We start from the raw sequence: 177,449 nt of genomic DNA, 5'->3' as shown, positions 1-177,449 counted from the left end.
GGTCCAGACCCAAAATCAGCCTCAGCCAATCCAGGAAACTCTAGAGCGAAGGTCGTCGTCGCCAGCAGCGCCGCCGCCCTCGTCAGTGATCGGGCTTATAGACCCCCGCCCTCACAGACGTCAACAGGGATTTTCATCGACCCGACACAATTCTAACAACACATTGAAAATAAACAGTATTTCTATCCACAAGCAGCAACGGCCACTTTCCGCCCGCTTAAACGGGCGGAAAACGGCCGGCAAAGGTGGGTCAACCGGCCGCCGTGTCCAGCCAGATCGTCACAGGACCGTCATTGACAAGCTCCACCCGCATATCCGCACCGAAAACGCCATTCGCAACGGCAACACCAAGGGTCAAGACTTGCGCCGAGAAATGCTCATAGAGGCGCTTGCCCTCCTCCGGCGGCGCGGCCGTCGAGAAACCCGGCCGGTTGCCTTTCGTCTCTGCGGCCAAGGTAAACTGGCTGACGACGAGCGCTGATCCGCCCACATCGACCAGCGAACGGTTCATGCGATCCTGATCGTCCCTGAAGATGCGCAGGTTGACGATCTTGCGCGCCAGCCATTCGCTTTCCTTCTCGGTATCGCCCTTCATCGCACACACGAGGACCAACAGGCCGTTGGCGATTTCTCCCGCGACCGCTCCGTCTACAGTGACACGCGCAGATGAAACGCGCTGGACAAGTGCTCTCATGCAAAAATTCTCCCTATTGCTTGCCCGCGTTTATCCACTCCGAGGCGGTCGCAATCAAGCGCTAGGCGAACCGGACAGCAACCGTCAGGACGGCGTCGTCAGATCTGGTCGAACGATGGGTAGACCGCCGTCGCGAGGCTTGTCGATCGTGCGCAATGTTGAGGCAATCCGGGCGGTGTGATCTCAGCAGGCAATGGAGAGATCGGCGAAGGCGGGCGTCCGACATGAAGGCGCGCGCTTCAAACCGGAAACGACGCTGCAATGTTCCCGCAACGCGTGGTCGCAAGACTCCGGAACGAATCGGTTCGATATTTGAAGGAGTAGGTCCCATGCGTGCGTCGGTCTTCGGTAAGGTTCTCGCGCTGGCTGCAGCTTTGGGCGCGACCCTGCCTGCAGCCCCAACCGTCCTTGCTGACGATTACGATGGAGGTTGGCGCCATTGTGGGGACCTTCACGGAAGGAAGCGGTGGCGCTGTGAGGAAGCGCGGCGCGATCGGTGGCGTGAGCGCCAGGAAAAACAGGACAAGAAGGATCTGAAGGCTGGTTTGGCTGCCGGCGCGATCGGCTTGGCGCTCGGCGCCATCATTATCGGAGCGGCGCAGGAGGCGGAGCGCAAGCGCGAGGCGGAAGCTTATCGGCGCAACGATCGTGACGCGCGGTGCCTTGCGCGCTACCGCTCCTATGACCTGCGCAGCGGAACATTCATTGGGCGTGACGGCCGGCGCTACGAATGCCGGTGAAAGCTGGGCGTCCGGCCGAAAGTCGCCCGCACAGGCATGGCAACCCGTCGCGCAAGAAGCCTTTACGGACGCCTGCTCCAGCCATAGATGCGCAATGTTGGGCGCGCGCGTGCGCGCCGATCGCACAGGACTGGAGGGCGTTTTGACGGATTTTACCTGGTTGAACGAGCCGCGAAACTGGACCGTCGAAAATGGCGTGCTCACGCTCGAAACGGAGGCGAATACCGACTTTTGGCAGAAGACCTTCTATGGCTTCAGGCGCCATTCCGGACATGCGAGGCTGCAGCCGGTGAGCGGAGACTTTACCGCATCGGTGGTCGTGCGCGGCGACTATCGCGAACTCTACGATCAAGCCGGACTGATGCTCATTATCGACGAAACTCACTGGCTGAAGACCGGCATAGAGTTCACCGACGGCTTGATGCATTTCTCGGTTGTCGTCACGAACGGAACGTCGGACTGGTCGGTAATCCCGCTTGCGCAAGCGCAGCCGAACGCAGAAGTGCATATCCGGCTGACGCGGCACGATGCTGCGCTCAGGGTCCAGTTTCATCTTGGCGATGGTCTATGGCAGATGGCGAGATTATGTCCATTCTCCGCTGATGACGCACGGATAGGTGTCATGGCCTGCTCTCCCGAGCGCGAAGGCTTTACCGCGCAGTTCGAAGGATTTTGCCTGGGCGCTCCGATATCGCGCGACTTGCATGCCTCATAGGAACACTCGCTGTTAACAACAGCGATCCGCTCGCCTGGACCAGGCATTCGAGGTCCGTTGGACCCGTCATCCGTATTCCTTCGCACGCGCCTCGCCGCAGTGGAACTTCAAGAGCACATCGGGCGTTCCGCAACCTCCTGCGGCTCGACGAGCGCGTCTAACCACGGCCGCCGTCACAACATCGTCACGAAACGCACGAACAACTCGCTTCGTGTAAATGGCGGAGGCACCGATGGATTACTTCAGACGCTTCACCTTTTTGTTCGCGACACCCGCCTTCGACAACGAGGATCTCGAAGGGGCCCGGTATAAGCAGATCGTCGAGGAGATCGAGCGCTCCGGTTTCGAGGTGGTCCGCGCGCGCAGTCTTGAGGACGCGGAAATCGCCGTCCAGACGGATGCAGCCATCGGCTGCATGATGGTCGACTGGGGCAAGAAGGGCATGGAAGGCAAGACCGCCTCCCTCATCAACCTGATGCGCCGGCGCGGCCTCGAATTTCCGATCATCCTGCTGATCAGGCGCAAGCGCTTCGAAGACGTGCCGGTCGAAGTGCTCGACTTCATCGATGGCTATGTCTTTTTGTCCGAGGAGACCCCTGCCTTCATCGCGAAAAACCTGATCAGCCGCCTCAAGCAATATGCCGAGACGATGAAGACGCCTTTCTTTGGCGCGCTGGTGGATTACGCCGAGGAGGGCAACCAGCTCTGGACCTGCCCCGGGCATAATGGCGGCGTGTTCTATAGCCGCAGCCCGGTCGGCCGCGTGTTCATGGAGCATCTGGGCGAAGCGGTTTTTCGCGACGATCTCGACAATTCCGTGCTCGATCTCGGCGATCTGCTGACCCATGAGGGCCCCGCACTTGCCGCCCAGAAGGAAGCCGCCAAGATTTTCGGCGCGGAGAAAACCTACTTCGTCCTCAACGGCACATCGACCTCGAACAAGGTCGCTCTCTCCGCCCTGGTCACCGATGGCGATCTGGTTCTGTTCGACCGCAACAATCACAAGGCCGCCCATCACGGTGCCTTGATGATCTCCGGCGGCATCCCGGTGTACGTGCCGACCGCCAGAAACGCCCATGGCCTGATCGGTCCGATGGATTTCGGCAGCTTGAACGAAGAGACGCTTCGCGAGCGCATTCGCACCCATCCGCTGGTCAAGGACCCGGATGCCTGGCGGAAGCCGCGCCCGTTTCGAGTGGCGGTGGTGGAACAGTGCACCTATGACGGCACGATCCACAATGCCGAGATGATCCTGAAAGCCATCGGGCATCTGTGCGACTATATCCTGTTTGACGAGGCCTGGGCGGGCTTCATGAAATTTCATCCGCTCTATGCCGGTCGGTTTGCCATGGGCCTTGCCGAACTCGGCCCCGAGGCCCCGGGCATCATCGCCACGCAATCAACGCACAAGCAGCTTGCAAGCTTTTCCCAGGCCTCGCAGATCCACATGAAGGATCGGCACATCACCGGCCAAAAACGCCGGGTCGAACACCGTCGCTTCAATGAAAGTTTTATGCAGCACGCGTCGACGTCCCCCTTCTATCCCCTCTTCGCGTCCCTTGATGTCGGCGCGCAGATGATGAAGGGCCGTTCCGGCGAAGTGCTGTGGGATGATACGATCCGGCTCGGCATCGAGCTTCGCAAGAAGATCCGGGCGGTGCGGCGGGAGTTCGAGGAAAAGGAACGCCGGCCCGAGCGCCGCTGGTTCTTCGAGCCCTTTGTGCCGGACCGCGTGGCCATGCCGGATGTGGCAAGCCCCGGAGCGGTCCACGACGTGCCATGGGAGAGTGTCGCCACCGATCAGCTCGCCACCAATCCGGCCTTCTGGCACCTCACCCCGGGGGCCGCATGGCACGGCTTTTCCGATATGGCGCCGGGCTTCGCGATGACCGATCCCAACAAACTGACGCTGCTCACGCCGGGTTTCGACAGGGCAACTGGTGCCTATGCCGAGCACGGCATTCCGGCACCGATCGTTGCGCAATACCTGCGCGAGAACCGGATCGTCGCTGAGAAGAACGACCTCAACTCCCTGCTGTTTCTGCTCACGCCCGGCGTCGAGGCAAGCAAGGCGGGCACGCTGATCAGCGGCCTCGTCGCATTCAAGCGGCTTCACGACGACAACGCGCCGCTGGAAGAGGTCATCCCGGAGTTCTATCGACGCCGCCCCGGCCGCTACGCCGGCGTGCGGTTGCGCGACCTTTGCGGCGACATGCACCGCTTCTTCCGCGACGCCAATGTCAGCGCCCTGCAGGCCAGGCAGTTTTCCGAAGAGCACCTGCCTGACATCGCCCTTTCGCCCCACGACGCGGCGCGCTGCCTCGTGCGCAACGACGTGGACTTCCTGCCGATCGACGCCATTGCCGGGCGGATCGCGACGACGCCTTTCGTCGTCTATCCGCCCGGGATCGCTACCATCGTGCCGGGCGAAAGGCTAACCGCGCGCGCGCAGCCGATGATCGACTATCTCAAGATGTTCGAAACCTGCTTCAACACGTTCCCCGGCTTCGAAGTGGAGATCCAGGGCCTTTATCGCCAAACCGACGCGTCCGGCCGCATTCGACTTCATACCTACGTCGTCGCGGAATAAACTTAGGAGTATCGAGACCCCTCATGCCGCAGGATGAAACGATTATTATTCGCCCGTCCCGGGAGAGCGACGTCGACGCCATGCTGGCCATCTATCGCCGGCATATCCACCGCGGCATAGAAGAAGGCGTGGACGAGGGGGATACGCCGCAGCCCGACGACCTGCGCGAGCGGCGGAAGAACCTGAAAAGTCGCCGCTTGCCCCATCTCGTCGCGATCAAGGAGGGCGCCGTTGTCGGCTATGCCTATGTCGTTCTGTTTCGCAAGCGCCCTGCCTACCGCTATACCGTCAAGCACTCGATCTATGTTCAACACGAACATCTCGGCCAAGGCGTCGGGCGCCTGCTCATGCGGGGCCTGATCGACGCCTGCGCCGCAGCCGGCTTTCGCCAGATGATCGGCTATATCGACGCCGACAATGTCGCCTCGCTCACTTTGCACGAACGCTTCAACTTCGTTCGCGTCGGCCTGCTGCCAGGTGTCGCCTACCGCTACGGACGCTGGGCCGATAGCGTCATGGTCCAACGCTCACTCGGCACCGGCTCCACGACCCCGCCACCTCCCCCACCCCTCTCCACCCGTTGAGGATTGAAGACCGGCGGACCGTCCCTTCACCGCCGTTCAAGGAAGCGACCGAGCGAGCAATACTCCACCAAATTGTCGAGGGCCGCATTGGTCCCGATCTCCGTGCCTGAGATCATTCGGCCACCGAAGAGGGACGTCACCTGGACGGTCATCTTGACCGTCGTTGCATCGCCGTCGGCCGCCAGTTCCGTTGTAATCAGGCTCGACATCAGTTTTCTCCCGCCGGCTTCAACGATCTCGGCGCTGACCACGAGTTCGTCCGGGACAATCGAGATGTAGGTCGTGCGCCCGGTGTATTGCGGGTTCTCCAGTGAACCGCAGCGGAAATGGTCTTCGCCGCCCACGCGAAAGTCGGCCGCAGTATAGACGAACGCCGCGTCGTCAGACGGCGCACTCCAGCCGGCGCGGATGACCGGATCGGCAAATGCCTTGAAAACCGACGTCACCGGCGCTTCACAACGCCGTTCGAACACGAATGTCTTATGCCCGATTTCATAGTCCATAATTCGCTCCACCGCCCGTCCCCCAGAGTTTCTCGCGCGCATACTGCTTGCAATACACAATCGGTATCTATCAGGACCGATTGTGTTTCGCAATCAGATCGGCAATTTAGCAGTGACCTATCTGCTTCCTGCCAGATCCTCGGCGAACTCCAGGAAATTGAGCGAGGTCGCGGCGCTGACCAGAATCTGGGCGCTGCGCCGCTGGAGCTTCAGGCCTTCGCAGAGCTGCTCCAAGGTCGGGTTCCTGTCGGCAACGAACCGAAAGAGACCCTTCGCGAGCCCGCGCCCCTGCTTGCTTGTGCACTGCGGGAGCGGTTTGAAGCCGAACGGAGACTACGCCGCAAAGGCGCGCACGCCCGCGTGGATTGTCTCCGGGTCGCGGTTTTCGACGCCATACAGGATGTCGAGAAGCGGAAACGTCATTCGATAGAAGCTCATACGCTCCCTCGCCGCCGTGTCGGCCGGAAGGTACTCAAGCACCAGATCGACGAAGCCGTCACCCAGCCCTGCCGCGAGACTGGCAAAATCATAGGCTGGGTCACCGGGGCCGCAGCCGGAAAAATCGATAACGCCGGAGAGGCGGTCGCGATCGACGATGATGTTTCCAGTCCCAAAGTCCCCGTGGATCAGACACTGCGGAAGCGCGTCGCAGGTCGCCAGAAAATCGGAAAAACGCTCCCGCAGACCGGTGACGACATCAGGCGAAAGCAGCGGAAAGGCCACATCTTCGCATTGCGCCAGAAGCCGATGCCATTCGGACGAAGGCGCCTCGGCGGGCCCGGCCTCCAGGCAGTCGATGGGGACCGAATGCAGGGCCTGTAGAAAGGCGGCAAGGTCCGCAGCCAAAGTCTTCCGTGCGCCGATTGTCAGGCCGGCCAGGTCCGAAAGCGGTTCGCCCGGGATTTTGGCGTGCAGCGAGATGAGTTGGCCGCCGATGCGGTGCACCTCAAGATCAGGCACCGGCACGGGAAGAAGAGGCCGAACCGCACGGAGCGTTGAGGCTTCTCGCACGAGGTCGCGTTCGGCGCCGGCATGGCGCGGCAATCGAAGGATCCGATCGCCAAGCTGATAGGCGACGGAGTTCTGTCCCGAGCCGATCAGGACGGCCGGAGGCTCCGACGGCATGCCAAGTTCGGCAACGATCCTTGCCAGGAACATCGCATCGGCATCGCCATGAGCGGCGTCGACTTCCCCCTGAATGGAGCCGGGCGCGATTGGCGTTTCGGATTGATGCTTCACCGTGTTCGTCCTTTGCAGTTCAACCGTCAGCCCTTGTCCGCGCGTTTGAAGTCTATAGCCCCGCTCCTTCGCGGTGACGGCCCGGATCAGACCGATACCCCGCAACGGCGCCCATGGCGGACGGTCTGGCCGAAACACAGCGCCCCCCAAGAGCAGATGTTTGCGCCCTTGCTCTGACATCTCAGCAATCTCAGCTCACATAGCATCGATACCCATTCTTCGCCCGCATTCGACGAGATCGGCCGGTATCGGCAAAGGATGTGCATGAAGCAGGCCCCAAAGGAGCTCCCACGCGACACCGTATGCACCGTGATCGAGGTGGTCCCTTACGCGGTGAAAGGCTCTCCTTGACCTCATCTAGCGAGGAACGAAGCAGCGTCGACAGCGTCTGATAATAGTCGTCAAATTGCTCCCCGCTCATCCAGCCAACCTTTGAACCATTCGATCGGAAAGTCGATGGTCGCACTGCTCAACCGTGAAGACGGCCACTGCTCCGGCCCGCTTCGATTGGCGCCATGCGCGACCACAGGCGAAACGCGCAACGGATGAGACGCCGTTCGTCCTCTCGCCTCCAACCATATCCAAATGGTTGCATAGTTAGCAATACATCACAACCAATGCAAGCAATCTTGCAGGCGCATGGCGGCGATATCCAATACAAAAAGCGGGAACGAAAAAGCTGCGGCGCTGGTTCAAGGCCCTTCGGCAACCGTCCTTGACTTGAAGCTGATCGTCACGATCGCGACAAGCGCGGCCACGGCGTTGGCGCCTCCACTGATTGCAATAGCCGGGAAGTAGCTGTTGCTGGCGTCGTAGATAAAGCCGGCAAGGCTCGGGCCGATCAGCGTGCCGATTGCAACGCTCGTGTAAAGAAGGCCGATGATACCGCCGACATTGCGACGGCCGAAATGATCGGCAACCACGGCCGGAAGCACGGCGACCCAGCCGCCATAGAACAATCCGAACAGCAGGGCGAAGGCAGCGAGGGCCAAAAGCCCGGTCGCAAAGGCCCATACCGCAAGCGACACGGCGATGCCTGCGTACATGACCGCCAGGAAGGTGTCCCGACCCAAGCGGTCCGCAAGCCCCCCAAGGCAGAAGCGCCCCGCTGTGCTGCCGACGCCGATCGCACTCAGGAGGAGGACGGCGACGGTTGGAGCGATCTGGTGATCGACTGCAAACGGGACGAGATGGACGAAGGGAACGAACACGCCGATTGCACTCAACAGGCATGCCACATACAGGCCGACAAATTGCGGCGTCCGGATTGCATCCTTGACCGAAACGCCCTCCGTTGCCACCGACTTCCCGACGCCGGGCTCAGCCAAGGCTCCGTCCGGACGAAGACCCCGTCGCCCCGGATCGCTTTCGAGCAGCAGCGACGCGCCGATGCCGACGGCGGCGGCCGCGCCCCCGAGCACCAGATAGGCCTCTCTCCAGCCTAGCGTCGCGATCAACCATGTCGCCAGCGGCGGCAGGACAAGCGTGCCGAGCCCGATACCGCTGACCGCAAGCCCCGAGGCCAGGCCACGTCGCGCGACGAACCAGCGCTGCACGGCCCCAAGGGCAGGCACATAGGCACATCCGACGCCCAGGCCGATGCCGAGCCCGTAGGCTGCATAAACCTCGGCAATGGTGCGCGCCTGGCCCGCCAAGACGAGGCCGAGACCGACAAGCGCCATGCCGACAACGCAGAGCGATCTGGCCCCGAACCGGTCCGCAAGCGGGCCGGAAACCACGCCCAGGCAGAAGTACAAAAAGCCTGCCAAAGAAAAAACGAGCGAAACGGAGCCACGCGATGCCCCGAGATCCTGCTGCAACACCTCGATGAAGGCGCTGAAGGTATAGGCGCTACCAAAGCCTACGAATGTCAGCGTAAACGTCGCGGCGACGACGACCCATCCGTAGAAGATGCCTAGGCGCTGGTGGTGAGTGTTCATCATCGTTCTCCCCCTCAGCCTTTTCCTGGGTGCCGCTTGTGCCAAGCCGTGTGCCCCTGGAATGCCGCTCCGGCGCGCACAAGGGTCAATTCCTGGAACTGACCGGCCAAGAGTTGAAGGCCGATCGGCATGCCATCCCTTGCGATGCCTGCAGGGAACGTCAGTGCCGGATGGCCGCTCATATCGAGAGGGCAGGTGTAGCGTTGCAGCCTGGCGATCAGATCCGGCTGCTCACCAAGTGTCGCGATGGTAGCGAGCGTCAGGGGAGCGAACGGCTGAACGGGGGTCAGGATCATGTCGACGGACGCAAACTGGGCTTCGACGTCGCGACGGAAAATCGTCCGTCGCAAAAGGATCTGCTGATACTCAGCCTCCGAAACGGCCTTGCCCATTTCGATGACGCCGGCAAGGATGGGCCCGTACAAGTCCCTGTTCGCGGCGAAGTCTCGCTCGTGAACGGCTGCCGCCTCCACGGCGCAGTTCGGCACCCAGTCGGCAACGGCCTGGCTCACATCCGGGAACCTGATCTCGACCATGTGCGCGCCAAGAGCAGTAAAAACGTCCGAGGCAGCGGCGAGAGCGGCCTGTGTCTGGGGTTCCACGTCCTCACTGTTCCACCGCGGATCAAAGCCTATCCGCAGACCGCCGATCGAGCTTGGCGACGCCGAAGCGAAATCCGGCACCGCTTGCGCGGCCGCCGTCGGGTCCTTCGGATCACTTCCCGCTATGGCCGCAAGAAGGATGCCCGCATCCATGGCGCTTCGCGCAATCGTGCCGATGTGGTCGAGGGAGGGAGCGAGATCGAAGACGCCGTGCCGGCTGACCCGCCCCCATGTCGGTTTGAGGCCCGTGACACCATTTGCGGCCGCCGGCCAGCGGATCGAGCCGCCCGTGTCCGACGCGATCGCACCGAAACAAAGGCCCGCTGCCGTGGCGACAGCTGAACCACTCGAGGAAATCCCGGCCCAATAGTCCGCGTGCCACGGATTGACAGACGGGGTGATTGCCGGATGGTAGTCCGAATAGGCGCCCTCGGTCATCTGCGTCTTGCCGACAATGATGGCACCTGCTTGCCTCAGGCGTCTGACGACAGTGGCGTCTTCGCCCGGAACAAAATTGCCATGGACGAGCGTCCCGGCCCTGGTTGGCACGCCTTCGATCCAGCACAGGTCTTTGACGGCGATGGGAACGCCGTGCAGCGGGCCGCGATGGCCTCCGGCGGCAATTTCCTTATCCGCCGCCTTCGCCTGTTCCAGCGCGCTTGTTTCCATCACCTGCGCATAGGCGTAGAGATCCGGATCCAGTCGCGCGATGCGCCGAAGTTGGGCCTCGGTGACCGTAAGCGAGGAAACGCTCCCACTTTTGATTTTGTCTGCGATCTCCGTGAGGGTCAGCAAACTGAATTCGTCCGAACCTATCGTCATGCAATTTTTCCCGACTGCGGCAAGCCCATATACATTAGAAAATCTGTCTTTCTCAATCGCGCCTCCTGCTCCTCGTGAACCGTGAGACAAGCGGTGTATAATGTGATAATGCACGTCGTACTCGGCCGACAAACCAGATTTAATCAGCCATATAACTTAGAAAAACTAAATCATGAGCCGCCACCTTCCTCCGCTCAACGCCCTGAAGGCTTTCGAGGCTGCCGCCCGCCATCTCTCGGTCAAGATGGCGGCCGACGAGCTTTGCGTCACGCCGGGTGCCGTCAGCCAGATGCTGAAGTCGCTGGAGGCACATCTTGGGGTGAAGCTGTTCGAACGGGTGACACGCGGCATTTATTTGACCGATGCGGGCCGGGACTATCTGCCGGCGGTCCGCAACGCCTTTCGCCAGATTGCCGAAGCCTCGCGACGCGTCATGGCCTCCAACGACAACGGCATGCTGACGGTCAGCGTCACGCCGTTTTTCGCATCGTCCTGGCTCGTGCCGCGCATGCGATCCTTTCAGGAAAGCAACCCCGAAATCGATCTCCAGATCGTCGCAAGCAGCGCTCTCGCCGATTTCTCCCGCGGCAGCATCGATGTCGCGGTGCGCCATGGTGCCGGCCGCTATCCCGGCCTGCGCAGCGACCACGTCTTAGCCGTCGAGATGGTCGCCGTGACAGCCCCTGATCTCGTCGATCGCCTCGGCGCTCCCCGATGTGCGGCCGATCTCATCCGCTGGCCGCATATCCATGATGCCGACCGAAGGGGATGGAGCCTTTGGTTCCAGGCAAATGGCGTGGAAGAGTTCCGCCCTCCCCGTGGCGCGTCCTTTGACGATAGCAGCCTTATTCTGAAGGCGATCCTCTCGGGCCATGGCGCAGGCCTGCTGCCCGCTGCAATGATTGCAGCGGAACTCGCCAGCGGCGAGCTGGTGCAACTCCTGGACGCAACCTTGATAGACGAGTTTGCCTATTATCTGGTGTGCCCCGAGCACGCCCAGGACAATCCAAAGATCGCGATCTTCCGGGATTGGATACTCAACGTGGAGAAGACACAGCTGACCGATGCCTCCGGCGAAGTTCGGAACGCGCGGCGCCTTGGCTGACACCCTGCGGATGCCGACCGCGGCGGGTCAGCATCCCGATCGATGGCGTCACCGCCCGCGTCCTTAGGGCAGAGGTTCAGTTCGCGGGGCGTCCGTGGACCGCAAGCCGCGCCAGCAGGATCGCAACGATTACAGCCGCCGCGACGTTGTAGCCCATGCCGGAGACGAAGGCCAAGGCGTAGCGCGCAGCCTGCTCCTCCGAACCCGTCCCAAGCGCCGCACCGAAGAGGATGCCGACCGCGGCCACGCCGAGCGCTGCACCGACCTGCTGAAGTGTCGAAATGATCCCGGAGGCGATACCCGCCTGCCGCTCGTCCACGAAGCCAAGCACGAGGTTGAGCAGCGGCGTCATGATCATGGCCTGCGCCCCACCGATTGCGACCAACGCGGGAATGAGGTGAGCAACCACGAGACCCGCCCCGGCAATCCACACCTGCCCGATCAGCACGCCGAACGAGACTGTGTAGATCAGCGCCCCCATGGCGATGGCAGGCGTTCCGAAACGGGCGACGAGGCGCGGAGCACTTAGGGAAACGATCACAAAAGCGATGGAACATGGCACGAAGACACGACCGGCCTGAAACGGGCTGAGGCCGAAGCCCATCTGCACCAGGAGCGCAAAGCAGAGGAAAAAGGAAGAGGCAGTCGAATAAATCAGGAGGACCAGCAATCCACCCTGCGCAAACCGCGGCTGCTGCAGCAGTTTCATGTCGACGAGGGGTTGGCGTCCGGCTTTGCGGCGATGTTCCTGCTGGCGATAGAAGGCGGCAAGCAGAAAGGCGGCGGCGACAAGCGACAGGAAGCTCCAGGCCTGCCAGCCGCGGGTCGGCGCCTCGACCAGCGGCACCAGCAGGAGCGTCAATCCGAGACTGACCAGTGCCACGCCGAGCCAGTCCAGCGCAGAGCGTTCGGGTGCCCGTGTTTCGGGAATGAAGCGCGCCATCACGATTGCAAAAAGACCGATGGGTACGTTGATCAGGAAGATCGTGCGCCAGCCGAGATCGTAGAGATCGGCTTCGACCAGAAAGCCCCCGAGGATCTGGCCGGCGATGGCGGCAAGACCGAGTGTCATGCCGAGCAGACCGAAGGCGCGGCGACCGTCGTCGCCGGAGAAGTTCAGACGGATCGAGGCATAGACCTGCGGGAACAGCAGCGCAGCCGCCAGTCCCTGCAACACCCGCGCGCCGATCAGGATTTCAATTGACGGAGCCATGCCGCAAAGAAGCGAGGCCGCCGTAAAACCGGCCATGCCGAGGACAAACAACCGGCGTCTCCCGTAGAGGTCGCCGAGCCGCCCGCCGGTAACAAGCAGGACACCGAAGGCAAGCTCGTAACCCGCAACGATGAAGCCGATCTGCGAGAGGCTGGCGCCCAGTTCCGCCTGCATCGAGGGGATCGCGACGTTGACAACGAAGAGGTCGAAGATCGTTACGAACCCGGCCAGCAACAGGATGCAGAGGCCAAGCCAGGGCGGACTGTGGGTCGTTCCGGAGGATGCCGGGGAAAGTCTGTCGGTTGTGCAGGTGTGCGAGCTCATGGGCGTCCTCTTCTTGTTGACGCACCACCGATTTCACAGCCATTATCCTTTTACAATTTAACCACTTATGCTGTTACTTTTTGCAACTGGCTGAACGATGCGCGCCCTTGACCGAACCCGTCCCGAGCTTGCCGAATTCCTGCGCAGCCGTCGCGAGCGGCTCTTGCCCGAAGATGTCGGCCTGCCGAGCGCGAAGCGCCGGCGCACACCGGGGTTGCGGCGGGAAGAGGTCGCGGCTCTCGCAGGCGTCGGGTTGACCTGGTACACATGGCTCGAACAGGGCCGGGAGATCGGAGTGTCCGCCGGCTTCCTCGACAATCTCGCCCGCGTGCTCAAGCTGGATGCCGCCGAACGCCGGCATCTGTTCGTTCTTGCCCACGAGCGCCCGCCGGCGGAGCCCGGCAAGACGTTCTGCATCGCGCCGTCGCTGGTCACACGGCTGGTTGAAGACCTCGCGCCCCACGCCGCCTACATCATCAACCTGCGCTGGGACGTGCTGGCCTTCAACGCGCCGGCCGACCGCCTGTTTGGGTTTGAAAGCCACGAGCCTCACCGCCGAAACCTGCTTTGGGCCTTGTTTACCGATGGCGCGTTGCGGAAGGCCTTCGTGAAGTGGGAGGAACAGGCGCCGGCCATGCTCGCCAGTTTCCGCCGCGACTTTGCCGGCGCGCGAGACGATGCCGATGCCCGCACTCTGGTCGAAGAACTGGAACGGGTCTCGCCCGAATTCAAGGACTGGTGGCGGCGCCAGGACGTGCACGCCCCCTGCACCGGCACCCGGACGATCATGGTGGACGAAACAGCCGTCGAGTTCGAGCACACCTCGCTCACAATCGACGGCGGGCAGCATCTGCGGCTTGTCGTTTATGCGCGCAAGCAGACGCCGGGCGCTGCGCAGGCCTGAGGAAGGCTTCGGGGTGCGCGCTCAAGGCGGCCATCTCGCGGCGCCTTCCTACGGAAAACGCTCCTCGTCTTCACGTTCGATCCGACGTCGCCTCACCGCCAACTGCCAGCGCGATCCAGCAAGGACTCTCCCACCGGGCCAACCCGGCGAGAGAGTCCGCATCGAACGTGCAAAGGTTCAGTCGATCTTCGCCCAGCGGATCAGTCCGTCGTTGATGTAGGCGCGGAATTCCGTAGCGCTGATCTGTTGCGGCTCAGCACCCTCGCGCGCGAACGCCGCTTTGGTGGGGAAACGCGTCACCACCCGGCGTCGGCGACACCGTCGGCAAGCCACTTTCGTTTTTCCAGGCCGCAGCGTTTCAATGGGTCAATCCGAAAGTATGGGCAACAGGCCTGTCTGCGACCAGCCTGTTCGCACCGGAACGGGTCCTGGTTTCCGTCTTTGTCGTGGCGTCAGCCTTCGCGATTATCGGGTTTGCCGCCAACATCGTTTGGGCCTGGATGGGAACCGTCCTGCAGCATTGGCTGATGGCCGGCCGGAGGCTTCGTCTATTCAACATCGCCATGGCGGTGCTGTTGATTGGCTCGCTCTATCCTGCCTTGCGGCACGGCGGATAGATTGGGGAGCGCAAGCCGAGCGCGCGGTGGCCGAACGCACCCGGCGGGCTGCCTGTCTATCAGCTGTTATCAGGGTTCGATTTCATCGACACCGATAACAGCAATGCCGCTGCTGCAAGCGCCGCCGCAATGAAGCCGAGATTGCCGGCCCCTGCCCACTCTAGTCCAAGGCCTCCGATCGAGCCGGACAGCGCAATGGCAAGGTAGAGAATGGCCTGATTGAGCGATACCAGGACGCCGGCGGCCTCCGGTTTCAGCGAGATCAGCCGGTGTTGCTGCGGCGTCGTGATCGCAAAGGCGGCGATCCCGTAGAATGCGATGATTGCGAAAGCCGATGCCAGCGCGTCGGTGGTCAGCGGCAGGATCAGCATGCTGATGATGAGCCAAAGCAGGGCGATTGCCACAACCTTCTGGCCGCCAACCCTGTCGGCAAGCATACCTGCACCCAGGTTGCCGATCGTGCCGATCACGCCAAGCGTCGTCATCAGGCCGGCCAGATAGACGCTGTTTCCTTGCGTGGCGGCCGCAAAGATGATGCCCATATAGGTGTAGGTTAGATAGACGGCGGTGAAGGCGAGAAGCGTTACGCCGAGCACCGCCAGAATTTGCAGGTTACGTAGCAGCCGCAACTGCTGCAGCAAGCCCGTCGTCGCCGCGATCCTGATCGACTTCGGAATGAAGACGGCGATACCGGCGACGCCGAGGGCTGCCAGCCCGGTTGCAAGCCACATGGTGGATCGCCAGCCGAACACGCCGCCGAAAGCCGTGCCGAGCGGCGCGCCAAGCGCCGTGGCCGCCGTAAAGCCGCTGACGACCAGGGCGATCGCCCTGCCCCGTTGCGCCGGCAGGACCATGGCGGCGGCGGTGACAGTGGCGGTCGGCACGAACAGCCCGACGCCAAGCGCCGCCACGACCTGACCGGTCAGAACCTGCGCATAGCTCGGCGCAAGTGCGGTCCAGACACTACCGAGGAGATAAACAAGAGCTGCGACGAGGAGGACGGTTCGGCGTTCCCAGCCGCCAGTCGCAGCCACGAGAACAGGGCCCGCGATCGCGCACGTCAAAGCGAAAATCGTGATGACCTGCCCTGCAACGGATGGGGCGATGTCGAGCGAACTGCTGAGAAGCGGCAACAGGCCCGCCAGAACGAACTCACCCGTCCCGACGACGAAGACGCCGAAGGCGAGCATCGACACCGAAAGCCATGGATTGGTCGCCTGCGGCCGATCGGCCTCATGCGGGGTTTCGAGTGTGGCATTGACCATGACAGGACCTTTCCGGCACGGCCATGGAACGGCCGATGCCAAGATGTGGGTGACAAAAACGGGATCGGATCGAACTACGGGCGCAACAGTGCGGACCGGCTCATCAGGAGGTCGGGCTTGAAGCGAACCAGCCCGCTCATCGGCAGGCCCTCGTGCGAGCGCCTCAGGCGCCCGTCGAAGCCGTCGAGCACGGCCTGTCCGGTCATGACCAGCATCTCGCCCGTGCCAAGATCCGGAAACAGCAGACAACAGGCAGGATCGACGAGCAGGTTGCCGAGGGTGTTGAAGTAGTAGTTTCCGCGATACTCCGGCCAGATCAGACTGTCGCCGTCCCACTGCACGAAACCGGCCGGACCGCCGCGATGGGAGACATCCATATCGCCGCCGGCATCGGAGGCGGCGCGGGTCGCAACGAAAAACGTATCGGCACCAGCGACGACACGGCGAGCCAAGCTCGTATCGGCCGAGATCAGAACCGGCTCTCCGCTCGCGCCGGCCGCCTCTTCGACGTCCCTCGGGCGAATGTATTGCGGACAGTTTCCAAAGGCCTGCCGCACATCGACGGCAAAATCGCTTTGCCCCACCCGCCCTATGCGGCCATTGACGCGGATGCGCCGCCGGGTCGACAGATCGATCGCAAGGAGAGCGATCGGAGCCCCCTCGACAATGCCGCGCGCCACCGGATCTCCGGCGTCAGGGCGCGCTGCGACACGCACATGCATGGCGTCTGGCGCACTCAGAAAGCCGGGGCGACCGAAGACCATGGTGGCCCAAATGCGCCCCTCCCGGTCAGCCACGGCCAGGACGACGTAGTGCAGTTCCGCAAGGAAGCCTGCAAAGCTAGGTGGCAGGCTCGTCTGTATCGCGCGCGATCCGGCCAGTTGCTCGCGGACGGCAAAGAGGCGCTGGAGATGCTGCTCTCCGGTGTGAAAGGGATCGCCGTCCATCACAGGCCCCGCGCCGCGGCAAGCCGCTCCCGGGACGCACGGCGCGCGAGTTCGAACTGATTAGGTTCCCCCATCAGCGCTGCCACATTGGCCGATGCCTGGTAGGACGTCAGTTCAAAGGCCAGCAGGCCGACATCGATGCCGCCTTGAAGCTCGCCTGCGGTGACCGCCTCATTTGCCAGATCGACGATACGCTGCCTCGCCTCGGCCCGATGGTGTTCGACACGGTCGCGGATCTCGCCCGGCCGGGTGCGATATTCGCTGCTGAGCGCATGCACCAGGCAACCACCAGGCAGCGTTCTATGCTCAACGAATGTGAACCATCCCTCGATCAGAGCGATCAGGCGTTCGGCCGCTGTCGGCAGCGCCATCGCGGGGCCAACCACCGTTTCGGCATAAAGCGCCACGCCGTTTTCGATCGTCGCCAGTTGCAGGGCTTCCCGGTCGCCAAACAGGACCTGAACGTTGCCTCGCGCCACGCCGGCGTCGGCCGCGACCCGCCCGAACGTCAGCCCCTCCAGCCCCTCCACCGACGCGATCTGCGTCGCGTGATGAAGAATGTTCGCGCGGGCGCGATCGCCGCGCTCCTTCCGCTTGTCGTTCGCCTTCATGCTGGGCCTCCTGGTCGCTCATCCGCTAGCCCGGCAACAAATATACATACGTATGTATATTGTCAATCGGAGTCGGGGGAAGAGAACAACCCGGCGCGAAACGGCGGCAACGACGCGGTCACCCAGTCCTTGCGGCGCCAGATGCCGGTCGCCACGCCGCGTTCTGCAAAACCGTTCGGTAGCCGTCAGGGTCCTCAAAGGTTTTGCCACTGCGGTCCCAAAAGGGATTGAACGACGGGACGGGCAAAAAGCCTGCTTCGCGCATTCGCTCGACGGCAGCCATCCATTCACCGGTGTCGGGGATGTAGAAGATGGTCAGGTTGTCCTGGCTTGGAGCCCGACCGACCGCATGCCCGTGTTTCTTCGTAAACTCGAAATGATACGGGTCTCCGTGACGACCGAGCATGATGCCGTCAAATCCGTCGTGATCCTTGAAGTGCGACAGAAGCTCCAATCCGAGCCCGTCGCGATAGAACCGCAAGAGCGCATCCAGATCGTCGCTTGGCCTTGCGATGCGAACGGTTTGTATATTCACGCACTGCCTTTCCTGGTGGAGCCTTCACCGCGCTGCTCTTACCAGGGTTTCGCAACAGGCCCAATCTCCAACACCATGGGCACTGGCCGGCCGGACCTCAAAAAGCGCCGATCCGACCGTGCAGGAGACGCTTGAGCCCGCGCGTTGAACCGTAAGTCCAAAGCGCGGGCCGTCTTGCCTCAGTTGGTGACGCCCATGACCTTGCCGAGATAGGCGACATACTCGCCGAACTTCGGCAGGGCGCGGGTCGCGGCCGCGTCGCGCGGGCGCGGCAGGTCGATCGTCACTTCTTCGACGATCTTGCCGGGGCGGTCCGCCATGACAAGAACGCGGTCCGACAGGAAGACGGCCTCGGCGATGCTGTGGGTGATCAGCATGACCGTCTTGCGGTGCTCCTGCCAGATCCTCAAGAGCTCGACGTTGAGCTTGTCGCGCGTTAGCGCGTCGAGCGCGCCGAAGGGTTCGTCCATCAGCAGGATCGGCGGATCGAGCACCAGGGCCTGGCCTATCGAGGCGCGCTGGCGCATGCCGCCCGACAACTGGTGCGGGTGCGCATCGGCAAATTTTGTCAGCGACAGCACGTCGAGGATCTTGTCGACCGCCGCATTGCGTGCGTCTGCCGGCATGTTGCGGATGCGCGCGCCGAGCTCGACATTGCCGCGCACGGTCAGCCAGGGCAGCATGTTGTTGGTCTGGAACACCACGCCGATATCCGGTCGTGGCGAGCGGACCTTCTCGCCCTTGATCGTCGCCGTGCCGGTTTCATAGGGAATGAGGCCGGCGACGATGCGCAACAGCGTGCTCTTGCCGCAGCCGCTTGGGCCGAGAACCGAAACGAACTCCTGAGGCCTGATGCCGAAGTTGATGTCTTCGAGCGCCTTGAACTGGCCGAAGGTCTTGTTCAGCCCATGCGCCTCGATGTGGTTGGCGGCCGTATCCGCCGCAGGGCCGGTGCCCTCTTGCTTTTGGGGCACCCCGGCGGTGGCTACCGACGCCATTTTTTCCTCCCGAACTGAAATATTCATACCTGGATACCCCGCCACCAGACCGCCTTGGCCGCGAATTCGATCAGGGCGTAAAGGGCGAGCGAAATCAGGGTGATGACGATGATGCAGCCGAAGACGAGATCGGTGCGCGACGATGCGGTCGCCATCATGATGAGATTGCCGAGACCGCGCTCGGAGCCGACGAGTTCGCCGATGATCGCGCCGATCATGGCGAGCGGCATGGCAACGCGGCAGCCGTCGATGAAGCTCGGCAAGGCGCTCGGCAGGCGGAGCGTGGTGAAAGTGCGCCAGGGGCCGGCGTTGAGCGCGCGGAAATGTTCCTCGAGGTTCTTGGCCGTCCCGGCAAAGCCGCCGAGCGTCGCAACGACGATCGGAAAAAAGGCGAACAGGAACGCCATTGCGACCTTGGAGATGAAGCCGTAGCCGAACCAGACGATCATCAGCGGCGCGAGCGCGCTTTTCGGCGTGGTCTGCAGCGCCGTGACGAGCGGGTAGATGGTGCGCTGGGCAAAGGGCGAGACATAGACGGCCATGCCGAGCATGACGCCAATGACAACCGCCGCTCCGAAACCAATCAAGACCTCGGCAAGCGTATACATCGAGTGCTCGAACACTTCGCCGCGTGCTTCCCACACGGCAACGACGATCGAGGACAAAGGCGGCAGGATGTAGCTTTTGACTTCGAAATATCGGACGCCGTACTCCCAGAAAAGCAGGAACGCACCGAAAAAGAGAACGACTTGGCTATAGGCGACAAGCCGCGAATTAGAGCCTGGCATGGAGGCCTCCGACGACAGAATTGGCAGGCATTTGGTGAGAGGCGCCGGGCTGACCCGGCGCCTTGGAGGTCACTGTCCTTGCTTGTCCTTGACCACCTGATGCGGCGGCGGCACGACGAAGCGCTTGAAACGCCATTGGTCGAAAGCATCGATGTTGCGCTCCCACACCCTTGCGGTGTGCGGGCTGTCTTCCGTGACCTGGATCATGTCGCAGTAGATTTCGCAGTTGTTGCCGTCGGGGTCCTTGAACACGAGGAAGCAGTTGGCGCCCGGACCGTGCTTGCCGATACCGCGGACGATTTCGACGCCCCGCTCCTGGAGCATTTCGGCCGCGGCTTCCATGTCCTCCAGGCTATCGACCAGGTAGGAAAAATGCTCCAGGCCGGGCCGCGTGTAGCGTGGCAGGTCGTTGAAATCGGGTGAGTCCGCCGGGATCTGCGACAGGGCAAGATCGTGGTGGTCGGCGCCCGCGCGCAGGAAGACCATCTTGTCCTCGATCCAGTCGGACACTTCGAGGCCCACGATATTGGTATAGAACTCGACGGACTTGTGGATGTCGCGGACCATCAGGACCATATGGCCCAGCTTCCTCACATTTATCTTCTTCTTCATGTTCCTCTTCCCTGAACCGAACGGACTTTCTGGAGCGCCACACGTCCATAGGAACGCACCAAGGACGCTCTAGCACTCTGATTCTAGAGCATCTTTCCGCCCGCGAGCGATGTCACTTGCGGGCAGAATGCTCTAGCGACTGATGTTGCGATAAAGGTCGGTCGTCTTGATGCTGTCGTCGACGACGAAGGCTTCACGCACGAAGTTCATCGTCTTTTCCATGCGGTCGGCCCGCACGAAGCCGAGGCCCTTGTTTTCCGCCTGCGGATCGCGAACGAGCGCATTGATCTGGCGGATCTGCTCCAGCACCACGCTCTTTTTCAAGGTCGGATACTGCTTGACGATCAGGTCGGCAGCCTCTTCCGGATGCGCGGCCATGTAGTCGTAACCGCGATAGGAAGCGTCGAGAAACTTGTCGACCACCTCGGGCTTTTCCGAAAGCAGCGCCTCGGTCGTGACGAAGCCGCTGCCATACATGTCGAGGCCGAAATCGCGGTACTTGATCATGCCGATCTTCTTGCCGGTCTCGCCCGCATTCTCATTGAGGATGGCAAGGCTCGCGCCTTCCCAGCACTCGGCGAGATCGACTTGGCCTTCAAGGAAGGACGAGGTGATGACGGCCGGGTTCATGCGCAAGAGCTTCAGATGGTCCTTCGGCAGGCCGTTCTGCTCCAGCCAGGCCGGAACGATGTTTTGCACCGGAGACGTGGCACCGCCACCGACCGACTTGCCGCTGAAGTCGGCAAGCGTCATTTCCTTGCCGCCATCCTTTTGCAGGTAGCAGAGAGCGCCCGGCCAGACCGTGTTGATCGAGCCGACGAAAACGGCCTTGCCGCCGTTGACGCGGTTCAGGATAACGCTGACCGGATCACCGTAGCCGATGTCGAACAGGCCCTGGTCGATTTCGTTGACGGTGCGCTGACCGCCATACCCCTGATAGACCGAAACATCGAGCCCGGCCTCGTCGTAGAAGCCCTTGGACTTGGCCACCAGCACGCCGCCGACGCTGCCCTGCGGTAGCCACGACATGTTGAACGAAATTTTGTCGGCTGCCGAAGCGGCCGTCACCATTGATGCGAATGCTCCAGCCAAAGCAGCCAGACGCAGTGAATTCCCAAACTTACGAGCCATACTGTCCTCCTCAGTTCAGCCATTGTTGGCCTTGGTTATTCGATCCGAGCTCCTCTGATCGGATTGGTGATCGTGCCGACCTTCTCCACGGCGGCCGTCACGATATCGCCGGCGTTCAGGAACTCCCCGGTCCCCATGCCTACCCCGTCGGGCGTTCCTGTCGCGACCAGATCGCCCGGCCGCAGCGTCAGAATAGACGACAGGTAGGAGATCTGCTCCGCGACGGAGAAAATCATCGATCCGGTGCTGTCGTCCTGCTTGCGCGTGCCGTTGACATCGAGCGTCAGGCGAAGATCCTGCGGGTCGCCGACGCAATCGGACGGCACCAGCCAGGGCCCGAGCGGCGCGAACGTGTCGAAGCTCTTGCCGCGAAACCAATCGTGCTTGAACGGGAAGTCGGTGCGCCGGGTCAGGTCGCGCGAGGTGATGTCGTTGATGACCGTGTAAGCGGCAACGTGGTCGAGAGCGCGCTCGACCGGAATGTCACGGCCGCCGATGCCGATCACGGCAGCAAGCTCGACCTCCCAGTCGACCTTTTCGGCGCGCGCCGGCAGGATGATCGCTTCGTCCGGGCCAATGACGCTTGAATCCGCTTTCATAAAGACGAAGGGCTGACTCTCGGACTTGGCGGCCAGCACCGTACCCATCTCCTGCGCATGCTCGACATAGTTCGAAGCGGTAGCAAAGATCCTGACCGGACGATAGGGCGCGCAAAGCTTTGTGCCCGTGCCCAGCGGTTCGAATTTGCGGCCACTGTCGACAACACGTTCGGCCAGACCGGCCAGCGCCGGCTCGACGTCGGTCCAGGCGCTGAGCATGCCTTCGATCCCACCTGCGAGCCACTTGCTCCAGGCTTCGCCCGGCTGCTGCAGAACCCGAGAAACCAGGTCGAGATCATAGACGCCCTGCTCGGTCACGATGACCGGCCGAACTTCCTCCCTGATGAGCCTTTGCCCCAGCGCATGCCAAACCACCAGACATCTCCTTCCCTCGTTGTCGGTATCCATGTTGCATACAATTTCGTGTTTATGTATTCTTGTCAAGCAACAAGTGCACACGAAATGAGGACGAAATGCGGAAGCGACGGCTCGAACTGTTTCACGAATGGGGATCGATCCAGTCTTTCAAAGTGCGCCTATGCCTCGCGGAACTCGGCCTTTCCTGGGTCTCGCGACGGATCGACCTCTCGCGTTTCGAGAATCTTGATGCCGGCTATCTCGCGATCCATCCGCAAGGCCTCGTTCCGGCGCTGCGGATCGACGGCGAAATCGTCACGGAGTCGTCGCAGATCAATGAACGCCTCGATGCGTTCGCCGCAGGCGCACTTCTGCCGGACGATGCCGCGGTCCGCCGGCGCGTGCGCGACTGGACAAATTTCGAGGACACGGTCGTTCACCCGGCAGTGAGGCCGCCGACATTCAATCTCATCCTGAAGCCACGGCTTCGACAGTTATCACCAGGCGAGGTCACGGCTGCGATGGACAGGCACCCGGTTGCTGCCCGCGCCGACGCCTACCGGCAAGCCGTCGCGGCACCGATCGATGGCGCAACCGTCTTCGCTTCGATCGCCGTCTTCCGGTCTGTGCTCGCGCGCATGGAAAATCATCTGTTGCACGCGCCTTGGCTTGCCGGCGATCACTTCACACTTGCCGATGTGGCGATGGCCGCCTTTGTCGACAGGCTCGACCGGCTCGCCATGGAGGCGCTCATCGCTCCGTTTCCGCGCGTTGCCGACTGGGCGGACAGGGTTCGGCAGCGGCCGAGTTTCACCGCAGCCAAGGGTCCACAGGCCGAACGCCCAGACCCGCTCGTCAACCGCGATCTCGTCGACAGCCTCATGGCCGCCGCCGACGCCCATCCACAAAACCACCCCTGACCTTCAAGGAGATCCCATGGACCACCAAAGCATGCAGCACGCCCAGACTGACGCAACCTTGCTCGCAAGACTGTTCACCGAAGCGCGCAGCCAGAACGGCTGGCTCGACCAGCCGGTACCACCCGAACTGCTGCAGCACGTTCACGAGCTTGCCCGCATGGGCCCGACCAGCATGAATTGCTCGCCATTGCGGATCCTCTATCTCACCAGCCAGGAGGCAAAGGAGCGGCTGCGGCCGGCGCTTGCCGCCGGCAATGTCGACAAGATGATGACCTGCCCGGTCGTTGCGATCTTTGCGACCGACTTCGAATTCGCCGAGCACCTGCCCTTCCTGTTCCCGCACACGGACGGCAAGGGTTTCTTCGAGCGCAACCCGCATCTCGTCGCCGACACGGCCTTTCGCAACGCCACGCTTCAGGCCGCCTACTACATGCTGGCGGCCCGTGCCGTCGGGCTCGACTGCGGCCCGATATCGGGCTTCAACGCCGCCGCGGTCGATGGCATCTTCTTTGCGGGGACGCAGAAGAAATCAAACTTCATCTGCGGCATCGGGCATGGCGATCCGTCAAAGCTCTTTCCCCGGCATCCCCGCTTCGCCTTCGACGAAGTCTGCACGGTCCTTTAAAAGGAAAACCCCCGGCGCCGTCGCGCCGGGGGTCAGGAATTTCAACTGTTATCGCTTACCCGGCCGCGGACGCGACGACCTTCAACTCCACCACCATGTCGGGATGCGGAAGCGCGCGGACGCCAACGGTCGTTCGCGCCGGACCGCCGGCGGCAAACCACCGGTTATACTCTTCGTTCATGGCGCCGTAGTCGGCCATATCGGTCAGGAATATCGTGACGTCCACCAGGTGATCGAGGCGAGCGCCGTTTCGTTCCAGCGTGTCCGAGGCCTTCTGCAGGATGGTCCGCAACTGCACCGCGACATCATGGACGCGGTTGCCGTCGGCGGCCACCCGCGTGCCGGAAATCGTGCCATCCGCCTGCCGGGCGCTGATCCCCGACAGGAAAAGAAGACCGCCTGCCCGCCGCAATTCGGCATAGTTGGCAAGCGGCTTGACCGCAGCCGTACCCGGCACGCTCACGCGTCTTCCCTGACGACGGTCCAGGGCCTAAAGCCGATCTCCGTACAGGCGGCGATGAACTTCTGCTCGGTCTGCTGGTCGAGTTCCATCAAGGGCGGCCGCACCGTGCGCCAGCTGGCGTCGCCCGTGTGGCGCGCCATCATGATCTTCATCGCCTGGATCATCGGAAACTGCTGGAACAGCGCGCGCACCGGCCCGACAGGGGCAAAGGCGACGGTCGCGCCATGTTTCCCGCTGGCCGCAGCCGCATCGACCATCGCCTTGGCATTGACGTTCGCGGTGGCGGAAATGCAGCCGGCCGCGCCCCGTTCGATGGTTTCCCCAAGCAGGATTTCGGAAGCGGGGAAAACCTTGAAGCCGTTGCCGACCTCGAGATAACGGTTGAGGGTGTCGCGATCGCCCGAACTGTCCTTCACGCCCGAGATATTGGCGGGATAGCGCCCGCGCAGCGTCTCGATCAGCTCGATGGTGATCGGCACGCCGGTGAACTGCGGAATATGATAGAGCACGATGGACAGGCGATCCGAGCCGATGGCCTCGATCAGATGCCCGTAGTGGCGGGCAAGCCCCTCGGTCGAAACCGGCTTGTAGAAGAACGGCGGCAGCACGAGCACCGACGGTGCGCCGGCGTCGACGGCTGCGCGCGCCAACTCGACCGTTTCCTCCAGACTGCAGGCGCCCACACCCGGCATCAGGGTTCGCGCCGGGATCCCCGCCTGCAAGACATCGTCGAGCAACTGCCGCTTCTTGCGCAGCGACAGCGACGCTGCCTCGCTGTTGGTGCCGAAGATGGCAAGGCCCGCACCCTGGTCGACGATCCAGCGGCAGTGTTCGATGAACCGCAGTGTGTTGCAGCTCAGATCCGGCTTGAACGGTGTCAGCACCGGCGCATAGACGGAAGGCAGTTCTGGCTTCATGATGTTCACTTTCCCTTTTGACAGGACAATCCGCAGGGGAAGAAGCCGCACTCTTCCCGGGCGAAATGGATGATCTCGCGTCCAAGCTCGTCCTCGCCGGTATCGAAATGGGCGACGATGGAGGTGTGGTTGTGCTGGCTCAGCTGTACGAAGCGCGGCGCCTTGCCCCGGCGCATCGCGTGACGCTGGGCGTATTCCGCGCCATAGGCATCGATGTAACGGTTCTCATGTTCGGCAACGGCAATGAACACGGGCAGATCGCGTGACCCGGCAAAGGCCACCGGCGACCTCTCGTCGTAGGTGCCGACATCCTCGCCGAAGTACTGACGCACATTGGCGGCGTTCGGATTGTCCGCCAGGCAATCGGCCCTCAGCCGAGCGCTGATCAGTACCGCCCCCTTGATCGCCGGATGCGGCAGCCGTCCGACGGCCGGATCCAGCAGATAGCTTGCGACATGAGAGCCGCCGGCAGAGTGGCCGATGAGAAGAATGGATTGCGGGTCGCCGCCATAGGCGCCGATCGAGCCGACGATCCAATCCATCGCTGCGGCGACATCGCGCGCGCCCTCTGGATACTGCGCACCGGGTGCGAGCCGATATTCGATGTTGACGCCGACGAACCCCTGGCGAGCAAACCAGCGCAGGACATTGTCGTAGATCAGCCCGTCGCCACTTTTAGAGCCGCGGGTGAAAGCGCCGCCATGGACGAAGGCGACGACAGGGCGCACACGGCCACCGGCGCAGACATGGGCGCTTTCGAAGACGTCGAGCCGATGGGCGCTGTCTTGCCCATAGGCAATGTCGCGATGCTCCACCAGCGGCTGGCGCGCGACGCTCGCTTCGGCATGCGGCCGGTAAACATCGAGAACGACCTTACGGCTTGCCGCCAGGTCGTCGTTCCAAACCGTCCCAACCTGCCGCAACCGGTCCTTCTCCGCCGGTGACAACCCTTCAAATCGCATCGACTTCCTCCAAGCCTCGCTGACGGCGCGGCATCCGCGCGTCGTCATCAGCGTGCATTTCGATAACACCCAAAATCACACTTGACAACCATTTTGCATACACAGATTACTAATTGCATACACGGATCGATTTCAGCCGTGTTGCCCGGCGCATGTCGCGCCGCGCTCATCTGCAGAGAAAGGAAAGTTCACATGGCAAAGTTGCGCCATCTCGCCATCGCCGTCTCCGACCCGGAAGCGGCTGCGCAGTTCTTCGAAAAGGCATTCGGCATGACCCGCGCGGGCCAGGCGATGCGCGGCGTCTACATGACCGACGGCATCATGAACGTCGCCCTCCTGAACTTCGGCGAAGAGCCGGTTCCGGGCTTTGAAACGGAGAAGGACTACAACGGCCTCATCCACTTCGGCATGTGGGTCGATTCCGTCGAGGAAACCGACGAGCTCGTTCGCGCCGCCGGCGGCTCCTACATGGCCGGCCGCAAGGAATCGAGCCCGAACGTCTTTTACGAGGTCAAGTACAAGACGCCCGAAGGCATCGTCTTCGACGTCACGGAAAATGGCTGGAAGGGTGCCGTCAAGAACGTCAACGCCGCCTGAAAGACTTGAGTGACATCGCGTCAGCCCAAAATGGCGCGGTGAAACAAACCATGCCCTTCGCCAGGCGAAGGGGGCAAAACGACTGGAGAAAGTGACATGACCAGAAAGACGATCGTGGTTTCCATACCGGTTTCGGAAGCCTGCCTGTCACGACTATCCAGCCACTACGACGTGATCGCGCTGCCCAACGGACTGGGCAGCGGATCACCGTCGCTCGATGGCGACGCCGTCTGGGCTGTCGTGACCAATGGCAGCACCGGCCTTAGCGATATACAGATGGCGAGCCTGCCGAAGCTCGAACTGGTCTGCTCCTATGGCGCCGGCTACGAGAACATCGACCTTCAGGCGGCCCGACAAAGAGGCGTGCGCGTCACGCACGCCCCGAACACCAACATGGAAACGGTCGCCGATCACGCGCTCGCCCTGATGCTTGCGGTCTCCCGCGACATCTGCAACCGCGATCGTGCCTTGCGCGACGGCGGCTGGGCAACAATCCGCTCCCCGCGGCCGACGCTCTCGGGCGCAAGACTGGGGGTGATCGGCTTCGGCAATATCGGCCAGGCGATCGCCCGACGCGCCGAGGCTTTCGGCATGCGGGTTTCCTATACGACGCCGGAGCCCATGCCGGGCGTCACCCAGCCGCATCTGCCGGATGCCGTATCCCTGGCAAAGGTCAGCGACTTTCTGGTCGTCGCCTGCCCGGGCGGGCCTTCGACGCGCCACCTGGTCAACCGCGCCGTGCTCGATGCACTCGGCCCGACGGGCTTTCTCGTCAACATTTCCCGCGGGATGGTGGTCAACACCGAGGACCTCGTCCAGGCGCTCGGTGACAGGACGATTGCCGGAGCCGCGCTTGATGTCTTCGAAGGCGAACCGACCCTGCCGCTTGCGCTTCGCGACCTTGCCAACCTCGTCGTGACGCCGCATATGGCCGGCCGCTCACCCGCCTCGGATGCGGCCCAGATCGATGCCCTCATCAACAACCTCGCGGCGGCAAGCGCCGGTGGCGCCCTGACGGCGCAACTTGCATAAATTGGATGCGGTCATTAAACCGATTCCTGACCGTAGCCGGCCTTGACTGCGTCGTGAAGACAGGAAAGCTGCACGCATGACAACGATTGCCTCCCAGATCTACCAGCAACTTGCCGACGAGATCGCCAAGGGCGTGATGGTGCCTGGGCAAAAGCTCGAAGAAAAGACGATCGCCGAGAAGTTTGGCGTGTCGCGGACGCCCGTTCGCGAAGCGATGCGTGAGCTTGGCGCGCGCGGATTGATCGAAATGAACCCGCGTCGCGGCGGCATCGTCGCCCGCATCGACGTCGAGCAGATGGCCGACATGCTGGAGGCCGAATGCGAGATCGAGGCATCCTGCGGGCGGCTTGCCGCGCAACGCATGACGGCCATGGAACGCGAGCAGCTCTATGAATTGCACCGCCTCTATGCCGACTGCGTGGCAAACCAGGACATCGAAGGCGCACGCGACATCAACCGCAAGTTCCACGATGCGATCTGCCGCGGCGCCCACAACCAGACGATCGCTGCCATGGCGGTCGATCTTCGCGCGCGGCTCGCGCCGTTCCGCCAGCACCAAGCCGGCCCGGCCGATATCCGCCTGCAGCAGTCGCTCGACGAACACCAGAAGATCGTCGACGCGATCAGGGCCAACGACGCCGGCGGCGCCTATGCGGCGCTTTCGGAACACAACGCCCGCCTGAGCGCCGGCGTCATGCGCCGCTTCACCGAAGCCGCGAAGTAACGCCGACGTCTTCGACGCGGCCTGCCGTCGAACCAATTTCGCCGCGTAGATTATAGGCGCGCCCGACACGAAAGTTCGGTCGGGCGTCGCTTCCGCGCGCCCGCGTTCCCGGTCCGAAATCTCACAGCACAGCATTCCCGGCGAGCCCCATGGGCGCCACATTCCGATCCCTTGGCTGCGGCATCGGACCCAAGTGATCCCGCCGTTCCCTTCCGCTCTTTTCGAATTATCGCGCAGAGACACGTGTAGTCTGGTGCGCAAACTTATAAGTTTGCATTCCATATTGAATCTGTGCATACATAATTACCGTAATGAATACCACATTTTTGGTATTGCCGTCTGACCGACCGAGTTCACGACCCTAGTTCTGGAGGAGAAAACATGGGCAAGACTGCACGGTACATGACATTGGCGCTGGCGCTGGCTGCTTCGAGCGCGCTTGCGGCCCCGGCGTTCGCGGAGGCGCAAAAGACCATCGGCGTCACCGTCCCCTATTTCGGCTCGCCGTTCTGGAAGGCAGGCCTCTACGGCGTCGAAACTGCGGGCAAGGAAAAGGGCTACGCCATCATCAAGGGCGACGCCAAGGACACCGCCGACGTCCAGATCAAGCAGATCCGCGACTTCATCGACAAAAAGGTCGCTGCCATCATCATCGGCGCCGCCGATGCCGCGGCCGTCGGACCGGCCGTGGAAGAAGCGATCGACAAGGGCATTCCGGTCATCGCCCTCTCCGTCCCGCCGAAATCGGACCGGCTGACATCCTTTGTCGGCGCCGACAACATCGGCATGGGCCGCCTGCAGGGCATCTGCCTTGGCCGCGCCATCGGCGGCAAGGGTGAAGTCGGCCTCTTTGCCGGACCGGACGAGATCTGGGCAAAGCTCCGCGTCACCGGCTTCAAGAACACGATGGAAGCCGATTTCCCCGACATCAAGATCGTCGCCGAGAAGGCTGGCGGTACCAAGGATGCGGGCATCGCGGCGGCCGACTGGACCAAGAGCCACCCGGATATCCACGGCATCTTCACCGCAGCCGACACCATGGCTGTGGAGTCGATCAAGTCGCTGACACAGGCCGGGGCGACCGACAAGATCAAGGTCTCGACCTCGAACCTCAACGACGAGGCGCGCGCCGCCCTTGAAAACGGCACGCTCACTTGCGCGTCCCTGCAGCCGGCAGTGTCGATGGGACGCGATGCCATGCGCGAGGCGACGGCCGCGATCGAAGGCGGCAAGGTGCTAGGCCGCATCGAAGCCCCCGCTTTGCTGGTGACCCGCGAGAAGGTCGCCACCTACGATTTCAGCAAGATCATCGCCCCGGCCGATTATCAGCCCTGATATCGCTACGGACCAACGGGGAGCCGCGCTCTGCCCGGCTCCCTCGCCCCTTCGCGGTCGTTAAAAGCGTGCGCACCCCAGCGCTTGGAGCGCTAGCCGCCGCGAAAGCGCAATGCCTCGACCAGCAGCGCAAATGCGGGCGATGGCAGCCGCCGGCTCGGATAGTAGAGATGGAATCCGGGAAAAGGCGGGCACCAATCCTCGAGCACGGGCACCAGCCGCCCCGCTTCGACGAGCGGCCCCAGGTGATCGTCGGGAAGACAGGCAAGGCCCAGGCCGCTCAGAGCCGCGTCGATGATCATCGGCACGTCGTTGCAGACGAATTGCCCTTCGACGCGGACATTCAGCGGGCGACCGTCGCGTTCAAACTCCCACGCATACAGTCCGCCAAGCGTGGGCAGGCGCAAATTGATACAGTTGTGCCCCGTCAGGTCGTGAGGCGTCTGCGGCCTGGGGTAGCGTTCAAAATAGTCCGGCGCGCCCGCCACCACCATTCTGAGATCCGGACCGATGCGGACAGCGATCATGTCCTTTTCGATGCTCTCGCCCAGCCGCACGCCGGCATCATAGCGTTCCGTCACCAAATCGACGAAGCGCTGGTCGATCGAGATCTCGACACTGATCTCGCGATACTCGGCCATCAGCCTTTTCACGGCGGGCATGAGGATCGTCTCGGCCGCGTGGCGGCTTGAGGTTAAACGGATGGTCCCGCCCGGCTGCTGGCGCATCGCGCTCAGCGCGTCGAGCCGGCTGCGAATGTCGTTGAAGGCCGGGCGCAGCGTCTCCATCAGCTGTTCCCCTGCATCCGTCGGCACGACATTGCGCGTCGTCCGGGTCAAGAGCCGTACGCCCATGCGCTCTTCGAGCCGCCGCACCGTATGGCTGAGCGAAGACTGGGACGTGCCGAGACGGGCGGCCGCGCGGGTGAAGCTTCGTTCCTCGCCGACCGTCAGGAACGCGACAAGATCGCCCAGTTCATCTCGCTTCATTCATGAATCCACAACATAGGTTCATACTCGATTTAGCATCTAATCGAATTTCTCCGCGAGATCTAGATTCAGGCCAGGACGCGTTGAACCGCCGTGCCCTCTTGAAAAGAGCGCCGGCCGGTCTCGTGCGCGCTCGCCGCCATCAAGAACGGAGAAAAGACATGAAGAAGCGAATTCTCGGAAAAGCCGGCCTGGAAGTCTCGGCCCTCGGCTTTGGCTGCATGGGCCTGGATTTCGGCTATGCCAACAAAGTCAGCAGGCAGGAGGGCGTTACGCTGATCCGCGAGGCGGTTGATCGCGGCGTGACCTTCTTCGATACGGCGGAGGTCTACGGCCCCTTCACCAACGAGGAGATGGTCGGCGAGGCCCTCAAGCCCGTGCGCGACCGCGTGGTCATCGCCACCAAGTTCGGCTTCAACATCGTCGATGGCAAGCAGTCGGGTTTGAGCAGCCGGCCGGAGCACATCCGCTCGGTCTGCGACGCATCGCTGAAACGCCTCGGCGTCGACGTCATCGACCTCTTCTATCAGCATCGCGTCGATCCGAACGTGCCGATCGAGGATGTCGCAGGCGCCGTGAAGGACCTCATCGCTGCAGGCAAGGTCAGGCACTTCGGCCTGTCGGAGCCCGGGGCTCAAACGGTGCGGCGGGCACATGCGGTCCAGCCGGTCACCACGCTCCAGAACGAATATTCGCTCTGGACCCGCGGACCGGAGACGAACGGCATCCTTGAAACCTGCGAAGAGCTCGGCATTGGCCTCGTGCCCTACAGCCCGCTCGGAAAGGGCTTTCTCACCGGTGCGATGAGCAAGGATACCAAGCTCGGCGAAGGCGACTTCCGCAAGATCCTGCCCCGCTTCACGCCCGAAGCGATGGAAAAGAACCAGGCGCTCGTCGACCTCCTGAAGAGGATCGCCGACGACAGGGGCGCCACGCCTGCGCAAATCGCGCTCGCCTGGCTTCTGGCACAAAAGCCATGGATCGTCCCGATCCCGGGAACGACCAAGCTTCACCGCCTGGAAGAAAACCTCGCCTCGGTCGATGTGGCGCTGACGGCAGCCGATCTCGCGGAAATCGAAACGGCGGCGGCAGCAATCCCGATCGAGGGGGAGCGCTACCCGGAACAGTTGCTGAAGACGACGGGCCTCTGAAGGCGCCTGACGCCAGAGCAAGACTGACACCCGAGCAAGATCAGACGGGCGGGAGCGGGAATGCTCTCGCCCCGACATCTCTTCCGGGAATTAAACCAAATGTTTGTCCTATTCGGCAAGGATGCGACCGAAGCTTGCAGAAGGCTCCATTCCGGAATTGAAGCTGCGGACACGGGACATTGTACAATCTGATATCGGTCGTTCTGAAGAAGCGCCTCGATCTTTCATTCAAGACATCGCCAGACTTCCGCGCACGGATCGTGGAGGCTCCCGGGCTATGGATGAACGAGCGCGAGGTCGCCAGGCTGCGGCAGGAACTGCGAAAAGTCGCGCAACGATCGGTTCCCGACGGGGAGCTCGACTACGGCATCTTCTCCGAGCGTGACGATGCGCTCGCCCGAACGATCGTCACGCTCGTCTATCGGGTTTCCGACGGCGAGCCGGTTGCCTTCAATGCACTGCCCGTCCTCCAGGTCTCTCTCTCCGGCAAACCGGTCGAAGTCCTCCACCTGGGGCTTGTGATGATCGATCCGGCGGTTCGCAGCCAGGGACTTTCCTGGATCCTCTACGGCCTCACCTGTTTCCTTCTCTTTCTGCGCAACCAGCTTCGCCCGCTCTGGATTTCAAACGTCACCCAGGTGCCGGCCGTTGCCGGCATGGTGGCCGAAACCTTCAGCGGCGTCTTTCCCGCACCCACCCGCGGTGCACGCAGATCGCTGCGCCAGCAGCTGATCGCCACCGCCATCATGGAATCGCATCGCCACGTGTTCGGAGTCGGCCCTGACGCCGGTTTTGATGCCGATCGCTTCGTCATCACCAATGCCTATACCGGCGGTTCCGACAACCTGAAGAAGACGTTCGAGGCGGCACCGAAACACCGCAAGGCGGAGTACAACGACTTCTGCGCCGCCGAACTCGACTACGAGCGCGGTGACGACCTGCTGCAGATCGGACAGTTGGACCTCAATGCGGCGCAGCGCTACCTCATGGAAAGCGTGCCGCGCAACGCGCTCGGCCGCCTTGCCGTTGCAAGTACCGTTATCCTCGTACAAAGGCTCGTGCTGCCGGCGTTGCATTGGGCCGACAGCCGCCGGCAGTGGGGCGTCTTGAGGCCCAGCCGATGAACAGCCAATTTTCCTACGCGACCTTCACCACACGCAACATCGGCTTCGTCACCGAAGCGGAACAACGGCGCCTGAGCCAGGCGACCGTTTTCGTCTGTGGAACCGGCGGCATGGGCGGCGCCTGTATCCAGTCGCTAGCACGTGCCGGGATTGGTCGGCTGGTTCTTGCCGATATCGATGACTTCGAGCTTTCGAACCTCAACCGGCAGGTCTTCTGTTTTGCCGACACGATCGGCATGCCGAAGGCGGAGGCGACCCGCGACCTTTGCCTCAAGATCAATCCCGGCCTTGATGTCACCGTCTACGGACCGGACTGGACCGACCATGTCGATGCGATCATTGCGCAAGCGGATGTCGTCATCAACGGAACCGATGATCTCGGCGCCAGCCTGCTGCTTTATCGCACGTCACGAGACCACGGCCGGACGGTAATCGACGCCTACGCCTCGCCGCTGCCCTCCGTCTATGTGACGCGGCCGCAGGATCCGATGCCCGAGGAGCGGCTCGGCTATCCGACTGTCGGCACCGCCTGGAACGCGCTAACGCAGGACCAGCGGGCCGAGGCGTTCCTGCGCGAGGCGGAGCATGTGATGGTACATTCGTCGTCCCGTCACCATGTCGACCTGTCGCTTGCCGGTGAAGTGATCGCCGGCACCCGCAGCCGCATGTCTTTCGCGCCGATGGTGATCTCCACGGGCACATTGATGGCCTATGAGGCGATCCATGCGGTCCTTGGCCGCCCACAGTCTGCCGATTGTCGCGGCTGGTTCTTCAACCCGCATGCCGGGCGCGTCGAGCGACCGCGAAATGCGCTCGTCGCGGCCCTGCTGCGCCCGCTTGTCAGGCGCTACCTGACCCGACTTGCGGCTCCGGCAACGTCATGAACACCTCGCTGATTGCCGATAGCTTCGTTTCGCTGGCAGCGCTGGGCGGTCTGCTCGTGCTGATCGGCGTGATCCGGAGCTTCGACGCCAAGAGCCCGCTGAACCGTCGGTTCCTCTTCGGTCTGCAGGTGCTGGCGGCCTTGATGGCGAGCCGGGTGCTCGCCTGGTGGACAGACCTTTTCATCTTTAAGGCCGCGACGATCATAACCGCAGGGCTCGTCCCGCTCTCGACCGTCCTGCTTGCCGAAGGGCTGTTGCGGCGGCACGCGCCGAGAACAACGAAGTGGATCGCGGCCGGCGGCGCGGCCACCTTCTTCATCCTCGCCTTCCTGCCGGCATCATTCGCCGAACCCTGGCGGGTCACACTGCTGTTCCTCTACCAGTTGGTCACATTCGCCCTTGCCGGACACATGACCGTGACACGCGATCGGACGAGCCTGTCGAAAGCGGAAAACCAGGCCGTCGACCGCATTGCTCTCTCGCTGCTTCTGATCCTGCCGCTGCTCGTGACGGACTTCCGCTCCGTCTACATCGACCAGCCGGTGCGGCTCGGCGGGGTCGCCATCCTGTTTTTGTGCTGGCTGCTGATCAGCCTTGGCCAGCGCGCCGTCGGGCACCGTGACACGGTGGTCTCCTTCGTCATCCTTCTCTCGGTTGCGCTCCTTGCGGCCCTCGTCATCGGCGTCGAAAACAGCCTCGAACCAGCCGCGCTGGTACGAGCGGCAAGCGTCATCCTCAGTGCCGCCCTGCTCGGCGTGATCTGGAAGGACAGCATCAGCCTGCGCATGGAGCAAAGGCGGCAAAGCCTGATCCGCCATCTGGCGGAGGACCGCATCGACGACACGCTGGGCTTTCTCAAGGAACTGCAGAACCATCCCTTGGTCGACGGCGCCCTTCTGCTTGGCGAAGATGAGCTCTGCGACCTCGACCTGCCCGCGGTCAAAGCGCTGTTTTCGGCCCGCCCGCTGCTGCGCATTGCTGAAACGGGGAGCCTTTCTCAAGCGGATGCGGAGCAGATGTCCTGGCTGCTCGAAAAATACGAGGCAACCCACCTGATGCTGGTGTCCAACCGGCCGTTCCGGCTGATCGCGCTCAACATGCCCTCCGTCTCCGCCACGCCGGGTGCAGAAACCGAATTGAAGGTCGTCCAGCGCATGGCGATGCTGATCTCCGAAAGAAATCCGCTTCATGATTGAGATCCGCACCGGCGATTTCGACGCCTTCTTCGCCGCGCCCTTTCAGATCTATGGCGCGCGGACACCCTATGTCTCGCCGATGTTGAGCGACCTCAAGCGCTTCCTTTCCGCCAAGGCGAATCCACTCTTCGACTCGGCCGCGGACTTCGCCTTTTTCACGGCTCATGAAGGTGGTGCCGTGCGCGGGCGCATAACGGCGCATGTGCATCGCGCATCGAACGCAAAGTTCGCGCTTGATCGCGGCTATTTCGGTTACTTCGACTGTGCCGACGACGAACGGGTCGCGGCCGCCCTTCTGGAGCGGGCAGAGGATTGGGCGCGCGTGAAGGGATTTCGGGAGATCCTTGGAAACTTCAACTTGACGGCCATGCAGCAGGTGGGCGTCATGACCGGAGGTTTCCAGAACGCGCCCTATACCGACCAGGTCTGGGGGCCGCCCTATCTGCCTCGCCTGCTGGAAAGCCGGGGCTATGCGCCCTGTTTCCCGATGACCACTTTCGAAATCGACATTCGCACCGTGGCGATCGACGGATTGCTTGCCAGCGCGCAAATGCGCGCTCTTTTCGACGACGGGTTCCGCTTTTCGCCGATCCGGCGCGCAACGCTCGAACGAAGGCTCGAGGACTCCCGGTTGATCCTCAACGAGAGCTTCGCCGACAATCCGATGTTCGTGCCCGTCAGCCGGGCGGAGTTCGAGTTTCAGGCCAAGGAGATGAAGTGGATCATGGATCCACGCATTTCGGCGGTCGCGGAAAAGGACGGCGCGCCCGCCGGGGCGGTGATCGCCATTCCTGACGTCAATCCGATGCTGAAGGCGATGGGCTCGCGACTGGGGCTGACTGCGCCCTGGCACGTGCTCAAGCACCGCCTGAAGCGTCGCCGCGCCGTGATCATCTTCCAGGGTGTGAAACCGGAACATCAGGGACGCGGCCTGAACCCGCTGCTGCTTGCCCATGTGCTGGGCGAGATGCGCCGTGCCGGCTACGAAACCGCCGGCGGCACCTGGATCGCGGACGTCAACGCGGCAAGCCTGCGACAGGCGGAAAAGGCAGGCGCAACTCCGCTTCATCGTCTGCATCTCTTCGGAAAGACCCTATGAAGCGCGTTGATGCTGCCATGCTCACCGCTCTCGCGGCCGAAGCCAACCTAGCCCCTTCCGTCCACAACACCCAGCCCGCCCGTTGGGCGCTCGACGAGGCGGGACGCATCCTGCTCGCCGCCGACCTCTCCCGGCAGCTGAGCGTCGGCGATCCGAGCAGCCGCGACATGGGGCTTTCCTGTGGGGCGGCACTTGAGGGCATGGTGATGGCGCTCGCCGCCCGCGGGATCGGTGTGGTGATCGATGATCTCTGGACGGACAATTTACGGGATTGGAAACCTGGCTACCGGTTGGCCGCACGGCTGGAGCTTACCGGCGACGACGCAGCGCCGCAGGCGCTTTCCCAGTGGATCACCCGGCGCTTCACATGGCGAGCGCGTTTCTCGCCAACCTCACCCGAACAGATCGAGAGGCTTGAGCACTGGGCCGCTGAGGCGGCCGATGTGAGGCTTGCTTGCGGCCACGAGGACCTTGCCTTCATTGCGTCGCTCAATGATCGCGCAAGCCTCACAATCATGCGTGAACGCGCGTTCCGCGATGAACTCGTAAAGTGGATGCGGCTGTCACCCCGGCATCCGGCCTATTCCACCGACGGGCTCAACCTCGCTGCGCTGCAGATGGGACAACTGGAAAGGGCGTTGGCGGGACATGTCCTGGCCTCGCCGCTTTTCGACATTGCCGACCGCCTGGGGCTTGGCCAAGCGCTCGTCGCGGAATCGGAAAAGACGATGACGGCAGCCGCCTGCCTCCTGTTTCACCGGCCGGAGAATGAGAGCCCGATCGTCTCTGGACAGGCCTTCTATCGTTTCTGGCTGAGCTTCACCCGCTTTGGTTTCGCCGGTTGGCCGATGGCGGTGCTTGCCGACCTGCCATCCGCTGCGCAGGCGTTGCGCGAGCGCTTCCCGCTGCCACCCGGACACCGGGTCATCAACGTGCTGCGCGTGGGGCCGGCGCCGTCAACGGTTCCGAAGTATCGCCTTCCGGCAGGCGATCTCGTGCTGGACGGGAAGCCGGCCTGAGGCCGGCTCCCTTTTCGACATTATCAGGCGGCGTTCTCGGTCGTTGCCGTCTCGGCAAGAAGCCTTTGCGCACTGACGAAGTCCACCTTGCCGGTCCCGAGCACCGGTACGGCACCCACCCTCACGTCGGAGGGAACCATCATGTCCATCGCCCCCTTGTCTTTGGCGAAGCGGAGGAAAGCGGCACGTGTCGCACCAGGAGCATCGGTGAGCATGACCAGACGCTCACCCTTCTTGGGATCAGGCAACGACACGACGACCGTCAACTGGCCGGGCCACATCTCGCCCGCCAGCGCTTCAACAGCGCCAAGCGAAACCATCTCGCCGCCGATCTTGGCGAAACGCTTGGCCCGCCCGCGGATGACGATGAAGCCGTCTTCATCGACCGTGACGATATCGCCGGTATCATGCCAGCCGTCGGGCGCCGGCTCCAGCACGCCGGGCGCCTCGACGCGAAGATACCCGGCCATGACGTTGGCGCCGCGGATGAAGAGACGACCGCCTTCGGTGACACCCGGCACGGCATCGAGCCTGTATTCCATGCCCGGCATGATCTTGCCGACGCTACCGGCCTTGTTGAACATCGGCGTGTTCAGCGCGATCACTGGCGCAGCCTCGGTCACGCCATAGCCTTCGAGGATGCGGACGCCGAACTTCTCCATGTAGAGCGCGCGCGTTGCGGCACGAACCGGTTCGGCACCGGCGAAGCAGTAGCGGATCGAGCGGAAGTCATAGGGATGTGCCGTCCGGGCATAACCGTTCAGGAACGTGTCGGTCCCGAAGATGATGGTCGCGTTGGACGCATAGATCAGCTCCGGGATGATCCGGTAGTGCAGTGGCGACGGGTAGAAATAGACCGGCACCCCGGAGATGAGCGGCAGGACCGTTCCGGCCGTGAGACCGAAGGAATGGAACACCGGCAGGATGTTGAACACCTTGTCGCCCGAGTGGAAATCGATGCGCGACGCGGCCTGGGCTGCGTTGGAGAGGATGTTGCGGTGCGTCAGCACCACGCCCTTCGGCGTCCCCTCGGATCCCGACGTATAGAGAATGACCGCCGGCTCGTCGGCCGTGCGCCGGACGAGCGGCCGCCCCTTTCGCAGCAGACCACGCAGCTTGTCGGCAAGTCCGATCGTCTGGCGCAGATCATCGAGCCAGACGATCTCCACCGTCTTCGACAATTCCTCGACGACGGGCCCGAGTTTCGCCTGGGCGACGAAGGCACGCGACGTCAACACATGACGGACCTCGGCTGCCTTGCAGGCCGAGATGATGTTGGCTGCACCGGCGGTGAAATTGAGCATGGCCGGGACCTTGCCGGCCGACATCACGCCGAGGATGGTGGCAACCGCGCCGTTGGCGTTGGGCAGGAGAACGCCAAGTGCCTTTTCATTCGGGAAAAGCGACTGGAACTTGGCGCCGAGCACGGCCGCGCCGGTCAACAGCTTGCCATAGGTGAGCGAACCGGTAACCGGGTCCTGCACGGCGAGCTTGTTGAACCCACGCTCCTTGGCGGTCTTGATCACCTTTTCGAGCACGGTGGTGTCCGTGTCGGTGGTGCGGAACATCAGCATCGACATGACCTGGTAGAGCGCGGCACCCGCGGCCATGCGCCGCTTGCGGCCCTTCAGCTCTTGCGGCACAGACAGGCGAACCGGCTCCAGAATGGTCACCTTCACCTTCGGGAACAGGCGGCGGCGCACGTGCATGGAACTGAGGCGCGAAAAGTAGCTCTTCTCCAGCCCGTCGATGCGCACCGGCACGACCATGGAGCCGGTCTTGTCGGCCACCATCGCCGCGCCGTCATAGACCTTCATCAAGGCGCCGGTCACCGTGATGCGGCCCTCAGGGAAGATCACCAGCGGCTCACCGTTGTTGACCGTCTTGATAAGCGTACGCGTTGCCATCGGCTTTGACGGATCCAGCGGCAGGAAGTTGCACATCTTCAGGAACGGCTTTACCCACCAGGCCTTGGCGATCGTGTAATCGACCGCGAAGGTCGGCTCCTCTTCGGTCAGCGCCAGCGCCAGCGCGCCGTCGAGGAAGGACACATGGTTGAGCGCAATGATCGGTGCGCGACCGGCCTTCTTCAGATTGTCGAGGCCTTCGACTTCCAGACGCAGGAAGGCGCGGAAGAGGATAGAGACGAAATCACGGAAAGCGTTGGTCGGCAGCGTGCGCAGCATGACCCAGGCCGCAACGGCATTGGCAAAGGCGAGACCGGCAAAGAGCACCGGTGTCGACATGCCGGACGCCTGCAGGATAGCGACAAGGCCGCCGCCGGTGGTGATGAAGGCTGCAGACAGCACGTTCGACGCACCGATGACGCGCGACCGCTGGTCCTCTTGCGCCCAGGCCTGAAGCGCTGCGAGCGTGGGAACGGCGAGGAAGGCACCGGCGATCGCCATGCCGGCAAGATCGATGGCGATCCGCATCGTATAGGGATTGGCGAAGAAGGCAGAGAGCGTCTCAGCCGGAGCGACTGTGCCGGCTTGTCCCACGCACCAGGCGAGATCGAGACCGAACAGCGCCATGATCAGGGTGCCGACGGGGGCTGGCAGGAGCACGATGCGTCCGGCCGACATCCAGGCGGCAATCGCCGAGCCAATGCCGATTGCGACGGCAAAAACGGCGAGATAGGCGGTGATCGCCGTCTCGTCGCCGCCGAGATGGTTCTTCACCATGGGCGGCAGCAGCGACAGCACGATGGCGCCCGCCAGCCAGAACCAGGCGGCCATCAGCGCGGTGCGCCAAAGGCGCTGGTCGCCGCGCAAAGAGGCAACGAGCCGACCGGTCGAGCGCAGGACGTTGCGATCAACGACGAGATACGGAGCCTTTGCGCCGAGGCGCGGGATGTAACGGCTGGAAAGCCAGCAGGCGAGTGCCAAGCCGAGCATCATGGGACCGAACACCCAGGGATCGACGCCATCGGCCGCGGCAAGCCCTGCAACGACCGTGCCGCTGAGGATGGCGATGAAGGTTGCCCCTTCGATCCAGGCGTTGGCGCGTGGCAGTTCCTTGCGCTCCAGGTGGTCCGGCAGGATGCCGTATTTGACCGGCCCGAAGAGCGCGGAGATCGCGCCGAACAGGAAGAGTGCAACCAGCAGCACCGCGATGGAGGAGAAGGCGATCCCGACAACCGCGACACCGGCGGCCGCAAGCTCCCAGCGCTTCAGTCTCTCGGCGACTTCAGCCTTGTCGAACTTGTCGGCGAGTTCGCCGCCAAGCGCCGAGAAGAGCAGGAACGGCGCCATGAAGACGGCGCCGGCCAGCGTGACGAGCGATCCCGCGTCATCGGCCGCCACGGTTGCGAGGATGAGGAAGACGAGCGTATTCTTAAGAAAATTGTCGTTGAACGCCGATAGAAACTGCGTCCAGAAGAGTGGCGCAAAGCGCCGGGAAGTCATCAGATTGTTTTTCACGGAACGTCTCCCTTTTTTGAGCGTTCTAGATGAAAATAGTTACGCACTCGTCCACAGGTTGCTAGCCATCACGACAAGGCTAACGGGAACTAAACTTCGTCCGCCTTGATGCCGAGCAGCAATTTCTCGGTCTTGGCATCATCGATCCTGCGGATGAGCTTTTCTGCCTCCAGATTGTCGCGCAGCGTCTTGGTCACGTTCACGGCCGTCTGCAGCAGCATCAGGATGCCCATGGCCAGGTAGCCTTTGCCCCAGAGGTCGATCGGCATCATGTATAGGCCGATCACCACCATGAAGGCGGCCACGCCGAAGCTAACATAGGAAAAAGAGGTCCAGGCCGGTGAGTGTTTCATCAGGCTGTCGTTCATCGTCGTTGTCCTTTGAGAAACAGAGGTTTCAAAGCGTGAGGTTCATCTTGGCGCGCAGGCGCTCGAGCACGTCGTCGGCGCTTGTCACGAGAGGACGCCCACAACCGGCCGCGGCCAGTTTCTGCGCAAGTGCTGCTGGATCCGGCGTCTCTTCCAGCTCGATTAGCGCTTCGGCGGTCAATTCAGCCTCGCGCTGGCGCGTTTCGAGCCGCGCGAGCGTTGCCTCGGCGTCGCCGAGCGTCGCGAGATCGTTGCCGGGCACCTCGCGGGAAAGCCGCTGCGTCCGGTCACGCGCGGCGGCCAGGCGTTCGCCGCGGCGCAGCGCCGCCAGGCGCGTTTCGCTCTGCCGCACCGCTTGCCTCAGTCGATCTATTCCGTCTGCAAATTCCGCCTGAACCTGACGTGCGTTCTGCAATTCGGTTTCCAGTCGCGCGATCGAGGCTGCGGCTTCCGCGGCCAGATCCCCTCGCCCCTTTTCAAGCGCCGCAATGGCGCGGATTTCGAGCTCCTCGATGTGAGCCGAAAGCCGCTCGGCATTTTCCCTTTCCAGGCGATTTTGCGCTATGACCAAGGCGACGGCCCGGCGCGCGCTTTCGACACCGCGGGCAGCATCACGTATCTGCTGCGCCAGAATGGGGAGCGCATGCCGATCGGCGAAGGCTTCTTCCGCCATATGGGCACGACCGCGGATGAGCGTTACGATTTGTTTGAACATCTCCTCACCTCCATGTATGAACAATGTTCAATAATGTTTTCTCATAAAAATGAACGCTGTTCAATATAAAAATGAACACCGTTCAAAAAGAGGTGAAGACCATTGGCCGGAAAGCGTGAAGCGAAGAAGGAAGATCTGAGATCGAGGCTTGTTGCCGCCGGCACGGAGCTGATCCGGGAGCAAGGATTGAAGAACCTGCGTGCCCGCGACATAGCCGAGCGTGCAGGTGCGGCACTCGGTGGGCTCTACACCGTCTTCGATGATCTCGACGGGCTGATCCTGCATGTCAATTCGGGGACGTTAAAGCGCCTGGAAGCCGCCCTCAAATCGGCGGCCCTGCCGGCGGCGGATGTTCAGGAAACCTTCCTGAGCCTGTCGCTCGCCTATCTCCGGTTTGCGCTCGCAGAGCGAAATCTATGGGCGGCGCTTTTCGAACACAGAATGCCCGAGGGCGCCCCGGTCCCCGAGTGGCATCTTGCCGAACATGGCTTCCTGATTGGTCTCATCGCAGCACCGCTCGCGCAGCAATTGCCGCATGCCAGCCGGGAAGACGTGGCAATTCGTGCCCGCACGTTCTTCGCCGCCGTTCATGGCGTGATCTCTCTCAGCCTCGAAGGACGGTTCATCGGAATAACGCCCGAAGTGCTCGAGCGGGAGATTACGGCACTCGCCGGAATTCTTGCCAGGCGCCCGAACTGACGCGCTTATTGCCGGCTTCAGCGACATAGGTCGCGAACCAGGCGATCTTGAAGCGGCTGGACCTAGGCGAGGCCGATCGGCGAATCCATTTCATAGCGAGTAGCCCACACCTGGTGCGGGCTACCCATTTGTCTCGGTCGAACCGGTTGCGTTCAAGCCCGGTTATTGCTGTGCGGGAGCCGTGTCTTGGAGTTTTGCCTGAACTTTCTTGGCGACTGCCGGATCGCTCTGCGCAGCTGTCAGGATTGCCGAATACTCTTCGATCGAAATGGTCGGTGAGGCTTGCACGGTCTCGACCATTTTCTTGCTGGCTTCGGTCTCCAGATCCTTCTTCGCCGCTGCATCCGACGTAGCTTCTATCTTGGCAGAATATTCCTGCCTGACCTTATCGACCTGAAGATAGGCAACCGCGAAGGCCTCGATTTTCTGGTCGCTGATCGCAGCGTCCGGGGCCTTGTTGCCAGCCTGGCCCTGCGTCGGCTGGGTCGTTTCAGCCTGAGCGATCTCAAGGGCGGATGCGGGACTGACGACCATGAAGCTGAAGACGGCGGCTGCGAGCGACGCGACGGGTTTGTAACCGGTGATCATATTCATTCCTCTCTGATGCGTATGACGTGATCGGGAGCGACACTGACTTTCAATCGCCCCCAAGGTCGGCCGGATACCGAATGCGCCGTGACGATGGAACGCTGGAATGGGCTCGATGCGGCCGTATCGGGGCCATTTGCTGACCATTCAACGGCAGCTTTACGGCTCAGCCGATGCTTCCCGTCGCATCAAGAGCGATGCTCTCTCCCGTGCGGGGCCGACAATTCCGTTGCTCCCGTCCACGTCTTGCGCGTCCATCACGCCGACGCACGATCGAATGTGACGTCGAGGAGTATGTTCGCGCCGGCGGTGACATCGCCGGGTGACGCGTATTCGCGCGGGATGTGACTGACCCCGTCGCGGCAGGGTACGAAGATCATCGTGGTCGGGACCCGGCGCGCCAGATTGAACGCGTGATGGCCGGCGCCGGAAACAATGTCGCGATGGGAGAGCTGGCGCTCGCTCGCGCTTGCTCGAACGGCCGCGATCAAATCGCGGTCGAAGGCGATCACCGGCGAATGCCAGGTCAGGCGCCCCTGGCTGGGCACGGTTGATGAGCGGGCCAACCGCCACCCTGCCCGAGGCCGGATCACCGACCGACAGCTTGCCGGCATGGTCTGCGAGCCTGCGGGTGTCCTCTCCGGCGATGCCCGAGTGCACCAGCACGCGCCCCGCCGACAGGCAGATCTGCCCCTGATGCAGATAGACGCTCCAGACGGCATTCTTGACGGCCAGGTCAAGGTCGGCATCGTCGAGCACGATGAAGGAATTCTTGACGCCGACTTCCAGCGACACCTCCTTCAGTTTGCGCCCAGGGAGCGACCCGGCCTGACGATCACTCGTCCGACAGCAGCGTCCGAACCAGAGGATGCCTGGCGTCGGCAAGGCCGTCGATGACGTTGAAGTGGTGCCTGTCCGGTTCGGCGACAGCAGCAGTCCTTGCGCCCAACCCGGTCCAGATATTGGCAAGAAGCGCATTCTGGCGCAGGAACTCCGCACGCTCGCCGCCGCCGACCCAGCAGGTGATGCGGGCGTCTTGCATTGGCCGCAGCAGCGCCGGGCTCTGCGAAAGTGCCTCGGCCTCGTCGATCGCGAGCTTCTCGTTCATGGCCGTCGACATGATCGGGCGCAGATCATGGACGCCCGAGATCGACACGACGTTGCGGATCCGGGCCTGGACATCCTGCGAAAGCGGCGCTGTCGTCGTGATCATCCGGCTGACCAGATGGCCGCCGGCCGAGTGGCCGGTCAGCATCAAGGGACCCTCGACGCGTTTCGCTGCCTCGCTGATGGCGGCGGCGACCTCCTCGACGATCCCGGCAATGCGGATCTCCGGGCAGAGCGTGTAGGACGGCATCGCGACGGCATAGCCGTGCTCCACGGCCCCGGCCGCCAGGTGCGACCAGAAGCTCTTGTCGAGCTGCAGCCAGTACCCGCCGTGGACGAAGACCACCAGGCCCTTCGGCGAACCATCGGGCAGAAACAGGTCCATGCGGTTCCTCGGCCCGTCGCCATAGGCAAGGTCGAGCTTGGCGCGCCCAGCGCTCAAGAGGGCGTTGCGGAACGCCTCGGCCGGCTTGACCCAAGCCTCCGGCCAGCGATCACCGCGCGCGATGTTCGAGCCGTTCGCATAGGCGTCGTCCCAGTCGGAAATGCGGTGTTCCAGCATCGATTTCATGCTCCCCTTGATGTCTCCTTACAGATAGCAATCGCCTGCCCCACCGGGAAAGGCAATGCTGGAATTCGAAAAAACTTTAGGCTTGAAATAATTTTGGACTGGTGCGATGCTGCCCCATGTTCAGCCGAGAAGTGGAGGTCTCGCTGTGCCTATCGCCATAACTGGGATCGCGTCAGCGACCGCCCGTGTCACCTTGAACCGTGACGCGACGCTCGTCGCGTGCCTGCAGACCAGGGCTTTGAACCACCGCAAGACTTTCAGCCGGCTTTGAACAATGCCTGGGCAACAGGCACGAACGAAAATAGGGAACAGCCGCCACATGCTTGGACCGACTTCGCACGTCGATACGTTCACCCGCGACCATCTTCCGCCACCGGAAGAATGGCCGGAGTTCCTTCTCGAAGGTTTTGACTATCCGGATCACCTCAACGCCGCCGTTGAACTGACGGACGCCATGGTCGCCAAGGGTTTCGGCGATCATACCGCGCTGATCGGCAACGGGCGCCGCCGGACCTACAAGGAACTGTCCGACTGGACCAACCGGCTCGCCCATGCGCTGGTCGAAAATTACGGCGTCAAACCCGGCCATCGCGTGCTCATCCGCTCCGCCAACAATCCGGCCATGGTCGCTTGCTGGCTGGCGGCAACCAAGGCCGGCGCCGTCGTCGTCAACACCATGCCGATGCTGAGAGCCGGGGAACTCGCCAAGATCGTCGACAAGGCCGAAATCAGCCTGGCGCTCTGCGACACGCGGCTGATGGAAGAGATGATCGCCTGCGCCAAGGACAGCCGCTTCCTGAAGCAGGTCGTGAGCTTCGACGGCACGGCGAACCACGACGCGGAACTCGACCGCATCGCACTCGACAAATCCGTCGTGTTCGAGGCCGTGCATACCGGTCGCGACGACGTGGCGCTGCTCGGCTTCACCTCGGGCACGACCGGGATCCCCAAGGCGACCATGCACTTCCATCGCGATCTGCTTGCGATCGCCGACGGCTACGCCCGTGAAGTGCTCGCCGTCACGCCCGACGATATCTTCGTCGGCTCGCCGCCGCTCGCCTTCACCTTCGGCCTTGGCGGCCTTGCGATCTTCCCCTTGCGCTTTGGAGCCGCAGCGACACTGCTCGAGCACGCGACGCCCGCCAACATGGTGGAGATCATCGAGAAATACAGAGCGACGATCTCGTTTACCGCCCCCACCGCCTATCGGGCGATGATGAAGGCGATGGACAACGGCGCCGATCTTTCATCACTGCGCGTCGCGATTTCCGCGGGCGAGACCCTGCCCGGTCCGGTCTTTGAGGAGTGGACGGCCAAGACCGGCAAGCCGATCCTCGACGGCATCGGCGCGACCGAGATGCTGCACATCTTCATTTCCAACCGGTTCGAGGATCGCAAGGCCGCCTCGACCGGCAAGCCCGTGGGCGGCTACCAGGCACGGATCGTCAATGACGACATGCAGGAAGTGCCCCGCGGCACGATCGGCAGGCTTGCGGTGCGCGGCCCGACCGGCTGCCGCTACATGTCGGATGCCCGCCAGCGCGACTATGTCCGCGACGGCTGGAACCTCACCGGCGACGCCTTCTACCAGGACGAAGATGGGTTCTTCCATTTCGCCGCCCGCTCCGACGACATGATCATCACCGCCGGCTACAACATCGCTGGGCCAGAGGTCGAGGCGGCCCTGATTTCCCACCCGGAAGTCGCCGAATGCGCCGTTGTCGGTGCGCCCGATGCGGAGCGCGGCCAGATTGTCGAAGCCTATGTCGTTCTGATATCTGGCGTGTCGGCGGACGACGCAACGATCAAGCGCCTGCAGGATCATGTGAAGGCGACGATCGCACCCTACAAATATCCGCGATCGGTAAAGTTCCTGGACAACCTGCCAAAGACAGCCACGGGCAAGATCCAGCGGTTCCGATTGCGGTCGGAGAACTGAAAATATGAGCAAGTCATACGATCCTTCGAAAGAAGGCGCCCAAATGTCGTTCAAGGGACGCATGTCCTACAGCGACTACCTGATGCTGGAAAAGGTGCTGGACGCACAGGAGCCGCTTTCCAAAGCCCATGACGAGATGCTGTTCATCATCCAGCATCAGACGTCCGAGCTCTGGATGAAGCTCGCGCTGCACGAGATCAACGCGGCGGTCCGCTCGATCCGCGACGACCGGCTGGAGCCGGCCTTCAAGATGCTGACGCGCGTCGCCCGCATCTTCGAGCAGCTGAACAGCGCCTGGGACGTGCTGCGCACGATGACCCCCAGCGAATATACCACGTTCCGCGAATCGCTCGGCCAATCCTCCGGTTTCCAGTCCTGGCAGTACCGGGCGATCGAGTTCCTTGCCGGCAACCGCAATGTCGCGATGCTCGGCCCCCATGCGCACCGCCCCGACATCATGGAAAAGCTGGAAGCGATCCTTTCAGCGCCGTCGCTCTACGACGAGGCGATCCGGCTGCTTTCGCGCAACGGCTTCGACGTCGGCGCGGAAGCGGACAAGACCGATTGGCGCGAGACGCGTACCGAAAGCGACAAGGTCTTTGCCGCCTGGCAGACCGTCTACCGCGATCCGGAACGCTACTGGATGCTCTACGAGCTTGCCGAGAAGCTGGTCGATTTCGAGGACTATTTCCGCCGCTGGCGCTTCAACCACGTCACGACGGTCGAGCGTATCATCGGCATGAAACGCGGAACCGGGGGCACATCCGGCGCGTCCTATCTGAAAAAGATGCTCGAAGTGGAACTTTTCCCCGAGCTCTGGCACGTGCGCACGGGTCTCTGATAGAACACAACCCAAAAGGGAACCAACAAAGAGGAGAACAGCATGAACCGCATTCTGGCCGCGGGCCTTCTTGGCCTTTCGCTTGCGACATCGAGCCTTGCCCATGCCGAGCCGGTGAAGATCGGAGTCATCACCACGCTTTCAGGCGGCGGCGCCGGCCTCGGCATCGACATGCGCGACGCCTTCACCCTGGCTATCAAGCAGTCGGGCAACAAGGACGTCGAACTGGTGATCGAGGACGATGCCCAGAAGCCGGAACTTGCGGTGCAGATCGCCGAGAAGATGATCCAGGGCGACAAGGTCGACCTGATGACGGGCATCATCTGGTCGAACCTCGCAATGGCCGTCGTGCCGAACACGGTGGCGCAGGACGTGATCTATCTCTCGCCGAACGCCGGCCCTTCGGCGCTTGCCGGTGCGAACTGCAATCCGAACTATTTCAACGTCGCCTACCAGAACGACAACTTCCACGAGGCGATGGGGCAATACGCCAACAAGGACTACAAGAACGCCTTCATCCTGGCGCCCAACTATCCGGCCGGCAAGGACGCGCTGACCGGGTTCAAACGCTACTATAAGGGTGCACTTGCCGGCGAGATCTACACGCAGGTCGGCCAGACCGACTATGCCGCCGAGATCGCCCAGATCCGCGCCTCGGGCGCCGACAGCGTCTACTTCTTCCTGCCCGGCGGCATGGGCATCGCCTTCATGAAGCAATATGCCCAGTCGGGCGTGAATATCCCGGTCATGGGCCCCGGCTTCTCCTTCAGCCAGGACGTCCTGCCGGCGATCGGCGATGCTGCCCTTGGCGTCAAGAACTCGGCAACCTGGTCGAAGGACCTCGACAACGAGGCCAACAAGAAGTTCGTCGAAGCCTTCAAGGCCGAATACAAGCGCCTGCCCTCGATTTACGCGGCACAGAGCTGGGACACGGCAAACCTGATCCTCGCCGCCCTTTCCAAGGCTGATGTCAAGGACAAGGACGCCTTCCGCGCAGCACTTAAGGCAGCCGACTTCCAGTCGGTGCGCGGCAAGTTCGTCTTCAACAACAACAACCACCCGATCCAGAACATCTACGTTCGCGAGGTGGTGAAGGAAGCCGACGGCGTGCTCACCAACAAGATCATCGCCACCGCCTTCGAAGACCACAAGGACGCCTACGCGGACAAGTGCAGCATGTAACGCTTGTCGCCCGTCACCCGGATGCCCGGCTTCGATGCCGGCATCCGGTCGATGATCCGTGTCGTCCCGAATGAAGCTTGGACCGGTCTCTTGTTCACCGCACTTCTCATCGAACAACTGCTCAACGGGCTCCAGCTCGGTGTGATGCTGTTTCTGATGGCCGCCGGCCTGACGCTGATCTTTGGCGTCATGGGTCTGATCAACCTGGCACACGGCTCGCTCTACATGATCGGCGCCTTTGCCTGCGCGACGGTCGCAGCCGCGACAGGCTCCTTCTGGATCGGGCTGATCGCGAGCCTTGCGGCCGCCGCCGGCGTCGGCGCGATCATCGAGGTCGCCGTCATTCGCAGGCTCTATGACCGCGATCATCTCGATCAGGTGCTCGCCACCTTCGCGCTGATCCTGGTCCTGTCGGAAGGCGCCCGCTGGCTCTTCGGCTCGTTCCCGCTCTATCTCGACATCCCGCCCGTGCTCCAGGGCGCGGTGCCGCTTCCGGGCGGCGGCCAGTACCAGCTCTACCGGTTGGCGATCATCGGCGTCGGTATCGCCGTCGCGATCGGCCTCTATCTGCTGATCTCCCGTACCCGGCTCGGCATGCGCATCCGGGCGGGCGAGTCCGATCGCGAGATGATCGGAGCGCTCGGTGTCGACATAGGTACGCTTTATACGGTGGTCTTCGCGCTTGGAGCGGCGCTTGCCGGGCTTGCCGGTGCACTGGTCGGCGCGCTGCAATCGGTGCAGGTCGGGATGGGTGAGCCGGTGCTGATCCTCGCCTTCGTCGTCATCGTCATCGGCGGCATCGGCTCGATCAAGGGCGCGCTGGTCGGTGCCATCATCGTCGGTGTCGTCGACACGATGGGCCGCTTTCTGCTTCCCTCGCTTTTGGCACTCACCATGCCCGCATCGCAGGCGACCACGATCGGGGCAGCGCTCGCCTCGATGCTGATCTATGTCGTCATGGCTCTCATCCTCGCCTTCAGGCCAAGCGGCCTGTTTGCGGCGCAGTCGTGAGGGTATCGATGACCCGCGAAACCACAATCAACCTGCTGCTCGCCCTCCTGCTTCTCGGCGCGCCGATCCTGGCCGCAAGTCTGGGCGAACCCTTCTATGTGACGCTCGCAACCCGCATCGCGGTGCTGGCCCTTGCCGCCGTCGGCCTCAATATGGCGCTGGGGCTCGGCGGGCTGCTTTCCTTCGGGCATGCGGCGTTCTTCGGCCTCGGCGGCTACGTCGCCGGTATCCTTGCGACCCACGCCTTCAATGCCGAGCCGCTTTTCGCTGGCATTCCGGCGACGACGTCGATGCCGATTATCTGGGTTACGGCGATCGCGGTCGCCGGCCTCATCGCGTTGCCGATCGGCGCGATCAGCCTGCGTACGTCGGGCGTCTATTTCATCATGATCACGCTCGCCTTCGCGCAGATGATCTACTATTTCGCCATCTCCTGGCCGGCCTATGGCGGCGAGGACGGCCTGTCCTTGTCGATGCGCAACGCCTTTCCCGGCGTCAACACCGCCAAGCCCCTGCCCTACTTCCTGATCTGCTACGCGGCTCTGATGGCAGCGCTGCTCCTGTTTCGCGTCGTCGAAGGCTCGCGCTTCGGCAGCGCCCTGCAAGCGGCAAGGCAGAACGGGATCCGCCTTGCGGCAGTGGGCATTGCGCCCTTCAACATCCGGCTCGTCGCCTTTGCCGTCTCGGCGATGATCACCGGGCTCGCCGGCGCGCTCTATGCCGATCTCAACCGCTTCGTCGGGCCCTCGATGCTCTCTTGGCACATGTCGGGCGAACTGATCGTGCTGATCATCCTCGGCGGCAAGGGCCGGCTGTTCGGCCCCGTCGCCGGCGCGATGATCTTCGTCTTCGTCGAATATGTGCTCGGCGGTATTACCGAGCGCTGGCAGTTCTTCCTCGGCCTCATCCTGCTCGGCATCGTGCTCTTTGCTCGCGGTGGTCTGCTGGGTCTCCTCTCCGGAAAGCCGCGCCATGTCTGAGCCCGTTCTCGAAATCCGCGATCTCAGAAAATCCTTCGGCGCGCTGAAAGCGACCGATGGTGTCAGTCTTGAGCTCCGCCCCGGCCAGATCCACGCACTGATCGGCCCGAACGGCGCCGGCAAGAGCACCCTGATCCACCAGATCGCCGGCTCGCTCAAGGCCGACAGCGGCACCATCCGCTTTCTCGGCCAGGATATCGGCGGCCTCGACATGGCCGCCCGCGCACGGCTCGGCCTTGCGCGCAGCTTCCAGATCTCCTCGCTGGCGCAGGAGTTCTCGGCGCTTCGCAACGTCATGCTGGCAGTACAGGCGCGGCAGGGCAGCAGCTTCCACTTCTTCCGCCAGGTGACCCGCGACAAGGACCTGATCGAACCAGCGATGGCCATGCTGGAGCGCGTCGATCTTGCCGCGCGTGCCCATGTGCCGGCAGCCGAACTCTCGCACGGCGAGCGCAGGCAGCTCGAAATCGCCATCGCGCTGGCGTTGTCGCCAAAGGCGTTTCTGTTCGACGAGCCGATGGCCGGCATGGGGCCGGAGGGCTCGAAGCGGCTGACCTCCTTCCTCGACGGTTTGCGCCACGAAGCGCCGATGCTCCTGGTCGAGCACGACATGGATGCGGTCTTTGCGCTGGCGGACCGCATTTCCGTGCTGGTCTATGGCCGCATCATCGCGTCGGGCACGGTCGATGAAATCCGCAGCGATCCCGAAGTACGCCGGGCCTATCTGGGAGAAGCCGCGTGAGCCTGCTCGAACTGAAAGGCCTTGAAACCTTCTACGGCGCTTCCCAGGCGCTCTTCGGCGTCAACCTCGATGTACGCGAGGGGGAGGTCGTCGCGCTCATGGGCCGCAACGGCATGGGCAAGACGACGACGATCAATTCGATCCTCGGCCTCGTGCGGCCGCGCTCGGGCGCAATCAGCTTTGCCGGCAAGACGATCTCCGGCCTGCGTCCGCACCGGATTGCGAGACTCGGCCTCGGCCTCGTGCCCGAAGGACGGCGCTGCTTTCCCAATCTCACCGTCATGGAGAACCTTGTGGCCACCGCCCGCGGCAACGGATGGACCTTCGAGAAGGTGACCGCGCTCTTCCCGCGCCTCGGCGAACGGCGCGACCAATATGCCAACACACTCTCTGGCGGCGAGCAGCAGATGCTGGCGATCGGCCGGGCGCTGATGACCAATCCGAGCCTGCTCATTCTCGACGAGGCAACCGAAGGGCTTGCCCCGGTCATCCGCCAGGACATCTGGTCGGCGATCCGCACACTGAAGACGGCAGGACAATCGATCCTCGTCGTCGACAAGACGCTTTCGGAGCTGCTGCCTGTTGCCGACCGTTGCTTCGTGCTCGAAAAGGGTACAACCGTCTTTGAGGGCGCTCCAGCCACGCTGACGCCAGAACTTCAGGACCGCTATCTCGGCGTTTGAGCCAGTCGCTCAGGCCGAGGGAATGCCACCGCCGAGCACGGTGGAATAGGCGGTAGCATCGATGTTGCCACCGGAGATCACGCAGACGATGTTGCCCTTGAGATCCGGCCGGGCGATTGCGGCGGCAAGCGAGGCAGCCCCCGCGCCCTCGGCGACGATCTTTGCCTTCTTGAAGAGGAGCCGCATCGCGTCACACACCTGCGCCTGGCTGACGGCGATCGCACCGTCGATCAGGTTCCGCGCCACTGGCCAAATATGCGGCACCAGCGATGGCGCGCCGATACTCTTGATAAAGGACGGGCGGGTTTCGATCGTCACGATCTGCCCGGCCTCAAGAGCTGCCGAAACCGGTGCGGCGCTGTCATCCTCGACGGCAAAGACACGGCAGCGGCCGGAAGCGGCCTTGATGGCGCTGGCCACCCCGGTGGTCATGCTGCCGCCGCCAAAGGGCGTCAGCACGACATCGACCTCGGGCAGGTCCTCGACGATTTCCATGCCGATGGAGCCGTTGCCGGCCAGCACCGCCTGGTCGGTCACCGGATTGATCAGCAGCTCCGGCGCGTCCGGGCGATCGGCGCCAGTGATGTAGTCCCACCAGGTCTCGGCACTGACGAAACGCACCTCACCACCAAGCATACGCACGCCGTCTATCTTGGTCTGCGGCGCGCCGCGATACATGTAGGCAACCATCGGCACGCCGATAAGGCGTGCCGCCCAGGCCATGCCATAGGCCATGTTACCGGAACTGGTGACTGCGACGCCGTTTTTGAGATCGGCCGGATCGCGCGACAAGACAGCGTTCAGGGCCGGACGGAGCTTGAAGGCGCCGATCGGAGACAGCGTCTCCAGTTTCAGGAAAATCTGGCAGTCCGGAAGCCCAAGGTCGAGCCTGACCAGCGGCGTGCGCGCGAAATGCGGCGCGATGCGTTTGCGAGCATCGGCGATTTCGTCCGGGGTCGGGCGGCGTGGCGCAGTCATGGCTTAAGTCCCCCGTTCGCCGTCCTCTCGCCCCAGGGCACAGTAGCTCTGAACGAACGCTGCGGGCGGCTACCTCAGCACGCGTCTGAGCAAGAATGCAGCGGGCGACAATGCCGCCCGCTACGCTGCAATCGATCAGGTCACGGCCGCACGGACCGCGAAGCGCGCATCCTTCCAGGCACCGGTCTTGAGGATGTCTTCCAGGATTTCGACCGCCTGCCAGACGTCGGCATAGCTCACATAGAGCGGCGTGAATCCGAAGCGCATCGTCGTTGGTGCCCGGAAATCGCCGATGACGCCGCGGGCAATGAGCGCTTGCATGATCTCGTAGGCGTTCGGGTGTTTGAACGAAACCTGGCTTCCGCGCTTGGTACCATCGCGCGGGCTTTCGAGCTCGAGGCCATAGGCACCGCATTTCGCCTCGACCAGCGCAATGAAGAGGTCCGTGAGGCCGATGCTTTTTTCGCGCAGCGCCTTCATGTCGACCGCGTCCCAGACGTCGAGCGCCCCCTTCAGTGCCCGCAGCGACAGGATCGGCTGCGTTCCGCAGAGGAAACGTCGAATGCCCTCGCCGGCTGCATAGTGCTTTTCGAAGGCGAAGGGACGGGCGTGGCCCCACCAGCCGCTAAGCGGCTGGCGGATATCGCCGTGGTGACGGGTGGCGGCATAGATGAAGGCGGGGGCGCCGGGGCCACCGTTCAGGTACTTGTAGGTGCAGCCGACGGCGAAATCGACATTGGCGCCATCGAGATCAACCGGCAGGGCGCCAGCCGTATGGCAGAGGTCCCAGATGACCAGCGCGCCGTGTTCGTGCGCCTTGCGGGTCAGCGCCGCCATGTCGCGCAGCTCGCCGGACTTGTAATTGACATGGTTGACCAGAACCACGGCGACGCTGCCGTCGATCAGGTCCTCGATCTCGGGTGCATCGACCCCTTCGAGCCGGAGCGAAGCACCGGCGCGCGTCGAGACCACGCCTTCGGCCATGTAGAGGTCGGTCGGGAAACTGCCGCCTTCGCTGACAATCACCGACCGATCGGGCCGCAAGGCCATCGCCGCATGCAGCGCCTTGTAGATGTTGATCGAGGTGGTGTCGCAGACGACGGTCTGGCCGGAGGCAGCCCCGATCAGCCGCCCGACCCGGTCGCCGAGCGTCAGCGGCATCTCGAACCAGCCGGCGGTGTTCCAGCTGCGGATGAGGTCCTGACCCCATTCCACGGTCGCGGCCTTCTGAAGTTCGTCGAAGGCGGCGGTCGAGGCGACGCCGAGCGAGTTGCCGTCGAGGTAGATGAGCCCCGGAGGCAGGATGAAGCGCTCGCGCATCGGGGCGAGCACATCGGCCGCATCCATGGCCTTGATCGCGGCAAGATCAGGAACTGCATTCATGAAGGTGGTCCTCATTTATTCGCGAACGGTTTCGCGGGCGGGTGCCGGCCCACGGCTTCGCTTGAGGCTCGGAAGAGCCAGCATGGCAAGAACGAAGAGCCCGGTCGCCAGTTTCAGGTCCGGCGGCGGCATGCCGGCCGCCAGGCAGAAGGAGACGAGCTGGTAGTAGACGATGGCGCCGACGAAGGGTGCCGCGAGCTGGCGCGCCACGCTCTGCTTGCCGACGATTGCTTCGCCGATCATCAGCGCTGCAAGCCCGTTGATCAGGATGCCGAGGCCCATGTTGACGTCGGCAAAGCCCTGCGACTGCACCATCAGTGCGCCGCCTGCCGCCGAAAACGCGCCCGCCAGTCCGACGCCGCCGATCGTCGCCATCCAGACATTGATCCCTTGCGCTTCGGCCATGTCAGGGTTGGCCCCGACGGCGCGCACGGCCGTGCCCTTCTCCGTGCGGAAGAAGTGATAGAGCAGGAAGAAGACGATGAGTGCGATCAGCCCCGCAACCACGATCTTGCTTGCCGGGAAGCCCGGCTGCAGTCCCGGCGCCCAGTCGAACACCGTCGGCGCACCGAAAACGGAAAGGTTCGAACGGCCCATGATCCGGAGATTGATCGAATAGAGCATCGTCATCATCAGAATGCCGGCAAGCAGCGTGTGGATCCGGAACCGCAGATGGATGAAGGCCGTACAGCAGCCGGCGAGGAAGCCGGCGAGAAGCGCGATGGCGATTGCCGCAAGCGGCGACATGCCGGCCGCCATCAAGACGCCGCAGACGCAGCCGCCGAGCGGAAATGCGCCTTCGCTGGTCAGATCAGGAAAGCTCAGCATGCGGAACGGGATCATGATCCCGAGCACGACGAAGGCAAGGATCAGGCTCTGCGCGAGCGTGACGGGAACGAGCGAGATGAAGCTCGCGACGGTGTTTTGAATGATATCCATGATCGTCAGCTCGCCAGGAACATGCGGTCGGTTTTGACGGAGAAGTGGCCGATCAGATCTGGCACGGTCGTCTGCGCCTTTTCCTTGCCATCGATCTCGAGGCGCACGCGCCCGGCATCGAGCATGATGACCTTGTGACCAAAGTCGACGGCATGCTGCATGTTGTGCGTCACCATCAGCGTCGTCAGCTTCAAGGCTTCGACCGCACGGATCGTCGCCTGCATGACGATATCTGCCGTGCGCGGATCAAGCGCTGCGGTGTGTTCGTCGAGCAGCAGCAGTTCCGGCTCGCCGCCGACCGCCATGATCAAGGACAGCGATTGCCGCTGGCCGCCGGACAGAAGCTCCACCCGTGTGTCGAGGCGGTTCTCGAGGCCGAGACCCAGAAGCGACAGGCGTTCCCTGTAGGTGGCAAGCCGCGTTGCATTCAATCCGCGCCGCAGCGTGCGCTTGTTGCTGCGCAGTTCGGCAAGCAGCATGTTTTCGGCCACCGTCATCGAGGCGGCGGTGCCGCGCATCGGGTCCTGGAAGACGCGGGCAAGCCGCATCGCGCGCTTGTGCACGGGCGTCGCCGTCACGTCGTCGCCGTTGATGACGATCTGGCCGGTATCGAGCACCAATGAACCCGAAATGGCGTTGAGCATGCTGCTCTTGCCGGCGCCGTTGGAACCGATGACGACGCCGAATTCGCCCGTGGCAAGGCTGAGATTGAGGCCGTCGAGCGCGACCTTTTCGTCCGGCTGCCCCTTGTAGAAGACTTTGCGGGCCGATCTGATTTCCAGCATTGGCTCCCCCTTAACTTATGAAATGACGGCGCTCGGGGCGCCGTCACTGAAGAGACAAGACGGAGATCAATCGACCACGCAGTTGCATTCGGTCGCAAGCGCTGCCGGCACTTCGATACCGAAGGCGGCGGCCGCCTTCTTCGAGATCAGCGGCGCGTGATCTTCATAGGCCGGACGCGACGGTGCGATGGTCTTCGGGTCTGCACCCTTGAGGATCTGGGCAGCGATCTTGCCGGCATTGACGCCGACCTGCTCGTAGTTGACCGCAAAGCTTGCCGGTACGACGCCGTCACGCACGGCACCGTCGTCGGAGTTGACGATCGGGATCTGTGCTTGGCGCGCGGCTGCCGAAACGGCGCCGATCGCCGGCTGCAGCAGGTTGGATGCGGGCGTGTAGATCACATCGGCCTTGCCGGCGAAGGAGGCGATGCGCTGCTGGATGTCGTTGACGTTGTCGACGCCGACCTCCACAACCTCAAAACCTGCAGCAGGGGCCGCTTCCTTGATCTTGTCGAGCAGGGCCTGGTCGTTCGCTTCACCCGGATTATAGGGCACGCCGAAACGCTTGGCGTTCGGAAGCAGCTTGTGCGTAAAGGCCATGACGGCGGCCACGTCCTGAAGGTCGGTCGCACCGGTCATGCCGTCGTCACCAGCTTCCCAGGACGGAACGAGCTTGGCGGCCACCGGATCGGTGACGGCCGAGAAGACCACCGGAATGCCGGAGCCGGCGAGCGCCTTCTTGGCGATCTGCGAGACCGGCGTGGTGATCGTATAGACCAGCTTCGGCTGTTCGGCCTGCAGCTTGGCGATCATCTGCGGAACCAGCGAGGCGTCGAAATTGGTGTGGCTCTCGGTGTAGACGACATCCTTGCCTTCGACGAAGCCGTTTTCGGCCAGTGCCTTCTTGAAGCCGGCGATCGACGCGTTCAATTGCGGATGCTCGCCGAAATTGGCAATGCCGATGCGGATCGGATCGGCAGCAGCCGCGCCCAGTCCCCATGCCATTGCGCCGGCGACAACCAATCCCGAAAGCCACGTGCTCTTAAGCCTGCTCATACATCCCTCCCAGAATTTGACGAGCGTTACCGCCCTCCTCGGCGGCTTGGGCGGATCATGGGACCGCACCGGCCTCTTGTCAAACTAATATATATATTTTCATTCGAGGCGCTGAACTATATATATTTGCCTCAACCCGAGTGTGGGGGCTAAGGGAACTTGGATGCAAGACCAAGAACAGTCGACCAAGACGGAATCGGCCTACCGGCTGCTGCGCCGCGACATCCTTGCGACGCGGCTGAAGCCGGGCGCGCCGATGAAGCTGAGCACGCTGCGCGAAAGCTACGGCATCGGCTGGACGCCGCTTCGCGAGGCCCTCTCACGGCTGGAGGCGGAAGGGCTGGTGACGGCCATCAGCAATCGCGGCTTTGCCGTTGCTCCGGTGTCACGCGAAGAACTCGACGACCTCACCCGCGCCCGCCTTGCCGTCGAACTGCCGCTGCTCATCGAATCGATCGAGAACGGCGACAGCGCCTGGGAATCCGCCGTGGTCACGGCACACTACCGGCTGTCGCGCTGCAAGGTTTCCGTCGAGCGCTTCTCCGAGAGCGAAGTCGACGAGTGGGACGAAAAACATGCCGGCTTTCATACGGCTCTAATCAGCGCTGCAAGATCGCGCTGGCTCACGCGGTTTCAGGCAACGATCTCCGACCAGCTTCGCCGTCACCACCGCTTCTTAAGCCTGGCGCCGACGATGCGGGCTGCTGCCGGTATGAGTGCAGGCTACGAGGAGGCCGTTGCGGCGCTTGAGGACGCCATGGCGATCGAGCACCATACCGAGCTGATGGAGGCAGCACTCGATCGCGATATCGAGCGTGCCCGCATCCTGATGGCCGAGCACATCGGCTTTACCGTCAACGTCTATGTCCAGTCCGAAGATGGCGGTCGCGCGTCGCCATCGCTCGCCCAGGCAGTGCCCGGCCTTGCGTCCAAATGACGGCCCGTGACAACCTGTCCAAGACCTGCTTACCTCTCTAAAAGCAGAAAAACGAAAGAGCCGCTGATTTGCGGCGCAGGGTTGGAAGCGGACGTTGGGAATGATGGGTGAAGACAAGTTCGACACCTCGCCGGAATGGGTGGATGGCGAGACCAAGGCGCTCGAGGCTCCGGGCGATCACCGCGCAGAGCTCAGGCTATGGCTGCGTCTTCTGACCTGTTCGACGCTGGTCGAAAGCGAAATCCGTCGGCGGCTGCGGGAAGAATTCGATTCGACCTTGCCGCGTTTCGACCTGATGGCCCAGCTCGAGCGCGCGCCTGACGGCATGGTGCTTGGCGAGGTCTCCAAGCGCATGATGGTCTCGCCCGGCAACATTACGGTACTGGTGGAGCGGCTGACCGAGAGCGGCCACATCAACCGTACGACGCTTCCGACCGATCGACGTGTTCAGATCATCGCCCTTACCCCCTTCGGCCGCGCCGAATTCGAGAAGATGGCGGCAAGGCATGCCGATTGGATCTCGGACCTGTTCGCCGGCCTTCCGGCCAAGGACGGCGGCGTGCTGATGGACGAGCTCGCCACGCTCAAGCGGTCGATCATCGCCTCGCTTGGCCGAAACTCCTGAGGCCCGCGCGCCTCGGCCCTTCCTATCCTCCCTTGCCTTCTGCCGCACCGGCCCTGAAGCGATGCGACAGCGCTCGCCCGCGCGGCGAAAGCCGGCGTCGGCATCCAGTCTGCTCAAAACAATTTTAAGCTTGAAATTTCTCCGGAACGAGTCCACCCTGCTTGCAACAGTCCGGCATGGCCGCTTGCGCCAGCTCGACGGTGACGCGCGCAGCCGGAACTCGGGAGGAGAACGACATGCGGATCGTCTGTATCGGTGGCGGACCTGCCGGCCTCTATTTTGCGCTGCTGATGAAGCGGCAGCACCCGGAGCACTACGTCACGGTGGTCGAGCGGAACCGCGCCTTCGACACCTTCGGCTGGGGGGTGGTTTTCTCGGACGCCACCATGCAGTCGATGCGGCAATGGGACCCGGAAACGGCCGAGGCGATCGAGGTTTCCTTCAACCATTGGGACGATATCGAGCTGGTCTTCAAGGGCCGCAAGATCCGCACGACCGGCCACGGCTTTGTCGGCATCGGCCGCAAGAAGATGCTTAACATCCTCCAGGAACGCTGCCTCGAACTCGGCGTGGAGCTTCTGTTCGAGCAGGACGTGGAAAGCGACGAGCAGTTCGCCGATGCGGACCTGATCATTGCCGCAGATGGCGTCAACTCGCGGATCCGCAACAAATACGCCGACGTCTTCAAGCCCGACATGGTGATCCGGCCGAACCGCTATGTCTGGCTCGGCACGGACAAGAAGTTCGACGCCTTCACCTTCGATTTCCAGCGCACCGAACATGGCTGGTTCCAGGCGCATATCTACCGCTTCGACGAGAACACCTCGACCTTCATCGTCGAGACCACCGACGACGTCTTCAAGGCCCATGGTCTCGATCAGATGGACCAGGACCAGTCGATCGCGTTCTGCGAGAAGCTCTTTGCCGGCACGCTCGACGGCCACAAGCTGATGACCAATGCGCGGCACTTGCGCGGCTCGGCCTGGCTGAACTTCGGCCGGCTGATCTGCGAGAAATGGAGCCATTTCAATGGCCAGAGCCACGTCGTCCTGATGGGCGACAGCGCCCATACGGCCCATTTCGCCATTGGCTCGGGCACCAAGCTTGCGATCGATGACGCGATCGAGCTGACCCGCCAGTTCGACATTCTCGGCCACGACAAGGCGAACATCCCGGCCGTGCTCTCGGCTTACGAAGAAGTGCGCCGCGTCGATGTCGCCCGCATCCAGAATGCCGCCCGCAATGCCATGGAATGGTTCGAAGTGGTCGGCACGCGCTATGCCGACACACTTGAGCCCGAGCAGTTCATGTATTCGATGCTGACCCGCTCGCAGCGCATCAGCCACGAAAACCTTCGCCTGCGCGACAAGGACTGGCTCGAGGGCTTCGAGCGCTGGTTTGCCGAACGCGCCGGTGTCGAGCCGGCAGCGAACGGTACGGTGCCGCCGCCGATGTTCACGCCGTTCAGGCTTCGTGGCCTGACACTGAAAAACCGCATCGTGGTTTCGCCGATGGCGATGTATTCGGCGACCGACGGCGTGCCGAACGATTTTCATCTCGTGCATCTCGGCGCGCGCGCCATGGGCGGTGCCGCCCTCGTCTTCCCGGAAATGACCTGCGTATCGGCCGACGCCCGCATCACGCCCGGATGCCTGGGGCTCTGGAACGACGAGCAGGCCCAGGCCTTCAGGCGCATCGTCGACTTCGTGCACCAGCAGACGCCCGCCAAGATCGGCATCCAGCTCGGCCATGCCGGCCGCAAGGGTGCGACGAAGGTCGCCTGGGAGGGGATCGACCAGCCGTTGGACGAAGGCGGATGGCCGCTCATTTCCGCGTCCGCCCTGCCCTACCTCAAGCATTCGGATACGCCGCGGGAAATGACGCGGGCGGATATGGACCGGGTGGTCGCCGACTTCGTGCGGGCCACCGAACGGGCCCGAGATCTCGGTTTCGATATCCTCGAACTGCATGTGGCGCACGGCTACCTGCTGTCGAGTTTCCTGTCGCCGCTCACCAATCTGCGCACCGACGACTATGGCGGCGACCATGCGGCTCGCGCCCGCTTCCCGCTCGAAGTCTTCCACGCAGTCCGTAAGGTCTGGCCCGAGGACCGGCCGATGTCGGTCCGCCTCTCGACCCATGACTGGCACGAGGGCGGCAATACGCCCGAGGATGCGGCGATCTTTGCCCGGCTGTTCAAGGAGGCGGGCGCCGACATGATCGACTGCTCCTCCGGCCAGGTGGTGAAGGAGGAAAAGCCGGTTTATGGCCGGCTGTTCCAGACGCCTTTTTCCGACAAGATCCGCAACGAGATCCAGGTCCCGACCATCGCCGTCGGGGCGATTTCCGAGGCCGACCACGCCAATTCGATCATTGCCGCCGGTCGCGCCGATCTCTGCGCGATTGCCCGTCCGCATCTGGCCGACCCGTCCTTCGTCATGCACGAGGCGGCGAAGATCGGCTACGAGGAGCAGCCCTGGCCGAAACAGTACCATTCGGCTCGAGCGCAGTATGTGAACAACCTGGCGCGCGCCGCAACGACGGCGGGCAAGTGATGAGCAAGAGGCACGCCCTCGTCACGGGTGCCGGCAGCGGCATTGGCAAGGCGATCGCGCTGGCACTGGCCGCCGACGGCCATGTCGTCAGCCTCGCCGGCCGGCGCGCAGCACCACTTGAAGCCGTGCGGGACGAAATCCTTGCGGCCGGCGGACAGGCCCTTGTCCGTGCCGGCTTCGATGTGACCAACCCGGAGGCGGTCGAGCAAGGCATTGCGGCCGCAATTGCCGAAGCCGGAGACATCGCTGTTCTCGTCAACTGCGCCGGCGAAGCGCCCTCGGCACCGTTCGAAAAGACCGACTTCGCGCTTTGGCAGCGGGTGCTTTCCATCAACCTCACCGGGGTCTATCTGGTGACGCAGGCAGCGCTTGCCTCCGTGCGGCGGGCCGGCAACGGCCGGATCGTCAACGTCGCGAGCACCGCGGGCCTCACCGGCTATGCCTATGTGTCGGCCTATTGCGCGTCGAAGCACGGCGTCGTCGGCCTGACGCGTGCGCTGGCGCTCGAGCTTGCCCGCACCGACGTCACCGTGAACGCCGTCTGCCCCGGCTTTACCGACACACCGCTGATCGACGGCGCGCTCGATACGATCAGCGAAAAGACCGGCCGCTCGCGCGAGGAAGCACGCGCCAGCCTTGCCCGCTCCAATCCGCAGGGCCGTCTGGTGACGCCGGAAGAAGTCGCCCACACCGTCTCCTGGCTGGCGTCGGAGCGAGCGACCGCAATCACCGGCCAGGCGATCGCTGTCGCCGGCGGCGAAGTTCTCGGAGGATAGAGATGACAAATCCGATGCAGGCCAAGAAGCGCGCCTTCAAAGACCACAAGGCCAAGCACTTCCTGTTCGAGACGGATGCCGACGGGCGCGTCGCCACGATCACCCTCAACCGTCCGGAAAAGAAAAACCCGCTGACCTTCGAAAGCTACGAAGAGCTCTGCGATCTTTTCCGCTCGCTTGCCCGCGCCAGCGACGTGCGCGCCGTGGTGCTGACCGGCGCCGGCGACAACTTTTCCTCCGGCGGCGACGTCTTCGAGATCATCGAGCCCCTGACGCGCATGCCTATGCCCGATCTTCTGGATTTCACCCGCATGACCGGCGAACTGGTGCGCCAGATCCGCGCCTGCCCGCAACCGGTCATAGCAGCGGTCGACGGCATCTGCGCTGGCGCTGGCGCCATTCTGGCCATGGCGTCGGACTTCCGCGTGGCAACGCCGGAGGCGAAGACGGCCTTTCTCTTTACCCGCGTCGGGCTGGCGGGTGCTGACATGGGCGCCTGCGGCATTCTTCCCCGCATCATCGGCCAGGGCCGCGCCGCCGAACTGCTCTTCACCGGCCGCGTCATGACCGCGACGGAGGGTAATGCCTGGGGCTTCTACAATGCCCTGCACGAGCGTCCGTCGCTGCTTGCCGAAGCGCAGAAATTCGCACGCAATATCGCCGACGGTCCCTGGTTTGCCCATGCGATGACCAAGAAGATGCTCGACCAGGAATGGGCGATGGGCATCGACCAATTGATCGAGGCGGAAGCGCAGGCGCAGGCGATCTGCATGGCGACCGGCGACTTCCGCCGGGCCTTCGAGGCCTTTGCCGCCAAGGCGAAGCCGGAATTCAAGGGGAACTGAGCATGGGTTCCCCTAATACCGCCATAGGCGCACCGACCCGCGATCATCTCGATTGGCCGTTTTACGATGACAGCCACCGTGCGCTCGCGGTGAAGCTGGACGGTTTCATAGCAAGCGGTGGCCTGGGCAACGTCAATCACGCCGATGTCGATGCCGCCTGCAAGCGGCTGGTCGCAGCGCTCGGCGCCGCAGGCGTGCTTCGTCATTGCGTCCCGAAGGCATTCGGGGGTGCGAGCGAAGAGATCGACAGCCGGTCGCTGTGCCTGATCCGCGAAACGCTCGCCTACACAGACGGGCTTGCCGATTTTGCCTTCGCTATGCAGGGCCTCGGCACCGGTGCAATCAGCCTGTCCGGCTCCGAGGCATTGAAGCAGGCCGTCCTGCCCAAGGTCGCGCGCGGCGAATGGATCTCCGCCTTTGCGCTTTCCGAACCCGAGGCCGGCTCTGATGTCGCGGCGATGGAGTGCGCTGCGCGCCGCGACGGCGATCACTTCGTGCTCGACGGCGAAAAGACCTGGATATCGAACGGCGGTATAGCCGACGTCTATACCGTCTTTGCCCGCACCGGCGAGGCGCCCGGCACGCGCGGCATTTCGGCCTTCGTGGTCTTTGCCGATACGCCGGGCTTCACGATCGCCGAGCGCATCGAGACGATCGCGCCGCATCCGCTTGCCCGGCTTCGCTTCGACGATTGCCGCATCCCAGCCTCACAGCTTTTGGGCACGCCTGGCGAAGGCTTCAAGATCGCCATGCGCACACTCGACATCTTCCGCCCCTCCGTGGCTGCCGCCGCAATCGGCTTTGCCCGCCGCGCGCTCGACGAGGCGGTGGCGCACGCGAAAAACCGCAAGATGTTTGGCGCGACGCTTGCCGACCTGCCGACGGCGCAAAGCACGCTCGGCGAGATGGCGACCGCGATTGACGCGGCAGCCCTGCTGACCGGCCGCACCGCCTGGCAGCGCGACGTGCAGAAGCGGCCGACGACACGCGAAGCGGCAATGGCGAAGATGACGGCGACAGAGAACGCGCAATGGGTGATCGACCAAGCGCTGCAGCTCTTCGGTGGCCGCGGCGTGAGCGTCGGCGAGATCACCGAGCGGCTCTATCGCGAGATCCGCGCGCTCAGGATCTACGAGGGCGCGACCGAAGTTCAAAAACTCATCATCGGCCGCGAGCTGATGAAGGGCACGGGACGATAACGAGGGGATGTCGAACATGCATGGTTCGAAGGCGTCATTCGACTGGCAGGATCCGTTCAACCTGGATGGGCAGTTGAGCGAAGAGGAACGCATGGTGCGGCACACCGCGCAAAGCTATGCCGAAGACCGGTTAGCCCCGCGCGTCCAGGAGGCGTTCCGCCACGAAAAGACCGATCCGTCGATCTTCGCCGAGATGGGCGAGCTTGGCCTGCTGGGTCCGATGGTGTCGGAGGAATACGGCGGCGCCGGCCTCAACTATGTTTCTTACGGCCTGATCGCCCGCGAGGTCGAGCGCATCGACAGCGGCTACCGCTCGATGATGAGCGTGCAGTCTTCGCTCGTCATCGTGCCGATCTACACCTTCGGCAGCGAAGCGCAGAAGCGCAAATATCTGCCGGGACTGATTGCCGGCACCAAAGTCGGCTGCTTCGGCCTCACCGAACCGGACCATGGTTCCGATCCCGGATCGATGATCACGAAGGCTAGCAAGGTCGATGGCGGCTATCTGCTGTCGGGTTCCAAGACCTGGATCTCCAATGCGCCGATCGCCGATGTCTTCGTCGTCTGGGCAAAGACATCGGATGGTCTGATCCGCGGCTTCATTCTCGAAAGGGGCTGGAAGGGTCTGAGCGCCCCGGCGATCCATGGCAAGGTGGGCCTGCGAGCCTCGATCACCGGTCAGATCGTCATGGACGAGGTCTTCGTGCCGGACGAAAACATGCTTCCTGATGTGACCGGCCTGAAGGGCCCCTTCACCTGCCTCAACTCCGCGCGCTTCGGCATCGCCTGGGGCGCACTCGGTGCAGCCGAGTCCTGCTACGAGACGGCGCGGCAATACGTGATCGACCGCAAGCAGTTCGGCCGGCCGCTCGCCGCCAACCAACTGATCCAGAAGAAACTCGCGGACATGGCAACCGAGATCGCCCTTGGCCTGCAGGGCTGCCTGCGCCTCGGGCGCATGAAGGATGAAGGCAATCCGCCGGTCGAGCTGACCTCGATCCTCAAGCGCAACTCCTGCGGCAAGGCGCTGGAGATCGCCCGAGCGGCGCGCGACATGCTCGGCGGCAACGGTATTTCGGACGAGTTTCCTGTCGCTCGCCATCTCGTCAATCTCGAAGTGGTCAACACCTATGAGGGCACCCACGACATCCATGCGCTGATCCTCGGCCGTGCCATCACCGGCATTGCCGCCTTTGCGAACTGAGGTCCGGCACAAATGTTCAGGACCAGGAGACCGCTGCGCTTCGGAGACTGCGACCCCTCGGGGATCGCCTATTTCCCGTCCTACCTCAACATTCTCGTCGGGGTGACGGAGGACTTCTTTGCGTCTCTCGGCTTTCCCTGGAAAGCCATGAACGACGAGCGGCGGATCGGCGTGCCGACGGTGCGCCTCGATCTCACTTTCTCTCGCCCGGGCTTCCAGGGCGACGAACTGGATTTCGCGCTCAAGGTCGCGGGCATCGGCCGCTCATCGCTCGACATGGAGCACACGGTCTCGGCGAAAGGCACCGTGCTCTGGACAGCAAAACAGCGGGTCGTTGCCACCTCGCTCGACACGCACGCTTCTTTCGCCTGGCCGGACGATATCCGCGCCGCGCTGACACAACATCTGGAGACGACCGATGCACACCATCCTGCAACCTGAAGGCTGGGCTAAGCCCATCGGCTATTCCAACGGCGTTTCGGCTAAGGGCCGCACTGTCTTCGTCGGCGGCCAGATCGGCTGGAATGCGCAGTCCGAGTTCGAGACCGACGATTTCGTCGAGCAAGTGCGCCAGACTCTCAAGAACGTCGTTGCCGTGCTTGCGGCCGGCGGCGCCGAGCCGCAGCACATCACCACCATGACCTGGTACTTCACCGACAAGCAGGAATATGTCGGCAATCTGCGCGGCATCGGCCAGGCCTATCGCGAGACCATCGGCCGGCATTTCCCGGCGATGGCGGCGATGCAGGTGGTGTCGCTCGTCGAGGACCGCGCCAAGATCGAGATCCAGGCCACCGCCGTCGTCCCCGATTGAGGTTTGGCAGCATGTCCGAGATCCGATTTTCCGAGAGCGTGTCTGCCCGCCTCGAAGGCAATGTTCTCGTCGTTACCATTGACAACCCGCCCGTCAACGCGATCTCCGCGCATGTCCGGTCCGGCCTGACGGCGGCGCTCGATCATGTTGCCGAGCAGCCGGCGATTGCCGCTCTCGTCATCAGCGGCGCCGGCAACACCTTCATCGGCGGCGCGGATATCCGGGAGTTCGGCAAGCCGCCGATCGAACCGGTGCTGCCTGAGGTGATCGAGCGTATCGAGACCTTCGACAAACCTGTCATCGCCGCCGTCAACGGCGCTGCCCTTGGCGGTGGCTGCGAGGTAGCGCTTGCCTGCCACGGCCGCATCGCCGGCGAGAAGGCATCGTTCGGCCTGCCCGAAGTCAAGCTCGGCCTTGTCCCGGGCGCCGGCGGGACGCAGCGTCTGCCGCGCCTGATCGGCATGATCGCGGCGATCGAACTCATCGGAACCGGGCGTGCCGTCAAGGGCGCCGAAGCCGTGGCGCTTGGCCTTGCCGACAGCCTTGCCGCCGATCCCGTCGCTGCTGCGCTGGCTTTCGCAAAGGAACAGGCCGGCAAGCCGCTTCGTCGGACCGGCATGATCGCGGTTCTGCCTGCGGACGGCGAAGCCGTCGGCGCGGTGGAAGCGAAGGTTCTGGCGCGAGCTCGTGGCCAGGCCGCGCCCACTGAAGCCGTTCGCCTCATCAAGGCAGCCGGCGAACTCGATCTGAAACAGGGACTGGCTGAGGAACGCGCGACCTTCTTAAGGCTTCGCGATTCCGCCGAGTCAGCAGCCCTCAGGCATGTGTTCTTTGCCGAGCGCGCCGCCGGCAAGGTCGAGGGACTTGACAAGGTTTCGCCTCGGCCGATCGTGACTGTCGGCGTGGTCGGCACTGGGCTGATGGGGTCCGGCATCGCCGTCTCGGCCCTGACGTCCGGCTACCGTGTGATCGCGATGGAGCAGACGGAGGAAGCGGCCGCCGGCGGGCGGGCGCGCATCGCCGAGACGCTGGAGAAGACCGTACGTAGCGGACGACTGACTGCTGATGGACGCGACGAATGCCTGGCGCGACTGCAGACGACGGCGAAAGCGGCGGAACTCGCGGAGGCCGAACTCGTCATCGAAGCGGTGTTCGACGACCTCATGGTCAAGACGGAGCTGTTTCAGAAGCTCGACGACATCGTCGCGCCTGGCGCCATTCTCGCGACCAACACCAGCTATCTCGACCCCGATGCGATCGCGGCGGCTACCGGCGATCCCTCGCGCGTCGTGGGCCTGCATTTCTTTTCGCCCGCCAACGTGATGCGGCTCGTCGAAGTCGTGGACTGTGCAGAGACGGCGCCTGACGTGCTGGCGACGGCACTCGCCTTCGTCAAACGGCTCGGCAAGCTGCCGGTCGTAACCGGCGTCACCGAAGGCTTCATCGGCAACCGCATCTTCTCGGCCTATCGCCGCGAAGCGGAGTTCATGTTGGAGGATGGAGCACTCCCGCACGAGATCGACGCCGCGCTCGAGGCCTATGGTTTTCCGATGGGCATCTTCGCCGTCAACGACATGGCCGGGCTCGAGATCGCCTGGGCACGGCGCAAGCGACAGGCCGCGACCCGCGATCCTGCCGCACGCTATGTCGAAATCGCCGACAGGCTCTGCGAGGCCGGCCGTCTCGGCCGCAAGAGTGGCCGCGGCTGGTACGCCTATCCCGATGGTAAGCGCATCGTCGATCCTGACGTCACGGCGGTAATCGAGGCGGCGCGGGCAGCCAAGGGCATCACGCCGCGCGCCTTTGATTCTGACGAGATCGTGAGCCGGCTTCTGGACACCATGCACGACGAAGGTAACGCGCTGCTCGCCGAAGACATTGCCGCGCGTCCCGGCGACATCGATCTGGTGATGATCAACGGCTACGGATTTCCCGCGCACAAGGGTGGGCCGATGTTCGCCGCCGGGCAAAGCAAAGGATAAATCTCATGGCTGAAGCCTATATCATCGGCGGCGTCCGCACGCCGATCGGCCGCTACGGCGGTGCGCTGTCGAGCGCCCGCCCGGACGATCTGGCAGCGCATGTGATCCGCGAGGCGTTGGCGCGCGTTTCATCCGTTCCGGCCGAAGCGATCGACGAAGTCGTGCTTGGCTGTGCCAATCAGGCCGGCGAGGATAATCGTAACGTTGCCCGCATGGCCGCCTTGCTCGCCGGGCTACCGCAGACGGTTGCGGGAACGACGATCAACCGGCTCTGTGGTTCCGGTCTGGACGCTGTCGGCTACGCTGCCCGCGCGATCAGGCTGGGCGAAGCCGAGATCATGGTCGCCGGCGGCGTCGAAAGCATGTCACGCGCGCCTTTCGTCATGCCGAAGGCGGAAGGCCCGTTCCAGCGCAGCACCGAGATCCACGACACCACCATCGGCTGGCGCTTCGTCAATTCGCTGATGAAGGACCAATACGGCATCGACTCGATGCCGGAGACCGCCGAAAACGTCGCCGCCGAGTTTTCCATTTCGCGCGAAGACCAGGACGTCTTTGCGCTGCGCAGCCAGGCGCGCGCGGCAGCTGCGCAAAAGAGTGGGCGCTTCGCCCGCGAGGGCGCCCCCTATGCGATCAGGGGACGCAAGGGCGAGACGACATGGATCGAACAGGATGAACATCCGCGCGAGACCACGATCGAAAAGCTCGGCAGCCTGCCGACGCCCTTCCGCGCCAATGGCACGGTGACCGCCGGCAATGCTTCCGGCGTCAACGATGGTGCTGCCGCGCTCATTCTCGCCTCGGCCGGCGCGGTCGAGCGTTACGGACTTCAGCCGTTGGCCCGCGTCGACGGCATGGCAACGGCCGGTGTCGCGCCGCGCATCATGGGCATCGGTCCGGTCTTTTCGACGCGAAAGCTGCTGGAGCGTTTTGGTCTCGGCATCAGCGACATCGATATCGTCGAGTTGAACGAAGCCTTTGCCGCACAGGCGCTCGCCTGCATGCGGCAGCTTGGACTGGCCGACGATGCGCCCCACGTCAATCCGAACGGCGGCGCCATCGCGCTCGGCCATCCGCTCGGCATGTCCGGCGCGCGTCTGGCCCTCACCGCGGCCCTGGAGCTTGAGGCGCAGGGTTCGAAGCGTGCGATTGCCACCATGTGCATCGGCGTCGGACAGGGCATTTCGATGCTGTTGTCACGGCCGTAGCGATTGGACGTTTCGGTCGTCCGCCGAAGGCCGCCCAAAACGTTGAGAAAGCCGGGCTACTCAGTTGAGGAGTTAAGACCGAGCCGCAGGCGGCTCGGTCTCCAAGCTTACTTTCCACCCCAGGCGGCGGGATAGTCCGGCAGCTTCTCGCAGCCGCACATAGCGTGATGCAGCGGCGGCATCTTGGCGTCGACATACTGGTCGAGCGTTTCTGCCGTGATCGCCGGCTGCGGCATGACCCATTCCGGGCCGGGCACGGCCTCTCCCTGCAGCACCTTCACTGCCGCGATGATCGGCGTGCGCCATTGGTAGGTCGGATAGGTTGGCGCTATCGCCTTGAAGCCTTCCGACTTCCACTTGACCAGGAAGTCCTGCTGGTCCTCGCCGGTAATGATCGGAGGCGGCAGGCCGGCATCCTCGAAGGCTTCGAGGGCTGCAACCGCCGTCGCACCCGCATCCATCCAGACCGCATCGATCTTGCCGCGTTGCAGGTAATCTTCGACGATCGACTTGGTCTTGGCATTGTCGCCCTCGGTGAATTCCTCGCCGATGACGTTCAGGCCGGTCTCCTTGAAAATGCGCTTGGCCGCGGACGCGCGGGTCTCGAGAACATCGACACCCGGCACGATCCGCAGCATCAGGACGTCGGCCCCCGCCGGTGCCGTGGCCGCCACGAACTCGCCTGCCTGGATACCGAAGCCGTAACCGCCGACCGGGTGGATGAAGGTGACCGGGCACTTGGTGTTGACGCCGCGGTCAAAGACGATCACCGGCAACTTGGCACAAGCTTTTTCGACCGCCGGCGTCAGGGCTGCGGTCGTATTCGGCGAGACGATCAGGGCCGAGCACTTGCCGCCATTGATGAGGTCGTCGATGTCGGCGATCTGCTTGTCGTCGGACCCTTCGGCATCGACGTGAATAAGCTCCTTGATCTCCGGATGGAGCTTCACTTCGGCCTGCATGTTCGTCCAGCCGGTTACCCGCCATGCATTGTTCACGCCGGCGTTCGAGAAGCAGATCGTGTAGGGACCTGGCTTCTTGTATTTTGCGGTGTCGGCCATCTGGTCGCCGTAGTACTGCTCCCAGGGCTCCCCTTCCGGGCCATTGGCCTTGGCCGTCAGCAGCGTCCGTTGCCTGTCGAACTCGGCGGTATCGTCGAAGTTCAGCTGTTGGCTATGCGCCGTGCCGGCGACGAGTGCCGCCGAAAGGGCGGCGGTCAGCAATCTTTTCATGTCTCACTCCCATTGATCATGATTTTTCAGTTCCTCCCGACGGCTTGAGGCCGGCGAAATCAGGTCCCGGCGGCGCGGTTGCGCCGGTAGGTGGCAAGCACGACTGCGGCGATCAGGATCAGGCCCTGGACGACATCGCGCGTCGGCTTCGGCAGTCCGATGAAATTGAGCAGCGTGAAGATGGCGGTCAGCGTCAGCGCGCCTGCAATCGAGGCCGAAACGGAGCCGCGGCCGCCGAGAAGCTGCGCGCCGCCGATGACGCAGGCGGTGATCGCCTGAAGCTCGTAGCCGACACCGACATCGGTCGATACGCCTGCAAATCCACCGAGCAGGATGCCGGCCGTCACCGCGCTCAGCGACGAGGCGACAAAAGCGATGATGCGCACCCTCACGATCGGCACACCCGACATCTGCGCCGCCCGCGGATTGTCGCCGAGCGCGTGCAGCATGCGCCCGAGATTGGTGCGATGCATCAGCCAGAACAGAACGGAGCCGACGACCAATAGCACCAGCAATGCGACCGGCACGAACTGGATGAGCGGAATGCCCTGAAGGCTGGCGCGCCCGAAGAAGCGGAACGTCTCCGGCAGATAGCCGCGCGGCGAACCGCTCGACCACATGAAGGCAGCACCGTTGAGCGTGATCATCATGCCGAGCGTCGCGATCAATGACGGCACCCGGAGGTAGGAAACGACCATGCTGTTGACCACGCCGACGGCAAGCCCCACCGCATACATGACCGCAATCACCCACCAGGTCGCATCGGCGCTGTTGTCGAGCAGCATCGACGAGCCGACAACCGTCAGCGTGATGAGCGAGCCTGCGGATAAGTCAAAGCCGCCGGACACGATGACGTAGATCTGGCCGGCCGCGAGGATGGCGAGAGGAGCGGCACGCTTCAGGAAATTCATGTAGCCGGTGGGCTCGATGAAGTTCGGGTTCGAAAACGTGATGGCAACGAGAAGGGCTGCCAGCACGAAGAAGACGGGATTGATCTTCGGCAGCCGCCCAACGCTTGCCACGCCGCGCGTCTTTGCGGAGCCGACGGTTTCCTGGATCATGCCACTATCCTCTTTGAACGGACTGCGTAGAAGGCGACGGCGGCGACGATGATGATGCCGCGCATCACCTGCTTGGCGAAGGCGTCGATGCCGGCGAGATTGAAGATGGAATCGATCAGCGAGAAGATGATCACGCCGGCGACCGTGCCCCAGATCCCGCCTTTGCCGCCGGCAAGGATCGTGCCGCCGATGACGACGACGGCGATCGATTCCAGATCGTAAGCGCCCTCCGTGCCGATCCAGGGCGAGCCGGATTTGAGGCGGCTGGCCAGGTAGAGGCCGGCGAGCGCTGCGCAAAGGCTGCAGATGATGTGGCTCGCCATCACGACCCGCGTCGTATTGATGCCAGCGGCGCGCGCCGTGTCGCGGTTGCCCCCAACCGAATAGATGTTGGAGCCGAAGCGCGTGAAGCGCAGCACGATCCATGCGCCAAGGACGAGCAGCGCCAGGACGATCAGGCTGACCGGTAGCCCGAGCACCTCGCCATAGGCAAAATACTGGAACGCATCCGGCACCGAACCGCCGAACCGGCCATGAAAGGAGGCAAGACAGCCCTGAATGATCAGTGCCATGCCGAGCGTCGCGATCAGCGGGTTGACGTCGAGGCGGGTGATCAGGAGCCCGTTGAGCGTGCCGACCACCGCCCCCATGACGAGCACCGCAACAACCGCCGGCACCATCATCGCCGGATCGCCGTTCATGATCGCGGAGGACACCACGGCCGAGGCCGAGATGAGATGGGCCACCGACAGGTCGATCGAACCGACCAGGATGGTGAAGGTCTGCCCGACGGCGGTGATGCCGAGCGCGATGGACCGGTTGAGGATGGAGACGGTCGCCTCCAGCGTCAGGAAGCGTGTAAGGCCTAGGCTGAGCCCAATCGCGACATAGATGAGGACGGCCAGCCCGAGCAGCAGCGCCGGCGCGTAGTGTTCCATGCGCCAGGCCGGACGCCGGATGAGACTTGCCTTGTTCATGCTGCCACCGCCTCCTCGCCGGTTGCCGCCAACATCACGTCGGCCTCACTGACCCCACGCGAAAACGCCGCGACGAGTTCGCCATTCCGCATCACAAGGACGCGGTCGGATACGCCGAGAACCTCCGGAAGATCGGACGAGACCATCATGATGGCCGTGCCCTTGCGCGCGAGATCGCGCATCAGGTGGTAGATCCCGGCCTTGGCATTGACGTCGATCCCGCGTGTCGGCTCGATGAAGATCAACAGCCGGGGCGCCAGCGCCAGCCAGCGCGCGACGATGGCTTTCTGCTGGTTGCCCCCCGACAGCGCCTTGATGTCCTGGGCAAAGCTGCCGGCACGCACGTCGAGTTCACGCAGCAGCTTTTCCATCGCTTCCGTCGAGGCGAATGACGTCGCATTGGCATTGCCGGAAAGGGAGGAGAGCGCGCGGGACGTCAGCATCCCGTTGTCGACGACCGATTGCATCAACACCAGCGCTTCGGCCTTGCGATCGCCCGGTAGCAGCCCGACCCCGGCGTGGATCGCCTCGCGCGGACTGGCAAACCGCGCCGGCTTACCGGCAAGGGTGATCTTGCCCTCGGTGAAGGGAGAAAGGCCGAATATTGCCTGCGCGAGCGCAACGCGCCCTGCCCCTTGCAAGCCGGAAAAGCCGACGATCTCACCGGCGCTTAGCTCGAAGGACACGTTTTTCAGCCGGTCGTTTCCGGCATTGCTGACGCAGAGCACGACGTCGCCGATCTCCTGCGGTGCGGCCGGCTCCGCATAGAAATCGCCAAGGTCGCGGCCGACCATCGCCCGCACGATCGCCTCCGGCTCAGGTACATGGTCGAAGCAAACCGCCACCTCGCCATCCTTGAGAACGGTCACACGATTGGCCAACCGCGTGATTTCAGGCATGCGGTGGGTGATGTAGACGATGGCCACACCGCTCTTCTTCAGGGTGTCGACGAGACAGAAGAGCACCTCGCATTCGGCCTCGTTCAGCGCTGCCGTCGGCTCGTCCATCACGATCACCTTTGCCTCGAGCGACACCGCCTTGGCGATCTCGACCAGTTGCTGGCTGGCGACGTCGAGGTCGGCGACCACAGTGCTCGGCTCGATCCGGTGCGCCGAGCCGAACAGCGCAAGCACGCGCCGCGCTTCGTCGTTCATCGCCCTGTGGTCGATCAGACCGCGACGCGTCGGCTCGCGGCCAAGGAAGATGTTCTGTGCGACGGTTCGCTCGGGCAGCAGGGAGAATTCCTGATAAATGACGGCAATGCCCGCCCGGATCGCCGCCAGCGGATGCGTGAAATGCCGTTCTTCGCCGTTCACGACAACCGCGCCTGCGTCCGGCCGATAGACGCCGGAGAGGATCTTCATCAGCGTCGACTTGCCGGCGCCGTTCTCCCCCGCCAGCGCATGGACCTCGCCGCAATGGGCGGAGAAGCTGACGCTTTTCAACGCCTTGACGCCGGGGAAACTCTTGGTGATACCGCGCATCTCGATGGCGGGATGTTGCGTGTTCATGCTGCAGCCCATGTCTTGCGGATGAATGTCGCGCTCTCGGAAAAGAGCGTATCGAAATCGGGAAACAGCGGCCGCCAGACGCGGGTCGCCGTCGCGATCGCCGGCAGCCCGGCGCCGAATGCCTCAAGCGTCAGCCAACCGTCATAGCCGATCTCCTTCAACACCGTGAACATCGCCGCAAAGTCGATATGCCCGCGCCCCGGTATGCCGCGATCATTCTCGGAGACATGGAAGACACCGATATCCTGGCCGATCAGCCGGATCGCCGCCTCCGGCCGACGTTCCTCCACATTGGCATGGAAGGTGTCGTACATGATCTTGAAGGCAGGATGTGCCACGCGATCCACATAGGCACGCGCCTGCTCCATCGTGTTGAGAAAATAGGTCTCGAAACGATTGAGTGGCTCGAGGCTCAAATGCATGCCGTTGGCCGCGGCCCGCTCTGCGAGCGCATGGTGCGCGTCGGCCCCATGTTTCAGCTCGTCTTCGCTGGCGCCCCGCCCGGTGAAGAAGCCGATCGGCGCGTGAAACGGCCCACCCATGCTTTCGGCGCCAAGGGCGATGGCGCAGTCAAGCGCCCAGTCGAGATGGGCGCGCCCCCGCGCCCGCACGTCGGCATCGCAACTGACGGGGCTTGCCTCAGGCGTCGGGACGATCGATGTGGTGGACCGGCCAAGGCCGAGCCCGTCCAGTTCGCGGCCCAGGCGTTCGTAATGACTTACCTTGCCCGACAGAACCGGCACTTCGACGCCGTCATAGCCTAGATCGCGCAACCGGCCGATGTTGCCGAGATGCCTCTCCTCGACGAAATCGGTCAGGCAAAGGAGATTGATACCAAGCTTCATGGGGCGCTCAATTCAAAGAGATGCCGAGATCGCGACAGGTCGCGCGGATCCAGGCCAGTGACGTTTCGATCATCGGGCCAGCGGCGCCTTCACATTCGAGGCTGAGCACACCGTCGTAGCCATGGTCGCGAAGCGTGGCGAGGCAAGCCTTGATGTTCTCGGCATTGACGCCATCGCCGAGCGCGCAATGGCTGACCGCGATCCCGGTTTGTCCGCCGCGGGCGGCCGCTGCCAGCGACGGCGACACGTCCTTCAGATGGACATGGGACACCCTGTCGATGAACCGCGACAGAAACTGCGGCGGTTCCTGCCCGGCGATGAACGTGTTGCCGGTGTCCATGTTCATGCGCAGCCACTTGCTGTCTGCAAAGGCGAGCATGCGCTCCATGAATTCCGGACGCGTCGTGAAATGACCATGGGGCTCGATGTTGACGACGATCTCGTGTGCTTCGGCGACTTCGACGATCTTTTCGTAGCTACGCTTCATCAGCGCCATCGACTCTTCTTCGGTCAGTCCGGGCGGCATGTGGAGCCCGTCCGTCGTGTCGACACAGGGGCTGCCGGCCTGCGCTGCCCAGGCAATCGACTTCAGCACATAGGGCACACCTCTAAGCGGCCCGTCCTCGCCAGACAGCGGATAGGCCGCATCGACCTGCGAAAAGCGCACGCCGTAGCGCTCCATCTTGCGACGCAAGAGGACGGGATCCTCGTAGAGCGCGACATGCGGTTGGTAACCCAGTCCGTGGATCCAGCTCACGCCGTCGATCAGGCCGCATTCGATGAAGTGCAAATCGTTGTCGCTTGCCCATTGCAAGCATTTTTCAAACGACCAATAGGCCGAGTTGAACGCGTCCGTGTGGAAGCCTATCCGCACCGGCAAAATCCTCCCAATTCCCCTCCATGCCATTGAGTTTCAACAGCAAATCACCAGCGCCTTTAAAATGTCGCTTGATGATGCCCAAGCATTGCGCAATAAATCGCTGCCGGCGTTCGAAATAGACGACTGGTAAATTTTATACATCTGCGGGGGAGCAGCATGACGAGGAGCAGCAACGAACGGGCCGTCAATCGGCCTGCGGTCTTCCGCGAGCCGGGCGCCCTGCTCTATGCCGGCAACTGCCAGGACCTGATGAAGGCCTCGCTTGCGGGCCAGGTGTCGCTCAACGCCTGGACGCGGCGCGGCTATCCCGGCATCGATCTCGGCGCGGCGCTGCCGCAGGTCTGCTCCGTCGGCGGTTGGGATGCGACGACCCCGCAGGATTGGGGCCTGCGCGAACATTGCAACGAAGGGGTCAAGATCGCCTATCTGGCGCGCGGCTCATTGACGATCACCATGGATGGCCGCAGGACGACGATCAAGGAAGGCCAGATGTTCGTCGTGCGACCCTGGCAGTTGCACGCGCTCGGCGATCCCAATGTCGGCGCCAGCCACATCATCTGGGTGCTCATGGATATGGGCGTGCGCCGCCCGCACGAAACCTGGCTGTGGCCCGACTGGATCGGCTGGCCCGAGCGCGACCGAAAGCGCCTGAGCGAACTTCTGTCGAAGAACGAACAGATTTCCTACAACGCCTCGCGCGAGGTCGTCCGCACCTTCCTCGATATCCACGAGGTGGTGGCAGGCGGCGATATCGACGGTGGCGAAGCACATCTGCGCCTTTTGATTTCGATGATGCTACTGCAATTCCGCCAGATGCTGGAAAGCCAGGCACCGGTGCTGGATCTTGCTCTCGCAAGCTCGAAACGCACGGTCGAGATCTTTTTGAAACGGCTGCGTCACGCGCTCGACGAGGAGTGGACGCTCGAGAACATGGCGGCAGAGTGTAATCTTTCCCGCACGCAATTTTCGCAGCATTGCCAGGTGCTGACCAACATGACGCCGGTCCGCTACCTCCAGACGCTCCGGCTCAACGCCGCACGGCAGCTTCTCGAAAGCGGCGCGCATTCGGTCACCAATATCGCCTTTGATTGCGGCTTTTCATCGAGCCAGTATTTTGCCACCTGCTACAAGAAGCGCTTCGGCTTCTCGCCGATGGAAACGCCGCGTCAGTCGCTATCGATCGCCAACTGAAAGTGAGCCGCCGCGACCGGATCAAAGCCGAATGGATAAGAAAGCTCTCCTGACGCCCCGAAAGGCCGCTTCGCAGCAACGCTCGCGAGCGATGATCGAGGCGCTGGTGGAAGCGACGGCGCGTGTCCTGATCAAGGAAGGATTTGAACGCGCGAACACAAATCGCATTGCCGAGGAGGCCGGCGTCAGCATCGGCTCCCTCTATCAATATTTTCCGAGCAAGGAAGCGCTCGTCGTTGCCGTCATCGAACGGCACAAGGGCGAGATGGTCGATGTCTTGCGGGGTACCCTCGCAAAGGTGGCGACGCTACCGCTCGACAATGCAGTGCGCGAACTGGTCAAGGCGATGATCAATGCGCATCGTGTGAACCCAGACCTTCATCGGGTGCTGATCGAGGAAACGCCACGTGCGGGACGGATTGGCACGATCGACGGCTTTGACAGAGAGTTCTACGGGCTGATCAGGGCGTATCTCGAATTGCACAAGGCAGAACTGCGGCCGGTGGATCTGGACCTGGCCGCTTACATCTGCGTCAGTTGCACGGAAGCGCTGACGCACGGCGCGGTCGTCGGCAGTCCAGATAAGCTAAACGATGGAAACGTCGACGCCTTCATCAACGAAGTGACGACGCTGATCACACGCTACCTGAAGTAACGTCCTCCGGGTCCAGACATCCAAGATGCGAGCAGGGTCTTGGTAGCGTGACGCCGCTCCGTGAACGCCTGCGGCCAACTGCGTGAATTGCCGGCGAAATTTGGAGGGGTAGCGCGCGCCGAGACAGCTTCCCGAACGCGAGTAGATTTTTGCGAGCAATCGCTCACAATTTGTCTGCACGCGGCCGTTCCGACAACCAGCCTCGCATCGACATCGAATGCCAAACGAGCGGTCAAGCAACCGCTTCTCGAAGCCCCGGACCAAGGTAACAGGAAGATGTACGCACACGTCGTGATGATTCATGCCGCGGCCATGGGCACGGCATTTCTGCTGTTTGCAGCACGGGAGCTGCTTTTCATTGCTGCTTGGCGAGGGCAAGCCGGCGCTGCGAAATTGGCGCTGACCGCCAACCGGATTGCGGGCCTGCTCACGGGCATAGGGATTGCCGGAGGCATTGGGCTCATCGTCTTGGGCGCGTGGCCGCTATCGACACCCTGGCTACTGGTGTCATTCACCCTGATCGCCACCTTGATGGTTGTCGAAAGCAGGTTCGTACGGCCATGGGAGGCACAGGTGCAACCAGCCCTTCAAGGCGCGATCGACACAATCGAAGTCCGAGCGCTTCTTCGAAACAAGCGCGCCCTGTGCGGCCGCCTGGCATCGATCTTACTTTTCGCCCTGATCATAGCGCTGATGGTCGTCAAACCCGACCTATCCGGCATTTTCGGCGCCTAGGGCGACGCCGGCGGGCGCAACAGCGTTGCACGGCCATTGCGAGGCGACCCAAGCGCCGGCGGCTACACCGCGCCAGTCTTTCATCAACGGATTTGAACTCACCGCCCCGGTATGAAGGGCGGTGAGTTTCCGTTTCAGGGTGTCGTCACGCCAGTGCCGGCAGCAGCTGGTCGATGCTCTTCTTGGCGTCTCCGTAGAACATGCGGGTGTTGTCCTTGTAGAACAGCGGGTTCTCGATGCCGGAGTAACCGGTACCCTGGCCGCGCTTGGAGACGAACACCTGCTTGGCCTTCCAGACTTCGAGCACCGGCATGCCGGCGATCGGCGAGTTCGGGTCTTCCTGGGCGGCCGGATTGACGATGTCGTTTGAGCCGATGACGATGACGACATCGGTTTCGTGGAAGTCCTCGTTGATCTCGTCCATCTCGAGCACGATGTCGTAAGGAACCTTCGCCTCGGCCAAGAGTACGTTCATGTGGCCCGGCAGACGGCCGGCGACCGGATGAATGGCGAAGCGGACGTTCTTGCCGGCCGCCCGCAGCTTGCGGGTAAGCTCGGAGACCGACTGCTGCGCCTGCGCCACCGCCATGCCGTAGCCCGGCACGATGATGACGCTGTCGGCGTCGTTGAGGGCAGCGGCCACACCATCGGCATCAATGGCGATCTGCTCGCCAGTGATTTCCATCGCCGGCCCCGTGGTGGCGCCGAAACCACCGAGAATGACCGACAGGAACGAGCGGTTCATCGCCTTGCACATGATGTAGGAGAGGATCGCACCCGAGGAGCCGACCAGCGCACCGGTGACGATCAGAAGGTCGTTGCCGAGCGTGAAACCGATCGCGGCGGCAGCCCAGCCGGAATAGCTGTTCAGCATCGACACCACCACCGGCATGTCGGCGCCGCCGATGCCCATGATCAGGTGATAGCCGATGAAGAAGGCGGCGAGCGTCATGACAAGCAGCGTCCAGGTGCCGGCACCATTGACGTAGAGCACCAGCAGCACGAGCGAGAGAAGAGCAGCACCGGCGTTGAGCAGGTGACCGCCGGGCAGCTTCTTTGCCTTGCCGTCGACCTTGCCGGCAAGCTTGCCGAAGGCGATGACGGAGCCGGTGAAGGTGACGGCGCCGATGAAGACGCCGAGGAAGACCTCGACCTTCATGATCGACAGTTCCACCGGTTCCTTGTGCGCAAGGATCGCGGCAAAGCCGGTCAATGCAGAGCGGGCCGCCGCATCGAGGCCGGCGACATCAGCCGCCTCGATATGGGCGTTGAAGCCGATGAACACGGCGGCGAGACCGACGAAGGAATGGAGGGCCGCAACAAGCTGCGGCATCTCGGTCATCTGGACGCGGGAGGCAACGAAGTGGCCGAGCACGGCGCCGCCGGCAATCATCAGGACGATGATGAACCAGTTGCCGACATCGGGTCCGAAGACCGTGGCGACAATGGCGAGTGCCATGCCCGTCATACCGTACCAGACGGCGCGCTTGGCGCTTTCCTGACCCGAAAGCCCGCCGAGCGAGAGGATGAAGAGGACGGCTGCCGCGATGTAGGCGGCCGATACGATACCGATCATCATAATGTCTACCCCTGCCCGATCAGGATTTCTGGAACATGGCGAGCATGCGCCGTGTGACGAGGAAGCCGCCGACGATGTTGATCGTGGCGATCAACACCGACAGCGCCGCAAGCAGCACCACCAGCCAGTTGCCTGACCCGATCTGCAGCAGCGCGCCGAGAATGACGATGCCCGATACCGCGTTGGTAACGGCCATCAGCGGGGTGTGCAGCGAGTGCGAGACGTTCCAGATGACCTGGAAACCGACAAAGCAGGCGAGCACGAAGACGACGAAGTGGCTCATGAAGGCCGGCGGCGCAAAGGCGCCGACCAAAAGCAGCAGCGCTGTGCCGACGGCGAGAAGCGTCAGCTGGCTCTTCGTCTGGGCCTTGAAGGCTGCGGCCTCGGTGGCGCGCTTTACCTCCGGCGTCGGTTCCTTCACTTTCTCCTTGGGTTTCTGCGCCGCGATCGCGGCGATCTTCGGCGGTGGCGGCGGGTAGGTGATCGCGCCTTCGAAGGTGACGGTCGCGCCACGGATGACGTCGTCCTCCATATTGTGGACGAGCTTGCCATCCTTGCCCGGCGTCAGGTCGGTCAGCATATGGCGGATATTGGTGGCATAGAGCGTGGACGCCTGCGCGGCCATGCGGCTCGGGAAATCGGTATAGCCGATGACGACGACGCCGTTGTCGGAGACGATCCGCTGGTCGGCAACCGTCAGATCGCAGTTGCCGCCGCGCTCTGCGGCAAGGTCGACCACCACCGATCCCGGCTTCATTGCGGCCACCATGTCGGCAAGCCAGAGTTTCGGCGCGTCGCGACCGGGGATCAGCGCCGTGGTGATGACGATATCGATCTGCGGCGCAAGCTCGCGGAACTTGGCAAGCTGCTTCTCGCGGAACTCCGGCGAAGAGGGAGCCGCATAGCCGCCGGTAGCAGCGCCGTCCTGCTGACTGCCCCCCTCACCATCGGCGAAATCGAGATAGACGAATTCGGCGCCCATGCTTTCGATCTGTTCGGCGACCTCTGGACGCACGTCAAAGGCATAGGTCTGGGCGCCGAGCGAGGTGGCGACGCCGATCGCGGCAAGACCGGCGACGCCGGCACCGATCACCAGGACCTTTGCCGGCGGCACCTTGCCGGCGGCCGTTACCTGGCCGGTGAAGAAGCGGCCGAAATTGTTGCCGGCCTCGATCACCGCGCGATAGCCGGCGATATTGGCCATCGACGACAGCGCATCCATCTTCTGGGCGCGGCTGATGCGCGGCACCATGTCCATGGCGATGACGTTGGCGCCCTTCGCCTTGGCAAGCTCCAGCAGTTCGGCATTCTGGCCGGGATAGAAGAACGAGATCAGCGTCTTGTCCGCAGACAGGTGCGCGACTTCACTCGGCTCAGGCGGCCGTACCTTGACGACCACATCGGCCGAACCCCACAGCGCCTCTGCCGACGGCGCCACCTCGACGCCCGCGGCGCGATAGGAATCGTCGGAAAAGCCAGCCGCAACACCAGCACCCGTTTCGATGATGCTGCTATAGCCAAGTTTCGCAAGTTGCACCGCGCTGTCAGGTGTCAGCGCCACGCGCGCCTCGCTTGCGGTGACCTCCCGCGGCGCGCCAATTTTAATCGCCATGCTTGTCTGTCCTCTCCTGCCGACTAGGCAATGCCTTGTCCCTCAACAATGCGACAGCAGAACAAGCAAACCTTGAGAGTACTGTCCAGTACGCTTTGCCGCGAATCCGTCCATTCTTGTCGCTTTTTAGTTTTCCCTAATCGTTTTTATCGGCCAGGCACTTCGCCAGGCCGGCCGATCGGGCGCGAATGGTCAGCAAAAAGCAGACGGAGACGCCTCCGCAAAACGGCCGCTGAATGGACTCCAGCGGGCCGCCGATCGCGTGTGTGAAGCGACGAACATCACCCAAGAGGGGTCCGAGCCCGCATCCGTTTCATGAAACGATCACCCCGAGCGGCGACCGGCAACGTGGCGCACCGACGTCGACGCGGTACGGGGAGGTGCCGCGTCGTGCGAATCAAATTCGCCTGCCTGTTGAAGAGCCGCTAGAGAAGGCGGTAGCGTTTCAGGATTTCGGCGATCTGTTCGTCCTGCTCCCTGTTGGGCAGAAGAGCTGGCTGGCGGCTTGCGCCGACGGATACGTCCTGAAGGTAGAGCGCGCGCTTGACCATCGCCGGGGCAAAGCCGAGTGCATAGAGGTCGGTCCGAAAGGCGGCAAAGGTTGCCTGCTGCTTCTGCGCTTCGACGATATCGCCGGCATTGAAGGCCTTCAAGATGCCCGCGAGCACATCCGGCATGGCGTTTCCGAGGCCCGAGATGCAACCGGCCGCACCATTCTGCAACGCCCAGAGCACGAGGTGGTCAGGGCCGGAATAGACTTCGAAACCGTCGACCTCCTTGGCGACCTGCAGATAGGCCTCCAACGTCTCCTTTGCGCCACCGGAATCCTTGATGCCGGCAATGTTGCCGTGGCCGGCAAGCGTGCGCGCCGTGTCGGGCTCGATATGGTTCTGCGTGCGGGCCGGAATATCGTAGAGGTAGACGGGCGTCTTCACGGCATCGGCGACGGTCGAGAAATGGCGGATAAGGCCATCCTGGGTGCAGGCGATGAAGAACGGCGTGATCACCGCAATGCCGTCGACGCCGATCCGGTCGAATTCGCGGGCGAGCTTGACGGTCTCGAAGGTGGCCGGCATGCCGGCATTGACGATCACCTTGACGCGACCGCCGACTTCGTCGACCACCTCTTCCGTCAGCCGCACCTTTTCCTCAAAGGTCAGCGCGGAGAAGTCGCCGTTGGTTCCGGCGCACATGATATTGTTGCCGGCTGCGACCTGGCGGCGGACCTGGGCGCGCGTCGCCTGGTAGTTGATGGTTTCGTCCTCGTTGAAGCAGGTTACGAGGGCGACGAAAGCTTTCTTGGTCATGCGGGTATTCCTCTCAATGGACGACGCCTCACGAGGCGCGCTGAAGGCGGGCGGCGCGGTGGGCTGCCTGGACATCGGGATCGGGATCGAGTCCGGCGGCGAGCAGCGCGCGCGTGTAATCCTGTTGCGGCGTCTCGAACACCTCGCGCACCGTGCCGAGCTCGACGATGTTGCCCTTCTGCATGACCATGACGTGGTCGGCAAAGTCGCGCACCACCGGCAGGTCGTGGGCGATGAAGATGAAGGCGATGCCCATTTCCTTGCGCAGCCGGTCGAGCAGCGCGATCACCTGCGCCTGCACCGAAACGTCAAGTGCCGAGACCGCCTCGTCGCAGATGATGAGCTGCGGCTCGAGTGCGAGTGCGCGGGCAATGGCGATACGCTGGCGCTGGCCGCCGGAAAACTGATGCGGGTATCGGCCCATGTGTTCCGGACCGAGACCAACCTGCACCAGAAGTTCGGCGACGCGCTCGCGCCATTTCGCCTTGGGCAGGATATCCGGATGGATGACCCAGGCCTCCGAGATGAGCTGGTAGACGGTCATGCGCGGGTTGAGCGATTGCGTCGGATCCTGGAAAACCATCTGCAGGTCGCGGCGCAGCTTGTAGAGTTCCGCAGGCGACATCGTGAAGAGGTCACGGCCCTTCCACAGAGCACTGCCGCTATCCGGCTCATCGAGGCGAAGCAGGATGCGCGCCAGCGTCGACTTGCCCGAGCCGCTCTCTCCGACAACGGCCATGGTCTCGCCGGGCATGAGATCGAAGGACAGCCCCTTCAGCGCCTCGAAGGCGCCATAACGCTTGCGCACGTCGCGAACGGAAAGGACAGGCTCGGCGCGGGCGGCCGGCGCATGCATTGCACCCTTGCCGGGGGCAGCCGCAATCAGCTTCTTGGTATAGGGATGCTGCGGGTTCTTGTAGACCTCGCGCACAGTGCCCGCTTCGACCAGGACGCCTTTTTCCATCACCACCACGCGGTCGGCGATCTCTGCGACCACACCGAGGTCGTGAGTGATGATGAGGACTGCCATGCCAGTCTCCCGCTGCAACTCGTCGAGCAGGGCGAGCACCTCGGCCTGCACGGTAACGTCGAGCGCCGTCGTCGGCTCATCGGCGATCAACAGGTCTGGTCTGAGCGCCAATGCCATGGCGATCATGACGCGCTGGCGCTGACCGCCGGAGAATTCGTGCGGGTACTTGTCCAGGGAGCGTTCGGGGTCGGGGATGCCGACCCGGGTCAAAAGTCGTAACGCCTCGGAAGCGGCCTTCGTCGCATCCGTTCCGTGGGTGGTCAGCGCCTCGCGGATCTGCCAGCCGACGGTATAGACCGGGTTGAGATGGCTCAGCGGGTCCTGGAAGATCATCGCGATGCGGCGCCCGTTGACCTTGCGCCTTTCCTGCGCCGGCATTTTCAGAAGGTCGACGCCATCGAGCAGGATCTCGCCCGAGCTGATGCGCCCCGGCGGCATGTCGATCAGGTTCATGATCGCCGAGGAGGAGACCGACTTGCCGGATCCGCTCTCTCCGAGAATTGCAAGCGTCTCGCCACGGTCGAGATGGTAGGAGATGTTGCGGACCGCTTTCACGACGCCAACCGCGGTGTGGAACTCGACCGACAGGTCGCGGACTTCGAGGAGATGGTCAGCCATTCTTGCGACCTTTCATTTCGAGACGCCAGCGCTGCACCGGATCGAGCGCGATGCGCAGCCAGTTCGACAAGAGGTTCAGCGACATGGTGGTAAGGATGATCGCAAGGCCCGGCCAGAAAGAAAGCCACCATGCGTTGGTGAGGTACTGGCGTCCCTGCGAGATCATCAGGCCCCAGGTGATTTCCGGCGGCTGGATGCCGATCCCGAGGAACGAAAGCGCGCTTTCGGCCAGCATCACATAGGCGAAGTCGAGGGTCGCAAGCGTCGTCAGCGTCGGCAGCACCACGGGCAGGATGTGGCGAAAGACGATGCGCTTACTCGATGCGCCCATGACGCGCGCCGCCTGCACGAACATGCGTTCACGGATTTCCAGCACTTCGGCGCGTGTGGTTCTGAGGTAGACCGGGATGCGGGTGATTGCCAGCACCAGCATGAGGTTCAGGACAGACGAGCCGAGAATGTAGAGAACAATGACGGCGATCAGCAGCGACGGGAACGACATGATGACGTCGGCGAGCCGCATGATGATCTGATTGACGCGCGGCGAGGAGAAGCCGGCAACCAGGCCGAGGATGGTGCCGACGGTTGCCGAAAGCGCGACGGCACCGGCGGCCACCATCAGCGTATTCTGGGTGGCGACGATGATGCGGGCAAGCAGCGGCCGCCCGAGGGCATCGGCGCCCATCCACCAGACCCAGCCGCGCTCCCAGTCGAAGGGAACGGCGTTGCGGCCTCGAAGGTTCTGCTTGGTCGCGAGATCGCCGAGCCAGGTCGGCCCGATGATTGCGAGGATAAGAACGAAAAGCAGGAAGATCGCAGCGCAAAGCGCGAACTTGTCGGCAAGCAGCATGCGGAACATGCGGGTCGCAAAGCGCGGCTCTTCGGCGATGACGGGATCGGCGGTCTGCAGGGTCATGGTCCCCTCCTCAATGCCGGATGCGCGGATCGAGCAGCGCGTAAGCCAGATCGATCAGCAGGTTCATGAGGAAGATCGCCAGCGCCGTGACGAGGATGGCGGCAAGCACGACGTTGAAATCGCGCTGCAGGATGGAATCGATCATCAGCTTGCCGACGCCCGGAAAGCCGAAGATGGTTTCGACGATCACCGCGCCGTTCAGAAGGCTCGCGGCCTGGTCGCCGATGACGGTAATGACCGGCAGCATGGCGTTACGCAGCGCATGCACGAAGATGATCGGCCCGGATTTGACGCCCTTGGCGCGCGCCGTCTTCACATAGGCCGAAGAAAGCGCCCCGATCATCGAGCCGCGCACCACCTGTACGATGATGCCGAAAGGGCGGATGAACAGAACCGAGATCGGCAGGATCCAATGCAGCAGCGACCCCGTGCCTGACGTCGGCAGCCAGGCGAGGTTGACCGAAAAGACGACGATCGCGACGATGGCGATCCAGAAATCGGGAACGGAAGCGCCCACCAGCGAGATCAGCGAGGAGAGCCGATCGAAGAAGCCGCCGGCACGGAAGGCGGCAAGCGAGCCGACGACGATCGCAGCGCCGGCGACCAGCGTCATGGTGATGACGGCAAGCCAGAGCGTCCAGGTAAAGGCCTCCAGCACAACATCCAAGGCAGGGCGAGCCTTGCGCAGGGATTCGCCGAAGTCGCCGGTGACGACGTCGCCGACATAGCGTCCGAACTGCACCAGCATGGGATCGTTCAAGCCATGCAGCTCGCGGAATTGCGCCTTCATCTCTGCGGAGGCCTCGACCGGCAGGAACAAGGCGGCCGGATCACCCGTCAACCGCGACAGGAAGAAGACCATGACGAGCAGCCCGACGAGCGAGATCAGACTGGCCACGGCGCGTTTTCGAACGAATTTCAGCATGGCGCCCTCGAAGAAATCCGGCGGCGGGATCATCCCACCGCCTTGATTGCTGTTGTGACTGGCGAACCTGTCGTTCGCCAGGGCAGATTACTTGATCTTGATCTCCGAGAGCTGCAGGGTCCCGTTGGTCGCCATCGTCGGCTTGAAATCGAGCCGCTCGGATACGCGGGAGAAGCCTACCATGTGGAAGAGCAGGACGTCGGCAACCACGTCGTCGTGCAGATAGGCGATCAGCTCCGACCAGAGCTTGGCGCGCTCGTCACCGACGGCAGCCGACGCACGCTTGATCAGGTCGTCGACCTTCGGATCGGAGAAGCCGGACTGGGTGCCTTCGGTTGCGTATTTGAAGAACATCGAGAACGACGGATCGCCCTTGGAATTGTCGTGCATGGCGGCAACGATCTGCGGACCACGACCTTCCTTGAAGGGCTTTGAGTAGTACTGCTCGTGCTCGGCGACCTCGACGAATTTCAGCTCGACCTTGAAGCCCACTTCCTCAAGCTGCGCCTGAATGGCTTCCATGATCTCGGTCACGTTCGGAAAGTTCGCCGAACGGGCGATGATGGTGATGGGCGTGTCGACCTTGACGCCATCGGCCTTGGCTTCCTCAAGCAGCTTCTTGGCGCCTTCCGGATCGTAGGGGAAGACCTTGACGTCGGGGTTCCAGCCAAGCGTCGGCGGCGGCACGATCGCGGTGGCAAGCAGCGCGCTTTCGGGAACCAGGGTGCCGAGGAAGGCCTGGCGGTCGATGGCGATGTTGAGCGCACGGCGGACACGAACGTCGTTCAGCGGCTCTATGTTGTGATCGATACGCAGGTAGACGGTTTCGCTGTCGAGGTAGGAAAAGTCCGTTGCCGGATTTGTGGCGTCGAGTTGCGAGATCGACGGCGAAAGGTCGGCTTCACCGGTCTGCACCATGGCCGCGCGCACCGACGGGTCGGCGCGGAACAGATAGGTGGCTTCCGTCACTTCCGGCTTTGCGCCCCAATAGTCGTCACGGCTGGTCAGCACGATCTGCTGGCCCGGGGTCCAGTTGGTCAGCTTGTACGGACCGGTGCCGACCGGTTCGCGCACGAACTCAAGCGGGGTTTCCTCCGGCACGATCGTGACGAGAGACATCAGCAACGGCAGGATCGGCTGAACCGGATCGGCCTTGAAATCGATCGTGTAGCCGTCGACGACCGTCGGGGTCACCGTGATGCCGCCGAAATAACGGCGCGATTCACAGGTGTTCTTGTCGCTCATGATGCGATCGAAGCTGTGCTTGACGTCCTTGGCGTCAAAGGTCGTGCCGTCGGAGAACTTGACGCCCTTGCGCAGGTGAAAGCGCCAGCTGCTGTCTTCGTTCTGCTCCCATTTTTCGGCCAGGCGCGGCATGACGCCCTTGTCGCCGCGAACGTCGAGTTCGGTCAGCGTTTCGCTGACGTTCTGCATGATGACGCGGCCGATGTTCGAGCGCGTGGCCATGCAGGGTTCGAGCAGATCGGCCTCCTCGGCCAGCACGATCTTGATGGGGCCAGACCCCGCGAATGCGGGCGATAGGGCCGAACTCAACATGAGCGCACTCAAGACGAATAGTTTCTTCACGGCATTTCCTCCCTAGTGAAATTCGTTCAGCTGGATGTTGCTTTTCCGGATCGCGCGGCGATCAGCGCCGCACAACCGATGAGCCCGCCGCCGCAAAGGGTGGTGAGGGCGATGTCTTCACCAAAAAGCGCGAAGCCGCCGAGCGCCACGAGCGGCAGGCGCAAAAAATCGACCGGCGCGACGATCGTGGCGGGCGCGAGCGAAAAGGCATGGGTCATCATGCCCATGCAGGCCGTTCCGACGACGCCCTGCAGCGCCAGAAGCGTCATCTCCCTCGTCCCCGGCATGGTCCAGAACGGCAAGGCGAAGAGAAGCGCGATCGGAACGGTCAAAAGGAGGTTCCAGACGACCAGCGTCGCGGTCTTGTCGCCCTTCGACATGGACTTCAGGATCAGCTGGATGGTCGACTGGAGCACCGCGCCGGTGAGCGCGAGAAGGATGGCGAGACTGAAGCCGGTTCCCGAGGGGCCGATGATCAGCATCGCACCCCCAAAACCGAGCACCACCGCACCGATCATGGCCGGACCAGGCCTTTCGCCCAGCGCCACTGCGGCACCGAGCAAAAGGAAGATCGGCGAGGTGAAGGCGATGGCCGTCACGTCGGCAAGCGGTCCCCAGCTGAAGGCAGCGAAAAAGGCGACCATGGCGAGCAGCTTGAAGCCGGCACGGACCGCATGCTGACGCAAGGGGTGGCTCGACCTCAAGACCGATGGACGCAGGGCAATCCAGGGCAGAAGGATGACCGCACCGAAGAAGGCGCGGAAGAAGCCAATGACGAAGGGGTGCACGGCGCCGTTCAGCGCCCGCACGATCACCGCGTCGGTGGCAGCAAGGATCGCTGCGCCGACCGCGAACATGACCGCCATCTGAGCCCCCTTCGGGCTGGCTTCCGGCATAAGACCTCCTCCCGGCATCCTCTTGCCGGCTTGCCCAGACCATCCACCTTTCACCAAAGTTTGTCAAATTAATTCGCGATGTAAATTTTATTATGACGCCATCTCTAAAAATATAAAAATAAAATCAGCATGTTAAGAAAGATGAAAAGAGAATTCATGCCGATTTGTAACTTTATCAAACTTGACAACTTTGAAAATTTGGTGATTTTCGAGGCAGACAGGAGGAACTCATGGACCCTGAAGAAATCGCCCGCAGCATGAACGGCCTGCTTCAACCCGTGTCGCCCGAGCGCATGGAAGCGCTGCTGCCGTCGCCGATGATCCAGAACCATGCTGCCTTCCTGCACCTGCTCTCAGACGGCGCGCTCGCCTGCGCCTGGTTCGGCGGCACGCTCGAGGGCAAGTCCGACATTTCCATCTTTGCTTCGGTGCTGCCGAAGGGCGCGACGCAATGGGGACCGCCACAGCGCCTGAGCTTCGATGCCGCGCATTCTGAACAAAACCCGGTTCTCTTCACCGCATCCGACGGCAGGCTGTGGCTCTTTCACACCTCCCAACCCTCCGGCAATCAGGATGAGTGCCGGATCCGGATGGCGGAAGTCCGTCGCGATCCGGCGGACCCGCTCGCGCTGACAACCACCGAAGGCCGCTATCTCGATCTTCCCCGCGGTTGCTTCATCCGCGCGCCGCTCGTGGCGCGAAGTGATGGCGCCTGGCTGTTGCCGATCTTCCGATGCGTTCAGCGCCCGGGCCAGAAGTGGAACGGAAGCCACGACACGGCAGCCGTTGGCATTTCCCTCGACCAGGGCGCGACGTGGCAGCTAAAAGAACTGGATCAGTCCATTGGCTGCGTGCACATGTCGCCAGTGTCGCTCGGCGAAGGCCATCTTGCTGCCTTCTTCCGCAGACGGCAGGCCGATTGGGTCTACCGGAGCGAGAGCCTCGATGACGGCCACTCCTGGTCCGCGCCGGAGGCGAGCGACGTCCCGAACAACAATTCCTCGATTGCCGCCCTGCGCCTGAAAGACGGCCGGATCGCGATGATCTGCAATCCCGTCAGTGCGGCCGACACATCGGAACGGCGCACCTCGCTCTATGACGAGCTCGGCGAGGACGACAATAGGCCTGACGCGGACCCGACGGGCGGCTGCGTGCCGATCTGGGGTGTCCGGCGCGCGCCAGTCTCTCTCTGCCTCTCTGAAGATGGCGGCAAGACCTTTCCCGTGCGCCTGCTGATCGAGGACGGCCCCGGCACCTGCCTCTCCAACGACTCGACCGACGGCCGCAACAAGGAGATGTCCTATCCCTGGCTGCTCGAAGGGCCGGATGGGACCATGCACCTTGCCTACACCTACCACCGGCGCGCCATCAAATATGTCCGCCTAGCCCCTGGCTGGGACCACGCCGACCAACGGAGACCTTCATGAGCAACATCATCGGCATAACCATGGGCGACCCGTGCGGCGTCGGCCCCGAGATTTCGGTGCGCGCGCTGGCCGACATGTCACAGCAGGAGCGCGACACGGTCCGGATCTACGGCAATCTCGCAACGCTCGAAGCAGCCCGGACCGCTCTCGGCCTTAAGGTCGATCTCGCCGGACATGTCGTCGATCTGCCGATCGAGGGGGCTCCGCTTGCCTGGGGACAGTTGAGCCCCGTCGCCGGCGACGCGGCCTTTCGCTTCATCGAAAAGGCGGTGCGCGATGCTGAAGCCGGTGTGATCGGCTGCATCGTCACGGCGCCCATCAACAAAGAAGCGCTGAACCTTGCCGGTCATCACTATGACGGCCACACCGGAATGCTGCGCAGCCTCACCGGCTCCAAGGCCGCTTACATGCTGCTTGCCTCCGAACGCCTCAAGGTCATCCACGTTTCTACCCACGTGGCGTTGCAGGAGGCGATCCGGCGCTCGACGACCGAACGGGTGCTCGCCACCATCCGCGCCGGCGACGCTCACTTGAAACGCATCGGTTATGCGGCACCCAAAATCGCGGTCGCCGGCATCAATCCCCATTGCGGCGAAAACGGCCTGTTCGGCACCGAGGACGACGAGCAGATCGCGCCGGCTGTTGCAGCAGCACGTGCGGAAGGCATCGATGCCTATGGACCGATTTCCGCGGATACGGTGTTCCATCGCGCCTATTCGGGCGCCTTCGACCTCGTGGTCGCGCAGTATCACGACCAGGGGCACATCCCCGTGAAGCTCGTCGCCTTCGACACCGCCGTAAACGTCTCGGTGGACCTGCCGATCGACCGAACCTCGGTCGATCACGGCACGGCGTTCGACATCGCCGGCAAGGGGATCGCCAACCACGGCAACATGAACTCCGCCATCGCCTATGCCCGCAAGCTGGTGGCAGGCGACGCCAAGCGAGGATGACACCATGACCATCGCTCCCATCACCCTTCATCAGCCGCGTCGCCTCGCCGTCGGCGCCGGCACGATCGCAGAGGTCGGCGCCTGGGCGGCCGATGCCAGTTCAGTGCTCGTCATCGCCACGCCGATCACCACCGGCTTCGTCGATCGCCTGAAGCTTTCCGGCCGCGTCACGGTGTTCGACGCCATTCCAGGCGAACCCGATGTCGACACACTCGATGCCGCACTCGACTTCGCGCGCCAAAACAAGCCGGACCTCATCGTCGGCCTTGGGGGCGGATCGGTGCTCGACGTTGCCAAGCTGGTTGCCGTGCTTTGGGACTGTCAGCAGACGCTTGCCGATGTTGCCGGACCGAACCGGGTTCTCGGCCGCAACACGCGCCTGGCCCAGGTCGCAACAACGGCAGGCACAGGCTCGGAGGCCGGGATCCGCTCGCTGATCACCGATCCTGCGAAGGGAAACAAGATCGCGGTCGAAAGCCCGCACATGATTGCCGACTTCGCCGTTCTCGATCCGGAACTCACCTATTCCGTGCCGTCAGCGGTAACCGCCGCGACCGGCGTCGATGCCATGGCCCATTGCGTGGAAGCCTTCACCAATCGCCGCGCCCATCCGATGATCGACGGCTTTGCCCGTATGGGCTTCAAGCTCGTCGGCAAATATCTCGCTCGCGCCGTCAGGGATGGATCAGATACCGAGGCGCGAGAAGGGATGATGCTGGCTTCCTACTACGGTGGCATCTGCCTTGGCCCGGTCAACACAGCCGCGGGCCATGCGATCGCCTATCCGCTCGGCACGCGGCTTCGCCTGCCCCATGGCCTGGCAAACGCCATCATCTTTCCGCATGTGCTCGCCTTCAACCAACCAGTTGCGGCGGGCAAGACGGCGGAAGTCGCAACGGCGCTGGGTCTTGGCGAAAATCTCTCCTCCCGGGAACTCCTGGGCGCTGCCCGTGGCTTCTGCCGTGACCTCGGCATCGAGATGTCGCTTGCCGCTCACGGCGCAAGTGCCGACGATTTGCCGCTCTATGCAAGCGAGGCCCATGCCAACCGAAGGCTGATGGACAACAATCCGAGCGACATGAGCGTGGAGGACGTGCTTGCCGTCTACAAGGCAGCCTTTTGAGCAATAGACCAATGCAAAAAACAAAACCCCGGCGTCTGCCGGGGTTTTGTTTTATCGATTACTTGGTCGCCTGGAACAGGCGTTCGCGGGATCCGGCAAGGTGGTCATGCATGAGTTGCCTCGCCTTTGCGCCTTCACGCGCGGCAATCGCTTCCGCGATCGCTTCGTGCTCACCGAAAACGCGCGTCAACCCGGTCGTCTCCCGTTTGACCGAGGCGCCATGAAACCGCATGCCGACGGCGATGTGGTCCTTGAGCGCTTCCATCGCCGTGAAGAAATAGCTGTTCTGGGCGGCGCGCGCGATCGCAAGATGGAACTGGAAGTCCGCATCCTCCCGGTGCGATTGCCGGTTGGTGGCGTCCCGCATCAGTTCCAGCGCCTGGCGGATGGCGGCCAAGCCGGCCGCGTCGTGTCGCTCCGCGGCGGCGGCGGCCGCCGCAGGCTCGACCGTCAAGCGGAACTCGTAGCAGTTCAGGAGATCGGCAACGTTCTCAAGCTGGCCGAAGCCCAGCGGCTCACGCATGCCGACGGCACGAACGAAGCTGCCGGCACCGCGGCGCGAATAGATGAAGCCCTGCTCGCGCAGTCGGCGCAGCGCTTCGCGGATGATCGGACGCGAAACCTCGAACTCGCTTGCCAGCTCGTGCTCGGTCGGCAAGCGCTCGTCCGGCTTGTAGGCGCCGGACTTGATCGCGCGGTGCATACGCTCAAAGACGAGATCGCCGAGGCTCTTGCGTGCTGTTCCGTTCTCCAGTCCCATCCGTCATCCCATCTTGCGGAGGACAGCCTCCGCGATTTCCTTAAGCGTGCCCGGCGCACCGAATCCGCCAGACTTGGCGATGATGCAACGTCCGTCGACCTCAGCCAAGCCCAGGCCGGGCAGGCATTCGCCCAGCAGGCGAAAACGCTGGATGCCCATCTTCTTCAATACCGCCTCGGCGGTTGCGCCGCCGGACAGAAGCAGTGTGCCCGCCCGTTCGACAAGGCCCGGACAAACGCTTTCGGCCAGCGCCTCGGAAACGGCCTCCGGCGTCACCTCCCCGTCGCCCGGCACCGCCTGAACAAGCGTGATTGCGCCGCCGGTATCGTCTGCGACCGAAAGCCGGCCGTTGGGCGCGGGCAAATAGGATACGGCAAGGCCGTCGCGAAGCGTGTCGATCTGGGCAAGGGTAATCGGATCACGAGACCCGATGACGAACAAGGCCGGGCCGGCCGACACCTCGGCAGCCCGCCCTTGTTGACCGCCACTCATCCTTTCGGCAAGCGCCTCGGCCAGACCACGCGCACCAATCAGCAGATCCGTGCCACTTCTTTCCGCATCCTGAAGTAAGGCACGCATTTCCGACTCGGTGGAGACATCCGGGATCACGGCCTTGGTCGCATGCGGGCCGAGCTTCTCGGCAATCGGAATGGGGGTATCGACCCCGAAGCCTTGTACGCTCCCAGACATGACGACCCGACCGAAGCCTGGAATAGCGGGCGCCACGAGCGCTGACCCGAAAGACATCGCGTCGAGTTCGGCAACGATGTTGCCCTTGAGACGGGAGTCGACCTTCTTGAAGATGCGCGAACCGGAAGGCAGCGCGGCGAGCGTGGCAACGGTTCGTTGCCTGGCCAATGCGGGGCTGAGCTCTCGCGATCCGAGATTGACCGAAACCACGTCCGGCCCCGTTTTCAGGACATCATCAATCGCCTCAGGTGCCAAAGCGACTTCGACATAAAAGCCCCTCGCGGCAAAGGGCGCTGCGGCATCCAGAGCGCCGGTCAGATCATCAGCGACAATGACGAGCATCTCAAAATCCAGACGATTTGTTGTTATCTTTAAATGTCCAGTTTATGTTGAAATGTCAATATTTTTCGAAATTAAATTACAAATCATGCGCGCTTTCCGCGCCGGGAGCGAGACGCCTGTTTTCGTCCTCGGGCTCCCGCGTGCCGATCGTCAGGAAGCGCGCGCCATAGCCTGGCAACAGCAGACCGTCCGCCAAAAGGCTGGAAAGCTCGCCCAAGAGGACTGCAGCGATTTCGGCATTCTCTTCGAAGAGGAAAGGGAACGGTCGAACAGGCGGCGCCTGGATGCCCGTTCCTCAGACGTTTTCACCAGCCGCACGGCTAAGCGTGCCACGCAGGATGACCGTCAGGTTCGCCACATCATCGGGTCGAACAATATTGAGCCTCCCTGCGCCGACGCGAGCGCCGTTGGCTGAATGTCGCGCGCACTATCGCTGCGCGACCGGGCGCACCAGTGGCGTCACGCGGCGGATGGTCACCCGGCGGTTCTCTTCCTCAGGCTCCTGCGTGCCGATCTTCAGGAAGCGTTCGCCATAGCCTTGCGTCACCAGGTTTTCCGCCGGGATGCCGTAGACTTCCGTAAGGAGAACCGCGACGGATTCGGCGCGCTCGTCGGAGAGAACGAGGTTCGACCGGTCAGAACCGACAGCGTCCGTGTGCCCTTCGATGAAGAAGGTTTCGCCGGGATCCTTGCCGAGCACCTTCTGCATGGCGTCCGCGACCGTTCGGAGCGTCTTTGCCTGTGACATCGACACTTCGGCGCTTCCCGTATCGAAGTGGATCGTGTCGAGATCGATGCGCCGGACCTTGTCACGGAGGCGCGCCGAATTGCGGACCTCGTCGATCGTATAGACGCGCTCCACGCGCTCGACCGGCGGTTCGGACAGAAACGTGTAGTAATCCCGATCCGGTTCCTGCGAATAGTCGACGATGTAATCGTCGACCGGGATCGTCAGGCGCATCGGCGGCAGGTCATAACCGACGTCGACGATCGCCGGGCGCCGTTCGTCCTGGTAATCCGGCGCGTACATCAGCACATATTCGTTGCCGTCGCTGTCGACACGCGAGCGCTGCAAGACGTCACCATAGCGGTCATAGACGGTGACAATCCGGTAGCCTCCCGGGCGCACGATCGTTTCACGCACGCGGCCGCGCGGAAGTTCGTCGTAGTACGCTTCCTGCGCATCGTGGCGCAGGCGCGGGCGATCGTCGCCACGCACGAAGATCTGGTCGCCAACGCCAAGGACGACACGATCGTCGAGCCTCTCGACCACGTGCACCTCGTTCACATCCTTGTTCCTGGTGTTGTTGACGGTCCTGTTGTTGATCACCGTATTGTTGATGACGGTGTTGTTGATGATGTTCGTTGTGTCCGGAACCGCAAAGGCAGGCGCCGCTTCAACGCGCCGGCCCTCCTCCTTGATCGCCGCCTCGATCCTCTGCGGGGCCGCCTGCCGAACCTCGGCCGGGATCTCGGCCTGGGCGGCGGCGTCATCCGTCGGCGGCGCCACGGTCTTTTGCTCGGTGCGCAGCTCTTCGCGCTGCTTGCGCCGAGCCTCGCGCGCCCGGTCGCCACCCGACTTGTCGGCATCCTTGTCGCTGTCGAGCACGGCGGCACCGTTATCGACCGGAAGCACGACGGTTTCGTCGGTCGCCGCCGGGTCCTCAGCGATCTTGCGCTTCTCAGCCTTCGTGCGCTTGTCGACGACGACAGGTGCAGGCTTGCCCTGAGGCTCCTCACGCTGACGCTGCTCGGCAGTCGCGGGCTGTTTAGAGCCTGGAACCGGCTGCTGCTCACTCTCGCCGGTCTGTGGCGCCGGCTGTTCCGTGGACGGTGCGGCACGCTGTTCGGGCGCCTTCTGCTCGTCCGGCTGCTGACCTTCAGCTTGCTGCTTGCGTTTCTTGGGCGCTGGGACCTGCTCCTCCTCAGTGTTCTGCGGAGTGCTCTCCTCCATGGCAGGCTGCTGTCCTTCCGCTTGCTGCTTGCGCTTCTTGCGTTCAGGCGCCTGTTGCTCCTCAGCCTGCCGCGGTGCCACTTCCTCGGCGCCAGGCTGCTGCTCTTTGGCCTGCTGCTTGCGCTTCTTGCGCTCAGGTGCCTGTTGTTCCTCGGCCCGCCGCGGAGCGCCTTCCTCGATGGCGGGTTGCTGTTCTTCGGCCTGCTGCTTGCGCTTCTTTCGCTCGGGCGCCCGTTGCTCCTCGGTCTGCCGCGGTGCCACGTCCTCGGCGCCAGGCGGCTGCTCTTCGACCTGTTGCTTTCGCTTCTTGCGTTCAGGCGCCTGTTGCTGGTCGGCCTGTCGCGGTGCGCTTTCCTCGGCGCCGGGCTGCTGTTCTTCAGCCTGTTGCTTGCGCTTCTTGCGAGACGGCTCTTCCGTCTGGCGCTGCGGCTCCTCGGCCTGCGGTTCTGCCTGCCCTTCCTCGGCGGCCTGCTGCTTCTTGCGCTTCTTGAGCAGCAGCAAGTCCTCGGGCGACTGCTGATCGACCCCTTCCTGCGCGACCTGGAACGGCGCCCTCAGGCTCTCGGCCAGCGCCGGCTGAATCACGAGTGATGCGGCGAAGACTGGAAGGGCGACCGTTGCGAAAAGTTTGGAAGGAATCGACATGACTTTCACTCCTCTTACTGGGAGGTCCCGGCGCCCGTCGGCGCCGTACAACGGCGCGCGTTACGTGGCAGCACAAGAGGGGCCATCACCCACGCCTTCGACTTTTGTGTCCGTCAAAGGCTAGTCCCAACGCAGCAGCGCGCGAACGGTTCCGCGTGATAGACCCGTTGCGAAACTGCTGACTGCAGGTTCGGACGGTCATTCCCAGGGATCGAAGAGGCAAAAGTGAGGCGTTGTCGGCCAGGTGTGCGGGCGGCTGTCACCGATCATGCAGGCGGAGGTCGTGGCGATCCGCTTGAGCTGCCGCCCACCCAGAATATCATTGGGTCGGCCGTGTTGTCGCGCGCCGTCGTCCGGTGGCCGTTACAGTCGTAGGCATTTGGCGGGTGGCGAAACGTTCGCGCCACCCGCCAAACGAACATGTCTACCCGGCGAGCTTCGCCCGGAGCGCCGACCAGCCGGCTGCAAAGACATGCGTAGAGATGATCTCCACGTACTTTCCGGCATCCTCCGGTGCCTCGTCGAAAACGGCGGTCCATTCGACAAAGGTGCGGTTGCCGTCGGTGATCGGAAGCAGCCTGATCCCCGCAACATAGTTCGTCACCGGAAAGGCCGGTTTCACGAAGCTGTAGGAGAGCGAATGCTCGCTATCGCTGAGGGCAAGGAGCTGCTCGCGAACATGGGCTCCATCCTGAAGATAGAAGGAGCGCACGCAACCGACTTCGGCACTGCCTCGTCCCTCTTCGATTTCACTGCTGGCGATGGCCGGGTGCCAGGTCGCCAGGCCGTTGAAGTCGCGAACGATCTTCCAGACGGTCTCAATCGGCGCATCGATCACTGCGCTTGCATATGCCTTTGCCACATTTCCCTCCTAGTGCTGGATGACAAGTTTCTTGAAGGCCTGCGTCTGGGCGACGAGGGCCTTTTCGACCGGAAGACGCTCCATGCTGGATGCGCCATAAAACCCGTGGCAACCCGGGCACCGCTCGAGGATGTAGCGGGCATCCTCCGGCTCGGCGATCGGGCCGCCATGGCACAGGACGATAATGTCGGGATTGACGCTTCGGGCCGCAGCCGCGATCGCGTTGACCTCATCGACACAGGCCTCAAGCGTCAGCGCGGTGTCAGCGCCAATCGCGCCGCCGGTCGTCAGCCCCATATGGGCGACGACGATGTCTGCCCCCGCCTCCGTCATGGCCCGGGCATCGTTGGCCGAAAACACATAGGGCGTGGTCAGCATGTCTTTGCTGCGCGCCAGGCGAACGAGGTCGACCTCCAGGGCGTAACCCATGCCCGTCTCTTCGAGATTGGCCCGGAAGGTGCCGTCGATGAGACCCACGGTCGGAAAATTCTGAATGCCGGCGAAACCGACGGCCTTCAGCTGGTCCAGGAAGAAATCGAAGTTGCAGAACGGATCCGTGCCGTTCACGCCGGCAAGAACCGGCGTGTGCTTGACCACGGGCAGCACCTCGCGTGCCATGTCGAGCACGATCTCGTTGGCGTTGCCATAGGCAAGGAGGCCGGCAAGCGACCCTCGTCCGGCCATGCGGTAGCGGCCGGAGTTATAGATGACGATGAGGTCGATCCCGCCGGCTTCCTCGCATTTGGCCGAAAGGCCGGTGCCAGCGCCGCCGCCGATGATCGGGATCTTCGCTTTGATCTGCTGGCGAAATTTGTCCAGCAACTGGCGTCTTTCAAACTTCATACTAACTGCCTCTACTGATTTCGTTGAAATGACGAAGGATTTCGGAACTGAATTCGGGCGCATTGATCGCGTACGGCACGCGCAGGACGCGACGCTCGTCGGTCTGCTCAACCGTATTTTCGATGGCGGTGAACAGGGCCTCGTCTGCCTCCGGGTCGTGGAAAGGCTGGCCCGGTGCATCGAGCAGCGACACCCCGCCCATCGGCAGAAGGAAGCGAACCGGACCGATGCTGCGGTTCAGGCGCTCGCCGATCCATTTGCCCATCGCGACATTCTCGTCGACCGTCGTGCGCATCAGCGTGATCTGCGGGTTGTGCACATAGAGATTGCGGTGGCGATACTTCTCCGGAACCGTCTCGAGGCCGGCGAAGTTCACCATGTCGAGGGCGCCGCAGGATCCGACATAAGGAAGGTCCGATTGGGCAAGGAAGCCGAACCGCTCTTCGGTCGCCGGCAAGATGCCGTCAAACAGCAGATCGCACACCTCAGTGGTGGTGATGTCGAGAACGCCTGCGAGATAGCCGGACGAAGCAAGCTTCTCCATCGACTGCCCGCCGATGCCGGTCGCGTGGAACACCAGGCATTCGTACCGGTCGCGCAGCTGCTCGACGACCTGGGTGACGCAAGGGGTGGTGACGCCGAACATCGTCAGGCCAAGCGCCGGCCGGTCGTCCTGCTCGGCTTCCCGCCGGTTGCGCACCATTCCGGCGATGGAATTGGCGGCATTGGCAAGGACGGTTCGCGAGATCCGGTTGAGGCCGGCGATATCCGTGATCGAATTCACCATCGCGATGTCGTTCGGACCGACATAGGCGCTGACGTTTCCGGCCGCCACCGTCGAGACCATCACCCGCGGCGTTCCGACCGGCAGGGCGCGCATGGCCTGGGTGACGACCGCGGTTCCTCCGGATCCGCCAAGGCCTATGATGCCGCCGACGTCGTCACGCGACAGGATGAACCGTTCGAACGCCACCCCCATGGCGGAAACGGCGCTGCCGCGATCCCCGGTAAAGACGGCTGCGACACCGCCCGGATGGAAACCGGCTACCTCTCTCGCGTCGATATCGGCATCCGCCGAAGGCTTGGCGGTAGAAAGATCCACCAGAACCGCAGGCATCGATTGCGCCCTGATCAGCTCCGCCACGTAGCACAGCTCGTCACCCTTGGTGTCGAAAGTGCCCGCTACATAAATCGTCTTGGCTATACTCATTCATTCCTCCTCAGGTATTTCTTATCTTTCTCATCGCCCCGCGCAGGCCGAGGCCGATCATCGCCAACAGGGTGATCGCGTAGGGCGCGATATCGGTGATCTGGTTCGGCAAGCCCTGGCCCTGCAGCCGGAGGCCGATCGCGTCTGCTAGACCGAAACCGAAACAGGCGAGCGCGATGCCGAGCGGATGGGCGCGCCCAAGCATGACGGCAACCACCGCGATCCAACCGCGACCGGCCGTCATGTTTTCGGCAAATAGGGCGACTGAGCCGAGCGCCAGCTGCGCACCCGCCAGACCGCACAGAGCGCCCGCGAGAAGCACGATCGCCGTCTGATAGCGGTTCACATTCGCGCCCATCGCTGCTGCTGCAGACGGCACTTCACCGATCCCCCGCAAGCGCAGGCCCCATCGCGTGCGAAACAGGTAGACGTTGAGGACGAGCACGAGCAGCCATGAGAGATAGACCAGCAGATTGTGCCCATCGGCGATGGCGCCGAGGACGGGAATCCCGGCAAGAGCGCCGATGCCGAAGCGCGGCAAGGCGATCACCGCGGGATCGACCAGTGTGCCGGTGACGCCGAAAAGCGCGCTCAGAAGATAGGTTGTCAGCCCTGCGGCCAGCAGGTTCAGCCCGATGCCGATCACGATCGGATCGCCGCCGAAGCGGGCGCCGCCGAGCGCAAGGGGGAACGCGAAGACCGCGGTGCAGACGACGGCGAACAGAACCGCAACCATCGGCGAGCCGAAGGCAACGCTCGCCGCGACCGCGGCGAAAGCGCCGACCAGCATCTTGCCCTCAAGCGCGATGTTGAAGACGCCTGCGCGCTCGCACAATGTTCCGGCCATCGCCGCCAGAAGCACCGGCGTCATCAGATCGAGGACCTGCGAAAGAAGCATGTTGAGCATGGTCTATCGCCTCTTGAAGAACACGGGACGTGCAGCGAGGCACAGAATGATCAGCGCCTGCAGAACCCATGTGAGGACAGCCGGAAGACCGAGCGCCCGTTCCATGGCGAAGCCCCCCACCTGCAGCGCCGCGAAGAACGCCGCGGTGACGACCGTCGCGATCGGGTTTGCCATCGCAAGAACCGCAGCCATCAGCCCCGACCAGGTATAGCCCGGCGCAAGCAAGGCCCCGTCGGTGAACCGGTACTGCTGCCCGAGGATCAACAGCGCCCCAACCAGACCGGCAAGAGCGCCGCTCAGGAATGCCACCTGCTGCGTCTGCCGCGGCAGGTTCGTGCCCAAGTACCCGGCGAAACGCGGATTAAGCCCAGTCATTCGCCACTCGAAACCGTTGACGCCATGTTTGTCGTTGACGATGACCGCAACCGCAACCGCGGCCATGATCAACATTCCGACGCTGACCGGCAGATCGAAAATGCTGCTTGGGAGGCGCGCCGCGGAGGCGACGCGATAGGTTTCCGGCATGCCCGTCGAGGGATCGCGCAACGGGTAGCGTACCAGATAGGATGTGACGCCGCGTGCGATGTAGCTGAGCAGGAGGCTCGTGATCAGAAACGGGATGGCGAGGCCAAGCTGAAGCACCGCCGCGATCCAGGCATAAAGCCCGCCCGCACAAATGGCGGCCGTCAAGGCGAGCACGGCCCGCACGGCCCCTGGTGCCGGAACGTAGAGCGCAACGAGCGCGGCCGCGAGCCCGCCCACCAACATCTGCCCGTCGCCGCCGAGATTGATGAGGCCGGCGCGAAAGGCAATTGCGGCGGCAAGACCCATGCCGATCAACGGGACCGAGCGGCTGAGCGTCTCACCCAGACCGCGCCCCAGAAGCGCACCCTGGACGATTTCCTGATAGACCGAGAGGGGATTGGCGCCGGTCGAAAGCACCACGAGCCCCCCAAGCACGACGGCGACCGCGATGGACAGCAAGATTGCCGTCAATCGAGATTTCGTCTCGAGACCAACTCCTGTCATGCCCCTGCCGCTCCCCCCATCATCCATCTCCCAATGGTGTCTTCGTTCATGTCTTTCCCACTGAGGCTGGCGTCAATACGGCCTTCAAACATCACGAGAATCCGGTCTGAGAGCGCCAGCAGCTCGGTGAGGTCGGACGAGACCACCAGAATGGCCCGGCCCTTGTCCCGTTCGGCGATCAGGGTCTTGTGGATGAATTCGATCGCCCCGACGTCCACGCCCCGTGTCGGCTCTTCGATGACGATCAGCGGCGACCCGTGCTCGATTTCGCGCGCGATGACGACCTTCTGCATGTTGCCGCCCGACAGCGATCCGATCGGCACGTCTTCCGAGGCGGCCTTCACCTTGAATTGTTCGATGAGCTTGCGGGCCTGCGCGCGGATCGCTTGCTTCTTCAAAAACCCGTAGCTCGACACCGCGGCCGTTCGATGCGTGCCGAAGGCAATGTTTTCGGCGATCGAAGCGGCCGGTGCCGTGCCCGTCAGGTGACGATCTTCCGGCACGTATGAAATGCCGACGGCGCGGCGTTCGGCGATCGAAAGCCCCGAAACGTTCCGCCCTGCGATGACGACCTCGCCGGTCGAAGCCTCAAGCCCGGTCACGGCCGAAATCAACTGCGGCTGCCCGTTTCCCGAAACGCCGGCGATCCCGACGATTTCGCCCGGCCGCACATCGAATGTGACGTCGTTTACCACGGCCACGCCGCCCTTTCGCACTGACAGGTTCCGCACAGAGAGCATCGGCTGTGCGGTCGGCGTGACCTTCGCGGCGACCGTCGGTGGCACGTTGCGTCCGACCATCGCGCGGATGATCTCCGCCTCGTTGGTCTGCCGGGTCGTCAACGCGCCCGAGACCCTCCCGTCACGCATGACCGTGATCTCGTCGGTGACGGCAATGACCTCGGGGATCTTGTGCGTCACCAGGATGAGAGCCATGCCCTGGCTTGCCAGATGGCGCATCGCCACAAAGAGACTGTCGCGCTCCTGCGGCGTAAGCACCGCCGTCGGCTCGTCGAGTATCAGTACCTTTGCCTGGCGCGAAAGCGCCTTCAGGATCTCGAGACGCTGGCGAATGCCCACCGCCAGATCCCGCACGCGGCTGTCGGGATTAATCTCCAGGCCGTGTTTTTCCCCGAGCTGCCGCACGACATCGCGCGCGGCAGCTGCGGAAACAAACGGCCCCTGTCCCGGTTCGTTCTGGAACACCAGGTTCTCCCAGACGGTCAGGTCGGGAAACTGCCTGAACGTCTGGTGGACCATGCCGACACCGGCAGCGATAGCACCGAGCGGGCTTGCGAAGTCCATCGCCTTGCCATCGATCCGGATCTCGCTGGCATCCGGCTTGAGCAACCCATACAGGATGTTCATCAGGGTCGATTTTCCCGCCCCGTTTTCTCCCATCAAGGCATGGATTTCACCGCTTTTGACCGAAAGGTCGATCCCGTCATTGGCAACGAGACTGCCAAATCGCTTCGAGATGCCCTTCATCTGGAGCAAGGTCATTGCTTCAGCTCCCGGACCGCTATTGGGCCATGGGGTCAGGCACGGTGATGGCGCCCGACACGATCTTTGCCTGGATCTCGGTCAGCTTGCCGATGACATCAGGCGCCTTGGCGATCATGCAGCCGGACGCGGCCAGGTCCTCGGACATGGCAACGAGTTCGAGCCCGCCTTCCGCCAGACCGAAGCTCTCGACAGGCTTAGCCGTGCCTTTCAGGATGCCGTCGATGGTTGCGGGAAGAACGACGTCCACGCGTTTGAGCGTGCTGTCGAGTATCGCGCCGGGCGCATCGCCGCATTGGTTGACGTCGAGGCCGATCGCCATCGCTCCCGGCTTTTCCGCCACCGCCTTGAACACGCCGCCGTTGCTGCCGGCCGCGACCGCGTAGATGCGGTCTGCTCCGTTGGAGAGCTGCAGGACCGCCTGGGTCTGTGCCCGCACCGGATCCTGGAAGGGATTGTCTCCGCCGATCCACGCCGTCGGCAGCACGTTGATGTCGGGGTTGGCAGCCTTGGCGCCGAGTTCGTAGGAATCCGTGTAGCGATGCAGGAACGGAATATCGAGCGCACCGATCACGGCCACCGTCTTGCTCTGTGACGTCAGGGCAGCTTCGGCCCCGGCGAGATAGGCAATTTCCTGTTCGCGGAACACCGCGCAATAGACATTCTCCGGTGCTTCCGGAATGCAGGTGTCGATGATTACGAACTTCGTTTCCGGGTTTTCCGGTGCCAGATCGGCAATGATGTCACCGAACTCGAAGCCCATGACCGTGACGATCGGGGCGCCCATGTCGATGGCGGCCTGAACGTTCTGACGGCGGGTCGACGGATCCGTGCCCTCGAATATGCGCGCTTTCGCCCCTTGAGCCTCGGCGGCCTTTTCGATCCCCGTCTTGCCGAGACCGAGGAACTTGTTCACGCCGATGCGGCTCGGTGTCACCAGGACATAGGACGTGTCGTCGGCCCTGGCGGACGCTGTCGTCGCCGCAACGGCGAGCAAGGAACCGAGGCAGATATGCAGGAATTTGCTGGTAGTCGTCATCTTGGACTCCATGAGCAAGTGTGTCGCGATGGTGGAACGCTGCGGACGCCGGTTCGTCGGCGCACCGATCAGTACGGCGTGTCGCCACCGTCGGCGTTGATCGCCTGACCGCGAATGATGATCGCGTCGTCGCTGAGCAGGAACGAAATCGTCCGCGCCACCTCGACCGGGTCGATATGACGACGCAACTGCGAGCTGACGAGCTGCTTGAAGACCTCGTCGGGCGCCTGCTTGACCAGGTCGCCATAGGCGACAGCAACCTCACGCAACATGTCCGTCGCCATGCCGCCGGGGCAGACGCAGTTGACGTTGATGTCCTGCGGCGCAAGCACTTCGGACAGAACGCGGGTGAAATTGATCATGGCCGCCTTGCTGGCGCTGTAGGCCAGCGACTGCGTATGGCCTTTCTTGCCGGCCTCCGAAGCGACATTGACGATCGCGCCCTTGATGCCCTTGGCAATCATTGCCTTGGAAACGAGCCTGGCTGCCTCGAACGCGCCGTAGACGTTGATGGAGAAGATGCGCTCCCAATCGCTCCAGGGCGTTTCGAGCGGATCGACATGGCGAACGATCGCCGCGCAGTTTACCAGCCCGTCGATTGCACCAAGGCGCGCTTCGGCTTCCTTGATCGCAGCTGCGATCGAGCCTGCATCGGCCAGGTCGACGACAACGCCGGACAGCGCCTTGCGGTCATGTCCCAGGCTCGCGATAGCCTCTTCCAGGGCTTGCGCACGGACATCGCCGATGACGACCGAGGCACCCTCGGCAACGAGCAATCCTGCAGCCGCCTTGCCGGCGCCGCCCGCACCGCCAAGCACCAGGTAGCGCTTGTTCGCATGCGAGCGCGTCGGCGCAACCTGCCTTACGGCCAACGGGGCATGTTCGCCCCTCGTGGCAAAGGAACCCATATATCCTCCCTTCGAGCCTCCGCTTGGAAACTCTTCCTCTCTGTTCTCCGGGAACCACGTTGCTCCAGTCACGGGGATCTGACAAAGTCCACTTGTCGAGAAGTGGATCACACATGAACAGGATTTCTCCCGCCCGCATCGGCCGGCTTATCGGCAACTGGCGAACCCCAGACGGCAAGGTCAGCGAGCAGCTCAGTCTTTCGATCGGCAGATTGATTACGGCAAGGGAATTGCCCGTCGGCGGTGTCCTGCCGTCGGAACGGGCGCTGGCGACGGCGCTTGCGGTCAGCCGCGGGACGGTCGTGGCGGCCTACGGCTCGCTGCGGGACGCCGGGGTGCTGGACAGCCGCCATGGCAGCGGCCACCGCATCGTCGCGGCCGCGGCGCCGTCAGGAGCTGCGCACACGCGTTTGGCCGGCGAGATCCGGGCGCTGCCGCAGGACATCGACATGACGAGCGGCGCCCTGCAGCCGTCACCCATCCTGACCGAAATGCTGGCGGCGTTGAAAGGGGCGGACCTTGCCAGTGTGGCAGCAGGCCTCGGCTACGACGCCTCCGGCCTGCCGGCGCTGCGCTGGGCCATCGCGCGCTATTACGCGGACCTTGGGTTGCCGACTCATCCGGACAACATCCTGATTACCAGCGGCGCGCAGCAGGCCGTCTGGTTGCTCGCCAATGCTATGGTGGATGCGTCGGACGCGGTGGTGGTCGAAGACCCTGTCTATCGCGGTTCGCTCGAAGCCTTTCGCCGCCGCAACGCGCGGATCGTTCCGATCGCGGTGACCGACGAGGGCCTCGATATCGGCAAATTGGAGAAGGCACTCAAGAACCGCCCGAGGCTACTTTATCTCTTTCCCGAAGCGCACAATCCGACCGGTCGTTCGCTCAGCGATCAGAGCCGGCGTGAGCTCCTCGACCTCCTCGAGCGCTATCCGACGTTTCTGATCGAGGACGGCGCGCAGAACGAGCTTTCGACCATCGCCGGACGAACACCGCGCCCTGTGGCGGGACAAGCCAACACGGAGCTTGTCGCAACCATCGGCACGCTTTCGAAGCTATTCTGGGGCGGCCTGCGCATCGGCTGGATCCGTGCCGCGCCGCCGGTCGTGAAGCGCCTGGCGAGCTTCAAGGCGGTCAATGATCTCGGCTGCTCGATGTTCGATCAGCACCTGGCCGTCGGCCTGCTCGAGAACATTCGCGAGGCGCGGGTCTATCGTCACCGCGAGATTTCCGAGCATCTGGAGGCGGCAGAAAGGATCATCGCCGATCATGCGCCAGGCCACTGGCATTGGTCGCGTCCCTCGGGAGGGACTGCGATGTGGATCCACATGCCCGGCATCGATGCGGTGGCCTTGTGCCAGGAAGCACAACGCCATCGCCTGTTCCTGTCGGCCGGACCCGGCTATTCCGCGCGGGAAAATTTCGGCGACGTCATACGCCTGCCCTTTGTCCGCCCGCTGCAAACCATGCAGTTCGCAATCGAAACCATCTGCAGCCTGGCAGGCGGAAAATCCGCCGGCTAGGCGCCGCAACGCTTCGTTATTGTTCCAGGTTCACGTAGGAATCCGGGAAAAAGCGCGGCGTGCACAGGCAATAGAACTCCAGGTCGACCGAGCCTGTGTTTTCGATACGTTGCGCCGCACCGGCCGGTATCACCGCCTGATCGCCGACGCGCAGCTTCTGCTTGACCCCATCGACCTCGAGAATGCCCTCGCCCTGGCGAAGAACGTAGCGCTCGATCACACCGGTGAGGCTGTGCAGTTGCGTGGTAACCCCAACCTCCACCCGGGCGACGGCAAGCGACGCCTCGGGCGACGCGTCGCAATTGTGCAGTTCGGTGATGTAGCACCGTTCATCCGTCCAGAATTCTCCCTGACCGTTTGCAAATACGATCCCGCCTTTGTCGACAACCACGGCATTCCTCCTTCTTGTTGCGGACTGAACAGAACGGGGAACACCTGGATCGACAAGGACCACTTTTTATAAAGTGGTCCAGGGGCCATATGGTGTCGCAAATTTCGGCGCAGACGGCCCTGCCGGACCCCTTTGGCCTCATGCGGCCAAAATGCGCTGGCGGACGATCGGTGTTCTTGGCCGATATCGTGTGCTGCGCCAGTTTAGTTCACACCATATCGCCCTGGTATCGGTTGAGCGGGAGATCCATCCCGGTCGCCATGCGATGGATTTGTGCCATGGCGGGTTCGAAGATCGCATTGCGGCGCTCAAGCTCGGCATGTTCGGCAAGATAGGCCGGTACGAGCTCGGAAATCTCATTGAGCACGGCCTGTTCATCCACCGTGGTCAAACGACCGTCCTGCATCACAACCCGTCCGGCAACCATGACCGTCTCGATCGAGGATCCATTTTCCGAGTAGACAAGGTGCTTGGCGATATCATTGAGAGGCTGGAAGGGATAGTTGCGCATGTTCAGGACCAGGAGATCAGCCGATTTGCCGACTTCGAGGGAGCCGGTCACCTGCTCCAGCATCGCCGTTTTCGCGCCGCCGATGGTCGCCATGGCGAGAATCTCGTCCGCCTTCAGCCATCTCTCATAGTCGGGACCGGCAGCACTATGTACGAGACCGGCGACGCGCATGACGTCGAAGATGCGCGATGTATCGTTCGACGAAACGCCATCGGTGCCGAGGCCAACAGTGACGCCGGCATCGAGCAGGCGGCGGATCGGCGCGATGCCGGCGCCAAGCTTCAGGTTCGAGACGGCATTATGAGCGATGGAGACGCCCGCCTGCCCCATGAGCTCGATGTCGTCGTCGCTCACCCATACCGAGTGTGCGATGGTCGTATTGCGCTTTAGAAGCCCAAGGTCGTGCATGTAGGCGATCAGCGACTTGCCGTGTCGAACGAGCCCCGTTACCGCCTGCGTCTTGGTCTCGAGGATGTGCGTGTGGAACGGCACGTGTTTGTCCACCGCCAGGTCCATGCAGGCGGCCATGAGATCCGGTGTGCAGCGCTGCGGCGCCGACGGGGCGATCATGAACCGCAGGCGACCAGACATGCCATGCAGGCTGGAAAAGGCCGCTCGGCAATAATCCGCATAGGTTTCAGCCGACATCGGCGGGCCGAAATCAAGCAGCTCCTGCAGCGCCAAGGGCATGACCTCCCGCGCAAATGGCAGCGCATCGAGCGTATGCACATTCATCGCCGCGCTGGAGACATTGGCGCGGATGCCGGCATCGTCATAGGCGCGAAAGACGGTGGCGAGCCGGTCGAGATCGTGACGCGGCGGATCGAAAAAGTCGTCGCAAAGCGTCGTGACGCCGTTGCGCAGAGATCCCATCGCCAAGAGCAGGCTGCGCAGGTACAGCAAGCGCTCGCCGATCGGGTCATTCATCAATAGGGGATAGGCATAGAGCAGCCAGACTTCGAGCGGCATGCGCTCATAACGCCCCCGCAGGAATGTCTCGCTGGAATGCGTATGGGCATTGACCAGACCTGGCATTACCAACTTGCCACGCCCATCGATGATTTGAGCGTCGGGGCCAGCCGCAAGCCCCGACCCGATGGATTTGATCTCGGAGCCTTTGATCAGGATGTCGGCGGCAAACGGGGTGGCGCCGCGAGCACCGTCCATTGCAACAAGTGTCGCATTGCGGATGAGAATTTCGCGCATGACTACGTCCCGGAAATGACTGAACGATCCGATGATGGCGCCCGCCGCCACATCGCGACTATTGATCCCTGAGCTCGGCAAAAGAGCTTGCGCCCTTGGCTCCGCCGCGGAGCTTTCCGGACAGCCAGACCCCGAAGACCGTCGCCAGATACGGCAAGGCCTGCAAGAGGTCGTGGGGGATCCGGTCTCCGAATGTCAACTGCGCCCGGATGCCGATGGCGCCGACGATGGCGAAGAACAGGGCGGCGAAGGTGGCGCCAACCGGATGGGCAGCACCGAAGATGACCGCCGCAAACGCCATGAAGCCGCGACCGGCCGTCATGCCCTGGGCAAAGAATTGCAGGCTGCCCGCGGCAAGTTCCGCGCCGCCAATGGCGCACAGGACGCCGCCGATCGAAAGTGCTGCCAGCCGCATGCGCGAAGGGTCGGCGCCAACGCCGCGCGCAGCAAACGGATGCTCTCCGCAGGCGGCAAGCCGCAGGCCGAAACGCGTTCGCCGCAACAGCACCCACATGGCAAAGACGACGAAGGGCATGGCCGCGACCGCGACCGAAAGCACGCCATAGGAACCAAAGGCCGGCCCCAGTTTCGGAATGCCGAAGGGTGCCGTCACGGTTGCCTGGGTGCCAAAGATCGACTGGACGGCCAACGCCGTACCGCCGATGCCAAGGCCCGTCAGCCCGAGACCGGCGATAATGGGATTGGCCTTCAGCCTGTCGATGACGAACCAAAGAAGCACCGAGGCCAAGACGCAGGCGAGGATGGCTATCAGGATGGCAGCGCCAACGGACTTGGTCAGCATGATGCCGAGAATTGTTGCGCAGGCACCGATGATCATCAGTCCCTCGAGGCCGAGGTTCCAGACCCCTGCCCGTTGCGCGATAACGCCGGCGAGCGTGACATAGATCAGCGGCGTTCCGGAACGCAGAATGGAGATGATGATCTCGTTCATGTCTTGCGCCCTCCGAGACGCAGCACCCTATCGATGACGGTCGACCTTGCCGTTATGAACAGCGCGATCGCCGCATTGATGATGTCGATCGCCGCCGACGGCAGCCCGGCCATGATCGGCAGATAAAGCGCCGCCGACGCCAGCCCGCCGAAGAACACCGCGGCCACCGCCGTCCCGAGAACGGAGAGGTTGGCGACGAGCGCGATCAGGATCGCCGTGAACCCATGGGCTGGCAGGAAACCCGAGGCGATGCGGCCGTTCGGCCCCATGAACTCGATGGTACCGGCAAGACCCGCAAGCGCACCCGATATCAGGAAACTCGAGAGGCCGAGCTTGCAGAGACGTGCGCCCTGCCACTCCACCATGGTGCCGTTGCGACCGGCAAGGCTTGCCAGAACCCCGAAGGCGGTCCGGTTGACCAGCAGCCACATCAGGATGCCGACAGCGACCGCAATCGCGATGATCGTTGGCGAAAGACCGAGGGAATCCGAGATGCGGTAGGCCGGGTCCAGCGGACGGCTCGATGCCTGCTGACCGGAGCCCGAGGGATCCTTGAGCGGCCCCGAAGTGACATAGACGAGCAGCAGACCGGCCATGAAGTTGCCCATGAGTGTGGTGATGACCTCGTCGGTGCCGGAGCGAAGCCGCAGCAATCCCGGCCAGAGCGCCCAGAGTGCACCGCCGAGCATGCCGGCTAGAAGCAGGGTCGGGATCACGAGGAAGGCGGGCCCGCCTCTTACCGCTTCGGCTGCGAAGGCGGCGCAAATCGCACCGACATAGAACTGGCCCTGGGCACCGATGTTGAAGAATCCCGCGCGGAAGGAGATGCCGACACCGACGGCCGTTATGAACAGCGGCAGTGCCCATCGGAGACTTTGCTCGATCGCCCCGGTTCGGAGAAACGCCCCGTCGAGCACCGCCCAAAGTGTCACCGGCGCATTATAGCCGGCAAGCTGGAACACGAGCGCGCAAAGGATGAGCGCGAACGTCACGAAGATCAGGCTGCGAACGACGGTGATGAGACTGTCTTTCATGCGCTTGCCCCCGCCGCGGCACCGGTCATGGCCGCCCCCACAACGCTTATGTCGAAGGGCGCTTGGAACTCGCCATTCAGGCGTCCCGACAGCATCACCACGACGCGATCCGATATGTCGAAGAGCTCGTCGAGATCCGACGAGATCAAGAGTATGGCCGCGCCACGGTCGCGCGCTTGCCGCAGGGCCTGCCAGACGAAGGCGGTCGCCCCGATGTCGAGGCCGCGTGTTGGCTGAGCCGCAATAATCAGCTTAGCCTCAGAATCGATTTCGCGCGCAAGGATCACCTTTTGCGCGTTGCCGCCCGAAAGCGACCCGGCCCTCTGCCCGGAATTGTTATAGTGGACGCTCCACGCCTTTAGCGACCGGTCGCAAGCTTCGCGGATCGCAGCGGGCCGAATGCCCTTGAGCAAGCTCCCCTGCAACAGTTCGCGCGCGCTCCAGTTTTGCCAGAGGGAGCTCGTGAGGCTGAGGCCCTCCACATTGCGCTCGAAGGGAATGATCCGAAGCCCGAACTTGCGGCGTGCGGCAAGTGGCTGCCAGGTCACGTCGTGCCCAGTGAGATTGATCGTTCCGCCTTCGAGATCTGCGAGTGCGGAGATCGCCCGCACCAGGGTTTTCTGCCCATTGCCTTCCACCCCGGCGACACCGACGATCTCGCCCGGGCGGATCTCGAGGTCAACGGCATCGAGAGCGATGCCCCCGCTGTCCGGCCTCGTGGAGACGGCTTTCATCGAAAGGATGGCAGGCCCGACCGCATGCGTGTGCGGAACGGAGTTCCCATGCGCGGTTGGCTTCGTTCCGACCAATGCATCGCGGTCTTGGCCACCGAGCGTCTTGGCTATGGCCTCCCCGACGATGAGGTTGGCCAGCCGCTCACTTGAAACTTCCGCCACCGGCAGCGGCCCTTCAACCTTCCGGCCGCCCCGCAACACCGTGACTGTGTCCGCGATGCCCAGCACCTCGCGGATCTTGTGCAGGATAAGGATGACTGTGACCCCACGTTCCTTAAGGCGGCGAACGCGCGCGAACAGCATGTCGATGCCGGCCGGGGACAGGACCGCGGTCGGCTCGTCGAGAATGAGGACGCGCGCATCCGTGACCAGGGCGCGGGCAATCTCTATCCCCTGCTGTGTCTCGATCGGGAGGTCCCTGATCCGCCGGTTCAGATCGACCTGAACGTCGAGACCCGCAAGATGCGACCGCCATTTTTCAACGAGACCCCTGCGGCTGAAGACGCCGCCCTTGCCCGTTGCGCCAAATTCCATGGCTTCGGCAACCGTGAAGGACGGCGGCAAGGCAAAGCTCTGGTGGACGAGTTCCACCCCGGCGGCCCGGCTTTCGCTGACCTGCCCCGTCCGGATGTCGTGTCCCATCACATTGACGGCGCCGGAAGTGGGCTGGACCAGGCCGGCCGCCACGCGGGCAAAGGTGGTCTTGCCGGCGCCGTTCTGACCGACAACCGCATGGATTTGCCCCGGCGCGAACGAAGCTGAAACCTCCGACAACGCCGTCACGTCTCCGAATTTGACGGTGACGTTGCGGCACTCCAGAGCCGATTTCGCAGATTTGGACATTGAGCTTCCCATCGAGAGCAGGCGTCGCGGCCGTCAAAAGGGCTGGAACCGGTCCGCGAACCCCAGTGACCTCCCCAAAGGGGAGGCCTTACCGACGTCTTTCGAACGATCGGCCTGGCTCGGCAGCCAGCACCGGGAAATCAAAGGGTGGTGTTGAAAGGCACCTTGATGGATCCATCAAGGATGCCGGCACGAACCTTGTCGACCTCTACCAGCGCTTCCTTCGCCCTGGCGTTCAGGTCCGCCGGCCCCTGCTCGGCAAAGACCGGCGAGAGAATGAAGTCGATGACGCCCGTGCCGAGACCCGTATGCTCGTGCGCACCACCCTTCCATTCGGGCCCGACCGCCTTGCCGGTTTCGTTGTAGAGCGAAACGCCGAAGTCGAGGCTGACGATCGAGATCAGCGATTTCGGGCCGAGCTCATACTGTCCCGGCGCAAGGCAGCTCACCATGCGGCCTTCCTTCTCGTTCGCCGCAGCAATGATGCCGCCATCGGTGGCCGCCGCGTCGGTCTGAATGTAGTCGATGCCATCATTGTACATTTGGGTCGCGATTTCCTGGCCCTTTGCCGGGTCCTGGAACGAGCCTGCGAAGGCGGCGATAACCGTGGCATCCGGTCGAACGGAATGCACGCCGGCCTTGAACGCATTGAAGTCTGCGTTGAGCGGAGGGATGGAAACCCCGCCGATGAAGCCGGTCTTCCCGGTCGACGTCATCCTGGCCGCAAAGACGCCCGAGAGATAGCAGCCAAGATAATAGTCGTAGGAGACGGTCACCACATTCGGGATTGCCGGCTCAAAGGGATCGGCGAACAGCTGGATCCACTTGGTATTCGGGTAGGAAGGTGCGAGCGCCTTGAAGGGCTCGGCCACTTCGTTGAAGGTCGAGACGATGATCGCTGCGCCGGCGTCGCCGAGCGTGCGGTAGACAGTCTCATAGGTTGCAGGGTCCTGCGCGTAAATGGCGCGGTACTCAAAACCCTTTTCTTCCGAAAGCTGCTTGAGCTTGGCGATCATCTGGTCCACCGGACCATTGTCGCCTGCAGCCTGCGTGTGCACCAGGGCGACCAGCCCTCCGGACGCGCGAGCGAATTCCGGGACGATGGTCGCCGCAAAGGCCAGTGCTGCGGCGCCCGCGCTCGCCTGCAGGAATGTGCGGCGATGCATCATGTGCTGTGCGCCATTTCCAGTCTTGTCCGTCATGATTGTTCCCTCTTTTTGTCTTGTCGTTTCTCATGCGCATGCCAGGGCGCAGGCAATGCCCTGCGCCGCTTCCCGCCTCAAAGGGGCGGGGAATAGGGGGCCGGGTTCATGATCATCACCTCCTGCTTCTGGATTGCGTCCAGCGCCCAGACTTCGGAGATGAACTTCTGCCAGTCCGGGTCGGCATACATGGCCGTCCGGCGCGCTTCTCGGTCCGCGAGACTGTCGTAGGCCCACATCAAAACCGTGGTGTGGAGCGTGCCCAGCTCCGACACATAGAGACCAACGAACTTGTTCAGATGGCGCTTCTGTACAGGCAAGCCGTCCGCCTCGTACTTCTTCATCCACTTGTCGACCGTGCCGGGCTTGAAGGTGTAGGTGCGGTGTTCCAGGATCATCAGGTTACTCCCTATGCGTTCAGGATGAATTCGGCGCATTTCTCGCCGATCATGATGGCTGGCGCGTTGGTGTTGCCGCTTGAGATTACGGGCATGATCGAAGCGTCCGCGACCCGCAGCCCCTCGATGCCGCGCACCTTGAGCCGCGCGTCCACCACAGCCATGCGGTCGTTGCCCATCTTGGCGGTCCCGACCGGATGAAACGTCGTCATCGCGGTCGCCCGCAGCCAGCGGGTCAAAGTGGCATCGTCAAGCGCTTCCGGCCCCGGAGCCAGCTCCTTGCCGCGATAGCGGTCGAAAGCCTTCTGGCCGACGATGTCGCGGGTCAGCCGGATGGCATCGATCATCGTGCGGACGTCGAAATCGTCGCGGAGGTAATTGGCCTGGATCTTCGGCTTGTCCGTCGCGTTCGCCGAGCGCAGCGTGATCTCGCCGCGGCTCACCGGATTGACGGGGCCGACGCGGATCGTGAACCCGTGGTTGGCTTCCACCGCCTGCTTCTTTCGGAACGGATTGGGGAAGTGCAGATTGGCTGTCTTTTCCAGCGCCGGCATGAAATGCAGCTGAATGTCGGGCGCAATCAGGCCATCGTTCGAACGGATGAAGGCACCCGCCTCATAAGGGAACGTCGTGGTGACGCCCTCGCCGAACAACATGCCCTGGGCAACAGCGGGGATGAGTTTGTCCGCCCGCAGGTCGCTGAACAGCGTGATCGGCTCGCGGCATTCCCAGCTCATGACGCAGTCGACATGGTCCTGGAGGTTCTTGCCGACGCCCGGCAGGTCCAGCACCGGCGCGATGCCAAGCGCCCGAAGCTCGTCCGCCGGCCCGATGCCAGACAGAAGCAACGCCTTTGGCGAATTGACCACGCCTGAAGAGAGGATCACCTCCCGCGTGGCCCGGGCGCGTCCCAGGACGCCGTCCTTCAGATACTCGACGCCGCACGCCCGGTCGCCTTCGATGATCAAACGCGTGAGTTCCGCCCCCGTCAGCACCGTGAGGTTCTTACGGCCGAGCGCCGGGCGCAGGAACGCCCACGAGGTGGACCACCGTTTTCCCTTGCGGATGGTGAAGTCGTAGCGGCCAAAGCCTTCTTGCGTCTCTCCGTTGAAGTCGTCGTTGGCCGGGTAGCCCGCCTGGATGCCCGCCTCGCAGAACACGTCCATCAGCGGATTGTTGCCGCGTGCCCGGCAGACGGTGAGCTCTCCGTCGCCGCTGTGGAAAGCGTCCTTGCGCTCGACATGGGTCTCGGAACGTCGGAATGCCGGAAGCACCTCGTCATAGGACCAGCCGGGCAGCCCGAGCTGCGACCAACGATCGTAATCATGGCGATTGCCGCGCACGTAGATCATGCCGTTGATGGTGGACGTCCCGCCCAGCACCTTGCCCCGCGGCCAATAGAGCGAGCGGCCGTTGAGATGGGGCTCGGGCTCTGTGTGATAATGCCAGTTGTAGATGCCCGAATGGAACAGCTTGCCCATCAGCATCGGCAACCGGAACAAGGGGTTGCGATCCTTGCCGCCAGCCTCGATCAAAAGCACGCGGTTTGTCGGATCCTTCGACAGGCGGTTGGCGAGAACACAACCGGCCGAGCCCGCACCAACGATGATAAAATCATATTCCGGGTTACGCGCCATGGGTCACCATGCGACGGGCCGGTCGCCCATCGCCTCCAGATGAGAATTGCTGAGAAGGAAAGGATTTTCCCGGCCGAGCACCTTGTCGGCAAAGGCGGGATGCTCGCGCTGGATATAGGCGACATGATCCTTGCGCCCCTCGGCAACGCCGGCTTCTGCAAAGATGTCAGCAGCCGCGCCACCGAAGCCGAGGAAGACGATTGGCTTACCGCGCGCCAAAAGCGCGTCGACCACGCGCAGCATCAACGGCCGCCAGAAGGCAAGGTGACCGCGCGACTGGTGCGGATCGATATCGACACGAAAGCGAGAAAGCGTCAGCGACGCATTGAGCAGGAGCACCCCCTCCCTGACCCAACGATCTGCGATCAGGCTCGGCGGCTCGAACGACCCTGCGGGATCGCAAAGCAGATGCCGCACATCCGGCCACCGGCCGAAATCGCGCGCGAGATCCTCGTCGCCCAGCCGCGCAGCCGCGATCAGCTGCATATAGGCGCGGATGCTCTTTGAGAACATCTTGTCCAGCTCGCCCCACGCCGCCAAGTTGCCCGCCTCGAACGCCCGCCCCGTTGCAAAACCCGGCTCGGGATAAGGATCTTGCCCAAGCACGAGGCAGCGCACGCCATCGGGTGCAATGCCGTCAAACGCCGCGAGCGCATGTGCGCCCCGTGGCTGGCCGGGAAAAACCCGGCCGCGGCGCACCGGGAAGATCGGTTCCCACGGCTCGAGATCAAGGTCCGCATCGATACGGGAGAAATCGTCGCCGACGGCGCCGAGCGCATCGCGCCAAACAGGCGGAAGGTCGTTCTCCCAGCCCGCAAACGTTTCCGCCATTGCCTCCCTCAAGCGCATCGGCATCACGGCTCCTCTTCCGTTCGTTGAAGGTGAGACTAGACAAAAGCTGACCAAAGTGTCAACTTTCAAAAAGATAAAAAATGACGACTCGGTCAAGTTTTTCTGACCATATCGTCAACTTTCTGGCGAAGGTCGATACGCTTGCTTTTCGCTGGAAAACGCGGCAATTGCGAAAGCAGTCCCGCCACCACGCACGATTGCCTGGTGCGAAGCGAAATGGAGGCGAAACCATATGGCAAGGGCAGTACGAGATCCCGAAGAGCGCATCCGCGAACGCAACATGCGGCTCATCATCAAGGCCGGGATCGAAATCTTCGCTCGCAAGGGCTTCGACGGCACGCGCATCGCCGAGATTGCCGAGGCTTCGGGGCTGCCCAAGGCAAATGTCTACTACTACTTCTCGTCCAAGGAGGAGATCTATACCGCCATCATCGCACATCTCATCGCCAGTTGGGACGATGCGCTGAAATACATCTCGCCGGAGCGGGAGCCGGCAGAAGCGTTCAAGCTCTACATCAAGGCGAAGCTGGAATACACGCGCAAGAACATGGCCGAATCCCGGCTCTTTGCCAGCGAGATCATTCAGGGCGCGCGTTTCTTGTCCAGGAAGGATCGCGAGCATATCCGCCAGGTCACGGATACCCATGTGGCCGTTGTCGAGGGCTGGATCGCCGCGGGCAAGATGCTGCCGGTGGATCCGCGCCATCTTTTCATCATGCTCTGGGCGTCGACGCAGTTTTACTCGGACTTCGAACCTGTCGCCGTCGATGCGCTCAGAAAACCCCGCTTGAAAGCCGACGATTATGAAAAGGCGGCCGCCACCATCACCGAGACGATCCTGAGAGGCATTCTCCGGCAGCCCTAGCCGACAAGCGAACAGAGCTTCTCCGCCGGCATAACCTGCCGGCTTTCTACGGCCGGGCGATTACGCGCGTTTCACGACTCGCGCTTGTGCTGCACTTCGCCTTGTCACGGGATCACCACGATAGAAAGAGGCAGCGGTCGTTGCCTTTTTGGCAATCGACATTGCGAATATCTATGCTTCTTCGGCAAGGGAAACTCTGAATAATTGGCCGTGCAAGCAACTCTTCAGAGATCCGCAAGATGGCCTATGTCATTACCGAACCCTGCATCGACATAAAGGATGGCGACTGCACCGCCGCCTGTCCTGTGGACTGCATCTACGAGGGTGGCCGCACCTTCTACATCCACCCGGATGAGTGCATCAATTGTGGCCTCTGTCTTTCGATCTGTCCCGTCGATGCCATTGTCTGGGATCAGGAGATACCCGACAGCCAGCGCCATTTCATCGCTGTGAACAAGGAGTTCTTCGGGTCCGACGTCACGGGGATGGGGTCGCCCGGCGGCTGGAGCAAGGAGAGTTCCACGACGCAGGACCATCCGTTCGTTGCCGCCTTCGAGAAGGCAACGGCGATCGCTTAGCAAGTTCGCCCCTTAGGAGACCGGAGGGCGACGCCTACCGGCGCGCTCACCAGTCGGCGTAATAGGCCCTTGTTGCCGCGGCCAGCTTGGTCACGCGTCCGCGCTCGGCGGTCAGCCGCGGAAGGTCCGCGCGCGCCTGCTGCAGAAGCTCGGCCCGGGCAGCCTCGAAATCGACCCGGGTCAACCGTCCATCGCACATGATCTCCTGTCCGCCGACATAGAGCGCCTTTGCATGCGCGGCCGTCATCCGCGTGAGCAGCACCTCCGCTTCATCCAGGTCGTCCATCAGGCTGTCGGCAATCAGCGCAGTATAATCCACGAGCACCAGGTCTTCGTTCGCCGGTGCATTCACCACCTTGGCGCCGACATGGATCGCGGCATCGAAGACACGTCCCGCCGTAAAGGCTCGCGTCAGGTCGCGGCCGCCATGCAAAAGATGGGCAAGGCGCAATTCGCGCCAGAGATCCTGGTCGTCGTCAAAGCCCGTTCCGTCGAGGCCGAACGCGAAGGCTGGACCGCTTGCCGGAAGCGTGGCGACCGGTGCCACGCCTGACCGCAGGCGCAAGTTCGCAGACGGGTTCGAAACGAGCTGTACGCCGCGCGCAGCCAGCAGTTCCAGCTCGTCCGATCTGAGCTGGACGCCGTGGGCGACGGCAAGGCGGGGCGAGAGGAACCCGATCTCGTCGAGATATCGGACGACCCCTTGCGGGAAGCGTCGATCCAGCCATTGCCTCTGCCTCGGGCTTTCGAGCAGATGCATGTGAATGCGCCGGCTGGTTGCGTGAGAGGCCTCGGCGATCGCTTCGAGCAGTGCATTGGAACACCATTGCGGCCCGATCGGACCATACTGCACATCGATCAACGGACTTGTATTGGCCGCGGCGACCGCGTCTGCTGCCGAGATCTGCACCGATGGCGACGCATATTTCGGGATCGAGGCGCTGAGATCGTCCCAGTCTGCCGGAGCGAGATACGGCCGCAATCGCTCAGGCCCGCCGTCATAGGCCCACGGATCGTAGTCGAGAAGCGGACAGGAAAGCGCAAGCCTTATGCCGACCTCGCTCGCCGCCCGCATGACCGCGCCGGCCTCGTCGACGAGACGGTCGATGTTCAGAGAATTATGGCAATGCATGGTCGCGCCGACGCCCGTTTGCGCCAACCTCGAGAAGGCCACCAGCGCTTCCAGATAGGGGTCGGTTCGCGGCCGGAGCCGCAGTCCCGGGATCCACACTTCCAGGGCATCGTCGACATTGCCAAAATCAAGTGTGCGGATGCCATAGCCATGGTCATGGGCATTGACGGGCGGCGGCATCAGCAGAGCATCGGCCGGGATCGCCGTCCATGAGGCGCCCTCAGGCAAATGGTCCAAGAGATTTGGCGCGCGCCCTGCAGCCTCGTGGCCAGGTTGCAGGAGAAGCCGCCCGGGAACGGATGCTGCACTCACGGATGAATCGCCTCCATGATCTGGTCGCTGAACTTCTGCAGTTCTGCGCCAACGAATTCGATGACGGCCTCGGCCGCGTGCGTGCGCTGCCGACGTCGCTGCACCAGAATCCCGATATGCAGGTTCTGAAGACGCGAGCCGGAAAGCGGTATGGCGACGAGATCGCCCGACCTGATCTCGGCAAGGAATCCGATCGGCGTGAAGAACGCCACACCCTGACCGGACAGGATGAATGGCTTGAGCATCATCTGGCTGTTCGAGAGGACAAACGGCCGCCCGGTCCGCTCGAAGACCGAGAGTTCGATTTCGATGAGCGAGCGGATCGGTTGCGTGTCGAGTTGCAGGAGAAGGTCGTACTGGGCGCATTCGGCAAGCGAGACCTGCCGCTGTTTGGCCAGCGGGTGTTCCCGACCAACGAAAGCCATCAGCGGCATCGGCACGCGAAAGAGCATCTCGGTATCGTCAGGCCGGGCGAGATCGAAGGTCATGCCCATATCGACATCGCCTTCGGCGACCAGGCTGCTGATATTGCCGTGACCGGCGGTATGGATGTGAAAGCTCACGCCGGGGTGGATGCTGTGGAACGCGTTGACCATGTCCGGCAGGAACTGGATGGCCAGGCTGTCGAGACAGGACATTTGCACGCGACCGGTCTTTTTCCCCTGCAGGGCGCCGAGGTCGCTGCGCAGCAGTTCGAAATTTTCCAGCGTCACCCGGGCGTGGCGCAACACGTTTTCCCCGGCAACTGTCAGCCGCAAGCCATTCGAGAGCCGCTCGAAGAGCGCTATCCCAAGCTCGTCCTCCAGTTTCTTGATCTGCCGGCTGACCGCCGAGGACGCGACATGGAGCTCCTCGGAGGCCTTGCGAATGGACCCGGACCGCGCGACCGAGACGAAGTATTTCAGGATGCTGGCGTGCATTCGATTGGACCCCTCCTCCCCTGGGCTCCGACCTATAACACGCTCATCGTCCCCTCCAAACGGGCGCGCGCTTCTCCTGAAAGGCGCTGACGCCTTCCATCGCGTCCTCGCTGTTCAGCGCCTTGACGAGCGCGGGCGTGCGCAGCCCCTGGGCCTCGGCCGGAGACAGATGCCCAGTGCGATTGACCGTCTGCTTGATGGCGCGCAGCGAGAGCGGCGCACAGGCGACGATTTCCTTCACCCAGCGGGCAACGGCCGCGTCGAGTTCACCCGGTTCGACCAGTTCGTTGACGATGCCGAAGGCATGCATCTCGGCTGCCGAGAAACGCCGGCCGGTCAACAGCACACCCATGGCAAGATTGTGCGGGATCCGGCGCTGGAGAAGCACCATGCCGCCATCGAGCGGCAGGCGCCCGACGCGGGCTTCGGGCAGGCCGAACGCCGCCTCCGTCGAGGCGATGACGATATCGCAGCCGAGAACCATCTCGAACCCGCCACCGAGTGCGTAGCCATTGACCCTGGCGATGACGGGCACGTCGAGCGAGCGGCGAAACGCCAGTCCCCCGAAGCCGTTCGGGCGGCTTTCGGTCCAGTATTCAAGACCGGTCTTTTCGGCCCCCTTCAGATCAGCCCCGGCGCAAAATGCCCGTTCTCCGGCGCCCGTCAGCACGACGCAGCTGATGTCGTCGCGCGCTTCGATCTCTTGCCAGATCGCCTCCAGTTCGCGTTCGGTTGCGGCGTCCACCGCATTCATCCGTTCCGGGCGGTTCAGCGTGACGCTGGCGACGCGATCCTCTACGACGAAGGTGACGCTCATGCCGCATCTCCCCGACGAACGGAAAGTCCCGAAAGGACCTCGTCATTGTGCTCGCCGAGCTTCGGCGGGGCGATGCGCACCGTCACGGTCGCCGCCGACATGTCGATCGGCGAGCCGACCAGCCGGATCGGCCCGGCCTTCGTTTCGCCGGCCTCGAGGATCATGCGGTTGATCGTCGTCTGCTCGTCGTCAAGGGCTTCGGGAAGCGATCGCACCGGTGCGCAGAGGATGTCCACATGCTCCAGCCGGCCGAGCCAATGGGCGCTGCTGTTCCTCGCAAACGCTTCGCGGAAGATCTTCTGCAATTCCGGGCGGCGCTGCATCTGCGCGTCGAAGTCGGCAAATTGCGGTTGGAGGGACAGGTCTTCGATCTCGAGCGCAGTGCAGATGTCGCGCAGCGGATTCTGCTTGAAGGCGCCGACCATGACGATGGCGCCATCGGTGGTCTCGAACACGCCGGTCAGCGGGAAGGCGCCCCAGTTCAGGTCCTTTTCCCGCATCATGTGCGTGGTGCCTTCCTGCATCTGCATGGCGAGCATGGAGCTGTAGAGGCTGACCGCCACCTGCTGCCCGTGCCCGGTCTTTTCCCGATGCAGCAAGGCAAGCAGAATGCCCTGCACCAGGTGCATGCCGGCCGAGTAGTCGGCAAGTGGCGTCGCGTAGATCGACAGCGGATGGCTGGCATCGGACTTGCGCCGCATGACGCCCGAAAGCGCCTGCGCCAGGATGTCCTGCCCGCCCTTGTGCCGGTAGGGACCCTCAAGGCCGAAGCCGGTACCGACAGCGTAGATCAGTCGCGGGTTTGTCCGTTTGAGTTCCTCGTAGCCGAAGCCCATGCGCTCCATCACATCCGGGCGGAAATTGTTGACAACCACGTCGGCCGTGTCGATCAGCGCGCGGACGGCCGCCCGCGCCTCGTCCTGCTTGAGGTCAAGTGCAAGGCTCTTCTTGTTGCGGTTGAGCGAGGAGAAAACCGGATTGTTGAGGCCATCCGGGTCCGAACCCAGCGACCAGCGCGAGAGGTCGCCGATCTTGGCCTTTTCGACCTTGATGACCTCGGCGCCGTAGTCGGCCAGCATCTGCGTGCAGCACGGGCCAAGCATGACCTGGGTGAAATCGACGATGCGGATACCGTCGAGGGGAAGAGACGTCATTCTGCGGCCTCCAGATAGGTTGCGTTTTCGGATGGTATGTCGCCGGGATCGGCACCCTGCGCCCGCAGCTGCTTCTGGATCGCCTTGACATCGGCGTCTCGCACCTTGACGCCGGCATTGAGCGCGACAGTGGCGGCAACACCAGCCGCCTCGCCCATCGCCATGCAGGGCGGGATCTCGCGGCTCGACTTCTGCGCCTGAATGGTCGCGGAATAATGCCGGCCTGCGACGATCAACTGATCGACTTCCTTGGGCAGCATGGCCCTATAGGGCGTGTAGTAATCGCGGCCGCGGCACACCGTGTCGGTGAAGTGCTGGCGGTTCATCACGTCGTCCTTGGTGACGACATATTCGCCCTGGAGCAGCCGTGACTGGCGCACGCCCGTCTGCGGCGCGAAATCGATCACATGGGCATTTTCGAAGCCCGGCAGGTTGGCGCGGGCGAAGTCGAGCAGGCGGGCGATGCGGCCACGGCCCTCGAGTTCCGCATAGGTCAGGTCTTCGACACGGAGGCCGGAGAGCTTCGGCATGTGCGGGCAGTTGAGCCAGATGACGCCCGGCAGCGGGGTCTTCAGCCACCAGAACGACCAGCAACCACCGATCAGACGCTTGGCCTCGTGATCGATTGCCTTGAACTTTTCCGGCTCCTCGAACTCGAAGCGCTCGGCGGCTTCGGTGTCGATGCCGCCCCAGCGGGAAACCGTCGTCAGGATGAAATTGCCGTCCGTATGCTGGGCACCGGCATCGGCGGCAACGTCGAGGTCGCCCGAGGCGTCGATGACGACGTCGCCCATGATGGCCTCGCGGCCAGATTTCGTCTGGCAGACCACACCCTTGATCGTGCCGTTCTCGACGATTGCCGAGGAGAACCAGCTGTGCGTCCTGAGCTTCACGCCGGATTCGCGAAGGATATCATAGGAGACGCGCTTGAAGGCGTCCGGATCGAAGGCGGCCGCGTAGCAGATCGGGTGCGGCGCAGACGGCGTGTGGAAGTCGAACAGGCCCCAGCGCGCCCATCTTTGCCAGGCCTCCGGCGTATCGCGAATATCGAGCTGGCGGTCGCCATCCGTCGGCGTGACGCAAAGGCCAAGCGTCTTCATCCGTTCGATCATTTCCATGCAGATGCCGCGCACGGTGATTTCGACGCCGTTGACCATGTCGTCGAGCACCAGAACCATGCCGCCTGCCGCAAGGCCACCGACATAAGGATAGCGTTCGAGCAATGTGACGCTCGCTCCGGTGCGTGCCGCAGAAACCGCGGCGGAGATCCCAGCCGGGCCACCGCCGACGACGACGACGTCCGAGCGGTCGACGATCCGGGCATTGCGCAGGGGTTCTCTGATTGTTTCCATAGTCGTTTCCTCCATAGGGGAAGTGTCCGGCGAAATGTGAGGAGCTCACAGCCAGTGACTTCGTCGTTGACCGGACCCGGGTATCCAGGTCCGGCAGCAAAGGGTTTGAGGGGTCAGTGGTCCGTCGTCGGTTTCCAGCGGACGATCTTCGATTCCGCGTAGGAGACGGCGAAGAAGAGAACCACGGCAAGCGAGGCCGCAATCACCACCGTCGCATAGAGCAGCGGCGAACGGAAATTGTAGGTCGCCTCGATGATGAGCGCACCGAGACCGTAGCTGGAGCCGATCCATTCGGCGACGATGGCACCCATCACGCTGCTGGTTGCCGCAATCTTCAGCGCGGCGAACAGGAAAGGCAACGAGCCCGGCAGGCGAACCTTCCAGAAGATTTCAGAATTGCTGGCAGACAGGATGCGCATCAGATCGAGCATTGCGGGGCTCGCCGACTTCAGTCCCTGCACCATGTTGACCAGCGTCGGGAAGAAGCAGATCAGGCCGGCGATGATGATCTTCGGCGCGATGCCGTTGCCGACGAGCAGCACCAGGATTGGGGCAAGAGCGATGATCGGGATCGACTTGATGATGACGGCGATCGGATAGAAGGCGCGCTCCGCGAGTGGGCTATAGACGAACCAGACCGCCAGAAGGACGGCAATCACGTTGCCGAAGATGAAGCCGAGAACCGCCTCCATGAGTGTCGGCCAGAAGTTCGTCCAGAGCACGCCGGCGTTTTCGCCGAAGGCCTTGATGACGTCGACCGGCCCGGGCGCCATGAAGGTCGGCACCGAAAAACCCCAGACGACGAGTTGCCACAAAAGGATGCAGCCAAGGATCGCGAGTGTCGCCGGCAGATGCCGCAGGATCGCAGCGGCAAGGCCGTCCAGGATCCGGAACCGGTTGCCGTCGGTCAAAGCGCGGCCTTCCGCCGGTGAAGGAAGGGCATTGGCCATCAGCATTCTCCTAAAAGTTTGCGCAGGTGGGCGGTCACCTGGATGAACTCGACCGTGTCGCGCATCGCCAGGGACCGCGGATACGGCAGGTCGACTTTCATGAATTCTTTGACGCGGCCAGGATGGGCGGCGAGCATCAGCACATGTTGACCGAGGAAGACCGCCTCGGGGATCGAATGGGTGACGAAGAGGATCGTCGTGCCGGTTTCCTGCCAGAGGCGCAGCAGCTCTTCGTTGAGCTTGTCGCGCGTGATCTCGTCCAGCGCACCGAAGGGCTCGTCCATCAGGAGAATACGCGGGCGGGTCACCAGCGCGCGTGCTATCGCCACGCGCTGGCGCTGGCCGCCCGACAATTCGTGCGGCATCGACCTTTCACGCCCCTTGAGCCCCACGAGGGCGAGAAGCTCCTCCGGATCGGCATAGGTCGCGCCCGCCTCGCGTTTCCCCACCAGCAACGGGAGACGCACATTGTCGATCACATTGCGCCACGGCAGCAGCGTTGCTTCCTGGAAGACGAAGGCAAAATCGCGCCCCTCGCGCGCCTTGCGCGGCGTCTGGCCATGCACCGACACCGAACCGTCGGTGATGTGCACGAGATCCGCGACCGTACGCAGCAAGGTCGACTTGCCGCAGCCGGATGGGCCGAGCATGGTCACGAGCGAGCCGGCCGGTATCTCGACCGAGACATCCGAGAGTGCAGTGAAGCCTGAATCATCCGCGCCAAAGCGAATGTGAAGGTTCTTCACCGATACGGCGGCGTTGCCGACCGAAGCCTGGCCAGGTCTGATGAGCGTTTCCAGCATCGCCTTACCCTACGCTTTTGCGGACATCGGCGGTCGCATCCAGGATCGCCATTGTGTAGACGTCGTCGACGTTGGGAACCGGACCTGTGAACTGGCCGAGGTCCGCATAGGTCTTGATCTGCTCCGCCCAGTTTGCCTGGTCCATGCCACCCCAGCCCTCGCTCGCGGTGGTTTCGTTGAACACGAACTTCATCAGCGGCCCGATGGCCTCCAGTTCGCTCGCCTTGTCGAGGTTGGGGTAGGATTCGAGCAGGATGTCGACGGCCTCTTCCTGATGGTCACGGGCATAACCCCAACCGCGGGCCGAACCGGATACGAAAGCTGCGAGCTGGTCCGCGTGATTTTGCAGCTGGTCGTCGGTGGTATAGTAGACGTTGGCATAGAGCCGGATACCGCCATCCCAGAGCGTCAGATCGACTCTGTCATCCCCGAGCACCTTCAGCGCGTTGACGTTCGTCAGCCATCCACAGACCGCATCGGCTTGGCCGGTCACCAGCTGGTTCATGTCCGAGCCCATGTTGACGATCTTGACCTGGTCTTCCGAGATCCCGTTCTTGGCGAGCAGCGCGCGCAGAAGGATAACCGAGGTCGGGATCGCGGCGATCGTCTTGCCGATCATGTCCTGAGGCTTGGCGATCGGATTTGCCTTGCGGGAGAAATAGGCGAAGGGATGTTTCTGGTAGCCGGCAGCGAATGCCTTGATCGGCGCGCCGGCCGAACGCGCCAGCATGACGGACGGGCTGGAGGAAATCTGGCCGATGGTCGACTGGCCAACGGCAACGCCCGCAACGCCATCGACATTCGGTCCGCCGGGCACGATTTCGAGCTCAATGTTCTGTTCGGCGTAGTAGCCCTTCTTGCGGGCCACGAGCTCTCCGAGAAGCCCGTTCGACGGCAGCCAACCGAGCTGCATGCGGATGGTGGCGGAATCGGCCGCAAGGCCGGGTGAAACATTGATGAGGTTATGGGTGGCGGCAATCGCGCCCATTGCGGCCGCACTAGAAAGGAAACCTCGGCGGTTCATCATTAAACGAGACATATCGTTCCCCTTGCTTGTTATGGGAGCGATGATGATGGAATTTGGCATCTCATAAAGCACAATTTTTAGCGGTTGGTATTGCCGATACGGCAACGCTCGGACCGACCTTCAGGTTTGCCGTTTCGGCAATGGCGGGGTCGAAAGATTGTTCTTTCTGCCGGCCCCATCGCGTCCGATAAGCAGAGACATAGTCAAAGTGTGAGCGCCGCGGAGGATAGATATGGTGCAGAAAAACCTGATCGATGGGGAATGGATCGCCGGTAGCGAAGCGTTCCGCAACATCAACCCGTCCGACACCAACGACGTGGTCGGCGAATATGCCCGCGCGTCAGCGGACGATGCGCGGGCGGCGATTGCCGCTGCGAAGGCGGCGTTTCCGGCCTGGTCGCGCTCCGGCATCCTCGAGCGCCATGCGATCCTGAGAAAAACCGCCGACGAGATCCTTGCCCGCAAGGACGAGCTCGGCAGGCTGTTGTCGCGCGAGGAAGGCAAGACATTGGCCGAAGGCATCGGCGAGACGGTGCGCGCCGGCCAGATCTTCGACTTCTTCGCCGGCGAATGCCTGCGGTTGGCGGGCGAAGTGCTGCCGTCGGCAAGGCCCAATATCGGCGTCGAGATCACCCGAGAACCGGTCGGCGTCGTCGGCATCATCACGCCCTGGAATTTCCCGATCGCCATTCCTGCCTGGAAGATCGCGCCGGCGCTTTGTTACGGCAACACCGTTGTCTTCAAGCCGGCCGAGCTGGTGCCCGGCAGTTCCTGGGCGATCGTCGATATCCTGCACCGCGCCGGCCTGCCGAAGGGCGTGTTGAACCTCGTCATGGGCAAGGGTTCGGTCGTCGGCCAGGCGATGCTCGACAGCCCCGACGTGCACGCCATCACCTTCACCGGCTCGACCGGTACCGGCAAACGCGTCGCCTTGGCCTCCGTCGAGCACAATCGCAAATACCAGCTGGAGATGGGTGGCAAGAACCCGTTCGTCGTGCTCGACGATGCCGACCTCGGTGTCGCGGTCGAGGCAGCGGTCAACTCCGCCTTCTTCTCCACCGGCCAGCGCTGCACCGCGTCGTCCCGCCTCATCGTCACCGAGGGCATTCATGATCGTTTCGTTGCCGCGATGGGCGAGCGCATGAAGGGGCTGACCATTGATGACGCGCTGAAGGCTGGCACCCAGATCGGCCCGGTGGTCGACCAGAGCCAGCTCAACCAGGACACCGACTATATCGCTATCGGAAAGCAGGAAGGCGCCAAGCTTGCCTTCGGCGGCGAACTCTTGAAGCGCGACACGCCCGGCTTCTACCTGCAGCCGGCGCTGTTTACCGAGGCGACGAACGCCATGCGCATTTCCCGCGAAGAGATCTTCGGGCCGGTCGCATCGGTCATCCGGGTCAGGGATTATGACGAGGCGCTTGCTGTCGCCAACGACACACCCTTCGGCCTCTCGTCGGGCATCGCCACCACCAGCCTGAAGCATGCGACCCATTTCAAGCGCAATGCGGAGGCCGGCATGGTGATGGTCAACCTGCCGACGGCGGGCGTCGACTTCCATGTGCCGTTTGGCGGCCGCAAGGGCTCGTCGCACGGATCGCGCGAGCAGGGACGCTACGCCGCCGAGTTCTACACAACCGTCAAGACGGCCTACACGCTGGCGTAAGTCTCGGGCAAAGCCCTGCCACCCATCAAGCGATTGCTTGTTGGGTGGCAGGGCTATTTCACTCGTTGAAAGAGATGCGCGAGGAAAGCAGCCAAGCCCGCCAGCTTAAGGTGTGCGAGCGCGGCTTTCTCTCAAAGAGCGGGATAGAGAGATCGCGAGGAGACCACGTACTGGATCGTCGCAAGCAAGATGGCGACCGCAACGATCACACCGATCCGCAACGTTCGTTCAAGGAAATCTTCCTGGCCCTGCATCGTCAAGCCTCGTTCTTCAACCGCCATGTTCGACGATCGCCAAGACCGAAATCCCGTCCTCATGGCCCTCGGCTCAGGATGGTGGAGGATGGCCCCTCTACGCCCGTCCGTGGCCTTTGATCGGCAGTGGACGGGCTTGGGACAGGCGGCCAATTAAAGGGCAGCGCGCTTGTCGTGTCGCGCGACGCGGGCAAGCAGGTAATCCACTTCTGCCCGCGCGGTCGACGTGAGCATCTGTGCCGGCTTGCGCTGCGCGTCGGTGGCGATGACGCCGCGACGCTTCAAAACGTGCTTGCGAATGGCAAGGCCGATCCCGAGCTGCTGCTCGTAACGGATCAGAGGCAGGTGCGCGTCGAAGAGATCGTGTGCTTCATCCCTCTTTTCGGCCGCAGAAAGCTCCATCAGTTCGGTGAGCATGTCCGGAAAGCCATAGCCGGTCATGGCTCCATCGGCACCGCGCTCCGGCTCGAAGTCGAGGAACAGGCCGCCGTTGCCGCAGAGGATGGAAAACTCGCGAAGGTCGCCCGCCTTCTGCATGGCGCGCAACTTCGAAATTTTCTCAAGACCGGGCCAGTCCTCGTGCTTCAGCATGAGGCAGGACGGGTGGTTGGTGATGATCTTTGCGATGACGCCTGGTGTCATGACAACCGTGAGGGTCAGCGGGTAATCCTGCAGAACCCACGGCACATCTTCGCCGACCGCTTCCACCGCCCCGGCGAAATAGTTGACGATCTGATCATCTGTGCGCAGCCCGGGTGGCGGAGCGATCATGACGCCGGCAGCACCCATCTCCATCGAGTCACGCGCCAGCGAGCGCATGCTGGCAAAGCCTGGAGCGGAGACCCCGACGATCACTGGAATCTTCGACCGGGAGACAACGCGCTTGACGATGGCTCGGCTTTCCTCCGGCTCGAGCTTCGGGGCCTCCCCCATGATCCCAAGGATCGTGACGCCGGTGCAACCGCTCTCCTCATAAAAGTCCGTCAACTTGTCGATCGAGTTGAAGTCGATCGAGCCGTCCTCGAAAAACGGTGTCGTCGCAATGGCGTAGACGCCCTTGGATTGCGTGCTGAACGTCATTTCTGCTTTTCCTTCCAGGCCTCGTAGCGGGCCTTCGTTTCAGCGTTCATCGGGTAAAGACCGGGAAGCGGTACGCCCCGATCCACTTCGCTCATGATCCAGCCTTCTATGCGTTCCTGTTCGGGTGCCTCAGCGAGCACCTCTTCGAGGAGCGCGGCCGGGATAAGGACTGCGCCGTCGTCGTCGACCACGACAACATCATCAGGCAGAACGGCAACGCCGCCGCAATTGATCGGCTCCTGCCATCCAACGAAGGTCAGGCCTGCGACGGAAGGCGGTGCTGCGATGCCATTGCACCACACCTTCATGCCGCTCGCCAGCACCCCCTCGCCGTCCCGCATCACGCCATCGGTGACGAGGCCGGCAACTTTGCGTTTCGCCATCCGGGCGCACAGGATATCGCCGAAGATGCCGGCGTCACTGACGCCAACCGCATCGGCGACGGCGATGCAGCCCTCCGGCATCGCTTCGATCGCCGCCCGGGTAGAGATTGGCGACGCCCAGCTTGCAGGCGTAGCGAGGTCCTCTCGGGCAGGAATGAAGCGCAGCGTAAATGCCTTGCCGACAACCCGTCCCTGGCCGGGCTTCAGCGGCTTCGTGCCGCGCATCCAGATGTTGCGAAGCCCTTTTTTGAGGAGAACCGTCGTAAGCGTCGCAGTGGAGACGCTCTTCAGGGTTTCAACGACGTGAGGCTCAAGTGTCATGGGAGACCCAAATCAAATGCTGTTGATCAGGCCGCCATCGACACGGATGACTGAGCCGGTGATGTAGGAGGCGCGGGGGCTGGCAAGGAAAGTGACGGTGTCGCCATATTCCTTCGGATCGCCGTAGCGGCCGACCGGGATCGACCCGGTGCTTTCGGCCGTGACATCGGCAACGGGCCGGTTCTCGCGCTTGGCTTTCTGCTCGTCCAGAAAGACGATCCGGCCGGTGGCGATGCGCCCCGGCAGCACGATGTTTGCGGTGATGCCGTCGCGGCCGACCTCGCGCGCCAGGGTCTTCGACCAGCCGACCAAGGCCAGCCGCAGGCTGTTCGATATGCCGAGATTTGCAATCGGCGCGACGACGCCGGAAGACGTCGAAGTAACGATGCGGCCCCATTTGCGCTCGCGCATGCCCGGAAGCACCGCATCGGTGACCGCAATCACCGAGCGAACCATGAGATCGAAATATTTCGACCAATCGTCGGGCGACTGTCCGGCGGCGGGCGTCGGCGGCGGCCCGCCGGTGTTGTTGACGAGGATGTCGACCGGCCCGAACGCAGCCTTGATGGCATCGAGCTTCTGACCGATCAGGGAAAGGTCGCCGATATCCCAAACGAGCGGAATGGCCTTGCCGCCTGTCTCCTTGATTGCTTGCGCGGTCGCCTTGGCGCTTTCCTCGTGGATGTCGGCCACGACGACGGAAACGCCTTCGGCCGCAAGCGACCTGGCGATCGCGCCACCAAGTCCGCCACCGGCGCCGAATACGAGCGCCGTCTTGCCATTCAACTGAAGATCCAACTCTTCCTCCTGTGTTTGGCGGCACTATGACAAGGCGAAAACGGAAGAAAAACCTTCCTTTTTATCCCTTCAGACGATAGAAAAACTAACGATGGAAACACGCTTTCTCGAAACCTTTCTGGCAGTGGTTCAGCATGGCTCTCTCGCCGAGGCGTCGCGCCGCATGGGCGTCACGCCGGCGGCGGTCGCGCAACGCATCCAGGCGCTGGAAGACGAGATCGGACTGCCTCTTCTTGCGCGTTCTGGCAGGCGGGTGAAGCCAACCGAAGCGGGCGTCGCAATCCTGGAAAAGAGCCGGCGCGTTCTGGCCGAAGTCAGGCAGCTGAAGGGCCTGGCGCGCGACGATCAGGCATTCGGAGAACTCCGGCTGGGCGCCATCTCGACGGTTCTGACCGGCCTGCTTCCGAACGCCTTGCGGCGGGTCTTCGACAGGATGCCGGGCGTCGACATCTTCCTGCTGCCGGGTACGTCGGCCGAACTCTATAACAGTGTCGCGGAGGAGAGGATCGACGCGGCGATCCTTGTCAAACCGCCCTTCCCCATCCCCAAAACGCTCAGCTGGGACCTCATCCGGTCGGAACGGTTCGTTCTCCTGGCCCCGTCGGACCTTGCAGACATTCCCGTCGATCGCCTGCTTCGCGAGCAACCATTCATTCGTTACGACCGAAGCAACTGGGGCGGCCGGCTGGCCGATAGCTACCTTCAAACCCAGCGTATTCTTCCCCGTGAGTGGCTGGAGCTCGATTCACTGGAAGCCATATCGATGATGGTTGAAGCTGGGCTCGGGGTATCGCTGATGCCCGACTGGCGCTCGCCGCTCTTCGACAACCTGCGCGTGGCTCGTCTGCCGCTACCGAATGCGCCAAACCGTGAGATCGGCTTGCTCCGGCCGCGCAACGTGCCGTCCGGCCGACTGATCCAGACCGTCCTCGACGCCATTCGATCATAGAAAAGCGCGGGGCGCGTCGGCGATTGCCTGGAGGTCGGCTTGGGCACTGGCCGACGGCCCCGAGCCGGAACCGACACACCGAGCCAAGATTATTCGGCAGTTCCGAAATAACATTTCTGTTCGTCACGGATTATCAGACCACGCCGCACGGTACTAACGTCTCTCGTAGTCGATCGGGGCTCTTTGATGAGGACGTGTCCTGATCGGCCCAAAGCATTTCAACCCGTTTGCACCAACCATCCGCAGAACCACGGACAGGGTCGTCGCGCGCCCGTGGGAAAGCTTCGGCTGGATGATCGCCAAGACAACGTCCGACGAAAGGAGCCGTCATGACCACAGAAAAGGTAATCTCCATCGCGATCTTGAAGGCCAAGCCGCACCAGCACGAGACCCTCCGGCAGGGCCTGCTCGGCCTCATCGCCCCAACGCGGGCAGAACCCGGCAACCTCGACTATGTCTTGTTCGAGCTGCGCGATGAGCCCGGAACCTTCTACATGCGCGAGGCTTTCGCCGACCAGGCTGCGCTCGACGCACATTTCGCGACACCCCATTTTCAAGCCTTCGCCGCCGAAATCGATGCTCTCCTTGAAGAACCTCTGCGGCTGATTTTCTTGGATCAGGTCTCCCCCTGAGGCGTGGTGACGATCTCGAACGTGCGGGCCTTATCGCCGGAACTACTGGCTAAGAGGCGAAATTGCGCTTGTAGGTCGAAGCGATCAACGCTGCTGCGCGGTCGAACGCCTTGTCCTCGTCGCGGTCTTCGATCGCGATCAGGATCGCCTCGTGCTGGGCCAGGGATTGACCAAAACCGCCTGTCGCCGCCATCGTCTTCGGGATGCTGATGGAGAGCGCCGCCCGGATGACGGACGCAACCGGCAGGAGGAAACGGTTGTGCGCGGCCTGGAAGATGTTGAGATGGAAGGCGATATCGGCCTCGATCGCGTCTTCGACACGGGCGCCACCCTCTGCCATCCGCTCGAAGGCGGCGCGGATCTCGGCATGTTCGGCCGCAGATCCACGTCTGGCGGCAAGGCGTGCGGCAAGCGGCTCGATCGACAGGCGGAGTTCGAACAGTTCTTCGGCAAGCGTTGCCTGATCCTCCGCATCGCTTTGCCAAGACAGCACGACGGGATCGAGCGTGTTCCAGTGTTCGGCTGCCCGCACGCGCGTCCCGAGCCGTGGCTTTGCCTCGATGAAGCCCTTGGTCGACAGGATCTTCAGCGCTTCGCGCAGCGTCGTGCGGCTGACGCCGAGCGTCGCCAGCATGTCGGCCTCCTTCGGCAGCGTTTCGCCGACCTTGAGTTCGCCGAGCGTGATGCGACGGCCGATATCGCCTGCGATACGAGCCGGCAGGCCGCGATCCTCCCGAGCGATTGCCTTCATGCCCACACTCTCCATTGCATCTCAGCCACGTTCATAGCCGGTCGCCCCGATCAGGAAAAGCCACCCATCGCGGCCGCATAGCGGCGGGTCATTTCGATGCCAAGCGCAGTCGGTCGCATGGCCGGCGCACGGTCGTGGATCGTCATGCCCGCCCGCTCGCCGAAGAGGCGCTTGCCGTAACAAAGCAGCGTCTCGATGCCCTGCATGGTGAAGACCACACCGGGCAGCATCTGCCGATAGGCCTCCTCGGCGTGCTCGTCCCAGCCGTCTGAAAAGAACTCATAGGCGCGCACGGCGTAATCGATCGAGTCAGGCGCAAGGATCAGGCCGTGACAACCGATCCGCAGGTTCTCGAGCAGTTCGAGGCCCGCACGGCCATTGAACACCGGCAGTCGGCCCTCGGTGACCTCGATGAGATGGGCGATGTCGACGACGGGCCCCTCGCCCTTCACCAACCGGATGTTCGGGTGTTGGCGCACGAGTTCGCGAATATCCGCGGCCGTCAGCCCGCGCCCCATCAGCGCCGGCGCATTCTGGATGGCAAGCGGCAGATCGGTCTGATCGGCGACGCGGCCGAAGAAGCGGATGTATTCGGCAGCCGAGAACTGGCCGACCATGGGAGGCTGGAGGATCAACCAGTCAGCGCCGGCCCGTGACGCATGCCGTGCCTGGCGCACCTGTTCCTCGACCGATGCGCCAAAGATCGTCAGGGCGACCGGTACCTGGCCTGCCGTATCCTCGACCAGCCACTCCATGATCGCCATGCGCTCGGCCTCGTCGAGCTTTGAAGCCTCGGTCGCAAGGCCGAGCCCTGCCATGCCGTGCACGCCGCTTTCCAGGCAGATTTCCGTCTGGCGTCGCATGGCGGCGCGGTCGAGCTTTTCGTCCTTGTCGAAGAGCGCGTAGAGGATGGCGTGGATGCCGTGAAGGTTTTCGATGCGGAAGTCGTCCACCGTCGCCTCCTCAGTGGCTTTCGCGCGGAACCGCGTGGCCGCGGCCGCCGACGAGAAAATCGAGATCCGCTCCGGTGTCGGCCTGCATCACGCGCTCGACATAGAGCCCTTGATAACCACCGACCATTTCCGGGATCGGTGCGGTCCAGGCGGCTTTTCGACGCGCCAGTTCCGCGTCGCTGACATCGAGGTGGAGGCGGCGGCCGGCAACGTCGAGCTCGATCCAGTCACCGTCCTTCACCAGGGCCAGTGGGCCGCCAACCGCAGCTTCCGGTGCGGTGTGCAGGACGACGGTGCCAAAGGCCGTCCCCGACATGCGGGCATCCGAGATCCTCACCATGTCGCGCACGCCCTTTTTCAGGAGCTTCTGCGGGAGAGCCATGTTGCCGACCTCGGCCATGCCCGGATAGCCCTTCGGGCCGCAGTTCTTCAGCACCATGATCGAGGTTTCGTCGATATCGAGATCCGGGTCATCGATCCGCGCCTTGTAGTGGTCGATGGTTTCGAACACGACGGCGCGGCCGCGGTGCTGCATCAGCGTCGGCATCGCTGCGGAAGGCTTGATGATCGCGCCATCAGGCGCAAGGTTGCCGCGCACTACGGCGATCCCGCCGCTTGCGGTGAGAGCCCGATCGAGCGGCAGGATGACGTCATCATTGTAGTTCTCGACGCCTTCGATGTTGGCGCCAACGCTCTGTCCCGTCACCGTCAATGCGCCGAGATCCAGGAGGTCGGCGATCTCCTTCATGACGGCCGGCAGCCCGCCGGCATAATGGAAATCTTCCATCAGATAGCGCCCCGAAGGCATGAGGTTGAGGATGGTCGGGATATCGCGGCCGAACCGATCCCAGTCGTCGAGCGAGAGTTTCGTGCCGATCCGCCCGGCGATTGCCAGGAGATGCACGACGGCGTTGGTGGAGCCGCCGATCGCGCCGTTGACGCGGATGGCATTGGCGAAGGCGTCACGGGTCAGGATCTTCGACAGACGGAGATCCTCCGCCACCATTTCGACGATCCGCCGCCCCGTCAGCCGCGCCAGCCGGGCACGGCCGGCGTCGACCGCCGGAAAGGTGGCATTGCCGGGCAGCGCAAGCCCGAGCGCTTCAACCATGGACGCCATGGTCGATGCGGTGCCCATCGTCATGCAATGGCCCGGCGAGCGCGACATGGCGCTTTCGGCGGCCATGAAATCCTGTTGCGACATGACGCCGGCACGCACATCTTCGGAAAACTTCCACACGTCCGTCCCCGAGCCGATCGTCCGGCCCTTGAAGCGGCCGTTCAACATCGGTCCGCCGGAGATGACAATCGAAGGAAGATCACAGGAGGCCGCCCCCATTACCAGCGACGGCGTGGTCTTGTCGCAGCCCGCCATCAGCACGACGCCGTCGATAGGGTTGCCGCGGATCGCTTCCTCGACATCCATCGAGGCGAGGTTGCGGAAGAGCATGGCGGTCGGCCGCAGATTGGACTCGCCGCAGGAAAACACCGGAAACTCCAGCGGCAGGCCACCGGCCTCGAGCACGCCCGCCTTGATGTGCTCCACCAGTCCGCGGAAATGCGCGTTGCACGGCGTCAGCTCCGAGAAGGTGTTGCAGATGCCGATCACCGGCCGACCGTCGAAGACATCGTCAGGCAAACCGTTGTTCTTCATCCAGCTGCGGTGAATGAAGGCGTCCTTGTCCAGTCCGCCAAACCAATTCTGTGATCTCAATTTTCTGGACATGTGCCCTCCCCGACGACGTTGAGCGCCTCCGCTCGTTACATTTCTCATATAATCAGAGTTATTCTCGGTCAAGCGGTGAACGGCCCGGACGTGAAGGCAAAGAAAAACCTCCGGCGGGAGACGCCGGAGGCTGCAAAGTCGAGGGAAGCTGTCGAAGTCGTCGTTCAGGGATGATGGAGCACACTCATGCCGCCATCGACCGTCAGGCAGGTGGCGTTCATGAACGGGCATTCGTCCGAGATCATGAAGAGCGCAGCCTTGGCGATCTCCCCCGGTGTTGCGATGCGGCCGCCGGGATGGAGCTTCATCGTCTCGGCCTCGGCTGCGACCGGATCGGGGAAGCTGTTCCAGTATTCCACGGCCTTTTGCGTGCGCACATAGCCCGGCGCCAGCGCATTCACGCGCACGCCCTGCCCGGCATATTCGAGGCCCAGCGCCTTGGTCATGCCGAGAAGCGCATGTTTGGCGACCGGATAGGGGAAGGTGTGGGGGATGATCGTGAAGGCGTGGGTCGAGGCGATATTGAGGATGACGCCGCCGCCCGCCTCGATCATGCCCGGCAGCACAGCCTTGCTGCAGTTCCACGCGCCCTTGAGATTGATGTCGAAGCAGCGCTGCCAGTCGGCGTCCGACAGTTTCAACGGCTCGAAGAACACGTTGACCCCGGCATTGTTGACGAGCGCATTCGGCTGGCCGATATCACGCGCGGCGGCAGCAACGGTCTGCTCGATGGCATCCGCATCGGTGATGTCGGCCGTGGCGTAGCCGACCTTTCCGCCCGCCGCACGCAGCCGCTCGGCTTCGGTCGCCAAGAGATCGCCGTCACGGTCGATGAGGAAGAGGCTCGCCCCCTCCCCAAAGAAGGCTTCGGCGATCGCGAGGCCTATCCCTTGTGCCGCCCCGGTGACGACGACGCGTTTTCCCTCAAGACGACCCGCCATGTCCGCGCTCCCTACCACTCGGCGACGCTGCCATCGGCGTGGCGCCAGATCGGGTTGCGCCAGCGATGGCCTTCCTTTGCCCGCTCGATGACATATTGCTCGTCCACCTCGATGCCGAGGCCTGGGCCTTGCGGGATCGACACGAAGCCATCCGCGTAGTGGAAGACTTCCTTGTTGGAGATGTAGTCGAGAATGTCGTTACCTGTGTTGTAGTGGATGCCGAGGCTCTGTTCCTGGATGAAGGCGTTGTAGCTGACGGCATCGACCTGGAGGCAAGCGGCAAGCGCGATCGGTCCGAGTGGGCAATGCGGCGCCAGCGCCACGTCATAGGCTTCCGCCATCGCAGCAATCTTGCGGCATTCGGTGATGCCGCCGGCATGTGACAGGTCCGGCTGCAGGATATCGACATAGCCGTCGGAGAGCACCGACTTGAAGTCCCAGCGCGAATAAAGCCGCTCGCCGAGCGCGATCGGCGTCGAGCAATGGTTGGCGATTTCCTTGAGCGCTTCGCGGTTTTCCGAAAGCACCGGCTCTTCGATGAACATCAGGTTGAAGGGCTGAAGCTCCTTCGCCAAGACCTTCGCCATCGGCCGGTGCACGCGGCCGTGGAAATCGACGCCGATGCCGATATGGGGGCCGATCGCGTCACGGATTGTGGCAATGGTTTCGACCGCCTTTTCCACCTTCTCCCAGGTGTCGACGATCTGCATTTCTTCGCAGCCGTTGAGCTTGATCGCCTTGAAGCCGCGGGCGACCACGTCGCGGGCATTCTTGGCGACATCGGACGGACGGTCGCCGCCGATCCAGGAATAGACCTTGATGCGGTCGCGCACCTGGCCGCCGAGCAACGCATGCACCGGCTGGCCGTAGGCCTTGCCCTTGATGTCCCAAAGTGCCTGGTCGATGCCTGCGATCGCCGACATGTGGACGGCACCACCGCGGTAGAAGCCGCCGCGATACATGACCTGCCAATGGTCCTCGATCAGCAGCGGATCCTTGCCGATCAGATAGTCCGCAAGCTCGTTGACGGCGGCTTCCACGGTCAGGGCGCGGCCTTCAACGACCGGCTCACCCCAGCCGACGATGCCTTCGTCGGTCTCGATCTTCAAAAACAGCCAACGCGGCGGAACGATATAGGTGGTGAGCTTGGTGATCTTCATGGTGCGATATCCGCTGGGTGGAACAGGGCGGCGAACACCGCCCGGGAAAGGGTTTCAGCGCGCCGACGGGGCGGGCCGGTGACGTTCGACGGCAAGCTTGAGGTCGCGGGCGGCGAGATCCAGCATGCGCGTAGAACAGTCGCGCGCCCGTGCCTTGTCGCGCAGACGCAGGGCCTCGACCAGTTCGCCATGGATATCGATTGCTTCGTCACGACGTTCGGCAACTTCGTTGGAGGCATACAGCGAGAACTTCAGCGCCGCCTGGATGATGCCGACGAGTTGCAGGAAGACCTGGTTATGGCTGGCCTTGAGCAGGCAGGTATGAAAGGCGACGTCGGCATCGGTGAAGCCGACCACATCGCGCTCGCCGTCACGCATCGCCTGCCAGGCGTGCTCGAGGTCGGCGATTTCCTGGACGGTCGCGCGCTCGGCTGCAAACTCAGCGGCCGCCGGCTCGATCGCCCGGCGCGCCTCCAGAACGCAGTTCAATAGGTCGAATTCGAAGATGCGCTCGCCGATCCATTCGAGCACCTGGGAATCGAGGATGTTCCACTCGTCCTTGTTGCAGACGATCGTGCCCACCCGGGAGCGGCCGCGGACCATACCCTTCGATTCCAGCACCTTCAAGGTTTCACGGATGACGGTGCGGCTGACGCCATAGCGTTCGCAGAGATCGTTTTCACGTGGCAGGAAGGAACCGACCGGAAAGACGTCGGTGCAAATGTCCGAGGCGATGGCGCGCGTCACATTCTTCTGAACGCGAGGGCGACGCTGGCCGCGCTCCTCCGCGCCGTTGCTGTAGTTTTGCTCTTCCACCGCCATTTTCCTCCCGCTTCCGTCTCCCTGTCGCTCCATAGCGCAGACGCTTGAAGGCGACAACGCAGCGAAGCACGTTATCGTTATACATCACTATCGCATTCATCATACAAAGGCAATTGACGAATATGATGATTCATCATACACAAATGCTCACTGCAGGAGGCAGTTCACCAGGGAGAGACATCATGCGCTTTATCAAGGCAGCCATTCTGGCTGGTACCGTCGCCGTGTTTGCGGCAACCTCGGCGTTCGCTGCCGACGTCAAGATCGGCTTCATCGTCAAGCAGCCGGAAGAGCCGTGGTTCCAGGATGAATGGAAGTTCGCCGACGTCGCCGCCAAGGAAAAGGGCTTCACGCTCGTCAAGATCGGTGCGGAAGACGGCGAGAAGGTTCAGTCGGCGATCGACAATCTCGGTGCCCAGGGCGCGCAGGGCTTCATCGTCTGCACCCCTGACGTCAAGCTCGGCCCCGGCATCGTCGCCAAGGCGGCTGCCAACGACCTCAAGCTGATGACGGTCGACGACCGGCTGGTCAACGCCGACGGCAGCCCGATCGAAGACGTGCCTCACATGGGCATTTCGGCGACGAAAATCGGCGAAGCCGTCGGTCAGGCCCTGGTCGACGAAATCAAGAAGCGTGGCTGGGACATGAAGGACGTCGGCGCGATCCGCGTTTCCTACGACCAGCTCCCGACCGCGGTCGACCGCGTCGAGGGCGCACTCTCGGTTCTCAAGACCAACGGCTTCCCGGAAGCCAACATCTTCGATGCGCCGCAGGCCAAGACCGACACAGAGGCGGCACTCAACGCCTCGACGATCGTGCTCAACAAGAACGCCGGCATCAAGAAGTGGGTTGCGATCGGCCTCAATGACGAAGCGGTGCTCGGCGCCGTGCGCGCGACCGAGACGGTCGGCATTGCGCCCGACAGCATGATCGGCGTCGGCATCGGCGGCGCGGATTCGGCGATCAACGAGTTCAAGAAGCCTGCAGCCACCGGCTTCTTCGGCACCGTCATCATCTCGCCGAAGCGCCACGGCTACGAGACCGCACTCAACATGTATGAGTGGATCGCCAACGGCAAGGAACCGGAAAAGCTGACGCTGACCGCCGGCCAGCTCGCGCTTCGCGACAACTACGAGGCCGTGCGCAAGGATCTCGGCATCGAGTAATCGCGTTCCGCGACACCAGATCACGAGTGTCTGGGTCTGACCGACCCAAACAATAAACGTGATCGATTCTGGTAGTTTAGAGCGGGATGCGGGCGGAAGACCGCGCACACCTCATCCCGCTCTATCGGCCCGGCGGCCTCGACTGCCTGGCATTCCGCTTCGGAGCCGCGCATGCAAGATTTTCTCGAATTCCAATCGATCTCCAAGGGCTATCCCGGTGTCCAGGCGCTGTCGGATGTCTCGTTTTCCGTGCGCAAGGGTGCCGTCCATGGCCTCATGGGCGAGAACGGCGCCGGCAAGTCGACGCTCATCCGCCTGCTCTCCGGAGACCAGTCCGCCGATGAGGGAGATATCCGCATCGACGGCGAGACGCAGAGCTATCGCTCCGTGCGCGATGCCTTCCGCGCCGGCGTCATCGTCATCCATCAGGAGCTGCAGCTCGTTCCGGAACTGACGGTGGCCGAAAACCTCTGGCTCGGCCACTTCCCCGGCAAGGCGGGCGTGATCGATCGCCGCCAGTTGCTTCGCGTCGTCGGCGAGAAGCTCGCGGAAATCGGCATCGACGTCGATCCGTCCGCCAAGATCGCCTCGCTCTCGATCGGTGAGCGCCAGATGGTCGAGATCGCCAAGGCGGTGATGCTCGATGCGCGCGTCATTGCGCTCGACGAGCCGACCTCGTCGCTGTCGTCCCGCGAGAGCGAAATCCTCTTTGCCCTGATCGATCGCCTGCGTTCGAACGGCACTGTGATCCTCTACGTGTCCCACCGGCTCGACGAGATCTTCCGGCTATGCGACAGCCTGACGGTGCTGCGCGACGGCAAGCTTGCCGCCCATCACCCCGATATTTCCAAGGTCACGCGCGATCAGATCATCGCCGAGATGGTCGGACGCGAGATCTCCAACATCTGGGGCTGGCGGGGCCGCGATCTCGGTGCTGAACGTCTGCGCGTCGAAGCGATCTGCGGCCCGAAGCTGAAGACACCCCTGAGCTTCTCGGTTCGGCGCGGCGAGATCCTCGGCTTTTTCGGCCTGATCGGCGCTGGCCGTAGCGAGATGACCCGGCTGGTCTATGGCGCAGACAGACGCCACCAGGGAACCGTGACGATCGACGGCGCGATCGTTCCGGCCGATAACCCGCCACAATCGATCCGAGCCGGCATGGTGCTCTGCCCCGAGGACCGCAAGTTCGACGGCATCGTCCAGGGGCGCAGCATCGAGGAAAACATGGCGATCTCGTCGCGCCGGCACTTTTCTCCCCTCGGCATCCTCAACCTCAAGAAGGAAGCGGAACTGGCCGACCGCTTCATCGCCAAGCTTCGGGTGCGCACACCGTCCCGCAAGCAGGACATCATCAATCTCTCCGGCGGCAACCAGCAGAAGGTCATCCTTGGCCGCTGGCTTTCCGAACAGGGCGTGAAGGTTCTGATCATCGATGAGCCGACGCGCGGCATCGATGTCGGCGCCAAATCGGAGATCTACGAAATCCTCTACGAACTCGCCGGTCAGGGCATGGCGATCGTCGTCATCTCCAGCGAGTTGCCCGAGGTGATGGGCATTACTGACCGCATCCTCGTCATGTGCCAGGGCCGGATCGCCGCAGATTTCGCGCGCGCGGATTTCGACGAACGCCGCATCCTCGCCGCCGCCCTTCCCGATGTTCCAACCGAGCAGGTTCAGCCGTCATGACTTCCTTGAAAAAACTTCTACTCGGCGAACAGGGTCTGGTCGTCATCTTCGCCGTCGCCTTCGCCATCGTCGCGCTGACGGTTCCGAACTTCCTGACCGAGCGCAACATGCTCGGCCTGCTGCAATCGGTCGTGACCATCGGCATCGTCGCCTGCACGATGATGTTCTGCTTGGCCTCGCGCGACTTCGACCTCTCGGTCGGCTCCACCGTCGCCTTCTCGGGCATGGCCGCCGTCATGGCCTCCAACGCCTCCGGCTCGATCCTCGTTGGCCTGATAGCGGCACTCCTGTGCGGCGGCTTTGTCGGGCTCGTCAACGGCGTGGTGATTGCGCATTTCCGCATCAACGCGCTGATCACGACGCTTGCCACCATGCAGATCGTGCGCGGTTTCGCGCTGATCGCGTCGGACGGCCGGGCCGTCGGCATCAACGATCCGAGCTTCTATCAGCTGGCGCTGTCGAAGTTCCTGGGCATCCCGACGCCGATCTGGGTGATGGGTTGCTTCTTCCTCGTGTTCGGCTTCGTCTTGAACCGCACCGTCTTCGGCAAAAACACGCTGGCGATCGGCGGCAACCCGGAAGCCTCGCGGCTGGCCGGCGTCAACGTTTCCAACATGCGCATATGGATCTTCGCGCTGCAGGGCCTCGTCTGCGCCGTTGCCGGTGTCCTGCTCGCCTCGCGCATCACCTCGGGCCAGCCGAATGCCGCGACCGGTCTCGAGCTCTCGGTCATCTCGGCCTGTGTGCTCGGCGGCGTGTCGCTTGCCGGCGGCCGTGCGGCCATGACCGGCGTAATCGTCGGCGTTCTCATCATGGGCATCGCCGAAAACGTCATGAACCTCCTCAACATCCAGGCCTTCTACCAATATGTCGTGCGCGGCCTGATCCTCCTGCTCGCGGTGCTGCTCGACAATCTGCGTTCGGCCGCCGCCGGTCGTCGCAGCTAGAGTATGACGGAAGACATTGTTCTCCTCGAAAACGAAGAGGGGCTCACCGTCGAGGTGAGCCCGCTTGGCGGCGCGATCCTGTCGGCTCGCTGGCGCGGCATTCCTGTGTTCACGCCGACGCCGGCACCGGGGCTTGCCTCGCAAGTGTTCGGCGCCGAGGCCTGCTTTCCGTTGGTGCCCTTCGGTAATCGCATCGAGGACAACAGCTTCCAATTCGAAGAGCGTGACTACAGGCTGGAAGAAAACACGACCGATCCGCTGGTCTTGCACGGAGACGGCTGGCTTGGGCGTTGGTCGATCCTGCAGCGCAACCGGCAATCGGTCACTCTTCGCTTTGACCAGGAGGCAAGCGTTGCCACCCCCTTTGCCTATGAAGCGGTACAGACGATCGCCATCGACGGAGCCCGCCTGATCCTCTCGCTCGCCATCACCAACCGCGCCGACCAGACCCTGCCCTATGGACTGGGCTTCCATCCATACTTTCCGCGCACGCCCGAAACGCGGCTCTTTGCTCATGCCGAACGATATTGGAGCGAACGGGAAGGTCATCTGCCAGGCCGCCCCGGCCCCATCCCTCAGGACATCAACTTTGCATCCGGCTCCCCCTTGCCCCCGAAATGGCTGAACAATGCCTTCGACGGCTGGGATGGACGAGCCCGTATCGAATGGCCGGAAACGGGGCTTGCCGCTTCGCTGGAAGCCGATGGGCATTTTCAGTTCTTCGTTCTCTATTCGCCGTCGGCGACAAGCAGCTTCTTTTGCTTCGAGCCGATGAGCCATCGGCCGAACGCGCACCGCGATCAACGAGACGGCGGCCTCGTCCGGCTTCAGCCTCTCCAAACCGTGACGGGAACGATCGCGCTAAGCGTCGAGGACCTGGCGAGCGGGTAGCGGTTCGCAAGGAGCGGTTTCGCATCCGGAACGCCGCAATCGTTTAAAGGCACCCCAGGCAATAGCTTCGATCGACCATCCGGTCGCGGGGAAGATTGCGTATATCAATGATTCCGTGGAACTTTTTTGAGCAAGCTCCGTTTAGAAGCCGCCACGACCGTGCCGGTCGGTGGTGAGACTGAACAGGAGATATGCATGAATTATGTGACCGCCGCCGCGCTTTCCCTTGCCCTCGTTTCCAGCGCCGCCTTCGCGCAAGAACCCGCAGCAAACGGCGCAGATGCGATGCTGGTCGGCCCCGGCATCACGATGGGCACCGCCGCAACGATGCCGCTGAAATATGTGGAAATCAAAGACACCGATATCGTCAATTCGCAGCTCATCGGCGTCGATATCTATAACAAGCAGGACGAGACGATCGGCGAGATCTCCGACGTCGTCATCGGCGACGGCAAGTCCGTCATCGGCATCGTCGCAAGCGTCGGCGGTTTCCTCGGCCTGGGCGAGAGCTATGTCGTCATCGACCCGGCGTCACTTGCCCTTGCCAACGACAACGGCACTTGGAAGGCCTATGTCGATACCAACAAGGATGACCTCTCCAAGGCACCCAAGTTCGATTACGGCAAGCTGAAGAAATAAAGACCGGCTGCCGCGCGCGTTCGCTTCTCCGGCGAACGCGTTTTTCGTCGCCGAGGCGCCCTGCACATCCGCCGCTGACGATCACCTCCAGGGGCGCGAAAGCATTCCATTTTCAGCGATAAAAATCGCCAAAACTTAGTTTTCTATTCTCCCAATGTGGACATTTCTGTATAGGCGTGCCAAAAGACAATCTGATTGCGACATGATGTCGTGTTTGCGCAGGCCTTTCTGGTCGTGCGCTTTTCCGTTTCGCTGATCGTTTCATCAGCCTTTCAAACACGAAGGAGAGTGCCCCGCTTCCGGAGCCGGGGCCCAGAACATATGGCATTTCAAACTGAGAGCGACCGCTCGGCCGACGAGCAACCGGTCAAGATCAGTATCAAGAACGTTTTCAAGGTTTTTGGCGAGCGGCCGGACGAGGCGCTGAGCCTGCTTAAGGCGGGTAGCACCAAAGCGGAGATCCACGCCGAGACGGGCTGCACCATCGGCGTCAACAACGCGACCTTCGACATTCGCGCCGGCGAGATCTTCGTCATCATGGGACTTTCGGGTTCCGGCAAATCGACGATGCTGCGCCTCCTCAACCGCCTGATCGAACCGACCTCCGGCTCCATCGAGATCGACGGCAAAGACGTGGCGCGCTTGCCGCGCAGCGAACTGATCGCCTTGCGCCGCCGCGACATCAGCATGGTCTTCCAGTCCTTCGCGCTGCTGCCGAACCGCAGCGTCATCGACAACGCGGCCTTCGGCCTCGAGGTCGCCGGCGTCGGCGAGGCCGAGCGCAAGGCGCGCGCCCGAACGGCTCTGCACGCTGTCGGGCTGGAAGGTTACGACGACAGCCGCCCCGACCAGCTCTCCGGCGGCATGAAGCAGCGCGTCGGCCTGGCGCGAGCGCTCGCCGCCGAGCCTTCGGTACTGCTCATGGACGAGGCTTTTTCCGCGCTTGACCCGCTGATCCGCACCGAGATGCAGGACGAACTCGTTCGCCTTCAGGCTGAACACAGTCGGACCATCGTCTTCGTCAGCCACGATCTCGACGAAGCCATGCGGATCGGCGACCGCATCTGCATCATGCAAAATGGTGAGGTCGTGCAGGTGGGCACCCCGGACGAGATCGTGTTGAAGCCCGCCAACGACTATGTGCGGTCTTTCTTCCGCAATGTCGATGTCTCGCAGGTGTTCCGCGCCGGCGACGTCGCCCGCAAGACGCAGGTGACGATCATCGAGCGACAGGGTGTTTCGGCCGCAGCTGCCCTTGAGCGCATGGAACACTACGATCGCGAGGTCGCCATCATTCTCGGCCGCGACAAGACCTATCACGGCATGATCAGCCGGTCCTCGTTGATCGCGACCGCCCGAGACGGCGCCGCCGATCCCTACCGGCGCGCCTTCCTGCCGGATATCGAGCCGATCCCCGCGTCGGAAAGCTTGTCCAACGTGCTCGGCAAGGTGGCTGCAAGCCCCTTCCCCATGCCCGTCATCGACGAAGCCAACCGCTACCTCGGCTCGATCAGCAAATCCGCGCTGCTCGAAACGCTCGATCGCACCGCCTGATCCAGCCCTTTCGGAGACAATCCATGACTTTCGATATCGGTGACGGCGTCGACAGCGCCGTCAACTACATCCTCGACAATTTCGCACCGCTGCTCGATCTGATCGCCGCCGCCATCGGCACCGTGACCAACAGCATCCAGGCCGCACTTCTCGCCGCCCCCTTGGCCCTCGGGCTCACGATCTTCGTGCTCTTGTCGCTGTGGCGGGTCGGCTTCGGCTTTGCGGTCTTTACCGCCCTTTCCCTGCTGCTGGTCGAACACATGGGCCTTTGGTCCGCAATGATGGAAACGCTGTCGCTGGTTATCGCATCAACGCTCGTCGCCATGCTCATCGGCCTGCCGCTCGGCATCGCCATGGCGCGCAGCGATCGCGTCGCGGCAGCCGTACGACCCATGCTCGACCTCATGCAAACGATGCCGGCCTTCGTCTATCTCATCCCGGCGGCGATGTTCTTCGGCCTTGGCGCCGTGCCCGGGACGATCGCGACGGTTATCTTCTCGATGCCGCCGGTCGTGCGGCTCACCAATCTCGGCATCCGTCAGGTGCATGTGGAGTTCATCGAGGCCGGCAACGCCTTCGGCTGCACCGCCTGGCAGCTGCTGGTAAAGGTACAACTGCCCAACGCCATGCCTTCGATCATGGCGGGCATCAACCAGACGATCATGCTTTCGCTCTCCATGGTGGTGATCGCCTCGATGATCGGTGCGGGTGGCATTGGCAACACGGTCCTGACCGGGATCCAGCGTCTCGACGTCGGAACCGGTTTCGAAGGCGGTCTCGCCGTCGTCATTCTCGCCGTCATTCTCGACCGGATCACCCAGAGCTTCGGCAAGGAGCGCGCCAGCCCATGGCGCGTCCTGTTCCGCCGGCGACAGGAACAACCTCAGACCTCCCCCGTCACGGCCTGACGCCGCGGACTTTCCTATCCATCTGGCGGCGTTCGCGTTGCCGACTGCAAACCTTCGTGAAAGGAGCACCCATGTTCAAGACCCTTGCAACCATCAGCCTTGCGGCCGGCATCGCCGCCGGTACGTTCGGTGCGGCTGCCGCAGAAGAAAAGCCACCTGTCAGGATCGGCTGGGCCGCCTGGTCGGACGCCGAGTTCGTCACCAAGCTCGCCGCAAAACTGATCAAGGACGAACTCGGCCAGGAGGTCGAACTGGTCCAGACGGACATCGCGCCGCTTTACCAGGGTGTCGGTCGCGGCGACCTCGATGCCATGATGATGGCTTGGCTGCCGGAAACCCACGCCGACTACTTCGCCAAGGTGAAGGACAAGGTAACGACGCTTAGGACCGTTTACGACGGTGCCAGGCTCGGCTGGGTGGTGCCGAAATACATTCCCGAAGACGCCATCGCCTCGATCGACGACCTGAAGAAGGACGACGTGAAGGAGAAGCTCAAGGGCCGGATCGAGGGCATCGATCCCGGCGCGGGCCTTACACGCCTGTCCGAGCAGGCAGTCAAGGACTACGCGCTGGACGGATACAAGCTGCAGATCTCCAGTGAGGCCGGCATGCTGACGACGGTTGACCGGGCGATGCGCAAGAAGGATTGGTTTGTCGCCACGGCCTGGAGCCCGCATTGGATGTTCGGCAAGTACGAGCTTCGCTATATCGCGGATCCGAAGAACGCACTCGGCAAGGCCGAACGGGTGGACGTGCTGGCACGCAAGGACATCGAGAAGGACAACCCTGAAGTTTCAGGCCTGCTGTCGCGCATGAAGCTGCCGATCGGCGATCTCGAAGCCGCGATGTTCAACGCCCAGCAGACCTCCTACGAAAAGGCAGTCGACAAGTACATTGCGGATCATCCGGACCAGATCAAAGCCTGGCTCGCCAAGGACGATGGCTGAGCTTGGCCGCCAATGCATGTCGCGCGAAAATGCACAGCGGTTTTGCGGCAACGACATGCATAAAAACAAGGGCTTAAAGCCTGGAATGTGAACCATTTTTCACGCGACGGGCCTTAGTCCGACCGACGCCCGCGCTCTCGTTGCGGGCGTTCCTCCCGACAGAAGGATCATCGACATCATGAACGACATGCTTGCACCCCGCGCCACCGCGGACGCCACAGACGACACGATCGGCGGCCGCATTTCGCTTGCCCGCGATGCAATCAACCTTTCGATCGAACAGATATCCGCGATCGCGGGTGTTACCGAGGAGACCTGGATCAGCTGGGAAAACGACCGCGCCGAGCCGAGGGCCAACCGCCTCGACATGATGGCCGGTATCCTGCAGGTCAACATCGCCTGGCTCCTCGATGGGCGGGGAACAGGACCAGTCGAGGCGAGGTAGTCCGCTGGGACTACCCGTTCGGCCGAACGCCGGAAGAACACCAAGGCCATCGTCGCTACGGCAGCCGCCGCCTTGCTTCCGCCGATCGGGGCCGAGCCCCCCGACGACGTTCCTTGGTCGCCCCTTAAACGGACGCCGCTTCCAGGCGGGCGCCTTCAAAACGCGCGTTCATCGCAAGGATCGATCCGGCATCCGGCATCAGGCATGCGGCCGTCGCCAGTGCGTCGGCGATGGCGGCGGATGGTGCCGAGACCGAGACAGAGCGCCAGTTTGCCGGCGCGGGCATTCCGGTCATGGGGTCGAGGATATGTCCGTCTCTGGCTGCCTGATCGAAGGTCGTGCCGAGAGGGGCGGAGGTCGCGACCGCCCGCTGGCGCAGAGGCAGGCGCTCGCCCGATTCCAGTCGGACCGGCCATCCGTCGCCGCCCGGTTGCCCCCCAAGAGCACGGAACTCGCCGGTATCGATCAGAATGTCCGTCAGTCCCTCAGCTTCAAGCATTGCTCCCACACGGTCGGCAACATACCCCTGCCCGATGCCGTTCAACGTCAGCGCCATGCCCGGATGCAGCGTGATTGCTGCTGCATCAAGCGTGACCTTGCCCCAGCCAACGTTGCCACGCACGCGATCGACGTCCGCCGGGTCGGGTCGCGTGCCGTTTGCAGCCGATTGAGCCCAGAGCGTCCAGAGCGGCTGCACCGTCGGATCGAAGCGCCCGCCGCTTGCCAGGTGGACTGCGTCGGCCAGTGACAGACATCCCAAAAGCTCGAATGGCGGATCTTGAAGATAACCGTCGCGGTTCAGTCGGCAAAGCGCACTGTTCGCACGGTAGAGGCTGAAGACGTTTTCCAGGCGGTCGATCTCGGCCATGACCCTGGCGACAATGGCCTCTGCCTCTGGATGCTCGATGCGGATCGAGGCACGCGCGCCAAGCGCCTGACCTGTCCAGAAGCGGGTTGCCGCGTTGGCACGGGCGATGGCGGGCGCTGTTGCGAGAACTGCAGAAATTGCAATCAGGCGGCGTCGGGTCACAAGCATGGGGGTCAACCTCCGGCAGGATGGGGCAATGCACGCAGACGGCCGAGATAGTCTTCGTCGTCCGCGCCCGGTTCCGGGCCGGTCTCCACCGGCGTCAAAACCATGGCATCGGTGATATCTGCGAGCGCGAGCACCTGGCCGCCCTCGGCAAGGACGAAGGCCGCAGCCTCGTCGCGGCTTGAGAACGGCACGGCTTCTGGCGCCCCCATGCCGCCTCGCCGGGCAGAGCCGACCACGTAGAACGCCTTGTCGGCGGCGATCCAGTTGCCGTCACCGGGCTGGTCCCAGCTTGCCCCTGCAGCCCCCATATCGTTGACGTAGATAACGAGGATCGGCGCAATCTGCTCCGGGCCGCGCGCATAGGCGATCGCGTCGCGCACCTGACTGAAGAAGAGCGGCGCCGGGTTTCCTTCCAGAAAGATCTGCGCCTTCGGGCCGGGGTGCTCCAGAAGGTTCATCTGGCAGTAATGGCCGAGGGTCTCGGGCGTCATGTCCTGCGGCACGATGCTTTGGGCCACGTCCTCCTTGCAGGCGGAAAGCAGCACCAGGGCGGCAGCGACGAGGACGAAGCGAAGTCGGTTCCTCATGGGGTCACCTTTCGGAAGGCTGCGGCGGCCAGTGCGATGGCGGCCAGTGGCCAGGTGAGAAGGGAGGCTGCCGATTGCCAGAGCGGGATCGCGCCGGCAGCGCCACCCAGTCCGCCGGCGGCAGAAACCGCTTGTGCGGCCGAGAGGTTAAAGACGCGGAAGGCATCGGCAGGGTTGGCAAGCAGAGCGACAGGCAATGCGTGTGTGGTGAAAGCACCGCCGCCATCCGTCACGATGAGCGCCAATAGGGCAAGATCGTAGAGCACCACCGCCACCAGCCAGAGCGCGATGGCCAGGCCCGCCGCCCCCGACGGCCTTCGCGCCAAAGCCGAAAGCGCGTAGCCGGTGCCAAGAAAGGTCGCGCCCAGCAGCACCGAGGACCAGATCAGCCGCCAGAGTGCACCAAGCCCTGCGGTCGCTCCAGGATCGAACCAGACGGCTGCGAGCGCCGCGGCGCCATAGCCAAGCGTCACGGCAAGAGCGAGGATTGCGAGATGCGCCAGAAGTTTGCCGAGCAGGATCTGCAGGCGCGAGACGGGATAGGTGAGAAGCAGTGGCAGCGTGCCGCGTTCCACCTCGCCAGCCACCGCATCGAAACTCATCAGCAATGCCAAAAGCGGGACCAGATAGACCGCAAGCGAGGTGAGCGAGGCGACCGTTACGGAGAGCCGGTCGACGCCGACATCGCCCGTCGGGGCAGAGCCGGCGGCGGCCAGCACCAGGGCGAACAGCACCATCATGCCGGTGGCGATGGAGACCCAGCGATTGCGGAAAGCGATGCGGAATTCGCTGACGGCGGTGGCAAGGATGCGCGTCATTGCCCGTCCCTCCGGCTAAAGTGGCTGTAGATGTCCTCGAGGCTGGGCGGGATGACATCGAGATCGGCAACGGCGCTCCCAAGCGCCGCAATACGGGCAAGAAGCGGCAGTTTTTCCGACTGCGAACCACGAAGGCGCAGGAGGCCGTCCTCCCCTTGCACACCTTCGGGAAAGGTCGCGGCCACTGCCGGCGCATGGCCCGGTGCGGGGCGAACGGAAAAGGCGACCGGAAGGGCCGCACGGGTCCGAAGATCGGCAAGCGTACCCTCGGCCACCAGTTCCCCACCGGAAAGGATGAGGATTCGGTCCGTGCGCGCCTCCACCTCGGTCAACACATGGGAGGAGAGCAGGATGGCGGTTCCTTCTGCGGCCAACCCGTCGAGCAGGTCGTAGAAGTCCCGTCGCGACACCGGATCCAGGCCCGAGGTCGGTTCGTCCAGCACCAGCAGACGGGGGCGGCCGATCAGCGTCTGGGCCAGACCCACGCGCTGGCGCATGCCTTTGGAATAGGTCCCGATCCGACGCCGCGCCGCGTGACCAAGCCCGACGCGCGCAAGAAGCTCCATGGCCAGCGCCGGGCTTTCACCGCGCAGCGCGAGATAGTGGCGAAGCTGTTCCTCTCCCGTCAAAGCCGGATGAAAGGCGACATTTTCCGGCAGATATGCCACCTGGGTCCGCGCGGCGGGCGAACCGGGCGCCGAGCCGCAAACCAAAACCTCGCCGCTGTCGAAGGGGGTGAGACCGAGCACGATCTTCATCATCGTCGACTTGCCGGCACCGTTATGGCCGAGCAATGCCGCGCGCCGTCCCGGCTCCAGCGCAAGGGAAACGGACTTCAGCGCTTCCATCGATTGGAAGCGCTTAGTGAGCCTGGAGATTGTCAGCGTCGGTGTCATCGTAATTTCCTTCAGTCCAGCGCCCTGCGGCCTCCGCCTCGTAGGCAAGGATGTCGAGCGGGACAGGGATGGTCAGGGGGCGCATCAACGGCGCGCTGTCGCGCACGCCTCCAGGCAGGGTGGCGGGAAAATCCCGTTGGCTCCAGCGAACGATCTGCACGGCCGGCGAACCGGTGAGCAGGCTTGCCGCGGGCTGCGACCAGAGGATCTGGTCCATCAGGTCGTTGGGGCGGTAAAAACTGTCGGCAATGCCGTCGCCGTTGAGGTCAAAGGCCGGATGGTCGGACCAGAAGTTGCCCCGCCCTTCATGGCTCCATTCCATGTTGCGGGTGCCGACATATTTGACCTGCTCGCGGTTGGCGATGAAGGCGTTGCCTGTCAGCACATTCTTTTCCGAACCGGCGGTGAAATGAATGCCGATGCCGCAGCTCTCGAAGCGGTTTCCCCAGATCAGGTTCTTGTGGGCGTTGTAGATGAACAGGCATTTCTTCGTGCCGCCGCGCACCAGATTGCCCGACACGTCGGCATTGTTGGCATAGTTCAGCATCAGCCCGTGCTCGCGGTCGCCGAGGCTGAGATTGTTCAGGATCTTCGCGCGATTGGAGAACATGATCGCAAAACCGAGATGGTTTCCGATCGAGATGTTGTCGGAAACCTCGGTGTTGCGGGTGTACATGAAGTGTACCGCAAAACGCAGGTCGCGCATGATGTTGCGGCGATAGATGCTGTCGGCGCTGGCGTTCGAAAAGATGCCGTCGCGACCGTAGCGAATAACGTTGTCTTGAAGCAGCGTGCCCGGGCTGTTCCAGACATAGATGCCATTGCCACGCTCGTTCATGCGGGGGCTGCGCGTGCCGACGATCTCGTTTTCAGAGACAATCGCGCCGCGGCCGCCATGGACGTCGATGCCGTGCATGTTGTCGGTAACGAGCAGTTTCTCGACACGGGCGCGATCGGCGCCCTGAACGATTTTGACCCCGGCGTCGAGGTCCTGGTTGATGCGACCCGAACCGGTGACGGTGAAACCTCTCAAGGTGACGTCCGGCGCGGCAATCGTCACCACGCTACCCTGCTTGAGCCCATCAACGACCGCCCCGCGCGGACCGGTGACGGTCAGGGGTCGGTCGATGGTGACGGGGCCTTCGTAGACCCCGCCGCTCAACAGCAGAACATCGCCGGGCTCCGCCCCAGCGATGGCTGCGGCAAGGCTGCCCGCACCCGGCACGACTGCGCGCTCCGCCGCGAAGAGCGGAGAGGCGAGAAGCAGACCGATCAGGAGAACGGACAGCCGCATCGATCAGGCGTCCTTCGGTTCCACGAACATGCGGCCGCGCATTTCCATGTGCAGGGCATGGCAGAACCATTGGCAATAGTACCAATAAACGCCAGGGTTGGCCGCAACGAAGGTGACGGAGCTCGTCTGTTGCGGGCCGACCTCCATCGCCACGCCGTGATTGCCCATGGTGAAGCCGTGGGTGAGGTCATCGATCTCATCGAGATTGGTGACGATGACCGTGACCTCGTCACCCTCCTTCACCGTAAAGCTCGGCTGGCTGAAGCTGGGCGCGACCGAGGTCATGTAGACGCGAACCTTGTTGCCGTCGCGGATCACGGCCTCGGTCCACTCGTCGATGTCGACCTCATCGGCCTCGGCCTGCTTGCGCGTTTCGGCCCACAGCGGATCCTTGCGATCCCAGACCGAGCGGATGTTCGGCAGGATCGAGGGGGAGACTGCGATGGCATCATGCGGCTCGGCGAAGGTCGGGCCGTCATGAACCAGCACCATCTTGTCACCGGAAATGTCGATCAGCTGATCGTTTTCCGGCTTCAGCGGGCCGACATTCAGGAATCGGTCCTTCGAGAACTTGCAAAGGCAAACGAGCCAGTCGTTCGCGGCATCCAGCGTTTCGCCCATCACCGTCTTCAGGTGGCCAGGCTGGTACTGAACGTCGAGCTTGTCCTTGATCGGATTGATCTTTTCACCGGCGTAGGCGCGGATGGCCTCATCGATGTTCCACTTCACCACCTGGCTGTCGAGGAACAGCGAGGTATAGGCGTTGCCACGGCCGTCGAAGGCGGTGTGCAACGGGCCGAGGCCCAGCTCCGGCTCCGCCACCACGGCGCTGCGCGGCTCGGCATTGTCGTAGAACAGGGCATCGAACTTCGTCACGTCCAGCACGGTGACGGTGGGCGAGAGCTTGCCGGCGACGCACAGATGCTTCCTGTCCGGCGCCATGTTGCAGCCGTGCGGGTTGTTGGCGATCGGGATGTAGCGCGTGAAAAGCGACTTGGCTTCCTTGCGCCCGTCCACCACCTTGACGCCGTTGATCTCTTCGTATTTGCCGGCCGCAATGGCCTTCTCGATCTCGGCGATGTTGAAGACGACGATGTGGTCCATCTCGGACTTGGTCATCTCTTCCAGCGTCATGCCCATTTCGGAGTTGTAGCTGGTGGAGAACGCCCACTTGCCCTCGTAGTCGGCATCGCAATTGTCGAGGTTGCCCGAGACCTTCACCTGCCAGGCCACTTCCCACTTGTCGGCATCGACAGCGGTGAAGATGTTCACGTAGGTCGCCACGTCGGTCATCGTCGAGCCGTCGTTGACGAGCGGGGCCTCGTCCTCGCCGTTGCAGAACACATAGTTCGAACGCGGCCATTTCTGCGGACGCATGCCGTGGATGCCCTTGGCGTTGGGGATCTCCAGGATGGCGTCGGTCTTCATCACGTCGCAGCGCACGCGCGCCACGCGCGTATTGGCCTTGTCGTTCATGAACAGGAAGCGGCCGTCATATTTGCCGTCGGTAAACGACATATGGACGTGGTGCAGGTCGCCGTTGTCGTGAATTTTCTTGCCGTTGGCGGCAAGCTGCTTCTTCGTCTTCTCCGACATCGTGCGCTGATGGATCCGGATCGATTCATTGGTCTGCCCCCAACCGGTGGCCGAGCAACGGTTAAACACCGGCACCCGCATCAGCTCGCGCATCGATGGAATGCCGAGAATGCGCATTTCGCCTGTCTGGCCCGAGGACCAGAAGCCGTAATAGTCGTCGAGCTTGCCGGGTGCGACCGAGCCGTCGGCGCCTGTCGCGGCACGGGCCGGCGTCGCCAGTCCTGCAGCGCCGAGGCTGAGTGCGGCCGGCCCGACCGTGCCCGCCAGGATGGCGCTGCCTGCGGTCGCGCTGAACAGCGCTCGGCGGCTTAGTCCCTTGTGTTCCTTTGTTTCCATGATCTGGTTCCTTTTTGCTTGAACCTTGGCTTCGATTAAACTTTGGCTGCGGGTTGATGGGTCGGCACGCCGCCCGGGCTTGCCGCAAGCTTCGCCCGTGACTTCATCTTCTTGATCACGACGGGGCAGACGGTTTCCGACTGGTAGAGCACCTGGCAGTGCAGGCAGTTGATGCACTCGTTCGGATTGATCTCGCCGGTTCGGTGGATCGCCTGCACCGGACATTGGTGGGCGCAGGTCTGGCAGGGGTTCCCGCATTCATGGTAGCGCTTGAGCCAGTCGAACATGCGTATGCGCGCAGGGATCGCGAGCGCCGCACCGAGCGGGCAGAGATAGCGGCAATAGAACCGCTCGACGAAGAGCCCGGCGACGAGAAGGGCTGCGGCATAGGCCACGAACGGCCAGGCGCGGATGAACTTCAGGATGATTGCTGTCTTGAACGGCTCGATCTCGGCCAGATGTTCTGCCTGCTCGACGCTCATCAGCGAGACCCCGAAAAGACCGAGGAAGATCATGTATTTGACCGGCCAGAGCCGCTCGTGCAGGCCCCATGGCAAAGTCCATTGCGGGATGCGCAGCTTGCGCGCGATCTGGTTGGTCAGCTCCTGCAGGGCGCCGAAGGGGCAGAGCCAGCCGCAATAGGCTCCCCGTCCCCAGAACAGGAGCGCTGCGGCAACGGCAAACCAGAGGATGAAGGTCAGCGGGTCGAGCAGGAAAGCCTGCCAGCTGAAGCCGTTGACGAGGCTCCCGAAGAGCGCCATCAGATTGACGACGGAAAGCTGCGCGTTGGCGTACCAGCCGAGGAAGACCAGCGTCACCGTCAGGAAGATGATGCGGAAGATGTAAAACGCCCGTGCGTTTCTGACCGCATAGGTCTGGAAGAAGAACACGCCCGTCAGCACGACCAACATCGCGCCGAGCACGACGATCTTCAGCTTCGAGTCATCCCAGATGCGTTTCCACAGGTCGGCCTGTGCCGTGCCCTCGTCACGATCGACTACGGCGGCAACCTCCTTCACAGGTGGCGCGACAGCATGCAGATACTTCTGCGGCAGCTGGTACCCCAGATCGAAGGTATGAAAGACCTTTTCGACCGGTCCAACCTCGCGGTGCGCCAGAAGCTGTATGCGGAATGGTTTTGTCGGATCGAAGCCAAGGCCTGCCTTGATGCGAAACAGGTCCATCTCGTTGTATTCCGGCGCGCCGGCAAGGGCGATTGCCCCCAGGCGACGGTGGTCGCGATCGCGGAAACGAACGGAAACATCGTCCTGGATCAGCACGATGCGATCAAAGATGCCGCCGCGCACATAGCCAGACCCCTTGAAGGAATAGAGCCCGCGTCCGACCACGGCGATCGCGTGCTCGCCTTCGCCGAGCCAGGACTGAAGGTTTTTCTCTTCGGCCGGTCCGAGAAGGGCCTTGCCGATCGCGGGGACCGAGACCAGTGCCGCCTGCATCTCGATGAACGTCGTTTCCGGCGCTTGCGCAATCGCGCGCTCGCGGGCGCGTTCATCGGGATGGCCGGCGAAAGCAGCATTGACCTGGGCAATGTCGAGCGACAGGCGGCGCAGCGTGCCGTCGCCTTCTGCCTCGACCCAATCGGCCGGCGCGACGGCCGCGGGATCGATCTCAAAGCGCGGGCCGGCGTTGCCTGCTTCCGGCGTCAGTCCGCCAAGTCCGAGCGCGCGCGCGACCTTAAGCCCGGACCGGACGATCGAATCGTCGATCACCATGACCGTCACCGTCGCGCCCGAGATGATATCCACCTCATGGGTCGTGCCGCCGGATTTCGCCTCGGCGACGAGATCGAGGCCAGCATAGCCGGCAACCAGCGCCTTTACCTTGGCGTCCGGAATGCCGATGAGGACGATGGGCTCGGAGTGTTTCACCAGCCGGACGCCGACGATCTTCGCATCCTTGTCCACCGCGACAAGCGTATGGATAGGCTTGCCGGAATAGCCCGTCGTTCCGACGAAATCCGAGGTCACAAAGACCCACGCCACTGTCTCGCCGCCCTTGAGCACCGGGGCCACCGCCACATCATCACGCACGGCGCCGAAACCGTCCGCTCCCGGCACGAGATCCGAAGCGGAGGTGGTCGGCAAAAACTCCTGCAGCACCGATGCCGCACTAGCGGATACGGCGCCGCACAGGCTGAGGCAGAGCAGAAGGACAAGACGGAAGAGTTTCATTCCAGGGCATTTTCCCGCAAATCGTTGCCGGAGCATTGGAACGTTGGCGCGGGACAATCGTTGATCTAGCGCAAACAACCACAGCTTCGTCGATCGCAATCTTCGCTTGGCACGACGCGTACAGGCTGGCGGCCTTGAGCTTGAGTTGGGTTCGGCACCGTGCCGTGGATCGGCCAGCGCCAGTGCAAAATTTTCAAAGTTGAGATGGATGAAATAGGATGGGTCGGTCCATGGCCTGCCCACCACGGTATTTTCCGGAAGACGGCGGGCGGCTCGTCGACCACAGCTACTGCAGGAAGGCGATCGAATTCCGACTCACACGCCGCAAGGCCGCAGTCGCCCCACCTTTCAACAGTGTCTTTCAGCGGCGAACGAGCCTCCGGAACCGAACGCCGGAGGCCCTTTTGCGTGCACAAACATTTCTCAAAGCTCCGCTGCTTCAAGTTGGGCGAAGCGATGCCGAAGAGACCTGCCGGGGCTCACCCCGTCGAGCGCGCTGATGGTGAGGGAACCGCCCCCTCGACTGCATCGATGCCGGCGAACCGTGGAAACAGAACGCTGTTTTCGAGATGCATATGCGTGACGAGATCGTCGCAGAATTTTTGAACCCCGACATAGAGCGCCGTCCAGGACCTGCAGGCCCCGTCGGGAAGCGCAAATCCATGCGTCAAATGCTCGATCACCGCGAGGCTCCGGCTTTCGCATGCATGATCGTCCCGCATGCCGGCAATCAAATGTCCGATGTCCGGATCGGGCTCATGGCGCATCATGGGAAAGAGCGCGAGTTCTTCGCGCGCCATATGGGGAAGAAGGTGATCCTTGAGCTCGACCAGCGCGTCAGCCAGGCCGAGTGGCGCGGAGCGATGCGCGCCGTGGACGTGCTCCACCTTTTGCGCAAGCGGGATCAGCCATTCCAGATCGGTGCGGTGCGTCTGGTGATAACGCTCCAGAATATGCGCGATAAGCTCGCCGGTCGCATCCGGAGCTTCGCGTCTTGCAGCAAGCTCCAGCGCCTGAAGCCGGGCGAGCAGATCAGCGGCCTCTATGCCGGCATCCGCAGCCGCTTGCGCAAGCGGTACGTCGCCGCCGCAGCAAAATCCGATACCGGCCTGCCTGAAGAGTTCCGCGGCGCCGGGAAGCTCGCACGCAATCGTTCCAACGGCGGTGTCCAAAGTATACTCGGTCAATGTGCTCTCCCTGATGCCCGAAGGGTCATGATCCGCAATCGATGCGTTGCTGAAGGGAGAAGCTGGCGCAGTTTTTCCAATCGTTCTTTGTCGAAACGCAACTTCGTTCCGGAGCGATCCAATACTTCCGACCAATGCCGCATGCGCCAAGTTGCAGCAAGTCGTGTTTGGTTCATCCCGCCTCTGCCCCAATTTCCACCCGCAACCTCACCAGCGCGCCAACCTTCGCGACATTGCCTGCGCGGAAGCGCCCAGCACGAAAACGCCCAGCACGAGAACCGAACAGCATGTTCCAAGGCGGCCGTAGAGCCTTGGCTCTCGACGAGCGATAGAGCTTGTCGACCGTCTTGTTGCGCGATGCGACCGTCTCGCCCGCCACCCCCGTTGACAGCAGGAAAAACCACTCTTACGTTACACCTGTATACAGGTATAGCTGTCTTTACCTGTTCAAGGAGGGGAAGAAATATGCTTCGGTCTTATCTCGCGGCAGCGCTCGCCTGCGCCGCCGGTCTTGCAATCACGTCACATGCTCAGGCCGGTCCGGTTTTTGATGAAGTGGTCTCTGGCGGCAAGCTCGTCTGCCTGGTCAGCCCAAGTGCGCCGGGCTTCTCCGTGCCCGACAGCGCCGGCGTCTTCCAGGGTTTCAACGCTGATTTCTGCCGCATGGCGGCCGCCGCCATCCTCGGCGATGCGAGCAAGGCGGATATCCGCGGCATCGGCTTTTCCGACTCCCTGAAGAGCCTGGTCTCGCGGCAGGCGCACATGGCCTCCCGCTCGGTCACGGAAACCGGCACGCGTTCTGCCGACCCTGGCCTCGCCTTCGTCGCGACCACATTTTATGACGGCCAGGGCTTCATGGTGCCGAAGGCGCTGGGCGTGAAATCAGCAATGGAATTGAAAGGCGCAACGATCTGCGCCGAGGACGGCTCGACGACACTGCTCAACATCGCCGACTGGTTCGCCGCCCAAGGGCTCACCTACAAGGTCGAGAACATCGCCGACAAGACCGCACGCTTGCAGGCGTTCTTCGCCGGCAAGTGCGACGCCTACGCCTCCGACATGACGGCGCTTGCCGCCGACCGTCGCCTGGCCAAGGATCCCGACGACTATGAACTCCTGCCGGAGATCATCTCGGCCGAGCCGCTGACGCTGGTGACCCAGCCGGATGAAACGCTGGAAAAGGCAGTGCGCTGGGCCTTCCAGGTCATGCTGAACGCCGACGAACTCGGCATCAATTCCAGCAATGTCGATGCGGCAATCGCCGATCTTGACAAGCAGCCGAAGGCCGTGCAGCGTCTTTTCGCCAAGGACGGCGCAACCGCCGACATGGCCGCCAAGATGAAGCTCCCCGCCGACTGGGCCTACCAGGTCATCAAGCAGGTCGGCTCCTATGGCGAAGTGTACGACCGCCATCTCGGTCCTGCGACGCCTTTCAAGCTCAAGCGCGATGGCACCCAGAACGCCTCGACCACCAATGGTGGCCTGATGTACGCCTATCCGATACGGTGAGGAGAGCGGCCAGAAGGAGGAGCGGCGGCATGACGGATATCGACGGACCCATATCCATCCGCGCCACCGTCGATTGCCCAGCCGGAGGACGCCTCGTAACCCTCGGCGCACCCGGCCTGACGATCAGTCCGCGCGGCGAGGTCTGGGTGGATCCCGAGGGCATCGACGAGACGCTCGCCGCCCTTGCTGCCCGCGGAACCGATCTCTTCTTGTTTCTGGCGCGCGACAGCGACTGCCCGCCCGACTACCGCATCCTGCTGCGCAAGCATGTCAGGCAGACAGGCATGGCGTTTGCGGCCTTGCCGATCGACGATTTTTCCGCGCCCGGCCAAACGTGGATAAAGGCGTGGCGGCGGTTGGAGGGGCGTGTTTGCACTCTGCTTGCCGCGAACCGGGCCATTGCGCTGTGCTGCAGCTATGGTGCTGGACGCAGCGGTATGATCGCCGCGCATATTCTCAGTTCGCGGGGCCTTTCTGTCGACGAGGCCCTGTCGACAGTGCGCCTCGCTTTTCCCGAATCGGTCGAAAGCCCGCTTCAGGAAGACTGGCTATACAACCAGAACAACGGCCGCGCCGACGCGCGCCAAAGCATAGGAAGGGGGAAAGCGTGAGCTTGCCGCAAACATCGAGATCCGGTCCGCCCCGCTCGGAGGACATGCTGCAGGAGTTGCGCTTCCGCATCTGCACGACCCACCCCGATACGCCCATGATGCTGCACGAAGGCAAGCTGGCGCAGGAGTTCGGCGTCAGCCGCACCCCGATCCGCCAGGTCCTGCAGCGGCTTTCCTTCGAGCATCTCCTCGAAACGCGCTCGGGCGTCGGCACGGTGGTCAGCACACTCGATCCCGCCCAGCGCAACCTGCATTTCACCATGCTGTCGGACATGCTGAACCTGTGCACGCGATGCTGTGCGGCGAATTTCGCCATGCCCGCCCGCGTCCAGCTCGCCACCATCGGCGAGCTCGCCGCCAACCCCGGCGAGGCGCCCGTCGAAAGCTACTTCACCATCCGCGCCTGCCTCCTCGAACTCGTCTCCGGCCTGGTGCTCGATCCGATTGCCGCCGAAGCCCATGCGGCCCTGCACTGGCGCGTGATCCGCTGGCGCATGCAAGCCGCACACGACGATCTCGAGACCGCGTTCAGAGCGCTGCGCACGACAGTCACTGCGGCCTTAACGGCGCAGACGCCGACCCACCTTCTCTCGGAGCTCGCAGCGGAAACCGCATGACCAATACACATTTCCCGCGCCCCCTCCGGCTGCCGTCTGGCATTGCCGGCACGCTCTGGCTCGGGCCCATGCCCGGCCGCCTGCGGCCGTTTTCCGACGACATGGACGATCTGCGCGCGCAGAAGATCAGCCGCATCGTGAGCCTTACCCCGCTTGCGGAGATCGAGGAAAAGGCAACGGACTATGCTGCAAGCCTTGCCGCAGGGACGGACATTCCCGTCGTGCGGTTCCCGATCGCGGATTTCGGCGTGCCCGCGGACGAGGCCGGGCTCTTCGCCCTCGCCGGCGAGACGGCGCAGGCGCTTGCCTCCGGCGAGCGGGTTTTCGTTCATTGCGCGGCCGGCATAGGCCGCACCGGCACCTTCGCCATCTGCATTCTGCGCGCTTTCGGCCTTGATCTGACGCAGGCCACCGCCCTTGTCGCCAGCGCTGGCTCGGGGCCGGAGACCGAGGCGCAGAAGGCGCTGGTCGCCCGCTTTACCCTGCCTGCCGAAACCAATCCCTGAGCACGCCCATGGACCGGAAACTGCAAATTCCCCACGCCCCGCAGGACGGTCCGCCCAAGGCAAGGCCGGCCGTTTCCCTCGCCGATATCGGTGTCGGCGTTGCGATCCTCGCGGCCTTCACCGTCGTCGCCTTCAACGTCCACTCCAACATGCTCGCGGCCGGCATCCAGCCCGGCTTCGCCTTCCTCACCCAGCAGGCCGGTTTCGACCTTAGCGAAACACTCATCCCCTATGGGGCGAATGACACCTACCTGCGCGCCATCTTAGCCGGACTTGCCAACACCATCGTCGTCGCCGTCGCGAGCCTCGTCATCGCATCGCTTGCCGGCCTGCTGCTCGGCCTTCTCAGCGTCAGCGCGTCGCCGCTCGCGCGCCTCTTCGCGCTCGCTTACGTCGAACTCTTCCGCAACCTGCCGAAGATCCTGGTCCTGCTGGTCATTTTCGTTGCCGCTGTGAACGGTCTGCCCGCCATCCGGCAGGCGTTGATCCTTGGACCTTTCACGATCTCGAACCGGGCGATCTACCTGCCCTGGCTTTCGCAAGATCCGCGCAATACGCTCTGGCTTTTCGCAAGCATCTTTCTCGTCCCAGCGCTCATCTGGCTGTGGGCACGCCATGCCGCCCGCCGCCAGGCCCTCACCGGCCGACGCCTGCCCGTTCTGACGGTCGCACTGGCCCTATGCTTCGCCGTCCCGGCGGTGCTTGCCATCGTGCTCGACGCGCCGCTTGGGCTTACCTTGCCGATACTTCAAGGGTTTTCGGTGGAAGGCGGCGTCGCCCTTTCCATCCAGTTCTGCACGGTGGCCGTCGCACTCGGTCTTTATCACGGCGCGCAGATCGCCGAGGTGCTGCGCGGCGGCATCGAGGCCATTCCCAAAGGCCAGATCGAAGCCGCAGCGGCGCTCGGCCTCAAGAGCGGCCAGGCCACCCGTCTCGTCGTCGTGCCCCAGGTGCTGCGCACCGTCGTTCCACCGCTCAACAACCAGTTCGCCAATCTCCTGAAGAACACCTCGATCTCGATTGCCGTCGGCTATTCAGATCTCATGTCGGTCGCTGGCACCGCAATCAACCAGACCTTCCGGCCGCTCGAAACGATGCTGATCACCATGTCGATTTACCTGCTGCTTTGCCTTGCGCTCACCGGCGTGCTGAACCATTGGAGCGCCCGTATTCGCGCCCGCGAAGGAAGGGGCGCGCGATGAGCGGAGCGACACAACCGATCGGCCCGAGCCGGTTTTGCGCCTGGCTGCTGAGGCAGGTTTCCCGACCGGGCGCAAGCCTCCTCTCCCTTGCAAGCGGCGGCCTCGTGCTCGCCATTCTTTGGGTTATAGCCGACTGGCTCGTGCTGGCGGCCGTACCACCCTTTGCCGATCCGGCCGTCTGTGCTGAGGCCTCCGGCGCCTGCTGGCCCTTCTGGGTGGAGAAATCCCGCTTCATCCTGTTCGGCACCTATCCGTTCGACGAACAGTGGCGGCCGATGCTCGCATCGCTGCTGCTCCTTGGCCTTTCCATCGCCACCGGCCAGATGGCTGTCAGCGGGCGCTGGCCGGACATGAGGCTCTTCGCGGGGCTCTGGCTGGCGGGCATGGCCGCGTCCTTCACGCTGATGGGCGGCGGCGTCCTCGGTCTCGCTCCGGTCGATGCCTCCCGTTGGAACGGCCTGCCGATCCTCCTCATCCTTTCCACCATCGCGCTCGCCCTTGCCTTGCCGGTCGGCGTGCTGCTCGCGCTTGCCCGATACCAGACGCGCCATAGGCTGCTGCACCGCGCCGCGGGCGCCTATGTCGAGATCATGCGCGGCGTGCCGATGGTGACGCTGCTGTTCGTCGGGGTTTTCGTGCTGCCGCTGACGCTGCCCAAGGGCACGAGCATCGACCCGATCGTGGCGGTGCTGATCGCCCTCGTCTTCTTCCATGCCGCCTATTTCGCCGAGGATGTGCGAAGCGGCCTCATGGCGCTGCCGGCCGGCCAGCATGAAGCCGCCTCTTCGCTTGGTCTCGGCTTCTGGCCAACCGCCCGTCTCGTGCTTCTGCCACAGGCGACCGAGCGGGCCATGCCCGCGCTCGTCAACAGCGCCATCGGCGCCTACAAGGACACGTCCCTCGTCGTGATCCTCGGCCTGCACGATCTCAGCGCCACCGCGCGCATGGCCTTCAGCGACGTTGCCTGGGGCAACCAGGCACTCGAGGCCTATGTCTTCGTTGGCGTCTGGTTCCTCGTCTCCTGCTCCTACCTCTCCTGGATCGGCCGACGACTTGCCAACAAGAGCGTAAATGCCCGGCGTCGGAGCGACTGACGGCCCGCAACGTCTGGGCGTTCAAGCACCGCGCACGCGCGACCCCTTTCAACGACGATGTCGAAGGTGGTTTGGTTAGGGCCAACAGAACAAGCCGCGCGCCGTTGCCGGCGGCACGAAAGATCCATCCGGAACGGCAAGGGCAGGCAGTCGAGCGGCAGCTACCGACTAAAGGACAAGTGGACTTGTCCTGTTCTCGATCAGGCGAACGAGGTTCAGTGCCGTCATCTCCGAGGATTTCGGATTGGTTGCAAGCGGACGGTTCTGGAGGCGGATTTCGAGCGTGCCGAAGGCGCCCCGGGCGACAATGCTGTGCGTGTTTTCCAAGGCCTTGGGATCGGCGACGAGCTGCACGCGCGTCTGTTCCATGCCGATGCCGGCAAGGGATGTGGTCGCCGCCACATTGGCATTTTGCGGAAAGGCGGTCGCGGCTTCCGCGGCCGATCCTGCGAAGAACGCTTCCGCCTCCTGAAGGTCACCAAGGCGACAGAGCTCCTCGGCCGGCGTCCCGAACCAAGCCCGCGCGGGCTTGGTGATGGTGTGCTCCACGCTGTCGAGGCCCAGCCGCGACGCCGCCGAGAGAGCATCGATGCCGCCGAGCGCGCCCGGCGGAATGATGAGCTGGCAACCGTTTTTCCGGGCGAGGCCCACGAGTTCTTCGAGCGCGGCAGCATCCACCAGGGCCGAGGTCGAGGACACAGCGAAATCGATGCCCGCCGCCAACGCCGCCCGGGCGAAGGGCTTGACGCTTTCGCGGCTCGCCGCCTCGACGACCAACGTCGCGCCGGTCGCCGCCAACGCTTCGGGACCGGCAACATGGACCGCCCCTTCCGGCATGGTCGCTGCGACTTCACCGGGATCGCGCACGGCGATCCCGACGATCCGGGCATTCGCGCCGCGCGCCTTGAGAAGTTCTGCCACCCGTTGACCGATGGCGCCCCAGCCTATGAGGCAGATGGCTTCGACTTTCGACATGACAGTCCTTTGCTGGTTTGCTGCCGGTTCAGAGCGTCACCCAGCCCTCGGGCGGGGTCTTGCCGGGGTGCACGGTCCCGCATTTCGGGCATGTGCGCAGCTTTTCGTCGGCATAGAAGGCCTGGTAGATCGGCGGCAGGTCGTCGACGATGGATTCGAGATCTACCTCCGCGCGGTGCACCAGCTCCGTGCATTCGAAGCAGTACCATTCGACGGCGTCGAGCAGGCCTTCAGGCCGCGTCGGCTCGATCACGAGACCGATCGATCCCTCCATCGGCCGCTGCGGCGAATGGCGCACATGCGGCGGCAGCAGGAAGATGTCGCCCTCCCGGATCGGCACATCGTAGAATTCCTTGCCGTCATAGAGCTTCAGCACCATGTCGCCCTTGAGCTGATAGAAGAACTCCTCGACGGGATCGTCGTGATAGTCGGTGCGCTTGTTGGGGCCGCCGACAATCGTCACCATCAGATCGGCATCTTTCCAGATCTGCTGGTTGCCGACCGGCGGCTTCAAAAGGTGCTTGTGCTCGTCGATCCACTTTTGCAGATTGAACGCCTTGAGCTTCGTCATCGATATTCCTCCCTGTCCCGTTCAGCGCAGTTTCAGGCCGCATTCCTCGAAGGCGGCTCTGGTCAGTCTCTTTTCCGCATCCGTCAGCTCCAGCAGCGGCCGGCGGACGGCGCCACCCACCTGGCCAAGCAGTTCCTGCCAGTACTTCTGGTGCGCATGCGGCTTTTCCCCGGGCTTGGACTTGCGGAACGCGTCACGCACCCCTTGCAAGCTCGCGCTGACGGCGCGGGCCTCCTCGGCCTTTCCGGCGAAGGCGAGTGCCGTGTACTCGGCCATGCGCCGGTCGGCCTTGGTCTGGAGCGTGTAGGGCGGCGACGAGCAGAGATAAAGCTGCCAGCCCAGCTCCAGCACGTTATCCAGCCATTCCTCTTCCGAAGCGGTCGAGACGAGAATGCGGTCACCGGCAAGCGCCGTCAGCGCCTTGTAAATCGCGCGCGGCACGGAGTACTTGATCGCCACCACCGTCTCGATGTCGGCAAGCCGGTTGCACAGCTCCGGGCTCATCAGATAGCCGCTGTCGGGATGCGACCAGAGCGCCATGCCGATATCCACCTTGGAGGCGATGGTCTCATAGTAGCGCAGCAGCGTTTCATCCTGCTGCTTGAAGAAATGCAGGATCGGCGCATGCACGACGATGTAGTCGGCGCCACAGGCCTGCGCATGACGGGCAAGATCAATCACCACATCCATGTTCTGGTCGGAGCAGGACATGATCGTCTGCGCTCTACCGCCTGTCGCCTCCACGGAGAGATCGAACATGCGCTTACGCTCGTCGACCGACATGGAAAAGAACTCGCCCTGCTTGCCGGCAATGAAGAGGCCGTCGATACCGAGATCGGAAATCCAATGCTCGACATTGCGGCGGTAGCCCTCTTCGTCGATGGCGCCATCGGCCGTGAACGGCGTGTTCGCCGCCGCCCAGATGCCGCGCATCGTGGCGCGGGAATGGGCCTTTGCATCTTTACGCTGGTATTTCATGGCGCTCCCTGTCGCATGTCGGTCCGGCGGCGCGTGATGGCCGCTCCGGTCTTGGTTGTCGCCATTTAGCGCAGGAAATTTTTATTCATTAAGACGCATAGTCCGTATATATTCATGCTGAAATCAGTATGGATGACTCGATGCTCAATCTGCGCCAGATCAAGTGTTTTCAGGCCGTGGTCGAACTCGGCAATTTCTCCCGTGCCGCCGAGCGGCTGCACACCAGCCAGGCCGGCATCTCGCATGCCATCCGCGACCTCGAAGCGCTGCTCGGTGCCCGACTGTTCGACCGCACGACCCGGCGCGTCGAACTGACCGAAGCCGGACGTGTCTTTGCCGCCGGCGCCTTGCCCGGGCTTTCGGAAATCGAGCGTGCCGTCGATGCGGTGCGCGATCTCGGGCAGCTCAGGACCGGTCTCGTGCGCATCGCCGCACCGCCCTTTCTTGGCGCAACCGTGCTGCCGCGGCTGTTGCAGGAGGTCTCGTCGACCCACCCGAACCTGAAGCTCAGGATCGAGGATGTGGTGACCGATCTGATCGCCCCCAGAGTGCGCAGCGGCCTTTGCGATCTCGGTGTCGGCACCTTTGCCAGCGACGAAGATGGACTCGAGATCCAGCGCGTGCTGCGTGACCAGCTGATGGTTTTCGCGCCCGAAGGGCACGCTGTCTGCGCCAAGGCCGAAGTGGCCTGGTCCGCGCTCGCCGACCAGCCGATCATCACGCTGACGCGCGAAAGCAACATCCGCCTTTTGACCGAGGTCGGCTTCGAGAGCGCCGGCGTGCCGCTGCGCCCTTCCCTGGAAGTCCACCAGATCAACACGGCCCTGTCGCTGGTCGAGCGCGAGGCTGGCCTTGCTATCCTCCCGACCTATGCCTTTACCGGTCTCAACGGCCGGAAGATTTCCGCGCGGCCATTGGTCGAGCCGTCGATCGCCCGTGACGTTGCCATCATCACCGCGCGTGAGCGCACACCGTCCCCCGCGACGCTCGCGGTCCGCACCATGCTGCGCAAAGTGCTGCGTGACATGATCCCGGTCGTCGGTTGACGAAACGTCTGAGGCTGAAACCGTGCAACGACGGTTTCAGCCTCAGCTTGTCACAGGTGCAACTGTACGAAGGTCGTCAGGCGACGCGCAGGGAAACGTTCTTCACAACGGTGTAGTGATGCAGGCCTTCCGCACCGCCCTCGCGGCCAAGGCCGCTTTCCTTGACCCCGCCGAACGGCGTTTCGGCGACCGAGGCCTCCAAGGTGTTGATCGACAGGTTGCCGGCCTCGATGCCCTGCACGAGGCGATCCACATTGGCCGTCGAGTTCGTGAAACCGTAGGCCGCAAGACCAAAGGGAAGCGCGTTCGCCTTGGCCAGCGCCTCGTCCACCGAGGACACCGGATTGATCAGCGCCAGCGGGCCGAAAGGCTCTTCGGAAAGCGCGCGGGCATCGTCGGGCAACTCGGCGATCGCGGTCGGTGCGAAGAAGTAGCCCTTGCCTTCCAAGCGCCCGCCACCGCAAAGGATGCGCGCACCCTTAGCGCGCGCATCGTCCACGAGTTCCTGCAGGGCGGCGATGCGCCGGTCATTGGCAACCGGCCCCATCTGGGTCGATGCATCGAGGCCGTCGCCGACCTTGATCGACCGCGCCTTCTCCACGAAGGCTGCCGTGAAGCGCTCGTAGAGCGCCTCATTCACGAAGAAGCGTGTCGGCGAGGTGCAGACCTGGCCGGAATTGCGGTACTTTCGCGTTGCGCAGGCGACACCGGCCGCAACGGGATCGGCATCCTCGCAGACGATGACCGGCGCATGACCGCCAAGCTCCATCAACGCCGGCTTCATGACCTGTGACGCGAGCGTCGTCAGGTGCTTGCCGACGGCGGTCGATCCGGTGAAGGCGACCATGCGGATCCTGTCCTGCGGGATGAGATATTCCGAGATCTCGGCGGGATGTCCGAAGACGAGGTTGAGCACACCCGCCGGCAGACCGGCATCGTGGAACGCCCGGGCGATGTGCACCACGCCCGTCGGTGTCTCTTCGGACGCCTTCATGATGATCGAACAGCCAGCGGCAAGCGCCCCGCCGATCTTGCGGGCGGGCTGGCTCATCGGGAAGTTCCAGGGCGAAAAGGCCGCGACCGGGCCGATCGGCTCGTGCAGCACGATGTAGCGAATGCCCGGCGCGCTCGGGATGACCCGGCCGTAGAGGCGCACGCATTCGCCGGCGTCCCATTCGAAGAACTCGCAACCGCGAATGACCTCGGACCGTGCCTCGGAAAGCGGCTTGCCGTTTTCGAGCGTGATCGAGAGGGCGATCTCTTCGGAACGTTCGCGAAGCAGCTGGGCGGCCCTCAGGATGATTGCCGCCCGGGCAGCGGGTGATGTCCGGCTCCAGAGCTGAAAGCCTTGCCAGGCGGCGTCCGTCGCATCGGCGAGATCCGTCTCGCGGGCGACCGCCACCTTGCCGATGACATCCTCATTGGCGGGGTTGATGACGGCGAGCGTCTCGGAGGTCGCCCTCCACTTGCCGCCGATGTAGAGCTGAGCATGCGTATCCTGAGCCATGAGATTGCCTTTTCGCCATTCCTTCAGAGGCTGCGCCTTCCTGTCCGGTAATGGATGCAATCAGCGGTCTAATATAACAATCCACATAGGTTGAATGAATTGATATCGAGATGTGATAAGTCTCGAGACAGCTCCAAACGCAAAAAGCGCCTTCCCGGCAGGGAAAGCGCTTTTCCATCCTTCTCGGCGATCGCGATCAGGTCACGGCACTACGGACAGCGAAGCGGGCATCGCGCCAGGCACCCGTCGCCATCACGTCATGCAGCACGTCCACGGCGTTCCACACATCTCTAAAACTCGTATAGAGCGGCGTGAAACCGAAACGGATGGTGGCCGGAGCGCGGAAATCGCCGATGACCCCCCGCTCGATCAGAGCCTGCATGATTTCATAGGCCCCCTCGTGCTCGAAGGAGACCTGGCTGCCGCGCACCGTGACGTCCGTTGGCCCCACCAGTTTCAGGCCAAACGCGCCGCAACGCGCTTCGACGAGCTTGATGAAGAGGCCGGTGAGCGCGACGCTCTTCCTGCGGACGGCGGCCATGTCTACCTCGTCCCAGAGATCGAGTGCTGCCGACAGCGTGCGCAGCGACAGGATCGGCTGGGTACCGGAGAGGAAGCGCAGGATACCCGCGCCGCCATCATAGTTGCGCTCAAAGGCGAACGGGCGGGCATGTCCCCACCAACCGCTCAGCGGCTGGCTGGCCTTTTCCTGATGACGCCTAGCCACGTAGATGAAGGCCGGCGCGCCAGGGCCGCCATTGAGGTACTTGTAGGTGCAGCCGACTGCGAAATCGACGTTACAACGGTCGAGCTCCACCGGCAGCGCGCCGGCCGAATGGCAGAGATCCCAGACCACCAGCGCACCCACATCGTGCGCGCGCTTGGTCAGCGCCGCCATGTCGCGCAGAGCGCCGGTCTTGTAGTTGACGTGATTGACGAGCACCACGGCGACGCTCTCGTCGATCAGGTCTTCGATCCGCGGGCCATCGACGCCCTCGAGCCTGAGGACGGTGCCGGGCCGCGTCGCAATCACGCCTTCGGCCATGTAAAGATCGGTCGGGAAGCTTTCGCTTTCCGCGACGATGACCTTGCGGTCTGCGTTGAGGCCAAGCGCTGCGTGCAGCGCCTTATAGACATTGGCAGACGTATGGTCGGTCACAACGGTCTGGCCGGGGGCTGCGCCGATGAGGCGGCCGACACGGTCGCCGAGCGTTAGCGGCAGGGCGAACCAGCCAGCCGTGTTCCAGCTTCGGATGAGGTCGCGGCCCCATTCGAGTTTCGCGGCTTTCTCGATCTCGGCATAGGAGGCAAAGAGCGCCGCGCCGAGCGAATTGCCGTCGAGATAGGTGACGCCTTCAGGCAGGTCGAAGCGCTTCTTGAAGCCCGCGAGCGGATCGTCGCGGTCCAGCGCCTCCACGGCATGGATATCGGTGTTCATGGAGCGATCCTTCTATTCACGGACGGTTTCGCGGGCCGGCATGGGGCCGCGGGCGCGCTTGAGGGTCGGCAGCGCCAGCATGGCGAGCACGAAGAGGCCGGTGGCGAGTTTCAGGTCGGTCGGCGGCATGCCGGCGGCAAGGCAGAGCGAAACAAGCTGGTAGTAGACGATGGCGCCGACAAAGGGTGCCGCAAGCTGGCGCCGGATCGTCTGCTTGCCGACGATGGCTTCGCCGATCATCAGCGCCGCAAGGCCGTTGATCAGGGTGCCGATGCCCATGTTGACGTCCGCAAATCCCTGCGACTGCACCATCAGGGCGCCGCTGGTGGCCGAGAAGGCGCCAGCCAGACCGACCCCACCGATGGTGAAGGCCCAGATGCTGATCCCTTGCGCTTCCGCCATATCCGGGTTGGAGCCGACGGCGCGCATGGCCGTGCCACGCTCGGTGCGGAAATAAAGGTTCAAGAGACAATAGACGGCGATGCCAAGCAGGCCCGCGACAACGATCTTTGCGACCGGGAAACCCGGTTCGACAAAGGGTACGCCATCGAAAATGGTCGGCGTGCCGTAGACCGAGAGGTTGGACTTGCCCATCAGCCGCAGATTGATCGAGTAAAGCATCGTCATCATCAGGATGCCGGCAAGCAGCGTATGAATTCGGAAACGCAGATGCACGAAGGCCGTGCAGCTACCCGCCAGGAAACCGGCGGCCATCGCCACCAGGATGGCCAGCCAGCCCGGCGCGCCACCCGCCAGCGACAACGCACAGACACAACCACCGAGGGGGAACGCGCCTTCGCTCGTCAGGTCCGGGAAGTTCAGCGTTCGGAACGGCAACATGATGCCGAGGACGATGAAGGAAAGGATGAGGCTCTGCGCCAGCGTGACCGGAACGAGCGTGATGAAGTTCGAGAATATGGTTGAAACTGTTTCCATGTCCGTCTCAGCTTGCCAGCAGCATGCGATCGGTCTTCATGCCGAAGTGACCGATGAGTTTCGGGATCGTGACGTCGGTCTTTTCTGCGCCGGTGATTTCGAGCCGGATCTGGCCGGCATCGAGCATCACCACGCTGTGGCCGAAATCGACGGCGTGCTGCATGTTGTGCGTCACCATCAGCGTGGTGAGATTGAAGGCTTCGACTGCGCGCACCGTCGCCTGCATGACGATGTCAGCAGTGCGGGGATCAAGGGCGGCCGTATGTTCGTCGAGCAGCAACAGGTCCGGCTGGTCGCAGGTCGCCATGATCAGCGAAAGCGATTGGCGCTGTCCGCCCGAAAGCAGTTCGACGCGCGTATCCAGCCGGTTTTCCAGCCCGAGGTTCAGCGCCGCCAGGCGTTCGCGGTAGCTCGCAAGCCGCCTGGCGTTGAGGCCGCGGCTGAGGCCGAGCTTTTTGCCACGCAATTCGGCGAGCAGCATGTTCTCCGCGACCGTCATCGAAGCGGCGGTGCCCTTCATCGGGTCCTGGAAGACCCGGGCGACCCGTGTTGCGCGCTTGTGCACCGGCAGCGCCGTGACATCGTCGCCGTTGATGAGGATCTTGCCGCTGTCGAGCATGAGTGCGCCGGATATGGCGTTCAGCATGCTGCTCTTGCCGGCGCCGTTCGATCCGATGACGATGGCGAAGTTGCCGGTCGGAAGCGTCAGGCTGAGATCGTTGAGGGCGATCTTCTCATCGGGCTGTCCCTTGTAGAAGACCTTTCGTGCAGATCGGATTTCGAGCATCCGTTCCTCCTCTGAGTAATTCCTTAGAGGCCGCCTCCGCAGCCTTCTTCCGGAATTCATGTAAATACGAATGGACAGGGCGCGCTCGGCGCTCTCATGGACGGCGGCGTCGTGGCCGCCGCCCGTTGCAGGCGTCGGATTACTCGACGATGCAGTTGCAATCGGCGAGCGAAGCCGGGATCTCGACGCCGAAGGCGGCCATGGCCTTCTTCGAGATCAGCGCCTGGTGATCCTCGTAGGCGGGAAACACCGGGGCGATGGACTTCGGGTCCTTGCCCTTGAGGACTTCGGCGGCGATCTTGCCGGCGTTCTTGCCGACCTGTTCGTAGTTGACGGCGAAGCTTGCCGGCACGAATCCTTCCCGAACAGCCGTATCGACGGCATTGACAACGGGAATGCCGGACTGGCGCGCAGCCGATGCAACCGCCGCGATCGCCGGCTGGATCATGTTGGACGTCGGGCCGTAGATGACGTCCACCTTGCCGGAGAGCGAGGTAATGCGCTGCTGGATGTCGTTGAGGTTGTCGACGCCGACTTCAACGACTTCAAAACCCTGTTCCGGAGCGATCTTACGCACGCTCTCGAGCAGCGCGACATCATTGGCTTCGCCCGGATTATAGGGAAGGCCGAGGCGCTTGGCGTTCGGCAGCAGCTTTTTGGTGAAAGCGAGCACCGCTGCCATATCCTGGTTGTCGGTCGCCCCGGTGATGCCGTCATCACCGCTTTCGCGGGAGGGCACGAGCTTGGCGGCGACCGGATCGGTCACGGCGGTAAAGATCACCGGGATGCCCGAACCTGCCAGCGCCTTCTTGGCAATCTGCGAGACCGGCGTGGTGACGGTGTAGACGAGCTTCGGCTGTTCGGCCTGCAGCTTCGCGATCATCTGCGGCACGAGCGACGCGTCGAAATTGGTGTGGCTCTCGGTGTAGACGACGTCCTTGCCCTCGACGAAGCCGTTTTCCGCAAGCGCCGCCTTGAAACCGGCGATAGCGGCATTGAGCGGGGGGTGTTCGCCGAAATTGGCGATGCCGATGCGGATCGGATCGGCGGCGGCCGAGCCGATGCCGGCAAGGACGATGCCGGCTGCCATCAGACCTGTCATGAGTTTCGATTTTGTCGTGGCCATCATGTTCCTCCTCTGGCTGTCGCAGTTGACAGCATGAGCGATGAGGAAGCGCAGCCCCACGGCAAAGTCAACGATATAGTATACAATTATAGCAATTGGCGATTATCATATATTATTCTCGCATATATGACGACCGTACATTCGGGTGGCGATTTTTGGAGGTGCCTTTGGTCGACGAGCAGGAAAACAGCACGAAAACGGAGATCGCCTACAGGATCTTGCGGACGGAGATCCTCATGGCCCGCTTGCAACCGGAGGCGCCGTTGCGACCCGATCTTCTGAGCAAGGCCTACGATATCGGGCGGACGCCGCTGCGCGAGGCCCTGTCGCGGCTGGAGGCGGAGCGGCTGGTGGTGGCGATCTCCAATCGCGGCTTCACCGTCGCACCCGTCTCGCGCAAGGGGCTGGAGGATCTGACGAAGGCGCGCGCGGTCGTCGAAATCCCCCTGTTGCTGGAAGCCATGGAGCGCGGCGGCGCGGAGTGGGAATCGGCAATCGTCACGGCGCACTACCGACTGTCGCGCTGCAAGACGGTCGTCGAGGATTCTTCCGACCTTGCCGTCGACACCTGGATGGAACGGCACGAGGCGTTTCACGCCGCGCTGCTCAGCGCGGCGCAATCGAGTTGGCTGATGCACTTTCGCTCGACCATCTCCGACCAACTCCAGCGCCACTACCGATTCCTTGCCTTTGCCCCCGTCCTGCGCGCGGAACACGGAGAGACGGCCGGCTACGCGGAGGCCATGGCCGCGTTGCACAAGGCGCAGTCGATCGGTCCGCACACCGAGTTGATGGAGGCCGTGCTCGACCGCAACGCCGAACGCGCCCGCCTCCTGATGGACGAGCATTTCGGTTATCCGCTCGAGGTCTATGCCGTCGAAGAAGGGGAAGCGGTGTCACCAGCATCCCGCAAAGCATCAACACGCCCGGGAACTCATAAGAAATCCGCATGAATTAATGCTGATTAAGGCGATTGTTATAGGGAAAGCGACCCTGTTTCATGGCGCCTAGCAAACGGGAACGGCGTGATTTGCGCGGGCATGAGGAGGCCTGCGCGATCAACTGACAGGACGAGAGAATTCGGAACGCGACACAAGGGGGCGTCGCCGCCGCGCCGTCGTTTGCTTGCGCCGCTGCCAGGCTTGGACGCGGCCATTCACTGATATTCCAGGAGGAGACCGACATGCCGAAACGGCTGATCATCACATGCTCGATTTTATGTCTGGCAGCGGGCGCGACCCTTGCGGCCGGCTGGGAAAAGGAAGTGCCGACCGAGATCAACATCCAGGATCCGCACCTCAAGCGCTGGTCGGAACTGACCTATGACAAGCAGCCGCCGGCGCTGGTTCCGGGCAAGGACTACGGCATGGATCCGGCCACGGGCACTTTCAAGGCTCCGCGTGCCACCGCACTTGGCGCATCGCCCAATTTCCCTGGCCAGCTCACCCATTGGGACGACAAGACCTACAAGAGCAATGTCGAGGAAATCGCCTTCTACCCCCACATCACCTCGCCATGGCATGCCTGGCCCGATGTCGCGGATTTCGACGGCAAGCGCTACATGTACCTGCACGACCGCGACTACATGCGCGTGCTCGATATCACCGACCCGATCAAGGCCAAGGTCGTCTATTCGAAGGGCGGCGTCTGGGGACCGGAAGGTTCGAGCGAAGACTGGGACGCCAAGACGGTACAAGACTATTTCGGCGGCATGACGATTGCCTGGAGCGAGAAGCTCCAGAAGAACGTCGTCGTCGCCTCCTACGAGATCGGGCGCTTCGGCATCCTCGACAACAAGCGCACCCAGCCCGACATCGTCGAAACGCTGCGCCACTACAATTCGCTCAAGGGCTTCAAGGTCTATGAGATGAACGGCCCGCTGCCGAGCGACTGGAAGCTGATTGCGACCCGCACGACGGACATCAACAACCCCGACGCACCCATCGGCGAGCAGCAGGGCTCCGGCTCGCTCGATGCGCCGGCCTGGTTCGGCGGCAAGTACATGTATCTCTCGTCGGCTCCCGACGACAGCTACGCATTGACCGAATATCCCGATTACCTGCATTCGCCCGGCTACCAGGCCTGGGACATGACGGACCCGGCCAATCCCGTCTTCGTCAGCCAGGTCACGGTTCCCGGCCAAATCGCCGGCGACAAGGCAAGCGAGGACGCGTACCTCATGAACCCGCGGGCCGGCAACCGCACCTCCTGGATGGGTTCGCGCATGCCGCTGTTCCTGCCGAAGCCGGTGGAAAAGGGCGGCAAGATAGGCTTCGGCGCCATGGGCGGCCTCGGCTTCTACACCTTCGACCTCACCAAGCCCGGCACCCCGGAAATGATGGGCCATCTGAGCATCCCGCCGAGCTTTGCCGGCACCGAGTTCGACAATGCCGATACCAGCCAATACGAGCGCACCGGCTATGTCTTTGCCAACGGCTATCCGATGAACTCCAATTGCTACGAGCCCTACAAGGACGTGCTGGTCATCGACGCCAAGGATCCGAAGGACCCGAAGGTTGTCGCCACCTTCCCGCGTCCGACCCCACCGGCAGAGGCCGAGTTCACCGACTATTGCCAGCGGCGCGGCAGCTTCGGCCCGAAGCGCTCCGGCACGACCCACCAGCCGGGATACAGCCGGCAGGGCATCCTGCCCTATGCCTTCTATAATGCCGGCCTGCAGATCTTCGACGTCAACGACCCGAAGGATCCGAAGATCGCCGGCTACTACGTGCCGCGCTTCCCCAAGCCGGAGGAAATGCCCGAATACACCTACGAGAACGCCAGCTTCGCGGTCTTTACCGAATATGACCGCAACATCATCTGGCTGATCAGCATCGACGGCATCCGCGCCCTGAAGACGCCGCTTCTCGGCGAACCGAAGACCGGCCTTTCCGGCGAGGTCTGGCCGCCGCGCGGGTAACGCGCACCGGGCCGGTATCGCAACCGATACCGGCCTTTTCTCTCCTTTTCACACAATCCCAGTCAGCACCCGCTTGTCCCGCATGCCGTGGACGGAGCTGGCGAAGCTTTTTCGATTTTACAAGAACACCGAGGGGACCAACTCGACATGAACAAGCAAACAATCGCGACGTCACCACTCTTCTTGAAAGGTGCCGTAGCAGCGCTCTGCACGATGGCGGGCCTGCAGCCGGCAAAGGCTGCCGATGCGGAACCCGTCGAATATGTCCGCGTCTGCGATGCCTATGGCAACGGCTTCTTCTATGTGCCGGGTACCGAGACCTGCCTGAAGGTCAGCGGCTACCTGCGCCACGAGGTGGCGGCGGGCGACGATGTCTACTGGGGCGGCTCGCTCGACGGTCTGCCGGGCAAGGCGCGCGCCACGATGCGTTTCGACGCCCGCAACGAAACCGAGTTCGGAACGCTGCGCTCCTATCTGGAGACGCGTTTCGAACACAAGGCGTCGGGCGAGCGCATCTATATTTCAGAGGCCGTCATCGAGCTTGCCGGCTTCTCGGTCGGTATCGCCGATTCCCTCTTTGCCAACTGGACCTGGGGTGCGGGCAACGTCATCTATGACGACGTCATCTACTACTCGGGCGACCGCACGATGCAGGCAAGCTACACCCACGACTTCGGGAACGGCTTTTCCGCCATGGTCGGCGCCGAGGAAGGCAACGGCTCGTGGGAACTGGAGACGGTCGATGGATCGGGCGTGGCACGCCGTGAGTGGTTCGATCTTCGGGCCGACAGCGTGCCGCATTTGCTTGGCGGCGTGAAATATGAGCAGGACCGGATGACGCTGTTCGGCATGGCGGCCTATGACACCCGCTACGACGCCTGGGCTTTCAAGGCGCGCGTCAATCTCGACGTCACCGACACGCTCTCATTGTTCGTCATGGGCGCCTACCAATCCGACCCGAGCCGGCCGAATTATTATGGAAGCTGGTATGGCGACTGGGCAATGTGGGGCGGTGCTTCCGTGAAGGTCAGCGAGAAGGCAACCATCAACAGCCAGATCGACTTCGAGGAAGACGGCACCTGGAACGCGGCCCTCAATGTCGCCTACGAGGTCGTGCCGGGCTTCAAGATCACGCCGGAACTCGACTACACGGCCTTCCGCGGGTTTCGCGGACACGAAGACGCTTTCGGCGGCGTCGTGCGCTTCCAGAGAAACTTTTAAGCTTGGGGTTGAGGAGCCGGGTGCGACATTGCCGCCGGCTCCATCCGGCTGCAATAGCTCCGCGGGCTGCTACGCCCATCGCCGGCTTGGTAAGCCGCGAAAAGGAGGTTGAATGGCCAGCGCCACCTGAATGTAGCGAAAACCTTCAATCACGGGTTCGGCGAACGCCATATCCATTGAATGACCGCCTATACCATCTCTATTGTACTTCCAGGCGGTGAGGTGATTTTGAACGAGCAGCGACTACACCAGATCTTCCAACTCAGCATCCTCGCCAAAGGCGTCCACGCGCTG

Annotated in this window: 170 protein-coding genes and 1 pseudogene (1 of these 171 only partly in view); 71 read left to right on the top strand and 100 right to left on the bottom strand. The window is 63.0% G+C overall.

Translation table 11 applies throughout. From position 1 onward, the window contains the following. Positions 1-250: 250 nt before the first annotated feature. On the bottom strand, positions 251-694 hold the full coding sequence (gene dtd, locus IB267_RS20495) for a D-aminoacyl-tRNA deacylase (protein ID WP_192449222.1): 444 nt from the start codon (positions 692-694) through the stop codon (positions 251-253). Positions 695-1,023: 329 nt separating this feature from the next. Here dtd and IB267_RS20490 point away from each other — a divergent pair, with 329 nt between their 5' ends. From IB267_RS20490 to IB267_RS20475, 4 genes are all read left to right on the top strand, one after another. Next, complete coding sequence (locus IB267_RS20490) at positions 1,024-1,434, top strand: BA14K family protein (protein WP_192449221.1); 411 nt, start codon at positions 1,024-1,026, stop codon at positions 1,432-1,434. 142 nt (positions 1,435-1,576) lie between these two features. Next, positions 1,577-2,149, top strand: a complete 573-nt coding sequence (locus IB267_RS20485) for a DUF1349 domain-containing protein (RefSeq protein ID WP_371742579.1) — start codon at positions 1,577-1,579, stop codon at positions 2,147-2,149. A 232-nt stretch (positions 2,150-2,381) separates the two neighbouring features. Continuing rightward, positions 2,382-4,739, top strand: coding sequence for an Orn/Lys/Arg decarboxylase N-terminal domain-containing protein (locus tag IB267_RS20480; protein WP_192449220.1), 2,358 nt, complete (start codon positions 2,382-2,384; stop codon positions 4,737-4,739). 23 nt (positions 4,740-4,762) lie between these two features. After that, entirely contained in the window at positions 4,763-5,323 is a 561-nt protein-coding gene (locus IB267_RS20475; RefSeq protein WP_192449219.1) for a GNAT family N-acetyltransferase, read from the top strand. 26 nt (positions 5,324-5,349) lie between these two features. Here the strand turns inward: IB267_RS20475 and IB267_RS20470 are convergent, their stop codons facing one another. The 4 genes from IB267_RS20470 to IB267_RS20455 form a co-directional block, all read right to left on the bottom strand. Further along, positions 5,350-5,826 (bottom strand): SRPBCC domain-containing protein, encoded by a 477-nt coding sequence (locus IB267_RS20470; RefSeq protein WP_192449218.1) that lies wholly within the window; start codon positions 5,824-5,826, stop codon positions 5,350-5,352. A 333-nt stretch (positions 5,827-6,159) separates the two neighbouring features. Next, a complete protein-coding gene (locus tag IB267_RS20465; RefSeq protein ID WP_192449217.1) occupies positions 6,160-7,065 on the bottom strand; it encodes a phosphotransferase in 906 nt (301 codons plus the stop codon). Positions 7,066-7,757: 692 nt separating this feature from the next. Beyond that, entirely contained in the window at positions 7,758-9,008 is a 1,251-nt protein-coding gene (locus tag IB267_RS20460; RefSeq protein ID WP_371742578.1) for an MFS transporter, read from the bottom strand. 11 nt (positions 9,009-9,019) lie between these two features. Further along, positions 9,020-10,543, bottom strand: a complete 1,524-nt coding sequence (locus IB267_RS20455) for an amidase (protein ID WP_371742577.1) — start codon at positions 10,541-10,543, stop codon at positions 9,020-9,022. Positions 10,544-10,601: 58 nt separating this feature from the next. Between IB267_RS20455 and gcvA the strand changes: the two genes are divergently transcribed. Then, positions 10,602-11,534, top strand: coding sequence for a transcriptional regulator GcvA (gene gcvA, locus IB267_RS20450; RefSeq protein ID WP_192449216.1), 933 nt, complete (start codon positions 10,602-10,604; stop codon positions 11,532-11,534). 76 nt (positions 11,535-11,610) lie between these two features. Here the strand turns inward: gcvA and IB267_RS20445 are convergent, their stop codons facing one another. Next, a complete protein-coding gene (locus IB267_RS20445) occupies positions 11,611-13,071 on the bottom strand; it encodes an MFS transporter (protein ID WP_192449215.1) in 1,461 nt (486 codons plus the stop codon). 97 nt (positions 13,072-13,168) lie between these two features. Here IB267_RS20445 and IB267_RS20440 point away from each other — a divergent pair, with 97 nt between their 5' ends. Next, on the top strand, positions 13,169-13,975 hold the full coding sequence (locus IB267_RS20440) for a helix-turn-helix transcriptional regulator (RefSeq protein ID WP_192449214.1): 807 nt from the start codon (positions 13,169-13,171) through the stop codon (positions 13,973-13,975). A 177-nt stretch (positions 13,976-14,152) separates the two neighbouring features. Here the strand turns inward: IB267_RS20440 and IB267_RS33755 are convergent, their stop codons facing one another. The 10 genes from IB267_RS33755 to IB267_RS20395 all read right to left on the bottom strand — a co-directional run bounded on the left by IB267_RS33755 (position 14,153) and on the right by IB267_RS20395 (position 22,453). Then, positions 14,153-14,275 carry a hypothetical protein gene (locus IB267_RS33755; RefSeq protein WP_256436953.1) on the bottom strand — a complete coding sequence of 41 codons (123 nt, stop codon included), beginning with the start codon at positions 14,273-14,275 and terminating at the stop codon, positions 14,153-14,155. Between the two features lie 376 nt (positions 14,276-14,651). Then, the gene (locus IB267_RS20435; RefSeq protein ID WP_192449213.1) at positions 14,652-15,857 is read right to left on the bottom strand and encodes an MFS transporter; all 1,206 of its coding nucleotides are present in this window, start codon (positions 15,855-15,857) and stop codon (positions 14,652-14,654) included. A gap of 74 nt (positions 15,858-15,931) precedes the next feature. Next, entirely contained in the window at positions 15,932-16,804 is an 873-nt protein-coding gene (locus tag IB267_RS20430) for a pyridoxamine 5'-phosphate oxidase family protein (RefSeq protein WP_192449212.1), read from the bottom strand. Further along, positions 16,804-17,415 carry a TetR/AcrR family transcriptional regulator gene (locus IB267_RS20425; protein WP_192449211.1) on the bottom strand — a complete coding sequence of 204 codons (612 nt, stop codon included), beginning with the start codon at positions 17,413-17,415 and terminating at the stop codon, positions 16,804-16,806. Before IB267_RS20425 ends, IB267_RS20430 begins: the two co-directional genes overlap by 1 nt. Before the next feature lie 118 nt (positions 17,416-17,533). Beyond that, a complete protein-coding gene (locus tag IB267_RS20420) occupies positions 17,534-17,950 on the bottom strand; it encodes a VOC family protein (RefSeq protein ID WP_192449210.1) in 417 nt (138 codons plus the stop codon). A gap of 179 nt (positions 17,951-18,129) precedes the next feature. Continuing rightward, the gene (locus IB267_RS20415; RefSeq protein ID WP_192449209.1) at positions 18,130-18,948 is read right to left on the bottom strand and encodes an ABC transporter ATP-binding protein; all 819 of its coding nucleotides are present in this window, start codon (positions 18,946-18,948) and stop codon (positions 18,130-18,132) included. A gap of 23 nt (positions 18,949-18,971) precedes the next feature. Beyond that, positions 18,972-19,736, bottom strand: coding sequence for an ABC transporter permease (locus IB267_RS20410; protein ID WP_043623930.1), 765 nt, complete (start codon positions 19,734-19,736; stop codon positions 18,972-18,974). Positions 19,737-19,805: 69 nt separating this feature from the next. Then, a complete protein-coding gene (locus tag IB267_RS20405; RefSeq protein ID WP_043623933.1) occupies positions 19,806-20,348 on the bottom strand; it encodes a VOC family protein in 543 nt (180 codons plus the stop codon). A gap of 132 nt (positions 20,349-20,480) precedes the next feature. Further along, complete coding sequence (locus IB267_RS20400) at positions 20,481-21,479, bottom strand: ABC transporter substrate-binding protein (RefSeq protein ID WP_192449208.1); 999 nt, start codon at positions 21,477-21,479, stop codon at positions 20,481-20,483. Between the two features lie 35 nt (positions 21,480-21,514). Next, positions 21,515-22,453 (bottom strand): fumarylacetoacetate hydrolase family protein, encoded by a 939-nt coding sequence (locus tag IB267_RS20395; protein ID WP_371742576.1) that lies wholly within the window; start codon positions 22,451-22,453, stop codon positions 21,515-21,517. 98 nt (positions 22,454-22,551) lie between these two features. Here IB267_RS20395 and IB267_RS20390 point away from each other — a divergent pair, with 98 nt between their 5' ends. Together IB267_RS20390 and IB267_RS20385 are read left to right on the top strand one after the other, a co-directional pair. Then, entirely contained in the window at positions 22,552-23,355 is an 804-nt protein-coding gene (locus IB267_RS20390) for a glutathione S-transferase family protein (protein WP_192449206.1), read from the top strand. Between the two features lie 16 nt (positions 23,356-23,371). Beyond that, positions 23,372-23,980 carry a malonic semialdehyde reductase gene (locus IB267_RS20385; RefSeq protein ID WP_371742575.1) on the top strand — a complete coding sequence of 203 codons (609 nt, stop codon included), beginning with the start codon at positions 23,372-23,374 and terminating at the stop codon, positions 23,978-23,980. Between the two features lie 55 nt (positions 23,981-24,035). On the opposite strand, the gene IB267_RS20380 is transcribed toward IB267_RS20385, so the two are convergent. Genes IB267_RS20380 through IB267_RS20370 form a run of 3 tightly spaced genes read right to left on the bottom strand, consistent with a single transcriptional unit; the run spans position 24,036 to position 26,322 of the window. Continuing rightward, complete coding sequence (locus tag IB267_RS20380; RefSeq protein WP_192449205.1) at positions 24,036-24,443, bottom strand: RidA family protein; 408 nt, start codon at positions 24,441-24,443, stop codon at positions 24,036-24,038. Further along, positions 24,440-25,360 (bottom strand): dihydrodipicolinate synthase family protein, encoded by a 921-nt coding sequence (locus IB267_RS20375; RefSeq protein WP_192449204.1) that lies wholly within the window; start codon positions 25,358-25,360, stop codon positions 24,440-24,442. The genes IB267_RS20380 and IB267_RS20375 overlap by 4 nt, the downstream gene beginning before the upstream one ends. Positions 25,361-25,365: 5 nt before the next feature. Further along, positions 25,366-26,322, bottom strand: a complete 957-nt coding sequence (locus IB267_RS20370) for an alpha/beta hydrolase (RefSeq protein WP_192449203.1) — start codon at positions 26,320-26,322, stop codon at positions 25,366-25,368. A 192-nt stretch (positions 26,323-26,514) separates the two neighbouring features. Between IB267_RS20370 and IB267_RS20365 the strand changes: the two genes are divergently transcribed. From IB267_RS20365 to IB267_RS20350, 4 genes are all read left to right on the top strand, one after another. Beyond that, positions 26,515-26,919, top strand: a complete 405-nt coding sequence (locus IB267_RS20365; protein ID WP_043623945.1) for a VOC family protein — start codon at positions 26,515-26,517, stop codon at positions 26,917-26,919. A 96-nt stretch (positions 26,920-27,015) separates the two neighbouring features. Then, the gene (locus IB267_RS20360; RefSeq protein WP_192449202.1) at positions 27,016-27,951 is read left to right on the top strand and encodes a 2-hydroxyacid dehydrogenase; all 936 of its coding nucleotides are present in this window, start codon (positions 27,016-27,018) and stop codon (positions 27,949-27,951) included. A gap of 76 nt (positions 27,952-28,027) precedes the next feature. Further along, a complete protein-coding gene (locus IB267_RS20355) occupies positions 28,028-28,675 on the top strand; it encodes a GntR family transcriptional regulator (RefSeq protein ID WP_043623951.1) in 648 nt (215 codons plus the stop codon). A 381-nt stretch (positions 28,676-29,056) separates the two neighbouring features. Next, positions 29,057-30,010 carry a sugar ABC transporter substrate-binding protein gene (locus IB267_RS20350; protein WP_192449201.1) on the top strand — a complete coding sequence of 318 codons (954 nt, stop codon included), beginning with the start codon at positions 29,057-29,059 and terminating at the stop codon, positions 30,008-30,010. A 92-nt stretch (positions 30,011-30,102) separates the two neighbouring features. Here IB267_RS20350 and IB267_RS20345 read toward each other — a convergent pair whose 3' ends face one another. Beyond that, positions 30,103-30,999, bottom strand: coding sequence for a LysR family transcriptional regulator (locus IB267_RS20345; RefSeq protein ID WP_043623957.1), 897 nt, complete (start codon positions 30,997-30,999; stop codon positions 30,103-30,105). 161 nt (positions 31,000-31,160) lie between these two features. Here IB267_RS20345 and IB267_RS20340 point away from each other — a divergent pair, with 161 nt between their 5' ends. From IB267_RS20340 to IB267_RS20315, 6 genes are all read left to right on the top strand, one after another. After that, a complete protein-coding gene (locus tag IB267_RS20340) occupies positions 31,161-32,150 on the top strand; it encodes an aldo/keto reductase (RefSeq protein WP_192449200.1) in 990 nt (329 codons plus the stop codon). 179 nt (positions 32,151-32,329) lie between these two features. Then, positions 32,330-33,274, top strand: coding sequence for a hypothetical protein (locus tag IB267_RS20335; RefSeq protein ID WP_192449199.1), 945 nt, complete (start codon positions 32,330-32,332; stop codon positions 33,272-33,274). Continuing rightward, positions 33,271-34,158, top strand: coding sequence for a ThiF family adenylyltransferase (locus IB267_RS20330; RefSeq protein WP_192449198.1), 888 nt, complete (start codon positions 33,271-33,273; stop codon positions 34,156-34,158). The genes IB267_RS20335 and IB267_RS20330 overlap by 4 nt, the downstream gene beginning before the upstream one ends. Further along, positions 34,155-35,354, top strand: coding sequence for a hypothetical protein (locus tag IB267_RS20325; protein ID WP_192449197.1), 1,200 nt, complete (start codon positions 34,155-34,157; stop codon positions 35,352-35,354). The genes IB267_RS20330 and IB267_RS20325 overlap by 4 nt, the downstream gene beginning before the upstream one ends. Further along, positions 35,347-36,453, top strand: a complete 1,107-nt coding sequence (locus IB267_RS20320) for a GNAT family N-acetyltransferase (RefSeq protein WP_192449196.1) — start codon at positions 35,347-35,349, stop codon at positions 36,451-36,453. The genes IB267_RS20325 and IB267_RS20320 overlap by 8 nt, the downstream gene beginning before the upstream one ends. Next, complete coding sequence (locus IB267_RS20315; protein ID WP_192449195.1) at positions 36,450-37,472, top strand: hypothetical protein; 1,023 nt, start codon at positions 36,450-36,452, stop codon at positions 37,470-37,472. The genes IB267_RS20320 and IB267_RS20315 overlap by 4 nt, the downstream gene beginning before the upstream one ends. 23 nt (positions 37,473-37,495) lie before the next feature. Here the strand turns inward: IB267_RS20315 and IB267_RS20310 are convergent, their stop codons facing one another. The 3 genes from IB267_RS20310 to IB267_RS20300 form a co-directional block, all read right to left on the bottom strand. Further along, on the bottom strand, positions 37,496-40,894 hold the full coding sequence (locus IB267_RS20310; RefSeq protein ID WP_192449194.1) for an acyl-[ACP]--phospholipid O-acyltransferase: 3,399 nt from the start codon (positions 40,892-40,894) through the stop codon (positions 37,496-37,498). 89 nt (positions 40,895-40,983) lie between these two features. Beyond that, the gene (locus tag IB267_RS20305; RefSeq protein ID WP_034796305.1) at positions 40,984-41,262 is read right to left on the bottom strand and encodes a YiaA/YiaB family inner membrane protein; all 279 of its coding nucleotides are present in this window, start codon (positions 41,260-41,262) and stop codon (positions 40,984-40,986) included. Positions 41,263-41,290: 28 nt separating this feature from the next. After that, positions 41,291-41,977, bottom strand: coding sequence for a PspA/IM30 family protein (locus IB267_RS20300; protein ID WP_192449193.1), 687 nt, complete (start codon positions 41,975-41,977; stop codon positions 41,291-41,293). A gap of 102 nt (positions 41,978-42,079) precedes the next feature. On the opposite strand from IB267_RS20300, the gene IB267_RS20295 reads away from it, so the two are divergent. Continuing rightward, the gene (locus tag IB267_RS20295; protein ID WP_192449192.1) at positions 42,080-42,676 is read left to right on the top strand and encodes a TetR/AcrR family transcriptional regulator; all 597 of its coding nucleotides are present in this window, start codon (positions 42,080-42,082) and stop codon (positions 42,674-42,676) included. Positions 42,677-42,838: 162 nt separating this feature from the next. Here the strand turns inward: IB267_RS20295 and IB267_RS20290 are convergent, their stop codons facing one another. The 4 genes and pseudogenes from IB267_RS20290 to IB267_RS20275 all read right to left on the bottom strand — a co-directional run bounded on the left by IB267_RS20290 (position 42,839) and on the right by IB267_RS20275 (position 44,933). Continuing rightward, positions 42,839-43,264 carry a DUF4168 domain-containing protein gene (locus IB267_RS20290; protein WP_192449310.1) on the bottom strand — a complete coding sequence of 142 codons (426 nt, stop codon included), beginning with the start codon at positions 43,262-43,264 and terminating at the stop codon, positions 42,839-42,841. A 257-nt stretch (positions 43,265-43,521) separates the two neighbouring features. Then, entirely contained in the window at positions 43,522-43,830 is a 309-nt protein-coding gene (locus IB267_RS20285; RefSeq protein ID WP_246810722.1) for a M20/M25/M40 family metallo-hydrolase, read from the bottom strand. A 34-nt stretch (positions 43,831-43,864) separates the two neighbouring features. Beyond that, positions 43,865-44,023 (bottom strand): annotated as a pseudogene (locus IB267_RS34000) (aldehyde dehydrogenase family protein); the annotation flags it as partial. Positions 44,024-44,099: 76 nt separating this feature from the next. Continuing rightward, positions 44,100-44,933: an alpha/beta hydrolase gene (locus tag IB267_RS20275; RefSeq protein ID WP_192449309.1), complete on the bottom strand. Its 834-nt coding sequence runs from the start codon at positions 44,931-44,933 to the stop codon at positions 44,100-44,102. A gap of 328 nt (positions 44,934-45,261) precedes the next feature. Here IB267_RS20275 and IB267_RS20270 point away from each other — a divergent pair, with 328 nt between their 5' ends. From IB267_RS20270 to IB267_RS20240, 7 genes are all read left to right on the top strand, one after another. Then, positions 45,262-46,881: a benzoate-CoA ligase family protein gene (locus IB267_RS20270; protein WP_192449190.1), complete on the top strand. Its 1,620-nt coding sequence runs from the start codon at positions 45,262-45,264 to the stop codon at positions 46,879-46,881. A gap of 4 nt (positions 46,882-46,885) precedes the next feature. Next, complete coding sequence (gene kynA / locus IB267_RS20265) at positions 46,886-47,722, top strand: tryptophan 2,3-dioxygenase (protein ID WP_192449189.1); 837 nt, start codon at positions 46,886-46,888, stop codon at positions 47,720-47,722. Between the two features lie 42 nt (positions 47,723-47,764). Continuing rightward, positions 47,765-48,904 carry an ABC transporter substrate-binding protein gene (locus tag IB267_RS20260; protein WP_192449188.1) on the top strand — a complete coding sequence of 380 codons (1,140 nt, stop codon included), beginning with the start codon at positions 47,765-47,767 and terminating at the stop codon, positions 48,902-48,904. Positions 48,905-48,994: 90 nt separating this feature from the next. Beyond that, positions 48,995-49,915: a branched-chain amino acid ABC transporter permease gene (locus tag IB267_RS20255; protein ID WP_043624088.1), complete on the top strand. Its 921-nt coding sequence runs from the start codon at positions 48,995-48,997 to the stop codon at positions 49,913-49,915. Positions 49,916-49,923: 8 nt separating this feature from the next. After that, the gene (locus tag IB267_RS20250) at positions 49,924-50,895 is read left to right on the top strand and encodes a branched-chain amino acid ABC transporter permease (protein ID WP_192449187.1); all 972 of its coding nucleotides are present in this window, start codon (positions 49,924-49,926) and stop codon (positions 50,893-50,895) included. Beyond that, a complete protein-coding gene (locus tag IB267_RS20245; protein WP_192449186.1) occupies positions 50,888-51,637 on the top strand; it encodes an ABC transporter ATP-binding protein in 750 nt (249 codons plus the stop codon). The genes IB267_RS20250 and IB267_RS20245 overlap by 8 nt, the downstream gene beginning before the upstream one ends. Next, positions 51,634-52,320: an ABC transporter ATP-binding protein gene (locus IB267_RS20240; RefSeq protein ID WP_192449185.1), complete on the top strand. Its 687-nt coding sequence runs from the start codon at positions 51,634-51,636 to the stop codon at positions 52,318-52,320. The genes IB267_RS20245 and IB267_RS20240 overlap by 4 nt, the downstream gene beginning before the upstream one ends. Positions 52,321-52,329: 9 nt before the next feature. Here IB267_RS20240 and IB267_RS20235 read toward each other — a convergent pair whose 3' ends face one another. From IB267_RS20235 to IB267_RS20215, 5 genes are all read right to left on the bottom strand, one after another. Further along, positions 52,330-53,298: a threonine/serine dehydratase gene (locus IB267_RS20235; protein WP_192449184.1), complete on the bottom strand. Its 969-nt coding sequence runs from the start codon at positions 53,296-53,298 to the stop codon at positions 52,330-52,332. A 135-nt stretch (positions 53,299-53,433) separates the two neighbouring features. Beyond that, entirely contained in the window at positions 53,434-54,681 is a 1,248-nt protein-coding gene (gene kynU / locus IB267_RS20230; RefSeq protein WP_192449183.1) for a kynureninase, read from the bottom strand. A gap of 15 nt (positions 54,682-54,696) precedes the next feature. Further along, on the bottom strand, positions 54,697-55,620 hold the full coding sequence (locus IB267_RS20225; protein ID WP_192449182.1) for an ABC transporter permease: 924 nt from the start codon (positions 55,618-55,620) through the stop codon (positions 54,697-54,699). Between the two features lie 5 nt (positions 55,621-55,625). Continuing rightward, positions 55,626-56,405, bottom strand: coding sequence for an ABC transporter ATP-binding protein (locus IB267_RS20220; RefSeq protein WP_192449181.1), 780 nt, complete (start codon positions 56,403-56,405; stop codon positions 55,626-55,628). Between the two features lie 66 nt (positions 56,406-56,471). Beyond that, complete coding sequence (locus tag IB267_RS20215; protein ID WP_043612423.1) at positions 56,472-57,461, bottom strand: ABC transporter substrate-binding protein; 990 nt, start codon at positions 57,459-57,461, stop codon at positions 56,472-56,474. A 163-nt stretch (positions 57,462-57,624) separates the two neighbouring features. Here IB267_RS20215 and IB267_RS20210 point away from each other — a divergent pair, with 163 nt between their 5' ends. The 11 genes from IB267_RS20210 (at position 57,625) to pcaF (ending at position 69,606) form a co-directional block, all read left to right on the top strand. Further along, a complete protein-coding gene (locus tag IB267_RS20210) occupies positions 57,625-58,398 on the top strand; it encodes a GntR family transcriptional regulator (protein WP_192449180.1) in 774 nt (257 codons plus the stop codon). Positions 58,399-58,498: 100 nt separating this feature from the next. After that, a complete protein-coding gene (locus tag IB267_RS20205) occupies positions 58,499-59,023 on the top strand; it encodes a MarR family winged helix-turn-helix transcriptional regulator (RefSeq protein WP_246765128.1) in 525 nt (174 codons plus the stop codon). Positions 59,024-59,259: 236 nt separating this feature from the next. Continuing rightward, positions 59,260-61,578 (top strand): bifunctional salicylyl-CoA 5-hydroxylase/oxidoreductase, encoded by a 2,319-nt coding sequence (locus IB267_RS20200; RefSeq protein WP_192449179.1) that lies wholly within the window; start codon positions 59,260-59,262, stop codon positions 61,576-61,578. Continuing rightward, complete coding sequence (locus tag IB267_RS20195) at positions 61,578-62,354, top strand: SDR family NAD(P)-dependent oxidoreductase (protein ID WP_192449178.1); 777 nt, start codon at positions 61,578-61,580, stop codon at positions 62,352-62,354. The genes IB267_RS20200 and IB267_RS20195 overlap by 1 nt, the downstream gene beginning before the upstream one ends. Positions 62,355-62,356: 2 nt before the next feature. Further along, positions 62,357-63,199: an enoyl-CoA hydratase family protein gene (locus IB267_RS20190; protein WP_192449177.1), complete on the top strand. Its 843-nt coding sequence runs from the start codon at positions 62,357-62,359 to the stop codon at positions 63,197-63,199. A gap of 2 nt (positions 63,200-63,201) precedes the next feature. Then, positions 63,202-64,398 (top strand): acyl-CoA dehydrogenase family protein, encoded by a 1,197-nt coding sequence (locus tag IB267_RS20185; protein WP_192449176.1) that lies wholly within the window; start codon positions 63,202-63,204, stop codon positions 64,396-64,398. 16 nt (positions 64,399-64,414) lie between these two features. Next, a complete protein-coding gene (locus tag IB267_RS20180; RefSeq protein WP_192449175.1) occupies positions 64,415-65,602 on the top strand; it encodes an acyl-CoA dehydrogenase in 1,188 nt (395 codons plus the stop codon). 12 nt (positions 65,603-65,614) lie between these two features. Next, entirely contained in the window at positions 65,615-66,043 is a 429-nt protein-coding gene (locus IB267_RS20175) for a thioesterase family protein (RefSeq protein WP_192449174.1), read from the top strand. After that, entirely contained in the window at positions 66,021-66,416 is a 396-nt protein-coding gene (locus tag IB267_RS20170) for a RidA family protein (protein ID WP_043612409.1), read from the top strand. Before IB267_RS20175 ends, IB267_RS20170 begins: the two co-directional genes overlap by 23 nt. A gap of 11 nt (positions 66,417-66,427) precedes the next feature. Next, a complete protein-coding gene (locus IB267_RS20165) occupies positions 66,428-68,398 on the top strand; it encodes a 3-hydroxyacyl-CoA dehydrogenase NAD-binding domain-containing protein (RefSeq protein WP_192449173.1) in 1,971 nt (656 codons plus the stop codon). Positions 68,399-68,403: 5 nt separating this feature from the next. Beyond that, complete coding sequence (gene pcaF / locus IB267_RS20160; RefSeq protein WP_192449172.1) at positions 68,404-69,606, top strand: 3-oxoadipyl-CoA thiolase; 1,203 nt, start codon at positions 68,404-68,406, stop codon at positions 69,604-69,606. Positions 69,607-69,713: 107 nt separating this feature from the next. Here the strand turns inward: pcaF and IB267_RS20155 are convergent, their stop codons facing one another. Genes IB267_RS20155 through IB267_RS20130 form a run of 6 tightly spaced genes read right to left on the bottom strand, consistent with a single transcriptional unit; the run spans position 69,714 to position 76,046 of the window. Continuing rightward, positions 69,714-70,838, bottom strand: a complete 1,125-nt coding sequence (locus IB267_RS20155) for a substrate-binding domain-containing protein (protein WP_192449171.1) — start codon at positions 70,836-70,838, stop codon at positions 69,714-69,716. 59 nt (positions 70,839-70,897) lie between these two features. Then, positions 70,898-71,899, bottom strand: a complete 1,002-nt coding sequence (locus IB267_RS20150; RefSeq protein WP_192449170.1) for an ABC transporter permease — start codon at positions 71,897-71,899, stop codon at positions 70,898-70,900. Further along, a complete protein-coding gene (locus IB267_RS20145) occupies positions 71,896-72,876 on the bottom strand; it encodes an ABC transporter permease (protein WP_192449169.1) in 981 nt (326 codons plus the stop codon). Before IB267_RS20145 ends, IB267_RS20150 begins: the two co-directional genes overlap by 4 nt. Further along, positions 72,873-74,387: a sugar ABC transporter ATP-binding protein gene (locus IB267_RS20140; RefSeq protein ID WP_192449168.1), complete on the bottom strand. Its 1,515-nt coding sequence runs from the start codon at positions 74,385-74,387 to the stop codon at positions 72,873-72,875. The genes IB267_RS20145 and IB267_RS20140 overlap by 4 nt, the downstream gene beginning before the upstream one ends. Continuing rightward, on the bottom strand, positions 74,384-75,232 hold the full coding sequence (locus IB267_RS20135) for a sugar phosphate isomerase/epimerase (RefSeq protein WP_192449167.1): 849 nt from the start codon (positions 75,230-75,232) through the stop codon (positions 74,384-74,386). Before IB267_RS20135 ends, IB267_RS20140 begins: the two co-directional genes overlap by 4 nt. Positions 75,233-75,239: 7 nt before the next feature. Then, positions 75,240-76,046: a sugar phosphate isomerase/epimerase gene (locus IB267_RS20130; protein WP_192449166.1), complete on the bottom strand. Its 807-nt coding sequence runs from the start codon at positions 76,044-76,046 to the stop codon at positions 75,240-75,242. 40 nt (positions 76,047-76,086) lie between these two features. On the opposite strand from IB267_RS20130, the gene IB267_RS20125 reads away from it, so the two are divergent. The 4 genes from IB267_RS20125 (at position 76,087) to IB267_RS20110 (ending at position 78,693) form a co-directional block, all read left to right on the top strand. Then, entirely contained in the window at positions 76,087-76,242 is a 156-nt protein-coding gene (locus IB267_RS20125; protein ID WP_192449165.1) for a hypothetical protein, read from the top strand. Between the two features lie 26 nt (positions 76,243-76,268). After that, a complete protein-coding gene (locus IB267_RS20120; RefSeq protein ID WP_192449164.1) occupies positions 76,269-77,303 on the top strand; it encodes an AraC family transcriptional regulator in 1,035 nt (344 codons plus the stop codon). Between the two features lie 91 nt (positions 77,304-77,394). Continuing rightward, positions 77,395-77,958, top strand: coding sequence for a TetR/AcrR family transcriptional regulator (locus IB267_RS20115; protein ID WP_246810721.1), 564 nt, complete (start codon positions 77,395-77,397; stop codon positions 77,956-77,958). 276 nt (positions 77,959-78,234) lie between these two features. Next, on the top strand, positions 78,235-78,693 hold the full coding sequence (locus IB267_RS20110) for a hypothetical protein (protein WP_192449162.1): 459 nt from the start codon (positions 78,235-78,237) through the stop codon (positions 78,691-78,693). Between the two features lie 145 nt (positions 78,694-78,838). On the opposite strand, the gene IB267_RS20105 is transcribed toward IB267_RS20110, so the two are convergent. The 8 genes from IB267_RS20105 to IB267_RS20070 form a co-directional block, all read right to left on the bottom strand. Then, positions 78,839-80,272, bottom strand: a complete 1,434-nt coding sequence (locus tag IB267_RS20105; RefSeq protein ID WP_192449161.1) for an NAD(P)(+) transhydrogenase (Re/Si-specific) subunit beta — start codon at positions 80,270-80,272, stop codon at positions 78,839-78,841. A gap of 19 nt (positions 80,273-80,291) precedes the next feature. After that, positions 80,292-81,878, bottom strand: a complete 1,587-nt coding sequence (locus tag IB267_RS20100; protein WP_192449307.1) for a Re/Si-specific NAD(P)(+) transhydrogenase subunit alpha — start codon at positions 81,876-81,878, stop codon at positions 80,292-80,294. A gap of 431 nt (positions 81,879-82,309) precedes the next feature. Beyond that, positions 82,310-83,191, bottom strand: a complete 882-nt coding sequence (locus IB267_RS20095; protein WP_192449160.1) for a dihydrodipicolinate synthase family protein — start codon at positions 83,189-83,191, stop codon at positions 82,310-82,312. Between the two features lie 28 nt (positions 83,192-83,219). After that, positions 83,220-84,839: an ABC transporter ATP-binding protein gene (locus IB267_RS20090; RefSeq protein ID WP_192449159.1), complete on the bottom strand. Its 1,620-nt coding sequence runs from the start codon at positions 84,837-84,839 to the stop codon at positions 83,220-83,222. Then, the gene (locus IB267_RS20085; RefSeq protein WP_043612372.1) at positions 84,832-85,755 is read right to left on the bottom strand and encodes an ABC transporter permease; all 924 of its coding nucleotides are present in this window, start codon (positions 85,753-85,755) and stop codon (positions 84,832-84,834) included. Before IB267_RS20085 ends, IB267_RS20090 begins: the two co-directional genes overlap by 8 nt. Before the next feature lie 10 nt (positions 85,756-85,765). After that, the gene (locus IB267_RS20080; RefSeq protein ID WP_034796335.1) at positions 85,766-86,680 is read right to left on the bottom strand and encodes an ABC transporter permease; all 915 of its coding nucleotides are present in this window, start codon (positions 86,678-86,680) and stop codon (positions 85,766-85,768) included. Positions 86,681-86,767: 87 nt separating this feature from the next. After that, the gene (locus IB267_RS20075; protein ID WP_210335944.1) at positions 86,768-88,237 is read right to left on the bottom strand and encodes an ABC transporter substrate-binding protein; all 1,470 of its coding nucleotides are present in this window, start codon (positions 88,235-88,237) and stop codon (positions 86,768-86,770) included. A 56-nt stretch (positions 88,238-88,293) separates the two neighbouring features. Continuing rightward, complete coding sequence (locus tag IB267_RS20070; RefSeq protein WP_192449157.1) at positions 88,294-89,163, bottom strand: DMT family transporter; 870 nt, start codon at positions 89,161-89,163, stop codon at positions 88,294-88,296. Between the two features lie 230 nt (positions 89,164-89,393). On the opposite strand from IB267_RS20070, the gene IB267_RS20065 reads away from it, so the two are divergent. The 3 genes from IB267_RS20065 to IB267_RS20055 are packed head-to-tail and all read left to right on the top strand — an operon-like array spanning position 89,394 to position 92,666. Beyond that, on the top strand, positions 89,394-90,590 hold the full coding sequence (locus tag IB267_RS20065) for an exo-alpha-sialidase (RefSeq protein ID WP_192449156.1): 1,197 nt from the start codon (positions 89,394-89,396) through the stop codon (positions 90,588-90,590). After that, positions 90,587-91,543, top strand: a complete 957-nt coding sequence (gene pdxA / locus IB267_RS20060; protein ID WP_192449155.1) for a 4-hydroxythreonine-4-phosphate dehydrogenase PdxA — start codon at positions 90,587-90,589, stop codon at positions 91,541-91,543. Before IB267_RS20065 ends, pdxA begins: the two co-directional genes overlap by 4 nt. 4 nt (positions 91,544-91,547) lie before the next feature. Continuing rightward, positions 91,548-92,666 (top strand): iron-containing alcohol dehydrogenase, encoded by a 1,119-nt coding sequence (locus IB267_RS20055; protein ID WP_192449154.1) that lies wholly within the window; start codon positions 91,548-91,550, stop codon positions 92,664-92,666. A 58-nt stretch (positions 92,667-92,724) separates the two neighbouring features. On the opposite strand, the gene IB267_RS20050 is transcribed toward IB267_RS20055, so the two are convergent. Next, positions 92,725-93,426 carry a FadR/GntR family transcriptional regulator gene (locus tag IB267_RS20050; protein WP_043612357.1) on the bottom strand — a complete coding sequence of 234 codons (702 nt, stop codon included), beginning with the start codon at positions 93,424-93,426 and terminating at the stop codon, positions 92,725-92,727. A 3-nt stretch (positions 93,427-93,429) separates the two neighbouring features. Next, positions 93,430-94,458 carry a four-carbon acid sugar kinase family protein gene (locus IB267_RS20045; RefSeq protein WP_192449153.1) on the bottom strand — a complete coding sequence of 343 codons (1,029 nt, stop codon included), beginning with the start codon at positions 94,456-94,458 and terminating at the stop codon, positions 93,430-93,432. On the opposite strand from IB267_RS20045, the gene IB267_RS20040 reads away from it, so the two are divergent. Next, positions 94,448-94,873 (top strand): hypothetical protein, encoded by a 426-nt coding sequence (locus IB267_RS20040; RefSeq protein WP_192449152.1) that lies wholly within the window; start codon positions 94,448-94,450, stop codon positions 94,871-94,873. The genes IB267_RS20045 and IB267_RS20040 overlap by 11 nt on opposite strands. Positions 94,874-94,885: 12 nt before the next feature. Here the strand turns inward: IB267_RS20040 and IB267_RS20035 are convergent, their stop codons facing one another. The 9 genes from IB267_RS20035 to IB267_RS19995 form a co-directional block, all read right to left on the bottom strand. Next, positions 94,886-97,057 (bottom strand): OmpA family protein, encoded by a 2,172-nt coding sequence (locus IB267_RS20035; protein ID WP_192449151.1) that lies wholly within the window; start codon positions 97,055-97,057, stop codon positions 94,886-94,888. Positions 97,058-97,481: 424 nt separating this feature from the next. Further along, complete coding sequence (locus IB267_RS20030; RefSeq protein WP_043612350.1) at positions 97,482-97,919, bottom strand: SRPBCC family protein; 438 nt, start codon at positions 97,917-97,919, stop codon at positions 97,482-97,484. A 9-nt stretch (positions 97,920-97,928) separates the two neighbouring features. Continuing rightward, positions 97,929-98,762 (bottom strand): phosphoenolpyruvate hydrolase family protein, encoded by an 834-nt coding sequence (locus IB267_RS20025; RefSeq protein ID WP_192449150.1) that lies wholly within the window; start codon positions 98,760-98,762, stop codon positions 97,929-97,931. A gap of 1 nt (position 98,763) precedes the next feature. Further along, the gene (locus IB267_RS20020; RefSeq protein WP_192449149.1) at positions 98,764-99,972 is read right to left on the bottom strand and encodes a Tm-1-like ATP-binding domain-containing protein; all 1,209 of its coding nucleotides are present in this window, start codon (positions 99,970-99,972) and stop codon (positions 98,764-98,766) included. A gap of 10 nt (positions 99,973-99,982) precedes the next feature. Continuing rightward, positions 99,983-100,879: an ABC transporter permease gene (locus IB267_RS20015; RefSeq protein WP_192449148.1), complete on the bottom strand. Its 897-nt coding sequence runs from the start codon at positions 100,877-100,879 to the stop codon at positions 99,983-99,985. A 3-nt stretch (positions 100,880-100,882) separates the two neighbouring features. Then, positions 100,883-101,875, bottom strand: coding sequence for an ABC transporter permease (locus IB267_RS20010; protein WP_246810720.1), 993 nt, complete (start codon positions 101,873-101,875; stop codon positions 100,883-100,885). 29 nt (positions 101,876-101,904) lie between these two features. Further along, entirely contained in the window at positions 101,905-103,410 is a 1,506-nt protein-coding gene (locus tag IB267_RS20005; RefSeq protein ID WP_192449146.1) for an ABC transporter ATP-binding protein, read from the bottom strand. A 19-nt stretch (positions 103,411-103,429) separates the two neighbouring features. Continuing rightward, positions 103,430-104,449, bottom strand: coding sequence for a BMP family ABC transporter substrate-binding protein (locus IB267_RS20000; protein WP_192449145.1), 1,020 nt, complete (start codon positions 104,447-104,449; stop codon positions 103,430-103,432). A 68-nt stretch (positions 104,450-104,517) separates the two neighbouring features. After that, positions 104,518-105,357 carry an SDR family NAD(P)-dependent oxidoreductase gene (locus IB267_RS19995; RefSeq protein WP_052201598.1) on the bottom strand — a complete coding sequence of 280 codons (840 nt, stop codon included), beginning with the start codon at positions 105,355-105,357 and terminating at the stop codon, positions 104,518-104,520. A 113-nt stretch (positions 105,358-105,470) separates the two neighbouring features. On the opposite strand from IB267_RS19995, the gene IB267_RS19990 reads away from it, so the two are divergent. After that, positions 105,471-106,880 (top strand): PLP-dependent aminotransferase family protein, encoded by a 1,410-nt coding sequence (locus IB267_RS19990; RefSeq protein WP_192449144.1) that lies wholly within the window; start codon positions 105,471-105,473, stop codon positions 106,878-106,880. A gap of 16 nt (positions 106,881-106,896) precedes the next feature. On the opposite strand, the gene IB267_RS19985 is transcribed toward IB267_RS19990, so the two are convergent. The 9 genes from IB267_RS19985 to IB267_RS19945 form a co-directional block, all read right to left on the bottom strand. Next, positions 106,897-107,271 (bottom strand): cupin domain-containing protein, encoded by a 375-nt coding sequence (locus IB267_RS19985; RefSeq protein ID WP_245281576.1) that lies wholly within the window; start codon positions 107,269-107,271, stop codon positions 106,897-106,899. A 208-nt stretch (positions 107,272-107,479) separates the two neighbouring features. Beyond that, the gene (locus IB267_RS19980; RefSeq protein WP_192449143.1) at positions 107,480-108,988 is read right to left on the bottom strand and encodes an amidohydrolase; all 1,509 of its coding nucleotides are present in this window, start codon (positions 108,986-108,988) and stop codon (positions 107,480-107,482) included. Between the two features lie 58 nt (positions 108,989-109,046). Further along, positions 109,047-109,940, bottom strand: coding sequence for an ABC transporter permease (locus tag IB267_RS19975; RefSeq protein ID WP_192449142.1), 894 nt, complete (start codon positions 109,938-109,940; stop codon positions 109,047-109,049). After that, a complete protein-coding gene (locus IB267_RS19970; RefSeq protein ID WP_192449141.1) occupies positions 109,937-110,974 on the bottom strand; it encodes an ABC transporter permease in 1,038 nt (345 codons plus the stop codon). The genes IB267_RS19975 and IB267_RS19970 overlap by 4 nt, the downstream gene beginning before the upstream one ends. After that, positions 110,971-112,551, bottom strand: coding sequence for an ABC transporter ATP-binding protein (locus IB267_RS19965; protein ID WP_192449140.1), 1,581 nt, complete (start codon positions 112,549-112,551; stop codon positions 110,971-110,973). The genes IB267_RS19970 and IB267_RS19965 overlap by 4 nt, the downstream gene beginning before the upstream one ends. Positions 112,552-112,691: 140 nt before the next feature. After that, complete coding sequence (locus IB267_RS19960) at positions 112,692-113,717, bottom strand: BMP family ABC transporter substrate-binding protein (protein WP_192449306.1); 1,026 nt, start codon at positions 113,715-113,717, stop codon at positions 112,692-112,694. A 113-nt stretch (positions 113,718-113,830) separates the two neighbouring features. Further along, a complete protein-coding gene (locus tag IB267_RS19955) occupies positions 113,831-114,151 on the bottom strand; it encodes an NIPSNAP family protein (protein WP_043612319.1) in 321 nt (106 codons plus the stop codon). Between the two features lie 11 nt (positions 114,152-114,162). Then, entirely contained in the window at positions 114,163-115,788 is a 1,626-nt protein-coding gene (locus IB267_RS19950) for a GMC family oxidoreductase (RefSeq protein ID WP_192449139.1), read from the bottom strand. Between the two features lie 3 nt (positions 115,789-115,791). Beyond that, positions 115,792-116,619: a uracil-DNA glycosylase gene (locus tag IB267_RS19945; protein ID WP_192449305.1), complete on the bottom strand. Its 828-nt coding sequence runs from the start codon at positions 116,617-116,619 to the stop codon at positions 115,792-115,794. 253 nt (positions 116,620-116,872) lie between these two features. Between IB267_RS19945 and IB267_RS19940 the strand changes: the two genes are divergently transcribed. Together IB267_RS19940 and fdxA are read left to right on the top strand one after the other, a co-directional pair. Further along, the gene (locus IB267_RS19940) at positions 116,873-117,505 is read left to right on the top strand and encodes a TetR family transcriptional regulator C-terminal domain-containing protein (RefSeq protein WP_192449138.1); all 633 of its coding nucleotides are present in this window, start codon (positions 116,873-116,875) and stop codon (positions 117,503-117,505) included. Between the two features lie 239 nt (positions 117,506-117,744). Further along, positions 117,745-118,083, top strand: a complete 339-nt coding sequence (fdxA, locus tag IB267_RS19935; protein ID WP_192449137.1) for a ferredoxin — start codon at positions 117,745-117,747, stop codon at positions 118,081-118,083. 46 nt (positions 118,084-118,129) lie between these two features. Here fdxA and IB267_RS19930 read toward each other — a convergent pair whose 3' ends face one another. From IB267_RS19930 to IB267_RS19895, 8 genes are all read right to left on the bottom strand, one after another. Further along, positions 118,130-119,452 (bottom strand): amidohydrolase family protein, encoded by a 1,323-nt coding sequence (locus IB267_RS19930; RefSeq protein WP_246810769.1) that lies wholly within the window; start codon positions 119,450-119,452, stop codon positions 118,130-118,132. 71 nt (positions 119,453-119,523) lie between these two features. Continuing rightward, the gene (locus IB267_RS19925) at positions 119,524-120,447 is read right to left on the bottom strand and encodes a LysR family transcriptional regulator (RefSeq protein ID WP_043612307.1); all 924 of its coding nucleotides are present in this window, start codon (positions 120,445-120,447) and stop codon (positions 119,524-119,526) included. A 43-nt stretch (positions 120,448-120,490) separates the two neighbouring features. After that, entirely contained in the window at positions 120,491-121,264 is a 774-nt protein-coding gene (locus tag IB267_RS19920) for an enoyl-CoA hydratase-related protein (RefSeq protein ID WP_192449136.1), read from the bottom strand. Next, positions 121,261-122,418, bottom strand: a complete 1,158-nt coding sequence (locus IB267_RS19915) for a CaiB/BaiF CoA-transferase family protein (RefSeq protein WP_192449135.1) — start codon at positions 122,416-122,418, stop codon at positions 121,261-121,263. Before IB267_RS19915 ends, IB267_RS19920 begins: the two co-directional genes overlap by 4 nt. Continuing rightward, entirely contained in the window at positions 122,415-123,770 is a 1,356-nt protein-coding gene (locus IB267_RS19910; RefSeq protein ID WP_246765122.1) for an FAD-dependent oxidoreductase, read from the bottom strand. The genes IB267_RS19915 and IB267_RS19910 overlap by 4 nt, the downstream gene beginning before the upstream one ends. A 113-nt stretch (positions 123,771-123,883) precedes the next feature. Beyond that, positions 123,884-124,720, bottom strand: coding sequence for an ABC transporter permease (locus IB267_RS19905; RefSeq protein ID WP_371742573.1), 837 nt, complete (start codon positions 124,718-124,720; stop codon positions 123,884-123,886). Further along, complete coding sequence (locus IB267_RS19900; RefSeq protein WP_192449132.1) at positions 124,720-125,523, bottom strand: ABC transporter ATP-binding protein; 804 nt, start codon at positions 125,521-125,523, stop codon at positions 124,720-124,722. The genes IB267_RS19905 and IB267_RS19900 overlap by 1 nt, the downstream gene beginning before the upstream one ends. 4 nt (positions 125,524-125,527) lie before the next feature. Further along, positions 125,528-126,562 carry an ABC transporter substrate-binding protein gene (locus tag IB267_RS19895; protein ID WP_192449131.1) on the bottom strand — a complete coding sequence of 345 codons (1,035 nt, stop codon included), beginning with the start codon at positions 126,560-126,562 and terminating at the stop codon, positions 125,528-125,530. Between the two features lie 220 nt (positions 126,563-126,782). On the opposite strand from IB267_RS19895, the gene IB267_RS19890 reads away from it, so the two are divergent. Further along, positions 126,783-128,216: an aldehyde dehydrogenase family protein gene (locus tag IB267_RS19890; RefSeq protein ID WP_192449130.1), complete on the top strand. Its 1,434-nt coding sequence runs from the start codon at positions 126,783-126,785 to the stop codon at positions 128,214-128,216. 131 nt (positions 128,217-128,347) lie between these two features. On the opposite strand, the gene IB267_RS19885 is transcribed toward IB267_RS19890, so the two are convergent. The 4 genes from IB267_RS19885 to IB267_RS19870 all read right to left on the bottom strand — a co-directional run bounded on the left by IB267_RS19885 (position 128,348) and on the right by IB267_RS19870 (position 131,052). Continuing rightward, positions 128,348-128,497: a hypothetical protein gene (locus IB267_RS19885; protein ID WP_192449129.1), complete on the bottom strand. Its 150-nt coding sequence runs from the start codon at positions 128,495-128,497 to the stop codon at positions 128,348-128,350. Between the two features lie 126 nt (positions 128,498-128,623). Next, positions 128,624-129,550 (bottom strand): dihydrodipicolinate synthase family protein, encoded by a 927-nt coding sequence (locus tag IB267_RS19880; RefSeq protein ID WP_192449128.1) that lies wholly within the window; start codon positions 129,548-129,550, stop codon positions 128,624-128,626. Continuing rightward, positions 129,547-130,254, bottom strand: a complete 708-nt coding sequence (locus IB267_RS19875) for a ribonuclease activity regulator RraA (protein ID WP_043612598.1) — start codon at positions 130,252-130,254, stop codon at positions 129,547-129,549. Before IB267_RS19875 ends, IB267_RS19880 begins: the two co-directional genes overlap by 4 nt. A gap of 12 nt (positions 130,255-130,266) precedes the next feature. Next, positions 130,267-131,052 carry an SDR family oxidoreductase gene (locus IB267_RS19870; RefSeq protein WP_192449127.1) on the bottom strand — a complete coding sequence of 262 codons (786 nt, stop codon included), beginning with the start codon at positions 131,050-131,052 and terminating at the stop codon, positions 130,267-130,269. Between the two features lie 91 nt (positions 131,053-131,143). Here IB267_RS19870 and IB267_RS19865 point away from each other — a divergent pair, with 91 nt between their 5' ends. Together IB267_RS19865 and IB267_RS19860 are read left to right on the top strand one after the other, a co-directional pair. Continuing rightward, on the top strand, positions 131,144-132,001 hold the full coding sequence (locus IB267_RS19865) for a LysR family transcriptional regulator (RefSeq protein WP_192449126.1): 858 nt from the start codon (positions 131,144-131,146) through the stop codon (positions 131,999-132,001). Positions 132,002-132,330: 329 nt separating this feature from the next. Then, a complete protein-coding gene (locus tag IB267_RS19860; RefSeq protein ID WP_192449125.1) occupies positions 132,331-132,633 on the top strand; it encodes a putative quinol monooxygenase in 303 nt (100 codons plus the stop codon). 49 nt (positions 132,634-132,682) lie between these two features. On the opposite strand, the gene IB267_RS19855 is transcribed toward IB267_RS19860, so the two are convergent. From IB267_RS19855 to IB267_RS19830, 6 genes are all read right to left on the bottom strand, one after another. Beyond that, entirely contained in the window at positions 132,683-133,384 is a 702-nt protein-coding gene (locus IB267_RS19855; protein ID WP_192449124.1) for a FadR/GntR family transcriptional regulator, read from the bottom strand. A 50-nt stretch (positions 133,385-133,434) separates the two neighbouring features. Next, the gene (locus IB267_RS19850; protein WP_192449123.1) at positions 133,435-134,337 is read right to left on the bottom strand and encodes a dihydrodipicolinate synthase family protein; all 903 of its coding nucleotides are present in this window, start codon (positions 134,335-134,337) and stop codon (positions 133,435-133,437) included. 10 nt (positions 134,338-134,347) lie between these two features. After that, a complete protein-coding gene (araD, locus tag IB267_RS19845) occupies positions 134,348-136,063 on the bottom strand; it encodes an L-arabinonate dehydratase (protein WP_192449122.1) in 1,716 nt (571 codons plus the stop codon). Positions 136,064-136,227: 164 nt separating this feature from the next. Beyond that, positions 136,228-137,004 carry an SDR family oxidoreductase gene (locus IB267_RS19840; protein WP_192449121.1) on the bottom strand — a complete coding sequence of 259 codons (777 nt, stop codon included), beginning with the start codon at positions 137,002-137,004 and terminating at the stop codon, positions 136,228-136,230. Positions 137,005-137,015: 11 nt separating this feature from the next. After that, a complete protein-coding gene (dgoD, locus tag IB267_RS19835; protein ID WP_192449120.1) occupies positions 137,016-138,164 on the bottom strand; it encodes a galactonate dehydratase in 1,149 nt (382 codons plus the stop codon). A 54-nt stretch (positions 138,165-138,218) separates the two neighbouring features. Then, positions 138,219-138,986, bottom strand: coding sequence for a FadR/GntR family transcriptional regulator (locus IB267_RS19830; RefSeq protein ID WP_192449119.1), 768 nt, complete (start codon positions 138,984-138,986; stop codon positions 138,219-138,221). A 182-nt stretch (positions 138,987-139,168) separates the two neighbouring features. Between IB267_RS19830 and IB267_RS19825 the strand changes: the two genes are divergently transcribed. From IB267_RS19825 to IB267_RS19785, 9 genes are all read left to right on the top strand, one after another. Beyond that, positions 139,169-140,152, top strand: a complete 984-nt coding sequence (locus tag IB267_RS19825; RefSeq protein ID WP_192449118.1) for an arabinose ABC transporter substrate-binding protein — start codon at positions 139,169-139,171, stop codon at positions 140,150-140,152. Between the two features lie 171 nt (positions 140,153-140,323). Beyond that, positions 140,324-141,838 (top strand): L-arabinose ABC transporter ATP-binding protein AraG, encoded by a 1,515-nt coding sequence (gene araG / locus IB267_RS19820; RefSeq protein WP_192449117.1) that lies wholly within the window; start codon positions 140,324-140,326, stop codon positions 141,836-141,838. Then, positions 141,835-142,785, top strand: a complete 951-nt coding sequence (araH, locus tag IB267_RS19815) for an L-arabinose ABC transporter permease AraH (RefSeq protein ID WP_029742703.1) — start codon at positions 141,835-141,837, stop codon at positions 142,783-142,785. Before araG ends, araH begins: the two co-directional genes overlap by 4 nt. Positions 142,786-142,788: 3 nt before the next feature. Further along, positions 142,789-143,676 carry an aldose 1-epimerase gene (locus IB267_RS19810; RefSeq protein WP_192449116.1) on the top strand — a complete coding sequence of 296 codons (888 nt, stop codon included), beginning with the start codon at positions 142,789-142,791 and terminating at the stop codon, positions 143,674-143,676. Positions 143,677-143,871: 195 nt separating this feature from the next. Next, positions 143,872-144,315 (top strand): PRC-barrel domain-containing protein, encoded by a 444-nt coding sequence (locus IB267_RS19805; protein WP_210335909.1) that lies wholly within the window; start codon positions 143,872-143,874, stop codon positions 144,313-144,315. Positions 144,316-144,636: 321 nt separating this feature from the next. Further along, positions 144,637-145,869, top strand: a complete 1,233-nt coding sequence (proV, locus tag IB267_RS19800) for a glycine betaine/L-proline ABC transporter ATP-binding protein ProV (RefSeq protein ID WP_192449115.1) — start codon at positions 144,637-144,639, stop codon at positions 145,867-145,869. 23 nt (positions 145,870-145,892) lie between these two features. Beyond that, positions 145,893-146,777 carry a proline/glycine betaine ABC transporter permease gene (locus IB267_RS19795; protein ID WP_192449114.1) on the top strand — a complete coding sequence of 295 codons (885 nt, stop codon included), beginning with the start codon at positions 145,893-145,895 and terminating at the stop codon, positions 146,775-146,777. A 71-nt stretch (positions 146,778-146,848) separates the two neighbouring features. Continuing rightward, a complete protein-coding gene (locus IB267_RS19790; RefSeq protein ID WP_192449113.1) occupies positions 146,849-147,724 on the top strand; it encodes a glycine betaine ABC transporter substrate-binding protein in 876 nt (291 codons plus the stop codon). 178 nt (positions 147,725-147,902) lie between these two features. Continuing rightward, entirely contained in the window at positions 147,903-148,169 is a 267-nt protein-coding gene (locus IB267_RS19785) for a helix-turn-helix domain-containing protein (protein ID WP_246765119.1), read from the top strand. 124 nt (positions 148,170-148,293) lie between these two features. On the opposite strand, the gene IB267_RS19780 is transcribed toward IB267_RS19785, so the two are convergent. From IB267_RS19780 to IB267_RS19745, 8 genes are all read right to left on the bottom strand, one after another. Next, positions 148,294-149,205, bottom strand: coding sequence for an FAD:protein FMN transferase (locus IB267_RS19780; RefSeq protein WP_192449112.1), 912 nt, complete (start codon positions 149,203-149,205; stop codon positions 148,294-148,296). Positions 149,206-149,210: 5 nt separating this feature from the next. After that, positions 149,211-149,792, bottom strand: coding sequence for a nitrous oxide reductase accessory protein NosL (locus IB267_RS19775; protein ID WP_192449111.1), 582 nt, complete (start codon positions 149,790-149,792; stop codon positions 149,211-149,213). After that, positions 149,789-150,610, bottom strand: a complete 822-nt coding sequence (locus tag IB267_RS19770; RefSeq protein WP_043612627.1) for an ABC transporter permease — start codon at positions 150,608-150,610, stop codon at positions 149,789-149,791. Before IB267_RS19770 ends, IB267_RS19775 begins: the two co-directional genes overlap by 4 nt. Beyond that, positions 150,607-151,506, bottom strand: coding sequence for an ABC transporter ATP-binding protein (locus tag IB267_RS19765; RefSeq protein WP_192449110.1), 900 nt, complete (start codon positions 151,504-151,506; stop codon positions 150,607-150,609). The genes IB267_RS19770 and IB267_RS19765 overlap by 4 nt, the downstream gene beginning before the upstream one ends. Continuing rightward, positions 151,472-152,800 (bottom strand): nitrous oxide reductase family maturation protein NosD, encoded by a 1,329-nt coding sequence (locus tag IB267_RS19760; protein ID WP_192449109.1) that lies wholly within the window; start codon positions 152,798-152,800, stop codon positions 151,472-151,474. Before IB267_RS19760 ends, IB267_RS19765 begins: the two co-directional genes overlap by 35 nt. Before the next feature lie 3 nt (positions 152,801-152,803). Continuing rightward, on the bottom strand, positions 152,804-154,732 hold the full coding sequence (nosZ, locus tag IB267_RS19755; RefSeq protein WP_192449108.1) for a TAT-dependent nitrous-oxide reductase: 1,929 nt from the start codon (positions 154,730-154,732) through the stop codon (positions 152,804-152,806). Between the two features lie 35 nt (positions 154,733-154,767). Then, positions 154,768-156,924 (bottom strand): NosR/NirI family protein, encoded by a 2,157-nt coding sequence (locus IB267_RS19750; protein ID WP_192449107.1) that lies wholly within the window; start codon positions 156,922-156,924, stop codon positions 154,768-154,770. A 479-nt stretch (positions 156,925-157,403) separates the two neighbouring features. Continuing rightward, complete coding sequence (locus IB267_RS19745; RefSeq protein ID WP_192449301.1) at positions 157,404-158,111, bottom strand: DUF542 domain-containing protein; 708 nt, start codon at positions 158,109-158,111, stop codon at positions 157,404-157,406. 465 nt (positions 158,112-158,576) lie between these two features. On the opposite strand from IB267_RS19745, the gene IB267_RS19740 reads away from it, so the two are divergent. From IB267_RS19740 to IB267_RS19715, 6 genes are read left to right on the top strand one after another with little or no spacing between them, the layout of a single operon-like run. Then, complete coding sequence (locus IB267_RS19740) at positions 158,577-159,620, top strand: transporter substrate-binding domain-containing protein (RefSeq protein WP_043621853.1); 1,044 nt, start codon at positions 158,577-158,579, stop codon at positions 159,618-159,620. 29 nt (positions 159,621-159,649) lie between these two features. Continuing rightward, entirely contained in the window at positions 159,650-160,231 is a 582-nt protein-coding gene (locus IB267_RS19735; protein ID WP_192449106.1) for a hypothetical protein, read from the top strand. Positions 160,232-160,275: 44 nt separating this feature from the next. Next, positions 160,276-160,848 carry a GntR family transcriptional regulator gene (locus IB267_RS19730; protein WP_192449105.1) on the top strand — a complete coding sequence of 191 codons (573 nt, stop codon included), beginning with the start codon at positions 160,276-160,278 and terminating at the stop codon, positions 160,846-160,848. After that, entirely contained in the window at positions 160,845-161,354 is a 510-nt protein-coding gene (locus IB267_RS19725) for a protein-tyrosine phosphatase family protein (protein ID WP_192449104.1), read from the top strand. Before IB267_RS19730 ends, IB267_RS19725 begins: the two co-directional genes overlap by 4 nt. An 8-nt stretch (positions 161,355-161,362) precedes the next feature. After that, the gene (locus IB267_RS19720; protein WP_192449103.1) at positions 161,363-162,556 is read left to right on the top strand and encodes an ABC transporter permease subunit; all 1,194 of its coding nucleotides are present in this window, start codon (positions 161,363-161,365) and stop codon (positions 162,554-162,556) included. Then, positions 162,553-163,650: an amino acid ABC transporter permease gene (locus tag IB267_RS19715; protein WP_192449102.1), complete on the top strand. Its 1,098-nt coding sequence runs from the start codon at positions 162,553-162,555 to the stop codon at positions 163,648-163,650. The genes IB267_RS19720 and IB267_RS19715 overlap by 4 nt, the downstream gene beginning before the upstream one ends. Before the next feature lie 168 nt (positions 163,651-163,818). Here IB267_RS19715 and IB267_RS19710 read toward each other — a convergent pair whose 3' ends face one another. Genes IB267_RS19710 through IB267_RS19700 form a run of 3 tightly spaced genes read right to left on the bottom strand, consistent with a single transcriptional unit; the run spans position 163,819 to position 166,174 of the window. After that, the gene (locus tag IB267_RS19710; RefSeq protein WP_192449101.1) at positions 163,819-164,625 is read right to left on the bottom strand and encodes an aspartate dehydrogenase; all 807 of its coding nucleotides are present in this window, start codon (positions 164,623-164,625) and stop codon (positions 163,819-163,821) included. 28 nt (positions 164,626-164,653) lie between these two features. Next, positions 164,654-165,196, bottom strand: coding sequence for a 3-hydroxyanthranilate 3,4-dioxygenase (locus IB267_RS19705; protein WP_060530138.1), 543 nt, complete (start codon positions 165,194-165,196; stop codon positions 164,654-164,656). A 21-nt stretch (positions 165,197-165,217) separates the two neighbouring features. Then, positions 165,218-166,174 (bottom strand): dihydrodipicolinate synthase family protein, encoded by a 957-nt coding sequence (locus IB267_RS19700; protein WP_192449100.1) that lies wholly within the window; start codon positions 166,172-166,174, stop codon positions 165,218-165,220. Between the two features lie 128 nt (positions 166,175-166,302). Between IB267_RS19700 and IB267_RS19695 the strand changes: the two genes are divergently transcribed. After that, positions 166,303-167,220 (top strand): LysR family transcriptional regulator, encoded by a 918-nt coding sequence (locus IB267_RS19695; RefSeq protein WP_246810717.1) that lies wholly within the window; start codon positions 166,303-166,305, stop codon positions 167,218-167,220. A gap of 76 nt (positions 167,221-167,296) precedes the next feature. Here the strand turns inward: IB267_RS19695 and IB267_RS19690 are convergent, their stop codons facing one another. The 5 genes from IB267_RS19690 to IB267_RS19670 form a co-directional block, all read right to left on the bottom strand. Beyond that, positions 167,297-168,727, bottom strand: a complete 1,431-nt coding sequence (locus IB267_RS19690) for an NAD-dependent succinate-semialdehyde dehydrogenase (RefSeq protein ID WP_192449099.1) — start codon at positions 168,725-168,727, stop codon at positions 167,297-167,299. 196 nt (positions 168,728-168,923) lie between these two features. Continuing rightward, a complete protein-coding gene (gene kynU / locus IB267_RS19685; RefSeq protein WP_192449098.1) occupies positions 168,924-170,165 on the bottom strand; it encodes a kynureninase in 1,242 nt (413 codons plus the stop codon). A gap of 12 nt (positions 170,166-170,177) precedes the next feature. After that, positions 170,178-171,101, bottom strand: a complete 924-nt coding sequence (locus IB267_RS19680; RefSeq protein WP_043621831.1) for an ABC transporter permease — start codon at positions 171,099-171,101, stop codon at positions 170,178-170,180. Positions 171,102-171,108: 7 nt separating this feature from the next. Continuing rightward, positions 171,109-171,888, bottom strand: a complete 780-nt coding sequence (locus IB267_RS19675; protein WP_192449097.1) for an ABC transporter ATP-binding protein — start codon at positions 171,886-171,888, stop codon at positions 171,109-171,111. Positions 171,889-172,027: 139 nt separating this feature from the next. Further along, on the bottom strand, positions 172,028-173,014 hold the full coding sequence (locus IB267_RS19670) for an ABC transporter substrate-binding protein (RefSeq protein ID WP_192449299.1): 987 nt from the start codon (positions 173,012-173,014) through the stop codon (positions 172,028-172,030). A gap of 167 nt (positions 173,015-173,181) precedes the next feature. Here IB267_RS19670 and IB267_RS19665 point away from each other — a divergent pair, with 167 nt between their 5' ends. From IB267_RS19665 to IB267_RS19650, 4 genes are all read left to right on the top strand, one after another. Then, entirely contained in the window at positions 173,182-173,967 is a 786-nt protein-coding gene (locus tag IB267_RS19665) for a GntR family transcriptional regulator (protein ID WP_192449096.1), read from the top strand. Between the two features lie 230 nt (positions 173,968-174,197). Then, positions 174,198-175,934 (top strand): hypothetical protein, encoded by a 1,737-nt coding sequence (locus tag IB267_RS19660; protein WP_192449095.1) that lies wholly within the window; start codon positions 174,198-174,200, stop codon positions 175,932-175,934. A 147-nt stretch (positions 175,935-176,081) separates the two neighbouring features. Beyond that, positions 176,082-177,155 carry a porin gene (locus IB267_RS19655; RefSeq protein ID WP_192449094.1) on the top strand — a complete coding sequence of 358 codons (1,074 nt, stop codon included), beginning with the start codon at positions 176,082-176,084 and terminating at the stop codon, positions 177,153-177,155. Between the two features lie 180 nt (positions 177,156-177,335). Continuing rightward, positions 177,336-177,449: the start of a DUF2127 domain-containing protein gene (locus tag IB267_RS19650; RefSeq protein WP_246810715.1), read on the top strand. 411 nt of this gene lie beyond the right edge of the window; 114 of the gene's 525 nt are visible here — the first part of the coding sequence; it begins with the start codon at positions 177,336-177,338; the stop codon falls past the right edge of the window.

It is taken from the genome of Ensifer sp. ENS09, assembly GCF_014852425.1.
In the GTDB taxonomy this organism is placed as follows: Bacteria; Pseudomonadota; Alphaproteobacteria; order Rhizobiales; family Rhizobiaceae; genus Ensifer.
The sequence above is the reverse complement of the archived record's forward strand: the minus strand, read 5'-3'. Positions and strand labels throughout refer to the sequence as shown.

Coding starts and splice junctions, on each gene's coding strand:
- dtd (WP_192449222.1), bottom strand. CDS start 694: ATGAGAGCACTTGTCCAGCGCGTTTCATCTGCGCGTGTCACTGTAGAC.
- IB267_RS20490 (WP_192449221.1), top strand. CDS start 1,024: ATGCGTGCGTCGGTCTTCGGTAAGGTTCTCGCGCTGGCTGCAGCTTTG.
- IB267_RS20480 (WP_192449220.1), top strand. CDS start 2,382: ATGGATTACTTCAGACGCTTCACCTTTTTGTTCGCGACACCCGCCTTC.
- IB267_RS20475 (WP_192449219.1), top strand. CDS start 4,763: ATGCCGCAGGATGAAACGATTATTATTCGCCCGTCCCGGGAGAGCGAC.
- IB267_RS20470 (WP_192449218.1), bottom strand. CDS start 5,826: ATGGACTATGAAATCGGGCATAAGACATTCGTGTTCGAACGGCGTTGT.
- IB267_RS20460 (WP_371742578.1), bottom strand. CDS start 9,008: ATGATGAACACTCACCACCAGCGCCTAGGCATCTTCTACGGATGGGTC.
- gcvA (WP_192449216.1), top strand. CDS start 10,602: ATGAGCCGCCACCTTCCTCCGCTCAACGCCCTGAAGGCTTTCGAGGCT.
- IB267_RS20445 (WP_192449215.1), bottom strand. CDS start 13,071: ATGAGCTCGCACACCTGCACAACCGACAGACTTTCCCCGGCATCCTCC.
- IB267_RS20440 (WP_192449214.1), top strand. CDS start 13,169: ATGCGCGCCCTTGACCGAACCCGTCCCGAGCTTGCCGAATTCCTGCGC.
- IB267_RS20435 (WP_192449213.1), bottom strand. CDS start 15,857: ATGGTCAATGCCACACTCGAAACCCCGCATGAGGCCGATCGGCCGCAG.
- IB267_RS20430 (WP_192449212.1), bottom strand. CDS start 16,804: ATGGACGGCGATCCCTTTCACACCGGAGAGCAGCATCTCCAGCGCCTC.
- IB267_RS20425 (WP_192449211.1), bottom strand. CDS start 17,415: ATGAAGGCGAACGACAAGCGGAAGGAGCGCGGCGATCGCGCCCGCGCG.
- IB267_RS20415 (WP_192449209.1), bottom strand. CDS start 18,948: ATGGCGTCGGTAGCCACCGCCGGGGTGCCCCAAAAGCAAGAGGGCACC.
- IB267_RS20410 (WP_043623930.1), bottom strand. CDS start 19,736: ATGCCAGGCTCTAATTCGCGGCTTGTCGCCTATAGCCAAGTCGTTCTC.
- IB267_RS20405 (WP_043623933.1), bottom strand. CDS start 20,348: ATGAAGAAGAAGATAAATGTGAGGAAGCTGGGCCATATGGTCCTGATG.
- IB267_RS20400 (WP_192449208.1), bottom strand. CDS start 21,479: ATGGCTCGTAAGTTTGGGAATTCACTGCGTCTGGCTGCTTTGGCTGGA.
- IB267_RS20390 (WP_192449206.1), top strand. CDS start 22,552: ATGCGGAAGCGACGGCTCGAACTGTTTCACGAATGGGGATCGATCCAG.
- IB267_RS20385 (WP_371742575.1), top strand. CDS start 23,372: ATGGACCACCAAAGCATGCAGCACGCCCAGACTGACGCAACCTTGCTC.
- IB267_RS20375 (WP_192449204.1), bottom strand. CDS start 25,360: ATGAAGCCAGAACTGCCTTCCGTCTATGCGCCGGTGCTGACACCGTTC.
- IB267_RS20370 (WP_192449203.1), bottom strand. CDS start 26,322: ATGCGATTTGAAGGGTTGTCACCGGCGGAGAAGGACCGGTTGCGGCAG.
- IB267_RS20365 (WP_043623945.1), top strand. CDS start 26,515: ATGGCAAAGTTGCGCCATCTCGCCATCGCCGTCTCCGACCCGGAAGCG.
- IB267_RS20360 (WP_192449202.1), top strand. CDS start 27,016: ATGACCAGAAAGACGATCGTGGTTTCCATACCGGTTTCGGAAGCCTGC.
- IB267_RS20355 (WP_043623951.1), top strand. CDS start 28,028: ATGACAACGATTGCCTCCCAGATCTACCAGCAACTTGCCGACGAGATC.
- IB267_RS20350 (WP_192449201.1), top strand. CDS start 29,057: ATGGGCAAGACTGCACGGTACATGACATTGGCGCTGGCGCTGGCTGCT.
- IB267_RS20345 (WP_043623957.1), bottom strand. CDS start 30,999: ATGAAGCGAGATGAACTGGGCGATCTTGTCGCGTTCCTGACGGTCGGC.
- IB267_RS20340 (WP_192449200.1), top strand. CDS start 31,161: ATGAAGAAGCGAATTCTCGGAAAAGCCGGCCTGGAAGTCTCGGCCCTC.
- IB267_RS20330 (WP_192449198.1), top strand. CDS start 33,271: ATGAACAGCCAATTTTCCTACGCGACCTTCACCACACGCAACATCGGC.
- IB267_RS20325 (WP_192449197.1), top strand. CDS start 34,155: ATGAACACCTCGCTGATTGCCGATAGCTTCGTTTCGCTGGCAGCGCTG.
- IB267_RS20320 (WP_192449196.1), top strand. CDS start 35,347: ATGATTGAGATCCGCACCGGCGATTTCGACGCCTTCTTCGCCGCGCCC.
- IB267_RS20315 (WP_192449195.1), top strand. CDS start 36,450: ATGAAGCGCGTTGATGCTGCCATGCTCACCGCTCTCGCGGCCGAAGCC.
- IB267_RS20305 (WP_034796305.1), bottom strand. CDS start 41,262: ATGAACGACAGCCTGATGAAACACTCACCGGCCTGGACCTCTTTTTCC.
- IB267_RS20300 (WP_192449193.1), bottom strand. CDS start 41,977: ATGTTCAAACAAATCGTAACGCTCATCCGCGGTCGTGCCCATATGGCG.
- IB267_RS20290 (WP_192449310.1), bottom strand. CDS start 43,264: ATGATCACCGGTTACAAACCCGTCGCGTCGCTCGCAGCCGCCGTCTTC.
- IB267_RS20275 (WP_192449309.1), bottom strand. CDS start 44,933: ATGCTGGAACACCGCATTTCCGACTGGGACGACGCCTATGCGAACGGC.
- IB267_RS20270 (WP_192449190.1), top strand. CDS start 45,262: ATGCTTGGACCGACTTCGCACGTCGATACGTTCACCCGCGACCATCTT.
- kynA (WP_192449189.1), top strand. CDS start 46,886: ATGAGCAAGTCATACGATCCTTCGAAAGAAGGCGCCCAAATGTCGTTC.
- IB267_RS20260 (WP_192449188.1), top strand. CDS start 47,765: ATGAACCGCATTCTGGCCGCGGGCCTTCTTGGCCTTTCGCTTGCGACA.
- IB267_RS20250 (WP_192449187.1), top strand. CDS start 49,924: ATGACCCGCGAAACCACAATCAACCTGCTGCTCGCCCTCCTGCTTCTC.
- IB267_RS20245 (WP_192449186.1), top strand. CDS start 50,888: ATGTCTGAGCCCGTTCTCGAAATCCGCGATCTCAGAAAATCCTTCGGC.
- IB267_RS20235 (WP_192449184.1), bottom strand. CDS start 53,298: ATGACTGCGCCACGCCGCCCGACCCCGGACGAAATCGCCGATGCTCGC.
- kynU (WP_192449183.1), bottom strand. CDS start 54,681: ATGAATGCAGTTCCTGATCTTGCCGCGATCAAGGCCATGGATGCGGCC.
- IB267_RS20225 (WP_192449182.1), bottom strand. CDS start 55,620: ATGGATATCATTCAAAACACCGTCGCGAGCTTCATCTCGCTCGTTCCC.
- IB267_RS20220 (WP_192449181.1), bottom strand. CDS start 56,405: ATGCTGGAAATCAGATCGGCCCGCAAAGTCTTCTACAAGGGGCAGCCG.
- IB267_RS20215 (WP_043612423.1), bottom strand. CDS start 57,461: ATGAGCAGGCTTAAGAGCACGTGGCTTTCGGGATTGGTTGTCGCCGGC.
- IB267_RS20210 (WP_192449180.1), top strand. CDS start 57,625: ATGCAAGACCAAGAACAGTCGACCAAGACGGAATCGGCCTACCGGCTG.
- IB267_RS20205 (WP_246765128.1), top strand. CDS start 58,499: ATGATGGGTGAAGACAAGTTCGACACCTCGCCGGAATGGGTGGATGGC.
- IB267_RS20200 (WP_192449179.1), top strand. CDS start 59,260: ATGCGGATCGTCTGTATCGGTGGCGGACCTGCCGGCCTCTATTTTGCG.
- IB267_RS20195 (WP_192449178.1), top strand. CDS start 61,578: ATGAGCAAGAGGCACGCCCTCGTCACGGGTGCCGGCAGCGGCATTGGC.
- IB267_RS20190 (WP_192449177.1), top strand. CDS start 62,357: ATGACAAATCCGATGCAGGCCAAGAAGCGCGCCTTCAAAGACCACAAG.
- IB267_RS20185 (WP_192449176.1), top strand. CDS start 63,202: ATGGGTTCCCCTAATACCGCCATAGGCGCACCGACCCGCGATCATCTC.
- IB267_RS20180 (WP_192449175.1), top strand. CDS start 64,415: ATGCATGGTTCGAAGGCGTCATTCGACTGGCAGGATCCGTTCAACCTG.
- IB267_RS20175 (WP_192449174.1), top strand. CDS start 65,615: ATGTTCAGGACCAGGAGACCGCTGCGCTTCGGAGACTGCGACCCCTCG.
- IB267_RS20170 (WP_043612409.1), top strand. CDS start 66,021: ATGCACACCATCCTGCAACCTGAAGGCTGGGCTAAGCCCATCGGCTAT.
- IB267_RS20165 (WP_192449173.1), top strand. CDS start 66,428: ATGTCCGAGATCCGATTTTCCGAGAGCGTGTCTGCCCGCCTCGAAGGC.
- pcaF (WP_192449172.1), top strand. CDS start 68,404: ATGGCTGAAGCCTATATCATCGGCGGCGTCCGCACGCCGATCGGCCGC.
- IB267_RS20155 (WP_192449171.1), bottom strand. CDS start 70,838: ATGAAAAGATTGCTGACCGCCGCCCTTTCGGCGGCACTCGTCGCCGGC.
- IB267_RS20150 (WP_192449170.1), bottom strand. CDS start 71,899: ATGATCCAGGAAACCGTCGGCTCCGCAAAGACGCGCGGCGTGGCAAGC.
- IB267_RS20145 (WP_192449169.1), bottom strand. CDS start 72,876: ATGAACAAGGCAAGTCTCATCCGGCGTCCGGCCTGGCGCATGGAACAC.
- IB267_RS20140 (WP_192449168.1), bottom strand. CDS start 74,387: ATGAACACGCAACATCCCGCCATCGAGATGCGCGGTATCACCAAGAGT.
- IB267_RS20135 (WP_192449167.1), bottom strand. CDS start 75,232: ATGAAGCTTGGTATCAATCTCCTTTGCCTGACCGATTTCGTCGAGGAG.
- IB267_RS20120 (WP_192449164.1), top strand. CDS start 76,269: ATGACGAGGAGCAGCAACGAACGGGCCGTCAATCGGCCTGCGGTCTTC.
- IB267_RS20115 (WP_246810721.1), top strand. CDS start 77,395: ATGATCGAGGCGCTGGTGGAAGCGACGGCGCGTGTCCTGATCAAGGAA.
- IB267_RS20110 (WP_192449162.1), top strand. CDS start 78,235: ATGTACGCACACGTCGTGATGATTCATGCCGCGGCCATGGGCACGGCA.
- IB267_RS20105 (WP_192449161.1), bottom strand. CDS start 80,272: ATGATGATCGGTATCGTATCGGCCGCCTACATCGCGGCAGCCGTCCTC.
- IB267_RS20095 (WP_192449160.1), bottom strand. CDS start 83,191: ATGACCAAGAAAGCTTTCGTCGCCCTCGTAACCTGCTTCAACGAGGAC.
- IB267_RS20090 (WP_192449159.1), bottom strand. CDS start 84,839: ATGGCTGACCATCTCCTCGAAGTCCGCGACCTGTCGGTCGAGTTCCAC.
- IB267_RS20085 (WP_043612372.1), bottom strand. CDS start 85,755: ATGACCCTGCAGACCGCCGATCCCGTCATCGCCGAAGAGCCGCGCTTT.
- IB267_RS20080 (WP_034796335.1), bottom strand. CDS start 86,680: ATGCTGAAATTCGTTCGAAAACGCGCCGTGGCCAGTCTGATCTCGCTC.
- IB267_RS20075 (WP_210335944.1), bottom strand. CDS start 88,237: ATGTTGAGTTCGGCCCTATCGCCCGCATTCGCGGGGTCTGGCCCCATC.
- IB267_RS20070 (WP_192449157.1), bottom strand. CDS start 89,163: ATGCCGGAAGCCAGCCCGAAGGGGGCTCAGATGGCGGTCATGTTCGCG.
- IB267_RS20065 (WP_192449156.1), top strand. CDS start 89,394: ATGGACCCTGAAGAAATCGCCCGCAGCATGAACGGCCTGCTTCAACCC.
- pdxA (WP_192449155.1), top strand. CDS start 90,587: ATGAGCAACATCATCGGCATAACCATGGGCGACCCGTGCGGCGTCGGC.
- IB267_RS20055 (WP_192449154.1), top strand. CDS start 91,548: ATGACCATCGCTCCCATCACCCTTCATCAGCCGCGTCGCCTCGCCGTC.
- IB267_RS20050 (WP_043612357.1), bottom strand. CDS start 93,426: ATGGGACTGGAGAACGGAACAGCACGCAAGAGCCTCGGCGATCTCGTC.
- IB267_RS20040 (WP_192449152.1), top strand. CDS start 94,448: ATGACGAGCATCTCAAAATCCAGACGATTTGTTGTTATCTTTAAATGT.
- IB267_RS20045 (WP_192449153.1), bottom strand. CDS start 94,458: ATGCTCGTCATTGTCGCTGATGATCTGACCGGCGCTCTGGATGCCGCA.
- IB267_RS20035 (WP_192449151.1), bottom strand. CDS start 97,057: ATGTCGATTCCTTCCAAACTTTTCGCAACGGTCGCCCTTCCAGTCTTC.
- IB267_RS20025 (WP_192449150.1), bottom strand. CDS start 98,762: ATGAAGTTTGAAAGACGCCAGTTGCTGGACAAATTTCGCCAGCAGATC.
- IB267_RS20020 (WP_192449149.1), bottom strand. CDS start 99,972: ATGAGTATAGCCAAGACGATTTATGTAGCGGGCACTTTCGACACCAAG.
- IB267_RS20015 (WP_192449148.1), bottom strand. CDS start 100,879: ATGCTCAACATGCTTCTTTCGCAGGTCCTCGATCTGATGACGCCGGTG.
- IB267_RS20005 (WP_192449146.1), bottom strand. CDS start 103,410: ATGACCTTGCTCCAGATGAAGGGCATCTCGAAGCGATTTGGCAGTCTC.
- IB267_RS20000 (WP_192449145.1), bottom strand. CDS start 104,449: ATGACGACTACCAGCAAATTCCTGCATATCTGCCTCGGTTCCTTGCTC.
- IB267_RS19995 (WP_052201598.1), bottom strand. CDS start 105,357: ATGGGTTCCTTTGCCACGAGGGGCGAACATGCCCCGTTGGCCGTAAGG.
- IB267_RS19990 (WP_192449144.1), top strand. CDS start 105,471: ATGAACAGGATTTCTCCCGCCCGCATCGGCCGGCTTATCGGCAACTGG.
- IB267_RS19980 (WP_192449143.1), bottom strand. CDS start 108,988: ATGCGCGAAATTCTCATCCGCAATGCGACACTTGTTGCAATGGACGGT.
- IB267_RS19975 (WP_192449142.1), bottom strand. CDS start 109,940: ATGAACGAGATCATCATCTCCATTCTGCGTTCCGGAACGCCGCTGATC.
- IB267_RS19970 (WP_192449141.1), bottom strand. CDS start 110,974: ATGAAAGACAGTCTCATCACCGTCGTTCGCAGCCTGATCTTCGTGACG.
- IB267_RS19965 (WP_192449140.1), bottom strand. CDS start 112,551: ATGTCCAAATCTGCGAAATCGGCTCTGGAGTGCCGCAACGTCACCGTC.
- IB267_RS19960 (WP_192449306.1), bottom strand. CDS start 113,717: ATGCATCGCCGCACATTCCTGCAGGCGAGCGCGGGCGCCGCAGCACTG.
- IB267_RS19955 (WP_043612319.1), bottom strand. CDS start 114,151: ATGATCCTGGAACACCGCACCTACACCTTCAAGCCCGGCACGGTCGAC.
- IB267_RS19950 (WP_192449139.1), bottom strand. CDS start 115,788: ATGGCGCGTAACCCGGAATATGATTTTATCATCGTTGGTGCGGGCTCG.
- IB267_RS19945 (WP_192449305.1), bottom strand. CDS start 116,619: ATGGCGGAAACGTTTGCGGGCTGGGAGAACGACCTTCCGCCTGTTTGG.
- IB267_RS19940 (WP_192449138.1), top strand. CDS start 116,873: ATGGCAAGGGCAGTACGAGATCCCGAAGAGCGCATCCGCGAACGCAAC.
- fdxA (WP_192449137.1), top strand. CDS start 117,745: ATGGCCTATGTCATTACCGAACCCTGCATCGACATAAAGGATGGCGAC.
- IB267_RS19925 (WP_043612307.1), bottom strand. CDS start 120,447: ATGCACGCCAGCATCCTGAAATACTTCGTCTCGGTCGCGCGGTCCGGG.
- IB267_RS19920 (WP_192449136.1), bottom strand. CDS start 121,264: ATGAGCGTCACCTTCGTCGTAGAGGATCGCGTCGCCAGCGTCACGCTG.
- IB267_RS19915 (WP_192449135.1), bottom strand. CDS start 122,418: ATGACGTCTCTTCCCCTCGACGGTATCCGCATCGTCGATTTCACCCAG.
- IB267_RS19910 (WP_246765122.1), bottom strand. CDS start 123,770: ATGGAAACAATCAGAGAACCCCTGCGCAATGCCCGGATCGTCGACCGC.
- IB267_RS19905 (WP_371742573.1), bottom strand. CDS start 124,720: ATGGCCAATGCCCTTCCTTCACCGGCGGAAGGCCGCGCTTTGACCGAC.
- IB267_RS19900 (WP_192449132.1), bottom strand. CDS start 125,523: ATGCTGGAAACGCTCATCAGACCTGGCCAGGCTTCGGTCGGCAACGCC.
- IB267_RS19895 (WP_192449131.1), bottom strand. CDS start 126,562: ATGTCTCGTTTAATGATGAACCGCCGAGGTTTCCTTTCTAGTGCGGCC.
- IB267_RS19890 (WP_192449130.1), top strand. CDS start 126,783: ATGGTGCAGAAAAACCTGATCGATGGGGAATGGATCGCCGGTAGCGAA.
- IB267_RS19885 (WP_192449129.1), bottom strand. CDS start 128,497: ATGGCGGTTGAAGAACGAGGCTTGACGATGCAGGGCCAGGAAGATTTC.
- IB267_RS19880 (WP_192449128.1), bottom strand. CDS start 129,550: ATGACGTTCAGCACGCAATCCAAGGGCGTCTACGCCATTGCGACGACA.
- IB267_RS19875 (WP_043612598.1), bottom strand. CDS start 130,254: ATGACACTTGAGCCTCACGTCGTTGAAACCCTGAAGAGCGTCTCCACT.
- IB267_RS19865 (WP_192449126.1), top strand. CDS start 131,144: ATGGAAACACGCTTTCTCGAAACCTTTCTGGCAGTGGTTCAGCATGGC.
- IB267_RS19860 (WP_192449125.1), top strand. CDS start 132,331: ATGACCACAGAAAAGGTAATCTCCATCGCGATCTTGAAGGCCAAGCCG.
- IB267_RS19855 (WP_192449124.1), bottom strand. CDS start 133,384: ATGAAGGCAATCGCTCGGGAGGATCGCGGCCTGCCGGCTCGTATCGCA.
- araD (WP_192449122.1), bottom strand. CDS start 136,063: ATGTCCAGAAAATTGAGATCACAGAATTGGTTTGGCGGACTGGACAAG.
- IB267_RS19840 (WP_192449121.1), bottom strand. CDS start 137,004: ATGGCGGGTCGTCTTGAGGGAAAACGCGTCGTCGTCACCGGGGCGGCA.
- dgoD (WP_192449120.1), bottom strand. CDS start 138,164: ATGAAGATCACCAAGCTCACCACCTATATCGTTCCGCCGCGTTGGCTG.
- IB267_RS19830 (WP_192449119.1), bottom strand. CDS start 138,986: ATGGCGGTGGAAGAGCAAAACTACAGCAACGGCGCGGAGGAGCGCGGC.
- IB267_RS19825 (WP_192449118.1), top strand. CDS start 139,169: ATGCGCTTTATCAAGGCAGCCATTCTGGCTGGTACCGTCGCCGTGTTT.
- araG (WP_192449117.1), top strand. CDS start 140,324: ATGCAAGATTTTCTCGAATTCCAATCGATCTCCAAGGGCTATCCCGGT.
- araH (WP_029742703.1), top strand. CDS start 141,835: ATGACTTCCTTGAAAAAACTTCTACTCGGCGAACAGGGTCTGGTCGTC.
- IB267_RS19810 (WP_192449116.1), top strand. CDS start 142,789: ATGACGGAAGACATTGTTCTCCTCGAAAACGAAGAGGGGCTCACCGTC.
- IB267_RS19805 (WP_210335909.1), top strand. CDS start 143,872: ATGAATTATGTGACCGCCGCCGCGCTTTCCCTTGCCCTCGTTTCCAGC.
- proV (WP_192449115.1), top strand. CDS start 144,637: ATGGCATTTCAAACTGAGAGCGACCGCTCGGCCGACGAGCAACCGGTC.
- IB267_RS19795 (WP_192449114.1), top strand. CDS start 145,893: ATGACTTTCGATATCGGTGACGGCGTCGACAGCGCCGTCAACTACATC.
- IB267_RS19790 (WP_192449113.1), top strand. CDS start 146,849: ATGTTCAAGACCCTTGCAACCATCAGCCTTGCGGCCGGCATCGCCGCC.
- IB267_RS19785 (WP_246765119.1), top strand. CDS start 147,903: ATGAACGACATGCTTGCACCCCGCGCCACCGCGGACGCCACAGACGAC.
- IB267_RS19780 (WP_192449112.1), bottom strand. CDS start 149,205: ATGCTTGTGACCCGACGCCGCCTGATTGCAATTTCTGCAGTTCTCGCA.
- IB267_RS19775 (WP_192449111.1), bottom strand. CDS start 149,792: ATGAGGAACCGACTTCGCTTCGTCCTCGTCGCTGCCGCCCTGGTGCTG.
- IB267_RS19770 (WP_043612627.1), bottom strand. CDS start 150,610: ATGACGCGCATCCTTGCCACCGCCGTCAGCGAATTCCGCATCGCTTTC.
- IB267_RS19765 (WP_192449110.1), bottom strand. CDS start 151,506: ATGACACCGACGCTGACAATCTCCAGGCTCACTAAGCGCTTCCAATCG.
- IB267_RS19760 (WP_192449109.1), bottom strand. CDS start 152,800: ATGCGGCTGTCCGTTCTCCTGATCGGTCTGCTTCTCGCCTCTCCGCTC.
- nosZ (WP_192449108.1), bottom strand. CDS start 154,732: ATGGAAACAAAGGAACACAAGGGACTAAGCCGCCGAGCGCTGTTCAGC.
- IB267_RS19750 (WP_192449107.1), bottom strand. CDS start 156,924: ATGAAACTCTTCCGTCTTGTCCTTCTGCTCTGCCTCAGCCTGTGCGGC.
- IB267_RS19740 (WP_043621853.1), top strand. CDS start 158,577: ATGCTTCGGTCTTATCTCGCGGCAGCGCTCGCCTGCGCCGCCGGTCTT.
- IB267_RS19735 (WP_192449106.1), top strand. CDS start 159,650: ATGACGGATATCGACGGACCCATATCCATCCGCGCCACCGTCGATTGC.
- IB267_RS19730 (WP_192449105.1), top strand. CDS start 160,276: ATGCTGCAGGAGTTGCGCTTCCGCATCTGCACGACCCACCCCGATACG.
- IB267_RS19725 (WP_192449104.1), top strand. CDS start 160,845: ATGACCAATACACATTTCCCGCGCCCCCTCCGGCTGCCGTCTGGCATT.
- IB267_RS19720 (WP_192449103.1), top strand. CDS start 161,363: ATGGACCGGAAACTGCAAATTCCCCACGCCCCGCAGGACGGTCCGCCC.
- IB267_RS19715 (WP_192449102.1), top strand. CDS start 162,553: ATGAGCGGAGCGACACAACCGATCGGCCCGAGCCGGTTTTGCGCCTGG.
- IB267_RS19710 (WP_192449101.1), bottom strand. CDS start 164,625: ATGTCGAAAGTCGAAGCCATCTGCCTCATAGGCTGGGGCGCCATCGGT.
- IB267_RS19705 (WP_060530138.1), bottom strand. CDS start 165,196: ATGACGAAGCTCAAGGCGTTCAATCTGCAAAAGTGGATCGACGAGCAC.
- IB267_RS19700 (WP_192449100.1), bottom strand. CDS start 166,174: ATGAAATACCAGCGTAAAGATGCAAAGGCCCATTCCCGCGCCACGATG.
- IB267_RS19695 (WP_246810717.1), top strand. CDS start 166,303: ATGGATGACTCGATGCTCAATCTGCGCCAGATCAAGTGTTTTCAGGCC.
- IB267_RS19690 (WP_192449099.1), bottom strand. CDS start 168,727: ATGGCTCAGGATACGCATGCTCAGCTCTACATCGGCGGCAAGTGGAGG.
- kynU (WP_192449098.1), bottom strand. CDS start 170,165: ATGAACACCGATATCCATGCCGTGGAGGCGCTGGACCGCGACGATCCG.
- IB267_RS19680 (WP_043621831.1), bottom strand. CDS start 171,101: ATGGAAACAGTTTCAACCATATTCTCGAACTTCATCACGCTCGTTCCG.
- IB267_RS19675 (WP_192449097.1), bottom strand. CDS start 171,888: ATGCTCGAAATCCGATCTGCACGAAAGGTCTTCTACAAGGGACAGCCC.
- IB267_RS19670 (WP_192449299.1), bottom strand. CDS start 173,014: ATGGCCACGACAAAATCGAAACTCATGACAGGTCTGATGGCAGCCGGC.
- IB267_RS19660 (WP_192449095.1), top strand. CDS start 174,198: ATGCCGAAACGGCTGATCATCACATGCTCGATTTTATGTCTGGCAGCG.
- IB267_RS19655 (WP_192449094.1), top strand. CDS start 176,082: ATGAACAAGCAAACAATCGCGACGTCACCACTCTTCTTGAAAGGTGCC.